Below are 230,046 nucleotides of genomic sequence, written 5' to 3' on the forward strand. Positions count from 1 at the left end.
GTTGCCACCGGCACCGACACGTCGGCGCCGGTTACCGGCAACCTTGGCGGGGCTGGCATCGCGGGCACCTACGGCACGCTGATCCTGGGCGCCGACGGCAGCTATACCTACAACAGCACGGCCAATGCGATCGCCGGCGGCGCAACCGACAGCTTCGTCTACACCATCACCGATGGCGACGGCGATACCTCGACCACGACGCTGACGATCAGCCTCACCGATGTTTCGCTGGTCGGTGATGACGAGAGCGTGACGGTTTACGAAAAGGCCCTCGATACGGCCCAGACTGGCGCGGATGTTGCGGCCGGTTCGATTACCGGTTCGATGCCTTCCGATACGGGCGAAACCGCGAGTGGCGCCATCTCCGTGACGGGGGCGAGCGGCTATTCTATCGCCGGAGGATCCGTCAGTGGGAACGAGACGACGGTTGTCGGGACTTACGGCACGCTCGTGCTCAACAACAGCACCGGCGCCTTTACCTACACACTGACCTCTCCCGTCACGACGACGCCGTCGGCTAATGACGGCGTGTCGACGGCGCTCGGCGCGGAGAGCTTCACGTACACCGCGAGCGACGCCAACGGGAACACGACGACAGGCACTATCTCGATCGATGTTGTCGACGACACGCCCTATGCCGTCGTGCCCGAGGCGATCCAGGTGACCAATGGCGCGGCGCCGGTCTCAGCCCCTGCGGACCTTGATGCCGACATGTCGGTGATCGACAACTACGGGGCCGACGGGGCGGGCACTGTGCGCTTCGCACCGTCACTGGACGGGGCGGACAGCGGCCTGACGCACAACTTCGTATCGATCACCTACACGCTGGTTAGCGATACGGTGCTGGAAGCCTATGCCGGCGCGGACAAGATCTTCACCGTCACGCTGGACCCTACGACGGCCACCTACACGGTCGACATGGACGGGACCATCGACTCGATCCAGACCATCGACTTCAATGACGGCGGCTACAATTTCGTGGGCGGCAACAACAGCTGGTCGGGCTTCATTCCGGTGGGCGAGACGGTGGGATCGCCGATCGACAACAACAGCCAGGATCTGCTGCTGACACCGTCGATCAACAACGCCGACGACGGCACGATCAACTCCACCGCCAATACCGGCGGTATCGGCGGGGGCGCTTCGGTCGGTTCGAACGAGACCTTCCGGGTCGACTTCGTCACCGATCTGCGCGGCAATCCGGCAGACGGTCAGGGTGACTACGATACGGCGGCCAACCGGGACCATGTCTTCGATGGTCACTATACCGTCAACGGTGCGGTTGCCCTGTTCAAGTCGAGCGGTGGATCGACCGTCAACATCGCAGCCTTTGATGACCCCGACGGCAACACCGTTGTCGGCGACGGGGTGAAGGACACGATAACGGGTGTCTCGATTGCCTATCAGGGTGTCCCTTACGAGGATGCGAGCGGCAATCCGATCATTATCCCGACCACGACGGCGACAGACTACATCGTCAATGGCCATACTTTCACGGTTACGCTTCTCGGGGATGGTTCCGTCGACGTTGCCGGTGTCGCAGGTGCATCGGGCGCCAGCCTCTCCGGCACGCAGATCGCGGTCTTCACGGGCGACGGCTTCAACAGCGTCGAGTACACCTGGGCTGGCGGCGACACCTTCCAGATCGGCGACTTTGGCGCGAGCACGCTGACCAATGACCCGGTCAACTTCACCATTCCGGTCGAAGTGGTGGACGGCGACGGCGACGTTTCGGCTCAGTCCAATCTCTCGATCACGGCAGTTACGACGACGCCTCCGGTGGCGCTAGATCTCGATGGCGACGGCGTCGAATTCGTCGGGCTCGATGCCGGAGTCACGCACGACTATGGCAGCGGACTTGTGCAGACCGCTTGGGTCAGCGCCGATGACGGCCTGCTGGCCCACGATACCGGGCACGGCCTCGATATCGTCTTCACCGACGATGCCGCGGGAGCGGAAACCGACCTCGAGGGCCTGCGCCTGGCTTACGACAGTAATGGCGACGGCAAGCTGACGGCAGCCGATGAGAGCTACAGCGAGTTCGGCGTCTGGCAGGATGCGAACAGCAACGGCGTTGTCGATGCGGGCGAGTTCAAGACGCTGGCGCAGATGGGGATCACTTCGATCGAGCTGACTGCGGAAGGCCCGGGGTCGTCGCAAGCCGATGGCGATGCAATCGTCCATGCGACCGGCGAGTACACCATGAAGGGTGCCACTTACGCACTGGCCGACGTCTCGTTCGCAACGGCGAGCGTCGAGAGCCAGACTGCGGCACGCACCGCCGAAATGGCGACGATCACTGCGGCTGCGGCAGGCTTCATGATGTCGGGTGCGGCCCATGCGATGCCGCTCTCGCCAATCGCGATAGAGGCGATTGCCGCGGCGATGCAGACTTTCGAGACGCATCTGCCCGAAGTGACGGTTGCAGTGCCGGAACATGCTCCGGCGACGCCGCCGGTGACATTCCTGCAGGATGGCCAGCAGGCTCACCAGGACAGCGAGCCCGAAAGCCACCCGTCGCAGCACGCAGCGGAGCAGGGCGCCGGGCATGGCCTGGGTGACGTGGTGCAGCATCAGGACGTCTCCGTGCAGCCGATTGGCGGCGGCGAGGAAGGCCACGTCCAGGCGAGTGCGGCTCCGGCTCTGTTCGGCGGCGCTGACTCGGGGCTGATGCAGGCATTGCTGCTCGCCGCACAGGGCGAGCAGGCCGGTGGTTCGAATGACCAGGGCAATGGCACCGGAGCCGGGCAGGGGAGCGGGCACGGGGGCGAACATGGCTCCGGGAATCTACCTGCCGTGCAGGAAGCGATTGCCGAAAGCGCCGGGCACCATGCTGTGGACTCGCTGATCGACCACTTCGCCGGGCATCAAGGCGCGCACGGCGCTCCCGCGATTGCCGAGACGATGGGGGCGGACGGCCTGGATCACGTGCTTGGCGCCATGCTCGCCGGCGGCGGCCTCGACGGCCTGCACGCGGCGGGTCTGGCCGGTGGATTTGAGATGGCTGCAATGGCTGCAGCCATGGAAGCACATTCGACGACGGTCGCCTGACGCGACCCGGGATATCGAGGGGATGAAAATGACGGGCAATTGGAAGGGGCCTCTGGCGGCATTCGCGCTGGCTGGATGTCTGGTCCCGGTGGCGGCTTCGGCACAGGACCAGCAATCGGACCTGATGTCGCTGGGCAAGGGGGAGCTCAAGAGCGAGATCCGCACGCGATACGACGCGGCTCTGGCGCAGACCGGGGATGCGAGCGTCGTTTCGGCCGATACGCCGGCCTACATGTGGGCTTCGCAGGCCAAGGCGCAATGCGGCATTGCCATGGGTTTCCTGAAAAGCGGGACCAAGGACCCCGTCAGCATCGGCAAGTGCGACGAGGCCTATCGCCGCATGACCCAGCCGCAGATGGTGTCGCAGGAAGCCGCTGCCCCGCAGCCGCCGGTCGCCGAGGCACCGTGCCTGCCCGGGCCCTACATCGTGTTCTTCGACTGGGACAGCAGCATGATTTCGCCCGACGCGGCGACGATCCTCGATTCGACCGTGTCTTCGACCGCAGGCTGCGGCGGGGCTGCGATCCGGATAGACGGATATACGGATCGTTCGGGAAGCGACCGCTATAACATGGGGCTTTCGACGCGCCGGGCCGATGCCGTGCGCGACTACCTCGTGTCGCATGGCACGACGGCCAATTTGTCCACGCAGGCGTTCGGTGAAAGCAACCCGCGTGTGCCGACGGCGGATGGGGTTCGCGAACTCCAGAACCGCCGCGTTGAGATTACGGTCGAGTGACCGGGAGAGGTGTGAAGATGTTGTACGGTAGAACCATCGCGGCGGGGATTGCGGTCCTTTTGTCCGGAACGGCTTCGGTGGCGCTGGCGCAGTCGGCCGGCCCGGTGAGCCTGCGCGATGCCATAGTCGTGGCGGTCAATTCGAACCCCGAAGTGGCGCAGGCCCAGTATAATACCGAGGCCATCCAGTTCGAGCGCAAGCAGGCGCAGGGCCTTTATGCCCCGCGCGTCGATGTCGAGGCATCGGCAGGCTGGCGCCACCTTGAGAACAGGACCCGCCGTTCGCTCGGCATTGCCGGGCAGGAACTCTACCCGCTGAGCGCTGAAGTGCGTGCGGAATGGGTTGCCCTCGACTTCGGTCGCCGTCGCGGAGAACTGCTGCGCCAGGCAGCGCGCGTCGACGGTGCCTCGCTTCGGGTGGTCGAACGTTCTGAATACATCGCCCTTCAGGTCGCGCGTCAGTACCTCGATATCCTCCTCCAGCAGCGCATCGTTGCCGCGAGCGAGGATAACGTGGCGTTTCACCGTTCGCTGGTGAACGATCTGACAACTGGAGTGGAACAGGGATCGATCTCGATCGCCGACCAGCAGCAATCGGAAGAACGACTGCAGGCCGCGCTCGTCCGCCAGTCGGAAGCCGAGCAGGACCTGACGGAAGCGAAGATCAAGCTGCGTCGGCTGACCGGTCTCGACATCGACAATGTCACGATGCCGCCCGAACTGGCGGAAGGCTTGCCGGCCACCCTCAGCGAGGCGGTCGGGATGGCCCGCACTGAAAATCCGCTGGTCAAGGAAGCGGCGGCGGACGTCGATGCTGCAGGGGCACTGGCCGACAGCGTGCGCGGCGACGGTTTCCCCAAGATCGGCGTGGACCTGAACGGCCGCGCCGGTGAGGACATCGACGGTTTCCGCGGTTCCACCAAGGATGTGCAGGCCCGCGTTTTCCTGCGCTGGAACGTGTTCGACGGCGGCATCAACCGCGCCAACTACCAGGAGATGGTGCGCCGCGCGAGCGAAGCGCGCTATCGGCTCTACCAGGTGACCCGCGAAGCCGAAGAGGACGTCCAGACCGCCTGGACCACCCTGCAGACGCAAGGGCGCATCGGTGAACAGCTGGGCAACCAGAGCCGCGTGTCGGATGACCTGCTGCTCTCCTACCGCAGCCAGTTCAACGTCGGGCGTCGTTCGCTGCTCGACGTGCTCGATGCGCAGAACACGCGCTACAACGTGCAGGTCCGGCTCGAAACCGCGCGCTTCTCGGAAATGTTCGCCCGTTATCAGGTGCTGGCCGCGACCAATCGCTTCCTCACCACGATCAACGTGCCGGCAGGTGCCGGGGCCGGTATGAACGAGCGGGACCGCTTCCACTACGGGCCGCCCAATCCGGCCGAGACACAGTACCGCACCTATCCCTGACCCTGCGCATGGCGGCGCGGCGATTGACGGCAGTGGCTAACGGGGGCGGTTCTCGCCCCCCTGGATGAGCGTAATGTTCGAAGCAACGGAAGTGAAGCGCGGCGAGGAAGACTTTCTCGTCGCGTGCATTGCCCGCATGGCGGAAAAGGCCGGCGTCTCCTGCGCGCCGGTCATGTTCTCCTCGCTGGCGCGCAATGCGCAAGGCTACCTGCCGCGTCACCAGGCCGAAGCGGCGTTGGAGCTGCTGGGCCTCAACTGCGACGCCTCGCGTCGCACCAGGTTGCCGACCAAGCCGGAGTTCTACCCGGCCATCGTCTCCTTCGAAGAGGGCCAGGTCGCCGTCATTCACGAGGTGAAGGACGCGGATGCTCGGGTCTGGCGTCCGGAAACCCGCAGTGAAAGCTGGGAGCCGGTAGCGGCACTTGCCGAACGCTACGATGGCTGGATGGCCACCGTCTTCGGAGATTCCTCGAGCGCGCGGGAAGCTGGGGCGCCTTGGCAGGAGCGGGCCAAGAGCCACTGGTTCTGGAGCGAGCTGTACAAGCTGCGCGGCCAGTTCTGGCCGGTGATGGTGGCCTCCGTCATCGTCAACGTGCTGGCGTTGTCCTACCCGCTGTTCTCGATGAACGTGTACGACCGTGTCATCCCTAACCGCGCGCAGGCCACCTTGTGGGTGCTGGCGGCAGGCGTACTGATCGCCTTTGCCATGGATTTCATGATCCGGCGTGCGCGGACCCGCGTGCTGGACCAGATCGGGCGCGATCTCGACCTGAAGCTGTCGCAGAAGATCTATTCCAAGGTGCTGTCCTCCCCGCTCGCCGGGCGCAAGGGCCACACCGGCAACCTCGTGGCGCGCGTCTCCGAATTCTCGCTGGTGCGCGATTTCTACGCCTCGACGACGATTGTCCTTGTCGCAGACATGGCCTTCCTCGTCCTGTTCCTGGCGGTGATCGCCTATATCGCGGGCTGGCTGGCGATGGTGCCGCTGATCGGGGCGGCGTGCATGGCGATCTTCGGCCTGCGCCTGCAGCGCAAGGTCAGCAGCGCCGCGCTCGATGCGCAAGTCGACAACGGGCTACAGCAGACGCTCCTGGTGGAATCGATCTCGGGCATCGAAACGCTCAAGAGCCTGTCGGGCGAAGGCGTGATGCTCGGCCGCTGGCGTCAGCTTGCCGAAGCCGGTGCCCATTCGCAGCGCCGTCTGCGCGACGTCAGTTCCGCGGCGATCTCGCTGGCTTCCACCTTCCAGCAAGTTACCAGCATCAGCCTTGTCATCGGCGGATACTACCTGTTCGACGCGGGCAAGATCACGATGGGCTCGATCATCGCCATCGTCATGCTTTCGACCCGTTCGCTTTCTCCCGCCGCGCAGTTGGCCTTTCTGCTCACCCGCAGCCAGCAGGCGCGCAAGGTGCTGGATTCGCTGCAGCAGGTCTGGCTCGAAGAGGATGAGCGCACGATGGGCAGCACTTCGCTGACCCCCGAAGTGCGCAGTGCCAATGTCCGCACCGAGGATCTCGAATTCACATATCCGCAGGCCTCGATCCCCTCGCTCGCCGGGATCAACCTGACGATCAAAGAGGGCGACCGCATCGCCATCATCGGCAAGGTCGCCTCGGGCAAGTCGACGCTGGGCCGGGTGATCTGCGGTCTCTACCAGCCCACCGCCGGCTCCATGCTGATCGACGGGATCGACAGCCGCCAATACCGGCCGCAGGACCTGCGCAACGCCTATCGCTTCGTGGGGCAGGATGCCGTGCTGTTCAGCGGCTCGATCAAGGACAACCTCGCGATCGGGGCCGGTATCGTGCATGACGAGGACCTTCTTCGCGCCTTGCGGCAGGTGGGGGCGGACGAGTTTCTCTCGCGAGATGCCAGCGGTTTCGATCGTCCGGTCGGCGAATCCGGCGTCCAGCTTTCCGGCGGGCAACGGGCGTTCCTGTCGCTTGCCCGGGCCATGGTGAAGCCCTCGCGACTGCTGTTCCTCGATGAGCCGACCGGCGCCATGGATAGCCAGACCGAGCAACTTTTCGTCGAGCGCCTGTCCCAATCCCTGTCACCTTCGCAGACACTTGTTGTCGCGACCCACAGACCGGCACTTTTCTCGATCTGCAACCGCCTGATCGTGCTGGACAGGGGGCGGATCGTCGCTGACGGTCCGCGCGACGAGATCATTGCGTCGGCAGGCATGGGAGCCAGATCGTGAACGCCGCAGCTGCCTCTATCGTAGGGCATGGAATGCAGCGCACACGTGCGCACGCTGCCCCGGTGCGCGCCAGGCGCGCGATGATGGCGGCGCTCGGCGGCGTCGTCCTCCTTGGCCTCGTCGCCTGCACGCAGGTTCCCGGGCTGCGCAGTATCTTCGGCCTTGGCGCGAACGAACCGGCGCCAGTCATCGTACCTGCCGAACAACTGCGCGAAGTCGAAGCCATGACGGTGGACGACAAGTCGCAGATCCTCGTCGAAGGCAGCGAGGCCGAACAGCGCAATGCCGCGATCGCCGTCTCGGGCCTCCCGGTGGAAAGCGCGGCCAGCTTCGTCCTGCACGACACTTCCGGTGCTGCCTATCGCACGGCGCTGAAATGCATGACCCAGGCGGTTTATTACGAGGCCGCCCGCGAACCGCTGGAGGGCAGGCGGGCCGTGGCACAGGTCGTGCTCAACCGGGTGCGCCATCCCGCCTATCCGAACAGCGTCTGCGGCGTCGTCTATGAGGGCTCGCAGCGCACGACCGGGTGCCAGTTCAGCTTCACCTGCGACGGTGCGCTGCTTCGCGCGCCCATGGCATCGCTTTGGGCCGAGGCTCAGGAAGTCGCGCGCGAGGCCCTTGCCGGGCGCGTCGAGGCCAGCGTCGGCACCGCTACCAACTACCACGCCGATTACGTCCTGCCCAAGTGGGCCTTCACCCTCGCCAAGATCGACAAGATCGGCCGCCACATCTTCTATCGCCTCCACGGCAAGTGGGGCCAGCGTGCGCTGTTCACCAGCGCCTACAGCGGGGTCGAGCGCATTCCGGCGCTCGATTACGAAGGTTTGCGCGCGCGCCTGATTGCCGCATCGCAGCCGCTGGTCGAGCCCGCACCGGCGCCGGGCCTGACCGTCCCGCCGGCCGTCACCGACCGCCATGCCGCCAACGACGTCGGCGGGCGCATCGATACGACCAAGCAATGGCGCCTCTCGATCCCCGATCCGGTTTCGGCCAGCTCGAAGTACCAGTCCGCCATCGCGGCCAGCACGTTGGCCCATTCGCAGGCTGTCGAACCGGGGATGGAAACGGCATCCGCACCGCCAAGGATAGTGCTCGCACGATGAACGCCATGATTTCGTCTTTCAGGCAGCGGATCGGTTACGACGACTGGGATGCCAGCCGCAGGCTGATTGTCCTGTGCGGCGTTGCCCTGCTGGTGCTGTTCGTCTGGGCCGGGCTTGCCCGCGTCGACGAAGTGACCCGCGGCATGGGCAAGGTCGTGCCGTCCAGCAAGGCCCAGCTCGTCCAGGCGGCCAGCCCGGCCACGGTGCTGTCGATCCTCGTGCGGCCCGGCCAGATGGTGAAGAAGGGCCAGTTGCTCGTCCGTCTCGACGATTCCCAGTCGTCTTCCGCGCTGGGTCAGTTGCAGGCAGAAAACGAGCGCCTTGCCGCGCGGGCCGATCGTCTGGAAGGGGAGGGCACCGGCACGGAAAGCTCCTGCGGCGAAGGCACGATCTGCGCCGAGGAAGCACGCCTTGCCGACGTGCGCCGCGCCGCCGCGCAGAGCCGCCAGAACGCCCTTGTTGCGCAAGTCGATCAGCGTCGCCGCGATCTGCAGGAGGGCCAGGCAACGGTCGCCTCGCTCCAGAACAGCGCGAAGCTGGCGCAGGACCAGGTCAACATGCTCACCCCGCTTGCGCAGAAGGGCATCGTCCCCAAGACCGAACTGCTGACTGCCCAGCGCGATCTTGTCGACACGCAGGGGCGGCTCTCCGCGGCGCGGCAGGGCGTCGGCCGGGCGCAGGCGGCGATCCGCGAAGCCGAGGCGCAGTTGCGGCAGGCCCGCCTCGATTTCCAGCAGGAGGCGCTCAACGAGCGCAGCGAGATCACCACCAAGATCGCGGTCAACGAAGAGACGATCAAGGGCGCCGAGGCCCGCCTAGAGCGCAACGAATTGCGCGCGCCCGCGACCGGCTACATCAACGATGTGCAGGTCACCACGGTCGGCGGCTTTGTGAATGCGGGCGAAAAGCTCATGCAGATCGTGCCGGTGGGCGAAAAGCTGCTGGTGGAAGCGCGCGTCGATCCCAAGGACATCGCCTTCATCAAGGTGGGCGATCCTGCCAACGTCAAGGTCACCGCCTACGACTTCTCCATCTATGGCGGGCTTACGGGCCGCGTGCGCAACATCAGCGCGGACAGCATCTACGACGACGTCGAGCGCAAGGCCTACTACAGTGTGATGGTGGAAACCGACAAGGCGTTCATCGTCAAGAACGGGACGCGGCTGCCGATCATGCCGGGCATGATCTGCGACGTGGAAATCGTGACGGGGCGCAAGAGCATCCTGACCTACCTGTTCAAGCCGGTCCTGCGCGCCTTCGACGAGGCTCTCACCGAGCGCTGATTTTCACGCTGGGCGGCAGCGTTCAGCGTGCGGCAATAAGCGTCGGGGCCTGTTCCGGTTGGCGGGTATAGCCGTGCAGCCACTTGCCGCTGGTGCTGAACGACATGATCGGCCGGTAGTCGTAGCTCATTACGCCGTCGAGCAGCTTGTCGGTCGCATTGTCGAGCACCCAGTAACGGCCCTCCAGCTTCACGACGAGCAGGGCATGATCGGCGTTGCGCACGGTATCGCGCGCGATCGTCAGGTACATGTCGGAACGCGGCACGCCCAGTGCGGCAAGCGCCTGCATCTTGAAGATCGCGATGTCCTCGCAGTCCCCGGCGCCGCGCTTGAGGGTCGCGCCGGCGGTCGCCCAGTAGTCGGACTTGCCGTAGATCTCGCTGTCCTCGCGGTAGCGGATATGCCGGTTGGCCCAGGCATTGACCGCCGCCAACGTCATTTCGCTCGCCCCGGCGCCGGAGCGCGCGGCCATGGCGGCGACGGCACGGCCAGGCAATCCGGCGCGGCGCACCCGGTCCCACTGCGCATCGAAAGTGGTATGGCGCAGCGGCAGGCGGGCGCTGCCGAGAAAATTCTCCGGATCGGCCGAGGCGCGGCTCGTCGCTGAGTAGATCGCCGGCAATGTGCGCGACTGGGTAAGGGCTGCGCAGCGCAGTCCCCCGGCAGCCGGTGCGATCGGCGCCGTCACCAGCGCCTGCGACGATTGCCCGGTGCGAGACGACTGCTGCATAGAGATCAGTTCAAGCCTGCTCGGTGCGCCGCCCAGCAACGCTGCCGCCTTGCTGGTCACAGGTTCCGCCGCCCGCGCCATGAGCCCTGCAGAAGCAGCTCCCTCGCAAACGCTGGCGAAGGAGTCCGGTTGCGATGAGGGAAGGCCGGAAAGGCCCGACACCCCCGCCACGGCAACCAGCGGCAGCCCCAGCACAACGGAGGCCGAAGCCTGCGCCGGCGCAGCAATCGCGAGCTGAAGGCCGAGGACCGGCACACCCGCAGCAACGAGATGGGACCACTTCATACGGCAAATTCTTGCCGCAGCGGCATCAATATGCCGTTTATCCCCGTGGTTAGCGGATATTAAGGATGTTGGGGGTCAGGCTGCGTTACCGGCAATGTCGTTTCGAAGGAAATGCATCGCCAGATCAGTCCAATGAGCAGCAGGCAATAGACGAACGTCAGGTTGACCCCGAGGGGAAATGTAAGCGCACGGCAAGCCAGTGGCGCAAGATAGAGGAGAGCCAGAAGCGTACGCTTCCATGCTCCGAAGAGGCGTGTCCTCGGTTGCCTCGCCAACCATAGCCAAGGCAGAATGAGAAACGCGAGATCGTAGTTGAAAAGGTACGGCGTCACCAAGGCGCTGGCGGCGAAAAGGAAGGCGAGTTTTGCGTCAACGGAGACCTTCGAGGACCAAACTTTCCAGGTCAGGCATATGAGGATGACGCTCGTCACGCCTTGTGCCCAGACCGCGAGTATTTCGCTACCGGCAGCACGAAAGGCAGCATAGACTGTGGTCTGACGCAGGAAGAACTCTGGTCCGGAACTGGTCATCAACACGCGGCTTACTTGCCAGCTTTCGGGATATGCCAGCATCGTCCCGGTGCCGAAGATCATCCATGCCAGCAATAATAGGGCTGTGCTCGAGCACGCAGCACCGGCGAAAGCGCGCCAGTTGCGCGAAGCCACGAAGGCAACAGGCATAAGCAGCGCCAGGTGCGGTTTGATGATGAGCGTGCCGGTCCAAAGCCCCGCCACGAAGGGCCTGCGCTCCAGACTGGTGGCGATGGCTGCTTGCAGGCCGCCTGTCAGCAGACCGGTCTGCGCGTGCCATGCCGAAACCAGGGCCCCGGGGAAAGCTGCGATTGGCCAGCTCAACGCCGGTTCGGCGTTGCGCGTCTTGTAAAGCCAGAACCCGTATGTGGCGCAAATCCAGGCAATCCACGCATGATTGTAGGCGAGGAGGCCAAGGGGAGCGACAATGAACAGGAAGGGTGGAGGATTGACGAAAGCGAAGACGTCGTGCCAGCCGACGGTGGCCTGTACGGCGAAAGTCGACGCGATATCGTAAGCGGTATCGGCTGCCCCGGCCAGGACCAGTTTGCCGGCCGACCAAAAGGCCAGAAAGTCGCTTCCGCCATCTCCCGTGGCTTGGCCGTAGAAGTGCAGGAAGCTCGGTAGAGAGGCTATCAGCAGAATCGCGGAATAGCCGACGAGCCTCTGGCGATCGATCCAGCGCAGTTGCAGGAAAGCGAGTTTACCGTCAGCCGGATGAGGGCTTTTCACAGGTTCATGCGCCGCGTGTAGAGAGGCGGGCTGCTAACCTGCAAGTGCTGCGTGCTTTGTGCGGGTACGATGGCGAAATGTCACGTTAACCCGCTCCGACAGGATCAGGTATGGCAGCCAGATCACTGCGCTGATCAGGACCTTTTCGATGTTGCCTGAAAGCAACGAATGCAACGCCGTCGCAACGGATGCGGGCAGGTTGCCGGTTTGCGTGACCTTTTCTGCAATCTGCAACTGCATGATCACGTCAAGAAGCCAGGTGAAAACGAGCATTCGCGGGAACAAAGGTGCAGTGCGAAGTGCCATGACGAAGCATATGGTGTAGAAGAAGTTCAGGGTGACGACATCCAATGTCATCATTCCTACCATCGTGGTGGCCCATGTTGGCGCGCTTGCCGGCATCGCCGGCATCGCCAGCATGAATTCGGTCGTCCGGAACGGCACGTTGAGCAACATTCCGGCGATCAGGGACGCCATGAATCCCGTCGGACCGAAGGCCGGTATCCGGCGCGCTTCCAGACAATCCAGTTGCCGCCATTGACCATAGCGACAAAATCGTACCGATGGCTGGCATGCAAGGTCGCGCAGCGGAAAACACGTTGCGGCGATACGATACGCAAGAACCGGTGCCATGGTTACGGCAAGAAACGGGAAAATCATGGAGGCAAGATTTGCGATCTGCGTTTCCCCACTCGATGCAATGGCAACCTTCGCCAGGGCAAAGAGCAACATCGTGCCAAGCCAATAGGTAATGATCCGTTCCATGCGCGAATGGAAAAAGTTCACGGCAGCCACGCTCCTGGTGTTCAACCAGGAGAACAGCACTCCTTTGAAATATTCGACCTTGCGACTGTCCGATGTTTGCGGTTGCCACATGTTCGATTTTTCCCTTTCCGTTCCTCCTTTAACATGGTCCGGTTTGGTTAAGCAGGCGTAAAATTCCGATGGACCAATGGACGGTGAGTCGTTTTCGAATCGCGCCGGGTTGATGCCGAATCCCCACAAGTGCTTGGAAATTAACCAATTATTTCAACAATTAACTTTCGTAAGCTACTGATTTACGGAGATAAAAAATACACTTAGCTTTTTAATTGACCAACTTGACCTTCCTGATCAATTCTAAGCGTGCCCTGTGAGGGAACCTACGCATAGGAACCGATGCAAGTCACGGTTCTATAAGAACAATAGGTCGCGTTGGTTCCAGTGTACTCTCTCACGGACGGTGGGTTAGCCGGAAATAGATGCCGGAGCCCTGGAAACATTAGTCAGGCGGGCAGCCATGGGGCTGGGGGACCGCAAAATGTTGACTAGGAGTGCGCTATGATCAAGTTTTTCCGTAATTTCGTTAATGATGAAGCTGGCGCTTCGGCTGCCGAATACGCTCTCATTCTTGCTCTTGTCGGCACCGGCATTGCGCTGGCTGCCTATAACCTCGGCACTGCCGTGTCGGGCGCGATGAATGATGCAACGACTTGCATCAAGAGCACCACTGGCACCTGCTAATATGTTAAGGCCTCGTCCCGATAAGGGGCGAGGCCGCTCATTCATTTCCTGAGGGCAAAAAGGGGGGGCGCTCAAATGCAGGGGCGCAATATCATTCTCATAGGAATAGCAGTAGTATTAGGCTTGATTGCCGTATTATTGGCTAATTCCTATTTTTCGGGTGTCGAACAACGACAGGCCAAGATCGCGCGAGAGCAGAATCTGAGCCAGATTGTCGTGGCAACGAAAGAATTGCCCTTCGGTACTGTTCTGAACGATCAGAACGTCCGGCTTGCAAATTGGCCTTCAAACTCGATCCCTGAAGGGGCCTTCACTTCGATTGCCGACGCAGCGGGTAAAGGCAACGCGACCTTGCGCAGCATCGTCGCTGGCGAACCCGTTCTGGCATCGAAGCTGTCTTCCCGCCCAACCCTGTCGGCCAACCTGCCCGCTGGACAATATGCCGTCGCTGTTCCGATCAGCGCTGTTGCCGCCGCTGGCGGCTTTATTCGTCCCGGTGACACGGTTGACGTCCTGCTGACGCGCAAGATCCCTGGCGATGGTGCTGCGGCCGATGACAAGATGACGGACGTCGTTCTCTCGACCGTTCCTGTTCTCGCCATAGATGTCGACGCAAGCGAAAAGAGCACCGAACCAAAGGCCGAAAGCAAGACCGCCACTCTGCAGGTCGATACGCTCGGCGCGCAGAAGCTGGCCTTGGCCCAGCAGCTTGGTGTTCTCAGCCTTGCTCTACGTAATGCTACGGATCAAACCGTTACCGCGGCATCAACCGTCCTTCCGAACCAGTTGACAGCCCGCAAGCTCTATATTGCCTCGCGGGAGAGCCGCGCGCCGTCAGCTCCGGCTGCACCGATCTCACGGTCGGTCATGTCGCCTGCGACGAGCGCGCCGCGCAGGAGCGGACCGATGATGACGATTTTCCGTGGCAGCGAACCCAGCCAGTATGAGGTGCAACGTGGCTACTAATCGCACGACGCGTACGGCGCTTGCCCTTGCCCTGGTGGCGATGTCGGGAGCCGGCCTTGCCGGATCGGCCGACACCGCGCGGGCCCAGGCTCTCACTGCCGGGGGACTTCATGCGGGCACGCTGGAAGTGCCCTTCAACAAGAGCCAGGTCGTCTCGGCCGACCGACCGATCGCGAAAGCGATGGTCGGCAGCTCTGACATTGCCGACATCCTGCCGGTCACGGATCGTTCGATCTACGTGCTGGGCAAGAAGATGGGCACGACCAGCCTGACGCTTTACGACAGTGCAGGCCGGGTAATCTCGATCATCGACATTGCCGTCGGTCCCGACGTCGAGGCGCTCAGCGACCAGATCAACGAACTGATCCCCGGCAGCAAGATCGATGCCCGGATCTCCAACGACTCCGTTGTTCTGACCGGCATGGTCAACAGCGCGGGCGCTGCCGACCGCGCAGCCCAGCTCGCCAAGGCCTTTGCCGGTGACAAGGTGATCAACCTTGTCACGATGGGTTCCAGCCAGCAGGTCATGCTGGAAGTGCGCTTTGCCGAGGTTAACCGGACCGCAGGCAAGGATATTGGCGTAAGCGCCTTTGCGAACTCGGATAACGGCAAGTTTCGGTCGGTGACCGGCTTGGGCTCACAACTGGTTCCCGACCCGGATACCGGCGAGGGAATCCTGCAACTTTCTGCGATTACAGATGCCTTCGGGATATTCCGGCAGAGATTCTCCATCGGCAAGCTCAACATCGATGCCACGCTCAATGCGCTGGAATCGCGCGGACTGGCGAAGACCCTGGCCCAGCCGACGCTGGTCGCCCTTTCAGGCGAAAAGGCATCGTTTCTGGCCGGCGGTGAATTCCCGGTTCCGGTTGCGCAGCAGAGCAGTGCAGGTGGCGGTAACGGCAACCAGGCGATCACTGTCGAATTCAAGCCCTTCGGTGTAAGCCTGGGCTTCACGCCGACGGTCCTTGGCGACAAGACAATCAGCATGATCGTCGAGCCGGAAGTCAGCGCGCTCGATCCAACGGCATCGATCACGGTGGGCAATATCGTGATCCCGGGCCTGCGTACACGCCGGGCCAGCACCACGCTGGAACTGCGCGACGGTGAAAGCTTTGCCATCGCCGGTCTGCTCCAGAAGGACTTCGAGACGACGATCAAGCAGGTGCCGATCCTCGGATCGCTGCCGATCATCGGTTCGCTGTTCCGTTCCAGCGGCTTCAAGAAGGGCGAAACCGAGCTTCTGATCGTGGTGACGCCAAGGCTCGTTGCGCCGATCAAGCCCAGCCAGGTCCGCCTGCCCACCGATCGCGTTGCCGATCCGGGTGAACTGAACACGTTCCTGCTGGGACAGCCCTATAGCCCGCAGCCCGTCGCTCCGGCGGTACCGGCGGGTGACCAGGCCGACACGCAGGACAAGGGGGACGGCTATGAATATTGAGAAGTCCATGCTGCCCGGGCTCACCGCGGCGCTGTTTCTCGTCGCCGGACTTTCGGCCTGCGCGACAACCGATACTCCGCCTTACATGGGCGGGCCGGACAACTTCGGTGAAGCCAATCGTCAGACGATGATGGCGCAGGTCATCGATCCCGATCCGCATTACGACACGGCCATCCCTGAAACCTCGGGCGATCACGCCGCAGATGCGGTGGAGCGCTATCGCGAAGGCAAGGTCAAGCAGCCTGAACGCATGACGACAACCTCGAGTATGTCGTCAGGCGGCGGATCGAACTGACGGGGGGCAGGGGACGCAGCCATGAAGCGCGATGTTTTCCGAACTCTGAAAGAGGATGAAAACGGCGCGGTTGCGGCGACATATGCCCTTGCCCTCATGGGATTGATTGCGGTCGCGGGGGTCGGGTTCGACTACGCCCGCTTGTCGACGATGGACAGCGAGTTGCAGAACGGTGCCGACCAGGCGGCCCTTGCAGGGGCATCGCAACTGGACGGCAAGACCGGTGCCTGTTCGCGCGCTGCAACTGCGGCCATCTCGCTCGTCACCAACACGACCCTGCTGGCCAGCACCGATCATTCGATTTCCATTCCGTCGGAAACGGCCTGCGATGCGACCGGAAGCGTCCGGTTCTGGCAGAACAAGGACGCCACGACTGCTGCGACCAGCGACGCGAATGCACATTTCATCGAAGTCGATGTCGCTGTCCGCACCGTCGACTATGCCCTGACACCGGTGACGGGGCTGCTGAGCGGCTCTTTGAACGCCAGCGCCATGGCCGGGCTGGGATCTTCGATCTGTAAGGTTCCACCCGTCTTCATGTGCAATCCGGCGGAAACGACCGATCCGACCTTCACCGTGTCTAATTATGTCGGCAAGGGAATGCGCCTGATCGCCAACGACGGCGGCGGCAATTACGGGCCGGGCAATTTCGGTTATCTTCAGACAAACGCCGGTAACGGCGCGCAGGCAACGGCACAGACCCTCGGACGCGTCGATATTCCCGGAGATTGCGTGGGAGTCGATAGTGTCACCACCAAGCCCGGCGAACAGGTCAGCGTGCTCGACGCCCTGAACACGCGTTTCGACATCTACGACAATGGCCTCAATCAGGCTTGCGGTAACGGAAATGGCCTGTGCCCACCATCGGCTAACAGCCGCAAGGACCTGATGCACAAGGGCGGGGCCGGCAATTGCGGGATCGCCAATGGCGGCGGCAATGGCTGGGTGGAAGCGCCGCATCCTTACCGGCCAACCTCTGCCACGACGCCTTTGAGCGATACTGAGATCGCGAACACATCGCCGATGGGCTATCCGCGCGACATGTGTCACGCGGTCAGCCTCACCGGTTCGTGCAGCGGCGGTACGATCGGCGACGGGAATTGGGACCGCAACGCCTATTTCAAGACCAATTCGCAGAATTACGCATCAACATTCAGCATTTCGGGAGCTTTCGGCACCTCAACGCCGACGCGCTATCAGGTCTATAAGTACGAAGCCGACAACGCGGCAAGCCGGTTGCAGAACCAGAGCGATGGTTCCATCGTTTCGCGGCCGCAGCCTTATTGCCAGCCGCCCGGAGTGCCGGTGAATGGGGCCGCGCCAGATCGCCGCGTCATTTCGGTGGCCGTGATCAATTGTCAGGCGGAAGGGGTGACAGGTTCTACTTCGGGCGTCCATGTCCAGTCCTGGGTCGATGTGTTTCTCGTCGAACCCTCGGCTGCGCGCGGAACGGGTGCATCGAAGTATACCGAGAAGAGCGACGTCTACGTTGAAATCGTGCGGGCGACGCAGCTCGGCGGGGGAGGGAGCACGGCGGCGCAGCAGATCCGCCGCGACGTTCCCTATCTGGTGAAGTGACGATGCCCGGTTTTCATGCCATCATGCGGAACCAATCCGGTGCGGCAGCAGCCGAGATGGCTTTGATCCTGCCCTTGGTCCTGCTCCTGATCTTCGGAACATTCGAGGGCGCATACTACATCATGTGCGAACATCGCGTGGTGAAGGGTGTGCGTGACGCCGCCCGTTACGCCGGGCGCCTGCCATTCAGCGAGTACGATTGTTCGACTGGCTTTACTGGTAATGCGACTGCGGTAAAGAACCTAGCGCGCACCGGTCAGATTTCTGGGGGCACGGCAAGCGTTTATGGCTGGGTCGATTCAGATGTGACCATTTCTGCCGATTGTCAGCCGGGCAACAAAGGTATTTACGCTCCAATCGGAGAAAACGCGCCCAGAGTGAAGGTCAGCGCCGATGTCGCCTATCCTTCCCTGTTCGGGACGCTTGGACTGGTGACTACGGATTGGAGGCTCAAGGCTTCCGCCCAAAGTCCGGTGATGGGCCTATGATGCGTCTTTTCGATCTTATCCGGAACGAAGACGGTGCCAGCGCAGCGGAGTTCGCGCTCGTCCTTCCCATCCTGTTGATTGCCCTGATCGGCACAATCGATGTCGGGCTCTATGCCTGGAACATCAATCAGGCGGAAAAGGCGACACAGACCGGCGCCCGCTGGGCCGTGGCAACGGACATGGTTGCAAGTGGCCTCAAGACCTACAGCTTCGCTGTCTCAGGCGGTGTGCCCCAGGGGACCGTCGTCGATCAGACGGCTTTCCCTGGCGTGACCTGCCAGAGCAACGGCACGACGGCTTCGTGCACTTGCGCCAGCGGCGGCACCTGCAGCTTTCCGCTTACAGCCGACAATGCGGCTTTCACGCGGCTCGTCACGCGCATGGCGCAGATCGACGGCGACATCACGGCGAGCAACGTCGTGGTCACTTACGCTTGGTCCGGTCTGGGCTTCTCGGGCGATCCCAACGGCCCCGACGTTGCACCGCTGACAACCGTCAGCCTGCGCAACATGACGTACACGCCGCTGACCACGCTGCTGTTCCAGGTTTCCGTTCCTCTGCCATCATTCGCGTATGCGCTGACCATGGAAGATGGCAGCGGAACTGTGTCCAATTAGGTGACTTCAATGGGAATTCATGAACAACTCGCCCAATCGATAAGGGAAGGCACATTGAAGAGCGACACCGACATCCTCGTCATTGCCAGCGGACCGTACATCTCCGCTTTCAATGCCGCGGTCGGGGGCAGGTTTCCGGCAGGAGTGCGGGCGCACGAGCTCGATCCGGCCGAGCAGGTGCCCGACGCGGTGATTGGTGAAGCCACCCAGATCGTTTTGGAAGTCGATCCGCGCGATGCAGGCTCGATGCGGCGACTGTCGTCGCTTCGTGAGCACTATGTCCACGTTCCGCTTATCGCGGCGATCGGCGATGCCAGCGTCTCGCTCGTACGGACGCTGGTGCGACAGGGGGTAAGCGATGTCGTCTCGCTGCCGCTCGAACCCGAAGAACTCATGCAGGTGGTGCTCGAAGCTTCGGTGCGGCGCGATACGCGGCCCCGCTCGACGCAGAAGCTGGCACCGCTGGTGGCGGTCGCGCGTTCCATCGGCGGCTGCGGTGCGACTTCGATCGCGACGCACCTCGCTTCGGATCTTGCCGAGCATGCAGGCGCCGCCGGTGCTGTCATCGTCGACCTCGACCTGCAGTTCGGCAACGTCGGGATTTATCTTGGAGTCAACGCCCGAGGCAGTCTCAACGACCTTCTGGAAGCGGGCGACCGCCTTGACGACGATCTACTGACTTCAATCATCGGCGAGGCGGGCGAAGGGCTTTCCGTCATTACCGCGCCCGAGGCGATCCTGCCGCTTGAATCGGTTGATATCGACCAGTTGCTGCGGGTCATCCATCTGCTGCGTCAGCGCTTCGGTTATGTCGTTCTCGACCTTCCTGCCAACTGGACGAACTGGACATTGTCTGCGGCCCTGGCTGCAAATTCGATCATCCTGGTATGCGAGCTTTCGATTGCAAGCCTGCGCCAGGCGCGTCGCCGGCTGGAACTGTTCGCGTCGGTCGGGATCGAGAGTTCCGCCGTGGAAATCGTCGTCAACCGGGTCGAGAACCGCTTGTTCAAGACCATCGATCTCGATGATGTTTCCCGCACGCTCAACCACCGGGTTCTGGGCAAGGTTGCGCTGGAATCGCCTCTTGTCAGCACGTCGCAGGACCAGGGAATGCTGGCGAGTGCTGTCCACCGCAAGAGCAAGTTCATGGCAGACGTCCGCAGACTCGGTCAGCTGCTGAGAGACAGCAGTCTCAAGAGGGAGGACTGATCATGTGGCAGCTTCGCAGAACGCCGGAAGTCCAGGATCCGCCAAGCGCGGCATCCAGGATGTCGCTCGACAAGCTGACGCCTGCGCCGCTCTTCGAACCGGAGCGTCGCGAAGCCTCGCGCCAGCTCGACCTGAAGATAGAGATCCACCGGCAGTTGCTCGACCAGATCAACCTCGCCGCGCTCGACAAGATGTCGCGAGAGACGATTGCCAACGAGATTTCGGTCATCGTAGCCGAGATCCTCGAGCAGCGGAGCGAAATGCTGAACCGCGCCGAGCGCCTGACCCTGTGTGAAGAGGTTCTCGACGAGCTCCTCGGCCTCGGGCCGCTTGAGCCGCTCCTCAAGGACGAGACGGTCAACGATATTCTCGTGAACGGTCCGGATTCGGTATTCGTCGAACGCTTCGGCGTCCTTGAGAAAGTGACCACGCGCTTTCAGGACGGTCGCCATCTGCTCAGGATCATCCAGAAAATCGTGAGCGCGGTCGGCCGTCGCATCGACGAGTCCTCGCCCTTCGTCGACGCCCGACTGCAGGATGGCTCGCGCGTCAATGCGATCGTCCCGCCGCTGGCCATCGATGGCGCGCTGCTTTCGATCCGCAAGTTTTCCAAGAAGCCGATCAGCATGGAGCGCATGGTCGAGATCGGCAGTATCGTCCCGCAGGTCGCTGAAGTGATGCGCGGGATCGTGCTCGGACGGCGCAACATCATCATTTCCGGCGGCACCGGCTCGGGCAAGACGACGATGCTCAATGCGTTGTCCTCCTTCATCGACGAGCGTGAACGCATCGTTACCATCGAAGACTCGGCGGAACTTCAACTCCAGCAGGAGCACGTTGCCCGCCTCGAAACGCGGCCGGCCAACATCGAAGGGAAGGGCGAGGTCACGCAGCGCGAGCTCGTCAAGAACGCCCTGCGCATGCGTCCCGACCGCATCATCCTTGGCGAATGCCGTGCCGGTGAAGCCTTCGACATGCTGCAGGCGATGAACACTGGCCACGACGGATCGATGACGACGATCCACGCCAATACACCGCGCGATGCACTCTCTCGTATCGAGCAGATGGTCGGCATGAGCGGCATCGATATTTCCGCCCGTTCGATCCGCGGACAGATCGCGGCGGCCATCAACGTCGTGATCCAGATCGGACGCCTTTCGGACGGCAAGCGCAAGCTGCTCTCACTCAGCGAGATCACCGGCATGGAAGGCGACACGATCACCATGCAGGAGATCTTCCGCTTCAAGATGACCGGGCGCGACGACGCCGGAAACGTTCTGGGCCATTTCGAGGCTACCGGCATTCGTCCGAAGTTCGCGGGCCAATTGGCCGAGCAGGGCATCCACCTCGATCCCGATCTGTTCCGCCACTCTGCTGCGTTCGACGCGTCATGACTGCACTTTTCATCAGACTCTTCGTCCTGATCGCGGCATTCATAACGGTTTTCCTGATCTCGCAGATCTTCCTGCGATTTGCCTGGGACCGGCGATCGGAGCGGTCCGGAATTAACGAACGTCTGCGAATGCTGCGGGCGGGGCTATCGCGCGAGGCGGTGGCTTATAACCTGCTGAAGAATGCCCCCCCGCACCTTTCTCCGGATGCCGGTTGGTTCGAGCGCAAGTATGTCAATTTCATTCGCATGGTCATGATGGCGGCGATGCGGACTGAGGCGAAGCAAATCCTGCTGCGCATGGTCATTGCCTTTATCGCCTCGCTGTGTCTGCTGCTGCTTGTTCTCTTCGTCCTTCGCATCACGATCACCCTGGGCGTTGTCCAGCTTGCCCTGGTTCTTTGCCTCGGTGCGACGATTGCGCTCCCGATCATGTTGATCAGCCGCAAGGCGGAAAAGCGCCGCAAGAGAATGGAAGAGCAGTTCCCGGTGGCTCTCGACATCTTCTCACGCTCGCTCCGCTCTGGACATCCGATTGCCTCGGCCGTCGGCATCATCACTGAAGAAATGTCCGATCCTGTGGGCACCGAGTTCGGCCTTGTGTCCGACGAAGTGGCCTATGGCGCCGAGCTCAACGATGCTTTCGCGGCCATGGCCGAGCGCTGGGACCTTGAGGACATCCGCATGTTCGTGGTGTGCGTTTCGGTGCAGAGCGAGACGGGCGGCAATCTGGCTGAAATTCTCGACAATCTCTCGAAGGTCATCCGTGAGCGTGCAGCGCTTTACCTCAAGGTACGTGCGCTGAGTTCGGAAGGGCGCATGACAGGCTGGATGCTCACCGTCCTGCCCGTCTTCACCTTGCTTGGCATGTTCCTGGTCAACCCGATATTCTACCTCGACGTTGCTCAGGATCCCATCTTTGTCATCGGTTTTCCCGCGCTCTTCCTGCTTTACTGCGTAGGGGTCTATTCTATTCGACGCCTGACGGACCTGAAGGTGTAAATATGGTCGAGTTTGTCGCCAACAACGCTCTGATCCGCAACTTCCTGTTGCTCCTGATCTTCGCCCTGGTGGTCGGTGTGGCGCTCGCCGTCATGCTCGCCACCTCGAAGCGGGCCCGGGTTCGCACGAAGCTGGAAGTGATCGGTCGGGAAAGCATAAGTTCGCACTCGGCATCCAGTTTGCGCCGATCCAGCGAAGATGCCTGGTCGCGGCTGGTGGCGCGAATCGAGAGGGCGGGGCTCAATCTCAGCGATACCAAGTCCGATGCGCTGACCGAGCAGATGCAGGCGGCCGGCTTTGAATCTCCCGCTGCGGCTCGCATCTATACGCTAGTGCGCCTGATACTTGTGATCGCCCTGCCGACTGCGCTGATCGGGGCACTGCTGCTTGCGGGCAGTGATGTGAGCTATATGAAGCTCTATATTATCGGAACTTTCAGCGCCGTAATGGGCCTCTACGTTCCCAACATCTATGTCCGAGCACGAGCCGCTTCACGGCGCCAGGAAGTGCTAAATGGCTTTCCCGATGCGCTTGATTTGATGCTCGTTTGCGTTGAGGCGGGGTTGGGCCTTGAGGCAGCGTTCGATCGTGTCGGGCGTGAAATGGTGACTTCGCACCCGTTGGTTTCGCGTTTGCTGGTGACCACGACGCTGCAACTGCGTGCCGGTGCCACGCGCGAGTCCGCGCTGCGCAACATGGCTGCCATGGCGCGGATCGACGAAATCGGATCATTCGCAACGCTGCTGATCCAGTCCGACAAGCTGGGTACAAGCATAGCGACGACGCTTCGCGTCTACGCGTCGGAAATGCGAGAGAAGCGCCGGATGCGTGCCGAAGAAAAAGCGCACCGCATTCCGGTTCTCATATCCATTCCTCTCGTGGCCTGCATGCTGCCGTCGATGATCGGCACGCTAATGCTTCCGGCGGCCATCCGGGTCGTGCGAATTATTCTTCCAGTGATGAGTGGGGGCTGACATGTTGAGCAAGACAGGAACACGCATCGCTTGCGTCGTACTGATGGCGATGTCGTTGAGCGGGTGCGGGCGGGCGCTCGAGTTCTTCGGACTTCGCCACGAAGCCAAGCCGGAAGTTCAGGTGCGCACCGCAGATGCCGACAGTGCTGCCGCGGCAGTGGCCGAAGGACGCGCGCATCTGGCTGCAGGCCGGACGGGCCAGGCTATCGAGCAATTCCAGAAGGCGCTTGCAGCTGGCGACCAGATCGGTCCCGCAGCCAACGGGATGGGCGTCGCCTATGTGCGGCTAGGCCAGTTCGAGCAGGCGCACCGCTTCTTTTCCGAAGCGCTTGCCGTCGAGCCGAAGAATGCGATGTACCAGGCCAACATGGCTCGCCTGATGCGCTCGACCCTGCTGGCCGAAAGGCACGAAGCAGACTTTGCCGCGCAAGTCGCTGCTCGCACGTTGACGGGGGCGCACGACATCCAGTTGCAGGAAGCGAGGCCTGAGGTCGCCGCAGCCGAAGAGCCTGCACGGCAGACGGCACCCTCGACAAGCGGGGCTACGCTCCAGCGCATTTCGCGCGGCGAAGTTATGATCCGCTCGGTCCAGGCCGAGAGCCAGGCGGGACGCGGTTCCTTGCCGGTCGTGGGCGTGCGCGGGGGCAAGCTCGACACGTTCAGGCCGGCGGTGCGCATCGAGTTCTCCGATGATGGCCGCAAGCAGGATAACGCTAAGGACAAGGCCGAGGGGGGCAAGGCGGACGCTTCTGGCGGGGCAACCGACGCAGATACGCCGAAGACCGCCAGGGCCGATAGGGCCGGATTCAAGCCGCTCGTGCGGATCGATTTTCCGACTTCGCGCTGACGCTCGCAGGGTAACCGATTAGATGAATGTCATTTTCTGGGCGGAACTGGTGGTGCTGGTTCCCGCCTGTTTCTATGCGAGCTGGTCCGACACAGTACAGCGGCGCATCCCGAACTGGCTTTGCCTGTTGACGGCTGCCACTGGCCTTGCCCTTGCCGCTTATGAAGCCGGATTGGGCGGCGTGGGTAGCCACGGCCTGCATCTGGCGGTTGCGCTGGTGGTAGGCATGGTCCTGTTCCGCTTCGGCATGATCGGTGGCGGGGATGCCAAGTTCTATGCCGGTTGCGCCGGCTGGTTCGCGTGGTCGCAGGCATCGCGCCTGCTTCTCTCGGTTTCGATCGCAGGGCTTGTCCTCTTCCTCGTCTGGTTCACCGTGCGCCGGATCATGCGCAAGCCGATCGGCGGGCGCGGCTCGGACGACAATTTCGACAAGCTGCCATATGGCATCGCCATAGCTGCAGGCGCGCTCATCACCGCAGCTTCCGCATTCTGAGGCGGAGACGGGGTTACTTGTGCAAGCTGGAAGAAGGATCGATCGGACGCCCGTCCTTGCGCACTTCGTAGTGCAGGTGGGGTCCGGTAGACCGGCCGGTCGAGCCGACGAAACCGATGACGTCGCCCGGTTTGATCGTTTGGCCCGGGCTGACGTTCAGGCGGGAGAGGTGGCCATAGAGCGTCTCCACCCCTTTGCCGTGGTTGATGCGAACCGCTAGACCGTAGCCGCCCTGCCATCCTGCCGACATGATGACACCCGCCGAAGTGGCATGGACCGGTTCACCCATGGCCGCAGCAAGGTCGACGCCGGTATGCATGCGCACCTGGTTGAGCAGGGGATGCATGCGCAGGCCGAAGCCGCTCGACAGCCTGCTTGAGCGCAGGGGCATTCCTTCGGGCGCACCGCCCGATCCAGTGCCCGGTGGCGGCGTCAGCAGGCGTACCGTGTCCCGGAATCGTCCGCTGGAGGACATGATGACCGATCGGCTCTGATCGAGCGAAGCGGAAGACGAAAGATAGCGGACCGGTTCCTGCCCGCTGAGATCGACGGCGCGGCCGACGGTGATGCGTGCAGGCGGAGCTTGCGCAGCGGCGAACGGGGCAGGGTGGGGCGACGTGACGCAGGCGGCGCGGTCGCTGACGATGGCTCCGGCGGTCAGGCAACTTCCCGCGGTCCCGGTGTCGACCACGGCCATGCGATTGACGCCGTCCTCACCGGCCATTGCCGGTGCGGCTTGGGCCATGACCAGAGCGACCGCGCCGAGCATCGCTGGGCGGATCGTCTTCTTGCTCTGGCATTCAAGGATCATGGCACTTCCCCCGTAGCCGTAAACTAAAGGAAAAGCGCCGGTCTGTTAACTCAAATTGACGCTGCGTCTCGAACTGGAACGCGGGGATTTGGAGGTATGAATACCTGCCTCAAAAGCCCCGCGCCATGCCCTCGCGCCTTGGATCGGCTCCGCCTTCATAGCCGCCGTTCTGGACCACGATCGCCTGAATTCCCGACTCCTCGCTGCGAGAGGTCGAGAGCGGCATGCCGCGTGCAGCAAGGCCGGTCATGATCGGTTCGGGGAACGGATCGGCGCGGAAGGTATCGCCCTTGGCGACAAGGTTGGGCAGCGCCACTGCGTCCTGCGGAGACATGTGCCAGTCCAGCATCGCTACCAGCGCCTTGAGATTATAGGCCTGGATCGAAGTCCCGCCGGGCGATCCGGCAGCGGCATGAAAGCGGCCGTCCTTCGTCAGGACGATGGCCGGTGCCATGCTCGAGCGCGGTCGCTTGCCGGGGGCGGGGGCATTCGCTGCTGGCGCTCCGTCTTTATCGGTGGGCGAGAACGAGAAATCGGTAAGCTGGTTGTTGAGGAAGAACCCATCGACCATTCGTCCGGAACCGAAGATGCTCTCCACCGTGGTCGTCATCGAGACGACATTGCCCTCGCCATCGACGACGATGAAGTGGCTTGTCCCGCCGGGCTCGACCGTAGCGTCGGGGCCGACAGCAGGTGCGCCCTTCGGATGGCCGAAGCTGACCGGGCCTGCGCGTTCCCCGATCAGTTCGGCGCGCGCTGCCAGGTAGTCCGGATCGAGCAGGCCCTTGATCGGTACTTCGACGAAGGCCGGATCGCCGACGTAGCGATCGCGGTCGGCATAGGCCAGCCGGCTTGCCTGCGCGAACTCGAACCAGGCCTTTTCATCTTTGGCATTGCGCTTGCCGATATCGGTATGGTCGAGAATGCCCAGCGCCATGAGCAGTCCCGGGCCGCCGGACGGTGCCTGCGGCGTGCAGACCATGTAAACGCGGTAGGGTTCGCAAAGCGCCGGGCCGGAGCGCGGGCGATAGGCGGCGAGGTCGGCCAACGTCATCGTGCTTGGGCGCGGTCCCTCGCTCACGCGCCTGACGATGTCAGCGGCAACAGGGCCGGTCAGCAGGCCGGAGGCTCCGAACCTGGCGATCCGCTCCAAGGTGCGGGCGTAGGCCGGATTGCGCAGGCGGTCCCCCGCGGCATAGCGGGTGCCGTCCGGCTTGGAGAAATACGCGACGGCATCGGGCGCGGAGGATTGCGGTGCGCGCTCCATCCGGATCATGCCCGCAAGGCGGGGGCTGACGATGAAGCCGTCCTCGGCAAGATTGCGGGCCGGCTTCAGCAGGTCCGCCCAGGCGAGCTTGCCGTGATCGTGATGGGCCATGTCTAGCATGGCCACGGCCCCGGGCACGCCGGTTGAAATGCCGCCAAGAACCGCATCGAAGAAAGGCAGTCGGTTGCCGTCATCGTCGAGGAAGAGGCGGTCGGTCGCGCCGGCAGGCGCGGTTTCGCGCCCGTCGTAGTATGTCGCCTTGCGGCTCTTCGCGTCGTAGTAGACCATGAAGGCGCCGCCGCCGATCCCCGAACTCTGCGGTTCGACAAGGCCGAGGACCGCCTGGATCGCCACTGCGGCGTCGACCGCCGAGCCGCCCTTGCGCAGCACGTCCACCCCTGCCTTCACCGCCAGGGGATTGGCCGCCGCGACCATTGCATGCTTTGCAAACCCGGCCTGTTCGCGCTCCGGTACTTCGGACCGTGCGGTCTGCTCGACGGTTGCTGCAGGGGGCGGACTGGCCTGGGAAACGCTGGCCTGGGAAACGGTCGTCAGTGTCAGTGCGGCAAGGCCGACGGACAGGAAAAGGCGGCGCAATAGGGTTCTCCGCGGGGTAGCTTCAATCGATCTTGTCGCGGCGATGGCCCCTTCAGTCAGGGACTCGCGCGATCGCCGGGACGGAACCTAACAGTTCCGTCCGGCAGGTATAGGGGCTTGCGGCGAGGACATTTCTGCTTGCAGTGCGCTGCCGTTGGCTAGAGGTCGATCCCCGGCTGCGCCTTGATGCCATTGCGGAAAGCGTGCTTCTCGTCACCGATCCTGCTTACCGTGTCGGCCAGTTCGATGAATTCGGCATGGGCCGCGCGCCCGGTGATTACCACGTGCTGCATCTCCGGCCGGTTCCTGATCGCAGGAAGGACTTCTTCCAGCGTGAGGTAGCCGTAATTGATGAGGTACGTCAGTTCATCGAGCACGACGAGCGAGATCTCAGGATCGGCCAGCGCGGCCTTTGCCTTGGTCCACCCGGCCTGCGCAGCGGCAATGTCGCGCTGGCGGTTCTGGGTTTCCCAGGTGAAGCCCTCGCCGCAGTTCTCCCAGGTGACGCCCGGCTGCACGGAAAGGAAAGCGCGTTCGCCTACGTCGACCTTGCTCTTGATGAACTGGAATACCGCCGCCGTGCGCCCGTAGCCCAGCGTGCGAACCACCATGCCGAAGGCGCTGGAGGACTTGCCCTTGCCGTTTCCTGTAAGAACGAGCACCAGCCCCTTGTCGATCCTGGCTGCAGCAATGCGCGCATCGACTACGGACTTGAGCTTGCGGGTCCGTTCCTTGTGGCGGCGGTCTTCTTCGGCGAGATTTTCGGTATCGGTCATAGCGGTTTGGCCTCTCTCGGGGGTGGCATGCGGCGGGGCGAAGGAGAGTCCGGCAAGTTTGGCATTCACTCGGGTTTCCTCTTCGACGCACGCACGATTGTCGTTTGCCAAGGGATTGCCCGCAGGATGCGAGGCCCTCGTCCGCCCGGTTCATCCCGCCCGCGCGAAGGAACGACGGTAGCGGGCCGGTTTCCTGACTTTCCGGATCGCCGCGCCTTTCGCCGCCTTCTCGAACAGGGTGTGCCCGTTCAATGGCATAGTGGCGATGCGCTCACCGGTCACAGTTGCGGGAGCAGTGCCGCAGATGCAGCGAAGACTTCGCTGCCCGGACTTCCCGATTAAGCCCTTGCGGGCACCCGTTACGGCCCCGCGGATAGGCCAGGGCAAGTCTGCCTGCAAGCATATTGCGCTTGCGAAGGGCATGACTGCGCGATACTTGCCGGGCTGCGACAGGTTCCCCGCAAGGGGATCAAAAGGGAATTCGGGTGCAAGTCCCGGGCTGCCCCTGCAACTGTAAGCGGCGAGCCATCCGGCCATTTCGCCATTGGGACCCCAAGCCGGTCCTGAGAAGGCGGCCGGAGCGGCGCTGACCCGTGAGCCAGGAGACCTGCCTGCCGCAGTCGTTCTTCATCCGGGCAGGGCGCACCGGGTGTTCGAGGGCCCCGTTATGGCGGGGTCACCCCTCGCGCAACGACAGTCATCGTCTCGCCGGTTGGGATTCCGGTGGGGCTGGAGCCGTTTGCAAGGAGGGAGCGCCGCCATGCTCTTGATGTCATTTTGTCGTCCGCGCTCGGGAGCGTTACGCTGATGCTGCGTGCAGTCGACGCAAACGCCTCGGTTGTGGTCTGCTCGACCTGTCGCCATGCCGAAACCGAACGTGAGGACGAACACGGCGAGCGCGGCGGTGCGCGGTTGGCCTCCGTGATGCGCGAGGTGCAGGCAGGCGATCCAGCGCTGGCCGCCGTTAGCGTTCAGGAAATGCCGTGCCTGTTCGCCTGCAAGCGTTTCTGCACCGTGCATATCCGGGCGCCCGGCAAGATGGGATATGTCTTGGGAGACTTCGCCCCTGACCGTGAGGCCGCGCACGCGATTCTCAGCTATGCTGCGCAACATGCCGAAAGCGAAGAAGGCGTCGTCCCCTATCGCAGCTGGCCGCAGGGCGTGAAGGGGCACTTCATCACCCGCACCCCGCCAGAAGGCTTCTTGTGCACATGATCCGGTTCGAAAGCCGCGAAGCCTTTGCCGCAGCGCTCCTGGATCTGCCCGAGGCCAACAAGGTCGCGCAGGCCGCCGCACAGTTGCGCCAGGACGCCTTGACCAAGCCGCTGGGCTCGCTCGGTCGACTGGAAGACATCGCTATTTTCATGGCCTCGTGGCAGGGGAGGGAACGACCGGTGCTGGAGGGCATCCGTGCGGCGATCTTCGCCGGCAACCACGGTGTCGCCGCAAAGGCGGTCAGTGCCTATCCGCCCGAAGTGACCGCGCAGATGGTCGCCAACTTCGCGGCGGGCGGGGCGGCTATCAACGCCCTGGCCGGCGCTTGCGGTGCAGAACTGGTCATCGTGCCGATCGAGCTGGACCGTCCGACGGCGGACTTCGTCGAGCAGCCTGCCATGAGCGAGGAAGATTGCCTGGCCGCGCTCAATACGGGGGCTGCGGTCGTCGAAGAGGGGTTGGACCTGCTTTTCGTGGGCGAAATGGGGATAGGAAACACCACGCCCGCAGCCGCTCTGTGCGCGCAGGCCTGCAATGGCAAAGCTGCCGAGTGGGTCGGTGCCGGAACGGGTCTCGACAGGGACGGTATCGCCTACAAACAGTCCGTCGTTGCACAGGCCCTGTCCTTTCACGGTGCCCGCTGCACCGATGCTTTCGAAACCTTGCGCCGATTGGGAGGGCGCGAGATTGCTGCAATAGCCGGGGCCATTCTCGCTGCCCGGATCAAGCGCATTCCGGTGCTGCTCGACGGGTTCATCGTCTGCGCCTCCATAGCGCCGCTGGTGGTCGATCAGCCGCGTTTCGCAGCGCACTGCCTTGCCGCTCACTGCTCCATGGAAGCAGCCCATGCCAGGTTGCTGGACTGGCTTGGCCTTGCCCCCCTGCTGCAACTGGGGATGCGGCTGGGCGAGGGCACCGGTGCAGCGGTGGCGGCGCAGCTTGTGCGCTCGGCAATTGCTGCGCACAACGGCATGGCGACATTTGCCGAAGCCAGGGTCGCAGGCGTTGTATGACGAGCTTCATGCTGCACCTCATGCGGCACGGAGCTCCGCAGCGACCCGGCCTGATGCTCGGCCACCTCGACGAGCCGCCGTTGGCTTGCGGCATCACAGCCTGCCTTGAACGTGCTCGCGCTGTTGCCTGCAAGCAGGTTCGGTGTTCGGACCTTGCCCGCTCATGGCTTCCGGCTCGGGAGATATCGGCGCAGCGCGGCCTCGCAGCGCAAATCGACCCGCGCTGGCGTGAACTCGATTTCGGTGCGTGGGACGGCCAGCCTCCGCAGCAAGTGCACAGTGACGCGCTTGCCCGGTTCTGGGACGATCCGGATGCCTATCCTCCGCCGCAAGGCGAAACATGGTCGGCTCTCGTCTCTCGCGTGGGAGAAGCACTGGCGGATATCCGCGATAATTGCCTCGTGGTGGCCCATGGCGGCTCGATCCGTGCTGCGGTCTCCTGCCTCACCGGGCTCGATCATCGCGGCGTCTGGGCATTCGACCTGCCATACGGCGCGTTGCTCAGCCTGCGGGTATGGCCGGGAAGCAAGAGTGCTGGGCAGGTCATAGCGCTTGAGACGACCGCGCCATGATCCGCCGCTTCGTTCTCGCCATGCAGTTCACCACGCGCGTGCCCCTGCCGAACGTGAAGGCCGACGAGGCGGACTTCGCCGCGCTGCTGCGCTATTTCCCGCTCGTGGGGCTGGTTGTCGGCGCGGTCGTGGCAGGCGCCTGGTGGCTGGGATCGCTGCAAGGCGCCTGGCTGGCGGCACTGCTTGCACTGGTGGCCTGGGTGGCGGTGACGGGCGCATTGCATCTCGACGGACTGGCCGACGTGGCCGATGCGGCCGGTGCCGCGCATGGCAATCCAGCGCGGCTTTCCGAAGTGCTGGCCGATCCGCGTGTCGGCAGCTTCGGCGTCGTCGTCGTCGTGCTGCAATTGCTCGCCAAGTTCGCATTGCTGCAACATATTAGCCTCGCTGAATTACCGCTGCTCTGCATCCTGCCGGGACTTGCGCGCATCGCCCCCCTGTTCTGGGCAAGGATGCTTCCGCCCCTGCACGAAGGACTGGGCAGCCGTCTCGGCGCCGGGGTGCGGGTTTCGGATCTTGCGCTCTGGACCATTCCCGCACTGTCTGTCGTTTTGTGGGAGCCTGCCTTCGCGGTGATGGTCCTGGCGATACCGATATGGTCCATCTGGCTCCGCCGCAGGCTCGGCGGAATATCGGGCGACGGTCATGGCGCAGGGATAGAACTGTGCGAAGCAATCCTTCTAGCAGCGCTGGTCCTGACGTGAGCGCCGTGCAGGCCGTGCGGCATGGCGGGCGGCTTAACGAGGCCTGCCGTCGCTACGGCGGACGTCCGAAGGACTGGCTGGATCTTTCCACGGGCATCAATCCTGAGGCATGGCCCGCAGCATCCGTCCCGGCGACCGACTGGACCAGATTGCCCGAACCCGACGCGCTCAATGAACTCGAGGCGCGGGCCGCGGCGCACTTCAGGGTCGATTCCGGTCATTGCTGCGCGATCGGCGGAAGCGAGCTGGCGATCCGCCTGGTCGCCCGCCTGCTCGGTCTACAGGGGCGTGCGCTGCAACCGGCGTACGCAAGCCATGAAGAGGCCTTCTACGGTCCAGCCGCCGACTTTGGGAAAGTCCCGGTTGAACCGGTCGCCCTGATCTTCGCCAACCCGAACAATCCCGATGGTCGCCTGCGGCAGGGTCACGACATACTCGGGTGGTCCGATCGGCTGACCGCTGAAGGGAGCTGGCTCGTGGTTGACGAGGCCTATGCCGACTGCGAACCGAGCGAGAGCGTCGCGCCGCACGTGCACGATGGCCGGCAGCTGATCGTCCTGCGCTCCTTCGGCAAATTCTTCGGTCTTGCCGGACTGCGGCTTGGTTTCGTGCTCGGACCGAGTGACCTGATAGCCGCCATGCGCGAAGCTATCGGGGACTGGCCGGTCCATGCTGCCGCGCTCGCCATAGGTACGGCAGCTTACGAGGATGCAGCGTGGATCGCGCGTACGCGCCTTGCCCTTTTCGAAAGGGCGCGAGCGCTCGATGCGGTCCTGACAGGACATGGCCTGAAGCCAAAGGGAGCCTGTCCGCTGTTCCGGCTCGTCGAGACGCGCAGCGCGGAACTCCTCTTCCGGCACCTGGCGCAGAACCGTATCCTCGTGCGGCCTTTCGAGCGTTTTCCCGACTGGCTGCGGATCGGCATCCCGGCTTCCTCGCGGGATTTGCGGCGCCTTGACCGGGCCCTTCCGCATGGCTGAGCCCATCGCATTCTGCGCCATGGCCATCGAAAGCATGCTGGGATGGCCTGCTCGCCTGCATCGCCGCTTCGGCCACCCTGTTGGCATGTTCGCCTGGCTCATCGGGGCGTGCGAAGGGCGGTTCAATCGTACGCTTGTCCGCAACGGCCATCGGCGGATCGGCGGAATCGTCACCGTTTGTGCCTTGCTCGCTTTCGCAGGAGGCGGCGCGTGGCTGATCGAACAGACCTTGCGGCAGCTGGCGGGAGCCTGGGCTTGGCCGATCCTGTGCCTGCTCGCCTGGCCTGCCATGGCCGCGCGCAACCTGGACGATCACGTTCGCCCGATCCTTAGCGCCCTTCAGCGCGGAGACCTCGCGCGTGCGCGTGAGGCCGTCGGCTGGATAGTCGGCCGCGACACTGCCGCGCTCGATGAGGCCGGCGTCGCGCGTGCGGCCATCGAAAGCCTTTCGGAAAGTTTCTGCGACGGCGTCGTTGCGCCGCTGTTCTGGCTGCTCGTCCTCGGACTGCCGGGAGCCTGGGCCTACAAGGCAATCAACACGGCAGACAGCATGATCGGCCACCGCGAGACGCCCTATACGCACTTCGGCTGGGCCGCCGCGCGGAGCGACGATCTGGCCAACCTCGTGCCGGCGCGCATTGCCGGGGTTCTGCTTTGCTCGGTCGCCATGCGGGGATGGGCCACGCTCTGGCGCGATCATGCCCGCCATGCCTCTCCCAATGCCGGTTGGCCCGAAGCGGCCATGGCCGGCGCCCTGTCGGTACGACTTGCCGGGCCGATCGCCTACGATGGGGTGCTGGCGGACAAGCTCTGGATCGGGCAGGGGGGCGAAGCCGATGCGGGGGCGCTTGCCCGCGCCTTGGCGATTTACCGGCGCGCATGCGCCTTGTTGGGAATTATCGCCTTGGGGGCTGCATGGCTGGCTTGATGCTGCAGGGAACCGGGTCCGACGTGGGCAAGTCGGTTCTCGTGGCGGGACTGTGCCGGGCACTGGCGAACCGGGGCTTGCGGGTCCTGCCGTTCAAACCGCAGAACATGTCGAACAACGCCGCCGTCACGCCCGAAGGCGGGGAGATCGGCCGTGCCCAGGCTCTTCAGGCCATCGCAGCGCGTGCGCCTCTGCACGTCGACATGAACCCGGTCCTCCTCAAGCCGCAGGCCGACCGCACGTCCCAGCTGATCGTCCACGGCAAGGTGCGCGGCACGCTTGGATCGGGCAACTTTCGCGAAGGGCGCCGCAATCTTCTGCCCGAAGTGTTGGCAAGCTACCGGCGCCTTGAGGCGCAGTGTGATCTGGTGGTCGTCGAAGGTGCAGGGTCTCCGGCCGAGATCAACCTGCGTTCAGGCGACATCGCCAATATGGGCTTTGCCCGGCCGGCCGGGGTGCCGGTGGTGCTGGTCGGCGACATCGACCGGGGCGGGGTGATCGCGGCGGTCGTGGGCACGCGCAATGTCATCGAACCCAAAGACGCGGCGATGATCCGCGGGTTCCTGATCAACAAGTTCCGCGGCGATCCGGCACTGTTCTCGGATGGCTACGACGCCATTGCCGAGCGCAGCGGGTGGCGTGGCTATGGGCTCGTGCCATGGCTTTCGGCCGCAGCGCGCCTGCCCAGTGAGGATGCCGTCGTGCTCGAGCGCGGGCAGGGAGCAAGGCCCGGACGCAAGCTGGTCGCCTGCCCGATCCTTCCGCGCATCGCGAATTTCGATGACCTCGATCCCTTGCGCGGAGAACCGGATATCGACCTTGCCATGATCCCGCCGGGCACGCCGATCCCGGCGCAGGCATCGCTCGTTGTGCTGCCCGGTTCGAAAGCGACAATCACTGACCTGGCCTTCATGCGGGAGCAGGGCTGGGACATCGACATCCTTTCACATCGACGCCGGGGCGGCATGATCCTGGGCATCTGCGGCGGCTATCAGATGCTGGGGCGCAGTCTTGCCGATCCGATCGGCATCGAGGGCGCCCCTTCGAAAGTCTCCGGGCTTGGGCTTCTCGATGTGGATACGCAGATCGGAACCGTCAAAAGCCTTGAAGCCGTGAGCGGTACGGCTCTCGATGAGCCAATCGGTGGCTATGAAATGCACATGGGCGTGACCGACGGGCCGGGACGCATCCGTCCTTTCGCGCAGTTCGATGACGGACGCAGCGACGGTGCGATCAGCGCTGACGGCCTCGTTCTCGGCACCTATTGCCACGGTTTCCTGGGCACTCCCGGTCTGCGCAAGTCGCTTCTGGGCAGAATCGGGGCGCAGGGCGGTGCATTCGATCAGTCGCATGTGGTGGACATGGCGCTCGACGAAATCGCCGAAGTGCTCGAAGTGCATGTCGATATTCCCGGATTGCTCGAACTTGCAGGGAGTGCGCCGCGATGAAGCGCCTGCTGGTGCTGGGTGGCGCGCGCTCGGGCAAGAGCCGCTATGCCGAGGAGCGACTTGAAGCTTTGCCGGGGCGGCTTGGCTATATCGCCACGGCGCAGGCTCACGATGCGGAAATGACGGCGCGTATCGCCCAGCATCGCGCGCGACGCAGCGAGCGCTGGGAGACGTGGGAGACGCCGTTCGCACTGCCCGAGGCGATTGTCGGGATGGCAGGCCGCTGCGATGCGCTGCTCGTTGATTGCCTCACCTTGTGGCTGACCAACCTGATGTTGTCTGAGTATTCCATTGCCGACGGGCGGGAGCGCCTGATCGATGCGGTCACCACCTGCCCGGTGCCCATCGCCCTGATCGGCAATGAGGTCGGTCTGGGTATCGTTCCGGATAACGCACTGGCCCGACGCTTCCGGGACGAGGCGGGTTTGCTCAATCAGGCCGTCGCAAAAGCTGTCGACGAAGTTGTCATGGTTGCTGCCGGATTGCCGCTGAACTTCAAATCCGTATAAAATATGTTGCGTTTTGTGAAAGCGTGCTTGCGAAATGGACGGCGCAGGGCCGCTTGAGCTTATTCGTTAGCGTGCTAATTATTAGTCATGAACGAACGTGAGCGGCTGCAACGGAACCTGGCGACCCGGATCGGGCCGGTGGCGCGCGCCTGGCAACAACTGGGCGATGCTGCGCTGGCGTCGCTCGACATCTCCAATTCGGCAGGCTGGACGCTTGTCCATCTCCTGCGCCTGGGCGGCGATGTCCGTCAGGGCGACCTTGCACGAAGCATCGGTATCACCGAGCCTTCGCTGGTCCGCACGCTTGACCGCCTGGAAGAAGCCGAACTGCTCGAGCGGCGTGCCGATGAGCAGGATCGCCGCGCAAAGCACGTAAGACTGACCGCAAAGGGCATCGATCTTGGCAAGCGGATCGATGCGCGTCTCGTGGCGGTGCGCGGTGAATTGCTCGCAGAGCTGGGCGACGATGAACTCTCGACAGTCGTCAAGGTGCTCGAACGCCTGTCCGTCCGCATCGCAGAGACTGCGGACCGTCTATGATGAAGCGCTTCGGAATCGACGCCGCGGTATTCTCGCTCAAGGCTTACATCGCGGCGATGATGGCGGTCTATATCTCGATCCAGATCGGGTTGGAACGGCCGTACTGGGCATTCCTCACCTCCTATATCGTCGCACAGCCGCTTGCAGGAGCGGTGCTGTCGAAGGCGCTGTTTCGCGTCATCGGCACTTTCGTGGGCGCAGCGGCCAGCGTGATCATGGTGCCCAGTCTCGTCAATTCGCCGGTGCTCCTGGTTGGCGCAATCGGCTTTTGGCTGGCGCTTTGCGTGTTCGTCTCGCTGCTCGATCGCACGCCGCGCGCCTATGCTTTCGTGCTAGCGGGCTACACCGCGGTTCTGATCGTGCTGCCGAGCGTCGATACGCCCGGCGCCATTTTCGAGACAGCCAGCTTGCGGCTTCAGGAAATCTCCATTGGCATCCTGTGCGGCAGCCTCGTGCATGGCCTTGTCCTGCCGCAGTCGATCTCCGCCTTCCTCTTGCGCAGGGTCTCTACGATCCTGCTCGACGCCGAACGCTGGTCGGCGGATTCGCTGCAGCCGAGCCCAGATCCCTCCGTCGATGCCGAAAGGCGCAGGTTGGCGCAGGACATCACGGAACTTCACCAGCTTTCGATCCACCTGCCGTTCGAGACCGCACGCACGGCGCCGCGTATCCGCACCGTGCGCGCGCTGCAGGACCAGCTCTCGCTGATCATGCCGCTCGGCGCGGCGGTGACGGACCGGATCGAGCAATTGGACGCCGAAGGATCGATTCCGGGCGATGTGCAAGGCCTGCTCGACGATGTGCGCGCGTGGTTGCGGAACCTCGACTGGCTCGCTCAGGCGGATCGCGAGGAACAGGCCCGACAATTGCAGGCGCGCTGCGCCGAGCTTGAGCCCGTCGTCTCAGCGGATTCGAGCTGGCACGGACTCATGCTGCTCAGCCTCGTTTCGCGCCTTTCGACCCTGATCAGGGCGCACCGCGATTGCCGTGACCTGTCCGAGCAGCTTTCTTCCCTGGATCGCAAGCCGGTCTCGGCACGCGCTGCCGAACTCCTCGAAGGGCGGCGCGGCCGAGAGTTGCATTACGATGTCGGCGGCGCGACGAGGGGGGCGATCGGCGCTTTCGTCACGATTGTGGTCGGTTCGGCGCTCTGGATCGGCAGCGGATGGACCGAGGCATATGCCGGCGTCATGCTTGCCGGCGTTTTCTCCGCCCTTTTTTCGGCCGCACCGGATCCGCTGGCTCCCTTGCGTGCCTTCTTCATCGGCACCCTCATCGCCATCGTCATTGGCGCCATCTATGGCTATGCGATCCTGCCTGCCTTGCATGGCTTCCCCGAGTTCGCCGCAGCACTGGCACCGGCATTGCTTCTACTGGGGGCCTTGATGTCATCCCCGCGCTACGGCGGATTCGCCTTGCCGATGTTATTGGGTCTGGGCAGTCCGCTACTGATCGCACCTACATATGTCAGCCGCTTCGGCAGCTACGTGGACGGGGCGCTCGCCCAACTCGTGGGGATCGTCTTTGCCATAACGATGATCCGCCTGTTGCAATCCTCCGGTATCGAAGCGGCAATCCGGCGAACCATCCGGGCTGGTTGGAAGGACATTGCCGAGCGCAGCAATCTCATGGCCCCCGCGGACTATCACGGTTGGATCAACCGCATGCTGGACCGCATTGCGCTACTGGCACCGCGCCTTGCCATGAGCGGCAAGGCGCCCGGCTCACCCCTTTACGATGCCCTGCGCGACTTGCGCACCGGCGTAGCGATCGGCGAGCTGCGCGACCTGCGCCTGGCGATGTCCGCGGAAAAGGCCGCTCCGGTGACCAAGGTCCTGCGCGATGTCGGCGAATATTACCGCAAGCTTGAGCCCGAACGTGACAAGCCCGCCGCGCCAGACCTGCTGGCAGATATCGACCGGGCCCTGAAGGAAGTGCTGGGCGATGATAACCCCCAGTTCGTGCGCTCCGGCGCCCTTGCCCTCATCAGCCTGCGGCGCAATCTTTTCCCTGCAGCAGAGCCCATGAAGGAGTTGCCCGCATGAGAGGAGAGCTTTCCATCTACGGCGTGTTCGTTCCCACGCTGCTCGTCCTCGCGATCGTCGCGGCGATCCTGACGGCGGTGATCGTCCGCTTCGCCAACGATTTCGGTTTCTATCGCTTCGTCGCCTACCGTGCGTTGGTCGACGTCTGTCTGTTCATTCTCGTCCTTGGTCTTCTGGCCGTGACGGCTCCCCTGATCGGTTTCCCCCAATGAAACGTCTCCTCTCGCGCATAGCCCCCAGCCTTGCCACCATCGTCATCGTCGCGATCGCGGCAATCGTCGCGATCTGGTTGTGGCGGCATTACGAAACCAGCCCCTGGACCCGTGACGGCCGCGTGCGCGCCGACGTGGTGCGCGTGACGCCCGACATCAGCGGCCTGGTGACGTCGGTGGCCGTGCAGGACAACCAGAAGGTGCGCAGGGGCGACCTCCTGTTCGTGCTCGACAGGCCGCGCTACTCGCTGGCTGCCGCACAGGCGCAGGCCAACGTTGCAAGTGCGCGGGCAACGCTCGACCAGGCCCGGCGCGTGGCCCGGCGCGATATCGCACTTGGCGATCTTGTGGCGACCGAGACCCACGAGCAGAACCTCGCGGCTGTCGAAACCGCGCAAGCAGCGCTTGCCGAAGCGCAGAGCGCACTCGCAGCCGCAAAGCTCAACCTTGCGCGCACCGAAGTGAAGGCTTCGGTCAACGGAACTGTGACCAATCTCGACCTGCATCCGGGCGATTTCGTGGCGGCGGGCAACCAGGCCATGGCCCTGATCGACAGTGACAGCATCCGCGTCGAAGGCTATTTCGAGGAAACCAAGCTGCCCTACATCCGCGTCGGCGCCCCGGTGACGGTGGTGCTGATGGGCGAAAATCGCAAGATCAAGGGTATCGTCGAGAGCATCGCTGCCGGTATCAGCGACACCGCTCGAAGCAATTCGGGTAATCTGCTGCCCAATGTCGAGGCGACCTTCACCTGGGTAAGGCTGGCGCAGCGCATCCCGGTGCGCGTGCGTCTTACGCAGGTTCCCAAGGACCTGCGACTGATCGTCGGGCGTACCGCCACAGTCACGATCCAGCCGGCAGACAAGGACCTCAAGTGATGCGCAAGTGCCTGCCCATCGCGGCCGCGCTGCTGCTTGGCGGTTGCGCCACTGCCGGTCCTGATTACGCGCCGCCGTCCAATTCGGTCGCGACGAGCGAAAGCGCCAATGGCGCTTTCGTTTCGGCGAGCGACGTCGCCTTTTCCCAGCAGCCGCTGCCCGAGCGCTGGTGGCGCCTCTATGACTCGCCCGTTCTCGATGGTCTGGTCGAGGAAGCCCTGGCCGCGAATGCCGACTTGCGCGCGGCCGATGCCAACCTGAAGCGGGCGGAAGCTGTCATCCGCGGGACGGCGGCCAACCGCACTCTGAGCACCGGGATTTCCGGCGGCGCTAGTCTCGCACGGCCGTCTTCGACCGGCTACTCGCTCCCAGGTGTCGTCGATTACGACGCCGGTATCTCGCTGGCCCTGCCGCTCGACCTGCGTGGCAAGATTGCCCGTGCCATCGAAGCCAGCGAGGCCGACCGAGACGCGGTGGCCGCGGCCCGCGATGCCGTGCGTGTCAGCGTCGCAGCCACTACGGCCAAGGCTTACGCAGACGTGTGCGGCGCGAATTTCCGTCTCGCGGCCACGAAGCGCATCGTCGCCTTGCAGCGACAGACTCTCGATGCCACCCGTCGCCTTGAAAAGGGTGGTCGCGGGACGGCATTCGATGTCAGCCGTGCGCAAGCGCAAGTCGACGCGAGCGAGGCAAAGTTGCCGGGTTTCATCGCGCAGCGCCGCAGCGCGCTTTATCTGCTCGCCACGATGCTGGGACGCCCGCCCGGCGAGTATCCGAGGGAAGTCGAGCTGTGCGACACGCTTCCCAGTCTCACGAAGGCGATGCCGGTGGGAGATGGTGCGTCGCTGATTCGGCGGCGTCCCGATATCCGCCAGGCCGAACGGACCATTGCAGCGGATACCGCGCGCATCGGCGTTGCGACGGCAGACCTCTATCCGCAGGTCAGCCTGGGCGGTTCGCTGGGGGTGTCCGGGCCGCTCAAGAATATCGGCGGCCCAACTTCGTTCGGCTTCAGCCTCGGGCCGTTGATCAGCTGGTCGTTCCCCAATCGACCGGCAGTGCGCGCTGCGATCGATCAGGCCAATGCGCAAGTGGAAGCCGATATCGCGGGCTTCGATTCGACCGTACTGTCCGCCTTGCGTGAGACCGAGACTGCGCTCGAGGCCTACGCGCGCGATCGCGACACGACAGCTGCACTGGGACGAGCGCGCAAAAGCGCTGCGCTTTCCGCGCAGCAGGCTGGCAAGCTGTTCCGCTTCGGACGCAGCGATTTCCTGACCTTGCTCGATTCGCAACGCTCCCTGGCCGAGGCCGAGGCAAACTACGCCAGTGCGCAGGCGGGACTGGTCGACGACCAGATCGCCATCTTTCTCGCTTTGGGGGGCGGCTGGGAGTAGCGCGCGGGCGGTTTGGGCCGGAATTTATCGCCTTCTCCAAAAACTAATTGCACCTTGCCTAAAATGAATCGCGCATATTTTGCCGAATGCCTCTATGGGGAGGCAAATTCCGGCCGTAGAGCCGCGCATCCCGTCATCCCTTCTCAGCCAGGCCGCCTTTGCGGCAGGATATTGTATTTCTATGACATTTACCCGGGTTCCCCAGCCACTGGCAGAGGCGCTTGAAGCGCATGGCTACGAGTCGCTGACTGCCGTTCAGGCGGCTGTCGTCGAAGCCGAAGCGCAAGGCCGCGACCTCGTCGTCTCGGCGCAGACCGGCTCCGGCAAGACCGTCGCTTTCGGCCTGGCCATGGCGGATGAGCTCCTGGCAGGAGAGGGAATCACGAGGCCCGGCGCACCGTTGGCGCTTGCCATTGCCCCGACCCGCGAACTAGCCCTGCAGGTCAGCCGGGAACTGACCTGGCTCTACGCCCGCACCGGTGCCCGCATTGTGACCTGCGTTGGCGGCATGGACCCGGTTCGCGAACGCAAGCAGCTGGAGCAGGGCGCGACGATCGTCGTGGGCACCCCCGGGCGCCTGCGCGACCACCTCGAGCGCGGAAAGCTCGACCTCGAGCAATTGCGCGTCGCAATCCTCGACGAGGCCGACGAGATGCTCGACATGGGCTTTCGCGAGGACCTCGAGGAGATCCTCGATGCCACGGCGAAGGATCGGCGCACGCTGCTGTTCTCGGCGACGATGCCCAAGCCGATCGAGGCGCTGGCCCGCCGCTACCAGAAGAACTCGCTGCGCATCTCGACGATGAGCGAGTCGCGCGGCCACGGCGATATCTCCTACCAGGCTGTGACTGTCGCGCCGGCCGACATCGAGCGCGTGGTCGTCAACCTGCTGCGCCTGCACGAGGCAGAGACCGCCATCCTGTTCTGCGCCACGCGCGACAATGTGCGCCACCTTCACGCGACGCTGACCGAGCGCGGTTTTTCGGCCGTTGCCCTGTCCGGCGAGCATTCGCAGAACGAGCGCAACAATGCGCTGCAGGCCCTGCGCGATCGCCGGGCCCGTGTCTGCGTCGCCACCGACGTTGCCGCGCGCGGCATCGATCTTCCTTCGCTAAGCCTTGTCATTCACGTGGAAATTCCGCGCGATGCCGAGACGCTTCAGCACCGCTCGGGCCGCACCGGTCGCGCCGGGAAGAAGGGTACGGCGGTCATCGCCGTGCCGTTCCCGCGCCGTCGACGTGTCGAATCCATGCTGCGCGGTGCGCGCGTCCAGGCCGAATGGATCGAAGCGCCCACGCCCGAGCAGATCCGCCGCAACGACCGCGAGCGCCTGATCGAGCAGATCATGCAGCCGGTGGAGTTCGACGAGGAAGATCGCGAGATCGCCAAGGAACTGCTGGGCAAGACCAGCGCCGAAGACCTTGCGGCAGCCCTGGTTCGCAGTTTCCGCGAGCGGATGCCGCAGCCTGAGGAACTTATCGGTTCTTCGATGGACGGGCAGCAGAAGCGCCAGCGTCCCGGTTTCGATGACGTCGTCTGGTTCCGCATGGATATCGGCAAACGCCAGAACGCCGATCCACGGTGGATCCTGCCGCTGCTGTGCCGCCGCGGTCACGTGACCCGCAACGCCGTTGGCGCAATCCGCATTTCCGCCAACGAGACTTATTTCCAGATACCCAGCGAGCAGTCCGACCAGTTCGCCAAGTCCGTGGCGCGCACTGCGCGCGAAGGCGCGGACGACGAAGCCGGTGTGCTGATCGAACTGGCGCCCGATACCCCGCGCGATGTCGCCAAGGGGCGCCGCCGCGAAGAAGGCGGTCCGCGCCGCCATCCGCGAGGCGAGGGCGGTCCGCCCCGCGGCGAGGGCAAACGGCACCAGCCGCGTCCGACCGGACACAAAGGCGGCGCTGCAGGCCAGTTCGGCAAGAAGCAGCGCAAGGATCGCCGGGGAGACTGAAGTCTCCCCAAGGCGTTATCCTGCGGCGAGGGGCGCTATCGAGACGATCTCGATAGCCTCTTCCTTCCCGTTGAAATCGACGAATTCGCCAGCTTGCGCGTCCATCATCGCGCGGGCAAGCGGCGCGGTGAAAGCCAGACGGTTCTGCGCTGGCTCGGCTTCGTCATGTCCGACGATGTCGATCGTGCGCTGCTTGCCGGCCAGGACAAAGGTTACCCGGCAACCGAAAGCGACCGTTTCGCCGGAAGGGACGGGCTGAACCTGCGCGGTCGACAGTCTGGCACGCCAGTAGCGCAAGTCCCGCTTGGCCGCTTTCTGCTCGGTTTCCTCGGTCATTGCGGGAACCTGGCTTTCCAGCTCGGCAATGCGTGAGCGAATGCGCTCCAGGCCATGGGCGGTGACCAGGTTCGGCCCGGGCGGGATCGGTACTTCGAACTTGGGCTCGAGATGTTCCTCGTCGCTTTCGCGGCGAAAGGCGACGCTCATGCTGCGCCCCCCATCACCGATTCAAGCGCTTCGCTGGCCTCCAGCCACGCCATCTCCGCTTCCTCAAGCTGCTCTGCCGCCGCCGTACGCCGCTTGCCGATTTCGCCGATGCCCAGGCGCGCAAGTTCTCCCTTGGCCTTGGTAGGCTCGACGAGAGCATTGTCGAGTTCGTCGAGCTGCTTTTGCAGGCGCGACAAGCGCGTCTCGGCTTCCGACACCTTGCGGCGCGCGGCCTTGAGTTCTTCGCGGGCGATGGCTCCCGCCTTGCGCTGCGGCTTGGCGTCGGAAGCGCCGGGCCTGTCTTCGGTCTTGGGTTGGTTACGCCCGAGGACGAAGTCGATGTAGTCCTCCATCGATCCGTCGTAGGGCCTGGCCGTGCCCCCATCGACCAGCACCAGCCGGTCGGCCGCCAATTCGACCATGTGGCGATCGTGGCTGACGAGGATGACCGCGCCTTCGAAGGCATTGAGCGCCTGAACGAGTGCCTCGCGTGCATCGACGTCGAGGTGGTTGGTTGGCTCGTCGAGGATCAGCAGGTGCGGTGCATCGCGGGTGACGAGGGCAAGGGCCAGGCGCGCGCGCTCGCCGCCGGACAGGGTATGCGTTTCCGCCGTCGCCCGCTCCCCGGAAAAGCCGAAACGGCCCAGTTGGTTGCGCACGGCCAGCGGCGGCTTGTCGGCCATCGCGCGGGTCATCAGCTCGAGCGGAGTGGATCCGCTCGGCAGTTCCTCGACCTGGTACTGGGTGAAGTAGCCGATCCGGATCTTGCCGGAGAAGGTAATTGCGCCTTCCATCGGTTCCAACTGCTGCGCGAGCAGGCGCGCAAGCGTGGTCTTGCCGTTGCCGTTGCGGCCGAGCAGGGCAATGCGGTCCTCCGGATCGATCCGCAGGTTCAGCCGCTTGAGGACCGGTTCGCCCGGCGTGTAGCCGACGGCGGCAAGATCGAGCGTGACCAGCGGCGGGCGCAGTTCGTCCGGGCTCGGGAAGTCGAAGCTGAGCGAGGGATCCTCGCTCATCGCCGCGATCGGCTGCATCTTGGCCAGCATCTTGGCGCGCGACTGCGCCTGCTTGGCGGTGGAAGCACGAGCGCTGTTGCGCGCGACATAGTCGGCCAGCTTCTTGCGCTGTGCTTCCTGGTTGGCACGCGCCGCTTCGGCCTGCGCCACGCGCTCGGCGCGGATGCGCTCGAAGCTGTCGTAAGTGCCCGGATAGAGCGTGAGCTTGCCCTGCTGCAGGTGCAGGATGTGATCGACCACGGTGTTGAGCAGGTCTCGCTCGTGGCTGATGACGATGAGCGTGCCGGGATAGCTTTGCAGGAAGCTTTCCAGCCAGAGCGTTGCCTCAAGGTCGAGGTGGTTCGACGGTTCGTCGAGCAGCAGCACGTCAGGGGCCGAGAACAGCAGCGCGGCAAGGGCCACGCGCATCTTCCAGCCGCCCGAGAAGCTGTCGAGCGGTCGCGACTGCATTTCCTCATCGAAGCCGAGGCCGACCAGAATGCGCGCGGCGCGGGCAGGCGCACTGTAGGCGTCGATGGCGATCAGGCGCTCGTGTACGTCGCCAAGGCGATGGGGATCGGTGCAGGTTTCGGATTCGGCCAGCAGCGCAGTGCGCTCGGCGTCCGCTTCCAGCACGGCTTCAAATGGCGTGCGGGTGCCGCTCGGGGCTTCCTGGGCGATATAGCCCAGACGCGCGCGGCGCGGCATTTCGGCGCCGCCGCCGTCAGGCTCGATCTCGCCGATGATCGCCTTGACCAGCGTCGACTTGCCGGCGCCGTTGCGGCCGATCAGCCCCACCTTCCCGCCATGGGGAATGGTTGCAGTGGCCTGGTCAAGGATAGTGCGCCCACCAAGGCGCACGGACAGTTCGCGGATCGTCAACATGGCCGCGCGCCTAGCAGGAGGTGCGGAGAATCCCAAGCGGACTTGCTCGGCTTGGCATCAGTCCGATCGCGAGACCGGCTTGTCGTGGTCGCGGCCGATCGCCTGAAGTCCGCCAAGGGCAAAGCTCAGGAGGTGATCGACGAGCTCGTCCTTGCCCATGGCGTCGATCTGGCGGGACAGGGGATTTTCGTTGCGGCGGGCGACGAAGATCATGGCGCAAGGAGCGCCGACGCTGATGGCACAGCGCACGAGGGCCGGGTCGCCTGCGGAAATTCCGCTTATTTCGCTCAGGACCGAAGACAGTACTCGAAACTTTGGTCCGATTTCCTGCTCGAACAGAACCTCGATGTGCGAACCGGGCGAGAGCAGTTCCCGGGCAAGGACATTGCCGTTCCAGTCCTTGGGGGCGAGGGCGCGTGTGACAAGCCTGTCGAGGAAGCGACGCAGCTTGTCTTGCGGCGGACCTTCATCACCGGCGATGGCCTGCAGTTCGTCGAGCGTGATGAAGCGCCGGTGCGCTTCGACCAGCACGGCCTTGTAGAGCCCATCGCGGCTGCCGAAGTGGTAGTTGATCGATGCCAGGTCGACCCCCGCCGCGGTGGCAATCGCCTTGCTGGTGGTTTCGGCAAATCCGTTGGCGCCGATCAGCCGTCCGGCGCTCTCGATGATCCTCGCGCGCGTTCTCGCCCCGTCGACGCGCGTGTTACGTTTCGGCGCTTTTTCGTCTTGCGGATCGCTCTGTTTCATTCGGCTCATCGCGACTGGACAATAGCGAACATACAATTTAAATTCAATTTAAGTTAAGGCACTGCCATCGCGAAGCCTTGCATCAGATGATAGGTCTGCGATGCCAGACAACCCGAACCGCAATCGGATGACCGCATGAAAAAGATCGCTGCCGCAATCGTCGGGCTCATCGTGGTCATGGCCTTCGGGTACTGGCTCTCGCAGGGACACCATGGTGCCGATGGCGACGAACTGGTCCTCCATGGCAATGTCGATATTCGCCAGGTCTCACTCGCGTTCGAAGGGAATGGCCGGGTCGAGCAGCTCAACGTCGACGAGGGCGATGCGGTCGAGGCCGGCACCGTGCTGGCCCGCCTCGATACGACGACGCTGTCGCTGCAGGCCGAACAGGCCCGGGCGCAAGTGTCGGCAAGCCAGCAGAACCTGCTGCGCATGCGCAACGGATCGCGGCCTGAAGAGATCCGTCAGGCTGGCGAACGCCTTGCTGCAGCGATGTCCGATGCGAAGCGCGCGGCCGACGATCTGGCGCGGATGGAAGCCATTTCCGACAGGACGGACGGTCGCGGCGTCAGTCGGCAGGAAATCGACAGCGCCCGCAATGCCGCGAAAGTCACCGCGGCTCGCGCGAGGGAGCAGAAGGAAGCACTGCGTCTGGCCGAGCAAGGCCCGCGAGCCGAAGACGTTGCCGCCGCGCAGGCACAGTTGAAGGGCACGCAGGCCCAGTTGGCCTTGCTCGAACATCAGATCTCGCAAGGCGAATTGCGCGCGCCGGAAAACGCAGTCGTGCGCACGCGACTGCTCGAAGTGGGCGACATGGCATCGCCGCAAAGGCCGATTTACGAGCTGGCGCTGACCAGTCCGAAATGGATCCGGGTCTATGTCGATGAGACAGACCTGGGCCGCATCAAGCCGGGGCAGGCAGCTCGGGTGACCAGCGACAGTTTCCCCGACCAGCCGGTCTCCGGCAAGGTCGGGTATATTTCGTCGGTCGCCGAATTCACGCCAAAGTCGGTCGAATCCGAGGAACTGCGTACGAGCCTCGTCTATGAAGTGCGGGTGCGGGTGGAAGATGCGCAGAACCGCCTGCGACTGGGCCAGCCGGTGACAGTGCGGATCGCGGCAGGTCCGGCGCGGTGAGCGAGACCGTCGCAACCGTCGTCAGCGAAGGTTTGCGCAAGACTTTCGCGGCGCCAGACGGAACTCCGTTCAATGCCATCGACGACGTTTCCCTCAAGGTTCGGCCCGGAACCCTGAGTGCCTTGGTCGGTCCGGACGGTGCCGGCAAGACGACGATGATGCGCATGATGGCCGGCTTGATCGCGCCGGACGCCGGAGGCCTTTCGGTTCTGGGCATCGATGTGCGGCGTGGCCCTCAGGAGGTGCAGAGCCGCATCAGCTACATGCCGCAGCGCTTCGGCCTTTATGAAGATCTGTCGGTTCAGGAGAACCTCGATCTCTACGCGGACCTTCACGGCGTTCCGCTGGACGAGCGCAAGGAGCGCTTCGCCAGGATGCTGGAAATGACCGACATGGCGCGTTTCACTGAGCGGCCGGCGGGCAATCTGTCGGGTGGGATGAAGCAGAAGCTGGGGCTCGCCTGCACGCTTGTGCGCGTGCCGGAATTGCTGCTGCTCGATGAGCCCAGCGTCGGCGTCGACCCGCTCTCGCGGCGCGACTTGTGGCAAATTCTCGAGCAATTGATCGGGGATGAGGGACTCAGTGTGATCGTCAGCACTGCCTACATGGATGAAGCCGAGCGGTGCGACGAGATCTTCGTCCTCAACAAGGGACGCCTGCTTGCGCAAGGAACTGCGGAGCACTTGCGTCGCAAGGCCGAGGGTCTGACCTATATCGCCACCCCGGCCGCGGGCATGCTAGCCCGCAACCTCCAGGCCCGCCTCATCGATGCCAGGGACCGGATCGTGGATGCTGTGCCGCGCGGCGGCGCCGTGCGCCTGATCCGCGACTCCGGTCATGAGCTTTCAACGATCTCGGAACTTCTCGAAGGCGCCCATGTCGAGCCGCGCCCCGCTGAACTGGAAGATGCCTTCATGTTCCTGCTGCGCCAGCACGAGACGCCCGGCGAAGCCCACAAGCCGCCACCGCTTACTGAAGCGACCTCGGATGCTGCGCAGGTTCCGCTTGGCCAGGACAAGGGTACCGAACGCGAAGTCATGATCCGCGTGCGCGATCTGGTGCGCAGGTTCGGCGACTTTACCGCTGTTGCCAATACCTCCTTCGATGTCGGCAAGGGGGAGATCTTCGGGCTCTTGGGCCCCAATGGTGCGGGCAAGACGACCACGTTCAGGATGCTGTGCGGATTGTTGCCGGCGACCAGCGGTCAACTCGATGTGGCAGGCGTGAACCTGCGAACCGCCCGCGCCGCTGCGCGGGTGCGCATCGGCTATGTTGCGCAAAAATTCTCGCTCTATTCGAACCTCAGCGTGCGCGAGAACCTGGAATTCTTCGGCGGGGCCTATGGTCTGCGCGGCAAGATGCTGCGCCGGCGGGTGCGTGAAACGCTCGAGCGTTTCAATCTCGATGCGTCTGCAACCTGCGGTCTTCTGCCGCTCGGTTACAAGCAGCGTCTGGCGATGGCCACCGGCCTGATTCATGACCCGGACATCCTCTTCCTGGACGAACCGACCAGCGGCATCGATCCGCTGGCCAGGCGCGCGTTCTGGCGCACGATCACGGCGCTTGCCGATGAAGGCGTAACGATCATCGTCACTACCCATTTCATGGAAGAGGCCGAATATTGCGACCGCATCGCGATCCAGGATGCCGGGCACCTGCTGGCTCTTGGTACGCCGCGCGAAGTTCGTGAGCAGGCCGGTAACGGCGAAGCCGACGACATGGACCGGGCCTTCATCGCGATTGTCGAGCAGGCGCGCGCACGCGCGTCGAGCGAACAGGCGGCGGCGTGATGCGTTCCGAGTTTTCCGTCCGCCTGACCGCATTGACCCGCAAGGAAATCCGCCAAATGCTGCGCGATCGCAGCAACCTGATGGTTGGACTTCTTCTGCCGGTCGCCCTTATCCTGCTGTTCGGATACGGGCTGTCGTTCGATGTGCGCGATGCGCCGGTCGCGCTCGTCCTCGATGACAACTCTGCCGCGGCGCGCGAAGCCGTGTCCGGAATCGAGGGCTCGCACTATCTCTCGCCGGTCTACGTCGACACGATGGCTCGGGCCGAAACCATGCTGCAGTCGGGTAAAGTCGACGCGATCGTGCGGGTCCCGATCGATTTCTCGAGGCGTCGGGCTGCGGGGGGCGCCAGCATTCAGCTTGTCCTGAATGGTATCGATTCAACGACGGCAACCTCGCTTGATGCCTACGTTTCGGCTTCCGTGTCGAACGCCATGCTGCGCCGCGTGGATCGCGAAGGGGCGGCCGGCCGGGGCGGATCGATCACCCTGATGCAGCGAACCTGGTTCAACGAAGCGGGGATCAGCACCTGGTATCTCGTTCCGGGGCTGATCGTGCTCGTGATGACGCTCGTCGGGGCGTTCCTGACGTCGCTGCTGATCGCCCGCGAATGGGAGCGCGGCACGCTGGAAGCGCTTTTCGTGACACCGGTCAGGCCGCTGGAGATCGTGCTGTCCAAGCTGCTGCCCTACATGGCCGTGGGGCTGATCGACCTGGCAACCTGCCTGCTGGCGGCCCGGTTCCTGTTTCAGGTGCCCATTCGCGGATCGCTGTTTGCGATCGTGCTGGCCTCGGCGCTCTATCTGGCCGTCTCGTTGCTGCTCGGCCTGTTTATCTCGGGCCGCACGCGCAACCAGTTTGCAGCGAGTCAGGTTGCCTTGCTGACCAGCTTCCTGCCCGCGCTCATGCTATCGGGCTTCATCTTCGACCTTCGCAACGTGCCTGTCGCGGTGCAGGTCATCGCCCAGCTGCTGCCAGCCACGCATTTCATGGGCATGGTCAAGTCGCTGTTCCTCGCCGGGACGGACTGGATGATGGTTGCGCGCAATTGCACGATCCTGGCTGCATACGCCCTCGTTCTTATTTTCGCGACGCGCAGGACCCTGCGCAAGACGCTGGACTGAGGCCATGCAATCCGTGATCGCCTATATCGCCCAGATCGCCTTTCTTTGCCGCAAGGAAGTGTTGGCGATCCTCAAGGACCCGGCCAACCGGATCATCCTGCTGGCCCCGGCGTTCTTCCAGACGATGCTCTTCGGATATGGGGCGACCTTCGACCTGACGAATGTATCCTATGCCTTGCTGGACCAGAGCAGGGGCGCGGCCGCCCGAGAGTTCGTGACCCGGCTTGACGGAACCGGCGTGTTCGAACGCGAAGCGACGCTTGCTTCGGCCGACCAGATCGCCTCGGTCATCGATCCGGGCAAGGTGCTACTGGCTATCACCATCCCGGCGGATTTCGACCAGAGACTGGCACGGGGCGAGGCGGCGACGATCCAGGTGATCCTCGATGGCCGCAATTCCTCAACAGCGGCGACGGCGGCGGGCTACCTCAATGCCATTGCGCAGCGTTTCAATGCAGCGCACGGGGCGGCTCCTGCGATCACGATTGAGCGGCGGGCGTGGTTCAATCCCAACCTCAATTCGCGGTGGCAGATCATGCCGGCAATGATCGCGACGCTCAGTATGCTGCAGACACTGCTGCTCGCGGCCCTGTCGGTTGCGCGCGAACGCGAGCAGGGGACGTTCGATCAATTGCTGGTCACGCCGCTTTCGCCGCTGCAGATTCTGGTCGGCAAGGCCCTGCCTTCGATCCTTGTCGGGATCGCGCAGTCGACGATCGTGCTGATGATCGTCCTGTTCTGGTTTCGGATACCGATGAGCGGTTCGCCCTGGCTTCTCTATCTCGGCCTGCTCAGCTTCACCGGTGCCGCGGTGGGCATCGGCATGTCGCTCTCGGCCTTGGCCCTGAACATGCAGCAGGCCATGCTCTACTCGTTCCTCGTCATCATGCCGCTGACCATGCTTTCCGGTCTGCTGACCCCGATCCGCAACATGCCGGAGGGCCTGCAGCTGGCCACATACGTCAATCCGCTGCGTTTCGGCGTGGATCTGGTTCGGCGCGTCTATCTCGAAGGCGCAGGGCTGGCCGATGTCGCTATGGATTTCATTCCCCTCGTGCTGGTGGCAAGCGTGACGCTGCCGCTGGCTGCCTGGCTGTTTCGCCACCGCCTCGCCTGATCTTCGGATGCCTGCCATGTCCCGAAAACCGAGTTTCCCCCGCCCGAGCCGGACAGTCGGCATCGCCATAGCGGTCGCAGCAGTGGGCGGCTGCACGGTCGGCCCGGATTATGTGAGCTCTGCCCCCGATGCACCGCAGGACTGGACGAGCTGGCGCAGCGCGGACCCGTCATTGGTCGCAGCGCCAGGCACCGATGCTGCAATGCCCGCGGATTGGTGGACCTCGTTCCATGATCCGGTGCTCGACGACCTGGTCACTCAGGCCCTTGCGGCCAGTCCCGATCTGGAGACCGCAGCCCTGCATTTTGCACAGGCGCGCATCCAGCGTTCGGTCACCTCTTCGGCCGGAATCCCGCAAGTCGGCGCAGGTGCGGACGTCAGCCGCCAGCGACAGAGCGAATATGGCGCGGGAACCCGACTGTTCGATGCCATCGGTTCCGACCGCGATGCCCTGGCCAAACTGCTCTCCCAGCCTTTCACGCTTTATCGCGGCGAGTTCGATGCCTCGTGGGAGATCGACCTGTGGGGCAAGGTGCGGCGGTCGATCGAAGCGGCGGATGCTACGATCGCACAGCAAGGCGCCTTGCTGGATCAGGCGCGCCTCAGCGTGGCGAGCGAAGTGGCCTCGACGTATTTCGAATTGCGCACCAGCCAGCGTGACATCGCCTTGCTGCGGGAGGACATTGCCTTGCTGCGCGATCGGATTTCGCTGGTAAAGGCCCGCGTCGATGGCGGTCTCGACAGCCACGGCGTTCTCGACCTCGAGGATGTGACGCTGCACGGCATGGAGGCGCGTCTCCCTGCAATGCTGGCGCAGGAGGCAGCGCACGCCAACGCAATCGCGCTGCTGCTCGGAAAGACGCCGGGTAGCCTCAACGACACGCTGGTTCCGCGCGGAGGCGAAACAGTCCAGCTACCGCCCGATCTTTCGCTTGGCCTGCCGTCGGAAATCGCCCTGCGGCGCCCCGATGTCCGGGCCGCCGAGGCCGGCATGCATGCGGCAACCGCACGCATCGGCGTGGCCGTGGCGGACCTTTATCCCAGCATCCGGCTTGGCGGTGGCTTCGGCCTTGAATCCTACCGCAGCCAGAACCTCTTCGATTGGGCCAGCCGCAACTGGTCCATCGGTCCCAGCCTGGATCTCCCTCTTTTCGATGGTGGACGGCGGCGCAGCGTCGTCAAGCTGCGCAAGCTGGAGCAGCGCGAGGCCGCCGTCGCGTTCCAGACTACCGTGCTCAAGTCCTGGCAGGAAATCGACAACGCCCTCAACCGCTCCATGGCGGCGCGCCAAGAGCATGAAAGCCTGGCGAAAAAGCTCGGGGCTACGCGGTCGTCCCTAGGCATCGCACAAGCGCGTTATGACAGCGGGGCGATCAACTACCTCGACCTGATCGACGCGAAACGGGCGCTGATCCAGGCCCGCCGGGAGCTGTCCGACAACGAGGGGCAACTGGCCGTCAGCTATGTCACCGTCAACAAGGCGATCGGCAATACTCCGGAGATTTCCCCAGGTGGGGATGTCGCCCATCGCTGATCGGGGCTTCGCAGCAGGACTTATCAACATCATTCCTTGCATCGCGATGCAGGAACGGGAAGGCGAGCGCTGTGCGCGCTATGCGTTAAGGCGTATTGAATAGTGCTTGCAACGCTGAATCACTTGTGATTCTATCGATTCCCATGAGGACCATGCGCCCGGAACCCAACATTGCGAAAGAGCGACTCGTGCAGGGCCTGTCCCTTGCGGTTCTTCTGCTCATGGGCGCATTCGTTATCGCCGGTCCGAGCGGGCTTATCGCCTGGGGCGAAAACCAGCGCTTGCTCGAACAGCGCCATGCCGATCTTGCCGCACTCAAGCTCGAGCGCGCGCGAATCCAGAATCGCGTCGAGCTGCTCGATCCCAAGCACGTGGATCCGGACCTTGCCGGCGAATTGCTGCGCGGCAACCTCAACGTCGCACGTTCCGACGAAATGGTGATGCTCATCCCCTGAGCGGCCATTGCCAGCTCACCGGCAGGCAATAATTTTTGTTCCGGAATTCGTATTTTCCCTTTCGGGCGCTTTCGCTTTGCCCGCCTCTTTCCTATACCGCCCGCAACTGATCACATCGACGATGGGGAGCCTCATTGCCCAAAGCCAAGACTGACGCCCAGCCCGGCGCAAATTCGAACGGGTCGCCGGCAGAGGACCAGGACTTTGTCCTGCGCAGCCTCCAGGAAGCCCATGCGGCCGATCGCCGCTACAAGGCGAGCAAGGAAGAACTTCTCAAGCTCTATGAGCAGATGTTGCTCATCCGCCGTTTCGAGGAGAAGGCCGGCCAGCTTTACGGCCTCGGCCTGATCGGCGGTTTCTGCCACCTCTACATCGGCCAGGAAGCTGTCGCTGTCGGCCTGCAGTCCGCGCTCGACGGCAACAAGGACTCGGTGATCACCGGCTATCGCGACCATGGCCACATGCTGGCCTACGGCATCGATCCGAAGGTCATCATGGCCGAACTGACCGGACGCCATTCGGGTATCTCGAAGGGCAAGGGCGGCTCGATGCACATGTTCAGTGTCGAGCATCGCTTCTACGGCGGCCACGGCATTGTCGGCGCACAGGTCTCGCTCGGTACCGGTCTCGCTTTCGCGCACAAGTACCGTGAAGACGGCGGCGTCGCGATGGCCTACTTCGGTGACGGCGCGGCGAACCAGGGCCAGGTCTACGAGAGCTTCAACATGGCGGCCCTGTGGAACCTCCCGATCATCTTCGTGATCGAGAACAACCAGTACGCGATGGGCACGGCCGTCGCCCGTTCGTCGGCAGAGACGCACTTCTACCGTCGCGGCACTGCATTCCGCATCCCCGGCATGCAGGTCGACGGCATGGACGTGCTCGAGGTCCGCAAGGCCGCCGAAGTCGCGCTCGAGCATGTGCGCGGCGGCAACGGCCCCGTGCTGATGGAACTCAACACCTACCGCTATCGCGGCCACTCGATGTCCGACCCGGCCAAGTATCGCAGCCGCGAGGAAGTCCAGGGCGTGCGCGACAAGCGTGACCCGATCGAGCATGCCAAGGCCGAGCTCATGGAAATGGGCCTGGACGAGGCCGAACTGAAGGCGATCGACAAGCGCGTTCGCGCCCAGGTCGCCGAATCCGCCGACTTTGCAGAGAATTCACCCGAGCCCGATATGTCCGAACTCTATACCGACGTCCTGGTGGAGCGTTACTGATGGCGATCGAACTGAAGATGCCCGCGCTCTCGCCGACGATGGAAGAGGGCAAGCTTGCCAAGTGGCTGGTCAAGGAGGGCGACGAAGTCTCCTCCGGCGATATCCTTGCCGAGATCGAAACCGACAAGGCGACGATGGAATTCGAAGCCGTCGATGAAGGCACGATCGGCAAGATCGTCGTTGCCGAAGGTACCGAGAACGTGAAGGTCGGCACCGTGATCGCCGTCCTAGCCGGTGAAGGCGAGGATGCCTCGGCCGTGGCCGAAAGCGTTTCGCAAGCTCCGGCTCCGGCGCCCGCTTCCTCCGAGCCTGCCAAGGCAGAAGAAGCCCCGGCCCCTGCGCGCAAGGATCCGGAAGTGCCGCATGGCACCAACATGAAGACCTCGACCGTTCGCGAGGCCCTGCGCGACGCGATGGCCGAGGAAATGCGCCGCGACGAACGCGTCTTCGTGATGGGCGAGGAAGTCGCCGAGTACCAGGGCGCCTACAAGGTGACCCAGGGCCTGCTCGAGGAATTCGGCCCCAAGCGCGTCATCGACACCCCGATCACCGAATACGGCTTTGCCGGTATCGGCACCGGTGCGGCGATGGGCGGCCTGCGTCCGATCGTCGAGTTCATGACCTTCAACTTCGCCATGCAGGCGATTGACCACATCATCAACTCGGCGGCCAAGACGAACTACATGTCCGGCGGCCAGATGCGCTGCCCGGTCGTGTTCCGCGGCCCGAACGGTGCTGCTTCGCGCGTGGGCGCACAGCACTCGCAGAACTACGGCCCGTGGTATGCCAACGTTCCGGGTCTGGTGGTCATCGCGCCTTATGACGCGTCGGACGCAAAGGGCCTGCTCAAGGCGGCGATCCGCAGCGAAGACCCGGTGGTCTTCCTTGAAAACGAACTGATCTACGGGCGTTCCTTCGAGCTGCCGGAACTCGACGACCATGTCCTGCCGATCGGCAAGGCGCGCATCATGCGCGAGGGCAAGGATGTCACCATCGTTTCGTACTCGATCGGCGTCGGCCTGGCGCTGGAAGCCGCCGAACAGCTGGCTGGCGAAGGCATCGATGCCGAAGTCATCGACCTGCGCACCCTGCGTCCGCTCGACAAGCAGACGATCCTGGAAAGCCTCGCAAAGACGAACCGTCTCGTCGTTGCCGAGGAAGGCTTCCCGGTCTGCTCGATCGCTTCGGAAGTCATTGCGATCTGCATGGAAGAAGGCTTCGACGATCTCGACGCGCCCGTCCTGCGCGTGTGCAACGAGGACGTGCCGCTGCCTTATGCGGCCAACCTTGAAAAGGCCGCACTGATCGACACGCCCCGCATCGTCGAGGCAGTCAAGAAGGTCTGCTACCAGGGCTGAGCCCGCAGGCTTTCAGGCCAGGAATGACAAGGGCCGCCGGTATCATCCCGGCGGCCCTTTTTCATGGCGTGGACGCTGCATCGATGCAGCCCGCTGTCAGAAGGGAAGGGTGGTCAGCTGTCCTTGAGCAGGAAAACCGGCCGTTTGTACGTGATCTGCAGCAGGTTGCCCGGGACGAAGGCCAGGTAATCCGGCGCATCGTAAGTGACACTGATCTGCATTTCGAGGGCATCGGCGATCCGGCTCGTCTGCGACGTTACGGTAATGCCCAGTCGGTCGGTATTGAGATTGTACCGCGAACCGACCCCGCGTGAGCGCATCCACGTTGAAATCAGGTCGGCCTGGCTGGCATGGCCTCGCTGATACTCGACCACAGCAAATCGCGCGCCATCCGAGGCGAGGTTGCGGATTGCGTTCCAGTTCTGGATCTGCATCCCGATCTGGAGGACGCCGATCAGCAGCGTGAAGAAGAGCGGCGCGAGCAGGGCGAACTCGACGAGAACACCGCCGCGTTCGTCCCGGTGGAAGCGCGCAAGGCGCCGCTGCGAGAAGAAGCCTCCCATCACTGCACCTGGATCGTGCGCTCGACACGATAGTTCAGGGCCTTGCCCACGCCGAAGCGGGTCCAGATCGGCGTGTAGGTATCGGTCACGTCGAGCAGGACATATTGATAGATCGGCTGATCGGTGTCGCAGGTGGATGCATCCGCAGTCAACTGGCTGGAGAGGTTGCAGCGAAACCGCTGCTGCAGGGTCACCTCGTTGTCGGCGAGACCGAGCGAGTCCTTGATGACGCTCTTCATTGTGTCCGAGGATGTGCCAGAACCGGCTGCGGCGGCCAGCACGATGCCTTCGGCCTCGCTCGCTGCGCTCTGCAATTCCTGCTGGCGCGAGACGATCCGGCCGACCTCGAAGGTACCGAGTGCCATCAGCACGATAACCGGTGCGACGATGGCGGTTTCAACCGCCATCACGCCTTTCAGGTCGCGGACCATGCGGCGCAGGCCATGACCGATCATGCCACGAGCCTCACAATGGGAGTGGAAGTGCCGAGCAGCGAGCTGTCGTCGTAGTCGCACAAGGTGCGCAGGTAGGCGCTGCCGCGAATGTCGAGCGTATAGGCCGAGATCTGGAAGCACAGCTTGCTGGTGGTGCCGGAGTCGCCGTTGATCTGGACGTCACCGTTGGGAAGGTAGAGCACGCCCTCGATGTTCAGATTGGTGTTGCCGTTGATCTGGTGCGAGGCAGGCTCGGTCTCATCGGTCTTGTCCTCCATGAACAGCATCTGCGAAAGGCGATCCGCATCGGCCGCATAAGGCGTGCTCTGGAAGTCGGCAGCTTGCATCGGCGTCAGCGTGATCGAGCCCGTCGCCCCTTCGCCGCCCAGCTTGATCTGCGCGCCTTTGCGCAGCACGAACAGAACATTCTTTCCCACGACCGTTGCGTTGGTGGACAGGTCCAGGGTGCCGCCATCGATGAAATAGATGCCCGAGTTGAAAGTCGTGGCGCACTTGGCGGTATAGCCGCCGACATATTTGCCGGGAAAAAGATTGGCGATCGCCTTGTTGCCATTGCCATCGCAGTACTTGGCCTTTGTCTGGTCCGCAGTGCTGGAATCCGGCTCCGGGATGGGAATGTCGGAATAGACGTCGGTGAGGCCAGAGGCATTTTCTGTGACCGTTCCTTGGAGGCTCTCGGGGACGTCCACTGTACCGCATGCTGCAATCGAGGTGGTCTCGACCGTCGCACTGCCGTCGATAGTGATGGCATCGTCGCTGCATGAAAGGGCGCCCAAGCCGCAATTGGCGATGACGTGTGCGTTACCGCCGATCTGGAATGTGGTGCCGTCCTGCTTGAGGGTGATCAGGCAGGCATGGAACTTGTTACCTTCCTTGAAGCGGGCCTGCGCGCGCGCCATCACGGTGGCCGACTGGTTGAGCAGCAAGCCGGTGAAAGGCAGCTTCTTCGTCGCCGTGGCCGTTACCAGAACGCTGTTCGCCGTGCCGCCATCGAAGTTCGCCAGGCTGATCGTCGGAGCGCTCGCGAAGGAGGCGGTGATCTTCTGATTGGCGTTGAATTCCTGCTTGGCGCGCGTTTCGTAATCGGCATCGTCGCTGTAGGCCAGCGCCCATGCGCCGCCGATTGCGGCCTGGTCGACCGAGTGTTGCAACTCGCGCTGCCACATGTACCATTGGGCTGTGTCGACGCCATAGCCCATGGCTCCGATGAGGGCGGGCATGCCGAGCGCCACCATCATCATGGCGTTGCCGCTCCTTGCGGAGAGCAGGCTTTTCATCAGGCAGCGGATCCGTCGGAACATCGGAAATATCCTCAAGGCGCCTCAATCGAATATTCACTATCTCGGGCAACGAGATTTGCATTGAATGAAACATTTTAGTTAACCCTTGTTAAATGGCGTTGCATTTGGGCGCACTTGCACAACCGGCCTCGCAGGTTAGAGAGGCGCTGTGTCACAAGATTCCCCCCCGCGACCGATGTCCGCAAACGCCATCGAAGAGAGCTTGCTTGCCAGTTTGCCGCTGAGCCAGAGACTGGCGCTGGCCTATGCCCCAGGCTCGGCGCGCCTGCCCACGCTGGCCCTGTTCGCGCTAGATACGCGTCTGGCCGGGCTGCTGCGCCATTCCAAGGAGCCGATGCTGGCGCAGCTGCGCCTTGCCTGGTGGCGCGAGAGCCTCGATCGCGATGCATCCGAATGGCCTGCGGGCGAACCCTTGCTGGCCGCGCTGCGCAGTTGGGACGGCCAGCACAAGGCGCTCTCGGCGCTCGTCGATGGCTGGGAAGCCTTGACCGGGCATGCGCCCTTGCCGCCCGAAGCCTTGGGTCAGATGGTAGAGGGGCGCGGGGCCGCATTCGCCGCGTTGGCCTCCGCGCTCGGCAGGCCGGGCGAGGCGCAGGCTTGCGCCACGATCGGCCGAAAATGGGCGATGGCCGACCTCGCCACGCGCCTGCGCGACAAGAGCGAGACTGAGGCCATGCGTGCCATGATCGCAGAGGACGCGACGCGCAGCCCGCGCGTTTCAAGACCCCTGCGGCCGCTACTCGTGCTGCACGGTCTTGCGCAAACTCGGCAGGCCAGGGGCGATGAGAAAGCCGCGCAGTCCCCCACGGCGCTGCTCAAGGCCATGCGGCTCGGTATTCTGGGCTTTTGACCTGCTGACCAGATTGTAATTTCAAAGGCGGAGACCATCGCACTAGGCATCGCGGGGTGATGCAGAGGCGTTCGTGAACAGACTGGTCCTGGGCGCGCTGGCTGCGCTACTGCTTGTCTCGCTCGGCCTGTTCTGGATGCAGGGCCGCGCCGAAGTGGAGGAGGGCGCCCCGCCGCCTGAGGAAGCTACGGCGCAGCCCGACGAATTTCCAAGCGCGGCGATAGAGGATCTGGTCGGCCCGGAACCGCCCGAAGCGACCGAACTCAGCCGCGAGCAACGGCGCTTTGCCCGTTATGACCATGACAGCGACGGACGCATCACCCGCAACGAAATGCTGTCGACCAGGACCGCGGGATTCCGCAGGCTCGACAAGGACGGCAACAATCTGCTCACGTTTGAGGAATGGGCCGTCACGACCGTCGACAAGTTCGACCATGCCGACGTCAACGGCAACGACTGGCTGACGCCGGAGGAGTTCCGCCGCACGGCGCCGCCGCGCCGGTCCGGTCCCAAACCGCGTTGTTCGTGCTGAAGCGCTTCAGGCCGCCGGGGCCAGCGTTTGCAACCAGGCGCCGATGTCTTCCTTGGCCCGCTCGGTATAGGCTTCCTTGCGCTGCTTCTTCTTGACCTCGTGAAGCGGCGGAAACAGGCCGAAGTTCACATTCATCGGCTGATAGCTTTCCGCCTCGGCGTCGCCGGTAATGTGCGAGAGCAGGGCGCCCATCGCCGTCGTCGGCGGCGGTCCCTGCCACTCGAGCCCACCCAGTTCGGCAGCGGTCATCAGGCCGGCCATCAGACCGACCGCGGCGCTTTCGACATAGCCCTCGCATCCGGTGATCTGCCCGGCAAAGCGAACGTGCGGCGCGCTCTTGAGCCGCAGCTGCCGGTCGAGCAGGACCGGCGAGTTGAGGAAGGTGTTGCGGTGCAGGCCGCCCAGGCGAGCGAATTCGGCCTTTTCGAGCCCGGGAATGGTGCGGAACAGGCGGACCTGCTCGGCATGCTTGAGCTTGGTCTGGAAGCCCACCATGTTCCACAGCGTACCCAGCTTGTTGTCCTGGCGGAGTTGGACGACGGCATAGGCCCAGCGCCCGTTGGGATGTTCCTCGGTCGCCCAGTGCGGGTTGTCGAGCCCCACCGGCTTCATCGGCCCGAAGCGCAGGGTGTCGACACCGCGTTCGGCCATGACCTCGATCGGCATGCAACCGTCGAAGTAGGGGGTGTTGGCTTCCCACTCCTTGAACGCGGTCTTTTCGCCGTCGAGCAGGGCCTGGTGGAAGGCCAGATACTGGTCCTTGTCCATTGGACAGTTGATGTAGTCCTTGGCTTCCCCGCCGAACTTGGAGGGTTTGTCCCAGCGCGAGGCCTTCCAGCAGATGTCCATGTCGATGGTGTCGTGGTAGACGATCGGAGCGATGGCATCGAAGAAGGCGAGGCTATCCGAGCCGGTCGCCTTGCCGATGCTGCCGGCCAGCGCTTCGGCCGTAAGCGGCCCGGTGGCAACGATGGTCAGGCCGCTATCGGGCAGGGTGTCGATGCGCTCGCGCACGATGTCGAGCGTCGGCAGCGACTGGAGGCGGGCTTCGACTTCGGCGGAGAATACCTCGCGGTCGACTGCCAGCGCCGAACCTGCGGGCACTTGCGCCTTGGCAGCCGCGGCCATGATCACCGAATCGCAGCGGCGCATCTCGTGATGGAGCAGGCCAACCGCGTTCTTCTCGTCGTCGTCCGAACGGAAGGAATTGGAGCAGACCATCTCGGCCAGGCCGTCGGTCTGGTGCGCCGGGCTGCGCTCTCCCGTGCCGCGCATTTCTGACAGGCGCACGCGAAGGCCGCGCCGCGCGAGTTGCCAGGCCGCCTCGCTGCCTGCGAGGCCGCCGCCGATAATGTGAACGTCGTATTCGGGTTGTGCTGTCATGGGCCAAGGCCCCTAGCCGCTCTTTGCGCGCAGCGAAAGGGAATGCAAGTTGGGCGTGCCGGGACGAGGGGGATTGCATGGCAGGCCAAAACCGTGACAAGCGCAGTCGACGAATTCGGCCCCGGACAGGAAGACCCAGCGAATGCCAAGGCGCGCACTCATCGAAAGAAGGCCCTGGCTGCTGGGCAGCGTGCTTGCCGCGCTGGCTTTCATCTGGCTGGAAAACAGCCGGCTTCCGGGCCTTTACCTGCTTGGCCTGAAAGCCGCGCCTCTGCTATTTCTCGCGGTCTACGCCGTCCTGCGCCATCGCGGCAACGACACCCGAATGCTGGCGGGAATGCTGGTATGCGAAGGGGTCGGAACGGCCCTTTACGACTATCTCCCTTACGCCTCGATCGTCCTGATCATCATCGGCTTCGGCCTGGGGATCGGGCTTTTTACCTCGCATCGCCGTGCGCAGTTGACCGGGTCGCAGAAAGCCGCCGTCACCGCGATCCTGCTGATCACGCCGGTGATCGGTTTTCTCCTGGCATCGCCCGAAATGCGCATTACCGCGCTCGTCTTCATGGTTGCCGTTGGCGGCATGGCCGCAAGCGCCTGGGCGAGCACCTTTCCGCGCTACCGGGTGGGGGCAGGGGCTGTGGTCATCATGGCCGCGAACCTGCTTGCCATCGCAGCGGAGGGCCTCATGCAGCGTGAGCTGTGGATGGCGCATTTCGCCTGGCCGCTGTTCTACTTCGGCAACCTGATGCTTTCCACCGGCGTGACCGTGGAACTGCGCTCACGCCGATAAAGGTCAGTCGAGCCCCGGCAGGATGACGCATCCCGAAGTATCGCGCCGGACCGGGCCGTGCGCGGTAACGGCGCTGAGCGGCAATGGTGCGTAAAGGTGCGGGAACAGCGCGCCTCCGCGCGAGACTTCCCACTTGAGCGCGTTGGCGACCGCCGCAAGGTCGACGCAGGCGATATGCAGGTCCTCTTGTCCGGCGAAGTGTTTGTCCAGCGTTCCCTGGACTTGTCCCGCGGCGGACAAATGCACGAAGCCATCGGCAAGATCGACCGGCGCCCCTGCAAAACTGCCGTTTTCGAGCAGCTGTGCCATCTCGGCCCCGGTCAGGATCTTGTAGGCCAATGTCTCGGTGGACATCGGCCTTTCGTCCGTCATTCTCCGGCTTCCGGAGCCTCGGGGGCTTCCGGTGCCTCCGGCGCCGCGCCGTCTGCCACGTCAACTGCCTCGCCGAGGACTTCGTCTTCTTCGCTGGCCTCGTCGAGGCGCACGGCACTGACGACGTGCTCGTTGGCCGAGACATTGAACAACCTGACACCGGCGGAATTGCGGCCGATGACACGCATGGTTTCCAGCGGCAGGCGGATCAGCTTGGCCTGATCGGTCACCAGCATGAGCTGCTCGGCCTGGCTGGCCGGGAAGCTCGCCACGACCGGCCCGTTGCGGGCGATATTGTCGATATTGGTGATGCCCTGGCCGCCGCGTCCCGTGCGGCGATATTCGTAGGCCGAGGACATCTTGCCGTAGCCGTTGGCGCAGACAGTCAGGATGAACTGCTCGCGTTCCTGCAATTCGGCGAAGCGCTCTGCCGAGAGATCCGGTTCGCCTTCCTTCTCGCCCTTCCACGGAGCGTACCTGAGGTATTCCTCGCGCTCTTCGGATTCGGTGCCGACGCGGTGGAGGATCGACAGCGAAATGACGCGGTCGTCTCCCTTGAGCGTCATGCCGCGCACGCCGGTGGATGTGCGGCTCGTGAATTCGCGGACCTGGTCGCCGGCGAAGCGGATCGCCTTGCCCTGGCGAGTGGCGAGCAGGACATCGTCGGTCGCCTCGAGGAGGGCCACGCCGATCAGGTGATCGTCGGCATCCTCGTCGAACTTCATCGCGAACTTGCCGTTGGTCGGAATATTCGAGAAGGAGTCCATCGAATTGCGGCGGACATTGCCCTTCGAGGTGGCGAAGACGACGGAGAGCTTGCCCCAATCGGCCTCGTCCTCGGGCAGGGCAAGGACGGTCTGGATCGTCTCGTCCTTGTCGAGTGCCGGAAGCAGGTTGACGATCGGACGACCGCGCGTGGTCGGACCACCCTCCGGAAGTTTCCAGACCTTCAGGCGGTAGACCTTGCCCGCGGTCGAGAAGAACAGGACCGGGTTGTGGGTCGAGGTGACGAACATGGTCGTCACCGCGTCCTCGTCCTTGGTCGCCATGCCGGCGCGGCCCTTGCCGCCACGGTTCTGGGCGCGGAACGTTGAGAGCGGCGTGCGCTTGATGTACCCGTCCATGGTGACAGTCACCACCATGTCCTCGCGCTCGATCAGATCTTCGTCCTCGATCCCGTCGAAGGCAGCGGTGATCTCGGAGACGCGCGGGGTCGCATAGGCATCGCGTACTGCCTGAAGTTCCTCTCGCATCACGTTGTAAAGTTTGACTCTATCGGCGAGGATCGAGAGATATTCCTCGATCGCAATGGCAAGCTCCTTGAGTTCGTCGCCGATTTCGTCGCGGCCCAGCGCAGTCAGGCGGTGCAGGCGAAGTTCAAGTATCGCCTTAACTTGCGTCTCGGACAGGCGATAGGACCCGCCATCCTCTTCAGCGCTCGGTTCGATCGCCTCGACGAGCCGAATGTAAGGCGCGATATCGCCGATCGGCCATTCCTTGGCCAGCAGCTTCGCGCGGGCATCGGCCGGGTTCGACGAACCGCGGATCATTGCGACGACTTCGTCGAGGTTCGAAACCGCGACGACGAGGCCGAGCAAGATGTGCGCGCGGTCGCGGGCCTTGTTCAGTTCGTACTTGGTGCGGCGGGTGATGACCTGCTCGCGGAACTGGATGAAGGCCTGCAGAATATCTCGCAGCGAGAGGATTTCCGGGCGTCCGCCACGGATCGCCAGCATGTTGGCGGCAAAGTTCGACTGGGCAGGAGTGTTGCGCCAGATCTGGTTGAGCACGACTTCGGGCGAGGCGTCGCGCTTGAGATCGACGACGACGCGCATGCCTTCGCGGCTCGATTCGTCGCGAATGTCGGAAACGCCCTCGATCCGCTTGTCCTTGGCGGCCTCGGCGATTTTCTCGACGAGGTTGGACTTGCCGACCTGGTAGGGAATCGAGGTCAGCACGATCGAGCGACGGTCGCCGCGGGCTTCCTCGATCTGGTGGCGGCAGCGCATCATGATCGAGCCGCGACCGGTCATCGCGGCGTTGCGCGCGCCGCCTTGGCCGAGGATCAGCGGAGCGGTCGGGAAATCCGGCCCCGGAATGATCTGGAACAGTTCTTCCGAGGTGATGCCCGGATTGTCCATCATCGCGAAGCAGCCGTCGATCACTTCGCCCAGATTGTGCGGAGGGATATTCGTGGCCATGCCGACCGCGATGCCGCCGGCGCCGTTGACCAGCAGGTTCGGATAGCGTGCGGGCAGGACCTGAGGCTCGTTCTCCGCCCCGTCGTAGTTGGGCTGGAAGTCGACCGTATCCTTGTCGATGTCCGCCAGCAGCGCGTCGGCCACCTTGGCAAGGCGCGCCTCGGTATAACGCATCGATGCCGGCGGATCGGGGTCCATCGAGCCGAAGTTGCCCTGGCCGTCGATCAACGGCAGGCGCATCGACCAGTCCTGCGTCATGCGCGCCAGCGCGTCGTAGATCGCGGCGTCGCCATGGGGGTGATACTTACCCATGGTGTCACCGACGATACGCGCCGACTTGCGGTAGGCCTTGCCGGAAACGAACCCGTTTTCGTGGCTGGTCCACAGGATGCGACGATGCACCGGCTTGAGGCCGTCCCGCACGTCGGGAAGCGCGCGGCTCACGATCACGCTCATCGCGTAATCGAGGTAGCTCGTCTTCATCTCATCGACGATGTCGATGCGGGTGTACTCGCCCTCGGGGCCGGTATGTTCTAGAGTGTCGATGTCGTCGCTCACGCGCTGTGTCGTTCGTTGCTTCGATGAGAAAGGTGATGTTCGGCACTAGGACATGCGCCAGGCGAATGCCACTGAATCAGCCCATGCGAAGGCGCTGAGTGCATCTTTTTCCACACTTATGGGTTGAAACACCGAAAGGACGCGTCGGGCGAATGACGGGGCCTGTCTGAACGCTTGCGGTGAGTCGCATTCAAACAGCGTTAAGCGGCGGGCCTCTAGTTCGAGAGCGAGGTTGCCAAAGGCGCATTTCCCCGTCAGTACCTGCGCCGTGCATTTTCGAGACCCCGCTTGAGGGTGAGGGTCACTGTGTCTGATGACTTGAGAGGAGTTGGCCTTTATGGCTCGCAAGTTCCTGATTTCCCGAGTTGCCCTTGCCATGGCGCTCGCCGGTGGCATGGCTGTCGCCGCTGCCCCGACCACGGTTGCCGCAAAAGAAAAGAAGGCAGCCAAGGCTTCGTTCTCGAAGGAATATGCAGCCGTTGCGGCCGAAATCGACAAGACCGTCACCGAAGCCCAGAACGATCCGGCGGTGAAGGCCGCTGCGGACAAGGCGCGTGCCGCCAAGACCGACGCCGAAATGGCCGCCGCCCGTGCCGAGGTGGACGCCGCGATGGGTGGCATCCTGGCCAAGCTCAAGACCGCCGATGCAGCCGCGACCGAGCCGCTCGACAAGCTCAAGCAGGGTGAACTCACCCGCAACGTCGGCATCCTCATGAACGATGTCGCCATGCAGCACCGCGGCCTCGTAATGATGGCCGAAAGCGGCGGAATGAGCCCGGAAACCGCCGGTCAGGTGCAGTATCTTGCAGGTGTCACTGCCTACCAGGACAAGCAGTACACCGAAGCGGCGCGCTGGCTTCAGGCAGCTTACGATGGCGGTTACCGCGATCCGCAGGGCATGCTCCAGGCCGTTCTCGCCGATTCGTACAAGCGTTCCAACAATCCGCAGGCGGCCCTGGCCATCGTGCACAAGGAACTGGAAGCTTCCAAGGCGAGCGGCGCCAAGCCGAACGAGACTTCGATCCGCACCGCACTGCAGGCCGCATACGACGCCAAGCAGCTCGCGGCTTCGGCTGACTACGCCGCGATGCTGGGCCAGTACTACCCGAATCCGGAAAGCTGGAATGCAGCAATTTCGGTGGTTCGCCAGCTCGCTTCACTGCCGAGCAAGGAAAACCTCGACCTCATGCGCCTTATGTACGTAACCGGCGCCATGAAGGACAAGCGCGACTACCTCGAGTATATCGAGAACGTCGATCCGCGCGCCTATCCGGGTGAAGCGCTCAAGATCATGAATGACGGCATTTCGAAGGGCAAGATCAGCAATGCCGATCTCGCGGGCGAAAAGGCCAATACCGAAACGCGCGTTTCGGCAGACAAGGCCTCGCTGGCCGCGCAGGAGCGTGACGCGATGAAGCCGGGCGCAACCGGTGCGACAGTGGCCGGCACCGGCGACGTGTTTCTCAGTTATGACCAGCCGGCCAAGGCCGAAACCTTCTACACGATGGCGATGGGCAAGCCGGGCGTGGATGCCAATGCCGTTGCGATGCATCTCGGCATGGCGCAGGCGATGCAGGGCAAATACGCCGAGGCGCAGGCCAACTTCGCCAAGGTGAGCGGTTCGCGTGCGCCCGTCGCCAAGCTGTGGTCGGCCTATGCCGCGAGCAAGTCGACGCCGGCAGCCGCTCCTGCTGCCGCGGCCGCACCGCAGTCCTGATCTGGTCCGGGCTGCTTCAGGGCGGGTCCGCGATCCAGAAGAAAAGGGCGCCGGATCGGATCGATCCGGCGCCCTTTTTCTTTTGTCCTGTCCGCCTCCTGTCCCCGAGTGGACAACGAATGTCCACCCGGGACAATGGCGCAATTCTCAGGAAACCGCTTCGAACTTGCCGGTTTCGCCGTCCATCAAGTGCAGGATACCGTCGGAGATCGCGAAGTAGGCCCCGCGCAGGGTCAGCTCGCCGTTCTTGACCTTGCGGCGCACGCAGGGGAAGGTCATCAGATTGTCCAGGCTGACCTTGACGGCAGCTTGTTCCATCTGGCGCTCGGCAGGTCGCCCTTCGGTGCCGAACTCGTCGGCGACCGGACCGCGTGCTTCGTCGAGCAGCGAGATCCAGTTGGCGACGAAACCGCCTTCACCCGGCTCGTTGCCGTGCAGTTCCTGGGTCAATGCAGCCTTGCAGCCGCCGCACATGCCATGGCCCATGACCACGACTTCCTTGACCTTGAGTACCTGCACCGCGAATTCGAGTGCTGCCGAGACGCCGTGGTGGCCGGGCGTGGTCTCGAACGGCGGCACAAGCGCGGCGACGTTGCGCACAACGAAGATCTCGCCGGGGTCGACATCGAAGATCTGCGAGGGATCGACGCGGCTGTCCGAGCAGGCGATGATCATGACTTCCGGCTGCTGGCCTTCGCGCAGGCGTTCCCAGCGTTCGCGATTGGGGGTCCAGCCGGTCTGGCGAAAGCGGCGATAGCCGTCGAGAAGGTGGTCGAGGACATGATCACTGGTCTCGGTCATGGGGAGCTCCTTGTTTGCGCCCGCATCCCATAAACCGGATATTCGGGCTGGCAAGGGCGCAAACTTGAGACTATCTGGGCCCCATGAACGATCTCTCCTCTGTTCCGCAGCCCGAACCGAAACCCGAGCGGCAGCGCAAGCCGGACTGGATCCGGGTCAAGGCGCCGACCAGCAAGGGCTATGGCGAAACCCGCCAGCTCATGCGGGATCTCAAGCTCAACACCGTGTGCGAAGAGGCCGCTTGCCCGAACATCGGCGAGTGCTGGACCAAGAAGCATGCGACGGTCATGATCCTGGGCGATACCTGCACGCGGGCCTGCGCCTTCTGCAACGTCAAGACCGGGATGCCCGGCCGTGTGGATTTGGATGAGCCGGCGCACGTCGCCGAGGCGGCTGCCAAGCTGGGGCTGGAACACATCGTCATCACTTCGGTGGACCGCGACGACCTGCCCGACGGCGGTGCCAGCCAGTTCGTCAAGGTGATCGAGGAACTGCGCAAGAACACGCCTTCGACCACCATCGAGATCCTGACCCCGGATTTCCGCGGCAAGATGCGTCCGGCGGTTGAAGCGATCGTGACTGCGCGTCCCGACGTCTACAACCACAACCTCGAAACGGTGCCGAGGCTCTACCCGACGATCCGTCCGGGAGCGCGCTACTACGCCTCGCTGCGCCTGCTGGAGGAAGTGAAGAACCACGACCCCTCGATCTTCACCAAGTCGGGCGTGATGCTCGGCCTGGGTGAGGAGCGCCTCGAAGTGCACCAGGTCATGGACGACATGCGCAGCGCCGACATCGACTTCCTCACCATGGGGCAGTACCTGCGGCCGACGCCCAAGCATGCCGAGGTGAAGGAATTCGTCACGCCGCAGGCCTTCAACGCCTATGGCGCCATCGCGCGGGCAAAGGGCTTCCTGCAGGTGGCCGCGTCGCCGCTGACCCGGTCCAGCTACCACGCCGGTGAGGACTTCGCCGAAATGCGGGCGGCACGCGAAGCAAGGCTGGCCAAGGGCCGCAAGTAATGTCCCGCGCAGACAATGCCATGATGGGCGAGGCCTGAACGTGCCCGGAATCCACGAAGTCTACCGGTTACCCTACAGTGCCGAGCAGATGTTCGATCTGGTCGCCGATGTCGGGCGATACCAGGAATTCCTGCCCTGGGTGGTCGCCACCCGGGTCAAGTCGGACAACGGCAGCGAAATGGTCGCCGACATGCTGGTCGGCTTCAAGGCCCTGCGCGAGAAGTTCACGTCGCGGGTCGAAAAGCGGCGGGCGGAGGAGATCAAGGTCCACTACGTCGATGGCCCGATGCGCGATCTCGACAATGTCTGGCGTTTCCATCCAGTCGATGCGAACAGTTGCGATATCGAGTTCGACGTGCGCTTCTCGTTCCGCAATGCGCTGTTCGAGAAGCTCGCCGGACAGTACTTCGACAAGGCTTTTCGCAAGATGGTCGCGGCTTTCGAGACCCGGGCCCACGAGCTTTACGGCGAGCCCCAGGCCTCCTGAAGTTGCGAAAAGTAACTTGAGTTACGAAAGGTAACCAATCTGCCTTACCTAAAGTGACTCACTGGCCCCACTGAATAACTTTAGGTAACCGAAATGTCCGCAGGCCGCAGGCATCCGCGGATTCAGTCGACCTTCGGGAGCAAGAGTTCGAGAGCGACGATGGCCGCCTGATGCCGGATCTCGGCGCGGGTCTTGCCCTCGATGAGCTTCTGTTCGGCGTTGACTTCCTCCTCGCCGCGAATGGCGCAGGCGAAGACGACGGTTCCGACCGGCTTCATGTCAGAGCCACCTTCCGGACCCGCAACGCCGCTGATGGCGACAGCTATATCGGCCCGGCTCTCGCGGATCGCACCTTGCGCCATGGCCCAAGCGGTTGCGGGCGAAACGGCGCCGAAAGTTTCGAGAATGTCGTCCTGAACGCCGAGCAGCTCCTGCTTGGATTCGTTCGAATAGGTCACAAACCCGCGATCGAGAACGGCAGACGAACCGGGAACTTCGGTCAATGCCGCGCAGACAAGTCCGCCCGTGCAGCTCTCGGCAAGGGCGACCATACGCCCGATCGCCTTGTTCTCGGTTATGACGCGCTCTGCGAGATCGTAGAGGTCTTGCGGAAAAAGTACGTTCTTGCCCATGTCAGCTCTCACAGATGGCAAAGCCGCCGAGGCTTGCCGGCTTGTCGGCGGCCTGCGCGGCACTTCGGCCCGCTTGCGCGCCGATTTCGACGAACAGTGCGATCAGGCCAGCGGTATTCTCGGGCGGAAGCGGGGACAGCAGATCCAGCGCAAGATCGATCTTGTCGCATGATTTGAGCTTGATGTTCTGCTCAACCATCCCTTCGACGGCGATATCGACCATCGGCCGCAGCGACTCATCGGGAAGCTTGCGGGTGAGTTCACCGAACTGCGCGTCTTTTGCACTGCTGAGTTTCAGGAAGGCAGCACGCGCATCGGGCCAGTAACGGCTCTTCTGCGCGGCGTACCGCGCCTGCAGTTCCGCGCCGTGGGTCCGCAGATAGGAACTGGCGGGCAACTGCGATTGACACCGCTTACCTGTCCCGCTGATGACCTGCGGCAGGGCGTAAGTCAGCAGCGAGCGGGCTTCGGTCTTGCTCAGGCAGACGGGCTGCGCGGCTGCGGCCATGCCCGGAGCAAGGGCCAGCATCGTTGCCATCGCGCTCACCGCAGCTTTCGTACCTTTTCTCATGATCGTCCCTTCACATGCGGCACAGGCAGACGGCGGCCTGCGCGGCAATGCCCTCGGAGCGCCCGGTGAACCCGAGCTTCTCCGTCGTAGTGGCCTTGACGGCGATCACGGCGGGATCGACGTTCAGTATGTCGGCGAGGCGGGAGCGCATGGCATCGCGGTGCGGTCCGAGCCTCGGTGATTCACATATGATGGTGATGTCAGCATTTCCAAGGCAATAGCCCGCATTGGCTACGAGTTTGCCCGCATGGGTGAGAAATCTGTCCGACGACACCCCGCGCCACTGCGGATCGCTGGGCGGGAAGTGCTGGCCGATGTCGCCCGCGCCGATCGCGCCGAGCAGGGCGTCGACGAGGGCGTGGATCGCCACGTCGGCGTCGCTATGACCGGACAGGCCGTGGCTGTGCTCGATCCGGATGCCGCAGAGCCAGAGTTCCTCGCCTTCGACGAGGCGGTGGACATCATAGCCCGTCCCGACCCGGACTGGAGGCGCCGAAGGCTGGAAATCGGAGGCGAATGTCAGTTTGTGCAAGGCTTCGTCTCCTTCGACGAGCGCGATCTCGAGGCCGTGGGCCTGCGCGACCTGGGCGTCGTCACCGGCATCGGTGGCGGCTGTCCAGTTGCGATGAGCTTCCAGGATCTCGGGAAAGTGGAAAGCCTGCGGCGTCTGGACCCGGCGCAGCGCTTCGCGGCGGGCAGGGGCGCCCATCACCGGTCCGGAGGCCCCGTCCTCGCAATGGGCGATGCTGTCCACCACGGACAGCACCGGAATAACGGCCTTCGAAACGTCGAGAGCCTCAAGGATTCTGCCAATGACACCAGGGGACAGTGCGGGGCGCGCTGCATCGTGGATGAGGACCCGCTCCGGCTTGTCGGCAGCCAGGACTTCGAGACCGAGCCGAACCGATTCCTGCCGTGTTTTGCCGCCGACGGCGAGTTGCACGCCTGCGATGCCGGACAGTGCCTGCCGCGCCAGTTCCTCGCCACCGTGCGGAACCATGACCAGGATCGGGGCAAGGCCGGCTTGCGCCAGGGCTTCGACGGAATGGCGCACGACTGGCTTGCCGCGCCAGTTCGCAAACTGCTTGGGAAGGGACTGGCCAGCCCTGATTCCCTGGCCGGCAGCAACGACAATGGCCGCGACGCGAGGGCCTTGCCCGATATTCGCGGGAGTGGATGAAGTGTCCTGTGACATCGCGATTGCCGGTAATCGCTTGCCGTGATGAGGGCAATCCACTATGCGCTGCCTGTTTTTTAGGCAGTAGTGCACGTTTTATGACCCAATTGCCCCAGCCCCCGGCGCTCAAGCCCATCAAGGTCGGTCCCGTCACGATCGACTGCCCGGTCGTGCTCGCTCCGATGACGGGCGTTTCCGACCTGCCTTTCAGAAGGATGGTGCGCGGGTTCGGTTCGGGACTCAACGTCACCGAGATGATCGCCAGCCCGGCAGCGATCCGCGAAACGCGGGTCTCGATCCAGAAGGCGATGTGGGACAAGATCGAGGATCCGGTCTCGATGCAGCTCGTCGGCTGCGAACCTGAACAGATGGCCGAAGCGGCGAAGCTGGTCGAAGACCGGGGCGCTGCGATCATCGACATCAACATGGGCTGCCCGGTGCGCAAGGTTGTGAACGGCGATGCCGGCTCGGCGCTGATGCGCGACGTCCCGCTGGCAACCCGGTTGATCGAGGCGACGGTGAAGGCGGTGAGAGTGCCGGTCACCGTCAAGATGCGCATGGGCTGGTGCCACGACAGCCTGAACGCGCCGGAACTGGCCCGGATCGCCGAGGATCTCGGCGCGCAGATGATCACGGTCCACGGCCGCACCCGCAACCAGATGTACAAGGGCGAGGCCGACTGGGCCTTTGTCCGCAGCGTCAAGGACGCGGTTTCGATCCCGGTGATCGTCAACGGCGATATCTGCACCATCGACGATGCCGCGGCGGCCCTTGAGCAGTCCGGCGCCGACGGCCTGATGATCGGGCGCGGATCCTACGGTCGGCCATGGTTTCTCGGACAGGTCATGCAGTGGTGGCGCGGACAGCCCGTCTCGGCCGATCCCAATGTCGCCGGACAATACGAGATCATCCGCAGCCACTACGAGCAGATGCTCGAGCATTACGGCGCTGATACCGGTGTCAAGATGGCCCGCAAGCATCTGGGCTGGTACATCAAGGGCGTGCGCGGATCGGCGGAATTCCGCAACAAGGTGAACTTCATCGCCGATCCGGACGAAGTTCTGCGCGAACTGGCCGAATTCTACGCCCCTTACCGGGAGCGGCAGGCCGCATGAGCCTGCTTTCCCGGACGGTCCTGCCTGAGGCCAACCGGCTGCTGGCTAGCCTTCCTCATGCCGTGATCCTGCTGGAGCCGGGTTTGCGGATCGCCTCGGTCAACCCGGCGGCGGAACAGTTCTTCGGCCAGTCGCTGCGCCGCCTGGTCGGCAGTACTCTTGCTCAAGTCATGTCGTTTTCCGACCCGCGGCTGCTCGAACGGCTCAACGATTTCGAGACGCCGGTTTCCGCGCGCGAAGTCGTTGTGGCGCTGAAAGGGCGCGGCGCCCGCCGGATTGACATCAATGTCGCGCCCGTGGCCGATACGCTCGGGTGGCAGGTGCTGACGATCCACGACAACAGCGCCACCGATGCGCTTGGGGACGATTCCGGCGGGATCGACAATGCCGTCCTGCGCGGTCCGGAAATCATGGCCCACGAAATCAAGAACCCGCTTGCCGGGATTCGCGGCGCCGCGCAGCTGCTTGCCCGCAAGGTCGATGAACGCGACCGGGCCCTGACCGACCTGATCACCTCGGAAGTCGACCGCATCGCCAATCTCATCGACCAGATGCAGAAACTCAGCCGCCGCACGACATCGCCGGTCGAACCCTGCAACCTGCACGAGGCCGCGCGCCGCGCCATCGACGTGATCGATGCAGCCTCTGCAACCCAGCCAAGCCCGGTCCGGCTCATCGAGGAATTCGACCCGTCGCTCCCGGCGGTACTCGGCAGTCCGGACGGGCTTGTCCAGGTCATCATCAATCTCGTTTCCAATGCCATGGAGGCGTGCCGGGAGGTCGATGACCCAAGGGTCACGATCCGAACGCGCTTCGCAAGCGGCCTGCAGTTGCATACGACGGATTCCGGCAAGCCGGTGCGTCTGCCGGTAGAACTGCGCATTTCGGACAATGGCCCGGGCATCGACCCTTCAATGCGCGACCACATCTTCGAACCGTTCGTGACGACCAAGAAGTCGGGGCAGGGGCTCGGTCTGCCACTGGTTCGCAAGCTGGTGCGAGACATGAATGGGCGCATCACCCATGAGCGCGACGAAGAGGCGGGGCTGACGCACTTCAGGCTTCACTTGCCGCTCGCCCGCGAGACCCGCAAGAAACTGATGAAGTGGAGAACCGGCGCATGAGCGTGTTGCTTGTCGAAGATGACATGTCGATCGCCATCGTCATCACCGCGGCGCTCGAGGCCGAGGGCTTCGACGTGAAGCACTGCCAGACCATCGAGGAACGCGATCGCCTGCTCTCGCAGCACACGTTTTCCGCCATGGTAACCGATGTCATGCTGCCCGATGGCGATGGCATCGAGACGATCGGCCGGGTGCGTTCGCTGCGGCCCGACATGCCGGTGCTCATTCTCTCCGCGCAAAACACGCTCGATACCGCCGTGCGCGCAACCGATACCGGCGCCTTCGAGTATTTCCCCAAGCCTTTCGACATCGATGAACTCGCCCGCACTGTCAGGCAGGCGGCAGGCAACGGGCAGGGCAATGTCCACGATGGGGACGAACCGCTGGGCGACGGCCTCCCCCTGGTGGGGCGCAGCCCGGCCATGCAGTCGGTGTTCCGGATGATCACGCGCGTCCTGCGCAACGATCTTACCGTGCTGATCCTCGGCGAGTCCGGCACCGGCAAGGAGCTTGTCGCAGAGGCGATCCATCAGCTGGGTAACCGGCGGACAGGGCCGTTTATCGCGGTCAATACTGCGGCCATTCCTGCGGAGCTGATCGAAAGCGAACTGTTCGGCCACGAAAAGGGAGCCTTCACCGGCGCCGTCGCCCGGCATGAAGGCAAGTTCGAGCAGGCCGCCGGCGGCACCCTGTTCCTCGACGAGATCGGCGACATGCCGATGCAGGCGCAGACCCGTCTGCTGCGCGCGCTGCAATCCGGCACCGTGCGCCGGGTCGGCGGCCGCGAGGAGATCAAGCTCGATGCGCGGATCATAGCCGCGACGAACAAGGACCTGGAGCCGGAAATCGCCGCCGGCCGCTTCCGCGAAGACCTGTACTACCGTCTCAATGTCGTGCCCATCAGCATGCCGCCGCTGCGCGACAGACCCGAGGACATCGAGGTTCTCGCCCGCCACTTCCTCCAGCATGCCGCGAATGAGGGGCTTCCCAAGCGCCAGCTGACGCAGGAGGCGGCAGAACTGCTGCGCAAGCAGTCCTGGCGCGGCAATGTCCGCGAACTCAAGAACTTCATCTATCGACTCGCCCTGTTGGCGCGCGAAGATGCGATCGACGTCGAAAGCATCGTTCCGCTGCTCGCCGCCGATAGCCAGGGGGCCCAGACAGGCGCGACGGCAGGGGGCGGAGGCGAAATCGATATCGACACTGCCGTTTCGCAGTGGCTTGCCGCCGAACGGCCTGCCGACGGCTCGATCTATGCATCCGCCATGGCCGCATTCGAGCGTCCGCTCTTCGCGGAAATCCTGAAGGAAACCGGTGGCAATCAATTGCGCGCTGCTCATGCCCTGGGGATCAACCGCAACACCTTGCGCAAACGCCTGAGTGAACTGGATATCGATCCGGAGGCGTTTACCCGTCGGCTATAAGTCGAAATCGGTGGAAAGCCTCTTGCGACGCCGCAACAGTAGTGTTGTAACGGCGCAACGATGATCGAGGAATCCGCAAAGAAGCGCGCATGGCCTCGCTGGTGGCGTCGGATGCAGGTCGGGGCGCGCCGGGCGAACTTCTTCGCGATGATGGAGGTGCTCTCCGTCGTTGCGTTCCTGATCATGACCGCCACCACGTGGTTTGCGCTGAACAACGGGGCGGACAAGGGACAGCTCCTTCCGTCCAACCTCACGGCCTCGTTGCTGATCGGCACGCTGGTACCGGCCATGGCTATCCTGGTCCTGCTCGGTCGTCGCATGGCCTTGCGCAGGGCTGCAGAGCACATCGGCGGCACCGGGCGCATGCACGTGCGCCTCGTGTTCATTTTCTCGCTGATTTCAGCCGTTCCGACGCTTCTCGTCGTGGTCTTTGCCTCCTGGCTTTTCCAGTCGGGCGTCGAATTCTGGTTTTCTGACAGTTCTCGCGGGTTGCTGGAGAACGCCAACAAGCTCGCCCGGGGCTATTACGAACAGACCCAGCGCGACGTCGGCTACGAATCCGTTGCGATGGCCGAAGACGCCCGCACGATGCTCAGCGAGTACCCTATCGCGAGCCCGGCATTCCAGGCTTTCTATGCCGATCAGGTCTATCGCCGGAACCTGAGCCTTTCGGCGATCATCCAGGTCGGCCCCGACGGCAACCAGCGCACGCCGATCATCGTCGATCCTGAAGGCAATTCCGAGGACAAGCGCATTGGCGAGGACGTCCTGCAACGGCTCGAAAAGGGCGAGCCGATGGTGGTCACGTCCAATGCAAACAAGATCGTGGCCGTCGTGCCCATCGAGCGCGATTCCGGCGTCTACCTCTATGCAGCGCGAAGCAATGACCTTGTTTCGCTCAGTCAGGGGCAGCACGCCGAGAACATCGTGCAGGCCTACGAGGTCCTCTCCAATCGTGCCCGCGTCCTGCAACTGCGCTTCAACGTGGCGCTGTTCGTTGCCTCGCTTGCGCTTGTCGGACTGGCCGTGTGGTTTGCGCTCAGGTTCGCGGACCGGCAGGTCAAACCGCTCTACGAGTTGGTCGATGCCGCGCGAAGCGTCGGCAGCGGCAATTTCTCGCTGCGGATTGAAGGACGAACGGGCGCTGACGAGATCGGGCTCTTGAACCGCGCGTTCAATCGCATGACCGCCCAGATCGAGAAGCAGACCCAAGCGCTGCTGGGCGTCAATCGACAGCTTCACGAACGACGCGTCTTTATCGAGGCGGTTCTCGAATCCGTCACTTCGGGCATCATATCGCTCGATGAGCAGGATCGGATCCTGCTGATGAACAGCATGGCCCTCAAGCTGCTCACTGATCGCGACAAGGAAGTGCCGGAAGGCATGGCACTGGCGGAACTGGCGCCAAGCCTTGCCGATCTGGTGGAGAAGGGCGGGGCAGCCGGCATCGTGCAATACAATCGCAATGGCGAACTGCTTACCCTTGCCGTGAAGACAAGCCGCGATGCCACCGGCCATGTCATCACTTTCGAAGACATCACGCGACAGTTGCTCGACCAGCGAACTGCAGCCTGGTCCGATGTCGCGCGCCGGATTGCGCATGAAATCAAGAATCCGCTAACCCCTATACAGTTGGCTACTGAAAGGCTTAGCCGCAGATATCGCAAGCAGATCGTTGATAATCCTGAACTTTTTGAAGACCTGACGCGCACCATAATCCGCCAGGTGGGCGATCTGCGCAAGATGGTGGACGAGTTCTCTTCCTTCGCGCGCCTGCCCAAGCCCGTCTTCCGCGTCGAGGATCCTGTCGCCCTTACGCGCCAGGCGCTCTTCCTGCAGGAAGTCGCGCGTCCCGACATCAGGTTCTCGTTCTCTAGCGATCCAGGGATCGGAACCATCGATTGCGATCGCCACCAGTTCGGCCAGGCGATGACCAACGTCTTGAAAAATGCGATCGAGGCCATTGAATCAAAAGCGAAAGATGCGCCCGAAGATTGGTTGGGCAAGGTCGCCGTCGCGGTAACCGCGGATGAGGACCATATCGTTGTGCGCATCGCCGACAACGGTATCGGCCTGTCGCAGGACCGCGAACGGATCATCGAGCCCTATGTAACGACCCGCGAGAAGGGCACCGGCCTCGGCCTGGCCATCGTCAACAAGATCATCGAGGAGCATGGCGGCGAAATGCAGTTCACACCGACCGAAGGTGGCGGAACCACAGTGACGATGCGTTTCGCCACCGATCCTCTCGCGCAGAGCCGCAAGTCGGAGGCAGCTGAGTGACACTGCCAATTTATCCATTCAAGTTCCTGCAAAAAAAGAAGAAGAGTTCATGGCTCTAGAAATCCTGATCGTCGACGACGAACGCGACATCCGCGAACTGGTCGCAGGCGTGCTCAGCGACGAAGGGTATGAATGCCGCACGGCGGGCGACAGCGAGTCGGCATTGGCCGCTATCGACGATCGCCGGCCTTCGCTGGTGCTCCTCGATGTCTGGTTGCATGGCAGCCCGATGGACGGGCTGGAAGTGCTCGATGCGATCAAGGTCCGCGAACCGGAACTGCCCGTCATCATCTTCTCCGGTCACGGCAATATCGATACGGCCGTGGCGGCAATCAGCCGCGGCGCCGTCGACTTCATCGAGAAGCCCTTCGAAGCTGAAAAGCTGCTCCACCTCGTCGGGCGCGCGACCGAGACAGAGCGGCTGCGCCGTGAAAATGCCCAGCTCAAGCAGGACTTCCCGACGGGTGAGGAGTTCACCGGATCGAGCAGCGCCATCAATCAGGTGAGGGCGACGCTCAAGCGTGTCGCCAACACTGGCAGCCGCCTACTGATTACGGGGCCGGCCGGGTCCGGCAAGGAAGTGGCCGCGCGGCTGCTTCATGCCTGGAGCCCGCGCGCCAGCAACGCCTTCGTCAGCGTCAACTCCGCACGCATCACCCCTGAACGTTTCGAACAGGAGCTGTTCGGTGAGGAAGCGGAAGGGGCCCTTGTAAGACCTGGCCTTCTTGAAACTGCCGATGGCGGCACGCTTTACCTCGACGAAGTTTCCGACATGCCGCTGTCGACCCAGGCGCGGATCCTGCGCGTGCTGACAGACCAGGCCTTCGTGCGCGTCGGCGGTTCCCGGCAGATCCGGGTCGATGTGCGCGTGGTTTCCTCGACCTCGCGCGATCTGGAGAAGGAAATCGCCGAGCGCCGTTTCCGCGAAGACCTGTTCTACCGCCTCAACGTCGTGCCGGTTACGATTCCGGCGCTGCGCGAGCGGCGCGATGACATTCCCGCGCTGGTCGACCACTTTTTCGCCCGCTACGCCAATGAACAGGGAGTCTCCCCGCCGAAGGTTACAGGCGAGGCCATGACTGCGCTACAGGCCTACGAATGGCCCGGCAACGTGCGGCAATTGCGTAATGTAGTCGAGCGGACCGTCATCATGGCCCCGCGCGAGAAGCTCGAGACGATCGAGGTGGACATGCTGCCGCCCGAAATCTTCAACAACCGCGCGCAAGGCGATGCCGGCGTTTCGGTCATGATGAGCGCGCCCTTGCGCGAAGCCCGCGAGAGCTTCGAACGGGAGTACCTCAAAGTCCAGATCCGGCGTTTTTCGGGGAACATCTCGAAGACGGCTTCATTCATCGGAATGGAACGTTCGGCATTGCACCGCAAGCTCAAGCTTCTCGGCATGTCCGAGCGACGCGAGGGCGATACTGAGGACGAAATGTAATAGCCCTGACACATATTTTCGCATTTACTGCACTGCAGCAACTGGGTAGGTTTTGATTCGGTAACGGTCGTGGGGATCCCACGGCCAGATCGCGGACCGCATTAGCGGCCGCCAAAAAGATGGAGCAAATACATGGCTGGACGTACGCTTACTGCGCGACCCAAACCTGCAACAGCAGCAGCTTCCGAACCGGAGAAGCCCCCGGTGAGTGCGGGAACTTCAGCAGGAAAGGGGCAGAATCTTCAGGATCAGTTCCTCAATCTTCTGCGTAAGAACAAGACTCCGGTCACCATGTTCCTGGTCAAGGGCGTGAAGCTTCAGGGCATCGTCACCTGGTTCGATAACTTCTCGATCCTGCTGCGCCGCGATGGTCAGTCGCAGCTCGTCTACAAGCATGCGATCTCGACGATCATGCCGTCGACCCCGGTCGATGCCGGTCAATTCGCCAGTGGCGGCGATGCTTCCAAGAAGACACGCGTCCTGCAGGATGTGTTCCTTTCCAGCATTCGCAGCGCCGGCGTTCAGGTCACCATGTTCCTGATCAACGGGGTCATGCTGCAAGGGCGCGTTGCCGCTTATGACTTGTTCTGCATGCTGCTCGAACGCGAGGGCTATGTGCAGTTGGCCTACAAGCACGCCGTTTCGACGATTCAACCCGTGACTCCGGTCGATCTTCAGGCGCATGAAGAAGAATCCGAAGATTGAGCGTGAAGCTGAACTGATTTGAACGACGAACTCAAGGGCGAGGTCACGCGCGGGGCGCGTGCCCTCGTCGTCTATCCGCAGATGCGAGGGAAGGGCGATCTCGACCCCGAAGCGCGTCTTGAAGAAGCCAAGGGCCTCGCACTGGCGATCGGGCTTGTCATTGCCGATGCCGTGGCAATTCCGATCCGCGAGCCGCGCGCCGGCACGTTATTCGGTGAAGGCCAGATTCAGAACATTGGCACGGCCTGTGAACTGAACGAGGCCGAACTGATCATCGTCGACGGCTCCTTGTCGGCGATCCAGCAACGCAATCTCGAAGAAAAGCTCAAGCGCAAGGTCATCGACCGGACGGGCTTGATCCTGGAAATCTTCGGCGAGCGTGCTGCAACGGCAGAAGGACGTCTGCAGGTCGAACTCGCGCACCTCGATTACCAGGCCGGCCGCCTCGTGCGCAGCTGGACTCACCTCGAGCGCCAGCGCGGCGGCTTCGGCTTCCTTGGCGGCCCCGGCGAAACACAGATTGAGGCCGACCGCCGCATGATCCGCGACCGGATGGCGAAAATCCGGCGCGAACTCGAGCAGGTGCGACGCACCCGAGGCCTTCATCGCGACCGTCGTGAGAAAGCGCCTTGGCCGATCGTTGCCCTGGTCGGCTACACCAATGCCGGCAAGTCGACGCTGTTCAATCGCCTGACCGGCGCCGGAGTCATGGCGCAGGATCTGCTTTTCGCAACGCTCGACCCCACGATGCGCGCCATTCGCCTGCCGGGCGTTGAAAAGGCGATCCTGTCTGACACAGTGGGCTTCATCTCCGACTTGCCGACCCAGCTTGTCGCGGCGTTTCGCGCCACGTTGGAGGAAGTCACGGCGGCCGATCTGATCCTCCATGTCCGCGACATCGCCAATCCGGATACGGACGCCCAGAAGCGGCAGGTCCTCGATGTCCTGGGCGATCTCGGAGTGCTCGGCAGCGTGGTGGACGACGACGTGGAGGAGGGCGCCGAGCCCGGAATTCCGATCATCGAGCTTTGGAACAAGTGGGACCTCCTGGGCCCGGAACATGCCGAAAAGCTGCATGAAGCCATCGCTCACCGCAAAGACGAGACGATTGTCCCAATTTCGGCAGTCACCGGCGAAGGTTGCGAAAATCTGCTGGAAGTCGTCAGCCATGCGCTGACCGCAGATTCCAAGGTCTATTCCTTCCTGATTCCTGCAGCAGATGGACAAAGGCTTGCCTTCCTGCACGCGAGAGGTGAAGTCATTTCGGAAGATGATGCAGGCGAGGGCAGCGAGGGGCCGCTATTGCGGTTGCAGGTTCGTCTTGCAGAGCGCGAACTAGGCCGATTTCAGGCGCTCTGAAGCCTTGACCTTCTGCCAATATGATTCCTGAGCATCGAGGTCCAAATCCCTGAAATTCCGGCCTTCCGATGCCGAAAGATGCTCCATTGCGCGAAACCGGCGTTCGAACTTCGCATTGGCTGCGCGCAAGGCATCCTCGGCGGAAATGCCGTTTAGCCGCACCAGATTGACTGCGGCAAAAAGGAGGTCTCCAGCTTCCTCCAACATGTGATCGTCTGAAGCCTCGGCTAACTCAGCCATCTCTTCACGGACCTTTTCGGCCGCACCGCTCGGATCAGGCCAGTCGAACCCGACGCGAGCCGCCCGTTTTTGCAGTTTCTCCGCGCGCATGAGCGCCGGGAGTGACATGGCAACGCCATCGATTGCGCTGTCCGCACCTTTGGCGGCCCGTTCCTGCGCCTTCAGCTTCTCCCAGCGGTCTGTCTGGCTTTCATCGGAAGTATCGTCTCCGAAGATATGCGGATGGCGTGCTTCGAGCTTATCCGCAATCGAGGCGGCAACATCGGGGAAAGCGAAGTGTCCTTCTTCCTCGGCCATGCGCGAATGGAACACGACCTGGAGCAGAAGATCGCCGAGTTCGTCACGCAAGGCATTGAGATCCTCACGCTCGATGGCATCGGCAACTTCGTACGCTTCCTCGATCGTGTAAGGTGCAATCGTCGCAAAGTTCTGTGCACGATCCCATTCACAGCCGGTCAGGGGATCGCGCAGCCTGCTCATGATCGAAAGCAAGCGATCGAGGTGAGCGTGGCGGGTTTCGGTCATCGTTTGCGCATCCGGCTTTGATCGACATTAGAGATGATAATATATATTATGTAAAATTAGGATCGGTTTAGCGGCAGCATTGTGCGTGATTGCCGTCACTCCATCACGGCGAGTCACTCACTGCTCTACTCGCAGCCCAGTGACCTGAATGAACAGCACAAGGCCGATGATGATGGCGACCCAGATCAATCCGAGCCGGATCTTGCGACGCGTGCCAAGTTCGCGAAAACGTGCATTACTTGTCACGAGGATCAATGCACCGAGCACGGAAATGATCGAGACGACCATTTCCGTGCTCATGCCGTTATCACCATGCCATCGTATGCCACCTGGACACCTTCCGGAACTTCCCCAGAAAGTGTCGCATAATCCATGCTCTTATCGAGATGAGTGAGAACCGTCGAGCCAACCCGGCAGGCTTCAGCAAGTTCAAGTGACATCGCAAGATGCGCATGCGTGGGATGCGGCTCACGGCGCAGACAATCGACGATCAGGACGTCCGACTTGTAGAAAAGGTCGATCATTCCCCTGGTGATCTCACTCAAATCCGTCGCATAACTTATTGTTTTTCCGTCACAATCAAATCGAAATCCTGTCGATTGCGCCGGTCCGTGCGGCATCTGGACATGGTCTACGCGAAAGCCTTCGCAAAGCCGGATGTTATCGAGATTATCAAGGCTCACAAGTGTCGGATACCCGTGCTGCCCAGCAAAGACATACCCGAAGCGCTGACGCATGCGGCGGACGGTCTCCGAGGCGGCGAAACCCGGGATCGGTCCGGCACGACCATAACGAAGCGGCCTGAGATCATCGATGCCGTGGCAATGGTCGGCATGATCGTGGGTCCAGAATACCGCATCGATACGATGGATGTCGTTGGCGAGGAGCTGGGCGCGCAAGTCGGTCGGCGTATCGATAAGAATGCGTCCACCGGCATCGCTTTCCAGAAGAACCGACACCCGTGTGCGGCGGTTCTTCGGCTCATCTGGATCGCAAAGGCCCCAGTCCGCACCGTGTTCGCCCCCAAGCCGGGGAACACCGGTCGACGTTCCGCTGCCGAGAATAATGGCCCTCACGCGGAGGCTTTCTTGAACAATGCGAAGAAGTTACAGGTAGTTGCTTCAGCAAATTCTTCGAGCGGAATTTCTCGCAACTGAGCCACGAAGCGCGCCGTATCGGCAGTGTAGGCAGGTTCGCATTTCCTGCCGCGGTGTGGCACTGGGGCAAGGAAAGGCGAATCCGTTTCAACCAGCAATCGGTCTTGCGGAATGACCTTTGCAAACTCCTGCAAGTCCTTGGCATTCTTGAAAGTTACGATTCCCGAAAGCGAGATCGTCAGGCCCAGGTCGAGAACCTTGCGTCCGAAATCGGCCGAGGCAGTGAAACAGTGGATGAGAGCGGGAAAGCCCCCCTTCCCCATTTCCTCGTCGAGGATGCGCACGGTGTCTTCTTCCGCATCTCGCGTATGGATGATGAGCGGCAGGCCGGTCTGCCGCGAAACGGCGATATGGGTGCGAAACAGGGCCTGCTGCACATCGCGGTCGGACTTGTCGTAGTAGTAGTCCAAACCGGTCTCACCGATGGCGACGACCTTGGGATGCGCAGTCGCCTCCAGCAGAGCTCCCTCGCCCAAGTCCGCATGCTGATCGGCTTCATGCGGATGAATGCCGACCGACGCCCAGACGTCATCCTCGCGTGCGGCCGTGGCGACCACCCGATCCCATTCGCACTGACGCGTCGAGATATTCAGAAAGCCACGAATGCCCGCCTGCCTGGCACGGTCGAGAACGGCTTGCTGATCTTCGACCAGACCTTCGTATTCCAGGTGACAGTGGGAATCGATCAGCATCAGGCGGCGGCTTCCTCAGGCAGTTCGAGCCGCGGGAATACGCCCTGCGGCTTGTCCACCTTGTAACCCGAAGCAGCCAGTGCGGTGAACCAGTCGGCTGCCTCCAACGCGGCATAGTCGCGCGCATCTGCACCCTGCCCCATCTGGTCGAGCAACTTGTCGATCGCTGTCGGCACCACAGGACGTACGGCGATGGCGAGATCGCGCACGACCTGGAACAGAACCATGAGAACCGCTTCCATCCGTTCGGGATCGGTCTTGCGCAGCGCCCATGGGGCCTGTTCGTCAACGTACTGGTTGCAGGCGAAGACGGCGCGCATCCAGCTTTCGAGACCGTCACTGAAGGCGAGGTCGGTGAAGCTCTTGCGCAGTCCCGCGATGCCTTCCCGGACCGATGCAAAGAGCGCCGCATCGGCTTCGGTTTGCGGTAATCCGGCCTTAACTATGCCATCCATGTTCTTGAAAATCATGGATAGACTGCGTTGGGCAAGGTTGCCGAAGCTGTTCGCGAGCTCAGCATTGCAGCGCGTGACGATAGCCTCGGGCGAGTAGGAACCGTCCTGTCCGAATGCCACCTCACGCATGAGGAAATAGCGCAGGGCATCGACACCGAAGGTTTCGGCAAGTCCGATCGGATCGGTCACATTGCCGAGCGACTTCGATTCCTTCTGTCCGCGGTTTAGCAGGAAGCCGTGCCCGAAGACCTGGCGCGGCAGCGGCACGCCAGCGCTCATCAGGAAGGCGGGCCAGTAAATCGCATGGAAACGAACGATGTCCTTCCCGATCACATGCAGGTTTGCCGGCCAATACTTTGAATAGTCGCCGTTTTCATCGGGAAATCCGAGGCCGGTCAGGTAGTTGGTCAGAGCATCGACCCAGACGTACATGACGTGGTTCTCGCTACCCGGAACCTTGATGCCCCAGTCGAAGCTCGTCCGCGAAACCGAAAGGTCACGCAGGCCACCTTCGACGAAGCGCGTCACTTCGTTGCGGCGGCTTTCCGGCTTGATGAAATCACCGGAGCTGTAGAGTTCGAGCAACTTGTCCTGGTACTTCGACAGGCGGAAGAACCACGATTCCTCGACAGTCCATTCAACCGGCGTGCCTTGCGGGGATAGCTTTTCGCCGCCCTCGCCTGCGACGAGTTCGCTCTCGTCGTAATAGGCTTCGTCGCGGATCGAGTACCAGCCTTCATAGCGGTCTAGGTAAAGGTCGCCGTTGGCTTCCATGCGGCGCCACAATTCCTGTGTCGCCTCGTGGTGACGCGGCTCGGTAGTGCGGATGAAGACATCGTATCCGATGTTCAATGCATCGCACATATCCCTGAAGTACCGAGACATTTCGTCGCAGAGCGCAGCCGGCGTCACGCCGAGGTCGCGCGCCTTCTGCATCATCTTCAGGCCATGTTCGTCCGTTCCGGTCTGGAATCGGACGTCGAAGCCTTCAGCCTTGCGGTTGCGGGCTATGACATCGGTAGCGATCGCCTCGTAGGCATGGCCGATATGCGGCTTGCCGTTGGGATAGCTGATGGCGGTGGTGACGTAATAGGGCTCGCCCATGCGGCGTCGCACTTTCTCTTCAGGTGTTGCTAGCGAGCCGCTTCTCTAGGCATCGCAGCGGAAGCCAGCAACCCGCCAATTTCCATAATCAAGAGGCCGGCGTCGAAATTGTAGGTGGGAGCCTGCGTCGAGAGCCTGGTCAGCGTCCCGTGTGCGTCGATAATCCGCAATTGGCGATCACGGGGACCGGTGGACAATTCGTTGGCCAGAACGGCGCGGGCCAGCTCGAGGGCGGCCAGTTGTCGTTCGCGCAAGGGGCGTGCGCCCATTTCTTCGGCAAGCGCGCCGCGCAAGTGAAAGTCGGCATCGCCTTCGCGCAGGATGCGCATCATGAGCTGGTGGATGTTGCCAAGGTCCTGCTCGACGAAGTTCAGCGCGACGCCGGGCGATCCGTGCGATGCAAGGATCGCGGCCTGACGCTCCTCGGCATTGGCCTGCGGGACGTCGCGGCGAATGACCGCATCGAGTTCCTCCGGTGTCAATGGCGCAAATCTGAGGATCCTGCAGCGCGAGCGGACCGTCGGCAGGAGACGCCCGGGCTGGTGCGCGACCAGCAGGAAATAGGTACCGACGGGCGGCTCCTCCAGGCTCTTGAGCAAGGCGTTGACCGCGCTCTTTTCCAGATCGTCCGCCGGATTGATGATGATCGCCCGGCGTTCACCCAAGGTCGGGCGCGTGGTCAGGCGCTGCTGCATCTGCCGGATCTGGTCGATCGTGATGTTGCGCTTGGTCTGGTAAGGCTTGCCCTCGGCCTTCTTCTTGGCCTCGTCGTCGTTCGAGGGCAGGTGCTCGAGAATATGGATGTCCGGATGGGCATCGGCATCGGGCAGCTTCCCGCCCGGTTCACGGACGAGTTCCCCGGCGGCGGCACGTGCAAAGGCACGTTTGCCCAGACCCTTCGCGCCAGTCAGCAGCCAGGCGTGGTGCATGCGCTCGGACGAAATTGCCGCGAGCCATTCCTCCCAGGCGGAGTCCTGACCGATAAAGGGCTTGCCCGCCTTCATGTGCGCATGTCCAGCAGCGGGACAATGGCATTCAGGACCATCTGATGCGTATCCTGCGGGCTACTGTCGCCATCGATGCGGGCGAAGCGGGCGGTTTCAGCCTCGGCAAAGGCTGCGAAAGCGGCGGCGACCCGCGCATGGTAAGCGGTGTCACGGCTGCCGATCCGGTCGGTTCCCTCGGTGTCACGCAAGGAAAGCCGGGCACTCGCCACACTGGGCGACACTTCGATGAGCACGGTAAGATCGGGAAGGAGGCCGCCACTGCCGATGCGATGCAATTCGCGAATGTCCGCATCGGACAATCCGCCGCCGCCGCCCTGGTACGCCCTGCTGGAGTCCAGAAACCGGTCGCATACGACCCAGGCGCCGCGCTCCACGGCAGGTCGGATCAGCTTCTCTACGTGATCGGAGCGCGCGGCCGCAAAGAGCAGTGCTTCGGCGCGCGGGTTCCACCCGTCGCCGTCACCGTGGAGGAGCAGTTCGCGGATCGCCTCTGCACCGGGCGTCCCACCCGGCTCACGCGTGGTGACGACTTCCAGCCCGCGTTCGCGCAAGGCCTCAGCCAGCAGGCGGGCCTGCGTGGACTTGCCGGCCCCTTCTCCGCCCTCGAGTGCAATGAAACGTCCAGCTGTCATGAGAAGATGTTGATAATCCCGTTCACCAGCCTGTCCAGCGCCCCGGCCTTTCCGACGTCGCGTCCTGCATAGAGCGGGATCCTGCCGGGAGCGAGATCGCCCACTTTGATTTCCAGTTCGCCGACCTGCTCTCCCTTGCGCAAGGGCGCCTGCAACGGCCCGCGATAGTGGACTGACAGCGATATCGGCTGGTTGCCCTCGCCATTGGGCAGCGTTGCATGGACTTCGCGGTTGGCGACGAGAGGCACCTCGCGGGCATCGCCGTCCTGAACCTTGGCCTCGATGACCGTCTGGCCCTGTTCGAACAGATGCCGCGCATGCCATTGGGAAAAGCCCCATTCGAGCAGGTCTCGCGCGGCCTTGTCCCTGACCGTGTGAGTTGGCGAACCGGCCAGTACCATGACAAGGCGGCGTCCGTCGCGCTGGGCGGTCCCGAGGAAATTGTAGCCGGCCTCGCGGGTATAGCCGGTCTTGATGCCGTCCGCGCCGGGCACGACGCCAACCGTCGGATCGTGGCTGCGCATCGAGACATCGCGCCAGAAGTAGTGCTTGCGCCCAGAGAACTCCCGATAGAGCTGCGGGTGGCGCGTGATCATCGCATCGGCCAGCTTCACCAGGTCGCTGGCAGTGACGTAAGTGTGGCCTTCGTCCATCCAGCCGTTGGGCGTATTGTAGTGGCTGCGGCTCATGCCCAGGCTCTTCGCCGCAGCGTTCATCCGGGCGGTCCACTTGGCAACACTACCTGCATAGCCCTGTGCAAGTACGATCGAGGCATCATTGGCCGAAGCGGTCATGATCCCGTGGAGGAGATCCTTGGTTGTCGGATGATCGTTTGGCGTCAGGTACATGGTCGTACCTTTTGCGAACCATTCCCGGCTCGTTTCGGGCTGGACCTGGAACTTTCGGTTCAGGGCAAGACGCCCGGCATCGATCTCTTCGAAAGCCACGAAAGCGGTCATGACCTTGGTTACGGAAGCCGGAAGGAACGGGACATCGGGCCGGCGCTGGACGAGCACCTGGCCCGAACCGATGTCGACCAGCAGGCTAACGGGGATCGAGTTCAGCTCGGCAGGCGGAGCGGGCGCGCGGGCCGCCGCCGGGGCGGTAAGAAGAGATGCGCCGACAAGAGATGAGACGGCAAACTTCAGAAACGACTTCAAGACCAGTATTCTCCCGCGCGGCCATCGGGGCACTCGGCGCGCGAAGCTGGTTCATTCGGTCAGTCCGCGCGCTGGATTCGTGCGTCGCTATAGCCTGCCGTCCGGGCCTTCTCCAGCGCTGCGGCAGCTTGTGCACGGTTTGCGAAAGGGCCCATGCGCACGCAGGAAAACTTGCCGCAGGTGGCCACGTGGCCGTTGAGCTTGCTGGCAACCGCCCTCGCACTTGCCGCCACGGAGAACGCGGCAACCTGCACGACATGATCTCCCTTTGCGACTTGGCCTGACTTGAGTTCTGCCTTCGGTTCGGGAACGGGCTGGGTCTGCGCAATCGGCTCGGACGGTGGAACCGAAACCGCCATGACGGAGGGGACCTGGCTTCCCGACTTCGCAGTGTCCGGTGCGGCACCGGGAGGCATCGGCGGCGGCGTAAGCAGCGGCGATTGATCCGCAAGCTTGCGGCGAAGTACCTTGAGCAGCGCTTCGGGCGTTGCCATCCGCTCCGATGCCTGCTCGCCCTGACGCAGCAGAGCCCGGTCGGATTCCGGCGGATTTGTCCGGCGCAAGCGCACGGCAACGCGTTGCCCCGCCGTGATGCCCAGTTCGGAGGCTGCATCGCGGGACAGTTCGACGAGGGTATCGTTCACCATAGGGCCGCGGCGTTCGACCCGCACGAGGATTGTCTTGCCGGTTTCGAGCGAGGTGACTTCCGCATAGCTGGGAAGCGGCAATGTCTTGTGGGCGGCGGTGACACCGACGACGCCTTCGCCCGCAACGCCGGCATAGCCCACCGCGTCGTAATTCATCTGGTCCGTCGGGGGCCAGGTGGTATCGCCTATGGTGAACGGCTCCCCGACGACGACCGGATAGTCGGCGGCGGGGCCATTCGCGGGTGTCGCGGAAACCGGTATCGGCCTGTCGCCGCCAGCGGTCATGCAACCGCCAAGCAAGATCAGCGCCGCAAGCGGCAGGGCATGGTTAACGGGCAATCTCATCTGCAAGCAACCCCACGGACAATGCGTAGTAGTTCGAGCAGTTGTACTGGAGGATGACCCGATAATTCCCGGTTAACAGATAGGCAGGAGTTCCGGGACCATCGGGCTGGAACAGCGATGCCAGGACGTCGCTGCCGATCGGCGATAGCGGGGCGACGCCTAGCGCACGCCACTCCGACACTGTCTTCCACTGAGAGTGGCGCTCATGCACGCGCTCGCATGTCGGGGCGGCAAGCTTGCTGGCGGAGGCGCCGACATTGAAGCCGCTGGGTACCGAAGCGCGCACGCCCCAGGGCTGCCCTTTCCGCCAGCCGGCATCGCGGAAATAATTGGCGATCGAGGCAATGGTGTCGGCCGGGCTGGAGAAAATGTCGCGGTCGCCATCGCCATCGCCATCGACGGCGAGTCGCAGGTACACGCTCGGCAGGAACTGCGGATAGCCGAAGGCGCCGGCCCAACTGCCCTTCAGTTTGTAGGAGGGCACGCCCTGGTCGATCATCTTGAGCAATGCGATCAGTTCGCCCTCGAACAGGTCGCGCCTGCGGCCTTCCCAGGCGAGCGTTGCCAGCGAGCGCGCAAGGTCGAAATCCCCGACGTAGCTGCCATAGTTGGTCTCGTGCCCCCAAATGGCGAACAGTACCGGAGCAGGAACGCCGTAACGCGCCTCGATCGCGGGGAGGATGCCGGAGAGCTGCGCATAGCGAGAGCGCCCGCGCGAAACGATGCTCGAGCCCACGTGCCGCGCGATATAGGGGGCCATGGGCGGCGGGCTCGACTGACGGCCGGGCTGCGCGGTATCCAGCTCGATGACCCGCTGGTTGGGCGTAAGCCCACTCAGCGTTCGCGTGATCGTCGCCTCGCTTACCCCCTGCTGCCGGGCGTGGGTGGCAACCGTCTGAAGGTATGCCGAAAAACTCTCGCCCTGCACCTGTGCGTGCAGCGGCGCCGGTGCCATGACAGGCAGCGCGGCGATTGCGCCAGCAAGGCATTTGGACAGGAACGATTTTGTAAGCGATGGGCGTTTCATCTTCTTGAAACTCGCACAAACATGGCCGGTTGCAAATGGCGTCCGTCACGATCCGGTGGACAGTAACCGCAAGCCAAATTCCATTTGGCACCATGCAAGGTCTTGCAAGCCCCGGACATTGCTCTATGCGCGTTTGCCGACGGACAGGTGGCCGAGTGGTTTAAGGCAGCGGTCTTGAAAACCGCCGTGGGTGCAAGCTCACCGTGGGTTCGAATCCCACCCTGTCCGCCACTTTCTCCCAGCTGACGGCGTGCATGGCGCAAGTTGCACCTGACAAGGGTGGATCGACCGGCTAGGACTTCTGCAGGGAGTTGGGTCCGGAGGTCCGGTTGGGTCGCGTGGCAATTGCTGAAGCTGCACTCGCTGAAGCCTCAGGGGCGCAGGGCCTGCGCGCATGAGCCTGGCTTCATCGGCCTTTGCCGCCCTTGCTCTCATCCTCGTCCTGTTTGCAGTGGCCGCCCTGGTCGAGGCGCGCGGCGCCCTGTTCTCACGCCGTCCCGCCTTGCGCCACCACGCCTATACGCTGGCACTGGGCGTCTATTGTTCGAGCTGGACTTTCTATGGCGCGGTCGGCAGCGCGGTTCGCAGCGGGTGGGCCTATGTGCCGATCTACCTCGGCCCTGCGCTCCTGCTGCTGCTTGCCCCCGGCTTCCTCTCGCGCCTTTCGGCGGCGGTCAGGGAGGAGCGCGCTGCGACGGTATCGGACTTCATCGCCGCCCGCTTCGGTCACGATACCGGTGTGGCGCGGATGGTCACGCTCATCGCCTTGCTGGGAAGTATTCCCTACCTGGCGTTGCAATTGCGATCGATCGGCAATGCCCTGACCATCGTTTCCGGACGCGATATCATGGTGCCATCGATGATCGTGGCCTCGTGTCTGCTCACCTTGTTCGCGCTGCTCTTCGGCACCCGCCGGTTCGAGCTGGCAGGCCGCAGCGAAGGCCTGCTCTACGCGATCGGACTGGATTCGATCATCAAGATCGTTGCCCTGTTCGCCGTGGCCGCGCTTGCACTGGTGCTCCTCTCCGGCGCCGAGGCTGCATCGTTCACCCGAGCTGTAGAAACGCTGGGAGAGCGCTTTTCTCCCACCCACCTCACCTTCGAGATCGCTCTGATCGCGCTGGTTTCCACGTTCGCGATCATCGCCCTGCCACGCCAGTTCTACATGGGGCTGGTGGAGGCGCGCGATGAGCGCGATCTCGTGCGGGCACGCTTCGGTCTCGCGGCATACCTATTGGGCATGGCCGTCCTGATCGTGCCGATTGCGCTGGCGGGGATTGCACTGCTCCCGCAGGATATCGACGCCGACCTCTACGTCCTGCAATTGCCCGCTTCGGCGGGATCGGAACTGATTCTCGCCGCGGCGCTGCTGGGCGGGATCGGCGCTGCCAGTTCGATGGCGATCGTCGATACGACTGCGCTGGCAACGATGATCTCGAACGACCTGTTCGCGGGCGCCGTGATCGGTTCGGGCAAGGACCGTCCGGCCGGGGCCATCGGCGCGCGAATGCTGGGGATGCGCCGCATCTCCGTTGCAGGGGTAATGCTCCTCGCACTGGCATTCGCGCTGCTGATTTCGCGCAGCCAGTCGCTGGCGTCGATGGGCCTGACGGCCTTTGCCGCCATGGCGCTGTTCTCGCCGCATCTGATCCTCGGTACGCTGGGCAAGGGGCGCGATCCTGTCGCCGCGCGGGCAAGCCTCGGGATCGGACTGGTGCTGTGGGCCTACACTCTGGCCCTGCCTCCGATCATGCCGCAGCCCTGGCTCGACGCCCTTTCCGGGACCGTCATCGACCCGCACCGGCTTTTCGGAATTGGCCGGGCGAGTGCTTTCGTCCACGGGGTAGTCTGGAGCCTTGGCGTCGACGTCGCCGTCTATGCCCTGGTCGCCGCGCGCAAGATCCCGGCGCCAGGTCTGCCCCGCATTTTCGCCACGCCGGGCCGTGTCTCCAACGTTGGCGAACTGGCCCGGTTCGTGGCCAGTTTCGTGGGCGAAGAGCGGGCGGAGCGGGAGTTCTCCGGCTCCGATCCGCAAGATCAGGTGACGCCAAGGAATGCCCGCAAGGCCCAGGACCTGATTGCCCGCGTGGTCGGCGCGTCTTCGGCGCGGGCACTGGTTGCATCGGCGCTGGCCAGCGGACGCATGGATCTGTCCGACGTCACCCGCCTGCTCGATGAAGGCGGACAATCCTTGCGTTTCTCGCGCCAATTGCTGGCTGCCACTTTCGAGAACGTCGACGCCGGTATCAGCGTGGTCGACGGCGAACTCAACCTGATTGCGTGGAATTCAGGTTACGAGGAGATCTTCGACTATCCTGCGGGCATGGTCCGCGTCGGCGCACCTATCGAGGAGCTGATCCGGCACAATGCCATGCGCGGCCATTTCGGCGAGGGCGATATCGACACCTTGGTCGAACGCCGGCTAGAGCCGCTTCGACAAGGGCGGGCGCACAGCTTCGAGCGGCGGGGCAGCGATGGCAGGGTCATCAAGACGGTGGGCGGCCCGATGCCGGGCGGGGGATACGTCATGTCCTTCACCGACGTCACCGAGGAAGCTCGCATCCGCGACGAACTGGAGCAGACCCTCGAACAGCTCGAAGAGCGGGTCGAAGCGCGCACGCGCGAATTGAGCGAGGCGAATCGCCTGCTTGCCCGGGCCACCCGAGACAAGACACGGTTTCTCGCCGCCGCCAGTCACGACCTGCTGCAACCGCTCCATGCTGCCCGCCTGTTTACAGCCGCGCTTGGCAGGTCGGTGCCCGACAAGGAAAAGCCGCTCGTCGGTCGTGTCGATGGCGCGATCGTCGCTGCCGAAGAGCTGCTGCGCGCGCTGCTCGACATCTCCCGCCTCGATGCCGGTGGGGTCACGCCCGAGACCGAGCCGGTCGCCCTTGGCCCGTTCCTCGATGATCTGGTTGCGAGTTTTCAGCCTTCGGCCGAAGCCAAGGGCCTCACGCTCAGAACGGGGCCGCTATTCGGGCATGTCGAGACCGATCCGGGCCTGCTGCGCTCGGTGATGCAGAACTTCCTGTCCAACGCCCTGCGCTACACCCAGCGCGGCGGCGTGCTCGTCGGGGTGCGCAGGCGGGGAGACATGCTGCGCATCGATGTGATTGACAGCGGCGTGGGCTTCGAGCCGGAGCAGTCGGACGTGATCTTCCGTGAGTTCACCCGCCTGGGCACGACGGATGTCGAAGGGTTGGGATTGGGGCTCGCGCTCGTCGAACGCATCGTCAGGGTCCTGGGGGGGAGCATCGAAGTGGATGCCCGGCCCGGGCATGGCAGCCGCTTCAGCCTTCTGCTGACAGCACGCGAGGCTGGCGATCCCCCGCTCCAGGAACCGAAGGATACCGCCCCTGCAACCGCGCCCGGTCATGGACTGACGGTTCTTGTCGTCGACAACGACAGCCGCATTGTCGAGGCATCCGTGGAACTGGTCGAGAGCCTTGGGCACCGCGCAATCGGAGTGCGGGACATCGCCGGGGCATTGGCCCATGTCGACGAGGTCGACGCGGTTCTGGCCGACTATCGGCTGGACAACGGCGAGGACGGCCTGAGCCTGATCATGCAACTGCGCACCTTGCGCAAGGGCTTGCCTGCCGCGATCTTCACGGCCGAAGCGGGCAGTTCGATCCGGGCCATGGCAGAAGCCTCCGGCGTGCCGGTCCATGCAAAGCCCGTCGCGCCCGAAGTGATCGAGGCCTTCCTCGCCCGTGCGGCGATCATGTCGGTGGGATCAGTGTTGCAGATGCAATCCGAGCGAGCGCGCCACTAAGGCGGCCTGCGTGCGATTGCGAACGTCGAGCTTCTTCATGATCGCGGTCATGTGCGCCTTTACGGTCGCTTCGGTGATGCCGAGGCCGTAGGCGATCTGCTTGTTGAGCTGCCCATCGAGAACCGCCAGCAGCACCTTGAGCTGCATGGGGGTGAGGCCCGCCACTTCATTGCGGATAGGTTCGAGTTCGGCGTCGCCCCGCGGCGTGCTGCTGCCTGCGGGCGCATGACCTCCCAGCGCCTTGGCAACGGCCTCTTCGATTTTCACGAGATCGCTGTCCTTGCGCAGGAAGCCGATGGCCCCGAAGGCGCGGGCTTCCTCGGCCGCGGATTCCCCTTCGGCGCTCGACACGACGAGGATCGGGACCTCGGGCTTTTCGGCGTGGATCAGGGCAATGCCCGAGAAGCCAACCGCTCCGGGCATCTTGAGATCGAGGAGTACCAGCGCAAGGTCATCGAGTTCGCAGGCCAGGCGCGATGCTGCCGGCAGCGTTCCTGCCTCGACGATCCGGGCATCGGGAGCCACCTGCCCCACCGCCAGGGTCAACGCCTGGCGGAAGAGCGGGTGGTCGTCGGCGATGAGAACGCTGCGGCCCACCCCTCGATGCTTCCGGATGCGTCAGGCCGTTGCCGGTTGCGGCCGGTTGGCGATCAGATTGTCGACTACCGATGGATCGGCCAGCGTCGAAGTATCGCCGAGGTTGGAGAAATCGTTCTCGCCGATCTTGCGCAGGATCCGGCGCATGATCTTGCCCGAGCGGGTCTTGGGCAGGCCCGGCGCGAACTGGATCACGTCCGGCGTGGCGATCGGTCCGATTTCCTGACGTACCCACTGCACGAGTTCCTTGCGCAGTGCCTCGTCCGGCTCGACTTCGGAGTTGCAGGTGACGAAGGCGTAGATGCCCTGCCCCTTGATCTCGTGCGGCATGCCGACAACCGCCGCTTCGGCGACCTTGGCGTGAGCGACGAGCGCGGACTCGATCTCGGCGGTGCCCATGCGATGGCCCGAGACGTTGATGACGTCATCGATGCGGCCGGTGATCCAGTAATACCCGTCCTCGTCACGGCGGCAGCCGTCGCCGGTGAAGTAGTAACCCTTGAAGGTCGAGAAATAGGTCTGGAAGAAACGCTCGTGATCGCCCCAGACGGTGCGCATCTGTCCGGGCCAGGAATCGGTGACGACGAGGCAGCCGTCGCCTGCGCCAGTGATCTCGTTTCCTTCGTTATCGACCAGCATCGGCTTCACGCCGAACATCGGACGCGTGGCCGAGCCGGGCTTGAGCGCGGTGGCGCCGGGCAGCGGACTGATCATGACGCCGCCGGTCTCGGTCTGCCACCAGGTATCGACGATAGGGCAACGGTCTTCGCCGACGACGCGGTGATACCATTCCCAGGCTTCGGGATTGATCGGCTCACCGACCGACCCCAGCAGGCGCAGCGACTTGCGGCTGGTCTTCTTCACCCACTCGTCGCCTTCACGCATCAACGCACGCAGGGCCGTTGGGGCACCATAGAAGATCTCGACATCGAACTTGTCGACCACCTGCCAGAAGCGCGAGGCGTCGGGATAGTTCGGTACGCCTTCGAACATGACCGTGGTCGCGCCGTTCATCAGCGGTCCGTAAACGACATAGGAGTGGCCGGTGACCCAGCCGATGTCCGCTGCGCACCAGTAGATCTGGCCGGGGCGGTAGTCGAAGACGTACTCATGCGTCATCGAAGCCCAGACGGAGTATCCGCCGGTGGTGTGCAGCACGCCTTTCGGCTTGCCCGTCGATCCGGAGGTGTAGAGGATGAAGAGCGGATCCTCCGCGTTCATTTCCTCGGGCGGGCAATCGCCCGACTGAGCTGAGACGCCGGTGGCCCAGTCGATGTCCCGGCCTTCGGTCACCGGCACGTCCGCGCCGGTATGCCTGAGGACGATCACGGTGTCGACGCTGGTGCAATGGGCCAACGCGGCATCGACATTAGCCTTGAGCGGGACCTTCTTGCCCCCGCGCAGGCCCTCGTCCGAGGTCAGGACGATGCGGCTGTCGCAGTCGGTTATGCGGCCTGCCAGTGCGTCGGGAGAGAAGCCGGCGAAGACAATCGAGTGGATCGCGCCGATGCGCGCGCAGGCGAGCATGGCGACTGCCGCTTCGGGAACCATCGGCAGGTAGATGGTGACGCGCTCGCCGCGCTTGACCCCGCGCGACTTCAGCAGGTTGGCGAACCGGCAGACCTGTTCATGCAATTCGCGATAAGTGATGCGGCGTTCCGGCTTGTTCGGATCGTCCGGCTCCCACAGGATCGCGATGGCATCGCCGCGATCGGCAAGGTGACGGTCGAGGCAGTTTGCCGAGAGGTTGAGAGTGCCGTCGGTGAACCACGAAATACCGAAGTCGGACTCGTGGAAGCTGGTCTGCTTGACCACGTTGAACGGCTTGATCCAGTCGATCCGCTGCGCTTCCTGGCGCCAGAAACCTTCCGGGTCCTCAACCGAGCGACGGTACATTTCCTGATAGCGGGAGTCGTCGATCAGGGCATTTCCAGCCCATTCGGTGGGGACGGGATAGACGGTCTCTGCCATGTCTTTCATTCTCCTCTCCGTGGAGTTTGTCCGGCAAACCCGGCTTTCCACGAACCTGTAGCACATAGACCCCTGCGCGGGGACATTAGACCTTGGTCGTAACCGTTAGACCATGGTCAGGATGGTTCAAGCACCCTCCCTGCCCGATCCTGTGAAGGTTCCGGAACATCTCCTGAAAAGCGGAGAGGTCGGGCTCGGGAAGGAGAGGATCATGAACCACGCCAAAAGTGGGACTTTCAAATCGCGATTGCTAGTTAGCATATTGCTTGCAGGCAGCTTTCTGGTGGCGCCTGGCGCTGCCCATGCGGCAGCCCATGCCGCATCGACTGCCGCAATACCTGCCGCAACCGACCGCGAGGCGTTGCTCGAAGACCGGCTTGAACGGCTGGAGGCGGAAATGGCGCAATTGCGCGCCGACCTCGCGCAGGCCCATCAGCAGCAGGCCGAGAGCGAGGCGACAGCGCAGCAGGCGATTGCCGCAGCCATTGCCAGAAGCGAGGAAGCCGCCGCCAAGGTTGCAGCCCTTGAGAGCAAGCCACAGGCCGATGGCTTCAAGTCGGGCGACACGACGATCAAGCTCGGCGGCTACATCAAGATGATCGCCTCCACGAGCCGCTTCAGCGAAGGCGAAGTGGCCACGAATTCGCTGGGCCGCGACTTCTACCTGCCCCAGGCGATTCCCACCGGAAGCGGGCCCTCGCAGAGGGTCGAGGACTTCACTGCCAAGCAGTCGCGCTTCTGGCTGAACCTTGCAACCGACGTGGGCGGTCACAGCGTGAAGGGCCTTGTCGAGGTCGATTTCCAGACCGCGCCGGGTACCCAAGGGTCGCAGCGCACAACCAATGGCTACAACCTCGCCCTGCGCCGGGCCTGGATGCAGGTCGGCAGGATCACCATCGGTCAGGACTGGTCGACGTTCCAGTACACGGGCGCCTTGCCCGAAAGCACCGACTTCGTCGGCACGACCGAAGGTACGGTCTTCGTGCGCCAGCCGCTCGTGCGCTACAGTGCACCGGTCGGCAAGGGGCTGACCCTGCATGCCTCCATCGAGGAGCCGGAATCGGGCACGGCCACGCTGGGCTCGCCTGCCCTTACGGAGAACGGCGACGACAGGATCCCCGATTTCGCCGCCCGTCTCGCATGGACCGGCAAGCGCGGGGAAGTCTCGATTGCAGGCCTCGTACGGCAGGTCCGCGTCGCCAGCGCGGGGACTGCGGCAGATGCGATGGGTTGGGGCATCAGCGCCGGCGGAAAGCTCTGGCTCGGTCAGAGCAAGTCTAGCGACCTGCGCGCGCTGGTTACCTATGGGCACAACGCCAGCCGCTACATCGGCCTGAATTTCGCTCCCGACGCCGTTTACGATCCGGCGACGAACGACCTTGCGAACGTCAACGTCCTGGCCGCCATGGTTGCCGCGCGCATCGCGATTGCCCCCAAGGTCCGCATCAACCTGATGGGCAGCTATCAGGACGTCGATTATGCAGGCAGCCTCCCGCTCGCCAGCATCGCCAGCTTCAACAAGCGGGCGTGGAGCGGCGCAGCCAACCTCTTCTATTCGCCGGTCAAGAACATCGACCTTGGCCTCGAGTACCGCCACGGCGAGCGCAAGCTGGTCAACGGCAATGACGGCGCCCTCGACCGCGTCGAATTCGCAGCAAAGTACAGCTTCTGAGGATATACCTTGCCCGCCGGACAAAAACGGTTGGGCCCATTTGGGAGAGTGAGCAATGGCTACGACTTATGACGCCTTGCCGAAGCATCACAAGGCGACGGGCCGCGAAAAGCTCGTCATCACGGCATCGTCGCTCGGCACCGTGTTCGAGTGGTATGACTTCTATCTATATGGACTGCTTGCCAGCTTCATTTCCAAGGTCTTTTTTTCAGGCGTCAACGAGACGACCGGGTTCATCCTGGCACTGGGCGCCTTTGCCGCCGGTTTTGCAGTCCGCCCCTTCGGTGCGCTCGTGTTCGGTCGGGTCGGCGACCTTGTCGGCCGCAAGTACACGTTCCTCGTGACGATGGGCCTGATGGGCCTATCCACTTTCGCGGTCGGCCTGCTGCCGGGTTACGATACCATCGGCATCGCCTCGCCTATCATCCTCGTCACCTTGCGCATCATCCAGGGCCTGGCGCTGGGCGGTGAGTACGGCGGCGCGGCGACTTACGTGGCCGAGCACGCACCCGACAACAAGCGCGGCCTCTACACCAGCTTCATCCAGATCACCGCGACCTTCGGCCTTTTCGCGGCCCTGCTCGTCGTGCTGGGCGTGCGCACCGGCATGGGCGAGGATACTTTCGCGGGCTGGGGCTGGCGCGTGCCGTTCCTGCTTTCGGCGATCCTGCTGGTCGTCTCGATGTACATTCGACTGCAGCTCAGCGAGAGCCCCGTCTACCAGAAGATGAAGGATGAAGGCACCACATCCAAGGCCCCGATCACGGAAGCCTTCGGCCAGTGGGGCAATCTCAAGTTCGTGCTCATCGCCCTGTTCGGCGCCGTCGCCGGCCAGGCAGTCGTCTGGTACACCGGGCAATTCTACGCGATGTTCTACCTTGAAAAGATCCTCAAGGTGGACGGCGCCACAACCAACTACCTGATCGCCATCGCCCTTGCGCTGGGTACGCCGTTCTTCGTGTTCTTCGGCTGGCTCTCCGACCGGATCGGCCGCAAGTACATCATCCTGGGCGGCTGTGCGCTGGCTGCGGTGACCTACTTCCCGGCCTTTCACGCGCTTTCGGATGCCGCCAACCCTGCCCTTGCCGCTGCAAGCCGCAATGCTCCGGTGGTCGTCACCGCCCACGACGCGGAATGTTCTTTCCAGTTCGACCCGGTCGGCAAGAACAAGTTCGACTCCTCGAGCTGCGACATCGCCAAGGCCTTCCTTGCCAAGAGCGGTATCAACTACACCAACAAGGCCGCCCCTGCGGGCACCCTGGCTTCGGTCGCGATCGGCGATACCGTCATGGTCGCGCCCAACCCGGCCGATATGCAGGGTGAAGACCGCGCCGCCGCGATCGCCGCATATCAGGACCAGCTCAAGGCCGGTCTTGCCGGCGCGGGCTACCCTGCGGCAGCGGATCCGGAGCAGATGGACAAGGTCACGGTCGTCGCGATCCTGTTCTACCTCGTCCTGCTGGTGACCATGGTCTATGGCCCGATCGCCGCCATGCTGGTGGAACTGTTCCCGAGCCGAATCCGATACACCTCGATGTCGCTGCCCTATCACCTGGGCAACGGCTGGTTCGGCGGCTTCCTGCCGACCACGGCCTTCGCGATGGTCGCCGCGACCGGCGATATCTACTACGGCTTGTGGTATCCTGTGGTGGTCGCCGTTGCGACTCTGCTGATCGGACTGTTCTTCCTGCCGGAGACGTTCCGCCGGAATATCGACTGATCCGATGAAAGTAGCGCCCGCGCCTTGCCGAGATTGCTCTCGATCAAGGTGCGGGCGTCGACGACGACATATGAGATTGCCGCCCCCCACCTCCAGACGGAGTCTGTCTCAATGTCTCTCCACGATTGCGTAAAGCTTGAAACCCGTTCCGGTATCGAACTGGAAGTGCGCCCCGTAACCGAAGCCGATGAAGCCGATCTTGAAGCCTTCTTCGAACGCGTCACCGACGAGGACCGCCGTTTCCGCTTCATGTCGGGTGCCCGCCAGATCGGCCGCGGACAGCTTGAACCGCTGGTGCACCCGGATCACTTCCGGACCGAATCCTGGATCGCCTGCAATCTGGCGAGCGGACAGATCGTCGCCTCGGGCCTCATGGCCTGTGACGGGCCCCTCGATACGGCAGAAATCGCTATTTCGGTCTGCGCCAGCCATCGCGGAAAGGGTATCGGCTGGGCCATGCTCGATTTCCTTGCCGATCAGGCCGCAGCAAGGGGCTGCCGCCGTGCCATTTCCATCGAGGACAGGGCCAATCATGCCGCCATCGAACTCGAACGCGAAAAGGGCTTTGATCCCGAACCGTTCGAAGGCGATCCAAACCTGATAATCCTGTCCAAGACTTTCAGATAACTTATGGAAAAACAAGTGAGAGGCCAATGAGCGAAGCCTACCGGCAAACCTGGCAAGCCAGCATCGACGATCCCGAGACCTTCTGGTCAAAGGCAGCCGAAAAGATCGACTGGGACAGGCAGCCGGCACGCGCGTACGATCCCGAACAGGGCTGGTTTCCCGGGGGCTCGCTCAATACCTGTTACAATGCCGTCGATCGCCACGTGGCGGCAGGCCGCGGCGATGCCACGGCCCTGATCTACGACAGCCCGGTCACCGGCGCGGTCCGCAGTTGGACGTACGGCGAGCTTCTTCAAGAAGTCGGACGCGTCGCTGCCATGCTTGCAAGCCGCGGCGTCACCAAGGGTGATCGCGTCGTCATCTATATGCCGATGGTGCCCGAAACGGCCTTCGCAATGCTCGCCTGTGCTCGCCTCGGGGCGATCCATTCGGTCGTGTTCGGCGGCTTTGCGGCGCACGAACTGACCAAGCGCATCGACGATGCCACGCCCAAAGTCGTGTTGACCGCCTCGTGCGGGATCGAGGGCAAGCGGATCATCGCCTACAAACCCCTGGTCGACGAGGCGCTCGCCAGCGCCGCCCACCAGGTCGAGTGCGTGATCGTCCTGCAGCGCGATCTTCTGACTACCGAGCTGCGCCGCAACCGGGACTTCGACTGGGCGGAGCTGCGCGCCGCGACGGCAGACGCAGCGATCCCCGATTGCGTTCCGGTGGCATCGGACGATCCGCTCTACATCCTCTATACCTCCGGCACGACCGGCACCCCCAAGGGCGTCGTGCGCGAGAATGGCGGTCATGCTGTCAATCTCGTCTGGACGATGGAGGCGATCTACGCGATCGGGCCGGGAGACGTCTTCTGGGCCGCGTCCGATGTGGGCTGGGTCGTTGGCCACAGCTACATCGTCTATGGTCCGCTGCTTGTAGGCGCGACCACCGTTCTGTTCGAGGGCAAGCCGGTCGGCACTCCCGATCCGGGCTCGTTCTGGCGCACGATCGTGCGTCATGACGTCAAGACGTTCTTCACTGCACCCACCGCCATCCGGGCGATCCGCAAGGAAGATCCAGCTGCGGCATTCCTCAAGGACATCGGCACCGGCGCGCTTGAAGCCATCTTCCTCGCCGGTGAACGCGCCGATCCCGAGACCATCGGCTGGGCCGAAACGCATACCCGACTGCCCGTCATCGACCACTGGTGGCAGACCGAGCTGGGCGCGCCCGCCATCGCCAGTTGCTTCGGCCTCGGCGATACGCGGCGCAAACGCGGCAGCGCCGGCTTTCCGGTGCCCGGCTACGCCTTCGCCATTCTCGACGAAGAGGGGAGCCCGGTTCCGGACGGCCAGAGCGGCGCCGTTGCCATGCGCGAGCCGCTCGCCCCTTGCGCGTTCCGGACGCTTTGGAACAACAGGCCAGGCTACGAGAAGAACTTCGCCACGTTCCCCGGCTTTTACGAAACCGGCGATACAGGGCACTTCGATGATGAAGGGTTCCTCCATATCATGGGCCGCACGGACGACATCATCAACGTGGCCGGACACCGGCTCTCCACCGGTCAGATGGAGCAGATCGTTGCGACAGTCGAAGGGGTTGCCGAATGCGCGGTGATCGGTGCGGACGATGCGCTCAAGGGGATGATCCCGATCGCTTTCGTCGTGGCCCGAGCGGGCGCCGAGAACGACGAAACCATCCCTGCGCGAGTCATCGCCACGGTGCGATCCGAACTGGGCGCGGTGGCTGCACTCAAGACCGCATATCTGGTGCCGCAATTGCCCAAGACCCGGTCCGGCAAGATCCTTCGCAATGTCCTGCGCAAGATCGTAAACGGGGAGAGCTTCGAAACCCCGGCGACGATCGAGGATGCAGGCGTGCCGGATGCGATCCGCGAAGCGGTCAAGGCCAAGGTGCTCACCTGATTTCGAATACTTGTGGCGGAGTGCTCAGGTCGAACCGCAAGTCGCGAGCTGATTGCCTTACAGCATTTTAAGCACGATCCCGGCGCTGCCCGGTAACCATGCTAACCTGATAGTAACCTCCTGAGACGCAATGGTTTCCGCCAGGACAGGAGGCCAGATTGCACCACGAAAGGATCACCGGCTCGAAACGGCCGCACGCTCAGCGTTCCGAGCGGGTGGGCGTCACGATCCTGTGCGAGGTGCGGCAAGGCACGCGGCCCTGGAAAATGGCCCGGCTCGAAGACCTTTCTCCGGGCGGCTTTCGCATTGCATGGTTTCCCGAGGCCCGGCCGGAGCTGCCCTTGCGCATCCGCATTCCCGGAATGCAGCTACTGACCGCGCGCATCTGCTGGGAACGCGATGCGGCCATCGGTTGCGAGTTCGAAGCACCGCTCCACATCGCGGTCTTCGAACACATCGTCCAGTCCACCCAGACGGCCTGAGGCCCAAAAGAAAAGGGGCGCGTCCCGCAGGACCGCCCCTTCCCTGTCATCCTGTTCTTTCGCGCAAACGCGATCAGATGTGGAGCGCGCGCCCGTAAGCGGCCAGTGTTGCCTCGTGCATCATTTCCGACAGCGTCGGGTGCGGGAACACGGTGTTCATCAGCTCGGCCTCGGTGGTCTCGAGGGTCTTGCCGACAACATAGCCCTGGATCAACTCGGTCACTTCCGCACCGATCATGTGTGCGCCGAGCAGTTCACCGGTCTTGGCATCGAATACGGTCTTGATGAAGCCTTCCGGCTCACCCAGCGCAATCGCCTTGCCGTTGCCGATGAAGGGGAAGTTGCCGACCTTCACCTCGTAGCCCGCTTCCTTGGCCTTGGCCTCGGTCATGCCGACGGACGCGATCTGCGGGTGGCAGTAAGTGCAGCCCGGGATGTTGTTGCGGTCGAGCGGATGGGGATGGACGTCCTTGTTGCCCAGTTCCTTGGCAATCGCCTCGGCAGCAGTAACGCCTTCATGGCTCGCCTTGTGGGCCAGCCACGGTCCGGGCGTGCAGTCACCGATGGCCCAGATGCCGGCCACGCCGGTGCGGCCGTAATCGTCGATCTGGATGAAACCGCGATCGAGCTTCACGCCCACGCCTTCAAGGCCGATCTCTTCGGTGTTCGGCACGATGCCGACGGCCGAGATGACATGGCTGAATTCGTGCTCGGTGACCTTGCCGTCCTTACCCTTGATCTTGGCCTTCACGCCCTTGTCGCTGGCGGTGATCGCCTCGACGCCGGCGCCGGTCATGATCGTCATGCCCTGCTTGGTCAGCGCCTTTTCGAGGAAGGTGGAAACGTCAGCGTCTTCGACCGGCACGATCCTGTCGAGCATTTCGACTACGGTCACGTCGGCGCCCATATCATTGAAGAAGCTGGCGAACTCGATACCGATCGCGCCAGAGCCCATGACCAGCAGCTTGGTCGGCATTTCCGAAGGCGTCATCGCATGGCGGTAGGTCCAGATGCGCTTGCCGTCGGCCTTGGCGAAAGGCAGCTCGCGTGCCCGCGCGCCGGTGGCAACGATGATGTGCCTTGCCTGCAGCTCGGTCGTCTTGCCGTCAGCATCGGTCACCGCCAGCTTGCCCTTGGCAACGACCTTGCCGGTGCCGGTGTGGACGGCGATCTTGTTCTTCTTCATCAGGTGCGTCACGCCCTTGTTGAGCTGCGAGGCAACTCCGCGCGAACGCTTCACCACCGCATCGAGATCGGCGGTGATGTTTTCTGCCGCCAGGCCATAGGCCTTGGCGTGCTTCATCTGGTGGAACACTTCGGCCGAGCGCAGCAGTGCCTTGGTCGGAATGCAGCCCCAGTTAAGGCAGATGCCGCCCAGCAGCTCGCGCTCGACGATGGCCGTCTTCAGACCCAGCTGCGCGCAGCGGATCGCCGAGACGTAGCCACCGGGGCCGGAACCGAGAACGATGACGTCGTAAGAATCTGCCACTGCTTCAAATCTCCTGCTCATTGCGGCCCGGCTCGATCGTCCTGGGCTTGCCGCTGTTGTCCACCGCAACGAAGGTGAACACGGCTTGCGTAACCTTTACTTCTTCTTCCTCGTGGCGATGGCGCCGCCAGGCTTCGACCCCGATAGTCATCGAGGATCGGCCCACGCGGCACAATTCGCCATAGACGGAGATTTCGTCACCCACCTTGACCGGCAGGTGAAACTGCATCCCGTCCATCGCCACCGTCACGGCCCTGCCATGGGAATGCCGAGCGGCGATCAGGCCCGCACCCATGTCCATCAGGCTCATCAGCCAACCGCCGAAGATATCGCCATAGGCATTGGCGTCGGCCGGCATGGCCGTAACTCGGATGACCGGATCGCGCCGGGGTTCCATGCGATCAGGCGACCATGCTCAGCGGGTTTTCGACATAGGCCTTGAACGCCGCCATCAGACGCGCGCCATCGGCTCCGTCGACGGCCCTGTGATCAAAACTTCCGGTGGCATTCATGACGGTCGCAACTCCCAAGGAGCCGTCTGCCATGACCCAGGGGCGCTTTTCACCTGCCCCAATGGCGAGGATCGTCGATTGCGGAGGATTGATAACGGCCGAGAACTGGGTGATTCCCATCATGCCCATGTTGGAGATCGACGCCGTACCGCCCGTGAACTCTTCAGGCTTGAGCTTTCCTTCCTTGGCGCGGGCACCAAGGTCCTTGGTCGCCTGCGCGATCTGCGAGAAGGTCTTGCCATTGGCGTCGGGCACGATCGGGGTGATGAGGCCACCGGGGATCGAGACCGCGACCGAAATGTCGGCGCGCTCGTACTTGATCAGTTCGTTCCCGGCGAAGGTCACGTTGCACTCGGGCACTTCGACCAGGGCCATGGCCAGCGCCTTGACCAGCATGTCGTTGACCGAGACCTTGATGCCGCGCTTGCCGAGCATCTCGTTGATCTCGCCGCGAAGGGCGATCAGCTTGTCGAGCACGATCTCGACCGAGAGGTAGATGTGCGGCGCTTCCTGCTTCGACTGGGTCAGGCGGCGCGCGATCGTCTTGCGCATGCTCGAGAGCTTCTCGACGCTGTGCGGCACGCGCGCGTCGAGAAGAGCGCGGGTTTCGTCGGCCATCTCGACCGTGGGAGCAGCTGCAGCTTCACCGACGGGCGCTGCGGCAACGGCGGCCTTCGGCTTGGAGGCTCCCGCCTGCGCGGCCTCGACATCGGCCTTGACGATGCGGCCCCTGGGTCCCGATCCGCTTACGGCTTCAATGTCGATGCCCTTGGCATCGGCCAAGCGGCGGGCAAGCGGCGAAGCAAGAACGCGGCCTTCCTTCGATGCGGCAGGCGCAGCGCTGGCCTTGGCGGCAGCAGGAGCCGGGGCCGCGGTCTTGGCTTCTTCCGCAGCCTTGGGCGCTCCCTGCTTGGGCGCGGACGGTGCCGGAGCGGATTCAACGGACGAGATGTCCTCGTCTTCACCCGCAAGCATGGCGATCACGGTCCCGACCTTCACGCCCTCGCTGCCTTCGGGCACGAGGATCTTGCCGACAGTCCCTTCGTCGACGGCTTCGAATTCCATCGTCGCCTTGTCCGTCTCGATCTCGGCCATGATGTCGCCCGAGCTTACGGTGTCACCTTCCTTCACCAACCATTTGGCGAGTTTCCCCTCTTCCATGGTGGGGGATAGAGCGGGCATCTTGATCTCGATGGGCATGGAGGCGTTTGAGTCCCTTGTTTATCCTGGGGAGGTCATTTTCTGGATCGATCTTTCCTTGGACAAGTTGCCGCGTCCATACAAGCGCCTTCACATTGCTAATTCGAATTCCTGATGGCTTGCACCTACAATCGAATGGCCCGATAAGCTCGGGAAAGAGGGGACTAAGATGCGGGTCTATCTGGTAATCGTCGATGAAACCGATGAGGCGCTTGTCGCCCTGCAGTTCGCGGCCCGGCGCGCAGCCAAGACCGACGGCGCGCTCCATCTTCTCGCCCTCGTCCCCCCGCAGCCCTTCAATGCCTTCGGCGGCGTCCAGGCCACCATTGAGGAAGAAGCGCGTGCACGTGCCGAAACGCTGGTGACCGCCGCAGCGGGCAACCTGCTTTCGCAAGGTGCGAAGATGCCGGTGATCGCCGTGCGTATGGGCGAGGACATCAAGGTCGTGCGCGAATACCTGAAGGAACATCCCGAGGTATCCGCGCTGGTTCTCGGTGCCGCGAAGGAAGGCGGCCCGGGCCCGCTCGTGGCGCACTTCACCGGTGCCGGCATCGGGCAGATGACCTGCCCGGTCTTCGTGGTTCCCGGTACGCTGGACGAGGCCGAAATCGAGCGCCTCAGCTAGGGGTTGCGGCGTCCGCTCGTCCTAGCGCTTCTTGCGTCCCTGATGCCGGATATTGTTCGGGCGGCCGCGTTTTCCCGCAAAATGTTTTCCCCGCTTTTTCAGCGGCATCGGCCTTCCGCGCTGCTCGATCTGACCTGATCCACCCTCTTCCAGCTCGAACTTGAGAGCACCGGTCAGCGGGTTCGCCTCGGCCAGGCGCAAGCGCAGGATCTGGCCCATCGCATAGCTCGTTCCGGTCTGCTCGCCTTCCAGCACCTGCGATTTCTCGTCGTAGGCGAAACGCTCGTCGCCCAGCGTCGATACGGGCACCAGTCCGTCGCCGCCCAAACCGATGATCGTCGCGAAGAAGCCGAACTTCTGGACGCCGGTAATGCGCGTGTCGAAAACGTCCCCGACGCGCGAGGACAGCCAAGCCGCGACATACCGGTCTATCGTGTCGCGCTCGGCCTCCATCGCGCGCCGTTCGGCCGCGGAAATGACCTCGGTGATCCGGCCCAGGTCCTCCCGGTCGCGCTCGGACAGGCCCGAAGTTGCCGGGATATCGCCCTGGGGCTTGGGCTGCTCAAGGCCGTAGGCATCGACCAGCGCGCGATGGACAAGCAGGTCCGCATAGCGCCGGATCGGGGAAGTGAAGTGCGCATAGGAACCGAGCGCCAGACCGAAGTGGCCTTCGTTGCGCGGCCCGTAATAGGCCTGGGTCTGGCTGCGCAGCACAGCTTCCATGATCAGCGCCTTTTCGGCCTCGTCGGAAATGTCCTTCAGCATGCGGTTGAACAGGCCCGGGGTAATGACCTGCCCCAGCGCCAGCTTCTTGCCGAAAGTCGCAAGGTAGTCCTTGAGCGCGACGAGCTTTTCTCGGCTCGGGATTTCGTGAACGCGATAGACCACCGGGGCGACCTTGGCTTCCAGTGCCTTGGCCGCGGCCACGTTGGCCGCAATCATGAAGTCCTCGACGACGCGGTGCGCATCCAGCCTTTCGCGCACGGCGATCTCGGTGATCCGGCCCTGCTCGTCGAGCTTGACCCGGCGTTCGGGCAGTTCGAGTTCGAGTGGATCGCGCTTGTGGCGCGCTTCGGCGAGGGCCTTCCAGCATTCCCACAAGTGCTTGAGGTTGTCGGCAGCGCTGCCCTCGTCGATCCGCGCCTGCGCATCTTCGTAAGCGATGACTTCGTCGATCCGCACGATAGCGCGGGTGAAGCGCCATTCGACGACCCGGCCTGCCCCGTCGATGTGCATGTGGCAGGCCATCGCGGCCCGGTCCTCGCCAGAACGCAGGGAGCAGACGTCGGCCGAGAGGATCTCCGGCAGCATCGGCACGACGCGGTCGGGGAAATAGACCGAGTTGCCGCGGCGACGCGCCTCGCGGTCTATTTCACCGCCGGGACGCACATAGAACGAGACGTCGGCGATCGCGACGAGGGCACGGAAGCCCCCTTCCCCGTCCGGCTCGGCCCAGATCGCATCGTCATGGTCGCGTGCATCGGACGGGTCGATGGCGACGATCGGCAGGTGACGCAGGTCCTCGCGCTTGTCCGGGCTGAGCGGAATCTTCGCGACGCGCTCCGCCTCGTCCAGCGTTTCCTGCGTGAAATGGTTGGGAATGCCGTGCTTGTGAATCGCGATGAGGCTGAAGGCCTTGGGCGCAAGCGGCTCGCCCAGCACCTGCGTGACCTTTACCGATGCGCGGGCCGATCTTCCCACTGGCTCGGCAAGCACGAGTTCGCCCTTCTCCGCCCCGCCCAGGTCCGAGATCGGGGAGGAATGACGGATGCGCTTGTCGACCGGGGCCAGCCAGGGCTTGCCGCCGCCATCGATCTCGACCACGCCAAGCATCTGCTCCGAACGCAGCGCCAGCTTCTTCATCGGCCACGCCCGCCAGCCCGTGTTGGTCTCCTCGGTGCGCGACAGCACTCGGTCGCCCATCTTGAGCGCGCTTCGGCCCTTTTCGACCAGGCGAATGCGCGGCGGCGGAGTTGCATCCTCAGGCTGCCACGTATCCGGCACGGCAATCGCCTCGCCCTCGTCGATATCGACGATGCGCAGGACAGTGACCTTGGGCAACCCGCCCATCTTGTGGAAGGCCGTGCGCTTGCCGTCGATCAGGCCCTCTTCGGCCATGTCCTTGAGCAGCGCCTTGAGCTGGATCTTCTCCTGCCCCTTCAGCCCGAATTCGCGCGCGATCTCACGCTTGCCCGCGGGGACGGGCGAATTGGCGATGAAGTCGAGGATCTGCTTGCGCGTCGGCAGGCCCGGCGCGGACCGTGTCTTGGGAGCCATTTCCTTGCCATGGCCCCGATGCCTCCGGATTACAATGGCGCCGGCCTCACTCTTGGCTTCCAAGCGGTTCATAACCGCCGCCCGGAACCGCGCTTGCGACCGGGCTCTCGCTGCCATCGGCGGCAATCGCGCTGACGCCCAGCAGCCAGTCGTCGCCGCGCAGGCCTTCCAGCTTGACAGCGGTCTGCGTGGTCCGGGAGACGGCTGGCTGTGCCTCCCATTCCGGAGCATCGGTGCGCCGGCGCCAGACGTTGTAGGCGACGGCGCCTGCCACCGGTTTCCAACGGACGTCGGTCCATGTCTTCACCGCGGCATCGGCAACGGGCTCGGGCGGCATCGGCGCACTTGCCAGTGCCGCGAGCGTCGCTACGTTGAGGCGGGTGACCTTGGCGAGATAAGGAAAGTCCATCTCGTCGATCGTATCGCCGTACTTCACTCCGTCCTCGGTCCGCAGATCCTGATGCTGGTGCTCGTAGTCCTCGATAGCGACCGAGAAGCGCACGGCAGGGTTGCCCTGCTCCAGGAACGGCAGTTGATCGCCGCCACGCCCCATGCGGTCGGCACGCCAGACCTGACGCACGGCAAGATCGTCCTGCACGCCTCCGGCAAGCCCGGCGATATAGCGGGAGATATTGCGGCTCGGGCTGTCGTTCTCCCCGCCGAAGCGCCGCGCGGCCGCGCGTGTCTCGTCGGTCGCATCGGCCCGCGGTCCCTCCGAGAACACGCGGACATGGGTATCGTCGACAAGCCCGTCCGAACCGTGCGTGCCACCGACGATGTCGTTGTTCAGCACCGCCTTGACCGTCCAGCCCTGCTTCTTCGCAAAGTCCGCCAGCAACCTGCCGCCGTAAAGCCCCTGCTCCTCACCGGAGAGCGCAGCATAGACGATCGTCGAGGGAAATCTGCGTTGCGAAAGCACGCGGGCGGCTTCCAGCACGAGAGCGGTACCCGACGCATCGTCGTTGGCGCCGGGCGCGTCGCTCACGGCATCCATGACGTCCGAGGCCCGGCTGTCGATGTGCCCCTGCACGATAACGACTTCATCGGGGCGCTCTGTCCCGCGCTGGATCGCGACAACGTCGACCAGCCTTACCGGAGCCGGGATGCGCGCACCGCTGACCGTGCTTTCGGGCAAAACCACCTCAAGGCAGTTGCCACAGGCTTTCGACGTCCGGCGGAATTCATCGGCCGCCCAGCGCCGGGCCGCGCCTATGCCCCGCTTGGGATCGGAGTCGGAAGACAGGGTGTGCCGGGTACCGAAGGAGACAAGCTGCGCAACATCGGCGCGCAGCCGATCCGGCGAGACCTGCGGCTGCTCCGCCAGGGCAGGAACGGGATAGCCGAGCACGGCAATGTGAACGAGCGGGAATACGATCTTGCGCATGCGCGCAATCTTTCACCATCTCGCCCGCTTCGCAAGTGTCAGTCGGAAACCGGTTCCTCGCCATAGCGGTTGGACCCATCGGTCGATGGCCAGACGCCGAAACCGATGACAATCAACATGCCGACCCAGGACAGCATAGTGGCATAGATCAGGGGCCCCTGCGCGGCGAGGATCGCCTCGGGACTGCCCGGAGCAGAAGTCGAAATAGCATCGACCATCCTGTCCATGTTCGCCATCGATGCCGCCTGTGCGCCCAGCACGCAGAGGAAGGCGATGGCGGCAATCCAGCCTGGCCTGCCGGAATCGTGCAGGCGGCGGACGAAGGATGCAACCAGCAGCGCCGAAGATACGAGATAGAGTCCCATGGAGGCGATCATGGCCGAGCGCATAGGGCCACTCATCCTGGCCAGCATCCGTGCCTGCAGCTCGGCTTCGGACATGCCTTCCTTCACGCCTTCCACGACGCCCTGCATCATGCCGCCCATCAGCGGCAAGGAGATCAGCAGGCCCAGCGCGTACTGCGCAATGACCAGGAAGAGGACGTAGTACCAGAACGTGGGCCGCGCATCGCGGCCCGAGAAGTTCGTCAGGTTGGCGAGGTTGTACTTGATTGCCGCGAACACGTCCCCTCCTGCTTTCGATCAGTAAGCCCTTGCGACGTATATCCTTTCGACGGCCGGACGTCCCGTGAAAATGCAGTTACCCGTCACCGGCTCGGCATTGAGCGGGGTGTTGCGCATCGTCAGCTTGAGCTCCTTGAGGCGCTTGATCACATCCTCCAGTTCCTCGCCGGTCGGGCGTGCCCATTCAACCTCGACCCATCCCGGGTAGCGCTTTTCCTCGGAGAAGAAGGCAGCGACTTCATCGAAGCTGGAAACACGCGTGATGTTGGCATCGCGCTTCGCGCGCGCCTCTGCATAAAGCGACAACTGGATGTCCTCGATTTCCGAGGCGGCACGCGCGACGAAATCATCCTTTGCCAGACCGATGAAGTTGGCCTTGGCCTTGTCGTTCCACAAACGGTCGCGGCGCAGCATGGAGACCTGCCCGCCCGCGGCATCGCGTCCACCGATCTCGAGGATCAGGGGAGCGCCCTTTTTGACCCACGCCCAGCGCTTCTGGGTGGCCTTGCCCGGACGCTTGTCGAGCAGGACGCGCACAGGTTCGCCGAGTACCGACTGCGAGGCAAGTGCGCAGCGCAGTTCCTCGCAATAGGCGAGAAGCGCTTCATCCTCGTCGTTTTCGCGCAGCATAGGCAGAATGACGATCTGGTGCGGTGCAACCATCGGCGGAACGCGCAGGCCGTCATCGTCGCCGTGCGTCATGATCAGGCCGCCGATCATACGGGTCGAGGTACCCCAGCTCGTCGTATGGGCGTACTGCTGGGTTCCTTCCCTGTCCTGGTACTGGATACCCGCAGCCTTGGCGAAACCGGTGCCAAGGTAGTGCGAGGTACCCGCCTGGAGCGCCTTGCCGTCCTGCATCATCGCCTCGATTGAGTAAGTCGCGACTGCGCCGGGGAAGCGTTCGTTCTCGGGCTTTTCGCCGGCAATCACCGGCATGGCGAGCGGCCCTTCGGCGAAGGCACGGTACATCTCGAGTGCGCGCAACGTCTCGACCATCGCATCGTCACGATCGGCGTGGGCGGTGTGGCCTTCCTGCCAGAGGAATTCGCTGGTGCGCAGGAACATGCGCGTGCGCATTTCCCAGCGCACGACGTTGGCCCACTGGTTGGTCAGCAGCGGCAGGTCGCGCCACGACTGGACCCAGCGCGCCATCGCCGCGCCGATCACGGTTTCCGAAGTCGGACGCACGATGAGCGGCTCTTCAAGCTTCGCTTCCGGGTCCGGCACGAGGCCGCCCTTGCCGTCCGCGACAAGACGGTGATGCGTGACCACCGCCATTTCCTTCGCGAAGCCTTCGACGTGCTCGGCTTCCTTGGCGAAATAGGACAGCGGAATGAACAGCGGGAAGTAGCAGTTCTGGACGCCGGCAGCCTTGATCATGTCGTCCATGAGGCGCTGGATACGCTCCCATATGCCGTAGCCCCAGGGCTTGATGACCATACAGCCGCGGACGCCGGACTCCTCGGCCATTTCAGCCTCGGAAATGACTTCCTGGTACCACTGGGCGAAATCGTCCTCGCGCTTGGTCGAGAGGGCGTGGCGAATGGCGGACACGGGTGCGTTCTTCCTGACTTGCTGCAATGCGACAGACCATCCGTCGCATGAATCGGGGCCGGCCGCGGGATACCCCGTGGCCGGAACGCACCCCGCTGGCCTTTATTTGCCCAGCGCGTCAAGCCTCTTCTGAATTTCCGCCATCTGATCGCGCAGCGCGGAAAGGTCGTCCCCCTCTGCCGGAGCGGCGGGCTTGCTCTCGTTCTTCTCGCCGCCGGGCATGAATGCCGCCGCTGCCGCCTTGAACATCGCCATGTTCTGCTCGGCCAGCTTGGCGAGCGGATTGTTGCCAAGACTATCCTCGAAAGCCTTGTGCAGCTTCGTCTGGTTGGCGCGGAAATTTTCCATCGATGCTTCAAGATAGTGCGGAATCAGCGACTGCATCGAGTTGCCGTACATGCTGATCAGTTCACGCAGGAAGTTCACCGGGAGCATCTGCTCACCGTTGGATTCTTCCTCCATGATGATCTGCGTAAGGATCGTGTGCGTAATGTCGGTGCCGCTCTTCGCGTCGAGCACTTTGTAGTCCACGCCTTCGCGCGTCATCTTCGCAAGATGCTCAAGCGTGATGTAGCTCGACGATTGCGTGTTATAGAGCCGCCGGTTTGCGTATTTTTTGATTATAACAGTGTTGTCGTCGCGCGACGCCGCTTCAGCCATGACCAATCCCCGTCCAGACAGTAGCTTATGGTATCATCCCGCATTGTCGCGATGCAACACAAATTGCTGCGCAGCAAAAGGCTTGGCAATTGCGGTCAGCGACGGAAACGACGGCCCAGCAGGGTCAGCAATTCGTACTGCGTGAGCCCCGTCTCTACAGATGCACTTGGCAGATCGTAGGCGGCGCCGACCCAGTCGCCCTCGCCGATATCGTTTGCATGGGTCAGGTCGATCACCGTCATGTCCATGCTGACGAGGCCAAGGACCGGCAGTTTTGCGCCATTTGCCTCAAAGTGACCCTTGTTGGACCAGCAGCGCAGGTAACCGTCGGCATAACCCGTAGAGACGGTGCCGACCCGCATCGCCGCCTTTGCCGTGAAGGTGGCATTGTAGCCCACCGTCTCCCCCGCCGCGACATGGCGCACCTGCATGATCATCGCTTCAGGGCGGACCACCTGCCGGATCAGCCGTCCCATATCGGTACGCGGGATTCCGCCGTAAAGCGAAACACCCGGCCGAGTGAGATCTCCATGAAATTCAGCGCCAAGCGCGATGCCTGCCGAGTTCGCAAGGCTGGCACGTCGATGGCCAATCGACTCTCGTGCCTCAAGCCATCTGCTGCACTGCAAGGCGTTGAGGGAAGATTCCTCCTCGGCCGAAACGAGGTGCGAAAGCAAGACATCGACATCGAGACGGGCGAGGAGTTCGCTGCCGATCTCGCTCATGGGCACCCCGAGGCGGTTCATGCCGGTATCGATCATGAGATCGCAAAGACCTCCGCCGGCATCGAGCCAGCGCTGCGCCTGCGAGAGCGAATTGATGACAGGCCTAGCCCCGATCGCCTGACCATAGGCGCAATCCTCGGCCGATTGCGGGCCGTGCAGGACCGAAATCGAGCCGGGATCGACGATATCGAGCAGGTCGGCGGCTTCTGCCCAGTGCGCGACGAAGAAATCGCGGCACCCCGCTTCGAGCAGCATTGCCGTGGCCTTGCGAGCGCCGAGGCCGTAGCCGTCGGCCTTGACCGCAGCGCCGGCCCGGGCCTTGCCCGAGAGGCGGTCAAGGGCCTGCCAATTGGCTTTAAGGGCATTCCAGTCGAGATTCAGCCGCAGCGGCGGCTCGGGCAGTTCAGGCAGCATCATCACCGTAATCGCGCGGGGGACCGCCCCGCAAACCCCAGATTGCGACCACCAGGGCAATCGCGACGATGCCCCAGGTGTACCACAGACCCTGGTATGGATTCCCGCTGGTCGCGACCATGTAGCTCGAAATCAGCGGCAGGAAGCCGCCGAAGTAGCCGGTTCCGATGTGATAGGGAATGGACATCGAGCTGTAACGGATACGCGGCGGGAACATTTCCGACAGAAGTGCCGCGACCGGCCCGTATGTTGCGCCTGACAGAGCCATGAAGACCAGCAGCATGACGCCGATGACAAGGGCATCCTTGACGGTCGGCCTGACGACTCCGAGGTCGTAGCCCGCGTCGGTCAGCCAGCCTTGCAACTCGGCGTTGCGCGCCTCCTTGTCATCCCAGGGATAGGCTGCGACCGGCAACGCCTCACCGCCGATGTGAAGTTCAAGATCGGTGCCATTGGCCAGTTCGTAGGTTATTCCCGCCGCCGTCAGATCTTCGAGCAACTTGCCGCAATCGCTCTCCTGGACAGACGCGAAGGGATTGTAGCTGCAGTCGGGCCCCGAAACCGCGACCGGCGAGTTCGCATTGGCCTGCACAAGGGCAGGATTGGCGTGAGCGCCGATCGTCCAGAACAGGGGGAACATCAGCACCAGCGCAGCAAGGTAACCCCACACGATCGGCTTCTTGCGCCCGACCCTGTCCGAAAGCGAACCGAACAATACGAAGAAAACCATGCCCAGGCCTGCGGAAATGCCGATGATGATTTCCGCCGTCGTTGCTTCCATGCGCATCGCCCCTTTGAGGAAGCTGAGCGCGGAGAACATGGCCGTGTACCAGATCACCGTCAGACCTGCCGCAATCCCGAATAGCGCGATGAAGATGCGCTTCTTGTTACCAGGATAAGTGAAGCTCTCGACAAAGGGGTTGCCCGCGATCTCGCCCTCTTCGCGCATCGCCTTGAAGACCGGGCTTTCCGAGAGCTTCAGGCGCATCCACAGCGACACTGCGAGCAGGATCATGCTGAGCAGGAAGGGAACCCGCCAACCCCAGGCGTTCCACAATTCCTCGCTCATCAGTCCCTTGCAGGTCAGGACCACGATCAGGCTGAGCACGAAGCCGCCGACGACGCTTGCCTGAATGAAGCCGGTGAAGAAGCCGCGGCGATTGGGCGGAGAATGCTCTGCGACATAGATCGCCGCTCCGCCATATTCGCCGCCTAGCGCAAGACCCTGCATGATACGCAGCAGGAGAATGATCGCCGGAGCGGCGAGCCCGATGGTCTCGGCCGAAGGGATAAAACCGACGCCGGCTGTCGCAATGCCCATCAACGTGACGGTGACAAGGAACGTGTACTTGCGTCCAAGCTTGTCCCCGAGAAAACCGAAAAGCACTGCGCCAAGCGGACGGAAGCCGAAGCCTACCGCGAAGCCGGCCCAGACCAGCAGCGTCTCGAGCGTCGCGTTGCCCGAAGGGAAGAAGGTCTTGCCGATGATGCCGGCCAGCGTTCCGTAGATGAAGAAGTCGTACCACTCGAACACGGTACCCATCGAGGAAGCCGCAATGACGAGTTTGATGTCCGATGCACTCGGCTCGGGTGCATGTGGATGCTGCTGTACGTCAGCCATTTTTCTGAAACTTCCCCCTCGTCCGCGTTATCGGGCCCCGACAGGCGTTTAAACCGCCGATCAGGCGGAGGGAAGCACCTGCATCGCTGCATTCCACGGCAACATTACCGCGCCGTGTCGCCCCGGATAGTCCCGGGCAGCGGCAATGCGTTCGAGTCCCGGCCAGTCCGGCAGGTCGACCTTTCCGGCCAACCAGTCTTCCAAGGCCCTTCCCGCCTCGTGCACCTTGCGCCCGGTCATGCCGACGACGGCCTCTGCGAAGATCGCCGCCGCAGCCTGTCCAATGGCGCAGGCCTGGCTGCGCACGCCGACCTCGGTGACTGTACCGCGCTCATCGACCGCGAGGCCCAGCGCAATCGTGCTGCCGCACGAACGTGAGCGGGCCTCTCCCTGCAGCGGAAAATCCTCGCGCCACGGAAAGCGCGCAAGCGCGACCGCCAGCGAAAGGACCTCGGGGGTGTAAAGGACAGTGGTCGACACAGGGGTGGCTCTTGCTTCGATTGGGGCTACTCGACCGCGACCGCAGCATCCTCCTCGTTGAGCTGCTGGCGCCGCTCGTTGATCATCTTCACCATGGCTTCGCTGCTGGCATTGACGAAGGGATAGGATCGCGCGGTCACGATCCAATCGGGCCGGCCGGCAACGCCCCATACGGTATCATATCCAAGAACCAGCACCGAGAAGGCCAGCACGACGATGATGACGCCCTTCACCGCGCCGAACCCGAAACCCAGGACCCGGTCGATCGGCCCCAGCAGCGAACCGCGGCTCTTGCTGCCGGCCCAGCGGGCGACAAGCCTCACGGCCACGTAAGGCCCCAGCAACAGCAGCGCAAAGGCAAGGATCGCCGATCCCGAACCCTCTCCGATGTAGGGGACGAGCACTTCGGTGACGGGTGTATGGAACATGCGAATTGCGAAAATTGCGAATATCCACGCCGCCAGCGTGAGAATTTCCTGCACGAAGCCGCGGAAGAAGCCGGTCAGGGCCCCGATCCCCACGAACAGCAGGACAACGATATCGAAGCCACTCATAGTAAACTGCAATTAAGCATCCGAAAGAATGCGGTCAACGAGGTTGGGAAGCATTGTCAGACCGGAAAACCGGATGCCCTTGTCGGGCGGTGGTCCACCGGCAGGTCCAATAGCCTTGCCAAAGCCAAGTTTCGCCGATTCGCGCTGTCGGATCGATGAATGGGCCACGGGCCGAATCTCACCGGCGAGCGAAACTTCGCCGAACCAGACAGCGTCCGTCGGCAGAGGCTTGTCACCGAGGGCCGAGACGAGCGCAGCGGCCACGGCAAGGTCGGCCGCCGGATCGGCAAGGCGATAACCGCCAGCGACGTTGAGATAGACTTCCGCACTGGAGAAATTGAGGCCGCAGCGTGCCTCGAGCACGGCGAGCAGCATGGCCATGCGGCCATTGTCCCACCCGACGACGGCACGGCGCGGCGTCGCCCCGCTCTGTAGGCGCACGATAAGCGCCTGTATTTCCACGAGGACTGGCCGGGTCCCTTCCATCGCCGGGAAGACCGCGCTGCCCGCCATCGGTTCCTCGCGGCCAGAAAGGAACAGCATCGAGGGATTGCCGACTTCGGCAAGTCCGTCGCCCTCCATGGCGAAGACGCCGATCTCGTCGACCGGACCGAAACGGTTCTTGAGCGAGCGCAGGATGCGGTACTGGTGACTGCGTTCCCCCTCGAAGCTCATCACCACGTCGACCATGTGCTCCAGCACGCGCGGACCGGCGATATTGCCGTCCTTGGTGACGTGACCGACGAGGATGAGGGTGACGCTGTTTTCCTTGGCGTAGCGGATCAGTTCGAAGGCGCACCCGCGCACCTGGCTGACCGACCCGGGCGCCCCCTCGATCTGGTCCGAGTGCATCGTCTGGATCGAATCGATGACCAGGAGCGACGGCGGCTCATCCATCCCCAGCGTCGTGAGGATGTCCCGCACCGATGTTGCGGAGGCCAGGCGAATCGGACACTTCGACAGGCCAAGGCGTTCAGCCCGCAGCCGAACCTGACCGGACGCTTCCTCGCCGCTGACATAGACGACGTCACGCCCGGCCCTGGCGATGTGCGCCGAGGCCTGCAGCAGCAGCGTCGACTTGCCGATACCCGGATCCCCGCCCATGAGGATCGCCGATCCGGGGACCAGGCCGCCACCCAGGGCGCGATCGAACTCGGCAAGGCCGCTGGCCTGTCGCTGGGGAATTTCGCCGGGCTGGTCGAGCGGGGTGAACTGGATCGGGCGACCGCCGGAGGAGAGATCGTGCTTGGAAGAAAAGACCGTCTGCGGTGCTTCCTCGACAAGCGAGTTCCACTCACCGCAGTCGGCGCACTGCCCCTGCCACCGGGTCGCGACGCTTCCGCAATTCTGACATACGTAACGACGTTTGGGCTTTGCCATAGGCTGCGCCTATCCGGAACGGAATGAGAACGCAATTGCCTTTCTCCTTGATCCGGGCCAAGTATGTGGAATGCGGCAGAAAGAACTGCGGATCACGCTCGTCTGCTATGGGGGCATCTCTCTTGCCGTCTACATGCATGGCGTGACCAAGGAGCTGTGGAAGGTCCTTCGGGCAAGCCGGGCGTTCTGGGCCGACGAGGGCATCCTTGAGAGCAGCGAGGCCGTTTATGCACGGCTGCTGCGCAGGCTGGAACAGGGCAGCAACCTGAAACTGCGGGTTCTTTCCGACATCGTCGCCGGGGCGAGCGCGGGCGGGATCAACAGCATCTTCCTCGCCCAGGCGATCCACACCGGCCAGTCGCTCGAACCCTTGACCGAACTGTGGCTCGAATGCGCTGACGTCGACGTCCTGCTCGATCCCGACGCCAAGCCCTGGTCGCGTGCCGCCAAGTTCTGGGCAAGTCCGATCGTCTATTACCTCCTCCACCGCCCCGGCAATGCGGTGAGCGCTTCGGTCGCCCCTGAGACCCGCACCGAAGTGCGCGACAAGCTCTCGCGCCTGATCCGCTCGCGCTGGTTCGAGCCGCCCTTCAGCGGCATCGGCTTCTCGCGCCTCATCAACCGGGCGATGATGGCGATGGCAGAAGCGCCCGAGGGCAAGCCCCTGCTTCCGGCGCGGCACCCGCTCGACCTGTTCGTGACGGCGACCGACTTCAAGGGACACCTTGAAACCCTGCGGCTCCACTCGCCCGAACTGGTGCTGGAAAGCGAGCATCGCCTGACCATCGATTTTCACGTCAAGTCGCGGGGCAAGGGCGAGGATCTCGCATCGATCCCGGCGCTGGTCCTCGCTGCGCGTTCGACAGCGAGCTTCCCCGGGGCCTTTCCGCCGCTGCAGATTGCGGAAATCGACAAGCTCGTGGCCGAAACCGCCAGCAAGTGGCCCGACCGCGATGCCTTCCTGCGCCGCGTCATGCCGGAACATTTCAGCCGCAAGGACATAGACAGTGTCTCGCTCATCGACGGCTCCGTCCTCGTCAATGCGCCGTTTGCCGATGCTATGACCGTACTGCGCGACCGCCCTGCCGCGCGGGAAGTCGACCGGCGCTTCGTCTATATCGATCCGACCCCCGATCACATTGGCCCCAGAATGCGGCGCGATACCCGGATACCCGGCTTCTTCCCGGTGATCTTCGGTTCGCTGTCATCGATCCCGCGCGAGCAGCCGATCCGCGACAACCTCGAGGCACTCGATCGCGATTCGCGCGAGATGCGCACGATGCGCGACATCGTGCTGGCCCTGCGCCCCGAGATCGAAGAGACCGTCGACAAACTGTTCGGGCGCACCCTGTTCCTCGACCGCCCCACTCCCAAGCGGCTTGCGGCATGGCGTAACAAGGCGCAGGAGGCCGCATTCCAGCAGGCCGGCTTTGCCTATCACGGGTACGCCCAGGTCAAGTTCAGCGGCATTCTGGCGATGCTCGGCCGCATGGTCGATGAAGGCGTTCCGGAACAGGAGCTGTCCTCGACCGAGCCGATAGTGCAACGGTTCATCGGCTATCTTGCCGATAACGGCCTCGACCGCATGCAGGCCCTGCGCGAAGGCACGTCTGCACCGATGATCGACTTCTTCCGCGCCCACGACCTGGCTTTCCGGATCCGGCGGCTGCGCTTCCTGGCGCGGCGCGTGACGCAGGACTGGGAGGGCGATCCCAGCGTGACAGAACAGGACCGCGACGATGCCCGGGCGGCGATCTACGAGGCCCTTGCGCTCTACATCGAGCGGGAGCCGCTGCACTATCTGGGAGAGGACTTCCCGCCCGCAGCCCGCAATTTCTTCAACGATCCCGGGGCCGTACTCGATCATATTGCCGCAAGGCGCTCATTGCCCGAGGTCGATGCGCAGGTCGATGAGATGCTCGCCGAAGTACTCGCAGCGATGCCTCCGACCCTGCGGCGCAGGGTCCTGCTCGCCTACCTGGGCTTCCCGTTCTACGACACGGTCACCCTGCCGCTGCTGCGCGGCGAAGGCCTGACCGAATTCGATCCGATCCTGGTCGACAGGATTTCGCCCGAGGATTGCCATGCCATCCGCAAGGGCGGCATGGCCGATACCCTGCGCGGGACAGAGTTCTACAACTTCGGCGCCTTTTTCAGCCGTGCCTATCGCGAGAACGACTACCTGTGGGGTCGCCTGCACGGCGCCGAGCGCATGATCGACCTGATTGCCTCCACGCTGGAGAAGGGACAGGCGATCCCTCAGGGCGAACTGGCTGCCTTCAAGAAGGACGCATTTCTGGCAATCCTCAACGAAGAGCAGGACCGGCTGCTGGCCGATCCTGCTCTGATCAGGACGATCAGGAAGGAAGTCGAGGCGCTTTGATCGAGCGCCTGCGGACCTCCGCTTCGTCTATTCGGTCAGGTCGCTCCACACGTCCTTGATCCGGTCGAAGAAGCCTTTCGACTGTGGGCATTCGTCACCGGTCTCGGTTGCCTGCAACTCGCGCAGCAGTTCCTTCTGGCGCGCAGAGAGCTTGGTCGGCGTTTCGACCGTGATCTCAATCACCAGATCCCCGCGCCCGCGGCCCTGCAGAACAGGCATGCCCGCGCCGCGCTTGCGGAGCTGCTTGCCGGACTGGATACCTGCCGGAATATCGAGCGCGATCTTCGCCCCATCGATTCCCGGGATTTCGATCGATCCGCCCAGCGCAGCTGTGGTGAAGGTGATCGGCACCTGCGTGAGAAGAGTCGTCCCCTCGCGTTCGAAGACGCGGTGGCGCTTCACATGCAGGAAGATGTAGAGATCGCCCGGAGGCGCTCCGTAAGGCCCGGCCTCGCCCTTGCCCGATAGTCGGATCCTCGTGCCGGAATCGACGCCGGCGGGAATTTCCACTTCCAGCGTCTGCGGCATGTCGACGCGCCCCTCGCCGCGGCAGGCACGGCAGGGAGACTCGATCACCTCGCCGCGACCGTGACAGGTCGGACAGGTGCGTTCGACGACGAAGAAGCCCTGCTGCGCGCGCACCTTGCCGTGACCGGCGCACATGTTGCAGGTGCGCTTGCCGGTGCCCGGTTCGGCGCCCGAGCCACTGCAAGGCTCGCACGATTGCGAGACTTCGATGGTGATTTCGCTCTGCTTGCCGTGGAACGCCTCTTCAAGGCTCACTTCCATGTCATAACGCAAATCGGCGCCGCGACGGGCCTGCTGACGGGCACCGCCACCGAAGGCGCTGCCAAAAATCGATTCGAAGATATCGCCGATATCGCCGAACTCGGCGCCCATTCCGCCGCCGCCGCCACCGCCCATGCCCTGCTGGAACGCGGCGTGACCATAGCGGTCGTAAGCGGCGCGCTTCTGCGGGTCCTTGAGACAGTCGTAAGCCTGACTGATGGCCTTGAAGCGGGATTCGGCTTCGGCATCCCCCGGGTTCTTGTCCGGGTGATATCGCATGGCGAGGCGACGGTAGGCCGACTTGATGGTCTTGTCGTCGGCAGTCCGCTCGACCTCGAGCAGTTCGTAGTAATCTATTTCGGTAGCTGACACGTATCTAACCCCCGTAGATAACCCGGGCGCCACCGGCGCGCATTGCACCGGTGACGCCCACGGTTTTCATCAGGACGCTCAGCCCTTGTTTTCGTCGACTTCCGAGAACTCGGCGTCGACCACGTCCTCGTCACCCGAAGGCGCGGCCTCCGGCGAGGCAGCAGCGGACTGCTCCTTCTCGTAGATCGCCTGACCCATCTTCATGGCGACTTCGGTCAGCGCCTGGGCCTTGGCCGTGATCTCGGCGGTGTCGCCGCTTTCGAGAGCCGTCTTGGCTTCGGCGATGGCGGTCTCGACTTCCGACTTCAGGCCAGCGTCGATCTTGTCACCGTTTTCGGCAAGCTGCTGCTCGGTCGCGTGGACGAGGCTGTCCGCGTTGTTCTTGGCTTCCGCCGATTCACGACGCTTCTTGTCCTCTTCGGCGAACTTCTCGGCATCCTTGACCATCTGGTCGATGTCGGCGTCGGACAGACCACCCGAAGCCTGGATGCGGATCTGCTGTTCCTTGCCGGTGCCCTTGTCCTTGGCGGACACGTTGACGATGCCGTTAGCGTCGATGTCGAAGGTGACTTCGATCTGCGGCACGCCCCGGCGAGCCGGCGGGATTCCGACGAGGTCGAACTGGCCGAGGAGCTTGTTGTCCTGCGCCATTTCGCGTTCGCCCTGGAACACGCGGATCGTGACCGCCTGCTGGTTGTCCTCGGCAGTCGAGTAGACCTGGCTCTTCTTGGTCGGGATCGTCGTGTTGCGGTCGATCATCTTGGTCATGATGCCGCCCAGCGTCTCGATGCCCAGCGAAAGCGGGGTCACGTCGAGCAGCAGCACGTCCTTGACGTCGCCCTGGAGGACGCCGGCCTGGATCGCCGCGCCCATGGCGACGACTTCGTCCGGGTTCACGCCGGTGTGCGGTTCCTTGCCGAAGAATTCCTTCACGACTTCGCGTACCTTGGGCATGCGGGTCATGCCGCCCACGAGCACAACGTCATCGACTTCCGCAGCCGAGATGCCGGCATCGGCCAGCGCCTTGCGGCACGGCTCGATGGTGCGCTTGATGAGGTCGGCGACCATCTTCTCGAGGTCGGCGCGGGTCACCGTCTCGACCAGGTGAAGCGGGGTCGTCGCGCCGCCTTCCATGCGCGCGGTGATGAAGGGCAGGTTGATCTCGGTCGTCGCAGCCGACGACAGCTCGATCTTCGCCTTTTCGGCCGCTTCCTTCAGGCGCTGCAGAGCGAGCTTGTCGGTCCGCAGGTCCATGTTTTCCTTGGCCTTGAACTTGTCGGCCAGCCATTCGACGAGCTTGGTGTCGAAATCTTCACCGCCCAGGAACGTGTCGCCGTTGGTCGACTTCACCTCGAACACGCCGTCGCCGATCTCGAGGATCGAGACGTCGAAGGTGCCGCCGCCAAGGTCGTAGACCGCGATGGTCTTGCCGTCCTGCTTGTCGAGGCCATAGGCGAGCGCGGCCGCGGTCGGCTCGTTGATGATGCGCAGCACTTCGAGACCCGCAATCTGGCCGGCATCCTTGGTCGCCTGGCGCTGCGCGTCGTTGAAGTATGCGGGCACGGTGATGACGGCCTGCGTGACGGTCTCGCCCAGATAGCTCTCGGCGGTTTCCTTCATCTTCTGCAGGGTGAAGGCCGAGATCTGCGACGGGCTGTAGTCCTCGCCGCCAGCCTGGACCCACGCGTCACCGTTCTTGCCCTTGACGATGTGGTACGGAACCAGCTCGGTGTCCTTCTTGGTCACCGGATCGTCGAAGCGGCGGCCGATGAGGCGCTTCACTGCGAAAATCGTGTTGTCACCGTTCGTGACAGCCTGGCGCTTGGCCGGCTGACCGATCAGGCGTTCGCCGTCCTTGGTGAAGGCGACGATCGAAGGCGTCGTGCGCGCACCTTCGGAGTTTTCAATGACCTTGGGCTTGCCACCGTCCATGACGGCGACACAGCTGTTGGTGGTGCCAAGGTCGATACCAATTACTTTTCCCATTATCCCCATTCCTCACGTCAGTGGATGACACCGCACGGATCGCCTCCCTGACTAGAGGCAAGGCGGCTTGCGCGGCTCGATGACGTTCAATGTCGTCGGGGGGCGATATAGGAGCGGTTTTTCTTGGAACAAGACCGCCACAATGGCATTACCCCCGCTAATTTTTCGAGGGTTTCCAGGAAGGATGTGTCTCAGGTGAAAATCTTTCGTTCCGTGGCAGTTGCTTCGGCGCTGGCCGTGGCCGCATCGCTGGCGGGATGCCAGCAGTCCGAAGCCCCTGCCAGCAATGCGACCGAAACTGCCGATTCAGGCAATCCGGACGCGAAGCCGGGCATTTCCGGCAGCGACGGCCGCATGATCCTGCCGGTCGTCGCAGGCCGCCCGGGCGCAGTCTACTTCAGTATCCGCAACGAAGGACCGCAGCCGGCCACCCTGGTCGGCGTCCATGTTTCGGGCGCGGGAAAAGTGCAGATGCACAAGACCGAAGGCGGCAAGATGTCTTCGGTGGACTCGCTCGAGATCGCGCCCGGCGGCGTGCTGGATTTCGCTCCCGGCGGGTATCACGTCATGGCCTTCGACATCGACGATACGCTCAAGACCGGTGAGAGCACCGAGCTGACGCTGACTTTCGCCGACGGGGACAAGCTGTCGATGCCGCTGCAAATCGAGACTATGGGCGGCGGCATGCAAAGCGGCATGACCGGCAGCATGGACCATTCCGGAATGGAGGGCGGCTCCATGCAGGACGGCGACATGGCGGGAATGCACCACTGATCGACCTTGCCGAAGCCGGTCCTTGCGCGCCGGGCGGCGAACGCTGCCTGACGCCGGGCGAGGTTGCCCTCGCAGGATCGGTTTTCGGCGACGCCATCGACCTTGCGACGGTGAAGATCCGGCGCCGACGCTGGTTCCCCCTTCAGCCGGTCGACACGGTGATGGCCCCTTGCGGACACATCCATTTCCACCCGCGCTCGACGCTCTACCTCGAAGATTTCTCCTGCGCATCGACGAGGCTGCAGGGCCTCTTCATTCACGAGATGACGCATGTGTGGCAGGCGCAGCGTCAAGGACGCTGGTACCTGCCGCTCATGCGCCATCCGCTATGCCGCTATGACTATGCGCTGAGACCGGGCTGGAGGCTCGATCGTTACGGCATCGAACAGCAGGCCGAAATCGTCCGGCATGTCTTCCTGCTGCGCCGGGGACACGCCGTTCCGGGAGCGCCCCCACTGGAGTCCTACACTGGCATTTTGCCGTTCGACGGCACACCGGCATAGAAACCGGCAAGAAAAAAGGGCGCAAGATCGGCTCTTGCACCCTTGTTTCCGGTAATCCTATGCCGTGGGATCAGCAGTCGCGGTCCCAGTAGCGACGGCCATCGCGGTCATAGCGATAGCAACCCTTGTCCTTGTCGACCTGCGAGCCGACCGCCGCGCCCGCGGCCGCGCCGATCGCAGCGCCGGTCCCGACGTCACCCCCAGTCACGGCGCCGACACCGGCCCCGAGAGCTGCACCGCCGAGCGCGCCTTCGCCGGCATAGTTGCTGGCACAGCCACCAAGGCCGAGAGCCCCGGCAGCAATAACGGGGAGGATGAACTTGCGCATGGAACGTCTCCGAAAATCAGCGTGGGTCTATCTGATCAACGGAGGGGAAGCCCCTTGGTTCCTGATTTGTGCCACGGACTGTCGCCGCCCTGCCCCCGGTTATCCCCATGGCAGGGCGGCGAAACGCGTATCAGTCGGGCTTCTTGGCCACTGCGACCATGGCCGGACGCAGCAGGCGGTCCTTGATCATGTAACCGGCCTGCAGTTCCTGCACGACCGTTCCCGGCTCCGCATCGGCGGACGGCACTTCGATCATGGCCTGGTGCTGGTTGGGATCGAGCGGCATGCCCATGGCAGCAATGCGGGTGATGCCATGGGTACCGAAGACCTTCTCGATCTCGCGGCTGGTGGCCTCGATACCGGCGATGAAGGTCTTTACCTTCTCGTCCTCGCGCAGATCGGCGGGAATCGCCGACAGCGCACGGGAAAGGTTGTCGGCTACCGAGAGAATGTCGCGAGCGAAACCGGTCGCAGCATAATTGCGGGTATCGGCAATGTCCTTTTCAAGCCGGCGGCGCACGTTCTGCGTCTCGGCGCGGGCGTAAAGCACGTCCTGCTTGGCGACTTCGAGTTCTTCGCGAAGATTCGCGAGCTCGTCTTCGGCGACGTCGTTGTCTGCGCCCTTGTCTACCATATGTTCCGGCACACCCTTCAGTTCTTCGGCCACCGCGGGATCTACAGCCTGATCCTGTGACGGCTGAGTCTTGTCTTCAGTCATTATTCTAAGGTTCCAGCTATCCGATGAGCTTGCCCAGGCTCTGGGCGGTGAAGTCCACCATGGGGACGACTCGTGCATAATTCAACCGCGTCGGGCCGATAACCCCCACAACTCCGACAACGCGGCCATCCCGGTCGCGATAGGGCGATGCGATCACCGAAGACCCGGAAAGCGCGAAAAGCCGGTTTTCCGAGCCGATGAAAATGCGCGTCGATTCAGCCTCTCGCGCCATTTCGAGAAGATCGGCAACCGACTGCTTGTTTTCAAGGTCATCGAGCAGCGAACGCACCCGTTCGAGATCCGATAAGGCGCCCTCATCGAGCAGGTTCGCCTGGCCTCGCACGATCAGCACCGGCCGCTGCATCACGTCTTCGCTCCACACGGCAAGGCCGCGTTCGACCAGATCGCGGCTTGCCGCATCGAGAGCCGACTGGCCCGAGGCGATCTCGGAGCGCATGACCCGGACCGCCTCGCCCAGCGTCCGGCCTGTCAGCCGGGCCGAGATATAGTTCGACGCTTCTTCCAGCGCGCCCATGGGCAGTGATGCCGGCAGATCGACGATGCGATTCTCGACCGCGCCGTCATCGCCGACCAGAACGGCGAGCGCCCTTCCCGGCGCGAGCGGGACGAGTTGCAGGTGCTGGAGGCGCGGCTCGCGCTTGGGCACCATAACCACCCCGGCGCTCGACGTCAGGCTGGACAGCATCGTGCTGGCCGCCTCGAGCGCGGCTTCGATGGGCCCCGGCTGCGAGATCCGCCGTTCGATGACCGCGCGTTCCTCTGCCGTGGGTTCGGCCACCTGCATGATCCCGTCGACGAAGAGGCGCAGGCCCGCCTCGGTCGGCAACCGCCCCGCGCTCGTATGCGGCGCGGCCAGCAGGCCCAGCGATTCGAGATCGGCCAGAACCGAGCGAATCGAGGCCGATGACAGGTTCACGCCCGTATTGCCGGACAGGGCCTTGGACCCCACCGGAGTACCGGTCGCGATGTAACCTTCGACGACAAGGCGGAAGATCTCGCGCGCCCTCGTGGTCAATTCGGTGATGGGTGGTGTCGTCATGCGCTGCAATTTAGGCATTGGGCTTGCAGCCTCAAGCTTAATACGCCTAGGGCCGCTGCAATCTTAGCTACGAGGACAGTACATGCGACCTTCCGGCCGTGCGCCCGACGAAATGCGCGCTATCGACATCCAGACCGGTTTCACCAAGCATGCCGAAGGCTCGGTGCTGATCTCCTTCGGCGATACCCGCGTGCTCGTCACCGCCTCGGTCGAGGAAAGGGTTCCCCCGTTCCTGCGCGGCAAGGGCGAAGGCTGGGTCACGGCAGAGTACTCGATGCTCCCGCGCGCCACGCACACGCGCGGCTCTCGCGAAGCGGCCAAGGGCAAGCAGTCGGGCCGCACTCAGGAAATCCAGCGCCTGATCGGCCGCAGCCTGCGCTCGGTCGTCGACATGAAGAAGCTGGGCGAACGCCAGATCGTCCTCGACTGCGACGTCCTGCAGGCCGATGGCGGCACCCGCACGGCTTCGATCTCGGGCGCCTGGGTCGCCCTGCGCCTGGCCGTCGACAAGCTGATGGCCGAGGGCAAGATCCTCCAGGACCCGATCGAAGCGCGCGTTGCCGCGATTTCCTGCGGCATCTGCGAGGGCACCCCGGTTCTCGACCTCGACTACATCGAAGACAGCTCGGCCGGTGCCGATGCCAATTTCGTGCTGATCGAGGGTGGCAAGATCGCCGAGGCCCAGGCCACCGCGGAAGGCGATACCTATGACGAGGAAGGCCTGCTGCGCCTCCTGCGCCTTGCCCGCATTGGCTGCGAACGCATCTTCGCCGCTCAGGCCAAGGCGGTAGGGCGCTAAAGCTTCGTCTGGAGTGGCCGTCGCCTCCGCGCAGTCGGGCCCCGCTTTCCTTCAGGCCAGACCGAAGGGAGCGGGAACCCGTCATGGGCCGGAGGTGACGGGAAACATGGTGCCGACAGGATAGTGACATGACCCGAAAGCTCGACAGCAAACGCCTCGTCATTGCCACGCACAATGCGGGCAAGTTGAAGGAAATCGGCGCGCTGCTGGCGCCTTACGGCATGGAATGCCTCTCGGCAGGACAACTGGGCCTGCCCGAACCGGCCGAAACCGGAAAGACCTTCATCGAGAATGCGCTGATCAAGGCACGGGCAGCGGCGCAGGCCTCGCAGCTTCCTGCGCTTGCCGATGACAGCGGGCTTTCGGTGGCGGCATTGGGCGGACGCCCCGGGGTCTACACCGCCGACTGGGCCGAGCGTCAGTGGTTCGAAGGAGAACCCGGCCGCGACTGGTACATGGCAATGGGCAAGGTCGAGGGCCTGCTGTGCGAGCAGGGTCCCGAAGTCGATCGCTCCTGCTGGTTCAGCTGCGTGCTCGCCATCGCCTGGCCCGACGGTGACAGCGTGGTCTACGAGGGCCGGGTTAACGGCACTTTTTCGTGGCCGCCGCGCGGAACGATGGGCTTCGGCTACGACCCGGTCTTCGTGCCGAACGGCCGCGACACGACCTTCGCGCAGCTCGACCCCGAGGAAAAGCACAAGATCAGCCACCGCGCCGATGCTTTCGCCAAGCTGGTCGCGGAGCAGTTCGGCGGCTAACATCGGCTGATGGCCCGCGCGCTCTACATCCACTGGCCGTTCTGCCTCGCAAAATGCCCTTATTGCGACTTCAACAGCCATGTCCGCGAACGCGTCGACCACCAGCACTGGCAGGACGCGCTGCTTGCCGACATGCGCCACGAGCATGCGCTGGCGGGCGGAGAAAGACTCGAATCGATCTTTTTCGGCGGCGGCACGCCCTCGCTCATGCCGCCGGCGCTGGTCGCAAGGCTGCTTGAGGAAGCCGAGCGGCTCTGGGGCTTTGCACCGGGCATCGAGATCACGCTGGAGGGCAATCCGTCCTCGGTGGAAGCGGCCAACTACGCGGCACTGGCCTCGGCCGGGGTAAACCGGGTGTCGCTCGGGCTGCAGGCGCTCGACGATGAGACACTGCGCTTCCTCGGCCGACTCCACGATGCCCGCGAAGGGCTCGATGCCCTCGACGTTGCGCAACGACAATTCGAAAGGGTGTCGTTCGACCTCATCTATGCCCGGCCGGGCCAGAGTGTCGAGCAATGGCAGGCCGAACTGGCGCGCGCCCTGTCCTTCGGCACCGGCCACCTCTCGCTCTACCAGCTCACCATCGAGCCCGGCACGCGTTTTGCCACGATGGTGCGCCAGCACACGTTCGAACCGCTCGACGAGGATGCCTGCGCCGACATGTTCGCGCTGACCCGCGAGTTGACCGCTGGCGCCGGACTTCCCGCCTACGAGATCAGCAACCACGCCCGCCTCGGCGAAGAGAGCCGTCACAACCTCACCTACTGGCGCTACGGCGACTATTGCGGGATCGGTCCCGGCGCCCACGGGCGGCGCGGCGGCATGGCAACGGTGCGGCATCGCAAGCCGGAGAACTGGCTCGCAGCGATCGCCCAACAGGGCCACGGCACCAGCGAAGGACGTCCGCTCGGGCAAAGGGAACAGGCTTCCGAAGCCATGCTGATGGGCCTGCGCCTGCGCGAAGGTGTGGATCTTGACGTCATGGCGTCACGCTTTGCCCTGCCCCAGGAAGCGCTTTGCAATGCAGACAAGGCTGCCTTCTACGAAGGTCAGGGCCTCGTCTGGCGGCAGGACTCGCGGCTTGGTGTCGCCGAAAACGGTATGCCATTGCTCGATGCCTTGCTCGGCGAACTGGTGCCCGAAGAACTCGTCGAACCGTGACGGCCAAGGCGGACCTTCTCGAAGCCTGGGGCACCCATCTTGCACAGGGACGCAGGCGCAGTCCGCACACCGTCCGCGCCTATGTCGCCACGGCTTCGCGCCTGCTCGACACGCTTGGCGAAACCGACTGGCCGCAACTGGCCAGCCTCGATGCCGCGGCCTTGCGCCGCCAACTTGCAGCCCGGCGACAGCAGGGGATCGGCAATGTTTCAGCCGCGCGCGAGCTTTCGGCGCTCAAGGCCTTCCTGATCTTTGCCCGCGAAAAAGCCGGCATGACCGACGCGATGCCGCCGCGCCTGCGCGGACCACGCATCAAGAAGGGCATTCCGCGTCCGGTAACGCCGGACGAAGCGGTCAATCTCGCCGTGGCCGTCGATGAAGACGCGCGGGAGGAATGGATCGGCGCGCGCGACCGGGCGGTCCTGCTCCTGCTCTACGGAGCCGGGATGCGCATTGCCGAGGCCCTGTCCCTGACGGCTTCGGTCCTACCGCTAAGGGATACGCTGGTCGTCACCGGCAAGGGTGCAAAGCAGCGGGTCGTGCCCCTGCTCCCGATCATTCGAGATGCGGTGGACGACTATGTCGCCAAGTGCCCGTGGCCCGTCACGCACGAGAACCACCGGAAGGATCCCCTGTTCAGGGGGGCGAAGGGAGGTCCCCTGTCGCAAGGCATGGTGCAGAAGGCCGTCGCCCGCGCCCGCGTCAGCCTGGGATTGCCGCCGAGCGCGACGCCGCACGCCTTGCGCCACAGCTTCGCGACGCACCTGCTCGGGGCCGGGGCGGACCTGCGTTCGCTGCAGGAACTCCTGGGTCACGCCAGCCTCGGCTCGACGCAGATCTACACCCGGGTCGATGCAGCGACCCTGCTAGACGTCTATCGCAACGCCCATCCGCGCGAACGGGAGTAGTCCGGGCGGGCTTCCCGCATGAGCTTACATCGCCGCGTGACGGCGCTCGATCGCCTCCCAGATCAACGCCGAGGTGTCGGTACCGTTAAATCGGTCGATTGCGACGATCCCGGTCGGCGAGGTCACGTTGATCTCGGTCAGCCACTTGCCGCCGATGACATCGATGCCGACGAAAACGAGGCCGCGCGCCTTGAGTTCCGGTGCAAGCGCCGCGCAGATTTCCTCTTCGGTCGGGCTCAGGGTGGTCGCTTCGGCCGAGCCGCCCACCGCGAGGTTCGAGCGGAACTCCCCTTCGCCGGGCTTGCGGTTGATCGCGCCGGCAAACTCGCCGTCGACAAGGACGATGCGCTTGTCGCCTTCGGAAACATCGGGAAGGAACGGCTGCACCATGAACGGCTCGACCCAGGCATTCTGGAACATCTCGACAAGGGCGCCCAGGTTGCTCCCGTCGGCCGGGACGCGGAACACCGCCTTGCCGCCATTGCCGTGCAGCGGCTTGACCACGAGGTCGCCGCCAAGACCGGCGGCGACCTGCCGCTGCTGGAACAGGCGTACGTCCTCGATGCGGCGGGCAATGAAAGTCGGCGGCATGAAGCGCGCGTAGTCCAGAACGAAGACCTTCTCCGGTGCATTGCGGACCGAAGCGGGATCGTTGACGACGAGCGTTCGGCCTTCAAGCCGCTCTAGCAAGTGCGTCGCCGTGATATAGCCGAGGTCGAACGGGGGATCCTGCCGCATCAGCACGACATCGATGTCCGCGACGAGATCGATCAGGCGGTATTCACCGAGCGTATAATGCGCACCTTCGACGCGCTGTACCGTCACTGGCGCGCCCCAACAGGTCAACCTTCCGGCGGCACCTTCGGATGCGTCGTAAGCCAGGGTGCGCACATCGTAATGATAGAGCGTGTGGCCGCGGTCCTGCGCAGAGAGCATCAGGGCGAAGGAAGAGTCTCCTGCAATGTTGATGCTTTCGATCGGGTCCATCTGAACGGCGATGCGTAACGTCATGGAAAATCGGGTCCTTGGGTTGCTGCCGTGGTCCGCTTAATCCCAAATTCGCCCGCGTGCGACCTGTTTCCGGTTCCACGCCGCAAATCAGAACTACCGCCCGGGTTGCCAGGCATTGACGATCCGGCGAGGCCATGTGCGCGGTGCCATGAGCAGAACGTCGATGCGGATATCGTCGCCGTCTCTGGCAAAGCGCGGGGCCAATGCTTGCGCGCTTGCGGCCACGCGGCGCAGGCGGTGCGCGTCGATGGCGCTGTCCAGATCCTGCGCCCGGGCGCGCCACTTTACCTCGACGAAGCACAGGACCCTTCCCCGACGCGCCACCAGATCGACTTCACCGCGCGGCGTGCGCGCGCGGCTCGCGAGCACCCGCCAGCCCGATAGCCGCAGGTACCAGGCAGCCAGTGTCTCGCCGCGCCGACCGCGCCGTTCGGCCCGGGCCCTGCGGTTCATCGCGGAACCGTCACTTGAGTTCGAGCGCCCGCGCATAGAGCTCCTTGCGATCCATGCCGGTCGCCTTGGCAACCTTGGCCGCGGCCTGCGATGCCTTGGAATCGGCAAGCTCCGCCAGCAGCATAGCATCGACATCGACTTCGCCGACGGGATCGTCCGATGGCGGCGCGATCATGAGGACGATCTCTCCCTTGGGCGGATGCGCGGCGTAATGGGCAATGATGTCCTCGGGCGTGCCGGTCCTGCATTCCTCGAACTTCTTGGTCAGCTCGCGCGCCACGGCGACTTCGCGGCCCGGCAGGGTGGCGGCGATGGCCTGGAGAGAGGCTTCGAGCCGCGGCGCGGTCTCGTAGAAGATCAGGGTGGCGGGAACGCCCGACAGTTCCTGCAGCACGCTTTCGCGCGCCCTGGCCTTGTTCGGCAGGAACCCGGCGAAAAGGAAGCGATCGTTGGCGAGGCCCGACAGGGTCATGCCGACAATCGCCGCATTGGGCCCGGGCAGGCTGGTAACGGCAATCCCCCGCTCACGGGCCGTGCGCACGAGACGATAGCCCGGGTCGGATATCAGCGGCGTTCCGGCATCGCTGACAAGCGCGACCGGCTCTGCCTCCATCAGGGCCAGGAGCCGCTCCCGATCCCCCTCCCCGGCGTGGTCGTCATAGCGGATCATCCGCTTCTTTATTCCAAGGTGATGCAGCAATTTACCCGTTACCCGGGTATCCTCGCAGGCGACGGCACCGACTCCCCGCAATACCTCGATTGCACGGAGCGTTATGTCGCTCAGGTTGCCAATGGGGGTTGCCACTATATAGAGGCCCGGCGAAAGACTGTGTTCCATCGCGAGACTCATGGCCCAAGGACTACGGGAGCGGCAAGCAATGTTCGACAAACGCCTGAACAGGCGCAATCTTCTCGCCGCGGTAGCGATGGCGGGACTGAGCGCCTGCAGCATCGTTCCCAAGACGACAGCGCCCACGCCCACGCCCACCGCATCGCCCAGCGAAAGCGTGATCCAGGAGGACAACGACCGTCATCGGATCGCCCTGCTTGTCCCGATTTCAGGCCCCAACGGCGCTGTCGGCCAGTCGATCGCGAATGCGGCCAACATGGCGCTGCTCGACACCAATGCCGGAAACCTGCGCGTGACGACTTACGACACGGCCAGCAATCCGGGCGAAGCCGCCAAGCGCGCCGTCGCCGATGGCAACCGGCTGATTCTCGGGCCGCTGCTGTCTGACAACATCCCGGCCGTCGCCAACTTCGCGCGGCCGGCCAAGGTGCCGCTGATCTCGTTCTCCAATGACGAGGAAGCCGCATCCAAGGATGTTTTCATCATGGGCAACCTGCCGGGCCAGTCGGTCGCGCGCACGGTGCGCTATGCCAATTCGCGCGGCATCACCAGCTTTGCCGCCCTGATCCCGCGGGGCGAATATGGCGACCGCGCCAGCACCGCCCTCCTTGCCGCCGTGCGCGATACAGGCGGCGCAGTGATCGCCATGGAGCCCTATGACCGGACCGCTGCGTCGATCTCCTCCGCCGCCCAGCGCATCCATGCCAAGGACGGCTATGGCGCGCTTTTGATCGCCGATGGCGGCAACATGTCGGCCCGCGCGGCGACGCAGTTCCGGACCGGAGGAACCAAACCCCAGGTCCGGATCCTCGGCACGGAACTGTGGAGCGGCGAACGCGCCGTCTCGACCACGCCCGCCCTTGCCGGCGCGTGGTTCGCCACCGTGTCCGACCAGCGCTTCGGCCAGTTCTCCAAGAGCTACCGCACCCGCTTCGGCAGCCAGCCCGCGCGCATCGCCACCCTTGGTTACGACGCGGTCCTGCTTACCCTTCGCGTCGCGCGCGACTGGAAGGTGGGCAAGCCGTTCCCGACTTCGCAGATGCTGGAGAGCGGCGGCTTCCTCGGTCTCGACGGTCCATTCCGCTTCACTCGCGGCGGCACCATCGAACGCGCGCTCGAAGTGCGCGAGATCGAAAAGGCCGGCGTCAAGGTCGTCAGCCCCGCGCCCACGCATTTCGGCGACTGAGGATAAGAACACGGCCATGCTTGATCGGGGATTTCACTGTCCCGTATAGGATCACGCATGGCCGATGACCTCTTCGACAAGCTGCCGTCTGCGGGCGGAGAATCCTACGACGGTTCCGCGATCGAAGTTCTGGAGGGTCTCGAACCCGTCCGGCGACGCCCCGGCATGTACATCGGCGGCACCGATGAACGCGCGCTTCATCACCTCGCGGCCGAAGTCCTCGACAACGCGATGGACGAGGCCGTCGCCGGCCACGCCAACCGCATCGAAGTCCTGCTGGAGGAAGAACCGGGAACGGCCGGTCGCCTGACGATCACCGACAACGGACGCGGCATCCCGGTCGACGAACACCCCAAGTATCCGGGCAAGTCGGCGCTCGAGGTCATTCTTTCGACCCTGCACTCGGGCGGCAAGTTCTCCGGCAAGGCCTATGCCACTTCCGGAGGCCTCCACGGTGTCGGCATCTCGGTGGTCAATGCCCTATCGGTGAAGACACGCGTCGAAGTGGCCCGCAACAAGGAACTCTTCGCGCAGGAGTTCTCGCGAGGTGCAACGCTCGGCCCGCTGCAAAAGGTCGGCGCCGCGCCCAACCGCCGCGGTACGTCCGTCACCTTCACCCCCGATACCGAGATCTTCGGCGACCAGAAGTTCAAGCCGAACCGCCTGTTCAAGCTGGTTCGTTCCAAGGCCTACCTCTTCGCCGGAGTCGAGATCCGCTGGAAGTGCTCGCCCTCGCTCGCCAGCGACGACGTTCCGGCCGAAGCGACGTTCCAGTTTCCCGGCGGCCTTGCCGACCACCTTGCCGAGCAGATCGGCAGCCGCGAATGCGTGACTGCGCAGTTCTTCTCCGGTTCGCAGGAATTCCCGGAAAACGATCAGGGCCTCGAACTGGGCCGCGTCGAATGGGCAATCGCCTGGCCGCTCTACTCGGACGGCGCCTATTCCTGGTACTGCAATACCATCCCGACGCCCGATGGCGGCACGCACGAGCAGGGCCTGCGCGCTGCGCTGACCAAGGGCATCCGCGCCTTCGGCGATCTCGTCGGGCAGAAGAAGGCCAAGGACATCACCCCTGACGACATCGTCGTCGGTTCGGAAACGATGCTCTCGGTCTTCATCCGCGATCCCCAGTTCCAGAGCCAGACGAAGGACCGGCTCACCAGTCCGGAAGCCGCCCGCCTCGTCGAGAACGCGATCCGCGACCATTTCGACCACTTTCTTTCGGACAACCTCGATCGCGGCAAGGCCCTGCTCGGTGCGGTCATGGAGCGCATGGACGATCGCCTGCGCCGCAAGGCCGAACGCGACGTCAAGCGCAAGACGGCAACCAATGCCAAGAAGCTGCGCCTGCCCGGCAAGCTCACCGACTGTTCGGGCGAAGGCAACGGCGAGACCGAGCTGTTCATCGTCGAGGGCGATTCGGCAGGCGGTTCGGCCAAGCAGGCACGTGACCGCAAGACGCAGGCGATCCTGCCGATCCGCGGCAAGATCCTCAACGTCGCCAGCGCCACCTCGGACAAGATCCGCGGCAACCAGGAAATCGCCGACCTCAACCTTGCGCTCGGCTGCGGGTCGCGCAAGGACTGCAATGCGGACAACCTGCGTTACGACCGCATCATCATCATGACCGACGCCGACGTCGACGGCGCGCATATCGCGACGCTGCTGATGACGTTCTTCTTCCAGGAAATGCCGGACATCGTGAAGCGCGGCCACCTCTACCTTGCCCAACCGCCGCTCTATCGCCTGACCGCGGGCTCGACCTCGGCCTATGCCCGTGACGATGCCCACCGCGCCGAACTCGAAGCGACGAAGTTCAAGGGCAAGAAAGTGGAAGTCGGCCGCTTCAAGGGTCTCGGTGAAATGAACCCGCAGCAGCTGCGCGAGACGACGATGAGCCCTGATTCCCGCTCGCTCATCCGCATCACCTTGCCGCCCGAGTATGAAGACCGGGCCGCGGTAAAGGATCTCGTCGATCGCCTGATGGGCCGCAACCCCGAGCACCGTTTCCAGTTCATCCAGAACCGCGCCGGCGAAATCGACCGCGACCTGATCGACGCCTGATCGTCAGGCTGGCGCGGCTTTACCGCACGCGTTTGACGAACAGCCCGCTATCGCGCTTTTCGGTCGCGAAATTGGGCAGGGATTGCACCAGTTCGGAGAGGCGGGAAAAGCCGTAGCTGCGGGCATCGAAGGATGACCGGTTGGCGACGCGCTGACCGACTTCGGAGAGGCTGGCAAATCCGTCGTCGTCGCGCTTGCTGGCTTTCCAGGCATCGCCCAGAAGCTTGACCAGTTCCTTGTCGACTTCGGGCTTTGCCGGCTCTTCGCCCTGCTCTGCGCGTTCGTCGTCCTTGACCATGGCGTCCAGGTCGATGAAGCGGGTGCAGGCCTCGCGGAAAGCCTCGGGCGTGCGAGTGGAACCGAAGCCGTAAACAGGGGTACCGTTCTGCCGGATCCGGATGGCGAGCGGCATGAAGTCGCTGTCGCTCGACATGATGCCGAATCCATCGACATGACCGCCGTACAGCAGGTCCATCGCATCGATGGTCATCTTCATGTCGGTGGCGTTCTTGCCCTTGGTCAGGTCGAACTGCTGCTGCGGTTCAAGTGCATGGCGATGCACCAACTGCGACCAGCCCTTGAGCGCTGTCTTGCTCCAGTTCCCATAGACCCGACGGACGTTGACGGTCCCGAGATCGCCGAGGATCGTCAGCGCGGCATCGAGTGTTGCCGGCGATGCATTGTCGGCATCGATGAGCAAGGCGATGTTGCGGTTCTGACGTTGCTTGCGGTCGGCCAATTGCGGCTCCTCTCGGTTCATTTCACAGGTTCCTGCATAGCCCAAAACACCGGGCGGGCTAGGGTTGCACGGCAATCGGCGCGCGGGGGCGTTCTTCGGCGGAATAGCGGCGAAGCAGAACCCAGAGCAGGAACCCCAGGATCGGCGGCATGATCGGTATGCCGAGATGAAGGCCAATGGGCCGCGCGAAGACCGGCGCAATGAAGGCAAGTGCGAGGGCGAGTTTCTCCCAATCGCGGAAGCCATCTGCGATCCCGCGGCTGGTCAGCCAGAGCAGCGGAAAGGCGAGCAGCACCATGTCGTAATCGAGGACGAAAGGCGTCACCAGCGGCGCAGCTGCGAGCATGAGCGCGCCCAGTGCCGGCGAATAAGGTCTTGCCCGGAAGGCCTGGATCAGAAGGATGATCGTCGCAAGGCCCACCGCCGCCTGCGCTCCATAAGCCAGGCCGGGCGTGAGCCCGATCAGTCGCGCCCCTGCAAACACGCTCATCATCTTGCCGAAGCCTACCGCGCCATCGACCATGGCTACCTGCGCCCGCCCGCTTGCCGCATGCCAGCCCTCGAAGGTGTCAGCCCCGAAGGCCAGCGCGGATAGCAGGGCCAAAGCGATAGCGGTGACGGCGGCCGAAGCGATCACCTTCCACTCGCGGGTCAGCAGCAGGACCAGCGGGACGAGGATGCCGAACTGCGGCTTGATCGTAGCCAGCCCGAAAAGAATTCCGGCAAGCACGGGCCTGCCGGGCACCAGCAGCGCCCCCAGTCCCAAAAGCGACGCAACCATGAAGGAAGTCTGCGCGTGGGTGATGACGATGGGCACGGCCGGGAAGGCAAGGACCAGCAGCCAAAGCGGAAAGTCGAACCGCAACGCGGTCTGCCAGCGACGCACTGCGATGACGTAAAGCGTTCCCGTGGCCAGCAGCCAGCTGACCAGGGCCGGAAAGTAGGAAAGAAATCCGAGGGGCCAGCAGAACGGCAGAAATGTGGGTGGATAGAAAAAGGCCGTGTAGCCTCCGGACGAGGCAAAGAACTTTCGCTGAGCGGCGATATGCGCTGCACCGTCATACACGTTGCCATGGTCCTGCAGCATGTGGCCGACGGTCCAGAAACTGACGAAGTCGCTGCCCAGCAGGAAGCCGTTGGCATCCACGCCGTCCTGCGATGTGGCGACGAGAAGCACCAGCGATGCAACATTCAGAAATGCGATGATCCGCAAGTAGGCCACTGCCCTGTCACGGCCCAACCAGTCCATCTTGCGCAGAAAATCGGCCCCCATGGGCAAACTTGTGCAATGGGCAGAAGGCGATGTCCATGCCCCGCGCGCGGTTTGCCTACCTGCAATGAGACTTGCCATGCTGCGACGCACCAAATAGGATTTAATCGGACATTTAAAATTTTGGGAAGTTTCGATGCAGCGTTTTGAAGGTACCAGCAGCTATGTCGCCACCGATGACCTGAAAGTCGCGGTGAACGCAGCTGTGCTCTTGCGTCGCCCGCTCCTCGTGAAAGGCGAGCCCGGCACCGGCAAGACCGTTCTGGCCGAGCAGATCGCAGCAGCGCTCGGCGCACCGCTCATCACCTGGAACGTCAAGTCGACGACCAAGGCGCATCAAGGCCTTTACGAGTACGATGCAGTCGCCCGCCTGCGCGATGGCCAGCTGGGCGACGAACGCGTCCACGACATCCGCAACTACATCCGCAAGGGCAAGCTGTGGGAAGCCTTCACCTCGGAGAAACTGCCCGTCCTGTTGATCGACGAGATCGACAAGGCCGATATCGAGTTCCCGAACGACCTTCTCGCCGAACTCGATCGCATGGCCTTCGACGTCTATGAGACCGGGGAGCACATCGCGGCGCAGGATCGCCCGATCGTCGTGATCACCTCGAACAACGAGAAGGACCTGCCCGACGCCTTCCTGCGCCGCTGCTTCTTCCATTACATCAAGTTCCCGGACCGCGAGACAATGCAGGCGATCGTCGACGTCCACTTCCCCGGCATCCAGAAGTCCCTCGTCACCAAGGCGATGGAGATCTTCTACGAACTGCGCGACGTGCCCGGCCTCAAGAAGAAGCCGTCCACCAGCGAACTGCTGGATTGGCTCAAGCTCCTGCTCAGCGAGGACATGCCGCTCGACGTCCTGCAGAACCAGGACCCGAGCAAGGCAATCCCGCCGCTCCATGGCGCGCTATTGAAGAACGAGCAGGACGTGATGCTGTTCGAACGCCTTGCGTTCATGTCGCGCCGGGGCGCCTGAAATGAGCGCACCCCATACCGGACGCTGCAACTGCGGCGCCGTTACCGCGACGGTCAGCGGCGAACCGCTCTGGGTGCGCCAGTGCTGGTGCCGCCAATGCCAGAAATCGGCCGCAGGCAGCGCAACCACCAATGCCCTGTTCATGACCGATGCCATCGCGATGGACGGTGAACTCTCCTGGTTCAGCTATACGGCGGCCAGCGGCAACACCATCGAGCAGGGCTTTTGCGGCAAGTGCGGAACGGCGATCATGGGCCGCAACTCCTCGCGGCCGAAAGCCTGCGTGCTTCGCGTCGGCTTCCTCGAGGAAAGCGACCGGCTCGCTCCCACTTCCGCAATCTGGATCGAGGATGCGCCTGAATGGGCCGTGATCGATCCCCGGCTCGAACAGTTCCCGCGCCAGCCCCCGGTTCCGCCGAAGAGCTGATCGCCATGCTGCTGAACTTCATCGACGAGCTGCGGGCGGCCGGCATCCCGGCATCGCTCAAGGAGCATCTCGTTCTGCTCGAGGCGCTGGACCGCGATGTCATCGAGCAGACGCCCGAAGCGTTCTACTACCTCAGCCGCACGACTTTCGTGAAGGACGAAGGCCTGCTCGACCGCTTCGACCAGGTGTTCCAGAAAGTCTTCAAGGGCGTGTTCACGGACTACGGCCAGCAGCCGGTCGATATCCCTGAAGAATGGCTCAAGCGCATCGCCGAACGGTACTTCTCCGAGGAGGAAATGGAGAAGATCAAGGCGCTAGGCTCCTGGGACGAGATCATGGACACGCTCAAGAAGCGGCTCGAGGAGCAGCAGGGGCGTCACCAGGGCGGCAACAAATGGATCGGCACAGGCGGAACCTCGCCCTTCGGCAATTCCGGATACAACCCCGAAGGCATCCGCATCGGCGGGGAAAGCCGCAACAAGCGCGCGATCAAGGTCTGGGAAAAGCGCGAATTCGCCAATCTCGACAACACCAGGGAACTTGGCACGCGCAACATCAAGGTGGCACTGCGCCGCCTGCGCCGCTTTGCCCGCGAAGGCGCGGCCGAGGAGCTCGATCTCGAGGAAACGATCCGCGGCACGGCCAAGCAGGGCTGGCTCGACCTGCACATGCGCCCCGAGCGGCACAATGCGGTCAAGGTCCTGCTGTTCCTGGACGTCGGCGGTTCGATGGACCCGTTCATCAAGCTGATGGAAGAGCTGTTCAGCGCTGCAACCAGCGAATTCAAGAACATGGAGTTCTTCTACTTCCACAATTGCCTTTACGAAGGCGTGTGGAAGGACAATCGCCGCCGCTGGTCTCAGCGCACTCCGACCTGGGACATCCTCCACAAGTACGGACACGACTACAAGGTCATCTTCGTCGGCGACGCGGCGATGAGTCCCTACGAGATCAGCCACCCCGGCGGATCGGTCGAGCACATGAACGAGGAGCCGGGCGGAGTCTGGCTGCAGCGTATCGTACAGACCTATCCCGCGACGGTCTGGCTCAATCCTTCGCCCGAGCGGCAGTGGGGCTATTCGGGCAGCACCCGCATGATCCGCGAGATCCTCGGAGACGCCATGTTCCCGATGACGCTCGAAGGACTGGATGCTGCCATGCGCGAACTGTCCCGCAAGAAGAGTTGATCCTGACGGCCTCCCCCTCGGCATCGCCGAGGGAGAGGAACGCCCAGCTATGCCAGCAGCAGGAATCAGGTCTTCGGCGGGTAGTCCAGATGCTCGTGGATCGACTGCCAGTTCCCGTCGGGCTGCTTCTGGAAGACCTCGGTGTAGCGCACGTCGCCTTCCTTCGTCTTGCCCTCAGTACCGGTGAAGTGCGCGGTGCCCGAAGCGATGAACAAGTCCGGGCCAAGAATCTGGAACTTGGGTTCGGGCATCTCGACATGGTTGAACTTCATGTCGACATACTGCGCATTCATGACGTGGAGCGCTACTTTACCGCCGATGCGCTCAGGCTTGCCCGGATCGAACGCAACGACGTCGGCGGCGTACATATCGTCGACCTTCTGCAGGTCCATCGACGACAGTGCCTTGGCGAAATTGTCGAGTACGGCCTGTGCATCGGCTTGCGTCAAGGGCTGAGCCGCTTGCGCTGTGGGTTGCTGGCTGCAGCCGGGCAGTGAAAGCGCGGCCAGAACCAGGGCGAATGAAACAACTCGCATATTGTCCCCTCCGTTCATCGCGGCAGCTTTGCGCTGCTCGCGAGACCCAAGGTACGCACCTGAGGGGTCAAGGCAACCCGGTTATCCCCCGTAAAGCAGCAGGTCCCTCGTGGTTTCCAGCCATGCCGCCTCATCTTGCCCTGCCAAGGCGTCGAGGTCGCCAGGTTGCGAACCTGCATCATCCACCCATTCGCGCAGCGCCGGGCCGCCGTTGATCACGTCGATGGCAAGCCGGTCGAATTCGTATTCGTACGGGAAGTCGCGCCAGAGCGGATAGTCTGGGTAGAGGTTGCGGATCGCCTTGAACGCCAGCGCCTGCAGGCGCCAGGGGCGGAACGCGTGGTGATCGTAGAATCCGCCCTCGGCATGGATCATAAGCGCGCTGCACAGCTTGCCCTGATGCTTGTGGAAGGTCGGTTCGAACCAGCACTCACGAAGGGCGCAGCCGCCGAGCCAGTGGGGCGCCACCCGTTCCATTTCGGCAAGAACCGCCCTGGCATCCACGTCAGGCGCGCCGAACAGGACTTCGAGCGGGCGGGTCGTGCCGCGGCCTTCCGAAAGCGTCGTACCTTCGAGCATGACCGTGCCGGCATAGGCCCGGGCCATGTTGAGGTTGGCCGCGTTGGGACTGGGATTGATCCAGATCCGACTGTCCGGCCACCCGAACCCTGAAGCCTGCGACGGCGCCCAGCCTTCCATCGCGATGACCCGGTAATCGACGTCCGGCCCGAACTGGCGAACGAACCAGTGCCCCATTTCGCCCAGGGTCAGGCCGTGGCGCATCGGCATGGGCCCGGCGCCGACGAAACTTTCCTGACCTGCCAGCAACGTGGTCCCCTCAACCGGACGGCCAGCGGGATTGGGACGGTCCAGAACCCACACGCTCTTGCCCTGTGCCGCCGCGGCCTCAAGCATGTAGAGCAGCGTCGTCACGAAGGTGTAGATGCGGCAGCCCAGGTCCTGCAGGTCGAACAGGAAGACATCGGCCGTGTCCATCATTGCCGCGCTGGGGCGGCGCACTTCGCCGTAGAGGCTGAACACCGGTATATCGTAAAGCGGATCGCGCTCATCCGCGGTCTCGACCATGTTGTCCTGCTTGTCGCCCTTGAGGCCGTGCTGCGGGCCGAAGGCGGCCGTCAGGGCGATGTCGGGACAGGCCGCCAGCGCGTCCAGCGAATGCACGAGACGATCAGTGACCGAGGCCGGGTGAGCGATGAGCGCGACGCGGCGGCCGGCCAGCGGCTTGCGCAGTTCTGGGTCCGCCAGCAGGCGGTCAATACCGAATTTCATGCCACGCTCGGTGCCGCAACCTCGAACGTGAAGCAAGCCGGATCGTGGAAGTCCGGCGCATCCGGGTTGGCATGGGACAGGGCCCAGAATGATTTCACGCCGCCCTCCTCCTCGAGCACCGCAGTCAGCCCGCAATGCCAGGGCCGCGCAGGAAGCCCCGCGGCCGGAATTGCCGCATCGAAGATGGCCATGTCCGTGCCCTTGCGCATTGTACATTCAGGCTCGCGCGGCATAGGCCGCTCCGCCATGCCTTCGCGGCGGCCTTCGAAATCGTAGGCGTTCCAGCGTTCCGACGGCGAAAGGTTCAGTTCGACATAGGCCTTGTCGCCGGGCGTCTGCAGGAACAGCTCGAAACATGTCGTGTTCCACAGCCCATCGTCCCTCCCCCTGCCCGCGAAAGGCGGAACGACAAGCCTTGCCGCGCCGAGGATTTTCCAGCGAACCCGGACCCATTCGTGATCAAAGCCGATGAAGCGCGTCTCCACGCTTCGGATATGGGCGGGCGGATGAGCGGGATGATATGTAAGGTCTGTCATGGTCGCTTTGACTAGGGCCGAACTGCCGGCAAATTGCAATCGGCTTCGCCACCGATCCCGAGTTTCCGGCGATCATGCGCCTTGGCGGTGCGACATGTGCGCCTGTGTGCTTTGTTTCACGCCCGCCGCGTGCTAGGCGCCCCGCTCCAAACAAGAGACATCCATCCAGACAGCAAGGCCATGACCTACAACTCTTCCCTGCTCCGCCTGCTCGACGAGCGCGGCTACATCCACCAGATGACCGACGCCGAGGGCCTCGATGCCCTTGCCTCCAAGCAGGTCGTGCCGGGCTATGTAGGCTTCGACGCGACGGCATCCTCGCTCCATGTCGGCAACCTTGTCTCGATCATGCTGCTGCGCCGCCTGCAGCAGGCCGGCCACAAGCCGGTGGTCCTCATGGGCGGCGGCACCACGCGCATCGGCGATCCGACCGGCAAGGACGAAGTGCGCAAGATGCTCTCGGATGAAGCCATCGAAGCGAACATCGCCTCGATCCGTACGGCCTTCGAACGCTTCCTTACTTTCGGCGACGGCCCGACCGACGCGGTCATGGTCAACAATCACGACTGGCTGGGCCAGATCGGCTACATCGAGATGCTGCAGAAGGTCGGCACGCACTTCACCGTCAACCGCATGCTCAGCTTCGATTCGGTCAAGCTTCGCCTCGAGCGCGAGCAGCCGATGACGTTCCTCGAATTCAACTACATGATCCTGCAGGGCTATGACTTCCGGCACCTGAGCGACACGATGGGCGTGCGCCTGCAGATGGGCGGATCGGACCAGTGGGGCAACATCGTCAATGGCGTGGAACTGGCACGGCGCATGGACGGCAAGGAGGTCTTTGGATTGACGACCCCGCTCATCACCAAGGCCGATGGCTCGAAGATGGGCAAGTCGGTCTCGGGCGCGGTCTGGCTCAACGAGGACGCCCTCTCCTCTTACGATTACTGGCAGTTCTGGCGCAATTGCGACGACCGCGACGTCGGCAAGTTCCTGCGCCTGTTCACCGACCTGCCGCTTGACGAGATCGCCCGGCTGGAAGCGCTCGAAGGCGGCGCGATCAACGATGCCAAGGTGATCCTCGCAAACGAGGCAACCAGGCTCTGCCGCGGTGAAGAGGCCGCCAAGGCCGCCGAAGCGACCGCCGCGCAGACTTTCGCAGGCGGCGGCCTGGGTGAAGACCTTCCAACGGTAGAAGTGAGCGCTGAAGGAATTCGGCTCGGCGTGGCCTGCACGGCGCTGGGTTTCACCGCCTCCAATGGCGAAGCCAAGCGCAAGATCGGCGAAGGAGCAGTCAAGCTGGACGATGCCGCGATGGACGATCCGGGCCTGCTGATCACGGTGCCTGCCGGAGAAACCCGCAAGCTCAGCCTCGGCAAGAAGAAGCACGGCATCCTTAAAGGCGTATAAATCTTGGCATCTCGCCGTAAACCCGGCAAAATCTTGCCGGGTTTACGGATTGTTTGCCAATTGCATGCATCATGTCTGCCTTGACAACTACATTGAGGCAAAACGACGATGAGTGCCGGAGCACAGCTCAGCGTAACCGACAAGCGCCGCGCGGCACGGCATCCGGTGGATCACTCGGTCATCGGCGAACATCGCCAACTGGGCGACGTTCGCCTGCACATCGTCAACGTTTCCGCTCAAGGCTTCATGGCCAATGGCGAACTGAACCTCGACCGAGGCGAGCGCGTGGTACTGCGTTTGCCCGTAATCGGCCGGATCGAGGCCCATCTCATCTGGTCGCACGAAGGCCGCGCAGGCTTTCAGTTCGAACGAATCATACGCGTGGATGACTTCCTCAAGCTGGTCGATGCAATCCAGCCCAATCCGCGCCTGCGTCCCCGCCGTTGATTTCGCGCCGCAACGCGGCACACCTCTAGAAGCACTATCGGGCTACCCGGAGCCGCCGCGCATCCCGCGTTTCGGATGAGCGGTGTCCAGTCCGGCTATGCAGTGCGCCTGCCGGCGGCAGGTCCTTGCCGCAGCGTGTCATTATATCTTCACCGACTGCTATCGCATGTTGATATAATATAACATTACAATTAAGCAACAAACATGAGCAACCACTCCTCCCCCCGAATCGCCAGGCTGCTTCACGCCAGCTTCCTTGCCACCGCGGCCCTTCCCTTCATCGCCGCTCCCACCTTTGCCGAAACCGCAGCTCCCCAGTCGGTCAGTCCCGCAGGCGACAGCACCCACGCCAGCGAAAGCGGCCCGGATATCATCGTCACCGGCCGTGTTATATCCGGGAACACCGACCCCATTTCCGCCCCCGTCGTACTTCAGGGCGAGACGCTCACCCGCAATCTTGCGCCGCAGATCGGGCAGATGCTGGCCAGCCTTCCCGGCGTATCGAGCAGCGGCTTCGCGCCCGGCGTATCGCGCCCGATCCTGCGCGGCTTCGACGGTCCGCGCGTGCAGGTACTGCTCGACGGCCTCGGTTCGCTCGACGCATCCTCCGTTTCGGCGGACCATGCCGTCTCGCTCGACACTCTCAACGTCGACAGGGTCGAAGTCCTGCACGGCCCGCGCGTCCTGCTTTATGCCAGCGATCCGGCTGGCGGTGCGGTCAACGCCACCGACAAGCGCATTCCCCGCCGGGTCCCGGACAAGCTCATCGCCCTCGATGCACTGGGCTCCTACGGCACGGCAGCCGATGGTGTGAACGGAGGTGTTGCCGCCGACGTCCGGCTCGATTCGCGAGTCGTCACCCACTTCGACGCCTCGTACAACCACGCCAACGACCTTCGCGTCGGCGGCTACATCCTGTCGCCGGAGCTGCGTGCGCAGACGTTGACGCAGGCAGACGACCTTGCGGCAGACGGCGATGCCGAAGGCGCGGCTCGCCTGACGGCGCAGGCCAACCGCAAGGGGCGTATCCCCAACAGCTGGGCCAAGGGCTGGACCCTGGGGGCGGGCATCGCCTTCATCGACGAAGGCGGCGACATCGGCGTCTCGGTCGAACGACTGGCCACCGACTACGGCATCCCGCCGCGCCCTTCGACCGATCCGGGAGAGACCTCCATCTCCCTGCGGCAGACCCGTGTCGACCTTCGCGCCGGGCTGAACCTTGAAGGCTTCTTCAAGCGTCTGGAACTGCGCGGGGCCTATGGTGACTATGAGCACGCCGAAGTCGAGGACGGCAATATCGGCACCCAGTTCCACAGCAAGGGGCTGGAAGTACGCGCGCAGGCCGACCAGGCGCGGCGCGGCATCTGGAGCGGCAGCAGCGGCGTACAATACTCGTCCAAACGGCTCGACATCAGCGGCGACGAACTGCTTCTGCCGGACAACCAGACCGATCGCTTCGCCGTCTTCACCCTGCAGCACATCGAACTGGGTGCTTTCGACCTGGAAGGCGCACTGCGCTACGAGAACACCCGCATCCGCACCATTCCGACGAACGAGAAGCGCAACTTTTCACAATACTCGGGTGTTGCGGGCATCGCCTGGCACCCGATCGAGAACATGACCGTCTCGGTCAATTACGCGCACGGCGAACGCGCTCCGTCTGCCGAGGAGCTTTTCGTCGACGGCATGCACGATGCCACCCAGTCCTATGAACGGGGCAATCCCGGCTTCACCGTCGAGCGCAGCGACGGCATCGAGGCGGGGGTTCGCTACAGCGGCGGCGATTTCAACGCTTCGGTCACGGCCTTCGGCACGAACTTCGCCAACTTCATCACTGCCGCCCCGACAGGCGAGATCATCGAGGATTTCCCCGTCTATCAATACCTCCAGGCCCCTGCCCGCTTCCGCGGCGTCGAGGCCGAAGGCGAAGTGACTTTCCTGCGCTGGGGTATGAACAATTCCCTGAAGCTGGATACCGGGGTGGATTACACCCACGCGCGCCTCGTCGACATCGGGCCGGTACCTCGCATCCCGCCGCTGCGCGTGCGCGGTGGTCTTGAATTCGGTTCCTCCGTGCTCTCCCTTCGCTCAGAGGTCGAGTGGAACGCCAGGCAGGACCGTGTCGCTGACAACGAGAACCCCACCAGTGCCTTCACTCTCGTCAATGCCAGCGCCACCTGGCGTCCGATGGGCGAGGATGGCCCGGTTTCGCTGATCCTCTCGGCGGACAACCTGTTCGGCGTCACCGGACGCCTCGCGGCATCGGAGACGCGCGACTTCGTGCCGATCGCCGGCCGGGACATCCGCCTGACGGCAAAATTCTCGCTGTAAGAGACATTTAAAGGAGCGACTTGGCAAGGGGCGGCGGCAGTGCCACAGGTGCCCGCGTGAGCACACCGTCGTCCCCCCTTCGCATCGCTGACTTCCGCAAGTTCTGGTTCGCCCGGTTCATGGCGGTTGTCGCCACGACCGGCATGGTCGTCATCATCGGCTACCAACTCTACGATGTTGCGCGCGCCGAATACGGCATGTCGATTCCGCAGGCATCGCTGCAGCTCGGCATCCTCGGCCTGGTGCAGTTCGTGCCGCTGTTCCTGCTGACGCCAGTTGCGGGCGTGGTTGCCGACATGTTCGACAGGCGAAAGGTCGCCGCTGCCGCAATGTGCGTCGACATGATCATCGCCGGTGGCCTTGCCGTGACAACCATGTTCGAGATTCACAGCCTGCCGCTGCTGTTCTTCTTCGCGGCACTGCACGGGAGCGCCCGCGTCTTCGTAAGCCCTGCGCTGAGCGCCATTGCGCCCAACATCGTGCCTTCAGAACTGATCCCGAAGGCCATCGCGCTCAATTCCATCGCCTGGCAGGCCGGCACCGTCGTCGGCCCGGCATCCTACGGGTTTCTCTTCGCGCATGAGCGCGATCTGCCCTACTGGATCTCGCTGGTGCTGATGGTCATGGCCAGCGCCAGCATCATGCTCATCCGCACGCTGCCGCCGCCCTCGGCCCACGCCCGCAAGACCCATCCCGTGCGCCAGATCCTGCATGGCTTCCACTTCGTGTGGCACGAACGTTTCCTGCTCGGCTGCATTACGCTGGATCTCTTTGCCGTCCTCCTCGGCGGGGCTACCGCGCTGTTGCCGGTCTTTGCCCGCGACATCCTGCAGGTTGGTCCCGAAGGACTTGGTCCCATGCGGGCCGCGCCCGCCTTCGGAGCAGCCATCGTCGCGCTGCTTTTGTCATTCCGGCCCTTCAACACCAATGTCGGTGTGAAGATGCTGCTTGCGGTAGGCGCCTACGGCGCGGCTACCGTGGCGTTCGGTCTCTCGTGGAACTACTGGCTGTCGCTGGGCTTTCTGGCCGTGCTGGGTGCGGCGGACATGATCTCGGTCTTCATTCGCAATTCGCTGATCCAGCTAAACACGCCCGACGAGATGCGGGGCCGCGTCTCGGCCATTTCCGGCGTCGCCGTTTCCGCTTCCAATGAGCTGGGGGAAATGCAGTCCGGGGTGGCTGCCGCACTGCTCGGTGCCAGTGGGGCTGTTGTTTTCGGCGGCGGCGCTGCCATAGTCATTACCGCAATCTGGGCATGGATCTTTCCCGAGATCCGCAACGCCCGCACATTCGAGCCACATTATCGCCAGAGGGAGCATGAGCATGAAGGCTGACAGCATTCTCGCCACTATCGGCAATACGCCGCATATCCGGCTCTCGCGCCTGTTCCCGGACCATGAAGTCTGGGTGAAGGCGGAGCGCGCGAATCCCGGAGGATCGATCAAGGACCGCATCGGCCTTGCAATGATCGAGGCTGCAGAGGCCGACGGCAGTCTCAAGCCGGGCGGAACCATCATCGAGCCGACTTCGGGCAACACCGGCATTGGCCTGGCCATGGTTGCCGCGGTCAAGGGCTACAAGCTGGTCCTCGTCATGCCCGAATCGATGTCGATCGAACGCCGCCGGCTGATGCTGGCCTATGGCGCCACGTTCGACCTCACGCCCAAGGAAAAGGGCATGAAGGGCGCGATCGAACGTGCAAAGGAACTGGTCGATAGCACGCCGGGCGCGTGGATGCCCCAGCAGTTCGACAACCCGGCCAACGTCGACGTCCATGTCCGCACGACGGCCCAGGAAATCCTGGCCGACTTCGCCGAAACCCCCGTCGACGTGCTCATCACCGGCGTAGGCACCGGCGGCCACCTCACCGGCTGCGCCGAAACGCTCAAGGCCAAGTGGCCCGACATGAAGGCCTATGCGGTCGAGCCGACCCTTTCGCCGGTCATTTCCGGTGGACAGCCCGGCCCGCACCCGATCCAGGGCATCGGCGCGGGCTTCATCCCGTCGAACCTTCACACCCAGTCGATCGATGGCGCGATCCAGGTCGATCCTGCCGACGCCAAGGACATGGCGCGCCGCTGCGCCACGACCGAGGGTATGCTGGTGGGCATCAGTTCGGGGGCGACGCTGGCCGCGATCGCCCAGAAGCTGAAGGACCTTCCTGCCGGCAGCCGTGTGCTCGGCTTCAATTACGACACAGGCGAGCGCTACCTGTCTGTTCCGGAGTTTCTCCCCGAATGAGTGACTTGCAGCCCATCTCCTACTCGCACGCCGACGTCGACCTGACCGGGTGGCTTGCCCGCCCTAAGGGCACGCCGCGCGCTGCGGTGCTCGTCTTCCCGACGATCGCCAACCACAATGAAGGTACGGCCCATCGCGCGCAGATGCTCGCCGATCTGGGGTATCTGGCCATGGTTGCCGACTTTTACGGCGAACCGGTCGCGAGCTTCGAGGCCTCCTTTCCGCTCGCCAAGGCGCTGCGCGAGGACAATGCCTATTACCGCGCGCGCTGCGCCGCCGCGATCTCTGCGCTGCGCGGTCTTACCGAAGCCCAGGGCCTGACCATGTTCGCCATCGGTTATTGCATGGGGGGCCAGGCTGCGCTTGAAACCGCCCGTGACGGACAGGACCTCGCGGCCGTCGTCAGCTTTCACGGCACACTGGGAACGAGCGTCCCCACCGTGCCGGGCGCGATCAAGGCACGTATTCTGGTGTGCCACGGCGATGCCGACCCGATGGTTCCGCGCGATCAGGTCATGGGCTTCTGGGAAGAAATGGATGCGGCCGGCGCCAACTGGCACTTCCATGCCTACAGCGGCGTCAAGCACGGCTTTACCGAGCCGGCGAGCGATTCACGGGGCATGGACGCGCTGGGTTACGATGCCAGCGCCGATCGCCAGAGCTGGGCCGCGATGGTCAACCTCTTCGACGAGATCCTTGGCTGACGAGATCTTCCGGGAAGGGCCGTAACAGGATCGGCCCTTCCCGGAAAACCGGTATCATTCGGCAATGCGGCGAAGTTCGTCGCCTTCCAGTTGGCGGTAGAAGCAGCTGCGCGCGCCCGTATGGCAAGCCGGGCCCTCCGGCTTGACCACCAGCATGAGCGCATCCTGATCGCAATCGACCCGCATTTCCTGCACCCGCAGGAAGTGTCCGGAAGTCTCTCCCTTGAGCCAGAGCTTGCCGCGTGAGCGCGAATGAAAGTGCGCAAGGCCCGTTTCGCGGGTCTTGGCCAGCGCTTCCTCGTCCATGTACGCAACCATGAGTATCTCGCGGCTGACCGAGTCGACGGCAATGGCAATCAGCAGTCCATGCGCATCGAACTTCGGCAGGAAAGCGGTTCCCAGTTCGCGTTCGGCGCTTGAGACGTCTGACATGCGGTAGATTTCCTTTTCGACCTGTTCAACGCAGTGAATGTTGCACGATAACCACAGATGATGGTCAAAATCCACGTATTGCCGGAAATGCACTTTCCAAGATCGGCGTTTCGTAGGATTTTGAGCTCCGCAGCTGGGGGGCTGCTTCTGACCCAAAGGTCGCTGACAGACAAGCGCCACGGTTCAGGGAACCAAGTTGAGGGATCGGACCAAGCGGCGTGCAGGGGCGCCGCTGAACCGGATAACGGGGTCCACGAGTTTCGTCACGAGGGCGCCCGGAGCTGACCGCTCCGGGCGTTTTCGTATGGTCCCGCTGCTGGTCAGGTCAAGTCGAGCGCTTCATCCAGCACCCGCGCGAAGCAGGCGATCACCACTTTTCCGGCTCCGGCGCGCTTGAGCGTGGAGACGCAGGCATCACTTGTCGCCCCGCTGGTCCTGACGTCGTCTACCAGAACGATCTTCGCCCCCTTCACCACAGTTTTGCGGCGCGGGTTCAAGCCAATCGCACCTGTCAGCACACGGTTGCGGGCGCTGCGGCCCAGGCCGCCAAGCGAAGGCGTCGCCTTTCTGCGCTCCAGCAGATCCACGCAATGGCTTGCCTTCGTCGCTTTGCCTATCTCGCGCGCCAGCTCTGCCGACTGATTGTAACCGCGCTTCCACAATCGCGAGCGATGCAGCGGCACGGGCGCGATCAGCCAGCTATCGTCCATGAACGGCAGTTTCGGCAGCATCAATCCGGCCATCATCGGCGCAAGCGATATGCGATTGCCATGCTTGAGCGACAGCACCAGCTTGCGCGAGACATCGTTGTAGAGCGTGGCCGCAGCGATCCCGTCATGGCGCGGGGGCTCGGCAAGGCATGGCGCGCAGACAGAGCCCTCACCCACGCCATCGGCGAACGGTCGCGAACAGGTGGCGCAGGAGGGTTCGCCGGGAATCGCAAGCTCGGACCAGCACCGTGAACACAGGCCCGTCTGCGCAGCAATGCCCTCGCCGCAGAGCGGGCAGCGTGGTGGAAAGACCAAATCGACCAGCGGCGCGAGAGCTTGGGAAAGCGGCATCGGCTCATGCTAACCGATCGGTCCGGCGCGACAACCGGTTGCGTGCAGGCCGAACACGCGGCAGGGGGCGCAGATGGCTAGCAAAGGTCCCCCCCGCATTTTCTCCCCGGCCCGGCGCCGCATGGCCCGCCGCCGCATGCTCGCTCTGCAGAACCGGCCCGATGCACCGCGTTACCTGCTCGAGGACATGGTCGAAGACGTCATCGAGCGGCTCGACTTCCTGCGCTTCAAACCGGCGAGCGCCCTTGTCGTCGGGGACTGGACGGGCGAGCTTGCCCGAAACCTTGCAGCACGCGGGGTCAAGGTCACCGCGGTTGAGCCGGCCGAGGGCTTCGAAGAGGAACAGCCATTCCCCTTCGACGGCTTCGACCTGATCGCGAGCCTCGGTACGCTCGACACCCTAAACGACCTGCCCGGCGCCCTCATCCACATCCGCAAGGCGCTGGCGCCCGGCGGCATGATGATTGCGAGTTTCCTTTCGGCGGGCTGCCTGCCGACCTTGCGGGACGTAATGCTTTCGGCAGACGGCGATCAGCCGGCGGCGCGCATGCACCCCGCCGTCGATGTGCGGTCGGGGGGACAACTGCTGCAACGCACGCTTTTCGCCGATCCGGTCATCGACCAGCGCCCGCTCCGGGTATCGTTCCGCAGCCTTGACAGGCTCGTAGGCGATCTGCGCGCGCAAGGCTGCGGCAATGTCCTGGCCGATCACGCTCCGGCGCTCGGCAAGCAGGCACTGGAAAGGGCGCGTGAGGCTTTCGCCGCCGCCGGCGAGGACGGGCGCACGGTCGAAAAGTTCGAAATCCTGACGTTATCGGGCTGGAAGCGCTGACTTCCAGCCCGATAACGTGACAGATCAGGCCAGCGCTGCCTGCGCTGCGGCCAGTCGCGCGATCGGCACGCGATAGGGTGAGGCGCTGACGTAATCGAGGCCGGTCTTCTCGCAGAACGCGATCGAGGCCGGGTCACCGCCGTGTTCGCCGCAGATGCCGAGCTTGAGATCGGCGCGCGTGGCACGTCCGCGCTCGGCGCCCATGGTCACGAGCTGGCCGACGCCCTCGATGTCGAGGCTGACGAACGGATCGCGCGGATAGATGCCCTTTTCAACGTAGGGGCTGAGGAAGCGCGCGGCATCGTCGCGGCTGACGCCCAGCGTCGTCTGCGTGAGGTCGTTGGTGCCGAACGAGAAGAACTTGGCCTCCTCGGCGATCTCGGCGGCCATCAGCGCCGCGCGCGGCAGTTCGATCATGGTGCCGACCATGTACTCGAGCGTGCGCCCCTTCTCGGCGAAGACCTTTACGGCTGTATCGTCGACGACCTTCTTGAGGATCTGCAGCTCGCGCCTGGTCGCGACGAGCGGGATCATCACTTCGGGCACGGGCGCATCGCCCGAGGCATCGGCGACGTCGCAGGCAGCCTCGAAGATGGCGCGGGCCTGCATTTCGTAGATCTCGGGGAAGGTGATGCCGAGACGGCAACCGCGGTGGCCGAGCATCGGGTTGAACTCGTGCAGTTCATCGGCCCGGCGCTTGAGCGTCGCCACGCCGATGCCGATGGCTTCGGACAACTCGGCGAATTCCTCGTCGCCGTGCGGCAGGAACTCGTGGAGCGGCGGGTCGAGCAGGCGGATGGTGACCGGAAGACCGGCCATCACATCGAAGATCGCGTGGAAGTCGGCGCGCTGTTCGGGCAGCAGCTTTTCCAGCGCGGCGCGGCGACCGGCTTCGTCTTCGGCCAGGATCATCTGGCGCACGGACGAAATGCGTTCGGCATCGAAGAACATGTGCTCGGTGCGGCACAGGCCGATGCCTTCGGCGCCGAACTGGCGGGCCATCTTGCAGTCGGCCGGGGTCTCGGCATTGGTGCGCACCTTCATGCGGCGGTGCTTGTCGGCCCACTCCATCAGGGTAGCGAAGTCGCCCGCAAGTTCGGGTTCGATAGTCGGCACTTCGCCGGCCATGATGTCGCCGCTGGCGCCGTCGAGCGTCAGGATGTCGCCTTCCTTCAGCTCACGGTTGCCCATGCGCAGGGTGCGGGTCTTCATGTCGATCGACAGGCCCGAAGCGCCAGAGACGCAGGGACGGCCCATGCCGCGGGCGACGACCGCCGCGTGGCTGGTCATGCCGCCGCGTGCGGTGAGGATGCCCTTGGCCGCGTGCATGCCGTGAATGTCCTCAGGCGAGGTCTCGACACGCACGAGGATGACCGCCTCGCCCATTTCCGCGCGCTTCTCGGCCGTATCGGCATCGAGGACGATCGAACCCGAAGCCGCGCCCGGCGAGGCGGGGAGGCCCCTGCCCAGCAGGTCGCGCGGAGCCTTGGGATCGAGCGTGGGGTGCAGCAGCTGGTCGAGCGCCATCGGATCGACGCGCCTGATCGCGGTCGGCTCGTCGATCAGGCCCTCGCCGACCATGTCGACCGCCATCTTCAGCGCAGCCTTGGCAGTGCGCTTGCCCGAACGGGTCTGGAGCATCCACAGCTTGCCGCGCTCGACGGTGAACTCGATGTCCTGCATGTCGCGATAGTGCTTTTCGAGCAGCTCGAAGACCGCGGCGAGTTCGCCGTAGGCTGCGGGCATCGCTTCTTCCATCGACAGCGGCTTGGCCCCGGCGCGCTCCCGGGCGGCCTTGGTCAGGTACTGCGGTGTGCGGATGCCGGCGACGACGTCCTCACCCTGCGCATTGACCAGCCATTCGCCGTAGTAGGCCTTCTCGCCGGTCGCCGGGTCGCGGGTGAAGGCAACGCCGGTGGCCGACGTTTCGCCCATGTTGCCGAAGACCATGGCCTGGACGTTGACCGCCGTGCCCCAGTCGCCGGGAATGTCGTTCAGGCGGCGATAGACCTTGGCGCGGTCCGAGTCCCAGGAATCGAACACGGCGCGGATGGCGCCCCAGAGCTGCTCGTTGACGTCCTGCGGGAAGGCGTGGCCAAGCTCGCTCTCGACGATGCCCTTGTACTGCCTGACGATGGCGCGCCAGTTGTCGGCGGTCATCTCGACGTCGTTGAGATAGCCGTTGTCTTCCTTGGCGATCTCGAGCGCTTCCTCGAAGAGGTGGTGCTCGACGCCCAGGACGACGTCGGAATACATCTGGATGAAGCGGCGGTAGCTGTCCCAGGCGAAGCGTTCGTCGCCCGAAGTGGCGGACAGGCCCTCCACCGTGTCATCGTTGAGGCCGAGGTTGAGGACCGTGTCCATCATGCCCGGCATCGACACGCGGGCGCCGGAACGGACCGAAACGAGCAGCGGATCGGCAGCCGAGCCGAAGTCCTTGCCCACCGTCTTCTCGATATGGGTCAGGGCCTCGGCAACGTCGGCGCGCAGGGCGTCGGAGAAATCGCCGCCTTCGGCCAGATACTTGACGCATTCCTCAGTGGTGATCGTGAAACCGGGAGGCACCGGCAGGCCGATGCCGGCCATTTCCGCAAGGTTCGCACCCTTGCCGCCGGTGATGACCTTGTCGCGCGAACGCGGGTCATCGTGCTTCACGCCACCACCGAAGGTATAGACCTGCCTGCTCATCTGTCCCCTGACTTTCCTGTTCTGGTTTACACAGTTTACACGGTCAAAACGGGTTGAAATGCCTACCCTTCGACCTTCGAGAAATCCGCCACATTGTGCACTGCAGCACGGAAACGATCAAGCAGCGCGAGACGTGCCGTTCTCTTGCTGGGATCGGGATCGTTCACAGTCACCTCATCGAAGAATGCATCGATCGGTTGGCGCAAGGAGGCCAGCGCCGCCATGGCGCTTGCGAAGTCCTCTGCGGCAACCGCAGCCGCCGCTTTCGGCTCGGCGCTGTCGAGCGCGTCGATCAGCGCTTTTTCTGCCTTTTCAGGCGTGTAGGAAAGCCCCTTGTGCGCCGCCTGCTCGGCAAGTTCGGCCGCATAGACAGCCTGCATGTCGGGATCGTCGACATTTTCAAGCGGGTCTTCGTCGCCGGTATGCTCGATCCCGTCGTCCTGTCCGCTCCAATCCTCCTTCTTGAGGATGTTGGCCGCACGCTTGTACCCGGCGAGCAGGTTGGTGCCGTCCTCGGTCTCGACGAATGCCTGCAGGGCGTGCACGCGGGCGAGCAGGCGGACGAGATCGTCCTCGCCGCCCAGCGCAAAGACCGCGTCGATCAGGTCGTGGCGGACGCCCGCTTCCTTCTGCTGGACCTTGAGACGGTCGGCGAAGAAGTCGAGAAGATCGCCCTCGGCGACGCCAAAGCGCAGATCGTTGTCAGTGATAAGGCGGATGATGCCCAGTGCCGCACGGCGCAGGGCGAAGGGATCTTTCGAACCCGTCGGCTTCTCGTCGATCTCGAAGAAGCTGCGCAGCGTATCGAGCTTGTCGGCCAGCGCCAGCGCCACGGTCACCGGGGCAGTCGGCACGTCGTCACCGGCACCCACGGGCTTGTAGTGATCGCGGATGGCATCGGCCACGGCGTCGGGCAGCCCCTCGGCGCGGGCATAGTATCCGCCCATGAGGCCCTGAAGCTCAGGGAATTCACCGACCATTTCGGTGACGAGGTCGGCCTTGCACAGTTCGGCCGCCTGACGCGCCTGTGCAGGATCGCACCCGGGAACGATACCTTCGCTCGCCAACCATTGCGCCAGCTTGGCGACGCGCTCGACCTTGTCGGCGACAGTGCCCAGCTTCTCATGGAAGGTGATGCGTTCCAGCTTCTTCGCGTGCTGCGACAACGGCGTCTTGCGGTCCTGCTCCCAGAAGAAGCGGGCGTCGGACAGGCGCGCGGCAAGGACCTTGCGGTTGCCCGCAACGATGCCCTCACCGCCGTCGCTGGCGACGATGTTGGCCGTGCAGACGAAGGCATCGGCAAGCTGGCCGTCCTTCTCGCACACGAAGTACTTCTGGTTGACGCGCGCGGTGAGCTGGATGGTCTCGGGCGGAACCTCGAGGAAATCCTCGTCGAAACGGCCGAGCAGCGGCACCGGCCATTCGGTGAGCCCGGCATTCTCGATCACCAGGCCTTCGTCCTCGACCAGCGTCAGACCGGCAGCTTCGGCCGCTTCGCGCGCCTTGGTGCGGACGAGGTCCTGGCGTTCCTCATGGTCGACGATGACGTGGCAGGCGCGCAGCTTGTCGGCGTAGTCGTTGGCGCCGCCGATGGTGATCTCGTCAGGGTGGTGGAACCGGTGGCCCTTGGTCGTATAGGCCGAGCGGATACCGCCCACCTCGCATTCGACAAGGTCCTCTCCCAGGATCGCCACGATGCCCGAGAGCGGACGCACCCAGCGCAGGGATTCGGTCGAGATCGAGGCCGCGCCCCAGCGCTGCGACTTGGGCCAGGGGAATGCACGCACGATGGCCGGAATGGCCTCGGCCAGAACCACGCTGACCGCGCGGCCCGGCTTTTCGACGACCGCGAAGTACGTGTCCTTGCCCTTGACGTCGCGGACTTCGAGCTGGTCCCTGGTCAGCCCGGTCTTGCGCAGGAAGCCTTCCAGCGCCTGCTCGGGCGCAGTGGCGGCCGGACCCTTGGTCTCTTCACGCACCGCTTCGGTAGCAAGCGGCAGGTCGCGCGCGATCAGCGCGAGGCGGCGGGGCGTCGACCAGACGGTAACTGCGCCCACGGCAACACCGGCAGCCTGCATTTCCTTGCGGAAGAGCTTTTCGAGATCGGCCCGCGCACCTGCCTGCATGCGGGCAGGAATTTCCTCGGAGCGCAGTTCGAGAAGAAAGTCGGTCATACGGTCCACCCGGGGAACTTGGCTTCCCACTCGTCCTTGTTCTTTTCGATCCAGGCCTGGCACGAGCCCTTGGCGAGATCGCGCACGCGGCCGATATAGCTGGCGCGTTCCTGCACCGAGATGACGCCGCGCGCCTGCAACAGGTTGAACAGGTGCGAAGCCTCGATCGCCTGGTCGTAGGCCGCGAGCGGGATCTGCGCGTCGATGCAGCGCATGCATTCCGCCTCGGCCGCCTTGAAACCTGCGAACAGCGCATCGGTATCGGCGATCTCGAAGTTGTACTTCGACAGCTGCTGCTCATTGGCAAGGAAGACGTCGCCGTAGCTTACGCCCTCGTTGTTGAAGCGCAGGTCATAGACGCGGTCGACGCCCTGGATGTACATCGCAAGGCGCTCGAGGCCATAAGTCAGCTCACCGGCGACCGGCTTGCAGTCGAACCCGCCGACCTGCTGGAAATACGTGAACTGCGTCACTTCCATGCCGTCGCACCAGACTTCCCAGCCCAGGCCCCAGGCGCCCAGCGTCGGGCTTTCCCAGTCGTCCTCGACGAAACGGATGTCGTGCGCGAGCGGATCGACGCCGATTGCCGCGAGGCTGGCAAGATAGAGTTCCTGCAGGTTCTCGGGGTTCGGCTTCAGGATGACCTGATACTGATAGTAGTGCTGCAGCCGGTTCGGGTTCTCGCCATAGCGACCGTCGGTCGGGCGGCGCGAGGGCTGCACGTAGGCGGCCTTCCACGGCTCCGGCCCGAGTGCGCGCAGCGTCGTGGCAGGGTGAAAGGTGCCCGCGCCCATGCGCATGTCGTAGGGCTGGAGGATCAGGCAGCCCTGCGCGCTCCAGAAATTATGAAGCGTCAGGATCATGTCCTGGAAGCTGAGCGGCTGTTCGGCGGCGGTTGGCATGCAGATTCCGTCAATTTCTTGGCTGCGCGGCCTTTGGCGGATCGGGGATGCCAAATCAACAGGCCATGACATGCGAAATGCCGACCATGTGCATTGAAACACTGTTGAAGGAACTGGCAAGGCGGCTTGCGTTAATCGCACGTTTGTCCATTGTCGGCCACTGTCATGCCCATGATCATCAGCAGAACCAAAGCCCGGCTGGGCATTTCCGCCTGCATTCTCACACTGTTCGGCGCGACTTCGCTACTCGCGCGCGAAGCGCCGGCAACGCCTGGCGAAGGTTCTGCGAATGCCCCGGTCGCCGCCGCTGCGACGAGCCCGCAGGCCCCGGTCGCGGTGAAGCCGGTACCCGCGACGCCGGGCCTGTGGAAGATCGCGGACGATGACACGACGATCTACCTCTTCGGGACGATCCACATTCTGCCCGAGGCAACCGACTGGTACAGCGGCCCGGTCGCCAAGGCGTTCAATTCGTCCAAGCTGCTGGTGACCGAGGCGATCATCGATTCGCCCGCCGACCTGCAGAAGGAATTTCTCACCAAGGCCGTGCGCACCGACGGCAAGACGCTGCGCGAAGCCCTGCCGGAGAAAGAGCGCAGCGCCTATGAAAAGGCGATGACCGATCTTGGCGTACCGGTGAATGCCTTCGACCGCTTCGAACCCTGGTACGCCGCCCTGCTGCTCTCGTCGCTGCCGATGCAGAAGGCGGGATACAAGTCCGAAAACGGCGTCGAATCCCAGATCGAGGCGCTGGCGAAAGAGCACGGCCTTGCCCGCGAGGCGCTCGAGACGGCCGCGTATCAGATCGACCTGTTCGACAGCCTGCCTGCCGACGCGCAGGAGAACTATCTCGGCGAAGTGCTCGACCAGTTGCCGACCATGCGCGACGATTTGGCCAAGCTGATCGCGGCATGGAAGGCGGGCCGCGCCGAGGAACTGGCCGAAATCCTCAATGCGGGCGAGACCGACAGGCGCGTGCGGCAGGTCCTGCTGACCAACCGCAATGCCGCCTGGGCCAAGTGGCTCAAGGCCCGCCTCGATGAGCCGGGCACCGTCTTCGTGGCGGTCGGCGCGGGTCACCTTGCCGGAGAGGACAGCGTACAGGAACAGCTCGCCGCCCAGGGCGTCCCTTCGACCCGGCTGCAGTAAACCGCCTTGCGCCCGCTGCTTGCCCTGCTTGCGACGCTGGCGCTGCTGGCCTGTTCGCCCCAGCCACAGAAGGCCGATCCTGCCCTGTGGAAGGTCGAAGGCTCCTCGGGCGAGACGGCGTGGCTCTTCGGGACGATCCATAGCGCCGAGAGGCCGCTGGCGTGGCGCACGCCTGCGGTCGGCCGCGCGCTCGATACCGCCGACACGGTCATGGTCGAAGTCGCCAACCTTGCCGACGAAGCCGACGTTGCCGCCACTTTCGCCCGCCTTGCCAGAAGCGAAGGTCAGCCTCCGCTCTCCAGCAGGATTGCGCCCCCCCAGCGCCCTGCCCTTGCCGCCCTGCTCAAGTCCTCCGGCTACGGCGACGGCGATTTCGCGGCGATGGACACCTGGGCGGCTGCCCTTACCCTGGCGCGCAGCGGCGCGGACGACGATGCGGCGCGCAACGGGGTGGATCGCGCGGTGATCGCCGCGGCTGGGGAACGACCGGTGGTGGAGCTGGAAGGCGCGAAAGAACAGCTCGGCCTTTTCGACACCTTGCCGGAGAGCGAACAGCGCGACCTGCTCGCCGCCGTGATCAAGGAAGCCGCAAGTTCGGACACCGATCTTGCCGATAGCTGGCGTAAGGGCGACATGGCCGCAATCGAGAAGGAAACGCGAAAGGGCCTTCTTGCGGACCCGGAGCTGCGCGAAGTGCTGTTCACCGGACGCAACCGGCGCTGGACCGACCGGATCGTCGAGGCCATGAAGGCCGGGAACATGCCTTTCGTAGCGGTAGGCGCGGCCCATATGGCCGGACCGCAGGGACTGCCCGCGATGCTGGCCGCGCGCGGCTATACCGTAACCCGGGTCGAATAGCCGCCGCAAACCGCGATACGGCTTGCAAATGCGCTCCTTTACGGATAAGGGGGCCGCCCTCCTGTCATGGTCATCCCTGGAGGCGTGACGGGACGGCGCGGGTCGATGGTCGATCCGCTTGCCGCGATCTATCCAGTTTTCGAAAGGCAAGTCCTCATGAGCGATACGCTTAACCTGCCGGCCGAGACGCGTGAACGGGCTGGCAAGGGAGCCTCCCGTGCCCTGCGTCGCGATGGCCGTGTCCCTGCCGTTGTCTATGGTGGCAATGAAGAACCTCTGGCCATCCACGTCGAGGCTAAGGAGCTGGTTCGTCAGCTCGGCACAGGTCACTTCTTCAACTCGATCGTCGAAGTTGAAGTCGGCGGCAAGAAGCTGCGCACCCTGCCCAAGGACGTTGCCTTCCACCCGGTCTCCGACCGTCCGCTTCACGTTGACTTCCTGCGCCTTGCCAAGGGAGCGAGCGTCCACGTCAACGTGCCGGTTTCGTTCGTCAACGAAGAAAAGGCCCCGGGCCTCAAGCGCGGCGGCGTTCTCAATGTCGTTCGTCACGAGCTCGAGCTGGTCTGCGCCGCCGACAAGATCCCGGAAGAGATCGCGATCGACGTCACCGGCTTCGACGTAGGCGAATCGATCCACATCAGCCACGTGAAGCTCCCGGCCGGTTCGGAAAGCGCGATCACCGACCGCGACTTCACCATCGCGACGATCGTTGCGCCCTCGGCTCTGAAGAGCGAAGAAGGCGACACGACCAAGACCGAAGGCGAGGCGGAAGCCGAAGCCGAGTAATCCACGGATTACCGGGCCTCTCCCGCGCCGCGAATTCGCGATGCGCGGGAGAGGCCTTTTTCGTATCCGCCGTGCGCATTTCCGCTGTCGGGAGTTAGACGATGCAGCTTTGGGTCGGCCTCGGGAACCCCGGACCGCAATATGCCATGCAGCGGCACAACGTCGGCTTTATGGCCGTCGACACGATCGCCGACGTCCACGGCTTCGGCCCGGTCCAGAAGAAGTTCCAGGGCTGGCTGCAGGAAGGCCGCATCGGCAGCGAAAAGATCCTCCTGCTCAAGCCCGCCACCTTCATGAACGAAAGCGGCCGCTCCGTCGGCGAGGCGATGCGCTTCTACAAGCTCGACCTGTCCGACCTGACCGTCTTTCACGATGAGCTCGACATCGCACCCTTCAAGGTCAAGGTGAAGCAAGGCGGCGGCCATGCCGGGCACAACGGCCTGCGCTCCATCGCCCAGCACCTCGGCCCCGATTTTCGCCGCGTGCGCCTTGGCATCGGCCACCCCGGCCACAAGGACCGCGTCACCGGTTATGTCCTGGGCAACTACGCCAAGGCCGAGATCGACCCGCTTTCCGACATGCTGGGCGCCGTTGCCGCAGAAGCCGACCGGCTTGCCGCGGGCGACGACACGCGCTTCATGAACGATGTCGCGCTGCGCCTGCAGGACTGACCGAGCCCCCGTTAGCTTACAGAGGCATGCCCGGCGCGGACGACCTGCCCGGCCGCCTGCCCGAACAGCCACCTGCCCGAACAGCCACCTGCCCGAACAGCCACCTGCCCGAACAGCCGCGTCCCTCGCGCGGCGAACTAAACACCTGAAATCGATTGATAGTGTCGAGTTAGCTTACAGGCACGACTGCCCCTTGCGGCCATTAACTATCGAAAATCCCTGTTTTCCGTATTTGGCACGGCCATTGCTTAGTTAGGCAACAAGTCAAACTGCAATACGGGAAATCCTGACATGATCCGCAAGACCCTGCTCGCCGCAACCATCGCAGCCGGCGCCCTGCTGACCATCAGCACCCCGGCAATGGCCGGCGGTTGGAGGCACAGTCACTACTGCGGCTGCGGCCACTCCACCTGCGAATCCAGCTCTGGCGGTTCGACTTCGACCTCGGGTGGTTCCACCTCGTCGGGCGGTTCGGAAGTGCCGGAACCCGGCATGGTCGGCATCCTTGGCCTCGGCCTCATTGGCATGGCCTATGCGCGCCGCCGCCGCGTCTATCGCTAAGTCCATCCTGTCGGCGGGGAATATTCGATGCCCACAATGAAGCAGACGCTTACCGGCCTGGCAGCATTGGCCAGCCTGACACTTGCCGCACCGGCCTGGGCCGACGCGATCACACTCGATTCGAACAGCATCGGAGATTCCTTCACGGTCAACTTCGACGGCTTTTCCGGCGGCACGACAATCAACGGGCTGACATCCTCGGCGACCTTCACGCTGACCGGCATCACCTCGACCGGCTACGTCTTCGACTACAGCGTCAGCAACACGACGAGCGGAGGCCTCGATTCGCGCGTTTCGAGCTTCGCTTTCGACGTCGATCCCGGCATTGTCGATGCCAGCAGCACCGGCGCCTTCTCCTACTCGGTGCTCAGCAGCAATTACCCGAACGGGATCGGCACCGTCGACGTCTGCTTCAAGGGCAGTGACAGCAATTCTTGCGCCGGCAACTCGGGCGGCGTCCTCACCGGCGACACCGGCACCGGTTCGCTGACCCTCGGCTTCGATGCAGCCCCGGAATCGATCACGCTCTCGGACTTCTTCGCGCGCTATCAGTCGATCTCTGGCGCAGGCAACATCACGTCGGCCAGCGGTTCGGGCACCATCAGCAGCAGCTCGAGCTCCTCGGGCGGTACGCCGGTCCCCGAACCCGGCACAATCGGAATTCTCGGTCTTGGACTCGCCGGTCTTGCGTTCGCACGCAGGCGCCCGCGCCGTGGCAAAGCCCATCTCGCCACGGCCTGACAGGCAGGTCCAGCCAACCTCGGTCTAGCTCCCCGAGGTGTTCCGACAAGGCTCCTTCCGCAACCCGCGGGAGGGGCCTTGTCTGCTTTCAGCTCTTGCGAACCTGCGCCAGATGACCGGCAATGGTGGCGTTGTCCGGCGCCTTGCGGGCAGCCTGCTCGATAAGGGCCAGTCCGCGCTTGCGGTCCTTGCCCGTGCTGTGCAGCAACCATCCCGCCGTATCCATGACCGAGGCATTATCCGGTGCCAGCTTGAGCGCCCTTTCCGCGAAGGTCAGGGCTTTGGCCTCAGCGCCGACTTGGCTGTAGGCGAAGGCGAGGTTGTTGAGCACGAGAACGTTTTTACCGTCGGTCTGGCGCAGGATCGTCTCGTAATCGCCAATGGCAGTCTGCCAATCCTTGTTGCGCATTGCCCTGTCCGCCGAGGCCAGCCGCGACACAATCCGGGCCCCGGCCGCTTCGCGCGCCTTTTGCACCATGGCTGCCGCATCGGACCGACCGGCCGCCTTGTAGGCCTTGGCAAGCGATGAGAGTTCCTCGTTCGTCGCATCCGTCAGGCCGGCGAAAGGCTCGAGCGTCTCCACCGCATCGGATGCATCGCCCAGCGCAAGCTCCGCCTGGCCTAGCAGCAGGCGGACCTGCCGGTTGTCCGGCTCGCGCAGCAACTGCGACGTCAGCCGCGCCCTCGCCTGCTCGCCCTGTCCCAGTTCGAGCAGCGCCTTGGCGTAGAGCGCATTGGCCTGCGGTTGCTGCTCAAGCACGCTCTCGCGCGGCTGCAGCTTGTCCCGAACCGAACGCCACTTGCCGGCGAGCGCATCGAGCCGGGCATCGAAGTAGGCAAGGTCGAGATCGCCAGGGTTGTCGGCCAGCGCCTTGGCGACAAGCGGCCTAACCGCCTCGTTCTTGCCCAGCGCATCGAGCACCCTGATCTTGCCGAGCAGGGCCGCGCGGCTTTCGGGATAGGCCTTGAGCCCGGCTTCGAAGACGGTGAGTGCCTTGTCGAGGTTGTTGTCGGTCGCCAGCAGGTCGGCGCTGGTGAGGTAGGAATTGAGCGGGCGCGGCTTCTCCAGCGCAGCAAGAGCGGCAAGCCGCCGCGCCTCCGCCTCGTTGCCGCTGTCGAGCTGGAAGCTGGCGTAGTCGGCCAGCAGGCGCCCCTTGCTTCCCGGTGCCTTCTCTCCGGCCGCGAAAGCCTGGGCAGCCTTGGCGGTATCGCCGGCCCCGATATGCGCAAGCGCCCTCACCCTGTAGGCCTGCGCCGAACCGTCGCCGTCGACTGCGGCAAGTGCCTTGTCGTAATGGCCCAGCATCAGGTCGACATTGCCCTGCAGTACCGCTGCATCGGCGGGCAGCTTGCCCAGCCTGCCGAGACGTTCGAGCATGCTGCCGGCGGACACCGGGTCCGCCAGGTCAATGTAGGTACGTGCCAGCAATTCCAGCGCCCTGGCGTTTTCCGGCGCTTCCTGGATAACACTGGCGAGATCGACGCGCGCAGCCGAATAGTTGTGTGCGGCATAAGCCTGCTCGGCCCGGGTCAGGCGCTCTTCCGGGCTTGCACCGCAACCGGCGAGGAGGAGGGCGGCGGCCAGCGGCAGGGTCAGACGGATCGCATGTTTCATGCCCGGCAGCGATAGTCGCGGGGGGTGAAGATTAGGTGAAACTGGTCAAGACCGATCCTGACCGCTATGGGCGGCGAAATTTTCATTCGGAGTAACACATGGGTTTCCGTTGCGGGATCGTGGGCCTGCCCAATGTCGGCAAGTCGACCTTGTTCAATGCGCTCACAGAGACGCAGGCCGCTCAGGCAGCCAATTATCCCTTCTGCACCATCGAGCCCAATGTCGGCCAGGTCGGCGTGCCCGACCCGCGCCTCGACAAGCTGGCCGCGATTGCCGGTTCGGCCAAGATCATCCCGACCCAGCTTTCCTTCGTCGACATTGCCGGGCTCGTGCGCGGCGCATCCAAGGGTGAAGGCCTGGGCAACCAGTTCCTCGGCAACATCCGCGAAGTCGACGCGATCATCCATGTCCTGCGCTGCTTCGAGAACGACGACATCCAGCACGTCGACAACAAGGTCGATCCGCTGGCCGATGCCGAAACTGTCGAAACCGAACTCCTGCTTTCCGATCTCGAAAGCCTCGAGAAGCGCGTTCCTGCCGCACAAAAGCGCGCCACCGGCGGCGACAAGGAATCGAAGATTGCCGCTTCGGTTCTCGGCCAGGCGCTCGAACTGCTGCGCGAAGGCAAGCCTGCGCGCCTCACCCAGCCCAAGGACGACGAGGAAGCCCGCGTCTTCCGGCAGGCCCAGTTGCTGACCGCAAAGCCCGTCCTCTACGTCTGCAACGTCGAAGAAGAATCGGCAGCCGAAGGCAACGCGTTCTCGCAGCGCGTCTTCGAGAAAGCCGCCGCCGAGAATGCCACCGCGGTCATCGTCTCTGCCGCCATCGAGGCCGAACTCGTGGGCATGGAAGTGGACGAGCGCATGGTCTTCCTCGAGGAAATGGGCCTGCACGAAACCGGCCTCGCGCGCATCATCCGCGCCGGCTACGAACTGCTCGACCTGCTCACCTTCTTCACCGTCGGCCCCAAGGAAGCACGCGCATGGACCGTGCACAAGGGCGCCAAGGCTCCTGAGGCCGCGGGCGAGATCCACTCCGACATGCAGCGCGGCTTCATCCGCGCCGAAACCATCGCCTATGACGACTACGTCGCATGCAATGGTGAAAGCGGCGCCAAGGAATCCGGCAAACTGCGCCAGGAAGGCAAGGAATACGTCGTGCATGACGGCGACGTAATGCACTTCAAGTTCAACGTCTGAGCACGGTTCGCCCCGCAAAGGGGCACCATTGTCCATCCGGTGCGTTGCTGTTGCGAGGGCGACAGGAGCGCACCGGGAATGGTCGACAAATCTGAAAAACTCGTCTGGCTGGCAAGGCTGGGCTACTTCGCGCGGGGGCTGGTCTATGCCCTGCTCGGCTATCTCGCCATATCCTCGGCGGGCTCTTCGGCCGTGAAGCAGGGCCAGGCCGGGGCGATGGAATATATCCACGAGATCCCCGGCGGCACTGCCGTCCTGTTCATCTCCGCCCTCGGCCTTATCGGCTATGCCCTTTTCCGGCTTTCGACCGCGGTGCTCGACACCGAACGCCACGGTAGCGATGCAAAGGGCATTGCCGTGCGCGTCGGCCACATGTGCAGCTTTGCGATCTACCTCGGCTTGTCGTGGACCGCGCTCCGCTTCGCGATGGGAAGCAAGGCCCACGCGGACAGCCGCACGCAGGACATGGCCGCGACCGCCCTCACATACGACCTTGGCGGCGTGGCCCTTGGCGTGGTCGGCGTCGGCCTGGTCGCGGCGGCACTGTTCCAGGTCAAGGAAGCTATTACCCTCGGCTTCATGAAACGGGTATCGGCCCGCGCGCCGGGCTACACCTGCTGGCTGGGCCGTGCCGGCTATTTCACCCGAGGTCTCGTCTTCCTTGTCATGGGCTGGTCGCTGATCCGCTCGGGCTGGCTGGAAAGCAGCCGCGAGGCGCTATCGCTCGGCGATGCCATTACCGACCTGCGCGACATTGCGCCGCTTTACCTTGCGGTAGCCGCCGGCCTGATCCTTTTCGGCGTCTTCAGCATGATCGTCGCGCGGTACCGCATCATCCCCGACCCGGGACGCCGTTTCGAGGCAGCAAAAGCCAAGTTCACCTGAAATTCCAGACGAAACTGCACAGCCATGATCGATCCCAACAAGTCCGCCGTTCTCTATCGCATGGTGATGGAGAAGCACATCTGCCCCTTCGGGCTGAAGTCCAAGCATCTGCTCGAAAAACATGGCTATCGGATCGACGACCGATGGCTCGAGACGCGCGAGCAAACCGATGCGTTCAAGGCCCGGCATGAGGTCGAGACGACGCCGCAGACTTTTATCGCCGGGCAACGCATCGGCGGCTACCAGGAGCTGCGCAAGTTCTTCGGGGAAAAGGTCCGCGATCCCGGCGAGAAGAGCTACAAGCCGGTCATCGCGATCTTTGCCACGGCCGCCGTGCTGGCACTTGCTGCGAGCTGGGCCTCGCTCGGAACGGTCCTGGCACTCCTGCCGATGGAATGGTTCGTTTCGATCTCGATGATGCTGCTGGCCATGCTCAAGCTGCAGGATGTCGAGCAATTCTCGACGATGTTCCTGGGCTATGACCTGCTGGCGCGGCGCTGGGTACCCTATGCCTATGCCTACCCCGTGCTCGAATGGGTGGCAGGCGCACTGATGACGGCGCAGGTGCTGCCGTGGATTTCCATTCCCATCGCCCTGTTCATCGGCTCGGTTGGCGCAGCCTCGGTCTATTACGCGGTCTATGTCCAGAAGCGCGAACTCAAGTGCGCGTGCGTCGGCGGTTCGGGCAATGTCCCGCTCGGCTTCGTTTCGCTCACGGAGAACCTGTTCATGATCGGGATGGGCCTCTGGATGTTCGCAAAAGCCGTGTCTTCGGGGATCTGATCCCCGCCGCGGCGCCGGGAAAACCGCGCGGTCAGGCGCTGCAGTCGACCGTGCCGTCTGCCATGAAGGCCACCCGTTCCTGCGAATCGTGCAGGATCAGGCGGGCCGGCCAGACATTCCCGTCCGCTCCGGTTCCCGCGTCGGGCAGCCGGACGATGTCCAGCCAGCTCGACAACCCGATGTACGTCGCGCGCGCACCGCCGGGCAGTTCCGCACTCTGCGTCTTGGCCGCAAAGCGCTTGAGATCGCCCTTGATGCGCAGGAAACCGTCGACGCTGTCACCGAAGAAGATCGGATCCGGCTTGTCGTCCGCGTTGCCTGCGCTCCCGACTTTCTCAGTCTTGCGGAAGAAACAGCCCGGTCGATCGAGGCCATAGCGATCGATATCGACCGAGGTAATCGCATCGGGAACGATGGGCTTGAACGGCTCGCGGCTCATGCGCTCGACCATGGCGATGTCCTTGGCGTCCTGCGCGGCTTCCTCTTGCGGATCCTTCTCCTCGCAACCGGCGAGGAGCGAGAGGAAAACCAGAACAGCCAATGTCTTGCGCATCATTTTCGTCCGAACAGCTTCTCGATATCCTGATGAGCAAGCTTAACCCACGTAGGGCGTCCATGGTTGCATTGGCCCGAGCGCGGCGTGCGTTCCATTTCGCGCAGCAGGGCGTTCATTTCCGCGACCGTCAGCGAACGGCCCGCGCGGACCGAACCGTGGCAGGCCATCGTCGCCAGCACGAGATCGAGCTTTTCCCCCAGCAGCAGCGCATCGCCGTTCTTTGCAAGGTCGTCGGCCAGATCGCGCAGCAGGCCCTGGACGTCGGTCTTGCCAAGCACCGAGGGGACTGCGCGCACCAGCATGGCCGCAGGGCCGAATCGCTCCAGCACAAGGCCGAAGCGGGCCATGTCGTCGATCTTGTCCTCCAGCGCATCGCAGGCGACTTCTTCCAGTTCGACGACTTCGGGAAGCAACAGCGCCTGGCTGCGCACCATGGCATCCTCCGCCCCTGCCGCCTTGAGCCGCTCCAGCACCAGTCGTTCATGCGCGGCGTGCTGGTCGACGATGACCAGCCCGTCTTGCGCCTCGGCCACGATGTAGGTCCCGGCGACCTGTCCGCGTGCCACGCCGAGTGGATAGTGCAGCGCCTCGTCGGGCTCATCGCCGACCTGCTCGGCGCGGGCGGCAGGCGGTGCCATGACCTCGGCCTCGTAGGATTTCCAGGCCGTGCCCGCCTCGGACAGGCGCGATCCGGAAAAGCCGGTGCGCGGCGCGGAATATTGCCGGGCAAAGAGCGAGCCGAGAGCGGGAGCCGGCTCCGGAACTGCGGGTGCGGTCGGCTCGACCTGCCAATTGCCCATTGCCGATGCCGATGGCGGCTGCGCGCTCTTTTGTCCCGCCCCCTCAAGCGCATGGCGCAGGGCCCCGACGAGGAAACCGCGCACGAAGGCGGGATCGCGAAAGCGCACTTCGGTCTTGGCGGGATGGACGTTGACGTCGACCTCCTCGGGCGGAATCTCGAGGAACAGGGCGAGCACCGCGTGACGGTCGCGCGCCAGCATGTCCGAATAGGCGCCGCGTACCGCGCCGACCAGCAGGCGGTCCTTCACCGGCCTGCCATTGACGAAAAGGTACTGGTGATCGGCAACGCCGCGATTAAAGGTGGGCAGCCCGGCGACCCCGGTAAGCCTGGCGGTTCCGCGCTCGGCCTCGATCACCACGCCGTCATCGGCCAGTTCACGGGCGACCAGGCGGGCGACGCGCGAAGCCAGTTCCTCGCGAGGCTGCCCCGCGACCACGCGCCTGCCGTCATGCTCCATCACGAAGCCGACATCTGGCCGGGCCATCGCCAGGCGGCGCACGACGTCCTGGCAGGCGGCATATTCCGAACGCGGAGTGCGCAGGAACTTGCGGCGCGCGGGAACCTTGCCGAAGAGGTTTTCCACCCTGATCCGGGTTCCGGGCGGCAGCGCGGCCGGACCGTCGGCGGCGACTTCGCCGTGATCGACGATTCGCTTCCAGCCCTCGGCGGCGTCGCGCGGGCGACTCTCTATCGTCAATCGGGCCACCGACCCGATCGAGGGAAGCGCCTCGCCGCGAAATCCCAGAGTCGAAACCTGCTCGATATGCTCGTCCGGCAATTTCGAGGTCGCGTGGCGTTCGAGCGCCAGGGCGATTTCGTCGGGCCGCATCCCGCACCCGTCATCGGTGACTTCGATCATGTCGAGCCCGCCCGACGCGATCCGCACGGTCACCTGGCTGGAGCCGGCATCTATAGCGTTTTCAACGAGTTCCTTGAGCGCAGAGGCCGGTCGTTCGACAACTTCACCCGCCGCAATCCGGTTGACGAGATGTTCGGGCAGGCGGCGAATTGTGGGCATGGGCCATTTCTAGCGGTGAAACGCTGTCAATTCGAGACGGACGCCCAAAGAATCCCACTACAATTCGACACAAAATTTTGGCGTTTCCCGAATCGATGGGTTAAGGGACCACCTTCCATGCCAACAAGCCTGTCATCCGATCCCAGCAGTGATCGACAAATGACTGGAAAAACGACGGATAACTGATGGCCTCGCCCTTCTCGCGATTCTTCAAACTCGGCTCCCAGAATATGGCGATCGACCTCGGGACCGCCAATACGCTCGTCTACGTACAGGACCGTGGAATCGTGCTGAACGAACCGTCGGTCGTGGCCATCGAGACGCTCAACGGCGTCAAGAAGGTCAAGGCCGTGGGCGATGACGCCAAGATGATGATGGGCAAGACTCCCGACAACATCGAGGCCATCCGTCCCTTGCGCGACGGCGTCATCGCCGACATCGAAATCGCGGAAGAGATGATCAAGCACTTCATCCGCAAGGTGCATGGCAAGAAGAACCTGTTCCGCTATCCGGAAATCGTGATCTGCGTTCCCTCGGGCTCGACCTCGGTCGAACGCCGCGCGATTCGCGACGCGGCCTCGAATGCCGGCGCCAGCCAGGTCTACCTGATTCTCGAGCCGATGGCCGCAGCCATCGGCGCCGACATGCCGGTGACCGAGCCGGTCGGCTCGATGGTCGTCGACATTGGCGGCGGCACCACCGAAGTCGCCGTCCTTTCGCTGCGCGGCCTCGCCTACACCACTTCGGTGCGCGTCGGCGGCGACAAGATGGACGAATCGATCGTCTCCTATGTGCGTCGTCACCATAACCTGCTGATCGGCGACGCCACGGCAGAGCGCATCAAGAAGGATTACGGCATCGCCATCACGCCCGAAGACGGCATCGGCGAAACCATCCACATCAAGGGCCGCGACCTCGTCAACGGCGTGCCCAAGGAAATCACGATCAGCCAGGCCAACGTGGCCGAAGCGCTGGCCGAACCGATCGGTGCAATCATCGAGGGCGTGCGCATCGCGCTTGAGAATACCGCCCCCGAACTGGCAGCCGACATCGTCGACCAGGGCATCGTCCTGACCGGCGGCGGCGCGCTGATCCAGGGACTCGACGACTACCTTCGCGAGGAAACCGGCCTGCCTGTCAGCGTCGCCGAGGATCCGCTGTCCTGCGTCGCACTCGGCACCGGCCGCGCGATGGAAGACCCGATCTACCGCGGCGTACTGATGTCCGCCTGATCTGTCGCAAGCGGGCGGCCCCGGCGCACGATGCGGGGCCGTTCGATGAAGGAGTGCAAGGCGCATGGCGCCGCCAGCAAACCGGCGCTCCGGCTTTTCCCGCAGAGCGCAATACTCGACGTTCCTCAGCTACATCGCAGGTGCGATCGGCGCCGTGGTGGGATTGGGACTCGTCGTCATCTCCATCGCCAATCCCGGCGCTTTCTCGGGCCTGCGCGGCGCGGCTGCAGACGTCACCGAACCGGCGGCGAAGGCAACGGCTGCGGGACGCACGGTATCGAAGACCGTCTTCAGCGATATTGCCGGCTTCTTCAAGTTCGGCAGTGAGCACGCTCGTCTCGAACGCGAGCTGGCCGAGGCCAAGGTGCGCCTTGTCGAGGCCGATGCCATCCGCGCCGAGAACAGGCGCCTCAAGCAGCTGCTGGACCTGACGCGATCGGACGAAGGCGCGGTCGCCACCGCGCGCCTGACCAGTTCGACCAGCGGCAGCACGCGGCGCTATGCCACGCTCGATGCCGGACGCGACAAGGGCCTGACCAAGGGCATGCCGATCCGCTCGAAGCTGGGCCTCGTCGGGCGCATCCTCGAAGTCGGCGCTTCGACCTCGCGGGTCCTGCTCATCACCGATACCGAGAGCCTCGTGCCGGTCCGCCGCTCTACCGACGGCGTTCCCGCCTTTGCGCAGGGCAACGGCGACGGCACCTTGCGCATCCGCCTGATCAACCTTGGCATCAACCCGCTCAAGAAGGGCGATGTCATGGTAACCTCGGGCTCGGGAGGCCTCTATCGTCCCGGAACGCCGATGGCGATCCTGACAGAGATCGTGCGCGACGGTGCGGTCGCGCGCGTACTCAGCAATCCGTCGGACACGGACTACGTCATGGTCGAGAAGGTCTGGACGCCCAAGCCTCCGCCCCCGGCCCGGGAAAACAGCGAGACGTTCGCCGAATGATGGGACCGCGACGCAGCGCTGCGACCGGTCCGCGTATCAATCGCGCTCCTTCGCCCCTGGTGGCGCTGACCCTGCCCTGGATCTCGATCATGCTGGCATCGCTGGTGCCGGGCTGGGCGATGATCGCCTCGGCGCCGGTACTGCCACCGCTCGGCTTCCTGTTCTTCATTTCCTGGCAGCAGCTGCGACCCGGCCTGCTCCCGATCTGGGCCGGCCTGCCGCTCGGCCTGTTCGACGACCTGTTCTCGGGCCAGCCCTTCGGCTCGGCCGTACTGCTCTGGTCGCTTTCGGCCATCGTCCTCGAAGTGATCGAAACCCGGTTGCCCTGGCGCAATTTTGTGACCGAGTGGCTGGTAGCGATCGGGCTGATCGTCGCCTATATCGTACTCAGCCTCGCCCTCGTGAACATCGCCGGCGCCGCTGCCCCGATTCATGTTATTGTGCCGCAGATCGTGATTTCAGTGCTCTCATACCCGCTCGTCGGACTTATCGTTGCGAAGATCGACCGGATCCGGCTTACGCCGTTGATGGTCCTCAAATGAAGTTCAAATTCAAGTTCAACTTCAAGCGCCATGTCAGCATGGCCACCTTGCGCAACAGCTTCGACCGCCGCACCGTGGTTCTCGGCACTGTGCAGGGCGGCATCGGCGTGTTGCTGGCCGCGCGCATGAGCTATCTCGCGGTAGCGCAGAACGAGAAGTACAAGCTCGAAGCTGAGAGCAATCGCGTAAACCTGTCGCTGATCCCGCCGCGGCGCGGCTGGATCCTCGATCGCCGTGGCACCCCGCTTGCCTCGAACCGCGCTGACTTTCGCGTCGACGTCATTCCCGAGCGCATGCAGGACAGCGCACGCACCATCGCACAGCTGGGCAAGTTGCTAGAACTGTCGCCCGTCGACATGCAGGATCTCGAGGACAAGCTCGACAAGGCGCGCGGCTTCGCGCCGGTCGAAGTCGCCTCGAACCTCGACTGGGAGCGCTTCGCCGCGGTCAGCGTCAGGCTGCCCGACCTGCCCGGCGTCGTCACCCAGCGCGGCTACTCGCGCGACTATCCCACCGGGCCTTCGGTGGGCCACCTGATCGGCTACGTCGGCGCGGCCTCGGCCGAGGAGTACGAGAAGGACCACGATCCCATCCTGATCACGCCAGGCTACAAGGTGGGCAAGGACGGGCTGGAAAAGATCTTCGAGCACGAACTGCGCGGCAAGCCCGGGGCTCGCCGAGTTGAAGTGACGGCCTCGGGGCGCATCGTGCGCGATCTCGACACGCGCGAGGACGTGCCCGGCAAGACCATCAAGCTGACCATAGACAGCGGCTTGCAGGACTACGCGGCGCGGCGCATCGGCGTGGAATCGGGCGCCGTCGTGGTGATGGACTGCCATTCGGGCGACATCCTGGCGATGGCATCGATGCCCAGCTTCGACCCGAACAGCTTCTCGGACGGCATCGGCCGCCTCGAATGGAAAATGCTGGCGGACGACGACCATGTGCCGCTGCGCAACAAGGTCCTGCGCGGGCTTTACCCACCGGGATCGACGGTCAAGCCGATGGTGGCGCTCTCCTTCATGGAAGCCGGGCTCGACCCCGACGAGAGCGTCTTCTGCGGCGGCGGCCTCAGGGTGGGCAATCGCGTGTTCCACTGCTGGAACCGGCGCGGCCACGGCCAGGTCAACATGGCCAAGGGCATCTACCAGAGCTGCGACGTCTATTTCTATCACTTCGCCCAGCGCATCGGCATGGATCCAATCGCTGCGATGGCCCGCAGGCTGGGCCTGGGCCAGGAATTCGACCTTCCGGTGGTGGGCCAGTCCTACGGCACCGTCCCGGATCCGGCCTGGAAGCTGAAGAAGTACGGGAAGGAATGGCAGACCTTCGACACGGTCAATGCCACGATCGGTCAGGGCTACTTCCTCGTAAACCCTTTGCAGCAGGCGGTCATGGCCTCGCGCATCGCCAGCGGCAAGGTTCTCATGCCGCGGCTGTTATACGGCCATGAAACGGATCGCATTCCATCGCTGGGCATTTCGCAGGAGCATCTCGACTACGTGCACCAGGCCATGTCGGACGTCGTCAATGGCCCGGGCACCGCGCACCGTGCCGCCCTGCCCTTCGATGACATCAAGATTGCCGGCAAGACGGGCACTGCACAAGTCGTCGGCCTCAACATCAGCAGCGGCAAGAGCGGCCCGTGGAAGTATCGCGACCATGGCCATTTCATCTGCTTCGCACCCTTCGACAATCCGCGCTACGCCTGCGCGGTCGTCATCGAACACGGCGGCGGTTCGAGCGCGGCCTATCCCGTCGCGCGTGACGTCATGACCTACTTGTGGGATCCAGAGCTCGCGCTCGAGAAGCTGCACGCATTCGAGAAGGAATGGGGCGGGACCGCCAAGGAGCGGCTCGATGCGCGCTACCAGTCCTACGTCTCCCAGTACGGCGTGACGGCACCGAAGGTGTCGACCGAAGAAGAGAGCCGCAGGGTGCGCGAATCGGAAGAAGACCAGAGCGAAAGCCAGCCCATCGTTCGCGAGGCGCAGTCGCCGCGTCCTGAACCGATAGCAACCGGCAGCGCCGAGGCCGGTGCAGCCGAGAATCCGAACCCGCGCACGAATTCCAGTAACCGCACGAATTCCAGCGACCGCACGAATACGAACGGGGGGACGCAATGAACCGTTCCGTCGTTCCCGACGCGGTTGCGCGCCAGCCCTGGCAGATGCTCATCCCGCTCTTCGGCCTGGTATGCCTGGGCGGCGCCGTACTCTATTCCGCGGCCGGCGGGCACCTTCAGCCCTATGCGCTGAGCCACGTGATCCGGTTCCTCGTGTTCCTGGTCATGGCGATCGTGATTTCGCGCTTCAGCCGAAACCTGTTCCGACAGGCGGCCTATCCGATCTACGGCGGCATCATCGTGCTGCTGGTGCTGGTCGAGACGATCGGGGCCATGGGCGGCGGCAGCCAGCGTTGGCTGAACCTCGGCTTCATGACGCTGCAACCATCCGAGCTGATGAAGCCCGCGATCGTGCTTGTCCTCGCCAAGTTCTACGAAGCGCTTCCTGCCTCGATGATAGGAAGCTGGCGCGGCCTCGTGCCTGCGGGGGTGTTGATCGGCATTCCTGCCTTTCTGGTGATCCTGCAGCCCGACCTGGGCACCGCACTGGCAATCTGCTTTGGCGGAGCGATCATCATGTTCCTGGCCGGCCTGCCCCTCTGGTGGTTCATCAGTGCGGGCGTGGGCGTCCTGATCACGATCCCGATCGCCTTCTTCACGCTGCTCCATGATTATCAGCGCAACCGCGTCCTCACCTTCCTCAATCCCGAGGAAGATCCGCTGGGGACGGGCTATCACATCACCCAGTCCAAGATCGCCATCGGATCGGGCGGCATCTTCGGCAAGGGCTTCGGCAACGGTTCGCAAAGCCACCTGCAGTACCTGCCCGAGCCCCATACCGACTTCGTCTTCGCCACCATGGCCGAGGAATGGGGCATGATCGGCGGCTTCTTCGTGATCGCCGTCTTCGGCATCGTGCTGTTCTGGAGCCTGTCGGTCGCGCGCAGGTCGCCCGACCGCTTCGCCAGCCTGCTGGCCGCAGGCATGACGGCCACCGTGTTCTTCTACGTTGCGATCAACCTGATGATGGTGATGGGGCTCGCCCCGGTCGTTGGCATTCCGCTGCCCTTCATGAGCCATGGCGGCACGTCGATGCTGACGAACATGATCTGCATCGGCTCGATAATGGCGGTAAACCGCTGGAATCAGAAGCCGGGATCTTTCTCCTGAAATTGTTGAAAGTTTCCTCTTCTAATCCGCGAAACAGACGTTATACGGACCGCTCCGCCGCCGAATCGGCGGGGCCGCAAGGCCCTCAAGGCAGGTAGCGTGGACGCATAGCTCAGTTGGTAGAGCAGCTGACTCTTAATCAGCGGGTCCTAGGTTCGAGCCCTAGTGCGTCCACCAAGCCTTCCTTGCCGCGACGGGTCTTCGGGCCCATCCGTGTGGACGCATAGCTCAGTTGGTAGAGCAGCTGACTCTTAATCAGCGGGTCCTAGGTTCGAGCCCTAGTGCGTCCACCACCCCTCTTCTTCGAAATCACGCGCAGCCATCCCGCCAGAAGACTTCGCCAGCCTATCGCTTGCTGACGGTCAGAGTGCTGCCAAGCACCGATTCCACCTGGGCATTGCCGGCAAGCGCCGAGCGCGTTTCAGGCAGGCCGAAGCTCGCCGCCAATTCCTCGATCACGCGGGCCTTGATCGGCTTGCGGAACTCCACGCCGATCCGGTCTTCGCGCAGCCAGCGCACGGAACCTTCGACATTGCGCAAATTCGCGAAGCGCAAGGAAACATGCTGGCCCTGGGCGAAGCGATCCGCATTGCCGATCACGCAGCAGCCGCCTTCCGAAATGTCGCCCAACTCGACATCGAAGACCTGCCAGCTGGACTGGCGGCAACGGCCATGCAGCAGAACGGTCAACCGCCGGTTGAGGCGATCGCAGTCAGCAATCTCTTTCATCAAAGCCCCTATTTGCGCCCGGAACAGGCGCTGAGGCTTAACCGCCAGAAGTAAAACTTCGGTTGCGCTGCAGGTTCGGATCAGGTCTTTCCGTCGTCAACCAATGCGGCCTCGGACTCAGGGGATCCCGTGCCAGCAATGCGCGCGTCGATGTCCGCCGCCTTTTCCCGGATCTTCTTGCTTGCCGCATCGTAGCGCTCATCGAAGTCCGGCTCGCTGTGGCAGGCGGCTAGCGTGAGGACGGCAAACGCCAGGAAGGCGAGCCTGCGCATCAATAGTTCTTCTTGATGCGCAGGTTCACGCTGTTGACGCCCGAACCGCCAGCCTGACTCAGCACCGACAGCCACTTTGTCACGCTGACCTCGAGCTGCGTCGCGGTAAAGCCGCGCGCATCGGTGATCAGTTCGACATAGACGTCGTCGGTCAGATACTGACCTGCCGCCAGAGCCGTGCCCCGGCCCGATGCCTCGTCCGCACCCAGGATGCGCAGGCGGTCGATCCCCGTGGCCGAGCGCAGTTGCCCAAGCGGATTGAGCCCGCCCCCGGTTGAGTTGAGAGAGTTGAGCGAGGATGCCAGCTGTACCGCCTGGATCGCCGAAAGGTTGGCGATGGAGCTGCCGAACAGAATGCGCGAGAGCACCTCGTCCTGCGGCAGGCTGGGCGTCGAGCTGAAAGTGATTTGCGGGCTGTAGGCCCTGCCGCCCACTTCCACGGTCACGTCGACATCGTCGATCGATTCCTGCGCGGTGATCGCCACCGCGGGATCGATGGTCCTTCCGCCGTTGAACGAAATCACGCCTTGGGTCAGTTCGAACGAGCGTCCAGCGAACCCGAGCGTACCGCGGATCAATTCGACGTCGCCGGCCATCGTCGGCGCCGCACTGGTACCGCCGATGGTGAATTTCGCCTTCCACTCGGACTCAAGCCCCATGCCCGAGACGTAGAGTTTCTCCGGCGCACGCATGCGCAAGTCGAGGCGTAGCCTGGAGAACATCGACGAGATCGGTTCAGCGGGCTCGTCACCGGTAATGCGTTCCGGGCCGCGCCTCGGCTTGAAGCGCACTCCGGTCAGCCGCGGCACTTCGGCCGAGCCTTCTCGCACGATCTGGTAGCGCGTTTCGGGAAGTCGCAGGTCGCCGGAAAGAAGCGCATCCTCTCCGGCCTGCTTGCTCAGGCGCAGGTTGCCGGTCGCGCTGGCGGAAATGGAACTGCTGCGCGCTAGCCGCGCCTTGTCCAGCTCGACCGAGATGTCCATCGGATAGCCCTGATCGGCGGCCAGGCTGACAAAGCCGTTTGCGCTCAACGTGCCATCGCCTGCCTTGGCGCTCAGCGATTCCAGTTCCATCCGGTTGCCGTCGAACTTGCCCGCAAAACTGAGCTTGGACAGCCGCGTGCCGTAAGTCTGGTTTTCGTAAACCAGGTCCTTGCCGCGCACGATGCCGTTCAGGCAGGGATCGGAAAGCTTGCAGGAGAAGTCGGCCGCCAGCCCCATCGGGCCGCTGAGGGTCTGCCCCGACATTCCCGCGAACGAGAACAGGGTATCGGCCGGGCCGTTGTATCGGATACCGCCGCCCAGCGGGGCATCGAACAAGCGCTCGGTCCACGGGCCGCTGCCGGGCGGCAAGGGCCGCAGGCTTGCGACCATGCGCCCGATCACGGAACCGCTGCGCCGGAACACCGCTCTCGCCTCGCCGCCGTCAGCCAGGAGCTTGCCGACGAAATTGATGTCGACAGGCTGGCTGACGATGTCCGAACTGGTGCGGGTGAATTTGTTGAGCGTCAGGCGCGCATCGGCGCGAGGAAATGCGGCGGGATCGGCCTGCTCAAAGTCGAGACTGCCGCTCGCCGAACCGCCGAAGCCATACCCGGGCAGGAAAGCATTGAGCATGGTCATGTCGATGTTCTCAAGACGGCTCTGCAGCTTCATGCCGGCGCCATAGGTGCCCGCGATCTTGGCCGAGCCACCGCCGAAGGCCAGCTTGGTCGGCAAGAGTTCGTATCCGTCTTCCTTCGGCAGGATCCGGGCAGGCGACGTGGTCTTGACACTCTGACCGCGAACCTTGCCGTCAAGCGCGATGCGCCAGACATCGGGCTGCAGGTCACCGTTCAGCGCCAGCTTGAAGGGTACGCCGCTATAGCCTTCGAGCATCGCTTTCGCCTTGCCCCGGCCATTGCGGTAATCGATCAGCGCGCGCGCCACGGCGATGCGAAGCGCCCCCATACGGGTTCCGGAAATCTGGGCGTCGGCCACCAGACTGGGCTGATCGTAAAGGACCGCGCGCCCGTCGATGATGGCAGAACGGATCGTCAGGTTCGCAGGGCCGGCGAAAGTCGAATCCTGCGCGCGCAGGTTGAAGTCGATGGCCTGGTATTTCCGCTCGGCCGAGAGGGTCAGAACCCCGTTCACACCGTTGCCTGTGGCAGTCAGCTCACCGGCAAAGGGGCCGCTGCGGGTCTGGCCGAGCTTGCCTGCGAAGGCGACGCCGGAAAGATTGGCCTCGTTGATCTGCAGGGACATCGCCTGCCCCATGCCCAGCGTGACATCGGCCTTGAGCGGGCCGTAGTCGGTATCGCCGGTCAGGGCGAGGTTGTAGCCGCCCCGCGCGCCGGTCACCCGCGCATCGAGGTTGGCGAGGCCGATGCCGAGGTTGGGCTTGTCCGCCGTGATATGGGCGTCAGGATCGCCAATCGTCCCGGCCACGCGAACGCCGATAGCGCCGTAGCGATCCGACGTTCCATCGGCGACGAGGGAAATGCGCCCGTCAGGCGACCAGAAGCCGCGGCCGCCGCGCACCTTGAGGTCCGGCGCGGTCATCTGCAGGTTGGAGAAGCGCACGAGGCCATCGGTGCCGTAATTCACGTGCGAGGCCGCTGCAAAATTGCCGCCGAGATAGCCCTTGAGGCTGTCGTTCAGCAGGCGCGTCGATTGTGCCCGCACCGTGCCGTCCAGAGCAAAGCCGTTCCCCTTGCTTTCGAGGTCCATGTCGGTGCGGATGTTGAAGATGCCCACGCTGGCAAGGCGATAATTGTCGATCTTGCCGTCGATGGCGCCGGTGTAGAGCCCCTTGCCGACATCGGCGACAAGGATCAGCCCGGCATCGATACGATCGGAGCGCAGCCGCATGTTGTCGGACAGGATGCGCGCCCCGTCTATCGCCAGATCGCCGTTGAGGCGGACATTGGGCAATGTCCCGCCGGCCACCGTATCGAGGCCGGTGATCCGCTCGACCCGCGCCGAGACCGGGATCATGATCTTGCCCGCGTCAACCCGCGCGGCGCCTTCTGCGAGGAAGCCCTGCAGGCCCATGTCGTTCATTACCAGCCGGCTCGCGCTGATGCGATAGCCGACCCTGGGCGCGGTGAAGGCACCGTCCAGCGTCAGGATAGCGCGAGTGCCCGCTCCGCTCAGGTTCTTCGCCAAGGCAGAAGGCTTGAGCAGCACGAAAGCCAGTTTGAAGTCCTCGAAGCTGTTGTCCGAAAGGTCAACGAGGCCATTGGGGGTGAGGTTGAACGCGTCGCTGGAAATCATGCCCGACACGTTCGCGCGCCGGTCCGCCAGCGCTGCCTTTACGTCGACATTGGTGCCTGGACCGAGCAGGTTCGCGGTCGGCCCGCTGAACATCCGTGCAAAGCGGGTCGGTCCCTTGATTGCGAAAGTTCCGTCGCGCGCAGTGAGATCCAGCCGCGCGAGATCCCCGGTTCCATAGTTCGCGGCGAGCTTGCCGTTCCAGGCGGCCCATGTGCCCTTGCCGTCGACTTCGAGCGTCAGCGGCTGCGTCAGCCCAGCCAGTGAGGCGATCACGCCTCCCGTCGGCGCGTCGAGATCCAGGCCGATGCCCAGACGGTTCTGCTTCGGCACGGCATCCAGCGAGAGATCGAAGCGATCTCCCCCCTCCTTGCCGGCAATCGCGATCGTCGCGCCCTTGGCGTCCACTTGTGCCCTGCCGTCGGCGAGGTGCACCATACCGGCGAACGACATGATCCGCCGCTCGCGCGATACCGCCGGCTCGAAGACGAAATTGTCGACGCGCATCGCGCCCACGTCGATATCGAGATCCGGCAGCAAGGGCGCATCACTGGGCGGCGTCTCGCGAAACTGCGGCGCCCGGCGCAGGATCATGCGCTGTGCCGTGGCGCTGCGCACGTTCACGTGATTGCTGAAATAGTCGAAGGGATTCCAGTCGACGTGGATCTCGGGCGAGAACAGGAACTCGCCCTTGGGATCGCGCACCGACAGATCGTGCAGGGTCATCTTGCCATAGAGCGAGCCCTCGATCCGCCCGACCGAGATCTTCATGCCGTTCTCGAATTCGAGAGCGGCTATCTGGTCGGCGACGAAACGCCGCCCCGGTCCGGTATCGATGCCGAAGATCACCAGGACCGCAAGCGCCACGATGCCGATGCCGATCAGCGCAACGGTCTTGAGCGCGCGCACCTTGGCGCGCTGCAACAGCGAGGGCCGTTCGATCACGACCGCTTCTTCCATGGCCGGAGGGGGCGTTTCGGCGGGAATGTCGTCGTTTTCCGCCATCAGAACGCCTGCCCGATCGAAACGTAGATATTGATCCGCGATTCCCCGGGACGGCGCGCCAGCGGCGTTGCAACGTCCAGCCGGATCGGACCGAAGTTCGTATAGAAGCGGCCGCCGATGCCGACGCCGTACCGCAAGTCGGAGAACTGGGGCATGGTCTCGCGATAAGCCTGCCCGGCATCGACGAAGCCGACAATACCGTAATTGCCGAAGCGATAGCGCAGCTCGGCAGATGCCTCGTTGAGGCTGCGCCCGCCGACCGGATCGCCGTCGGGAGCCTGCTCGCCCAGCTTCTGGTAAGCGAAGCCGCGAACCGAACCGCCGCCGCCGGCATAGAGACGCCGGGACGGCGCAATGTCAAAAAGCCCTACGCCCTGGATCGTGCCCAGTCGCATCCGCCCTGCAACCACCAGCTGATCGGAGATCGGGTAATAGGCCGAGGCATCCAGTCGCGCACGCACGTAAGGGTTGAATCCCTTGTTCACGGTCGTCTCAGGCTGGACCAGCGCAGTCAGGCGATATCCCTTTGTCGGGTCGAGGAGGCTGTCGGTCCGGTCGAAGCCGACCTGTCCGTTCACGCCGGCAATGTAGAACGTGCGGCGCGACCGGTCTCCGGTAGCCGCGTCGAAATCGGTCTCGGAAGTGGCAAGCAGTTCCACGCCGAAGGCATAAGTGTATTTCTTCTGCCAGATCGGCGTGGAATCGCGCCCGATCTTGGCCGCGAGGCGTCCGGTATAGGCGCTGTACGCATCATAATCGTTGTGGAAGGCCTCGGCGACCACTTCCAGCGTGCGATCGCGCTTGCCTGCATTGGAGCGGCGGAACGTGACGCCCACACCCTGCTGGCGCGTACCGGCTACGGCATTGGCAATCAGCGCGCCTTCGGGCGGGAAGAAATTGCGGTGGGTCCAGCTCGCCTTGGCCGTGATGCCCTCGCCAGCGGCAAAACCCAGCGATCCGGCAATGGTGCGCGGCGGGCCTGCATCCTGCTTCACATGGAGATCGACGTATTCGGTGCCCTCCCCGGCTGCTTCACCGGTCTTCTTCGGTTCGACCGAGACCGTGGAGAACAGGCTCGTCGCGATCAGCGCCTTGCGCAGGTCGTCGACCTTGCGGCTGTCGAACAGATCCCCGCGCTTGAACCGGCTGAGGACCTCGATGTGGTGGGCATCGAAGGCGAGATCGCCGTCAGTGGTGATCCCGCCGAAGCGGCCGCGCGGACCGATGTCGACCGGCAGTGTGTAAACCCCTTCGCCGGTCTGCCGATCGAGCAGGATGTCGCGATCGCCCACAGCCGCGAAGGGATAGCCGTTTTCAGGCAAGGCCACGGCGATCTGCGCCTCCGTACCCTGCACGCGCTCTGCAACGATCGGCTCGCCCGGTTTCAGCGCGACGTTGTCCTCGATCAGGTGGGGCGGCAAGGTGGGTTCGGCCTTGATGACGATGTCGGAGAAGACATAACGCTTGCCGGGGCGGACCGTCAGCACGGCCTGTAGCGGCTGGCCGTCACCCTGGGCGCCGCGATCGATGCGGGTGCGCACGCGCGCCGAATACCAGCCCTCGGCCGCAAGAATGTTCTGCAGCAACTCGCTGTCCTCGGTCAGGCGCGCCGAGATCATCGCGATATTGGCGGCCTTGCCATCGCCCTTCCTGAGCGCGGAAAGACCGTTGAACTGGCTCTTGAGATTGACGCCCGTCTCGTCGTCAGCGGCCTCCAGTCCCTCGATGCTGACCTTGTAGGCGACCTGGACATCCTGCTTGTCTTCGTCGGCATTCTGATCGAACTCGACCGGCGTCACCTCGAACCGTTCGAGCGGCGGCAGGGGCGCAGCCAGTTCGGCATCGCGCACCGGTGCATCGCCGATTTCCTCGGTCTGGTCCTGGTCTGCAAGCGCCGGGTTGCCCAGCGGGGCCTCCTGCCCTTCGCCGGGCTTCGCATCGGCCTGGTCCGCCGCCAGACGACGTTCGAAAGCCTCGATCGATTCCAGTGGCTTGTCCAGTTCGGGATCGTCGGCCTCATCGAGCTTGGGAACCGTGGAATTGAACTCGTCGTCGCCGATGACCGGATCGAGTTCCGGCAAGGTCACGTCAGGCGGAGGCGCGGGAACGGGAACCTTTCCGGCTTCCAGATCGATATCGCCATTGGAAACGGCTGCATCGCCAGCTTGCGCGGTTGGCTGCGCAGCGGACTGACCGGCCACGCCCTGCGCATGCGCGACGCCCGCCGTCATCACAAGCGCCACCGAGAGAGTTGCAAGGCTCGGCGCGGAAAGGAAACGTCGGTCGCGCACCCGCCGGGAACAAGGTGAATTGCGATCCATTAGCCAAGGCATGAACTGTACGACGAATCTTCCCCTTTTGAAGCCGGACCGGACGGCTTTTCCTGAAATTCCCTATCGCATTGCAACAGGGAAAGTTCCCCGTAAGATTCGACAGGATCATGAAAACTAGCACGACGCCTCCATCGACGCAGCCAGGCGCTGACTCAAATTCACCCTGGTCCATGCCGCTTTCGGCCTGGGGCGGCGTGTTGAAACGCGTCTGGATCATGAGCGGCTTTCACGAACTCGGTTTGCTTTCCGCCGGGCTGGCCTTCTATTCCTTCCTTGCCCTCACCCCCCTGATCGCCGCGACGGTGATGATCTACGGCCTGATCGGCGATGTCGATACCGTCAGAAGCCAGATGGAACGGATCGCCAAGGTCGTGCCGCCTGAAGCGGCGCATATTTTGGAACAGCAGCTCATGCAGATCGTCTCGACCAACTCCGGCGTGACCGGGCTGGCGCTTTTCATAGCACTGTTCTTCGCGATCTTTGGCGGCATGCGCGCGGCCAACGGAATGATCAGCGCGCTCAACATCATCAATGAAGAACATGAAACACGCGGCATCTTCTCGACGATGATGCGCGCGGCCGGGCTGACGCTCGCCGGCGTGATGATCGCGCTGACCGGCGTGCTGGCTGGAGGCGTCTTCGCCTGGCTGCAGACGCAGACGAAAGTCTATCTCGGCGACTCGACGCAGATGCTCTTCAAGACACTGACCTGGGCAGCGGCCATTGCGCTTGGCAGTGCCGGATTTGCACTGATCATGCGATATGGGCCTGACCGCCGTCCCGCCAAATGGCGCTGGCTGACGCCGGGTGCGCTGCTTGCCACGCTGCTGTGGATCGCAGTGTCCTTCGGCTTCTCCCTCTACGTCGCCTACATCAGCGACTACAATGCGACGTATGGCTCGCTCTCGGCCATCGTGGTCTTCCTGATGTGGCTGTTCCTCTCCGCTTACGGCGCGCTGCTCGGCGCGCTTCTCAACGCCGAGATCGAACGGCAGACCTTCCGCGACACGACGATCGGACCGGAACGTCCCCCGGGCGAACGCGGGGCAATCCTCGCCGATGTGATCGACAGTACCATTCCTTCGGTGAGCGAACTGGAAGGGCGCAAGCGTCGACGCGGTGACATTGCCCGCCATCAGGCGGACTGACCGCTTTCGATGGAAAGCGGACGGCGCTGCTCGTCCAGGTGAATGACCAGATCCGCGCGTGCGGGCATTTCCTGGAGGATATGCCGGGTCAAGCGCTCGTAATGGCTAATGAAGCGGGCAATGCCTGCCTCGTCCATGATAGCCCCTCCCGAAGGGGCGGACCAAGCCAGATCCCGCTCCTGCTCCAGTCGCCAGCCATGTACGACTGCGAAGTCCGGCGCCGCGATCAGGACGAGGCGGTCGAGCCTTGCGAACAAGGAGGCATACCTTCCTGCCAGTGCGGCATTGACGTAGCGCCGCCAGCGTCCGTCTGCATCCTCGCATTCTTCGAGGCCGTTCACTGGTGCCGCGAGGTCCTCTTCGCTCTGGGGAGCGGCACCGACACACCAGCCTTCGAAGATCAGGACCTCGCAAGCCTCGGGTGCACTCGGCCATTCGGACATTGCCGCGCGATCGTCCCGGGCCTTCTCGAAGCGGGGCAGGCGTGTCGCCTCGCCCCTTGCCAGCGCATCCATGACCCGCAGGCCCAGGCCCACGTCATGGGTCCCGGGAACGCCTCGCGTGGCCAGGAGCGGATGCACCGAACGCGCAAGTTCCCCTCGCTCCGCCCGGGTGAGGTAGATGTCGTCGATGGAAAGCACGGCGGCGCGAACCCCCTTGCCCGTGCAGGATGCGAGGACAGCCTGGGCCAGAGTCGTCTTGCCGCTCCCCTGCGCGCCGCACAGCCCAATCACCACCGGCCGACGAGCGGATTCGCCAAGAGCCGCATCGATCTGGCTCATCACGGCCGCCACGACGCGCGGATCGGCCTTGCTCATGGAACGAATGTCGCTGCCTGCCCCTGAACGCGCCCTTCCTCGTCGATCAGGTTCCACACGACCGCGGGCCCGATCCGAAACCGACGCCCCTTTGCCGTGATGCGCACCCCGGCATAGTCATCGATGAAGCCTTGCGCCGTGACCCGGTCGAGCAGCGCCTGTCGCTCCTCGCGCAAGGGAGCCTCGGCGGAAAGGCGCGAGGGCATCGCCGTAAAGCTCGAAACATCGCTTTCGAATGCCGCCAGGGCGCAGGCATTGCCGAAGAAAAAGACCGGATCGGGCTCGATGCCATGGGCAAGCAGCGCGACCGGCGCATGCCAAAGACCGGCCACCACATCGTCGCACGCTGCGATCAGGTCCCGGCCGAGCAGGCGGCGATAGCTAGACGCGATCAGCGCAATCCGTTCGGCACGGCCGGCCGCGCGATAGATCGCCGGGACCGCGTCCGTTTCCGTTATCGACACCACACTCACGCCCAATTTTTCTCTTTCACGCCATTTCTGACAGGTGCGCATAACGCCTGCAATGGGCCGGCGCCTCATTATTGGCGTCGCAATGCGACGAGGAAACCCTTCACATCCAGAATACCACTTGAAGTTTGATGTGAGAGGTTCATATCGCGATCACATCAAAATGTGAAACGGTGATTCCCATGTCTGGAAATATAATCGAACAAGTCCGCAAGCTCGTGACCGAGGGCGGCATGAGCAAGGCCGGGCTCGCCCGCGCTGCCGGGCTGCACGCCAACACCCTGCGCGATTGCACCGAGCCGGACTGGAATCCAACGGCCGACACGCTGGGCAAGCTCGAGCGCGCCCTTTTTTCGAACGACGACCGTCAGGTCCTCGTGCCGATCGAGGAAATCATCGAGGAGGCGCGCAACGGCCGCATGTTCGTCCTCGTCGACGACGAAGACCGTGAGAATGAAGGCGATCTCGTCATTCCCGCGCAGATGGCAACTCCGTCCGCGATCAACTTCATGGCCACCCATGGCCGCGGCCTGATCTGCCTCTCGCTCACCAGCGAGCGCGTCAGCCAGCTCGGCCTCGACCTGATGAGCCAGAACAACGGCACCCGTCACGAAACCGCATTCACCACCTCGATCGAGGCGCGCGAGGGCGTCACTACCGGAATTTCCGCCGGCGACCGCGCCCGCACCGTCAGCGTCGCCATCGACGGCACCAAGACCAAGGATGATATCGTCACTCCAGGCCACGTCTTCCCGCTGCGCGCCCGCGACGGCGGCGTACTCGTGCGCGCCGGACACACCGAGGCCGCCGTCGACATCTCCCGCCTTGCCGGTCTCAATCCCTCGGGCGTGATCTGCGAGATCATGCGCGACGACGGCACGATGGCACGCATGGACGACCTGATAACCTTCGCGAGGATGCACGATCTCAAGATCGGCACGATCCGCGACCTCATCGCCTATCGCCGCAAGCACGACCGCCTTGTCGAAACCAAGAACGAAGTGACCTTCGAAAGCCGCTACGGCGGACACTGGATCGCCCGCAGCTACAACAACAAGGCGACCGGCGACGAGACCATCGCCCTTATCAAGGGCCGCATCGACCCCGCCAAGCCAACGCTCGTGCGCATGCACACGCTTTCGGTCTTCTCCGACGTCCTCGGAGAAACCTCCGAGGAACGCGGTGAGCTGCTGCACCGTTCGATGGAAATGATCGCCGAGGAAGGCTCCGGCGTCATCGTCATCATCAACCGCCCGATGAACCGCCTGATGTCGCGCATCATGGAGATCAAGAACCAGGCGCGGGCCGGTCAGGCGCCGGACCTCGAGGAACTGCGCGACTATGGCGTAGGCGCACAGATCCTTGCCGAGCTGGGCATTCACGACATGATCCTGCTCACCAACACCCACCATTCGCTTGTCGCACTGGAAGGCTATGGCCTCAACATCGTGAGCGAACGCGCCATTCCCGCGCATGCAACCGAAGGAGCGAAGTGAAATGGCCCGATTTCTGATCGTCGAAGCGCGTTTCTACGACCATCTGAATGACATGCTCGTCGCCGGCGCCAGCGAGGCACTCAAGACAGCCGGACACAAGGTCGACGTCATCACTGTCCCCGGCGCGCTGGAAATTCCCGGTGCGATCTCGCTGGCCGATGCAGCGGGCGACTATGACGGCTACGTCGCAATCGGCGTCGTCATCCGCGGCGAAACCTATCACTTCGAAATCGTCGCCGGCGAAAGCGCGCGTGGTATCATGGCGCTGACGATGGACGGCATTGCCATCGGCAATGGCATCCTGACCGTCGAGAACGAAGAGCAGGCCCTAGTTCGTGCCGACCCGGCACAGAAGGACAAGGGCGGAGAAGCAGCCAAGGCCGCGCTTGCCCTGCTCGAACTGCGCGAGCGCTTCGGCGGTTGATCCTTCAGGCGACGTTCCGGCGCCGCCCATCGGCGTCGGATCTTAGCCGAAGCACCGCCTTGCACAATCGCGGGCCGCTTCCAATGAAGCGGCGATGCTCTGGTATTTTTACTTATTTCTTCGAACTCATGCGAAGACGATAATCAAATTATCGCTAAAAATGGCGGTCAATACGCATATAAACCTACCCCTTACAATCCGTTCACTTATGAAACACTGTCCTATACACTGTTTCAACTTGGACGGTTTTCTGTATTCGACGCGAAAATCGGAATGAATTAAGATCCTGATTGGAGCCATCTGGCAACAGAGCCGAACGGCGCGGAAGTGCGCCACGACGGCTCGCGTTGCGGCGTCTCTCAGGTCAGCGAGGCACGAGCCTCGTTTCACGGAGGTCGCTTGGATGAACAGGAAAAATCGCGCTGTCGGGCTCATTCCCGCCCTGGAACACATGCTTGTCGAGCTGGACAGGCTCGACGCCCCAGTCGCTGCGGCCCACATCGATGCTGCCATCGCGTTGCTCGTTGAATCCTTCAATATCGAAAGAAGTCCGTCCACTTCGGACGAACCTGCGCAAGACGATCTCGCCACGGCGTGACATTGATCACCCCGGGTTGCGGCACCACGAAAGAAAACCGAGCCGGAACGTTTCTTTGGCACGGATGACTTTGCGGTCCGCAAACATGGGTTCAATCGCTGCGGATCTAGGTGTCGCAGGGAGCATTGGCTCCTTGCGCGATCCCGGCACGCAATGGGTGATCGCTGTCGATGGACATGTCAGACCAGCTAATGCGCAATCGCGCCAAGGCCATTCGACTGATCGGCATAGCGAACGAACTTCTGGCCATGGCGCGCGAACTCGAAATCGGGCAGCCGCTTGCGGGCGATCCCTTCGTGGCGGATGGAATGGAAGAAGCGCCGGGGCGCTTCAGAGAAGTCGCCAGCAAGGACCATCCCATCTGGGTGGAGCTGGCCAGACAGGCCTATGACGACAGGCGGCGCAGATCTAAGATCTTCCAGGCGGACGCTCTCTTCGGAGAACCGGCCTGGGATATCCTGCTCGACCTGTTCATTGCAGCGAAGGAACGCCGCCGCGTCTCGGTGACAAGCGCCTGCATCGGCTCGGCCGTTCCCTCGACCACCGCTCTGCGCTGGATCAGCATTCTTGAAAAGCACCAGCTCCTGCAACGCGAAGCCGATCCCGGCGATGCCCGCAGGGTTTATGTCCGGCTCAGTGCCCGCGGCTATGCGGCCATGCTGGAATATTTCGCAGCTTCATCACGTTCGGTCGTGCTGCTGGACGATCCGAGTCCCCACTTCGCTGCCGCGCGATAAAATCAGGCGCCCCCGCCCTTTCCGCCCCCCTTGGAAGGGAGAACCTGTACGCATCCGGCAGCGCCGGGCGACTGCTCCAGCCCATGTGGAGCAGTCGCCCGGACCCAATTCAACGGCCGATCAAACGCTCAGGCGACCGAATGCGGCGGCACCGGCATAACGGGCCGCGTTGCCGAGCTCTTCCTCAATGCGGATGAGCTGATTGTACTTGGCAAGCCGGTCCGACCGGGCCAGCGAACCGGTCTTGATCTGGCCGCAGTTGGTCGCAACCGCGAGGTCGGCAATGGTCGAATCCTCGGTCTCGCCCGAGCGGTGCGACATGACCGCGGTGTAGCCCGCGCGGTTCGCAATGGAGACGGCCTCGAGCGTCTCGGTCAGCGAGCCGATCTGGTTCACCTTGACCAGCAGAGAGTTGGCAAGACCCTGCTCGATCCCCATGGTCAGGCGCTTGGGATTGGTCACGAAAAGGTCATCACCGACGAGCTGAACCTTGTGCCCGACCTTGTCGGTCAGCGCCTTCCAGCCTTCGAAATCATCCTCGCTCATGCCGTCCTCGACCGAAATGATCGGGTAGGCGTCGCACAGATCGGCCAGATAATCGGCAAAGGCGACCGGGTCGAGCGAGAGCCCCTCGCCGCTGATCTCGTACTTGCCGTTCTTGAAGAATTCGGTCGAGGCGCAGTCCAGCGCGAGCTGGATGTCGGTGCCGGGCTTGAAGCCGGCTTTCTCGATCGAGGCCATCACGAAGTCGAGCGCGTCGCGGGTGCTGGCAAGGTTGGGCGCAAAACCGCCTTCATCGCCGACCGCCGTGGCGAGACCCTTTTCAGAGAGCCCCTTCTTGAGCGTGTGGAAGATTTCGGCGCCCCAGCGCACGGCCTCGGCGATCGAGTCCGCACCGACCGGCATGATCATGAATTCCTGAAAGTCGATCGGGTTGTCGGCATGTTCACCGCCGTTGATGATGTTCATCATCGGCACCGGCAGGACATGGGCCGAAACGCCGCCGACGTAGGAATAGAGCGGCAGACCGCGGGCATTGGCGGCGGCCTTGGCTGCTGCCAGGCTGGTGCCGAGTATTGCGTTGGCGCCAAGGCGCGCCTTGTTCTCGGTGCCGTCGAGAGCGATCATCGTCAGGTCGAGATCGCGCTGGTCTTCCGCATCAAGACCGACGAGCGCTTCGGCGATCTCCCCGTTCACCGCGTCTACGGCCTTGAGCACGCCCTTGCCGAGATAGCGGCCCTTGTCGCCATCGCGCAATTCGACGGCTTCATGGGCGCCGGTCGAAGCGCCCGAGGGCACTGCAGCGCGGCCGAAGCTGCCGTCTTCGAGCAGGACGTCGACTTCCACGGTGGGATTGCCGCGGCTGTCCAGAATTTCACGGCCATGAATGTCGATGATCGCGGTCATTTGAGCTGAACTCCTCCTTGCGGCGCCACACTGCGCCTTTGGCCGGCGTCTTAGCAGGGGAACTCCGCCTGACAAGTTGCGTTGGGGATCTATAGGCAAGATGTGTTACTCTGTACGCGCACCGCCTATATGGGGATAGTCCCGGCGAACGGGAAACGAAGGAAGGATAGACGTATGGCCGAACCTACCGCTACCACCGGAAACGAAGCCGAATCCGCCAAGAACCACTTTGCCAAGGCGATGGAAGAAGCCAAGGCCGGCGCACAGGCTCTCGGCAAGGAAGCCCAGGCGCGTGCCGAAGAATATCGCGGAAAACTGACCCAGGCGACCAATGAATGGTCAAGCGAGGCCAAGACGCGGTCAGACGATGCGCGGACCAAGGCCAACGACTACGCGGCCGAAGCCCGCGAGAAGGCCAGTGCCTATGCTGCCGACGCGAAGGTCAAGGCCACCGATCTCGCCAACGAAGGCAAGGCGCGCACCAGCCAGGCCATGGTTGGCCTTTCGAAGATCATGGACGAGAATGTCCACCTGATCGATGAGAAGGTCGGGCCGAAGTACGGCGATTATGTGCGCACCGCTTCCAAGTCGGTCCAGGACGCCGCCACGAGGCTCGATGAAAAGTCGCTCGACGATCTGGGCGAAGATGCCAAGGAATTCGTGCGCACCAGCCCGGGGCTTGCCGTTGGGATGGCCGTCGCGGCCGGTTTCCTGTTCGGACGCATGTTCAAGAAGAGCAAGTGATGGCTCCGGGCAAGACCGATTGACAAGCATGGCCGAAGCCCAATCCAACCTCGTTCCTCCGCCCGACGAAGCGGAGACGGTGACCCTTTCCGAAGATCTGCGCCAATTGGCGCAGGACGCCCGCGTGCTGGCCGAGGCGGAATTCGCCTTCCAGAAGACGCGCGCAGCCTATGCCAGTGCAGAGGCCAAGGGCATCGCGCTGCTCGGCGTGGTCGCCCTCGTCCTGCTGTTCTTCGCAGTCATGGCACTGGTCGTCGGCGCCGTCATCGCGCTCGGCCCGGTGCTTGGACCTTGGGGTGCCATGCTCGCAGTTACCGGGACGCTGGTCCTCGTATCCGCTCTCTGCGCGCTTTCTGCCAGGACACGGCTCAGGAACATGCTGACTGCCATTTCCGACAACAGGGGATAGTCCGATGGGCAACCTAGCCCGCAAGCTCGAAGCGGATAGGGCCGCGCGCGATGCCGCGCGCGCCACATTCGATACGCGTTACGGCGCAATCAAGGCCGACATGGAAGAGCGCGGCATCGCCGGTCGGATGATCGATGAGTCGCTGGAACAGGCCAAGGACATGTTCGACGAGGCCGTCGACGTTGCCGAGAGCAATCCCGGCGTGGTCGGGGGAACCTTGGCCGCTCTCATGCTTTGGTTTTTGAGGAACCCGATCAAGGCCTGGTTCGACACCCTGCTCGGCCCGGAAGCGAAATGGAAGAAGGAAGCGGACAATGACTGACAGCGATCCCAACGCCCCGGAGATCCCGACCAGTGCAACTGGTGCGAATAACGTCGTGCCGCTTACTCCGGCCAAGACCGAACTTACGCCGCGTGAGAAGGTCGTCGGCTTCGTCAAGAAGCATCCGGTGATCACTGTAGCAGGCGGGCTCGCCTTGGGAGTTGCCGCCAGCGCTTTGCTGCCGCGCAAGACCGGTCGCAAGCTCATCGGCCGCGCCACGAAGCTTGCCGAGGCAGCCGGTGCCGCAACGGTCATGTTCGGCCGGGAAACGTCCGAAAAGGCGCAGGAATTGGGCGTGGAAGCTCGGGAATCCGCCGGAAAGCTGGCGAGCACCGCTGAAAGGGCCAGCAGCGCCACGGCCGCCAGCATCGAGAAACTCGCTCTCGCAGCGGTCGCAGCTGCGGGCGCTTTCGGTCGGACCACCGCCAGGAAGGCCGGTAAAGTGAGTGAAGCCGCCGCCGAAAAGGGGCACGAGATCGCGGACATGGCCAGTGAACTGAAGAAGCGGGCAAAGCGCTGACACTGACACGGCCTGCGCGGCTTACTGCTAACGATTTGCAGCAGCGAAGATAGGCCCGTCGCGCATGCGATGAAGCCTTGCCCTTGCCCCTGTCAAAAATTATAGGGATCGCTCCTCCCAACAGGAAAGCGGTCCTCCCTCATGCAGAAGCTTCATCTTGTCATGGGCGGCCGGGTCACGGACCCGCGCAGCCTCGAATTTTCAGACCTCAAGAACGTCGATCTCGTCGGCATCTTCCCTGACTACGCCTCGGCCGAAGAAGCCTGGCGCTCCAGCGCACAGCGCACCGTGGACGATGCCGAAATGAAGTACGTCATCGTGCATCTCCACCGCTTGCTCGAGCCTGAGTTGCCCGAAGGCTGATCGGTTCTTTGAGAAAAGCCCAAACGAACAAAGGCCGGCGATTTCGCCGGCCTTTTTCATGTCCGTAACTGGCAGGGGCGTTATCGCCCTACGGCTCAGATGAATTCGATCTTCTGCACGAGGTAGAACTTGTCGCCCGCAGGGACGGTCACTTCCACTTCGTCCTCGACCTGGCGACCGATCAGCGCCTTGCCCAGCGGCGAGTTATAGCTGATGCGTCCGATCTTCGCGTCCGCTTCGTAGGGACCGACGATCTGGTACTTCACCGGCTTGTCGTCATCGTCGAGCAGGGTCACCGTCGCGCCGAAGATCACCTTCGAGCCCGAGAGGGTCTTGGGATCGACGATCTGCGCGCGGCTGACCTTGTCCTCCAGGTCGGCAATGGTCGCCTCGACCTGGCCCTGGCGTTCCTTGGCCGCATGATATTCTGCATTTTCGGAAAGATCGCCATGCGCGCGCGCTTCTTCGATGGCATCGACGATCCGCGGACGCTCCTCGCGCAGGGCCTTCAGCTCTGCGGTCAGCCTCTCATACCCTTCGGCGAGCATGGGCAGCTTTTCTATACTGGCCATCAATAATTCCTCCTGTTGCCTCCCTTGCTGCAGACTACTCGTCCGTCCCGTCCCTTGAGGCACGGGGGCCGACCTGCAGCGATGTGGGGAGGCAAGATCGATTTCAGTTATAATAATCCTGCAACGAGCGCACTTCAAGCTGGCTCCCGCGAATCGTCGCAATTGCCTCGCTTGCAGCCACGCTCGCAGCGGCTGTGGTGAAGATCGAGACCTTGGCCGTCAGCGCCGAAGCGCGGATCGACTGCGAGTCCTTCAGGCTCTGCCAGCCCTCGGTGGTGTTGAAGATCAAAGAAATCTCACCGTCGATGATCTTGTCGACGATGTGCGGACGCCCTTCGGCCACCTTGTTCACCATTTCGACCGGAATACCCGCATCGGCGAGGTACTTCTGCGTGCCCGAAGTGGCGATGATGCGGAAACCCTCGTCCACCAGCTTGCGCACGGCAGGCAGGATGTACGGCTTGTCGCTGTTTTTCACCGAAACGAACGCGGTACCCTCGGTCGGCAGGCGCATGCCCGCGCCGAGCTGTGCCTTGGCGAAGGCGGTGGGATAGTCCGTGTCGATACCCATGACTTCGCCGGTCGACTTCATTTCCGGGCTGAGCACGGGATCGACGCCGGGGAAACGCGCGAAGGGGAACACCGCTTCCTTGACCGCGAAGTAGTCCAGCTTGCGCCTGAACGGCGGGAAGTCGGCCAGCTTTTCGCCCGCCATGACGCGCGCGGCGATCTTGGCGACCGGCTGGCCGATGGCCTTGGCGACGAAAGGCACGGTACGCGAGGCACGCGGGTTCACCTCGATGAGGTAGACCTCACCGTCCTTGACCGCGAACTGGACGTTCATCAGTCCGCGCACGCCAAGCCCCCTGGCGAGGGCTTCTGCCTGACGTTCCATCTCTTCGATAATCTCGTCGGGCAGGCTGTAGGGCGGGATCGTGCAGGCGCTGTCGCCCGAGTGGATGCCCGCTTCCTCGATGTGCTGCATGACGCCTGCGACAACGACCTGATCGCCATCGCACAGCGCATCGACGTCGCACTCGATGGCATCGCGCAAGTACTGGTCGATCAGCACCGGGCTATCGCCCGAGACCTGCACGGCGGTGGCAATGTAGTCGTCGAGCTGCTGTTCGCTGTCGACGATCTCCATCGCGCGGCCGCCCAGCACGTAGCTGGGACGGGTCAGGACCGGATAGCCGATGCGGTTTGCGACCGCGACGGCCTCGTCGCGGCTGCGGGCAATGCCGTTGAGCGGCTGCTTGAGGCCGAGCTTCTCGACCAGCGCGGCGAAGCGCTCACGGTCTTCGGCAAGGTCGATAGCGTCGGGCGACGTGCCCAGGATCGGAATGCCCGCCTTCTCGAGCGCATCGGCGAGCTTGAGCGGAGTCTGCCCGCCGAACTGCACGATGACGCCGACGAGTTCGCCCTTCTGCTGCTCGACGCGCAGGATTTCCAGCACGTCCTCAGCCGTGAGCGGCTCGAAGTAGAGACGGTCCGAGGTGTCGTAGTCGGTCGAAACGGTCTCGGGATTGCAGTTGATCATGATCGTCTCATAGCCGGCATCGTCGAGCGCGAAGCAGGCATGGACGCAGCAGTAGTCGAACTCGATGCCCTGGCCGATGCGGTTGGGACCGCCGCCGAGGATGACGATCTTCCTGCGGTCCGACGGCATCGCCTCGTCCTCGGGCTCACCGAAGAACGGCGCCTCGTAGGTCGAGTACATGTAGGGCGTGATCGCCTCGAACTCGGCCGCGCAGGAGTCGATCCGCTTGAACACCGGGTGGACGCCGAGCTTGGTACGCAGCTGGCGCACTTCGTCCTCGCTGGTTGCGCCTGCCATGGCGCGCAGGGCGTCATGGAGAAGGCCCGAGCGCTTCGCCTGGGTCTCGCCGAGACCGCCCGCGACATGGACCGAGCGCACCGCCAGCGTGGCAAGGCGCTTGTCAGAGAAGCCCATGGACTTGAGACGGCGCATGCCGGCCGCATCGATCGGCAGGCCGTCCTTCATGACCTTCGCCTCTTCGGCGATGATTTCCTCGATGTGGCGCAGGAACCACTTGTCGTAGAAAGTGATCGCGTGGATCTCATCCACGCTGAAGCCTTCGCGCATCGCCTGGGCGACGTTGAGCAGACGATCGGGCGTCGCCTTGGAAAGCGCCGCAGTGATCGTGTCGCGCCCTGCCCCTTCGAGTTCCGGCACGCGGTTGAAGCCGTCGAGGCCGGTTTCGAGGCCGCGCAGGGCCTTCTGCATCGATTCCTTGATGTTGCGGCCGATCGCCATGACTTCGCCGACCGACTTCATCGCCGTAGTCAGTTCGGGCTTGGAGCCCTTGAACTTCTCGAAGGCGAACCGCGGGATCTTGGTCACGACGTAGTCGATGGTCGGCTCGAACGAGGCCGGCGTGGCCCCGGTGATCTCGTTCATGATCTCGTCGAGCGTGTAGCCCACTGCCAGCTTTGCAGCGACGCGCGCGATCGGGAAGCCGGTGGCCTTCGACGCCAGCGCCGAGGAGCGCGAGACGCGCGGGTTCATCTCGATGACGATGAGGCGGCCGTCCTTCGGGTTCACCGCGAACTGCACGTTCGAACCGCCGGTCTCGACGCCGATCTCGCGCAGCACCTCGATCGAGGCGGTACGCATGATCTGGTATTCCTTGTCGGTCAGCGTCAGCGCCGGGGCGACGGTGATCGAGTCGCCGGTATGGACGCCCATCGGATCGACGTTCTCGATGGAGCAGATGATGATGCAGTTGTCGTGCCTGTCGCGCACGACCTCCATCTCGTACTCCTTCCAGCCCAGCAGGCTTTCCTCGATGAGCACTTCGGTGGTCGGCGAGGCATCGAGGCCCGAGCGGACGATCGCTTCGAACTCTGCCTTGTTGTAGGCAACGCCGCCGCCGGTACCGCCAAGCGTGAAGCTGGGGCGGATGATCGAGGGAAGCCCGGTGCGCTCAAGCACTGCGTAGGCCTCTTCGAGCGTATGGGCGACGCCCGAGCGTGCGGATTCGAGCCCGATCTTGTCCATCGCCTCGCGGAAGCGCTGGCGATCCTCGGCCTTGTCGATGGCATCGGCATCGGCGCCGATCATCTTGACGCCGTACTTCTCGAGCGTGCCGTCGTTAAACAGGGCCAACGCGCAGTTGAGCGCGGTCTGCCCGCCCATCGTCGGCAGCACCGCATCGGGGCGTTCCTTCTCGATGATCTTGGCGACGATCTCGGGCGTGATCGGCTCGACATAGGTCGCATCGGCCATGTCCGGGTCGGTCATGATCGTGGCCGGGTTCGAGTTCACGAGGATGACTCGGTAGCCCTCTTCCTTGAGCGCCTTGATCGCCTGCGTGCCCGAGTAGTCGAACTCGCACGCCTGGCCGATGATGATGGGACCGGCACCAATGACGAGGATCGAGGAGATATCTGTGCGCTTGGGCATGGGTTTCCTGCCTTGGAAGTGTGCTTACAGTTAAAGCCGCCCTGAGGCGACCGGGTTGCCGGATGCCGGGACCTGTCAGGGCAGGTCTTCGGCTCCGACCTTGGTTCTTGTCCCTGCGACTGCCGGACCATGTGCCTGTCCGTAATCGCAGGAAACGATTGGTTGCGAAACGCCGGTAATCATGAGGTCACTCCGTTCGAAGTGTCCTGCGATTTCCCATCGGCCGCATCCTGAATGCCGATCCGCGCCGCCGGGAAGCGTTCGCGGATCGCCTTGAACACGCAGGCAGCCCGGCTTCGGTCCGCCTGGCTGCGCGGCTCGAACGAGACTTCATCGCCCTTCAGGCTGATCGACGCTGCGGTTACACCGCACTTGTCGGAAACAACCTTGAAATCGGCATCGCTCAATGCCGGCTTGACGGGAGGCGCTTCGCATCCCGCAAGCAGGCCGGCGGCGCCGACCAGAAGGGCGAGGCCAGCCTTCAAGCCAGCGAGCCCACGAACTTCTCGAAGAGGTAGAAGCTGTCCTGCGGCCCCGGGCTTGCCTCGGGGTGATACTGGACGCCGAACGCCTTCTTGCCCTTGATCGCGATGCCGCAGTTCGAACCGTCGAACAGCGAGACGTGAGTCTCTTCGATGGTATCGGGCAGCGTTGCATTGTCGACCGCGAAGCCGTGGTTCATCGAGGTGATCTCGACGACGTCGTCGGCAAGGCGCTTGACCGGGTGGTTGGCGCCGCGGTGGCCCTGGTGCATCTTCGATGTGCTGGCACCGGCGGCGAGCGCCAGCATCTGGTGACCCAGGCAGATGCCGAAGATCGGCACGTCGCGCTCAAGCAGGCCCTGGATGACGGGAACGGCATACTTGCCGGTCGCAGCCGGGTCGCCCGGGCCATTGGAAAGGAACACGCCTTCGGGCTTCAGCTCGAGCACCTGCTCCAGCGTCGCCTCGGCAGGAACCACCGTCACGCGCGCGCCGGCCTTCACCAGGTTGCGGAAGATGTTGTCCTTGGCGCCGAAATCCATCGCGACGACATGCGGCCGTTCGTCGCGCGGCGAGCGGCCGTAACCCTGGCCGAGCGTCCAGGTAGAGCCTTCCCAGCCCTCCTGGTGTTCGCGGCTGACGATCTTGGCAAGGTCCATGCCTTCGAGGCCCGGCCACTCCTGCGCCTTCTTGATCAGCGCCGGAATATCGAACTCGCCCTTGGGATCGTGCGCGATCACTGCATTGGGCGCGCCCGACAAGCGGATGCGGCGGGTCAGGGCGCGGGTATCGACACCGGCAAGACCGATCTTGCCCTTGGCTGCGAGCCAATCGCCGAACTCGCCTTCCGCGCGGAAGTTAGACGAAGGCGTGACGTCCTCGCGGACGACGCAACCGACAGCGCTGTCGACCCTGGATTCAAGATCCTCGTCGTTGACGCCGACGTTGCCGATGTGGGGAAAAGTGAAGGTGACGATCTGTCCGGCATAGGAAGGATCGGTCATCACTTCCTGGTAACCGGTCATCGAGGTGTTAAAGCAGACTTCGCCGACGGCATTGCCGACAGCGCCGAAGCCACGACCCCAGATGACGTGCCCGTCACTCAAGACAAGCACGCCTGTTGCCCCTTCCGGTTTGGGCGCAAGCGAAAATGCGGCGTCGGCCATGGTGGGTCGCTCCGTTTACGGCGTTTCTAACGTTTAGTGCTAAGGCCCACGCGCTAGAGACGCTTGTGCAGCGCGTCAAGGCAGCGGGTGCAAATTGGCGCGCGTCTTGCTAGTTTTATACGCTAATCTAATCGCCAACCTCAGGACAAAAGAAAAACAATGCTTCGTGATTCGATCAAGGCCGCGCAGATTTCCGCGATGAAAGCCGGCGACAAGCCGCGCCTTGCCGCCGTGCGACTCATCCTTGCCAAGCTCAAGGACCGCGACATCGAGCTTCGCACCGTCGACAAGAAACCGGAAGACGACGACCTCGTCATCGAGGTGCTGCAAAAGATGGTGAAGCAGCGCCGCGAATCGATTCAACTCTTCGAGGACGGCGGACGTCCCGAACGTGCCGCCGACGAACGCGCCGAACTGGTGGTGATCGAGGAGTTCCTGCCCGCGCAGATGTCCGAAGACGAAACGAAGGCCGCGATCGAATCGATCAAGGCCGAAACCGGCGCGGCAGGCATGAAGGACATGGGCAAGGTCATGGCCGAACTGAAGGCGCGCCACGGCAACCAGCTCGACATGGGCAAGGCCAGCGGCTGGGTTAAGGCGGCGCTGAGCTGACGGGCTTCACAGGAAACGGCGGCACGCTCCGTGCTCACACCGCAATGGCTAGACCAGCTCAGGTCCCGAACGACGCTCTCGGCGTTGATCGGCCGCTCCGTGCGCCTGCTGAAGGCAGGTCGCGAGCACAAGGCGTGCTGCCCCTTCCATAACGAGAAGTCGCCCAGCTTCACCGTCAACGACGAAAAGGGCTTCTATCACTGCTTCGGTTGCGGGGCCCATGGCGACGCGATTCGCTGGATGACCGACCACCAGGGCCTCGACTTCATGGATGCCGTGAAGGAACTCGCGGCCGAAGCCGGCATGGACGTGCCAGCCCCCGACCCGCGCGCCGCCAAGGCCGCGGAAAAGCGCGACACACTGCACGACGTGATGCATGCGGCCCAGGACTGGTTCGTGCAGAACCTGTCCTCGCCCCAGGGCGAGGAAGCCCGCGCCTACCTCGCCACACGCGGGTTCGATGCCCATACCGTCGCCCGTTTCGGCTTCGGCTATGCCCCGGAAGGGCGGCAGGCGATGAAGGAAGCGCTCGGCAAGTTCCCCGAACCGATGCTGATCGAGGCGGGCCTGCGCATCGCGGTGGAGAACCGCGATCCCTACGATCGCTTCCGCGGGCGCCTGATGCTTCCGATCGAGGACGCGCGCGGCCGCGTCATCGCTTTCGGCGGCCGTATTCTCACCAAGGAGAAGACGGACGCCCCCAAGTACCTGAATTCACCCGATACCCCGCTCTTCGACAAGGGCCGCACGCTCTACAACCTGCACCGCGCCGCGCCTGCGGCACGCCAGAGCGGCAGGATGATCGTCGTCGAAGGCTACATGGACGTCATCGCGCTGGCTGCGGCAGGCATCGGCGAATGCGTCGCCCCGCTCGGCACGGCGCTGACCGAACACCAGATCGAAATGCTCTGGCGCCAGGTCGAAACGCCGATCCTGTGCTTCGACGGCGACACCGCGGGCCAGCGCGCTGCAATGCGGGCGATCTCGCGCGCCCTGCCCCTGCTCCGCCCCGCCCATTCGCTGCGCATCGTGCGCCTGCCCGAGGGCCTCGACCCGGACGACCTGATCAAGGCGCGCGGGGTAAGGGCCCTGGAAGAGATCCTCGAGGGCGCGCGCAGCCTCGTCGAAGTACTCTGGGAATTCGAACGCGATTCGCACCCCCTTGTCACCCCCGAGGACAAGGCCGGCCTGAAGGCTCGCCTGATCGAGCATGTCGAGGCGATCCAGCACCCCGACATCGCCAGCCTCTATCGCCGCGAATTGCTCGACCGCTATTCCGAGTTCGCATTCCCGCGCCGCGAGAATCGCTGGCAGGGCGGCGGACAGAAGGGCGGCGGGTTCACCCGCTCCGGACCGCGCGGCAAGTGGAACGGGCGCCCTGCCCCGGTCCCCTCCAGCCCCGAATCGATTGACCGGCTCAAGCGCCGTTTCGACGCAGGCTCAGGCGGCGGGGCACGCGATGCACTTTCGGCTGCAGTACTTGCCGGCCTGATCCGCTGGCCTTCGCAACTGGCCCGCCATGCCGAAGCCCTGGCCCGCACGCCCGGCCTCGATCCGCGCTTCGAGGCCCTGCTCGATTGCTGCGATGCCGAAGACGCGCTTGAAAGCGGCGCGCTGGGCACCATATTGACGGAAAATGGTTTGCAGCCGCCCGGAACCGCGGAATATTCAGGCCTTCGTTTCAGCTTTCTCCATCCGGAAGCAAACGAGCAACAGGCGGTATCCGATCTGGCGCAGGCCATTGATCTCTTGGTTGAGCGTCCGGTTCTGGAGGCGGCTCTGGCCCAAGCGACTACGCGGTTTGAAAGCGAGTTGTCCGACGAGGCCTTTGCCGAGCAGCAGCGCCTGCTCAAGAGAAAGCTGGAATTTGACAGTCGCCTCAGGCAAATGGCGACAAGACAGGCGGGCTCCTGATTGTATAATCGAGGTGTTCGGCACGAATAAACGGCGGTGGAATGAGCAGAAACGACGACAGCAGCGGCGACAAGAACGACGGCACCGACGCGCCGCTGATCGATCTCAACGAAGCTTCGATCAAGAAGCTGATCGCGCGTGCGAAGCGCCGCGGTGTGATCACCTACGACGAATTGAACGAGGCCCTGCCGCAGGACCAGATGTCGTCCGAGCAGATCGAGGACATCATGGCGGCCATCTCCGAGATGGGCGTCAACATCGTCGAGAGCGACGAGGACGGCCAGAGCGACGACGATAACGATAACGATAACGACGTCGAAGAAGTCGATTCGGACGAATCGGCGCCCAAGATGGTCGCCGAGACGAAGAAAAAGGAAACGGTCGAGCGTACCGACGATCCGGTGCGCATGTACCTGCGCGAGATGGGCGCGGTCGAACTGCTCAGCCGTGAGGGCGAAATCGCCATCGCCAAGCGCATCGAAGCCGGCCGCGACATGATGATCCTGGGCCTGTGCGAAAGCCCGATCACCTTCCACGCCATCATCCAGTGGTCCGAAGCGCTCAACAACGGTGAAATGCAACTGCGCGAGATCCTCGATCTCGACGCCATGCTCTCGAAGGAGCCTGCGCCCGAAAGCCTCAACGAGGACGGCGAGAGCGACGACGACGGCGAGATCAGCGAAGCCACCGCGGGGCCCTCGTACAAGGAAGACGACGACGAGGAAGAAGAAGAGTCGGCTGACGGTGAGGAAGGCGAAGACGGCGAAGGCCGCAGCGAACGCCAGCGCGACGAGGACGAGGAAGACAACACCCTCAGCCTCGCGCAGATGGAAGCTGCCCTCAAGCCCGAAGCGCTCGAGAAGTTCGCGCGAATCACCGAGCTGTTCCAGGCTTTCGAAAAGCTGCAGTCGGAGCGTCTGGACGCTCTCGCGCTCGGCATCGACTTCCCGACCGCCAAGGAAGATCACTACCAGCAGCTGCGCGAGGAACTGACCGCGCAGGTGGAATCGGTGCAGTTTCACGCGACCAAGATCGAGTATCTGGTCGACAACCTTTACGCCTTCAACCGCCGCCTGACGACGCTGGGCGGGCAGATGCTGCGCCTTGCAGAGCGGCACAAGGTCAAGCGTGCAGACTTCCTGAACACTTACGTCGGCCGTGAACTCGACGACAGCTGGCTCCCGGAAATGTCCAGGAAGGACAAGAAGTGGGCCGCTTTCGCTGAAAACGAGGCCGATTCGGTCGAGCGCATCCGTTCGGAAATCTCGGACATCGCCGCTGCCACCGGCATGGCGCTCCCCGAGTTTCGCCGCATCGTCAACATGGTCCAGAAGGGTGAGCGCGAGGCGCGCATCGCCAAGAAGGAAATGGTCGAAGCGAACCTGCGCCTGGTGATCTCGATCGCCAAGAAGTACACCAACCGCGGCCTGCAGTTCCTGGACCTGATTCAGGAAGGCAACATCGGCCTGATGAAGGCGGTCGACAAGTTCGAGTACCGCCGCGGCTACAAGTTCTCGACTTACGCGACCTGGTGGATCAGGCAGGCCATCACCCGCTCGATCGCGGACCAGGCCCGCACCATCCGTATCCCGGTCCACATGATCGAGACGATCAACAAGCTGGTTCGCACAAGCCGCCAGTTCCTGCACGAGCAGGGCCGCGAACCGACGCCGGAAGAAATGGCCGAGCGTCTCTCGATGCCGCTCGAGAAGGTCCGCAAGGTGATGAAGATCGCCAAGGAACCGATCAGCCTCGAAACGCCGATCGGCGATGAGGAAGATTCGCACCTGGGCGATTTCATCGAGGACAAGAACGCGATCATCCCGGTGGACGCGGCGATTCAGGCGAACCTCAAGGAAACGGTCACCCGCGTGCTTGCCAGCCTCACACCGCGTGAGGAACGCGTGCTGCGCATGCGCTTCGGCATCGGCATGAACACCGATCACACGCTGGAAGAAGTCGGCCAGCAATTCTCGGTGACCCGCGAACGTATCCGCCAGATCGAGGCCAAGGCGCTGAGGAAGCTCAAGCACCCGAGCCGCAGCCGCAAGATGCGCTCGTTCCTGGACCAGTAATGACGGAAAAGCCCCGCTTCGGCGGGGTTTTTCTTGTCCGGTGTCCGGAGCCGGAGGGCAGCAACGGTACTCTCCGATATGGCCGAAGCGCCCGCCTGCCGCTAACCCTGTGTCATGACCGACACCGCCAGCCCATCCGGCCTGACCCTGCGTCTGACAAAGGCGCAGGTGGCCGAGTTCCTCGATGAGACGTTTCCCGAGAGCACTCGCCCGTTGCTGGGCGAGGTCGAAAGTCTCGCGCTCAACCACTTGCGCATGCGGCTCGATCCGGACCCGTCGATGCGGCGCCCGGGGAACATCGTCTCCGGACCTTCGCTGATGGCGCTGGTTGACGTGGCCGCCTATGCAGTGATCGCCGCGCACAACGGGCCAGAGGCGATGGCGGTCACCAACGCCCTCTCGATCTCGTTCCTGCGCGCCTGCCGCTTCGAGCCGATCCACGCCGACGCGCGCATCCTCAAGCTTGGCAGACGGCTTGCGAGCATCGATGTGCGTATCTGGCAGCGCAGCGAGGATCGTCTGATCGCCCAGTCTACCGTGGGATATGCACTCCCCTGAAAGAAAAAGCCCCGCCGAAGCGGGGCTTTTCTTCTTCATGCGGGAAAGGCCGATTATTCGGCGAGCTCTTGCTCCGCGATCGCTTCGGCCGAGGCCATTCCGGGTGCCTCGGATTTGCCGCCCAGTTTCTCGCGCACGCCCTTTTCGACTTTCTCACCGGTCTCCGCGTCGATGGCCTTCCAGTAATCGAACGCGCGCGTGAGAACTTTCTCCGACACCCCGTCGCACAGGTGGCCGACGATATTCATCACGAGCCTTGCGCGCGCGGCATCGTCCATCACGTCGCGGATGAGCGCCCGCGGCTGGCTGACATCGTCGTCATCCTTGCGCGGCGTATAGGCCGAGCGCACCATTTCCCCGTCCGCGTACCACAGGCCCGCTTCGCCGGAGAGGTCGGGCTGCGCGGCCGGACCGCCGTAGCTGTTGGGCGCATAGACCGGATCGGACACGTTCTCGGTACGTCCTGTCCCATCCTTCGAATAACTGAAGACCGGGCACTGCGGCTTGTTCACCGGAATCTGCTTGTAGTTCACGCCCAGTCGCGCGCGATGGGCATCGGAGTAGGCAAACCCGCGTGCCAGCAGCATCTTGTCGGGAGACAGGCCGATGCCAGGCACCATGTTGTTGGGCTCGAACGCGGCCTGCTCGATCTCGGTATGGAAATCGGTTGGATTGCGGTCAAGCGTGAGCTTGCCGACCTCGATGAGGGGATAGTCCGAATGCGGCCAGACCTTGGTGAGGTCGAAGGGATTGATGCGATAGGTCTTCGCGTCCTCGAACGACATGACCTGCCAGTAGAGCGTCCAGCTCGGATGGTCGCCGCGCGCAATGGCATCGAACAGGTCGCGCCGATGGAAGTCGCCGTCCTTTCCCGCCATCTCGTCGGCCTCATCCTGGGAAAGGTAGGCATTCCCGTCGCCGAGATCGGTCTTGAAGTGGAACTTCACCCAGAACTTCTCACCCGAGGCATTGACCAGCGAGTAGGTGTGGCTGGAATAGCCGTTCATCTCTCGCCAGGTTTTCGGTACGCCGCGGTCGCCCATGAGATAGGTAACCTGATGCGCACTTTCCGGTGAAAGCGTCCAGAAGTCCCACTGCATGTCGTGATCGCGAAGGCCGTTGTCGGCGCGGCGCTTCTGGCTGCGGATGAAGTGCTGGAACTTCATCGGATCGCGTATGAAGAAAATCGGCGTGTTGTTGCCGACCATGTCGAAATTGCCGTCCTCGGTGTAGAACTTCACGGCAAAGCCGCGCGGATCGCGCCAGGTGTCCGGACTGCCGCGCTCACCTGCAACGGTAGAGAAGCGGGCCAAGGTCTGGACCCTGGCGCCGGGCTGGAAGACTTTCGCCTTGGTATAGCGCGAGACGTCATTGGTCACCTCGAAATGACCGAAGGCCCCGCTGCCCTTGGCATGGGGCTGGCGCTCGGGAATGCGCTCCCGGTTGAAATTCGCCATCTGCTCAAGCAGATAATGGTCGTTAAGCACGATCGGCCCGTCGCGACCCACAGTCAGGGAATGCTCGTCGCTCTGGACGCGAATGCCGGCATCGGTGGTCGTGGGGGGAATGGTTTCGTCGGCCAAGGTCGTGTCCTCCGGACTGGGTTTGCGATACCCCTATCCAACACGCCGAACTCGCCGGTAGTTCCGAGGCCGATCCGGAGAAGTCCTCATCCCGGCCCGTTCTTGCCAAATCCCGCCGGACACTCCATGTCACCGCCGAGGTCTTATTGCGGTGGCCTTCCGGGGCGTATCGCACTAAGGCGCGTCGCGAACCCGATTCCCGGAACTGCCACGGAACGAACATGCGCATCGCCATCGCATCCGACCACGCCGCCGTCGACCTCAAGGCGACGCTGCGCGAATACCTCATCGATCTCGGCCACGAAGTCGCAGACCTCGGCCCTGAAACCGCAGACCGCGTCGACTATCCCGACTATGGCTACAAGCTCGCCTCGGTCGTTGCCGACGGCACCGCCGAATTTGGCGTGGCGCTGTGCGGTTCGGGCATCGGCATCTCGATCGCCGTCAACCGCGATCCCAAGTGCCGCTGCGCGCTCGTCTCGGAGCCGCTGTCGGCCGCCCTCGCGCGGGAGCACAACGATGCCAACGTCATCGCCATGGGCGCACGCCTGACCGGCGAGGACATGGCCAAGGCCTGCCTGGACGCATTCCTCTCGACCGAATTCGGCGGTGGTCGCCACGCCGGGCGCGTCGAGAAACTCTCCAACCCCAAAAGCTGATCCGAAGAGGTCCAACGAACATGACCGTCGAAACTGCCATCCGTTCCCCCGGCTTCTTCACCGACACGATCGCGGACAGCGATCCTGCCGTCGCCAAGGCCATCGGCAAGGAACTCAAGCGCGAGCGCAAGCAGATCGAGCTGATCGCCTCGGAGAACATCGTCTCCAAGGCCGTGCTTGAAGCGCAGGGCTCGGTCCTCACCAACAAGTACGCCGAAGGCTACCCGGGCAAGCGCTACTACCAGGGCTGCGAGCCTTCCGACGAAGTCGAGACGCTGGCCATCGAACGCGCCAAGCAGCTTTTCGACTGCGGCTTCGCGAACGTCCAGCCCCACTCGGGCGCACAGGCCAACGGTGCGGTCCTGCTCGCGACGGTCAAGCCCGGCGATACGGTCATGGGCATGAGCCTCGATGCCGGCGGCCACCTCACCCACGGCGCGCGCGCCGCGCTTTCGGGCAAGTGGTTCAACGCGGTGCAGTACGGCGTGACCAAGGACACCCACCTGATCGACTACGACCAGGTCGAGGCTCTCGCCAAGGAACACCAGCCCAAGCTGATCATCGCCGGCGGCTCGGCCTATCCGCGCGTGATCGATTTCAAGCGCATGCGCGAGATCGCCGACAGCGTGGGCGCGCTGTTCCAGGTCGACATGGCGCACTTCGCGGGCCTCGTGGCCGCGGGCGTGCACCCCTCGCCGTTCCCGCACGCGCACATCGCCACCACCACCACGCACAAGACCCTGCGCGGTCCGCGCGGCGGCATGATCCTCACCAATGACGAGGCGCTGGCCAAGAAGATCAACTCAGCCGTGTTCCCCGGCCTGCAGGGCGGTCCGCTGATGCATGTCATCGCCGCCAAGGCCGTGGCTTTCGGTGAAGCGCTGCGTCCCGATTTCAAGGACTACAGCAAGAAGGTCGTCGAGAACGCCAAGGCCCTTGCCGAAACGCTCAAGGCACGCGGCGCCGAGATCGTCTCGGGTGGCACCGACACGCACCTTGCGCTGATCGACCTCTCGCCGCTCGGCGTGACCGGCAAGGACGCCGACGAAGCGCTCGAGCGTGCCGGCATCACCTGCAACAAGAACGGCATTCCGTTCGACCCGCTGCCGCCGATGAAGACCAGCGGCATCCGCGTCGGTTCGCCTGCGGGCACCACCCGCGGCTTCGGGGTCGAGGAATTCCGCGAGATCGGCAATATGGTCGCCGACGTGCTCGACGGTCTGGCCAAGTGCGGCGAAGAAGGTGATGCGCAAGTGGAACAGAACGTGCGCGCACGCGTAGAAGCCTTGTGTGACCGCTTCCCGATCTACGAGGACTGATACGATGACCGACCCCCGTCGCCCCCAGGACAATGGCAGCTTCGTCAGCGATGCGCGCCATGAGCTTGCCGGAATGCTCCAGGATGGTCTCGACCATCCTTCGACCAGGCCGGTGCTCGTCTGGGGGGCGATGGGTGCGGTTGCAGGCGCGATGCTGCCCTTCGTATCGATCGGCCTCGGCCTTGCCGCAGGTGCCGGATACAAGTTCTACAAGCGCGTCCGGCCCGACTGACCGCGCCCTCTTTTCAAGGAAGTTCCCTCGTAAATGCGCTGTCCGTTCTGCGCCCACGACGATTCCCAGGTCAAGGACAGCCGCCCGACCGAGGACAACACCGCGATCCGCCGTCGCCGCCAGTGCTCCAGCTGCGGCGCGCGCTTCACGACTTTCGAACGCGTCCAGCTTCGTGAGATCACCGTGGTCAAGACCGGCGGCGAGAACGAGGAGCCGCGGCGCGAGCCTTTCGACCGCTCCAAGATCGAGCAATCGGTCACGCTGGCTTGCCGCAAGCGCGGTATCGACCGCGAAAAGATCGACCAGCTCGTTTCCGGCGTGCAGCGCCAGATCGAAACCTCGGGCGAAGCCGAAGTGGCCTCCCGCGAAATCGGCGAAATGGTGATGGACGGGCTGCGCCAGCTCGATTCGGTCGCCTACATCCGGTTTGCCTCGGTCTACCGTGCTTTCAACGAGGCCAGGGACTTCGAGGAATTCGCCGGAACCGTGCGCGATGTTGCCGATGATGAAGGAACTTCCACCAATGGCTGACAACCAGCCCGTCATCGTCCTCGTACGGCCGCAGCTGGGTGAGAACATCGGCAAGGCCGCGCGGGCCATGCTGAACTTCGGGCTTACCGAAATGCGGCTCGTCTCGCCGCGTGACGGCTGGCCGAACCCCTCCGCCGGACCCGCGGCCGCCAGCGCCGACCAGGTGCTCGATGGAGCGCAGGTTTACGAAACGCTCGCCGATGCCGTTGCCGACTGCGCCAATGTCTATGCGACGACCGTTCGCAAGCGCGGCGTCACCAAGCCGGTGGTCACGCCCGAGCAGGCTGCGCGCGAAATCCATACCGCGCCGGGCCGATCCGCCTATGTCTTCGGACCGGAACGCTCGGGCCTGGAAACCGAGGACGTGGCGCTGGCCCGCGCAATTCTGACCGTTCCGATCAATCCGGAATTCGCTTCGCTCAACCTGGCGCAGGCGGTGATCCTGTGCGCCTACGAATGGTCGAAGGGCGCCGATCTGGCACAGCCGACGGCAGAAGAGCTGCTCCCCCCTGCCCCGCAGGACGAACTGGAAGGCCTGATCGGCCATTTCGAGCGATTCCTGGAGACCAAGAACTACTTCTGGCCCGAAACGCGCGCGGCGGCCAATCGCCTGACCTTGCGCAACCTGCTGACCAAGCCGGGCTGGAATCACCTGGAAGTACGCACCTTGCGCGGCATTCTCAGCACGCTGGAGGACGCCCGGCGCAAGCGCGATTGAGCCGGTTTCGCGCGCGAATGCCTCGGCGCGCTTGACATTCCCTGACAACCCCGTAAGGGCCACGCCTTCACATGGCGCCTGCCTGTTTCGGCAGATCCGTCCATTCGGCCCCGCACCCCGGTGAAGCGGCGGCCGCAACCAGCGAAGTACGGCTGGTTGGTGCGCCCCGGGACAACACGGATCGCTGGCCAAGGTGGCCTGGCGACAAGCAGAACGGAGACGACACATGTCGAAGCGCAAGAGCGCCAAGTACAAACTCGACCGCCGCATGGGCGAGAACATCTGGGGTCGCCCCAAGAGCTCGGTCAACCGCCGCAGCTACGGCCCGGGCCAGCACGGCCAGCGCCGCAAGGGCAAGCTCTCGGACTACGGCATCCAGCTGCGCGCCAAGCAGAAGCTCAAGGGCTACTACGGCGACGTGACCGAGAAGCAGTTCAAGCGCACCTACCAGGAAGCGTCGAAGATGAAGGGCGACACCGGTCAGAACCTGATCGGCCTGCTCGAGCAGCGCCTCGACATGATCGTGTACCGCGCCAAGTTCGCGCCGACGATCTTCGCGGCTCGCCAGATCGTTTCGCACGGCCACATCCGCGTCAACGGCGTGAAGTGCAACATCGCTTCGCGTCGCGTGAAGGTCGGTGACGTCGTCAGCCTCGGCAACAAGGCCAAGGAAATGGCGCTGATCATCGAAGCGCAGAGCCTGCCCGAGCGTGAAGTTCCCGACTATGTCGCGCCCGACGGCAACGACAAGGTCACCTTCGTTCGCGTGCCCTCGCTCGACGAAGTGCCCTATCCGGTGAAGATGGAACCGAACCTGGTCGTCGAGTTCTACTCGCGCTAAGTCACGGTTTTCCGGAGACGGAATTCAGCAAGAGGGCGGTCCTTCCGGGGCCGCCCTTTTCGCATGGGCAGACACCCTCAAAAAATACACGATTCGAAGCCCTTGTCAGGAAACTGAAGCAGACTTCGCGCATTTGACCATCGTCATGCAGCGATACCGTTTCATCACTCCCCACCGCACCGGCAAATGGTACCCCGATCTCGATACCGCAAAGCGCTTCGCCTGCGAGATCGGGGCAGGCTTTCTCGATTCCAGAACCGGCCGATTCGTGGCCTACGTCGGCACCCGGCTTGAGGTCATGAAGGCGCGCGGCGCCAGACAGGGCAACGCCGCCGAACTGCACAAGGCTCCGGCCTGAAAACGGGCCTTATGCTCCCTGGCCGGGAAGTGGCTTCAACGTGATGTGGCCCGATGCCCATTTCCACAGGGCGTCGACTTCGCCCGCGGCCTTGCCGTCCGGCTCGATCTCTGCGGCAACCTCTCCCGTGCCTGAGGAGCGGTGAAAGGCAGCCCTTTCACCGAACTGGATCGGACAGACCTGCAGGCCCATTGCCTCGGCCGCCTTCGTCGCTTCCTCGATCATGCGGGTGGCCCGCGCTGGAACCGCGTTGAAGACGACGAAGGCCGGCTTGCGCGCATAGGACATCAGCCCGGCTGTCGCCTCGAGGGCATGAAGGTCGAAGGCGCGGGCACGGGTCGGGATCAGGACGAGATCGGCCACGCGCACCGCCTCACGCGATGCCGTGTCCCCGTGCGGCGGGGTATCGATGACGATCAGTTCGGCGCCGCCGCGCCGCGCCTTCTCTATCGTGCTGAACAGGCGTACCGGCGGGCAGGTCATGACTTCCGGCTTGAAATCGCCCCGCCAGTCCCCCCAGGTCGCGGAGGTGGCTTGAGGATCGGTGTCGATGACGCAGGTTTCCCGGCCGGCATAGACGGCGCTGGTGGCCAGATGGAGCGCCATGGTCGTCTTGCCCGAGCCGCCCTTCTGGCTGACGATCGCGATAGTCGGCATGAACAACGCCCCCTGTCCTGCTGCTCCGGCACCGGAAAATCCGATTCGAGTGGGAAATGCCGGTCAGGGGAGTGTCCGGGTGATGCCGGCCCTTGTCCATAGCCGCGCGACATTGTCCCGCGAAACCTGCACGGGAACGGTCGAAAGACTTGCCGCAGGGTCCGCGTGGGCCTGCCCCGGGCGCGATTACTTTCTCAGGTAATCCCGGCGGAAATCGGCAGCGAAGGCGGCAAAACGGCTCTCGGCGATTGCATCGCGCATGGTCTGCATGAGCTGCTGGTAGAACGAGACGTTGTGCTCGGTCAGCAGCATTGCGCCCAGGATCTCGCCGGAGCGGATCAGGTGATGCAGATAGGCTCGGCTGTAAGTGCCGCAGGTCGGGCACTTGCAGCGCTCGTCGATGGGGCCGTTATCTTCGGCATGACGCGCGTTGCGCATGTTGAGCGGACCATTCCAGGTGAAGGCCTGGCCATTGCGCCCTGAGCGCGTGGGCAACACGCAGTCGAACATGTCGACCCCGCGCTCGACCGCACCGACGAGATCGTCAGGCTTGCCCACGCCCATAAGATAGCGTGGCCGATCGACAGGCAACTGCCCGGGGGCAAACTCGAGCGTGGCGAACATCGCTTCCTGCCCCTCGCCCACGGCGAGGCCGCCGATCGCGTAGCCATCGAAGCCGATATCGACGAGGGCATCGGCACTGACCTGGCGCAAGCCTTCGTCGAGGGCGCCCTGCTGGATTCCGAAAAGCGCGGAATTGGCGGCATGTTCGCCGCCACTGTCAAAACCGTCGCGGCTGCGCCTCGCCCAGCGCATCGACATTTCCATCGAGCGGGCAATCACGTCGCGCGGCTGGTCGATCTTCGGACATTCATCGAAGCACATGACGATGTCAGAGCCGAGCAGGCGCTGGATCTCCATCGAGCGTTCGGGGCTGAGCATGTGCCGCGAACCGTCGAGGTGGCTGGCAAACGTCACCCCCTCCTCGGTGATCTTGCGAAGGTCGGACAGGCTCATGACCTGATAGCCGCCGCTGTCGGTAAGGATAGGCCGGTCCCAGTTCATGAACTTGTGCAGGCCGCCAAGACGCGCGACGCGCTCGGCGCCCGGGCGCAGCATCAGGTGATAGGTATTGCCCAGAATGATGTCGGCGCCGGTCGCGCGCACGCTCTCGGGCTTCATCGCCTTGACCGTGGCGGCAGTTCCCACCGGCATGAAGGCGGGCGTGCGGATCTCGCCGCGGCGCATCTTGATGACGCCGGTGCGCGCCTTGCCGTCGGTGGCGTGGATGGAGAATTCGAAACGCGGGTTCATGGCCGCGTCCGTTAGACCGGTCAGAAGCCGTAGACCAGTGAGAACCGCGAAATCGTATCGGTCTTGAGCGAGCCGGCCGGCGGCGCGGTTTCATGCTCTATGGAATAGGACAGCTTGGCCTTGAGGCCCTTCGCCATCCCCGCCTCGATCCCGGTGAGCGAAGTGAAGGTGCTGTTGTCGGATCCGACATAGCTCGAAGCATCCTGGCTCAGCGCCAGTGTCCCGTTGAGCTTCCAGTCGAAATCGAGCGAAGTCAGCGCCGACCAGGTGGTCTCCGAGGGATCGTCGATGTAGTTCGTTCGGCGCACCGCAGGACCTGCCTCGACCGACAGCGTCATGTTGCGGCGTTTGATGAGGCGGTAACCCAAACCTCCCGAGAACGAGAAGCGGTCTCGATAGCCCTGGATCTCGTCCTTCTCGTACTGCAGGCGGCCGTAGGTAAAGACACCGTCATTGATGGTATAGCGTGGCTGGTAGCTGGCCCCGTACTTCTCCCGCGTGACGGTGCCCGAATCCTTCTGGTAGTCCGCTGTCGCAAGGATCAGGTGCTCCCAGTCGATCCCCTTGCGATCGAGCTTGAGCGCGCCGGTGAAACCGAAGTTCGTGGTGTTGCCGGTGCTGTGGAAGGCGCCGAGTTCGATCTGTCCCTTCCACAGTTCCAGCACGCCCGATTCGCGAATGCGGCGCGTTTCGGCCTCGGTCTTGGCTGCGAGGCGGGCGGCCTTGTCGTCGAGATAGGCGCGGTGCATCGCCTTGATCTCGGCCTTGTCGTAAGGCTGCGTCTCGATCGCCATCTTCACGACGGCGGCCACCGTTGCGGAATCGTCCGTATCGATTGCCGCCTCGATCATCGCCTTGACGTTCTTGGGCAGGCTGGGCGGCGGGACTTCGATGAACGGCGTCGGCCAGGGATAGTCCGGCAGGTCCAGGCGCAGCGGTTCGGGCGCGAAATCCACCAGCCCTTCGTCGACCGAAAGCCTCGGCTCTTCGAGAGGCTGGGCCTGAACGGGGACGGCAAGCAGCAGGGACGGGAGGGCGACCGGGAGGAACGTCTTCAAGGGCATGACCGAATCGAATCTATGAAATCAGGAACGCAGGCGCCAGCCCGTCTTGAAGATCCATGCGATGAAGGCCACGCAAATCGCGAGGAACGCCAGAGTCATCCCCAGCGAAGTGGCAATCGAGAAGTCCGAGCTGCCATAGAAGCACCAGCGCAGACCGTTGACGAGATAGACGACCGGGTTAGCCATGGCCACCGAGCGCCAGGGTTCGGGCAGGACGTCGATCGAATAGAACGTACCGCCGAGGAAGGTCAGCGGAACGATGAACAGGACCGGCACGATGCCCAGCTTCTCGAAACTGTCAGCCCAGATCCCGAGAATGAAGCCGAATAGCGAGAAACTTGCCGATACCAGCAGGATGAAGCCCAGTGTGTAGAGCGGGTGCAGGATCGTGTAGTCGACGAAGAAGGTCGCCGTCCCCAGGATGATCGCGGCGAGGATCAGCGACTTGGTCGCTGCCGCCCCGACGAAGCCCACCAGCGTCTCGGCCGTGCCGACCGGTGCGGAGAGCAACTCGTAGATCGCTCCGGTGAAACGCGGCATGTAGATGCCGAAGCTGCCGTTGGACGTACTTTCGCTGAGCAGCGTGAGCAAAAGCAGGCCGGGCACGATGAAGGCCCCGTAATTGACCCCGTCCATCGTCTGCATACGGCCACCGATGGCCGCGCCGAAGACGACGAAATAAAGCACGGTAGTCAGCACCGGACCAAGGATGGACTGCATGGCGGTGCGCAGCGCGCGCGAGACTTCGCGCTTGTAGATGGTCCAGGCGCTGCGGGCGTTGAATGCGATCACTTCGCCTCTCCTTCAAGCAGATTGACGAAGATCTCTTCGAGGCTCGATTCGCGAATATCGATGGAAGTATAGTCGATGCCGGCTGCGACCAGCGTCTTGGTCAGTTCGGCCACTTCGGCCTTGCCGCCCCCCGCGCCGTCGCCTCCGCGATAACACAGTTCAGTGCCGCCATCGCCAAGAGTGACCGCGAAGCGCTCCAGCGACGCAGGAATGTCCGAAAGCGGCTGGGCCAGCGCGATGTGCGCTTCTGTCCTGCCAAGCTGCTTCATCATGACCGACGTCCGCTCGACCATGCGGATCCGTCCGGCCTGGATGATGCCGACCCGGTCGGCCATTTCCTCGGCCTCTTCGATGTAGTGCGTCGTCAGGATGATCGTGGTGCCCAGGTCGCGCAGCTTGGCGATCTGCTGCCACATGTCGCGGCGCAGTTCGACGTCGACGCCCGCGGTCGGCTCGTCAAGAAACAGAAGCTGCGGTTCGTGTGCCAGCGCCTTGGCGATCAGCACGCGGCGCTTCATGCCACCTGACAGGGCGCGGATCTGCTCATTGCGCTTGTCCCACAGGCTGAGCGCCTTGAGGATCTCCTCGATCTTGTCCGCGTCCGGCGGGAGTCCGAACAGCCCGCGCGAATAATTGACCGTGTGCATGACCGTTTCGAACATGTCGGTCGCCAGTTCCTGCGGCACCAGTCCGATCCGGGCGCGCAAGCTGCGCCAGTGCGAGCGCAGATCTTCGCCGAAAACGCGGATCGTGCCCGCACTGGGCCGCACCAGTCCGCACACCGCTCCGATCAAGGTCGTCTTGCCTGCCCCGTTCGGGCCCAGCAGGGCAAAGATCTCGCCCTTGCGGATTTCGAGGTCGACGCCGTGAAGCGCGGTAAAGCCGCCCGCGTAAGTCTTGGTGAGACCGCGAATTTCAAGAATGGATTCCATCATGCCTTGATGGGGCATGACGATGGCAGTTCCAAGACCTGGACCGTGAGATTGCGACGCAATTCCCACAAGTTGGACCGCCTGTATCCAGTCAGGGGAGCAACAGGCTGGAATCGCCGTAGGAATAGAAGCGGTATTGCGCGCCGATGGCGTGGGCATAGACCGCCTGCATCTTGTCCAGACCCATCAGTGCGCTGACCAGCATGAACAGGGTCGACTTGGGCAGGTGGAAGTTCGTCATCAATCCGTCGATCGCCTTGAAGCGATAGCCCGGGGTGATGAAGATCGAGGTGTCGCCTTCGAAGGGCCGGATCACGTCATCCTCGCCTGCGGCACTTTCCAGCAGGCGCAGGCTTGTCGTGCCTACGGCAATCAGGCGACCGCCAGCGGCGCGCGCGGCATTGAGACGGTTCGCCGTGGCCTGGTCGATCCGCCCCCATTCCGCATGCATCTTGTGATCGCTGGTATCGTCGGCCTTCACCGGCAGGAAGGTACCCGCCCCGACATGGAGCGTAAGCGTCTCGCGGGCGATGCCGGCTTCATCGAGCCGCTCGACGAGTTCAGGGGTGAAGTGCAGCGCCGCAGTCGGGGCGGCAACCGCGCCCTTCTCGCGCGCGAACATCGTCTGGTAGTCCGAGCGGTCGGCCTCATCGGTATCGCGCTTGCCGGCGATGTAGGGCGGCAGCGGCATGCGCCCTGCCCGCTCGAGCAGCACTTCGACCGGTTCGTCGCCCTCGAAGGCGAGCGTCCAGCTGCCGTCTTCGTGCCGCGCTTCCGCAATCGCGGTAACTTCGGCCGGAAACTCGACCCGGTCGCCGGGCCTGAGGCGCTTGGCGTTGCGCACGAAGGCCTGCCAGCGGCGCAGGTCGATGCGCTTGTGCAGGGTCGCGCCGATCCGCGCTTCGCCCCGGCGGCCTTCGAGCTGGGCGGGAATGACGCGGGTGTCGTTGAAGACCAGCACGTCCCCCTTGCGCAGCATCTGTGGCAGGTCGCGGACATGGCGGTCCGAGAACGGCGCATCGCCATCGACCACCAGCATCCGCGCGGCATCGCGCGGCCTCGCCGGACGAAGGGCTATGCGTTCGGTGGGAAGGTCGAAATCGAAGAGGTCAACGCGCATGGCCGCGCGCTAGAGCAGCGCGCGGATTTCGACAAGATCGTGCGTTGCGATTGCGCGCGACTGAGCGCCGCCTTGCGCCGCGCTCAGTCGGAACTGGAATTGCTGAGCTGGTCCGCGGTGATCGGGGCCGCCGTCGCCGAAGCCGCGACAGTGCCCGGTGCAGGCGGTGCCTTGTGGTCCGAGGCGAGCGAGGCCTGGACGATGCGCGTCGGGTTCTGCGGCGGCTCGCCGCGATGAATCGCATCGACGTACTGCATGCCCGAGATCACGCGGCCGAACACCGTGTACTTGTGATCGAGCGAGAAGCGCGGATAGAAAACGATGAAGAACTGGCTGTTCGCGCTGTTCGGATCGTTCGTGCGCGCCATCGATACGGTGCCGCGCAGGTGCGGCAGCGAATTGAATTCGGCCTCGAGGTCGGGGAGCTGCGAACCGCCCTGGCCGGTGCCCGTCGGGTCGCCGGTCTGCGCCATGAAGCCGTCGATCACGCGGTGGAAGATCACCCCGTTGTAGAAGCCCTGCTCGGCCAGCGTCTTGATCCGCTCGACATGGTGGGGCGCCCATTCCGGCATCAGGCGGATCGCCACGCGGCCGCCGTCCGAAAGATCCAGCACCAGGATGTTCTGCGGATCGTGCGACATGTCGGTATCGACTACCGGGGAGAGCGCCGGTGCGACCGGTGCGGGTACTTCCTTTTTCTTCGCCAGGGCCGGTGCAGCCACCAGCGCAAGCCCGATCATCGTCGCGGTGAGAGGAAGGCGAAATTTCATCGATTACTCACAAGCTGGAGCCAGTCATCGTGGGGGGCGATAGAGCGCCGGCGATGACGTGACAATGAACGAAACGGACTGATCTGTTCAGTAGTCGCCCTTGAGGCCGGTCGCGGCGATGCGTTCGACCACGTCGTCGCGAACCGCAGGGCTGACGAACTTGGAGATATCGCCGCCGAACATGGCGATCTCCTTCACCAGCTTGGATGCGATCGGCTGGAGACTGACATCGGCCATGAGGAAGACGGTCTCGATGTTCGCGTTGAGCTGCTGGTTCATGCCGGCCATCTGGTACTCGTACTCGAAGTCGGCAACGGCCCGCAGGCCGCGCACGATCACCGTTGCTCCCTGCTTTTCGGCAAACTTCATCAGCAGTGCGTTGAAGCCCACCACCGAGACGTTGTCGATGCCCAGATTCTCCACTTCTCGCTCCACCATCGCGATGCGCTCGTCGGGGGTGAACAGCGGGTTCTTCGACATGTTGGTTGTGACGCCGATGATCAGCCGATCGACCAGCTTGGCACCGCGCCGGATGATGTCGGCATGACCGCGCGTGATCGGATCGAAAGTGCCGGGATAAACGCCGACGCGTTCGCCAGCGGTCTTCAAGGCCGTCATCAATGATCCCTCTCGATGATGTAGCGCGCCACGGCGCGCAGCAGGTCTGCTTCCTTGCCGTAGTGCGCAAGGTACGCGATCGCCTGATCAACCAGCAGCCGCGCCTGTTCACGCGCGCGTTCGGGGCCGAGCAGCGACACGAAGGTTTCCTTCCCGGCGCTGGCGTCCTTGCCCACCGCCTTGCCGGCGGTGGCGGCATCGCCTTCATAATCGATCAGGTCGTCGGCGATCTGGAAGGCAAGCCCGATGTCGCGCGCATAGCCGCGAAGGTGCGTGCGCCCTTCCGGCGAGACCCGGCCCAGGATCGCGCCCATCTCGACCGCTGCTCCCAGCAGGGCCCCTGTCTTGAGCTGTTGCAGGCGGGTGACGGTCTGCAGGTCGAACTCGCTCGTCTCGGCGACGAGGTCCATCATCTGGCCGCCCGCCATGCCGTGCGCGCCGCTGGCATGGCCAAGCGCCTGGACCAGTTCGATGCGGGTGAAGGGATCGGCGCAAGTCGCCGGATCGGCCAGCACCTCGAATGCGAAGACGTGCAGCGAATCCCCGGCCAGAACCGCCGTCGCCTCGTCGAAAGCGATGTGGACGGTCGGCTTGCCATGGCGCAGCGCATCATCGTCCATGCACGGCAGGTCATCGTGGATCAGCGAATAGACGTGGATCGCCTCGATCGCGACGGCCGCCCGCACCGCAGCCCCGCGGTCGACGCCGTACATTTCGGCCACCGAGGTCAGCAGGAGCGGACGCAGCCGCTTGCCGCCGCCGATCGCGGCATAGCGCATGGCTTCGATCAGGCGCGCGCGCGCATCTTCCGGAACCGGCAACAGTGCATCGAAAGCGCCGTCGATCTCGGAAGCGATGCGCGCAAGACCCTCTGCGAGCAGCGAGTCGGTTACGCCCTGGGCCACGACTCAGCGATCCGCGGCATCGAAAGGCTGGGTGCCGGACGGCATCCCGTCGGGGCCGGCGACGATCTTCTCGATCCGTGCCTGGGCCGCATCGAGGCGCTTCTGGCAATGCTTGCGCAGCTCTTCACCACGTTCGTAGAGCGTGATCGAATCTTCCAGCGGCACGTCACCGCTTTCGAGCTTGCGCACCACGTCTTCCAGCGCGCGCAGCGCATCCTCAAAGCTCAAGGCGTCGATGTTCGGGGTCTCTCCGTTCATGCCGCAGCAATGGCCGTCTCGTGTCACACGGTCAAGGTGGGAACCGGAGAATCGCGTTTTGCCATGCCCTTGGCGTCAGGAACCCTGAATCAGGGCGTGAAAGCGGACTAGCGCGCGCGCGATGACATGGCTAAGGCGCGTCGCATGAGCGGAATCACCCCTGAAGTCGTCGAGGCCCACGGCCTCAGCCCCGAGGAATACGAGCGCGTCCTTCATGCGCTCGGCCGAGAACCGAACCTTGTGGAACTCGGCATCTTTTCGGTCATGTGGTCGGAGCATTGCTCGTACAAGTCGAGTCGCTTCCACCTCAAGAAGTTGCCGACCGAGGCACCCTGGGTCATCCAGGGCCCCGGCGAGAACGCCGGCGTCATCGACATCGGCGACGGCCAGGCGGCCATCTTCAAGATGGAGAGCCACAACCACCCCAGCTACATCGAGCCCTACCAGGGCGCGGCGACGGGCGTCGGCGGCATCCTGCGCGACGTCTTCACGATGGGCGCGCGCCCGGTCGCGAACATGAACGCGCTGCGCTTCGGTAGCCCGGAGCACCCGAAGATGAAGCACCTCGTGCAGGGCGTGGTCGCGGGAATCGGCGGCTACGGCAACTGCGTGGGCGTGCCCACCGTCGGCGGTGAGACGAATTTCCACAAGGCCTACGACGGCAACATCCTCGTCAACGCGATGACCGTGGGCGTGGCCGAAACCGACAAGATCTTCTACTGCGCCGCCACCGGCCTGGGTAACCCCATCGTCTACGTCGGCTCGAAGACCGGCCGCGACGGCATTCACGGCGCCACCATGGCCTCTGCCGACTTCGACGAGAACTCGGACGAGAAGCGCCCGACCGTGCAGGTCGGCGATCCCTTCACCGAGAAGCTGCTGATCGAGGCCTGCCTCGAGCTGATGGCGACCGATGCTATCGTCGCGATCCAGGACATGGGCGCGGCGGGCCTCACCTCTTCCTCGGTCGAAATGGCCAGCAAGGGCGGCGCGGGCATCCGGCTCAACATGAACAAGGTGCCCTGCCGTGAAGAGGCGATGACGCCTTACGAGATGATGCTTTCGGAGAGCCAGGAGCGCATGCTCATGGTCCTCAAGCCGGGCAAGGAAGCCATGGCCGAAGCGATCTTCAGGAAGTGGGAACTCGACTTCGCGGTGATCGGTGAAGTCACCGATACCGGCCACATGGTCCTCGAGTTCGACGGCGAAGTGGTCTGCGACATTCCGCTCGGCCCGCTCGCCGACGATGCGCCGGAATACGAGCGCCCCTACGTCAGCCCCGAAGAGTACAAGGCATGGGCCAAGGTGCCCGCGCTGGGCGACGTGCCCGAAAGCACAGACCTGGGCGCGGATCTGCTCAAGCTGATGGGCGGGGCGGACCTCGCTTCGCGCAAGTGGATCTGGGAACAATACGACAGCCAGGTCGGCGCGGATACCATGCAAAAGTCAGGCGGCGATGCCGCGGTCGTGCGTGTCCACGGTACGCAGAAGGCGCTGGCGATCAGCACCGACTGCAGCCCGCGCTACTGCTATGCCGACCCTTACGAGGGCGGCAAGCAGGCGGTCGCAGAGACCTACCGCAACATCTGCGCGGTCGGCGGCCTGCCGCTGGCAATCACCAATTGCCTCAACTTCGCGAACCCGCAGCGCCCGCAGATCATGGCGCAGATCGTCGGCTGCCTCAACGGCATGGGCGATGCCTGCCGCGCGCTCGACTATCCGATCGTGTCCGGCAACGTCTCGCTCTACAACGAATCGAAGGCCACCGGCGGCGGCTCGGCGATCCTGCCGACACCGGCAATCGGCGGCGTCGGCCTGCTCGTCGACCACGACAAGATGGCTACCATCGCCTTCAAGAACGAAGGCGACGACATCTTCGTGCTGGGCGGTTCGGGCACGCACCTCGGCCAGTCGCTGTGGCTGCGCGAGATTGCCGGCCAGGAAGCGGGCGAAGCGCCGAAGGTCGATCTCGATGCCGAACGTGCCAACGGCGCAACCGTGCGTGAATGGATCGGCCAGGACAAGGTCACCGCCGTCCATGACATCAGCGACGGCGGCCTGCTGGTCGCGCTTGCCGAAATGGCCCTCGCCAGCGGCAAGGGTTGCATCCTCGACAACGCGCTTTCCACTGCCGAAGCTTTCGGTGAAGATCAGGGCCGCTACGTCGTGACGGCCCCGGCCGGAACCGAACTGCCCGGTGCGGTCAGAATCGGCAGCGTGGGCGGAATCAAGGTCGCCGGCGTCGAAATCGCGGATCTTCGCGAGGCCAACGAGGCGTTCTTCCGGGACTGGATGGAGGCGTAACACCCTTCCGCCAGTCCGGCGGCTGATCTCCCTCCCCATTGCTTCGCAACGGGGAGGAACTCAGCGAAGGTACAACCCCGCCATCAATCGCGGACCCAGTCCTTCTCGGGAACGCCCAGCAGGCGCAGGACCGAGGTGAGGTCTCCGCGGTTGATCCAGCCATTTGCGGCAGCGCGCGCCTTGGGCTTGGCGTGGTAGGCAATGCCGTAAGTGGCCGCTTCAAGCATCGGGATGTCATTGGCGCCATCGCCTGTGGCAAGGCTCGTCGCACCTTCGGCCAGCTCGGCCATGATCGAAAGCAGCGTGCCCTTCTTCACCGAACTGTCGACGATGCCGCCGACAAGGCCGCCGGTCAGCTTGCGATCCGCAACTTCAAGGCGATTGCCGACGACCTCTTCGAAGCCCAGCCATTCGGCGACCGGATCGGCGAAGTGGTGGAAGCCGCCCGTTACCAGCACGGTACGGCAACCCAGCTTCTTGAGCGTCTGCACCAGAACCTTCGATCCGGGCATGGGCTGGATACGACCGGCAAGGCACTGGTCGATCGCTTCGACCGACAGGCCCTCAAGCAATCCGACGCGTTCGCGAAGGGCCTGCTCGAAGTCCAGCTCACCCTGCATGGCTCGTTCGGTAATGTCGGCGATGCGATCCTTCAGGCCAGCGAAGTCCGCCAGCTCATCGATGCATTCCTGCCCGATCATGGTCGAATCCATGTCGGAAATGAACAGCGCGGGCACTTGCGGCTCGCTTTCGCAGACGAGGCCGTCGGTCACCTCGAAATGCGCATCGAGCGATGCGCGCATGGCCAGCGCATCGCTGTCGGGCGACTCGATCTGCATCGTCTGTCCGCAGAAATCGAGCATCGATGCCTCGGCCAGGCGCACGCCCCGTTGCTCCATGTCGGCACGGGCCGCGTCGATTCTTGCGGAGAGATGATCCGGTTCTGCTATCAGCCGGGCAATGAGCACTGCAAATATCCTTGATGCATCGTTGAATATCGCGGCCGCAGACCGGCCACCGCTGGCGCTCATCGCAGGGCCGACCGCCAGCGGCAAGAGCGATTGTGCGGTCATGCTGGCACGGGAACTCGAAAGACTCGGCCGCCGCTGCGTCGTCGTCAATGCCGACAGCTCGCAGGTCTATGCCGACCTGCAGGTCCTGAGCGCGCGGCCGACGTTCGAGGAAATGGGCGGGATCGAGCACCGCCTGTTCGGAGACTGGGACGGGTCGCGAAGCTGCTCCGCCGCCGACTGGGCGCAAGCTGCACGGCAGACGATCTCGGCGATCCACGCTGAAGGCGCCCTGCCCATCCTCGTCGGCGGTACCGGCCTTTATATAAAGACCCTGCTGGAAGGCATCGCTCCGATCCCGGCGATAGATCCTGCCATCCGCGATTCCGTTCGCGCGCTGCCCGTCGATGAGGCCTTTGCCGCGCTCCGGCAGGAAGACCCGGAGCGTGCCAGTCGCCTCGCCCCAGCGGACACCGCCCGCATCGCTCGCGCACTGGAAGTCGTCCGGTCGAGCGGGAAGACGCTGGCGCAATGGCACGCCGAGACTTCAGGCGGCATCGCCAATGCCGTCACCGTTTTTCCCGCGATCCTCCTGCCCGAACGGCAGGCGCTCTACCGCCGCTGCGACCTGCGCTTCGAGCGGATGATCGAGCGCGGCGCGCTTGCCGAAGTCGAGACGCTCCTTACCCGCGATCTCGACCCCGCCCTGCCGGTGATGCGTGCAATCGGCGTACCAGAGCTTGCCGGAGTCGTGCGCGGAGACTGGCCCCTCGTGGACGCCATCGCGCGCGGCAGTCAGGCAACCCGCAACTACGCCAAGCGACAATTCACCTGGCTGCGGCACCAGCCCCCGGAAGATTGGCCAAGGCTGTCGTTTGAAAATTTTGATTCTAATGCAATACACGAAATTTTATTTCGAATTTTTCATTTGACGTAACATTTACGGTCCCGTACAGGCCACCAACACCTGCTGATGGAAGTTATGCAGGGAGGAGAGGATGACCCGGCGCGACGATTGTCGTGTCGGGTCGGTTTCATTAGAGAGCGCGTAGCCTGTGGAAATGCTTGTTTCCGGGGCTGATCCCCTTATGGAGGCGAGCTTTCTGAAGCGGTCTCTTGCGGGTCGCACACCAGAATACGAAGAGGAATGTGTTGTGAGTGAAGAGCGCAGCGGCGCGAACATCTTGGTCGAAAGCCTGGTCCGCCAGGGTGTCGAATTCGTATTCGGCTATCCCGGTGGCGCCGTGCTTCCGATCTACGATGCTCTCTTCGGTGACGAACGGCTTCGGCACATCCTCGTGCGTCACGAAGCAGGCGCGGCCCATGCCGCCGAAGGCTATGCCCGTTCGACCGGCAAGCCCGGCGTCGTGCTGGTCACCTCCGGCCCGGGCGCGACCAATGCCGTCACCGGCATTGCCGATGCCTTCCTCGATTCGATTCCGCTCGTCGTCATCACCGGCCAGGTTCCGACCGCGCTGATCGGCTCGGATGCATTCCAGGAAGCCGATACCGTCGGAATCTCGCGGCACTGCACCAAGCACAACTACCTGGTGAAGGATCCGGCCGATCTGGCCGCGACCATCGACGAGGCATTTCAGATCGCTACGACCGGCCGTCCCGGCCCCGTCCTGATCGACATTCCCAAGGACGTCCAGATCGCCACCGCGCCCTGGACCGACGCCCCCGCGCAGCGCCGCAACCGCTACTCGCCCCCGACGCAGGGCGGCGCTGACGAGATCGCGCAGGCCGTCGACATGATTGCCGCGGCCAAGGCTCCTGTCCTCTACACCGGCGGCGGCATCATCAACTCGGGGCCGCGCGCGACGCAGCTCCTTCGCGAACTGCAGGCGAAGACCGGCGCTCCCGTCACCTCGACGCTGATGGGCCTGGGCGCCTTCCCGGCCGACCACGCGGACTGGCTGGGCATGCTGGGCATGCACGGCACCTACGAAGCCAACATGGCGATGAACCAGTCGGACCTGATCGTCTGCCTCGGCGCCCGCTTCGACGACCGTGTGACCGGCCGCCTCGACGCCTTTGCGCCGAACTCGAAGAAGATCCACGTCGACATTGACCGTTCGTCGATCAACAAGACGGTCCATGTGGACCTGCCCATCGTCGGCGACTGCGCTTCGGTGATCGAGCAGATCCTCGATGGCTGGGGCAGCCGCAAGCCGCAGGACCTGACCGCGTGGAAGGTCCGCATCGAAGGCTGGCGCGAAAGGAAGAGCCTGTCGTTCCCGCACAGCAAGGAGGCAATCATGCCCCAGCTGGCGATCCAGCGGCTGTTCGAGCTGACCAAGGACAAGGACCCGGTGATTTCCACCGAAGTCGGCCAGCACCAGATGTGGGCGGCGCAGCACTTCCACTTCTTCGGTCCGAACAAGTGGCTGACCTCGGGTGGCCTCGGCACCATGGGCTACGGTCTGCCCGCCGCGATCGGCGCCCAGTGCGGAAATCCGGACAGCCTCGTCATCGACATCGCTGGCGACGCCTCGATCCAGATGAACATCCAGGAGATGGGCACCGCCACGCAGTATCGCCTGCCGGTCAAGGTCTTCATCCTCAACAACGAGTGGATGGGCATGGTCCGCCAGTGGCAGGAGCTCACGTATGAGAGCCGCTATTCGAACTCCTATTCGGACAGCCTGCCAGACTTCGTGAAGCTGGCAGAGGCCTATGGCTGGAAGGGCATTCGCATCGAGAACGAAAGCCAGCTCGACGCGGGCATCAAGGCCATGATCGAGCATGATGGCCCGGTCATCGTCGATTGCCTGGTCGCCAAGGAATCGAACTGCTTCCCGATGATCCCCTCGGGCGCCTCGCACACCGAGATGATCCTCTACGGAGACACCGTGGCCGGCACCATGGACGACGAAGCCAAGGCGCTCGTCTGAGCCGGCCCCGAAGGAAAACATGATGATGCATATCAAGCACGAGGCCGAAGAACGGCACGTCCTGACCGTCACGGTCGACAACGAGGCCGGTATCCTCGCCAAGATCGCCGGTCTGTTCACCGCGCGCGGCTACAACATCGACAGCCTGACCGTGGCCGACATCACCGAGAACCACTCGGTAAGCCGGATCACGATCGTTACCCACGGCCCGCCGAGCCAGATCGACCAGATCCACGCTCAGCTGGAGCGCCTCGTACCGGTCCACAAGGTCGTCGACCTGACCGAAGTCGGCCCTTACGTGCAGCGCGAACTGGCGCTGGTGAAGGTGGCCGGCGTCGGCGAGAAGCGCGTCGAGGCGCTGCGCATCGCGGATGTGTTCCGGGCCAAGCCGGTCGACACGACCACCGGCAGCTTCATCTTCGAACTGACCGGTGCGCCGGACAAGATCGACACTTTCGTCACCTTGATGCGCGAACTCGGCCTCGTCGAGGTCGGACGCACCGGCATCGTGGCGATGATCCGAGGGGCGGAAGAAGCCTGATTTTTTGAGTTTGCGTCGTCCCGGACCGAATTTCGGGACCTTCGGCCCCTGCGGCGGCGCATGATCGACAGCGATCCCGGCACATGCCGGGATGACGGAAGGAAAGACCAATGAAAGTCTATTACGACGCCGATTGCGACATCAACCTGATCACCGGCAAGAAGATCGCCATTCTCGGCTACGGCAGCCAGGGCCATGCCCACGCGCAGAACCTGCGCGACAGCGGCGTGAAGGAAGTGGCCATCGCGCTGCGCGAAGGTTCGGCAACTGCCAAGAAGGCCGAAGCTGCCGGCTTCAAGGTCCTGACGAACAAGGAAGCAGCCGCATGGGCCGACGTGCTCATGATCCTGGCGCCCGACGAGCACCAGGCCGCAATCTACGCCGCCGACATTCATGAGAACCTGAAGCCGGGCGCGGCGCTCGCCTTCGCCCACGGCCTCAACGTCCACTTCGGCCTGATCGAACCCCGCGCCGACATCGATGTCTTCCTGATCGCGCCGAAGGGCCCGGGCCACACCGTGCGTTCGGAATACCAGCGCGGCGGCGGCGTGCCCTGCCTCATCGCGATCCATCAGGACGTGACCGGCAATGCGCAGGATATCGCCCTCGCCTATGCTTCGGGCGTCGGTGGCGGCCGCTCGGGCATCATCGAGACCAACTTCCGCGAAGAGTGCGAAACCGACCTGTTCGGTGAGCAGGCCGTTCTGTGCGGCGGCGCGACCGCCCTTGTCCAGGCTGGTTTCGAAACCCTCGTCGAAGCCGGTTATGCGCCCGAGATGGCCTACTTCGAGTGCCTTCACGAGCTGAAGCTGATCGTCGACCTGATGTATGAAGGCGGCATCGCCAACATGCGCTACTCGATCTCGAACACCGCCGAATACGGCGACATCAAGACCGGTCCGCGCATCATCACCGATGAGACCAAGAAGGAAATGAAGCGCGTACTGGAAGACATCCAGTCGGGCCGTTTCGTCAAGGACTTCGTGATGGACAACCGCGCCGGCCAGCCCGAGCTGAAGGCTTCGCGCAAGGCTGCCCTGCGTCACCCGATCGAGGAAACCGGCGCCAAGCTGCGCGCGATGATGCCCTGGATCGGTGCCAACGCACTGGTCGACAAGACCAAGAACTAATTCAAAACAGACGGAAAAGACGAACGGCTTGCGTCGTTCGTCTTTTCGGAACAAACTCCCGGCCGGGCCGTTCGCAACAGAACGTAACGACCGGGAGGACTTCCTGATGAACCGACTGCTCGGCGCTGCCTGCGCCCTGCCGCCCGCAATTGCCTTTGCAGCTGCTTTCGCGCTTTCCACGCCGCTTCCTGCGCAGGAAGCGGAAGCCGACCCCGCACCTGCTGCACCACCCTCTGCTTTCGGCAAACCCGATCCATCATTGGTCAGCGGTGGGCATTACGTGGCCGATCCGCACCACACGCTCGTCGAATGGAGCGTCGATCACCTCGGCTTCACGCCCTATTTCGGGATTTTCGGCGACGCCACCGGAACGCTGGACATCGATCCCAAACGCCCCGAACAGGCGCGCGTTGCCATGAGCATTCCCGTGGCAAGCGTCACCGTCGCCAGCGCCGGATTGAAGAGCCACCTGCTCAAGGCCCCCGCCAGCGAAGGCGGGAAGCCCGACTTCTTCGGCCCCAATCCGGAAGACGCGCGTTTCGTCTCCACCTTGGTCAGGATCACCGGGGACCAGCAGGCGGAGATGACCGGCAATCTCACGCTCAACGGCATCACCAAGCCGGTCACCCTGCAGGTTCTCTTCCACGGCGCCGGGACGGTGCCGCCGCAGATGGGCGGCGGCGAAGGACTTGGATTCGATGCGACGGGTACGCTCAAGCGCAGCGACTTCGGGCTCGATTTCGGAATTCCGATGGTATCCGATCAGGTCGAACTCAAGATCGCTGCCGCTTTCATGAAGGACGCAGCCAAGGCCGCGCCCTGAACATGACCTGATTCGCCGGGTCACCGGCGGTACATGTGCCTTGCTGCAGCGCCCCAAGTCATTAAGGGTAACTTCCTGAAATGGAGTACGAAAAGATGACTGCACACCGCCCGATGATGCTCGCCGCCGCCCTGGGCGGCAGCCTCCTCGCATTGAGCGCATGCACCGCCGATCAGGCCGCGCCGGAGACCGCGCCGCCCGCGCCTGTCGCCCAGAGCTGCGGAGCCGAGCAGCTCGGTTCCTATGTCGGCCAGCCTGCGAGCGACGAAGTGCTCGGCCTCATCCAGCAATGGCGCGGCGACAATCCAATCCGCGTGCTCAAGCCCGGTTCGGCCATGACGATGGATTATCGTCCGAACCGACTCAACGTGTTCCTCGACGCCAAAGGCGTGATCGAGAAATTCGAGTGCAATTGACGCGCTGACAACAGGCCCTCACCGCCGCGGCCATCCCGCTGCGCAGCGATCGGCAGCGCACGGGATCGGCCGCGTTTACCCCCTTTACATCTCCTCCGGCTGTCCCCATAGGCACAGTCATGACTCTCCGGCTTGGCCTTCTTCTGCGACTTACCCGCCCTTGGGCGTGAGGTGACGCGTCGTCCGGTCGGCGCGCTCGGCGCTCAAGGGACCTGATAAGACGACACGCAAAGCGCAGACTTTCCCGAGCGAGACATTACCCATGACTATGTTGAAAGACCCTTCGGTCAAATATCGCCCTTTCCCGCAGATCCAGCTGCAGGAGCGCCGGTGGCCCTCGCAGGTCATCACGAAGGCGCCGCGCTGGCTCTCCACCGACCTGCGTGACGGCAACCAGGCGCTGATCGATCCGATGAGCTCGGAAAAGAAGACCCGCTTCTTCGACCTGCTCATCAAGGTTGGCCTGAAAGAGATCGAAGTCGGCTTCCCCAGCTCGGGCGCGACCGACTATGACTTCATCCGTGGTCTGGTCGACACCGGACGTATCCCCGAGGACGTACTGGTGCAGGTGCTGACCCAATCGCGGCAGGACCTGATCGAAAAGTCGTTCGAAAGCCTGGCCGGCGTTCATGCCGCCATCGTCCACCTCTACAACGCCGTCTCGCCGCTGTGGCGTCAGGTCGTTTTCGGCATGGACCAGTCCGAAGTGCGCCAGATCGCGGTCAACGGCGCGAAGGTCATGCGTGACCAGGCGGCGAAGTACCCGCAGACCAAGTGGCACTTCGAGTACTCGCCCGAGACCTTCTCAACCGCCGAGCTCGATTTCTCGATCGAGTGCTGCGAAGCGGTGATGGAAGTGCTCCAGCCCACGCCGGAACATCCGATCATCCTCAACCTGCCGGCGACGGTCGAGGCAGCGACGCCGAACATCTACGCCGACCAGATCGAGTACTTCTGCCGCAACCTGCCCAACCGCGAAAGCGCGGTGATCAGCCTGCATACCCACAACGACCGGGGCACAGGCGTGGCTGCAGCGGAGCTGGGACTGATGGCCGGCGCCGACCGTGTAGAGGGTTGCCTGTTCGGCAACGGTGAGCGCACCGGCAACTGCTGCCTGGTGACAGTCGCTCTCAACATGTACACGCAAGGCGTTGATCCCGGGCTGGATTTCTCGGACATCGACGAAGTCATCCAGACCGTCGAGTACTGCAACCAGCTCAAGGTGCCCGAACGCCACCCCTATGGCGGGGAATTGGTCTTCACCGCTTTCTCCGGCTCGCACCAGGACGCGATCAAGAAAGGCTTCGCCGCGCGCGAGAAGCGCAATGACGAGACCTGGGCGGTGCCCTACCTGCCGATCGACCCGGCGGACCTGGGGCGCAACTACGAGGCGGTCATCCGCGTCAACTCGCAGTCGGGCAAGGGCGGCTTTGCCTGGGTGATCGAGCAGGACCAGGGCCTCAAGCTGCCCAAGCGCATGCAGGCGCATTTCTCCGGCCATGTGCAGGACCTGGCCGACGAGCTGGGCCGCGAACTGCAGGCCGGCGATATCTGGGAAGTCTTCCGCAAGGTCTATCGCATCGATGAGCCGCAGCACTTCCAGTTGATCGACTGGGACGAAAAGCGCGCCTCGGACGGCACCCGCGTCTTCGCCGGCAAGATCGGTGTCGACGGCAAGGAACAGACCGTTTCGGGCCGCGGCAATGGCCTGATCTCCTCGGTCACGGCGACTCTGGCCGAGAGCTTTGGCGTAACCCTCGAAGTGCGCGACTACGCCGAGCATTCGATGGGCTCAAGCTCGGATGCCCGCGCCGCCGCCTACGTCGAGTGCGTGACGAGCGACGGCCGCACCATCTGGGGCGTCGGCATCGACGAGGACGTCGCAACCGCCAGCGTGCGGGCCATGCTCAGCGCGGCGAACGCGGCCAGCAACGGCGCCTGATCAGGCGACAACAGAGTGGGGGCTTGCCGGATGGCAGGCCCCTTTCGCTTTTACGCCTTGTTTCGGAGCATCCCCAGAACGGATTTACGCAGCCTCTCGACAGCGCTGCCCGAGGGCATTAGTGCTGCCGTTTAATCGATTGATTAAACGGAACTGAAATTGGCCCTTCCCGCGCTCTTCGAGAATCTGCGCCTCCCGGTCATCGGCTCGCCGATGTTCATCGTCTCCAATCCGGACCTCGTCATCGCGCAAGTGCGCTCGGGCATTGTCGGCAGCTTTCCGGCCCTCAACGCGCGTCCCGCCAGCCAGCTCGACGAATGGCTGCACCGGATCAGCGAGGAAACCGCCGATTGCGGCGTCCCCTTCGCCGTCAACCTCATCGTCCACCGTTCCAACAACCGGTTGGATGAGGACCTCGCGATGTGCGCGAAATGGAAGGTCCCGCTTGTCATCACCTCGCTGGGCGCACGCGAAGACGTCAACGCCGCGGTTCACGACTGGGGTGGCCTCGTCTTTCATGACATCATAGACAACCGCTTCGCGCGCAAGGCAGTCGAGAAGGGGGCCGACGGCCTGATCGCGGTCGCAGCCGGAGCCGGCGGTCATGCCGGGGCGCAATCGCCTTTCGCGCTGATGCAGGAAATCCGTGAGTGGTTCGAAGGTCCGCTCGCGCTCTCGGGTGCCATCGCATGCGGTCGCTCGATCCTCGCCGCGCAAGCTCTGGGGGCCGACTTCGCCTATATCGGCAGCCCCTGGATCGCGACGCCGGAAGCCAACGCGGTCGCAGGCTACAAACAGTCGATCGTCGACAGTCACGCCGCCGACATCGTCAATTCCAGCCTCTTCACCGGTGTTCACGGCAATTACCTGCGCCCTTCGATCGAAGCGGCC

General features: G+C 63.7%; 212 protein-coding genes, 3 tRNA genes and 2 riboswitches (1 of these 217 only partly in view). Of the genes, 127 read left to right on the forward strand and 88 right to left on the reverse strand.

All coding sequences use genetic code 11. From position 1 onward, the window contains the following. From J3474_RS11415 to J3474_RS11440, 6 genes are all read left to right on the forward strand, one after another. On the forward strand, positions 1-3,051 hold a 3,051-nt coding region (locus J3474_RS11415), incomplete at its 5' end, for an Ig-like domain-containing protein (RefSeq protein ID WP_207094303.1). Between the two features lie 28 nt (positions 3,052-3,079). Further along, positions 3,080-3,790, forward strand: a complete 711-nt coding sequence (locus tag J3474_RS11420) for an OmpA family protein (protein ID WP_052117823.1) — start codon at positions 3,080-3,082, stop codon at positions 3,788-3,790. 17 nt (positions 3,791-3,807) lie between these two features. Further along, complete coding sequence (locus tag J3474_RS11425) at positions 3,808-5,205, forward strand: TolC family protein (RefSeq protein ID WP_207094304.1); 1,398 nt, start codon at positions 3,808-3,810, stop codon at positions 5,203-5,205. Between the two features lie 73 nt (positions 5,206-5,278). Continuing rightward, a complete protein-coding gene (locus tag J3474_RS11430; protein WP_207094305.1) occupies positions 5,279-7,411 on the forward strand; it encodes a type I secretion system permease/ATPase in 2,133 nt (710 codons plus the stop codon). Positions 7,412-7,443: 32 nt separating this feature from the next. Beyond that, the gene (locus J3474_RS11435; protein ID WP_242528371.1) at positions 7,444-8,517 is read left to right on the forward strand and encodes a cell wall hydrolase; all 1,074 of its coding nucleotides are present in this window, start codon (positions 7,444-7,446) and stop codon (positions 8,515-8,517) included. Beyond that, on the forward strand, positions 8,514-9,800 hold the full coding sequence (locus J3474_RS11440; protein WP_007015161.1) for an HlyD family type I secretion periplasmic adaptor subunit: 1,287 nt from the start codon (positions 8,514-8,516) through the stop codon (positions 9,798-9,800). The genes J3474_RS11435 and J3474_RS11440 overlap by 4 nt, the downstream gene beginning before the upstream one ends. Before the next feature lie 22 nt (positions 9,801-9,822). Here J3474_RS11440 and J3474_RS11445 read toward each other — a convergent pair whose 3' ends face one another. Genes J3474_RS11445 through J3474_RS11455 form a run of 3 tightly spaced genes read right to left on the reverse strand, consistent with a single transcriptional unit; the run spans position 9,823 to position 12,953 of the window. Continuing rightward, complete coding sequence (locus J3474_RS11445; RefSeq protein WP_242528372.1) at positions 9,823-10,815, reverse strand: transglutaminase-like cysteine peptidase; 993 nt, start codon at positions 10,813-10,815, stop codon at positions 9,823-9,825. Positions 10,816-10,874: 59 nt separating this feature from the next. Further along, positions 10,875-12,077, reverse strand: a complete 1,203-nt coding sequence (locus J3474_RS11450) for a glycosyltransferase family 87 protein (protein WP_207094306.1) — start codon at positions 12,075-12,077, stop codon at positions 10,875-10,877. Between the two features lie 33 nt (positions 12,078-12,110). Beyond that, positions 12,111-12,953 (reverse strand): DUF2569 family protein, encoded by an 843-nt coding sequence (locus J3474_RS11455; RefSeq protein ID WP_207094307.1) that lies wholly within the window; start codon positions 12,951-12,953, stop codon positions 12,111-12,113. 444 nt (positions 12,954-13,397) lie between these two features. Between J3474_RS11455 and J3474_RS11460 the strand changes: the two genes are divergently transcribed. The 13 genes from J3474_RS11460 to J3474_RS11520 all read left to right on the forward strand — a co-directional run bounded on the left by J3474_RS11460 (position 13,398) and on the right by J3474_RS11520 (position 24,880). Continuing rightward, on the forward strand, positions 13,398-13,580 hold the full coding sequence (locus J3474_RS11460) for a Flp family type IVb pilin (protein ID WP_207094308.1): 183 nt from the start codon (positions 13,398-13,400) through the stop codon (positions 13,578-13,580). Positions 13,581-13,655: 75 nt separating this feature from the next. Then, on the forward strand, positions 13,656-14,546 hold the full coding sequence (gene cpaB / locus J3474_RS11465) for a Flp pilus assembly protein CpaB (RefSeq protein ID WP_207094309.1): 891 nt from the start codon (positions 13,656-13,658) through the stop codon (positions 14,544-14,546). Then, a complete protein-coding gene (locus J3474_RS11470) occupies positions 14,536-15,987 on the forward strand; it encodes a type II and III secretion system protein family protein (protein ID WP_207094310.1) in 1,452 nt (483 codons plus the stop codon). The genes cpaB and J3474_RS11470 overlap by 11 nt, the downstream gene beginning before the upstream one ends. Then, positions 15,977-16,282, forward strand: coding sequence for a hypothetical protein (locus J3474_RS11475; RefSeq protein WP_232512459.1), 306 nt, complete (start codon positions 15,977-15,979; stop codon positions 16,280-16,282). The genes J3474_RS11470 and J3474_RS11475 overlap by 11 nt, the downstream gene beginning before the upstream one ends. A gap of 21 nt (positions 16,283-16,303) precedes the next feature. After that, a complete protein-coding gene (locus J3474_RS11480) occupies positions 16,304-17,860 on the forward strand; it encodes a TadE/TadG family type IV pilus assembly protein (RefSeq protein WP_207094311.1) in 1,557 nt (518 codons plus the stop codon). Between the two features lie 2 nt (positions 17,861-17,862). Beyond that, on the forward strand, positions 17,863-18,348 hold the full coding sequence (locus J3474_RS11485; RefSeq protein ID WP_242528373.1) for a TadE/TadG family type IV pilus assembly protein: 486 nt from the start codon (positions 17,863-17,865) through the stop codon (positions 18,346-18,348). After that, positions 18,345-18,965 carry a TadE/TadG family type IV pilus assembly protein gene (locus tag J3474_RS11490; RefSeq protein WP_207094312.1) on the forward strand — a complete coding sequence of 207 codons (621 nt, stop codon included), beginning with the start codon at positions 18,345-18,347 and terminating at the stop codon, positions 18,963-18,965. Before J3474_RS11485 ends, J3474_RS11490 begins: the two co-directional genes overlap by 4 nt. Positions 18,966-19,019: 54 nt before the next feature. Beyond that, positions 19,020-20,174 (forward strand): pilus assembly protein CpaE, encoded by a 1,155-nt coding sequence (locus J3474_RS11495; protein ID WP_242528374.1) that lies wholly within the window; start codon positions 19,020-19,022, stop codon positions 20,172-20,174. A 2-nt stretch (positions 20,175-20,176) separates the two neighbouring features. Then, positions 20,177-21,568, forward strand: coding sequence for a CpaF family protein (locus J3474_RS11500; RefSeq protein ID WP_207094314.1), 1,392 nt, complete (start codon positions 20,177-20,179; stop codon positions 21,566-21,568). Then, positions 21,565-22,566, forward strand: coding sequence for a type II secretion system F family protein (locus J3474_RS11505; protein ID WP_207094315.1), 1,002 nt, complete (start codon positions 21,565-21,567; stop codon positions 22,564-22,566). Before J3474_RS11500 ends, J3474_RS11505 begins: the two co-directional genes overlap by 4 nt. A gap of 2 nt (positions 22,567-22,568) precedes the next feature. Then, complete coding sequence (locus tag J3474_RS11510) at positions 22,569-23,540, forward strand: type II secretion system F family protein (RefSeq protein ID WP_207094316.1); 972 nt, start codon at positions 22,569-22,571, stop codon at positions 23,538-23,540. A gap of 1 nt (position 23,541) precedes the next feature. After that, positions 23,542-24,387, forward strand: a complete 846-nt coding sequence (locus tag J3474_RS11515) for a tetratricopeptide repeat protein (protein WP_207094317.1) — start codon at positions 23,542-23,544, stop codon at positions 24,385-24,387. A gap of 22 nt (positions 24,388-24,409) precedes the next feature. Continuing rightward, the gene (locus tag J3474_RS11520; RefSeq protein WP_013833705.1) at positions 24,410-24,880 is read left to right on the forward strand and encodes a prepilin peptidase; all 471 of its coding nucleotides are present in this window, start codon (positions 24,410-24,412) and stop codon (positions 24,878-24,880) included. A 13-nt stretch (positions 24,881-24,893) separates the two neighbouring features. Here the strand turns inward: J3474_RS11520 and J3474_RS22725 are convergent, their stop codons facing one another. The 3 genes from J3474_RS22725 to cobO form a co-directional block, all read right to left on the reverse strand. Further along, positions 24,894-25,691 carry a M23 family metallopeptidase gene (locus J3474_RS22725; protein WP_242528375.1) on the reverse strand — a complete coding sequence of 266 codons (798 nt, stop codon included), beginning with the start codon at positions 25,689-25,691 and terminating at the stop codon, positions 24,894-24,896. Positions 25,692-25,800: 109 nt separating this feature from the next. Continuing rightward, the gene (gene ggt, locus J3474_RS11530) at positions 25,801-27,555 is read right to left on the reverse strand and encodes a gamma-glutamyltransferase (RefSeq protein ID WP_207094318.1); all 1,755 of its coding nucleotides are present in this window, start codon (positions 27,553-27,555) and stop codon (positions 25,801-25,803) included. 158 nt (positions 27,556-27,713) lie between these two features. Next, the gene (gene cobO, locus J3474_RS11535) at positions 27,714-28,331 is read right to left on the reverse strand and encodes a cob(I)yrinic acid a,c-diamide adenosyltransferase (protein WP_207094319.1); all 618 of its coding nucleotides are present in this window, start codon (positions 28,329-28,331) and stop codon (positions 27,714-27,716) included. 165 nt (positions 28,332-28,496) lie between these two features. Beyond that, positions 28,497-28,706: riboswitch (cobalamin riboswitch) on the reverse strand. A gap of 59 nt (positions 28,707-28,765) precedes the next feature. After that, positions 28,766-28,961: riboswitch (cobalamin riboswitch) on the forward strand. Between the two features lie 177 nt (positions 28,962-29,138). On the opposite strand from cobO, the gene J3474_RS11540 reads away from it, so the two are divergent. The 14 genes from J3474_RS11540 (at position 29,139) to J3474_RS11605 (ending at position 42,729) form a co-directional block, all read left to right on the forward strand. Continuing rightward, positions 29,139-29,546 (forward strand): DUF1636 domain-containing protein, encoded by a 408-nt coding sequence (locus J3474_RS11540; RefSeq protein WP_207094320.1) that lies wholly within the window; start codon positions 29,139-29,141, stop codon positions 29,544-29,546. Beyond that, complete coding sequence (cobT, locus tag J3474_RS11545; protein WP_207094321.1) at positions 29,543-30,559, forward strand: nicotinate-nucleotide--dimethylbenzimidazole phosphoribosyltransferase; 1,017 nt, start codon at positions 29,543-29,545, stop codon at positions 30,557-30,559. The genes J3474_RS11540 and cobT overlap by 4 nt, the downstream gene beginning before the upstream one ends. Beyond that, on the forward strand, positions 30,556-31,131 hold the full coding sequence (locus tag J3474_RS11550) for a histidine phosphatase family protein (protein ID WP_207094322.1): 576 nt from the start codon (positions 30,556-30,558) through the stop codon (positions 31,129-31,131). Before cobT ends, J3474_RS11550 begins: the two co-directional genes overlap by 4 nt. Further along, positions 31,131-31,835, forward strand: coding sequence for an adenosylcobinamide-GDP ribazoletransferase (gene cobS / locus J3474_RS11555; RefSeq protein WP_207094769.1), 705 nt, complete (start codon positions 31,131-31,133; stop codon positions 31,833-31,835). The genes J3474_RS11550 and cobS overlap by 1 nt, the downstream gene beginning before the upstream one ends. Then, entirely contained in the window at positions 31,727-32,815 is a 1,089-nt protein-coding gene (gene cobD / locus J3474_RS11560; protein WP_376706529.1) for a threonine-phosphate decarboxylase CobD, read from the forward strand. The genes cobS and cobD overlap by 109 nt, the downstream gene beginning before the upstream one ends. Next, entirely contained in the window at positions 32,808-33,743 is a 936-nt protein-coding gene (cbiB, locus tag J3474_RS11565; RefSeq protein WP_207094324.1) for an adenosylcobinamide-phosphate synthase CbiB, read from the forward strand. Before cobD ends, cbiB begins: the two co-directional genes overlap by 8 nt. Next, entirely contained in the window at positions 33,731-35,191 is a 1,461-nt protein-coding gene (locus J3474_RS11570; protein ID WP_207094325.1) for a cobyric acid synthase, read from the forward strand. The genes cbiB and J3474_RS11570 overlap by 13 nt, the downstream gene beginning before the upstream one ends. Then, positions 35,188-35,700, forward strand: a complete 513-nt coding sequence (gene cobU, locus J3474_RS11575) for a bifunctional adenosylcobinamide kinase/adenosylcobinamide-phosphate guanylyltransferase (RefSeq protein WP_207094326.1) — start codon at positions 35,188-35,190, stop codon at positions 35,698-35,700. Before J3474_RS11570 ends, cobU begins: the two co-directional genes overlap by 4 nt. Positions 35,701-35,787: 87 nt before the next feature. Next, on the forward strand, positions 35,788-36,240 hold the full coding sequence (locus tag J3474_RS11580; protein ID WP_207094327.1) for a MarR family winged helix-turn-helix transcriptional regulator: 453 nt from the start codon (positions 35,788-35,790) through the stop codon (positions 36,238-36,240). Continuing rightward, the gene (locus tag J3474_RS11585; RefSeq protein WP_207094328.1) at positions 36,237-38,285 is read left to right on the forward strand and encodes an FUSC family protein; all 2,049 of its coding nucleotides are present in this window, start codon (positions 36,237-36,239) and stop codon (positions 38,283-38,285) included. The genes J3474_RS11580 and J3474_RS11585 overlap by 4 nt, the downstream gene beginning before the upstream one ends. Next, positions 38,282-38,497 carry a DUF1656 domain-containing protein gene (locus J3474_RS11590; protein ID WP_013833692.1) on the forward strand — a complete coding sequence of 72 codons (216 nt, stop codon included), beginning with the start codon at positions 38,282-38,284 and terminating at the stop codon, positions 38,495-38,497. The genes J3474_RS11585 and J3474_RS11590 overlap by 4 nt, the downstream gene beginning before the upstream one ends. Next, positions 38,494-39,375 carry an efflux RND transporter periplasmic adaptor subunit gene (locus tag J3474_RS11595; RefSeq protein WP_207094329.1) on the forward strand — a complete coding sequence of 294 codons (882 nt, stop codon included), beginning with the start codon at positions 38,494-38,496 and terminating at the stop codon, positions 39,373-39,375. The genes J3474_RS11590 and J3474_RS11595 overlap by 4 nt, the downstream gene beginning before the upstream one ends. Next, positions 39,375-40,772, forward strand: coding sequence for an efflux transporter outer membrane subunit (locus tag J3474_RS11600; RefSeq protein ID WP_207094330.1), 1,398 nt, complete (start codon positions 39,375-39,377; stop codon positions 40,770-40,772). The genes J3474_RS11595 and J3474_RS11600 overlap by 1 nt, the downstream gene beginning before the upstream one ends. Before the next feature lie 181 nt (positions 40,773-40,953). Next, on the forward strand, positions 40,954-42,729 hold the full coding sequence (locus J3474_RS11605) for a DEAD/DEAH box helicase (RefSeq protein WP_207094331.1): 1,776 nt from the start codon (positions 40,954-40,956) through the stop codon (positions 42,727-42,729). Between the two features lie 15 nt (positions 42,730-42,744). On the opposite strand, the gene J3474_RS11610 is transcribed toward J3474_RS11605, so the two are convergent. The 3 genes from J3474_RS11610 to J3474_RS11620 are packed head-to-tail and all read right to left on the reverse strand — an operon-like array spanning position 42,745 to position 45,851. Beyond that, positions 42,745-43,215, reverse strand: a complete 471-nt coding sequence (locus J3474_RS11610) for a GreA/GreB family elongation factor (protein WP_207094332.1) — start codon at positions 43,213-43,215, stop codon at positions 42,745-42,747. Continuing rightward, positions 43,212-45,095 carry an ABC-F family ATP-binding cassette domain-containing protein gene (locus J3474_RS11615; protein ID WP_207094333.1) on the reverse strand — a complete coding sequence of 628 codons (1,884 nt, stop codon included), beginning with the start codon at positions 45,093-45,095 and terminating at the stop codon, positions 43,212-43,214. The genes J3474_RS11610 and J3474_RS11615 overlap by 4 nt, the downstream gene beginning before the upstream one ends. A 57-nt stretch (positions 45,096-45,152) precedes the next feature. Next, positions 45,153-45,851, reverse strand: a complete 699-nt coding sequence (locus tag J3474_RS11620) for a TetR/AcrR family transcriptional regulator (RefSeq protein WP_242528376.1) — start codon at positions 45,849-45,851, stop codon at positions 45,153-45,155. A gap of 126 nt (positions 45,852-45,977) precedes the next feature. Between J3474_RS11620 and J3474_RS11625 the strand changes: the two genes are divergently transcribed. From J3474_RS11625 to J3474_RS11660, 8 genes are all read left to right on the forward strand, one after another. Further along, a complete protein-coding gene (locus tag J3474_RS11625; protein ID WP_207094334.1) occupies positions 45,978-46,979 on the forward strand; it encodes an HlyD family efflux transporter periplasmic adaptor subunit in 1,002 nt (333 codons plus the stop codon). Further along, the gene (locus tag J3474_RS11630) at positions 46,976-48,769 is read left to right on the forward strand and encodes an ATP-binding cassette domain-containing protein (protein ID WP_207094335.1); all 1,794 of its coding nucleotides are present in this window, start codon (positions 46,976-46,978) and stop codon (positions 48,767-48,769) included. The genes J3474_RS11625 and J3474_RS11630 overlap by 4 nt, the downstream gene beginning before the upstream one ends. Then, positions 48,769-49,893 (forward strand): ABC transporter permease, encoded by a 1,125-nt coding sequence (locus J3474_RS11635; protein ID WP_013833684.1) that lies wholly within the window; start codon positions 48,769-48,771, stop codon positions 49,891-49,893. Before J3474_RS11630 ends, J3474_RS11635 begins: the two co-directional genes overlap by 1 nt. 4 nt (positions 49,894-49,897) lie before the next feature. Beyond that, positions 49,898-51,010, forward strand: coding sequence for an ABC transporter permease (locus tag J3474_RS11640; protein WP_013833683.1), 1,113 nt, complete (start codon positions 49,898-49,900; stop codon positions 51,008-51,010). A gap of 16 nt (positions 51,011-51,026) precedes the next feature. Further along, positions 51,027-52,544 (forward strand): efflux transporter outer membrane subunit, encoded by a 1,518-nt coding sequence (locus J3474_RS11645; protein ID WP_207094336.1) that lies wholly within the window; start codon positions 51,027-51,029, stop codon positions 52,542-52,544. A 143-nt stretch (positions 52,545-52,687) separates the two neighbouring features. After that, positions 52,688-52,999, forward strand: a complete 312-nt coding sequence (locus J3474_RS11650; RefSeq protein WP_041559009.1) for a septum formation initiator family protein — start codon at positions 52,688-52,690, stop codon at positions 52,997-52,999. 134 nt (positions 53,000-53,133) lie between these two features. Further along, positions 53,134-54,219, forward strand: a complete 1,086-nt coding sequence (gene pdhA, locus J3474_RS11655; RefSeq protein ID WP_013833680.1) for a pyruvate dehydrogenase (acetyl-transferring) E1 component subunit alpha — start codon at positions 53,134-53,136, stop codon at positions 54,217-54,219. After that, positions 54,219-55,577, forward strand: a complete 1,359-nt coding sequence (locus J3474_RS11660) for a pyruvate dehydrogenase complex E1 component subunit beta (RefSeq protein ID WP_013833679.1) — start codon at positions 54,219-54,221, stop codon at positions 55,575-55,577. The genes pdhA and J3474_RS11660 overlap by 1 nt, the downstream gene beginning before the upstream one ends. A gap of 113 nt (positions 55,578-55,690) precedes the next feature. Here the strand turns inward: J3474_RS11660 and J3474_RS11665 are convergent, their stop codons facing one another. From J3474_RS11665 to J3474_RS11675, 3 genes are read right to left on the reverse strand one after another with little or no spacing between them, the layout of a single operon-like run. Beyond that, positions 55,691-56,140, reverse strand: coding sequence for a TadE/TadG family type IV pilus assembly protein (locus tag J3474_RS11665; protein ID WP_207094337.1), 450 nt, complete (start codon positions 56,138-56,140; stop codon positions 55,691-55,693). Next, positions 56,140-56,595, reverse strand: coding sequence for a TadE/TadG family type IV pilus assembly protein (locus tag J3474_RS11670; protein ID WP_207094338.1), 456 nt, complete (start codon positions 56,593-56,595; stop codon positions 56,140-56,142). Before J3474_RS11670 ends, J3474_RS11665 begins: the two co-directional genes overlap by 1 nt. Further along, entirely contained in the window at positions 56,592-57,896 is a 1,305-nt protein-coding gene (locus tag J3474_RS11675) for a TadE/TadG family type IV pilus assembly protein (RefSeq protein WP_007015208.1), read from the reverse strand. Before J3474_RS11675 ends, J3474_RS11670 begins: the two co-directional genes overlap by 4 nt. Before the next feature lie 175 nt (positions 57,897-58,071). Between J3474_RS11675 and J3474_RS11680 the strand changes: the two genes are divergently transcribed. Together J3474_RS11680 and J3474_RS11685 are read left to right on the forward strand one after the other, a co-directional pair. Further along, complete coding sequence (locus J3474_RS11680; RefSeq protein WP_207094339.1) at positions 58,072-58,746, forward strand: hypothetical protein; 675 nt, start codon at positions 58,072-58,074, stop codon at positions 58,744-58,746. 73 nt (positions 58,747-58,819) lie between these two features. Beyond that, entirely contained in the window at positions 58,820-59,278 is a 459-nt protein-coding gene (locus tag J3474_RS11685; RefSeq protein ID WP_007015210.1) for an EF-hand domain-containing protein, read from the forward strand. 6 nt (positions 59,279-59,284) lie between these two features. On the opposite strand, the gene trmFO is transcribed toward J3474_RS11685, so the two are convergent. Continuing rightward, positions 59,285-60,661 (reverse strand): methylenetetrahydrofolate--tRNA-(uracil(54)-C(5))-methyltransferase (FADH(2)-oxidizing) TrmFO, encoded by a 1,377-nt coding sequence (trmFO, locus tag J3474_RS11690; protein WP_207094340.1) that lies wholly within the window; start codon positions 60,659-60,661, stop codon positions 59,285-59,287. A 142-nt stretch (positions 60,662-60,803) separates the two neighbouring features. Here trmFO and J3474_RS11695 point away from each other — a divergent pair, with 142 nt between their 5' ends. Further along, positions 60,804-61,454 (forward strand): lysoplasmalogenase family protein, encoded by a 651-nt coding sequence (locus J3474_RS11695; RefSeq protein WP_207094341.1) that lies wholly within the window; start codon positions 60,804-60,806, stop codon positions 61,452-61,454. Between the two features lie 3 nt (positions 61,455-61,457). On the opposite strand, the gene J3474_RS11700 is transcribed toward J3474_RS11695, so the two are convergent. Next, complete coding sequence (locus J3474_RS11700; protein WP_207094342.1) at positions 61,458-61,826, reverse strand: DUF952 domain-containing protein; 369 nt, start codon at positions 61,824-61,826, stop codon at positions 61,458-61,460. Continuing rightward, positions 61,823-64,585, reverse strand: coding sequence for a DNA gyrase subunit A (gene gyrA, locus J3474_RS11705; protein ID WP_013833671.1), 2,763 nt, complete (start codon positions 64,583-64,585; stop codon positions 61,823-61,825). Before gyrA ends, J3474_RS11700 begins: the two co-directional genes overlap by 4 nt. Positions 64,586-64,922: 337 nt before the next feature. Here gyrA and J3474_RS11710 point away from each other — a divergent pair, with 337 nt between their 5' ends. Then, the gene (locus J3474_RS11710; protein WP_207094343.1) at positions 64,923-66,302 is read left to right on the forward strand and encodes a hypothetical protein; all 1,380 of its coding nucleotides are present in this window, start codon (positions 64,923-64,925) and stop codon (positions 66,300-66,302) included. 147 nt (positions 66,303-66,449) lie between these two features. Here J3474_RS11710 and J3474_RS11715 read toward each other — a convergent pair whose 3' ends face one another. Continuing rightward, positions 66,450-67,103 carry a carbonic anhydrase gene (locus tag J3474_RS11715; protein ID WP_013833669.1) on the reverse strand — a complete coding sequence of 218 codons (654 nt, stop codon included), beginning with the start codon at positions 67,101-67,103 and terminating at the stop codon, positions 66,450-66,452. Between the two features lie 83 nt (positions 67,104-67,186). On the opposite strand from J3474_RS11715, the gene lipA reads away from it, so the two are divergent. Beyond that, complete coding sequence (gene lipA, locus J3474_RS11720) at positions 67,187-68,125, forward strand: lipoyl synthase (protein WP_013833668.1); 939 nt, start codon at positions 67,187-67,189, stop codon at positions 68,123-68,125. Positions 68,126-68,165: 40 nt separating this feature from the next. Then, on the forward strand, positions 68,166-68,612 hold the full coding sequence (locus J3474_RS11725) for a type II toxin-antitoxin system RatA family toxin (RefSeq protein ID WP_013833667.1): 447 nt from the start codon (positions 68,166-68,168) through the stop codon (positions 68,610-68,612). Between the two features lie 122 nt (positions 68,613-68,734). On the opposite strand, the gene J3474_RS11730 is transcribed toward J3474_RS11725, so the two are convergent. Genes J3474_RS11730 through J3474_RS11740 form a run of 3 tightly spaced genes read right to left on the reverse strand, consistent with a single transcriptional unit; the run spans position 68,735 to position 71,010 of the window. After that, entirely contained in the window at positions 68,735-69,244 is a 510-nt protein-coding gene (locus tag J3474_RS11730) for a CinA family protein (protein WP_007015220.1), read from the reverse strand. A gap of 1 nt (position 69,245) precedes the next feature. Continuing rightward, positions 69,246-69,815 (reverse strand): hypothetical protein, encoded by a 570-nt coding sequence (locus tag J3474_RS11735; protein WP_041559005.1) that lies wholly within the window; start codon positions 69,813-69,815, stop codon positions 69,246-69,248. A gap of 10 nt (positions 69,816-69,825) precedes the next feature. After that, a complete protein-coding gene (locus tag J3474_RS11740; protein ID WP_207094344.1) occupies positions 69,826-71,010 on the reverse strand; it encodes a bifunctional 2-C-methyl-D-erythritol 4-phosphate cytidylyltransferase/2-C-methyl-D-erythritol 2,4-cyclodiphosphate synthase in 1,185 nt (394 codons plus the stop codon). A gap of 80 nt (positions 71,011-71,090) precedes the next feature. Here J3474_RS11740 and dusB point away from each other — a divergent pair, with 80 nt between their 5' ends. The 7 genes from dusB to hflX all read left to right on the forward strand — a co-directional run bounded on the left by dusB (position 71,091) and on the right by hflX (position 80,443). After that, positions 71,091-72,107, forward strand: coding sequence for a tRNA dihydrouridine synthase DusB (dusB, locus tag J3474_RS11745; RefSeq protein ID WP_207094345.1), 1,017 nt, complete (start codon positions 71,091-71,093; stop codon positions 72,105-72,107). Continuing rightward, positions 72,104-73,231 (forward strand): nitrogen regulation protein NR(II), encoded by a 1,128-nt coding sequence (locus tag J3474_RS11750; protein WP_207094346.1) that lies wholly within the window; start codon positions 72,104-72,106, stop codon positions 73,229-73,231. The genes dusB and J3474_RS11750 overlap by 4 nt, the downstream gene beginning before the upstream one ends. Continuing rightward, positions 73,228-74,655 (forward strand): sigma-54 dependent transcriptional regulator, encoded by a 1,428-nt coding sequence (locus J3474_RS11755; protein WP_207094347.1) that lies wholly within the window; start codon positions 73,228-73,230, stop codon positions 74,653-74,655. The genes J3474_RS11750 and J3474_RS11755 overlap by 4 nt, the downstream gene beginning before the upstream one ends. A 111-nt stretch (positions 74,656-74,766) precedes the next feature. Continuing rightward, positions 74,767-76,938, forward strand: a complete 2,172-nt coding sequence (locus J3474_RS11760; protein WP_207094771.1) for an ATP-binding protein — start codon at positions 74,767-74,769, stop codon at positions 76,936-76,938. Between the two features lie 49 nt (positions 76,939-76,987). Further along, complete coding sequence (locus J3474_RS11765; protein WP_013833660.1) at positions 76,988-78,379, forward strand: sigma-54 dependent transcriptional regulator; 1,392 nt, start codon at positions 76,988-76,990, stop codon at positions 78,377-78,379. Positions 78,380-78,511: 132 nt separating this feature from the next. Beyond that, positions 78,512-79,084 carry an RNA chaperone Hfq gene (gene hfq / locus J3474_RS11770; RefSeq protein ID WP_207094348.1) on the forward strand — a complete coding sequence of 191 codons (573 nt, stop codon included), beginning with the start codon at positions 78,512-78,514 and terminating at the stop codon, positions 79,082-79,084. Positions 79,085-79,102: 18 nt separating this feature from the next. Continuing rightward, positions 79,103-80,443 carry a GTPase HflX gene (gene hflX / locus J3474_RS11775; RefSeq protein ID WP_207094349.1) on the forward strand — a complete coding sequence of 447 codons (1,341 nt, stop codon included), beginning with the start codon at positions 79,103-79,105 and terminating at the stop codon, positions 80,441-80,443. Here hflX and mazG read toward each other — a convergent pair. From mazG to J3474_RS11825, 10 genes are all read right to left on the reverse strand, one after another. After that, a complete protein-coding gene (gene mazG / locus J3474_RS11780; RefSeq protein ID WP_207094350.1) occupies positions 80,420-81,208 on the reverse strand; it encodes a nucleoside triphosphate pyrophosphohydrolase in 789 nt (262 codons plus the stop codon). The two genes, hflX and mazG, sit on opposite strands and share 24 nt — an antisense overlap. Before the next feature lie 117 nt (positions 81,209-81,325). Continuing rightward, positions 81,326-81,508, reverse strand: a complete 183-nt coding sequence (locus tag J3474_RS11785) for a hypothetical protein (RefSeq protein WP_207094351.1) — start codon at positions 81,506-81,508, stop codon at positions 81,326-81,328. Further along, positions 81,505-82,284: an MBL fold metallo-hydrolase gene (locus tag J3474_RS11790; RefSeq protein ID WP_207094352.1), complete on the reverse strand. Its 780-nt coding sequence runs from the start codon at positions 82,282-82,284 to the stop codon at positions 81,505-81,507. The genes J3474_RS11785 and J3474_RS11790 overlap by 4 nt, the downstream gene beginning before the upstream one ends. Then, on the reverse strand, positions 82,281-83,057 hold the full coding sequence (locus tag J3474_RS11795) for a TatD family hydrolase (protein WP_207094353.1): 777 nt from the start codon (positions 83,055-83,057) through the stop codon (positions 82,281-82,283). The genes J3474_RS11790 and J3474_RS11795 overlap by 4 nt, the downstream gene beginning before the upstream one ends. Beyond that, positions 83,057-84,616 carry a methionine--tRNA ligase gene (gene metG, locus J3474_RS11800; protein WP_007015234.1) on the reverse strand — a complete coding sequence of 520 codons (1,560 nt, stop codon included), beginning with the start codon at positions 84,614-84,616 and terminating at the stop codon, positions 83,057-83,059. The genes J3474_RS11795 and metG overlap by 1 nt, the downstream gene beginning before the upstream one ends. Before the next feature lie 29 nt (positions 84,617-84,645). After that, a complete protein-coding gene (locus J3474_RS11805) occupies positions 84,646-85,620 on the reverse strand; it encodes a DNA polymerase III subunit delta' (RefSeq protein ID WP_007015235.1) in 975 nt (324 codons plus the stop codon). Next, positions 85,617-86,255 carry a dTMP kinase gene (gene tmk / locus J3474_RS11810; protein ID WP_207094354.1) on the reverse strand — a complete coding sequence of 213 codons (639 nt, stop codon included), beginning with the start codon at positions 86,253-86,255 and terminating at the stop codon, positions 85,617-85,619. The genes J3474_RS11805 and tmk overlap by 4 nt, the downstream gene beginning before the upstream one ends. Beyond that, positions 86,252-87,415 (reverse strand): D-alanyl-D-alanine carboxypeptidase family protein, encoded by a 1,164-nt coding sequence (locus tag J3474_RS11815; protein ID WP_041559002.1) that lies wholly within the window; start codon positions 87,413-87,415, stop codon positions 86,252-86,254. Before J3474_RS11815 ends, tmk begins: the two co-directional genes overlap by 4 nt. 59 nt (positions 87,416-87,474) lie before the next feature. Further along, positions 87,475-88,407, reverse strand: a complete 933-nt coding sequence (locus tag J3474_RS11820) for a septal ring lytic transglycosylase RlpA family protein (RefSeq protein WP_242528377.1) — start codon at positions 88,405-88,407, stop codon at positions 87,475-87,477. Continuing rightward, complete coding sequence (locus J3474_RS11825; protein ID WP_207094355.1) at positions 88,391-89,434, reverse strand: lytic transglycosylase domain-containing protein; 1,044 nt, start codon at positions 89,432-89,434, stop codon at positions 88,391-88,393. The genes J3474_RS11820 and J3474_RS11825 overlap by 17 nt, the downstream gene beginning before the upstream one ends. A gap of 141 nt (positions 89,435-89,575) precedes the next feature. On the opposite strand from J3474_RS11825, the gene J3474_RS11830 reads away from it, so the two are divergent. Beyond that, a tRNA-Ser gene (locus J3474_RS11830) sits at positions 89,576-89,665 on the forward strand. Positions 89,666-89,828: 163 nt separating this feature from the next. Then, the gene (locus tag J3474_RS11835; protein ID WP_207094356.1) at positions 89,829-93,209 is read left to right on the forward strand and encodes a PAS domain-containing hybrid sensor histidine kinase/response regulator; all 3,381 of its coding nucleotides are present in this window, start codon (positions 89,829-89,831) and stop codon (positions 93,207-93,209) included. On the opposite strand, the gene J3474_RS11840 is transcribed toward J3474_RS11835, so the two are convergent. Together J3474_RS11840 and acs are read right to left on the reverse strand one after the other, a co-directional pair. Next, positions 93,171-93,806, reverse strand: coding sequence for a LuxR family transcriptional regulator (locus J3474_RS11840; RefSeq protein WP_007015241.1), 636 nt, complete (start codon positions 93,804-93,806; stop codon positions 93,171-93,173). The two genes, J3474_RS11835 and J3474_RS11840, sit on opposite strands and share 39 nt — an antisense overlap. Before the next feature lie 21 nt (positions 93,807-93,827). Beyond that, complete coding sequence (gene acs, locus J3474_RS11845; RefSeq protein ID WP_207094773.1) at positions 93,828-95,777, reverse strand: acetate--CoA ligase; 1,950 nt, start codon at positions 95,775-95,777, stop codon at positions 93,828-93,830. A 283-nt stretch (positions 95,778-96,060) separates the two neighbouring features. On the opposite strand from acs, the gene J3474_RS11850 reads away from it, so the two are divergent. From J3474_RS11850 to J3474_RS11870, 5 genes are all read left to right on the forward strand, one after another. Beyond that, positions 96,061-97,449: a DcaP family trimeric outer membrane transporter gene (locus J3474_RS11850; protein WP_242528378.1), complete on the forward strand. Its 1,389-nt coding sequence runs from the start codon at positions 96,061-96,063 to the stop codon at positions 97,447-97,449. Positions 97,450-97,504: 55 nt separating this feature from the next. Continuing rightward, a complete protein-coding gene (locus J3474_RS11855; protein WP_207094358.1) occupies positions 97,505-99,169 on the forward strand; it encodes an MFS transporter in 1,665 nt (554 codons plus the stop codon). A gap of 111 nt (positions 99,170-99,280) precedes the next feature. After that, positions 99,281-99,796 (forward strand): GNAT family N-acetyltransferase, encoded by a 516-nt coding sequence (locus J3474_RS11860; protein WP_013833639.1) that lies wholly within the window; start codon positions 99,281-99,283, stop codon positions 99,794-99,796. Between the two features lie 26 nt (positions 99,797-99,822). After that, positions 99,823-101,706 (forward strand): AMP-binding protein, encoded by a 1,884-nt coding sequence (locus J3474_RS11865; RefSeq protein WP_207094359.1) that lies wholly within the window; start codon positions 99,823-99,825, stop codon positions 101,704-101,706. A gap of 158 nt (positions 101,707-101,864) precedes the next feature. Continuing rightward, positions 101,865-102,188 (forward strand): PilZ domain-containing protein, encoded by a 324-nt coding sequence (locus tag J3474_RS11870; RefSeq protein ID WP_242528379.1) that lies wholly within the window; start codon positions 101,865-101,867, stop codon positions 102,186-102,188. Positions 102,189-102,261: 73 nt separating this feature from the next. Here the strand turns inward: J3474_RS11870 and lpdA are convergent, their stop codons facing one another. The 3 genes from lpdA to J3474_RS11885 are packed head-to-tail and all read right to left on the reverse strand — an operon-like array spanning position 102,262 to position 105,389. Next, entirely contained in the window at positions 102,262-103,677 is a 1,416-nt protein-coding gene (gene lpdA, locus J3474_RS11875; protein ID WP_041558998.1) for a dihydrolipoyl dehydrogenase, read from the reverse strand. A gap of 4 nt (positions 103,678-103,681) precedes the next feature. Beyond that, the gene (locus J3474_RS11880) at positions 103,682-104,074 is read right to left on the reverse strand and encodes an acyl-CoA thioesterase (protein ID WP_013833636.1); all 393 of its coding nucleotides are present in this window, start codon (positions 104,072-104,074) and stop codon (positions 103,682-103,684) included. A gap of 4 nt (positions 104,075-104,078) precedes the next feature. After that, on the reverse strand, positions 104,079-105,389 hold the full coding sequence (locus tag J3474_RS11885; protein WP_207094360.1) for a pyruvate dehydrogenase complex dihydrolipoamide acetyltransferase: 1,311 nt from the start codon (positions 105,387-105,389) through the stop codon (positions 104,079-104,081). Between the two features lie 169 nt (positions 105,390-105,558). Between J3474_RS11885 and J3474_RS11890 the strand changes: the two genes are divergently transcribed. Next, a complete protein-coding gene (locus J3474_RS11890; RefSeq protein WP_013833634.1) occupies positions 105,559-106,014 on the forward strand; it encodes a universal stress protein in 456 nt (151 codons plus the stop codon). A 21-nt stretch (positions 106,015-106,035) separates the two neighbouring features. Here J3474_RS11890 and rnr read toward each other — a convergent pair whose 3' ends face one another. From rnr to radA, 10 genes are all read right to left on the reverse strand, one after another. Beyond that, positions 106,036-108,291, reverse strand: coding sequence for a ribonuclease R (rnr, locus tag J3474_RS11895; protein WP_207094361.1), 2,256 nt, complete (start codon positions 108,289-108,291; stop codon positions 106,036-106,038). 46 nt (positions 108,292-108,337) lie between these two features. Beyond that, a complete protein-coding gene (locus tag J3474_RS11900; RefSeq protein WP_207094362.1) occupies positions 108,338-109,675 on the reverse strand; it encodes a M20/M25/M40 family metallo-hydrolase in 1,338 nt (445 codons plus the stop codon). A 38-nt stretch (positions 109,676-109,713) separates the two neighbouring features. Then, the gene (locus J3474_RS11905) at positions 109,714-110,298 is read right to left on the reverse strand and encodes a DUF805 domain-containing protein (protein WP_207094363.1); all 585 of its coding nucleotides are present in this window, start codon (positions 110,296-110,298) and stop codon (positions 109,714-109,716) included. Between the two features lie 18 nt (positions 110,299-110,316). Then, a complete protein-coding gene (proS, locus tag J3474_RS11910) occupies positions 110,317-111,855 on the reverse strand; it encodes a proline--tRNA ligase (RefSeq protein WP_207094364.1) in 1,539 nt (512 codons plus the stop codon). A 102-nt stretch (positions 111,856-111,957) separates the two neighbouring features. Next, positions 111,958-112,515 (reverse strand): polyhydroxyalkanoate synthesis repressor PhaR, encoded by a 558-nt coding sequence (gene phaR / locus J3474_RS11915; protein WP_013833629.1) that lies wholly within the window; start codon positions 112,513-112,515, stop codon positions 111,958-111,960. Between the two features lie 95 nt (positions 112,516-112,610). Further along, on the reverse strand, positions 112,611-113,654 hold the full coding sequence (gene alr, locus J3474_RS11920) for an alanine racemase (protein WP_207094775.1): 1,044 nt from the start codon (positions 113,652-113,654) through the stop codon (positions 112,611-112,613). Next, positions 113,644-115,275: an MFS transporter gene (locus J3474_RS11925; RefSeq protein WP_207094365.1), complete on the reverse strand. Its 1,632-nt coding sequence runs from the start codon at positions 115,273-115,275 to the stop codon at positions 113,644-113,646. The genes alr and J3474_RS11925 overlap by 11 nt, the downstream gene beginning before the upstream one ends. A 60-nt stretch (positions 115,276-115,335) precedes the next feature. Then, positions 115,336-115,755, reverse strand: coding sequence for an iron-sulfur cluster assembly scaffold protein (locus tag J3474_RS11930; RefSeq protein ID WP_207094366.1), 420 nt, complete (start codon positions 115,753-115,755; stop codon positions 115,336-115,338). 26 nt (positions 115,756-115,781) lie between these two features. Continuing rightward, positions 115,782-116,309 (reverse strand): CvpA family protein, encoded by a 528-nt coding sequence (locus tag J3474_RS11935; protein WP_207094367.1) that lies wholly within the window; start codon positions 116,307-116,309, stop codon positions 115,782-115,784. A 12-nt stretch (positions 116,310-116,321) separates the two neighbouring features. Further along, positions 116,322-117,689, reverse strand: coding sequence for a DNA repair protein RadA (gene radA, locus J3474_RS11940; RefSeq protein WP_007015260.1), 1,368 nt, complete (start codon positions 117,687-117,689; stop codon positions 116,322-116,324). A gap of 70 nt (positions 117,690-117,759) precedes the next feature. Here radA and J3474_RS11945 point away from each other — a divergent pair, with 70 nt between their 5' ends. After that, on the forward strand, positions 117,760-120,072 hold the full coding sequence (locus J3474_RS11945; RefSeq protein ID WP_013833624.1) for a patatin-like protein: 2,313 nt from the start codon (positions 117,760-117,762) through the stop codon (positions 120,070-120,072). A 27-nt stretch (positions 120,073-120,099) separates the two neighbouring features. Here the strand turns inward: J3474_RS11945 and dnaJ are convergent, their stop codons facing one another. Then, entirely contained in the window at positions 120,100-121,233 is a 1,134-nt protein-coding gene (gene dnaJ / locus J3474_RS11950; protein WP_013833623.1) for a molecular chaperone DnaJ, read from the reverse strand. 78 nt (positions 121,234-121,311) lie between these two features. Next, complete coding sequence (gene dnaK, locus J3474_RS11955; protein WP_007015263.1) at positions 121,312-123,219, reverse strand: molecular chaperone DnaK; 1,908 nt, start codon at positions 123,217-123,219, stop codon at positions 121,312-121,314. 195 nt (positions 123,220-123,414) lie between these two features. Between dnaK and J3474_RS11960 the strand changes: the two genes are divergently transcribed. Further along, positions 123,415-123,993, forward strand: a complete 579-nt coding sequence (locus J3474_RS11960) for a copper chaperone PCu(A)C (RefSeq protein WP_242528380.1) — start codon at positions 123,415-123,417, stop codon at positions 123,991-123,993. A 110-nt stretch (positions 123,994-124,103) separates the two neighbouring features. After that, positions 124,104-124,496, forward strand: coding sequence for a hypothetical protein (locus J3474_RS11965; RefSeq protein ID WP_376706530.1), 393 nt, complete (start codon positions 124,104-124,106; stop codon positions 124,494-124,496). Between the two features lie 70 nt (positions 124,497-124,566). Here the strand turns inward: J3474_RS11965 and J3474_RS11970 are convergent, their stop codons facing one another. The 3 genes from J3474_RS11970 to hrcA all read right to left on the reverse strand — a co-directional run bounded on the left by J3474_RS11970 (position 124,567) and on the right by hrcA (position 126,602). Further along, positions 124,567-124,824, reverse strand: a complete 258-nt coding sequence (locus J3474_RS11970) for a glycine zipper domain-containing protein (protein WP_041558996.1) — start codon at positions 124,822-124,824, stop codon at positions 124,567-124,569. 130 nt (positions 124,825-124,954) lie between these two features. Next, entirely contained in the window at positions 124,955-125,542 is a 588-nt protein-coding gene (grpE, locus tag J3474_RS11975; protein WP_013833620.1) for a nucleotide exchange factor GrpE, read from the reverse strand. A 16-nt stretch (positions 125,543-125,558) separates the two neighbouring features. Next, on the reverse strand, positions 125,559-126,602 hold the full coding sequence (gene hrcA, locus J3474_RS11980; protein WP_013833619.1) for a heat-inducible transcriptional repressor HrcA: 1,044 nt from the start codon (positions 126,600-126,602) through the stop codon (positions 125,559-125,561). Between the two features lie 82 nt (positions 126,603-126,684). Here hrcA and rph point away from each other — a divergent pair, with 82 nt between their 5' ends. The 4 genes from rph to J3474_RS12000 all read left to right on the forward strand — a co-directional run bounded on the left by rph (position 126,685) and on the right by J3474_RS12000 (position 130,228). Then, positions 126,685-127,401, forward strand: coding sequence for a ribonuclease PH (gene rph / locus J3474_RS11985; RefSeq protein ID WP_007015269.1), 717 nt, complete (start codon positions 126,685-126,687; stop codon positions 127,399-127,401). 128 nt (positions 127,402-127,529) lie between these two features. Continuing rightward, on the forward strand, positions 127,530-128,159 hold the full coding sequence (gene rdgB / locus J3474_RS11990; RefSeq protein WP_007015270.1) for an RdgB/HAM1 family non-canonical purine NTP pyrophosphatase: 630 nt from the start codon (positions 127,530-127,532) through the stop codon (positions 128,157-128,159). 9 nt (positions 128,160-128,168) lie between these two features. Then, positions 128,169-129,320: a radical SAM family heme chaperone HemW gene (gene hemW / locus J3474_RS11995; RefSeq protein ID WP_207094368.1), complete on the forward strand. Its 1,152-nt coding sequence runs from the start codon at positions 128,169-128,171 to the stop codon at positions 129,318-129,320. Then, entirely contained in the window at positions 129,317-130,228 is a 912-nt protein-coding gene (locus J3474_RS12000; RefSeq protein ID WP_207094369.1) for a tyrosine recombinase XerC, read from the forward strand. The genes hemW and J3474_RS12000 overlap by 4 nt, the downstream gene beginning before the upstream one ends. 24 nt (positions 130,229-130,252) lie before the next feature. On the opposite strand, the gene gshB is transcribed toward J3474_RS12000, so the two are convergent. The 3 genes from gshB to rsmI form a co-directional block, all read right to left on the reverse strand. Beyond that, on the reverse strand, positions 130,253-131,239 hold the full coding sequence (gshB, locus tag J3474_RS12005; protein WP_207094370.1) for a glutathione synthase: 987 nt from the start codon (positions 131,237-131,239) through the stop codon (positions 130,253-130,255). A gap of 93 nt (positions 131,240-131,332) precedes the next feature. Continuing rightward, a complete protein-coding gene (locus J3474_RS12010; RefSeq protein ID WP_007015274.1) occupies positions 131,333-131,692 on the reverse strand; it encodes a YraN family protein in 360 nt (119 codons plus the stop codon). A gap of 10 nt (positions 131,693-131,702) precedes the next feature. After that, the gene (rsmI, locus tag J3474_RS12015) at positions 131,703-132,530 is read right to left on the reverse strand and encodes a 16S rRNA (cytidine(1402)-2'-O)-methyltransferase (RefSeq protein ID WP_013833615.1); all 828 of its coding nucleotides are present in this window, start codon (positions 132,528-132,530) and stop codon (positions 131,703-131,705) included. A 40-nt stretch (positions 132,531-132,570) separates the two neighbouring features. Here rsmI and J3474_RS12020 point away from each other — a divergent pair, with 40 nt between their 5' ends. Further along, complete coding sequence (locus J3474_RS12020; protein ID WP_207094371.1) at positions 132,571-133,728, forward strand: penicillin-binding protein activator; 1,158 nt, start codon at positions 132,571-132,573, stop codon at positions 133,726-133,728. 57 nt (positions 133,729-133,785) lie between these two features. Beyond that, positions 133,786-135,792: a DNA topoisomerase IV subunit B gene (gene parE / locus J3474_RS12025; RefSeq protein ID WP_007015277.1), complete on the forward strand. Its 2,007-nt coding sequence runs from the start codon at positions 133,786-133,788 to the stop codon at positions 135,790-135,792. Between the two features lie 19 nt (positions 135,793-135,811). Here parE and J3474_RS12030 read toward each other — a convergent pair whose 3' ends face one another. Both J3474_RS12030 and J3474_RS12035 read right to left on the reverse strand, forming a co-directional pair. Continuing rightward, entirely contained in the window at positions 135,812-136,552 is a 741-nt protein-coding gene (locus tag J3474_RS12030) for an NYN domain-containing protein (protein WP_207094372.1), read from the reverse strand. A 37-nt stretch (positions 136,553-136,589) separates the two neighbouring features. Further along, a complete protein-coding gene (locus tag J3474_RS12035; protein ID WP_207094373.1) occupies positions 136,590-137,804 on the reverse strand; it encodes a glycosyltransferase family 87 protein in 1,215 nt (404 codons plus the stop codon). A gap of 133 nt (positions 137,805-137,937) precedes the next feature. Here J3474_RS12035 and J3474_RS12040 point away from each other — a divergent pair, with 133 nt between their 5' ends. Genes J3474_RS12040 through J3474_RS12050 form a run of 3 tightly spaced genes read left to right on the forward strand, consistent with a single transcriptional unit; the run spans position 137,938 to position 140,397 of the window. Next, a complete protein-coding gene (locus tag J3474_RS12040; RefSeq protein WP_207094374.1) occupies positions 137,938-138,783 on the forward strand; it encodes a MoxR family ATPase in 846 nt (281 codons plus the stop codon). 1 nt (position 138,784) lies between these two features. Further along, a complete protein-coding gene (locus J3474_RS12045; protein WP_013833610.1) occupies positions 138,785-139,210 on the forward strand; it encodes a GFA family protein in 426 nt (141 codons plus the stop codon). A gap of 5 nt (positions 139,211-139,215) precedes the next feature. Further along, complete coding sequence (locus tag J3474_RS12050; RefSeq protein WP_041558994.1) at positions 139,216-140,397, forward strand: VWA domain-containing protein; 1,182 nt, start codon at positions 139,216-139,218, stop codon at positions 140,395-140,397. A 65-nt stretch (positions 140,398-140,462) separates the two neighbouring features. Here the strand turns inward: J3474_RS12050 and J3474_RS12055 are convergent, their stop codons facing one another. The 3 genes from J3474_RS12055 to J3474_RS12065 form a co-directional block, all read right to left on the reverse strand. Then, complete coding sequence (locus J3474_RS12055) at positions 140,463-140,933, reverse strand: DUF4440 domain-containing protein (RefSeq protein WP_013833608.1); 471 nt, start codon at positions 140,931-140,933, stop codon at positions 140,463-140,465. 81 nt (positions 140,934-141,014) lie between these two features. After that, positions 141,015-142,223, reverse strand: coding sequence for an exo-beta-N-acetylmuramidase NamZ domain-containing protein (locus tag J3474_RS12060; protein WP_207094375.1), 1,209 nt, complete (start codon positions 142,221-142,223; stop codon positions 141,015-141,017). Next, a complete protein-coding gene (locus tag J3474_RS12065) occupies positions 142,220-142,759 on the reverse strand; it encodes a DOMON-like domain-containing protein (protein ID WP_207094376.1) in 540 nt (179 codons plus the stop codon). Before J3474_RS12065 ends, J3474_RS12060 begins: the two co-directional genes overlap by 4 nt. A gap of 180 nt (positions 142,760-142,939) precedes the next feature. Between J3474_RS12065 and tyrS the strand changes: the two genes are divergently transcribed. From tyrS to J3474_RS12095, 6 genes are all read left to right on the forward strand, one after another. Continuing rightward, positions 142,940-144,169: a tyrosine--tRNA ligase gene (gene tyrS / locus J3474_RS12070; RefSeq protein WP_207094377.1), complete on the forward strand. Its 1,230-nt coding sequence runs from the start codon at positions 142,940-142,942 to the stop codon at positions 144,167-144,169. Positions 144,170-144,277: 108 nt separating this feature from the next. Then, positions 144,278-144,616: a pilus protein PilZ gene (locus J3474_RS12075; protein WP_013833604.1), complete on the forward strand. Its 339-nt coding sequence runs from the start codon at positions 144,278-144,280 to the stop codon at positions 144,614-144,616. Positions 144,617-144,820: 204 nt separating this feature from the next. Beyond that, positions 144,821-146,947, forward strand: a complete 2,127-nt coding sequence (locus tag J3474_RS12080) for a TonB-dependent receptor (protein WP_207094378.1) — start codon at positions 144,821-144,823, stop codon at positions 146,945-146,947. 56 nt (positions 146,948-147,003) lie between these two features. Next, positions 147,004-148,281 (forward strand): MFS transporter, encoded by a 1,278-nt coding sequence (locus J3474_RS12085; protein WP_207094379.1) that lies wholly within the window; start codon positions 147,004-147,006, stop codon positions 148,279-148,281. After that, positions 148,271-149,188, forward strand: a complete 918-nt coding sequence (cysK, locus tag J3474_RS12090) for a cysteine synthase A (RefSeq protein WP_207094380.1) — start codon at positions 148,271-148,273, stop codon at positions 149,186-149,188. Before J3474_RS12085 ends, cysK begins: the two co-directional genes overlap by 11 nt. Beyond that, positions 149,185-149,892, forward strand: coding sequence for a dienelactone hydrolase family protein (locus J3474_RS12095; RefSeq protein WP_207094381.1), 708 nt, complete (start codon positions 149,185-149,187; stop codon positions 149,890-149,892). Before cysK ends, J3474_RS12095 begins: the two co-directional genes overlap by 4 nt. Positions 149,893-149,946: 54 nt before the next feature. Here J3474_RS12095 and hisI read toward each other — a convergent pair whose 3' ends face one another. Then, entirely contained in the window at positions 149,947-150,324 is a 378-nt protein-coding gene (gene hisI / locus J3474_RS12100) for a phosphoribosyl-AMP cyclohydrolase (RefSeq protein WP_013833599.1), read from the reverse strand. A 320-nt stretch (positions 150,325-150,644) separates the two neighbouring features. Further along, entirely contained in the window at positions 150,645-151,385 is a 741-nt protein-coding gene (locus tag J3474_RS12105) for a ComF family protein (protein ID WP_207094382.1), read from the reverse strand. 73 nt (positions 151,386-151,458) lie between these two features. Here J3474_RS12105 and J3474_RS12110 point away from each other — a divergent pair, with 73 nt between their 5' ends. Next, entirely contained in the window at positions 151,459-152,217 is a 759-nt protein-coding gene (locus tag J3474_RS12110; protein ID WP_207094383.1) for a bifunctional 2-polyprenyl-6-hydroxyphenol methylase/3-demethylubiquinol 3-O-methyltransferase UbiG, read from the forward strand. A 24-nt stretch (positions 152,218-152,241) separates the two neighbouring features. Here J3474_RS12110 and ppdK read toward each other — a convergent pair whose 3' ends face one another. The 3 genes from ppdK to J3474_RS12125 all read right to left on the reverse strand — a co-directional run bounded on the left by ppdK (position 152,242) and on the right by J3474_RS12125 (position 157,981). Then, positions 152,242-154,905, reverse strand: a complete 2,664-nt coding sequence (gene ppdK / locus J3474_RS12115) for a pyruvate, phosphate dikinase (RefSeq protein ID WP_207094384.1) — start codon at positions 154,903-154,905, stop codon at positions 152,242-152,244. A gap of 62 nt (positions 154,906-154,967) precedes the next feature. Further along, positions 154,968-157,079 (reverse strand): glycine--tRNA ligase subunit beta, encoded by a 2,112-nt coding sequence (gene glyS, locus J3474_RS12120; protein WP_207094385.1) that lies wholly within the window; start codon positions 157,077-157,079, stop codon positions 154,968-154,970. Next, complete coding sequence (locus J3474_RS12125) at positions 157,076-157,981, reverse strand: glycine--tRNA ligase subunit alpha (protein WP_007015300.1); 906 nt, start codon at positions 157,979-157,981, stop codon at positions 157,076-157,078. Before J3474_RS12125 ends, glyS begins: the two co-directional genes overlap by 4 nt. Before the next feature lie 171 nt (positions 157,982-158,152). Here J3474_RS12125 and J3474_RS12130 point away from each other — a divergent pair, with 171 nt between their 5' ends. The 6 genes from J3474_RS12130 to J3474_RS12155 all read left to right on the forward strand — a co-directional run bounded on the left by J3474_RS12130 (position 158,153) and on the right by J3474_RS12155 (position 162,747). Continuing rightward, positions 158,153-159,130, forward strand: a complete 978-nt coding sequence (locus J3474_RS12130; RefSeq protein WP_207094386.1) for a TraB/GumN family protein — start codon at positions 158,153-158,155, stop codon at positions 159,128-159,130. A gap of 6 nt (positions 159,131-159,136) precedes the next feature. Then, the gene (locus J3474_RS12135) at positions 159,137-159,988 is read left to right on the forward strand and encodes a TraB/GumN family protein (protein WP_013833592.1); all 852 of its coding nucleotides are present in this window, start codon (positions 159,137-159,139) and stop codon (positions 159,986-159,988) included. Positions 159,989-160,144: 156 nt separating this feature from the next. Further along, positions 160,145-160,774: a 50S ribosomal protein L25/general stress protein Ctc gene (locus J3474_RS12140; protein WP_038576904.1), complete on the forward strand. Its 630-nt coding sequence runs from the start codon at positions 160,145-160,147 to the stop codon at positions 160,772-160,774. 101 nt (positions 160,775-160,875) lie between these two features. Further along, positions 160,876-161,445, forward strand: a complete 570-nt coding sequence (gene pth / locus J3474_RS12145) for an aminoacyl-tRNA hydrolase (RefSeq protein WP_013833591.1) — start codon at positions 160,876-160,878, stop codon at positions 161,443-161,445. 291 nt (positions 161,446-161,736) lie between these two features. Then, positions 161,737-162,006 (forward strand): PEP-CTERM sorting domain-containing protein, encoded by a 270-nt coding sequence (locus J3474_RS12150; protein WP_007015303.1) that lies wholly within the window; start codon positions 161,737-161,739, stop codon positions 162,004-162,006. 27 nt (positions 162,007-162,033) lie between these two features. Continuing rightward, positions 162,034-162,747 (forward strand): cistern family PEP-CTERM protein, encoded by a 714-nt coding sequence (locus J3474_RS12155; protein WP_242528381.1) that lies wholly within the window; start codon positions 162,034-162,036, stop codon positions 162,745-162,747. A gap of 88 nt (positions 162,748-162,835) precedes the next feature. Here the strand turns inward: J3474_RS12155 and J3474_RS12160 are convergent, their stop codons facing one another. Continuing rightward, complete coding sequence (locus J3474_RS12160; RefSeq protein WP_207094387.1) at positions 162,836-164,362, reverse strand: tetratricopeptide repeat protein; 1,527 nt, start codon at positions 164,360-164,362, stop codon at positions 162,836-162,838. Positions 164,363-164,460: 98 nt separating this feature from the next. Here J3474_RS12160 and ychF point away from each other — a divergent pair, with 98 nt between their 5' ends. The 3 genes from ychF (at position 164,461) to J3474_RS12175 (ending at position 167,229) form a co-directional block, all read left to right on the forward strand. Next, on the forward strand, positions 164,461-165,561 hold the full coding sequence (gene ychF, locus J3474_RS12165) for a redox-regulated ATPase YchF (RefSeq protein WP_007015306.1): 1,101 nt from the start codon (positions 164,461-164,463) through the stop codon (positions 165,559-165,561). A gap of 78 nt (positions 165,562-165,639) precedes the next feature. After that, on the forward strand, positions 165,640-166,446 hold the full coding sequence (locus J3474_RS12170; RefSeq protein ID WP_207094388.1) for a DUF1206 domain-containing protein: 807 nt from the start codon (positions 165,640-165,642) through the stop codon (positions 166,444-166,446). A 24-nt stretch (positions 166,447-166,470) separates the two neighbouring features. Further along, on the forward strand, positions 166,471-167,229 hold the full coding sequence (locus tag J3474_RS12175) for a MauE/DoxX family redox-associated membrane protein (RefSeq protein ID WP_207094389.1): 759 nt from the start codon (positions 166,471-166,473) through the stop codon (positions 167,227-167,229). Positions 167,230-167,260: 31 nt separating this feature from the next. On the opposite strand, the gene J3474_RS12180 is transcribed toward J3474_RS12175, so the two are convergent. Together J3474_RS12180 and mutL are read right to left on the reverse strand one after the other, a co-directional pair. Further along, positions 167,261-167,785 (reverse strand): hypothetical protein, encoded by a 525-nt coding sequence (locus J3474_RS12180; protein WP_207094390.1) that lies wholly within the window; start codon positions 167,783-167,785, stop codon positions 167,261-167,263. Continuing rightward, positions 167,782-169,605 (reverse strand): DNA mismatch repair endonuclease MutL, encoded by a 1,824-nt coding sequence (gene mutL, locus J3474_RS12185; RefSeq protein WP_207094391.1) that lies wholly within the window; start codon positions 169,603-169,605, stop codon positions 167,782-167,784. Before mutL ends, J3474_RS12180 begins: the two co-directional genes overlap by 4 nt. 185 nt (positions 169,606-169,790) lie before the next feature. Here mutL and J3474_RS12190 point away from each other — a divergent pair, with 185 nt between their 5' ends. The 7 genes from J3474_RS12190 to J3474_RS12220 all read left to right on the forward strand — a co-directional run bounded on the left by J3474_RS12190 (position 169,791) and on the right by J3474_RS12220 (position 175,859). Beyond that, positions 169,791-170,837, forward strand: coding sequence for a rod shape-determining protein (locus J3474_RS12190; RefSeq protein WP_007015312.1), 1,047 nt, complete (start codon positions 169,791-169,793; stop codon positions 170,835-170,837). A gap of 64 nt (positions 170,838-170,901) precedes the next feature. Further along, positions 170,902-171,789, forward strand: a complete 888-nt coding sequence (gene mreC, locus J3474_RS12195; RefSeq protein ID WP_007015313.1) for a rod shape-determining protein MreC — start codon at positions 170,902-170,904, stop codon at positions 171,787-171,789. Then, complete coding sequence (locus tag J3474_RS12200) at positions 171,789-172,331, forward strand: hypothetical protein (protein ID WP_013833585.1); 543 nt, start codon at positions 171,789-171,791, stop codon at positions 172,329-172,331. The genes mreC and J3474_RS12200 overlap by 1 nt, the downstream gene beginning before the upstream one ends. Next, positions 172,328-174,457: a penicillin-binding protein 2 gene (gene mrdA, locus J3474_RS12205; RefSeq protein ID WP_207094392.1), complete on the forward strand. Its 2,130-nt coding sequence runs from the start codon at positions 172,328-172,330 to the stop codon at positions 174,455-174,457. Before J3474_RS12200 ends, mrdA begins: the two co-directional genes overlap by 4 nt. Next, on the forward strand, positions 174,454-175,566 hold the full coding sequence (rodA, locus tag J3474_RS12210) for a rod shape-determining protein RodA (RefSeq protein ID WP_013833583.1): 1,113 nt from the start codon (positions 174,454-174,456) through the stop codon (positions 175,564-175,566). Before mrdA ends, rodA begins: the two co-directional genes overlap by 4 nt. 101 nt (positions 175,567-175,667) lie before the next feature. Then, positions 175,668-175,743 (forward strand) — tRNA-Lys (locus J3474_RS12215). 40 nt (positions 175,744-175,783) lie between these two features. Next, a tRNA-Lys gene (locus tag J3474_RS12220) sits at positions 175,784-175,859 on the forward strand. 52 nt (positions 175,860-175,911) lie between these two features. On the opposite strand, the gene J3474_RS12225 is transcribed toward J3474_RS12220, so the two are convergent. From J3474_RS12225 to J3474_RS12240, 4 genes are all read right to left on the reverse strand, one after another. Further along, positions 175,912-176,295 (reverse strand): PilZ domain-containing protein, encoded by a 384-nt coding sequence (locus tag J3474_RS12225; RefSeq protein ID WP_207094393.1) that lies wholly within the window; start codon positions 176,293-176,295, stop codon positions 175,912-175,914. Between the two features lie 80 nt (positions 176,296-176,375). Beyond that, positions 176,376-176,567 (reverse strand): hypothetical protein, encoded by a 192-nt coding sequence (locus J3474_RS12230; RefSeq protein WP_007010931.1) that lies wholly within the window; start codon positions 176,565-176,567, stop codon positions 176,376-176,378. Next, complete coding sequence (locus tag J3474_RS12235; protein ID WP_207094394.1) at positions 176,567-180,826, reverse strand: translocation/assembly module TamB domain-containing protein; 4,260 nt, start codon at positions 180,824-180,826, stop codon at positions 176,567-176,569. The genes J3474_RS12230 and J3474_RS12235 overlap by 1 nt, the downstream gene beginning before the upstream one ends. Then, positions 180,826-183,147, reverse strand: a complete 2,322-nt coding sequence (locus J3474_RS12240) for an autotransporter assembly complex family protein (protein WP_207094395.1) — start codon at positions 183,145-183,147, stop codon at positions 180,826-180,828. Before J3474_RS12240 ends, J3474_RS12235 begins: the two co-directional genes overlap by 1 nt. 227 nt (positions 183,148-183,374) lie before the next feature. Here J3474_RS12240 and J3474_RS12245 point away from each other — a divergent pair, with 227 nt between their 5' ends. Further along, complete coding sequence (locus J3474_RS12245) at positions 183,375-184,307, forward strand: YihY/virulence factor BrkB family protein (protein ID WP_242528382.1); 933 nt, start codon at positions 183,375-183,377, stop codon at positions 184,305-184,307. Here the strand turns inward: J3474_RS12245 and J3474_RS12250 are convergent. Both J3474_RS12250 and J3474_RS12255 read right to left on the reverse strand, forming a co-directional pair. Next, positions 184,295-185,125, reverse strand: coding sequence for a kinase (locus J3474_RS12250; RefSeq protein WP_207094397.1), 831 nt, complete (start codon positions 185,123-185,125; stop codon positions 184,295-184,297). The genes J3474_RS12245 and J3474_RS12250 overlap by 13 nt on opposite strands. Next, entirely contained in the window at positions 185,122-185,589 is a 468-nt protein-coding gene (locus J3474_RS12255) for an MEKHLA domain-containing protein (RefSeq protein ID WP_242528383.1), read from the reverse strand. The genes J3474_RS12250 and J3474_RS12255 overlap by 4 nt, the downstream gene beginning before the upstream one ends. 188 nt (positions 185,590-185,777) lie before the next feature. Between J3474_RS12255 and ribB the strand changes: the two genes are divergently transcribed. The 4 genes from ribB to J3474_RS12275 all read left to right on the forward strand — a co-directional run bounded on the left by ribB (position 185,778) and on the right by J3474_RS12275 (position 188,850). Then, positions 185,778-187,091: a 3,4-dihydroxy-2-butanone-4-phosphate synthase gene (gene ribB / locus J3474_RS12260; RefSeq protein ID WP_013833576.1), complete on the forward strand. Its 1,314-nt coding sequence runs from the start codon at positions 185,778-185,780 to the stop codon at positions 187,089-187,091. 1 nt (position 187,092) lies between these two features. Further along, complete coding sequence (ribH, locus tag J3474_RS12265) at positions 187,093-187,515, forward strand: 6,7-dimethyl-8-ribityllumazine synthase (RefSeq protein WP_207094398.1); 423 nt, start codon at positions 187,093-187,095, stop codon at positions 187,513-187,515. Between the two features lie 403 nt (positions 187,516-187,918). Then, positions 187,919-188,113 carry a hypothetical protein gene (locus J3474_RS12270; RefSeq protein ID WP_207094399.1) on the forward strand — a complete coding sequence of 65 codons (195 nt, stop codon included), beginning with the start codon at positions 187,919-187,921 and terminating at the stop codon, positions 188,111-188,113. Between the two features lie 170 nt (positions 188,114-188,283). Beyond that, positions 188,284-188,850 carry a MarR family transcriptional regulator gene (locus tag J3474_RS12275; RefSeq protein WP_207094400.1) on the forward strand — a complete coding sequence of 189 codons (567 nt, stop codon included), beginning with the start codon at positions 188,284-188,286 and terminating at the stop codon, positions 188,848-188,850. Positions 188,851-188,970: 120 nt separating this feature from the next. Here J3474_RS12275 and eno read toward each other — a convergent pair whose 3' ends face one another. Continuing rightward, positions 188,971-190,257, reverse strand: coding sequence for a phosphopyruvate hydratase (eno, locus tag J3474_RS12280; protein ID WP_013833573.1), 1,287 nt, complete (start codon positions 190,255-190,257; stop codon positions 188,971-188,973). A gap of 174 nt (positions 190,258-190,431) precedes the next feature. Here eno and J3474_RS12285 point away from each other — a divergent pair, with 174 nt between their 5' ends. From J3474_RS12285 to J3474_RS12305, 5 genes are all read left to right on the forward strand, one after another. Further along, complete coding sequence (locus J3474_RS12285) at positions 190,432-191,001, forward strand: hypothetical protein (RefSeq protein ID WP_207094401.1); 570 nt, start codon at positions 190,432-190,434, stop codon at positions 190,999-191,001. Between the two features lie 28 nt (positions 191,002-191,029). Further along, entirely contained in the window at positions 191,030-191,410 is a 381-nt protein-coding gene (locus J3474_RS12290) for a phage holin family protein (RefSeq protein WP_013833571.1), read from the forward strand. Between the two features lie 4 nt (positions 191,411-191,414). Further along, a complete protein-coding gene (locus J3474_RS12295; RefSeq protein WP_207094402.1) occupies positions 191,415-191,732 on the forward strand; it encodes a hypothetical protein in 318 nt (105 codons plus the stop codon). Then, the gene (locus tag J3474_RS12300; RefSeq protein ID WP_207094403.1) at positions 191,725-192,252 is read left to right on the forward strand and encodes a hypothetical protein; all 528 of its coding nucleotides are present in this window, start codon (positions 191,725-191,727) and stop codon (positions 192,250-192,252) included. The genes J3474_RS12295 and J3474_RS12300 overlap by 8 nt, the downstream gene beginning before the upstream one ends. 141 nt (positions 192,253-192,393) lie before the next feature. Further along, a complete protein-coding gene (locus J3474_RS12305) occupies positions 192,394-192,615 on the forward strand; it encodes a DUF4170 domain-containing protein (RefSeq protein WP_013833568.1) in 222 nt (73 codons plus the stop codon). Positions 192,616-192,710: 95 nt separating this feature from the next. Here the strand turns inward: J3474_RS12305 and greA are convergent, their stop codons facing one another. The 4 genes from greA to carA form a co-directional block, all read right to left on the reverse strand. Beyond that, complete coding sequence (gene greA / locus J3474_RS12310) at positions 192,711-193,187, reverse strand: transcription elongation factor GreA (RefSeq protein ID WP_007010949.1); 477 nt, start codon at positions 193,185-193,187, stop codon at positions 192,711-192,713. A gap of 103 nt (positions 193,188-193,290) precedes the next feature. Further along, positions 193,291-196,614, reverse strand: a complete 3,324-nt coding sequence (carB, locus tag J3474_RS12315; RefSeq protein WP_207094404.1) for a carbamoyl-phosphate synthase large subunit — start codon at positions 196,612-196,614, stop codon at positions 193,291-193,293. 179 nt (positions 196,615-196,793) lie between these two features. Further along, positions 196,794-197,099 carry a hypothetical protein gene (locus J3474_RS12320; protein WP_207094405.1) on the reverse strand — a complete coding sequence of 102 codons (306 nt, stop codon included), beginning with the start codon at positions 197,097-197,099 and terminating at the stop codon, positions 196,794-196,796. Continuing rightward, positions 197,096-198,262: a glutamine-hydrolyzing carbamoyl-phosphate synthase small subunit gene (gene carA, locus J3474_RS12325; protein WP_013833565.1), complete on the reverse strand. Its 1,167-nt coding sequence runs from the start codon at positions 198,260-198,262 to the stop codon at positions 197,096-197,098. Before carA ends, J3474_RS12320 begins: the two co-directional genes overlap by 4 nt. Positions 198,263-198,421: 159 nt before the next feature. Between carA and J3474_RS12330 the strand changes: the two genes are divergently transcribed. The 4 genes from J3474_RS12330 (at position 198,422) to J3474_RS12345 (ending at position 203,421) form a co-directional block, all read left to right on the forward strand. Continuing rightward, positions 198,422-198,874, forward strand: coding sequence for a GatB/YqeY domain-containing protein (locus J3474_RS12330; RefSeq protein WP_007010953.1), 453 nt, complete (start codon positions 198,422-198,424; stop codon positions 198,872-198,874). A 30-nt stretch (positions 198,875-198,904) separates the two neighbouring features. Further along, the gene (gene dnaG / locus J3474_RS12335; RefSeq protein WP_207094406.1) at positions 198,905-200,788 is read left to right on the forward strand and encodes a DNA primase; all 1,884 of its coding nucleotides are present in this window, start codon (positions 198,905-198,907) and stop codon (positions 200,786-200,788) included. Positions 200,789-200,829: 41 nt separating this feature from the next. After that, positions 200,830-202,863 (forward strand): RNA polymerase sigma factor RpoD, encoded by a 2,034-nt coding sequence (gene rpoD, locus J3474_RS12340; protein WP_013833563.1) that lies wholly within the window; start codon positions 200,830-200,832, stop codon positions 202,861-202,863. Between the two features lie 114 nt (positions 202,864-202,977). Then, the gene (locus tag J3474_RS12345; RefSeq protein ID WP_207094407.1) at positions 202,978-203,421 is read left to right on the forward strand and encodes a PaaI family thioesterase; all 444 of its coding nucleotides are present in this window, start codon (positions 202,978-202,980) and stop codon (positions 203,419-203,421) included. A 53-nt stretch (positions 203,422-203,474) separates the two neighbouring features. Here the strand turns inward: J3474_RS12345 and J3474_RS12350 are convergent, their stop codons facing one another. Next, positions 203,475-205,004: a catalase gene (locus J3474_RS12350; RefSeq protein ID WP_207094408.1), complete on the reverse strand. Its 1,530-nt coding sequence runs from the start codon at positions 205,002-205,004 to the stop codon at positions 203,475-203,477. A gap of 221 nt (positions 205,005-205,225) precedes the next feature. Here J3474_RS12350 and rpiB point away from each other — a divergent pair, with 221 nt between their 5' ends. From rpiB to J3474_RS12385, 7 genes are all read left to right on the forward strand, one after another. After that, positions 205,226-205,663 carry a ribose 5-phosphate isomerase B gene (rpiB, locus tag J3474_RS12355; protein ID WP_013833561.1) on the forward strand — a complete coding sequence of 146 codons (438 nt, stop codon included), beginning with the start codon at positions 205,226-205,228 and terminating at the stop codon, positions 205,661-205,663. A gap of 20 nt (positions 205,664-205,683) precedes the next feature. Continuing rightward, positions 205,684-206,982: a serine hydroxymethyltransferase gene (gene glyA / locus J3474_RS12360; RefSeq protein ID WP_207094409.1), complete on the forward strand. Its 1,299-nt coding sequence runs from the start codon at positions 205,684-205,686 to the stop codon at positions 206,980-206,982. Between the two features lie 4 nt (positions 206,983-206,986). Next, the gene (locus J3474_RS12365) at positions 206,987-207,214 is read left to right on the forward strand and encodes a hypothetical protein (RefSeq protein WP_041558988.1); all 228 of its coding nucleotides are present in this window, start codon (positions 206,987-206,989) and stop codon (positions 207,212-207,214) included. A gap of 33 nt (positions 207,215-207,247) precedes the next feature. Then, the gene (gene nrdR, locus J3474_RS12370; protein WP_013833559.1) at positions 207,248-207,745 is read left to right on the forward strand and encodes a transcriptional regulator NrdR; all 498 of its coding nucleotides are present in this window, start codon (positions 207,248-207,250) and stop codon (positions 207,743-207,745) included. Beyond that, positions 207,738-208,463 (forward strand): RNA methyltransferase, encoded by a 726-nt coding sequence (locus J3474_RS12375; protein ID WP_207094410.1) that lies wholly within the window; start codon positions 207,738-207,740, stop codon positions 208,461-208,463. The genes nrdR and J3474_RS12375 overlap by 8 nt, the downstream gene beginning before the upstream one ends. Positions 208,464-208,689: 226 nt before the next feature. Beyond that, a complete protein-coding gene (rpsD, locus tag J3474_RS12380) occupies positions 208,690-209,304 on the forward strand; it encodes a 30S ribosomal protein S4 (RefSeq protein WP_007010962.1) in 615 nt (204 codons plus the stop codon). Positions 209,305-209,449: 145 nt separating this feature from the next. Further along, entirely contained in the window at positions 209,450-209,662 is a 213-nt protein-coding gene (locus J3474_RS12385) for a hypothetical protein (protein WP_207094411.1), read from the forward strand. Between the two features lie 9 nt (positions 209,663-209,671). On the opposite strand, the gene J3474_RS12390 is transcribed toward J3474_RS12385, so the two are convergent. The 10 genes from J3474_RS12390 to J3474_RS12435 all read right to left on the reverse strand — a co-directional run bounded on the left by J3474_RS12390 (position 209,672) and on the right by J3474_RS12435 (position 218,092). Continuing rightward, positions 209,672-210,319 carry a ParA family protein gene (locus tag J3474_RS12390; protein ID WP_207094412.1) on the reverse strand — a complete coding sequence of 216 codons (648 nt, stop codon included), beginning with the start codon at positions 210,317-210,319 and terminating at the stop codon, positions 209,672-209,674. Between the two features lie 186 nt (positions 210,320-210,505). Next, the gene (gene tgt, locus J3474_RS12395) at positions 210,506-211,633 is read right to left on the reverse strand and encodes a tRNA guanosine(34) transglycosylase Tgt (protein WP_207094413.1); all 1,128 of its coding nucleotides are present in this window, start codon (positions 211,631-211,633) and stop codon (positions 210,506-210,508) included. Between the two features lie 20 nt (positions 211,634-211,653). Next, positions 211,654-212,697 (reverse strand): YdiY family protein, encoded by a 1,044-nt coding sequence (locus J3474_RS12400; RefSeq protein WP_207094414.1) that lies wholly within the window; start codon positions 212,695-212,697, stop codon positions 211,654-211,656. A 21-nt stretch (positions 212,698-212,718) separates the two neighbouring features. Continuing rightward, positions 212,719-213,489: an ABC transporter permease gene (locus J3474_RS12405; RefSeq protein WP_007010967.1), complete on the reverse strand. Its 771-nt coding sequence runs from the start codon at positions 213,487-213,489 to the stop codon at positions 212,719-212,721. Beyond that, positions 213,486-214,424: an ABC transporter ATP-binding protein gene (locus J3474_RS12410; RefSeq protein WP_207094415.1), complete on the reverse strand. Its 939-nt coding sequence runs from the start codon at positions 214,422-214,424 to the stop codon at positions 213,486-213,488. The genes J3474_RS12405 and J3474_RS12410 overlap by 4 nt, the downstream gene beginning before the upstream one ends. 88 nt (positions 214,425-214,512) lie before the next feature. Then, entirely contained in the window at positions 214,513-215,541 is a 1,029-nt protein-coding gene (gene queA / locus J3474_RS12415; protein WP_207094416.1) for a tRNA preQ1(34) S-adenosylmethionine ribosyltransferase-isomerase QueA, read from the reverse strand. 83 nt (positions 215,542-215,624) lie between these two features. Then, complete coding sequence (locus J3474_RS12420) at positions 215,625-216,311, reverse strand: peptidylprolyl isomerase (RefSeq protein WP_007010970.1); 687 nt, start codon at positions 216,309-216,311, stop codon at positions 215,625-215,627. 87 nt (positions 216,312-216,398) lie between these two features. After that, positions 216,399-216,929 carry a pantetheine-phosphate adenylyltransferase gene (gene coaD, locus J3474_RS12425; protein WP_013833551.1) on the reverse strand — a complete coding sequence of 177 codons (531 nt, stop codon included), beginning with the start codon at positions 216,927-216,929 and terminating at the stop codon, positions 216,399-216,401. After that, a complete protein-coding gene (locus tag J3474_RS12430; RefSeq protein ID WP_207094417.1) occupies positions 216,929-217,834 on the reverse strand; it encodes a polyprenyl synthetase family protein in 906 nt (301 codons plus the stop codon). Before J3474_RS12430 ends, coaD begins: the two co-directional genes overlap by 1 nt. A gap of 3 nt (positions 217,835-217,837) precedes the next feature. Next, positions 217,838-218,092, reverse strand: coding sequence for an exodeoxyribonuclease VII small subunit (locus J3474_RS12435; RefSeq protein WP_013833549.1), 255 nt, complete (start codon positions 218,090-218,092; stop codon positions 217,838-217,840). Positions 218,093-218,236: 144 nt separating this feature from the next. Between J3474_RS12435 and purL the strand changes: the two genes are divergently transcribed. Beyond that, the gene (purL, locus tag J3474_RS12440) at positions 218,237-220,396 is read left to right on the forward strand and encodes a phosphoribosylformylglycinamidine synthase subunit PurL (protein ID WP_207094418.1); all 2,160 of its coding nucleotides are present in this window, start codon (positions 218,237-218,239) and stop codon (positions 220,394-220,396) included. A gap of 83 nt (positions 220,397-220,479) precedes the next feature. Here purL and serB read toward each other — a convergent pair whose 3' ends face one another. Further along, complete coding sequence (gene serB, locus J3474_RS12445) at positions 220,480-221,295, reverse strand: phosphoserine phosphatase SerB (protein ID WP_242528384.1); 816 nt, start codon at positions 221,293-221,295, stop codon at positions 220,480-220,482. A gap of 61 nt (positions 221,296-221,356) precedes the next feature. On the opposite strand from serB, the gene miaA reads away from it, so the two are divergent. The 8 genes from miaA to J3474_RS12485 all read left to right on the forward strand — a co-directional run. Beyond that, positions 221,357-222,343, forward strand: a complete 987-nt coding sequence (gene miaA / locus J3474_RS12450; RefSeq protein WP_207094420.1) for a tRNA (adenosine(37)-N6)-dimethylallyltransferase MiaA — start codon at positions 221,357-221,359, stop codon at positions 222,341-222,343. Between the two features lie 217 nt (positions 222,344-222,560). Continuing rightward, positions 222,561-224,303, forward strand: a complete 1,743-nt coding sequence (gene ilvB / locus J3474_RS12455) for a biosynthetic-type acetolactate synthase large subunit (RefSeq protein WP_207094421.1) — start codon at positions 222,561-222,563, stop codon at positions 224,301-224,303. Between the two features lie 22 nt (positions 224,304-224,325). Then, positions 224,326-224,844, forward strand: a complete 519-nt coding sequence (ilvN, locus tag J3474_RS12460; protein ID WP_038576682.1) for an acetolactate synthase small subunit — start codon at positions 224,326-224,328, stop codon at positions 224,842-224,844. Between the two features lie 110 nt (positions 224,845-224,954). Next, the gene (gene ilvC / locus J3474_RS12465) at positions 224,955-225,974 is read left to right on the forward strand and encodes a ketol-acid reductoisomerase (RefSeq protein ID WP_013833543.1); all 1,020 of its coding nucleotides are present in this window, start codon (positions 224,955-224,957) and stop codon (positions 225,972-225,974) included. Between the two features lie 106 nt (positions 225,975-226,080). Beyond that, positions 226,081-226,797, forward strand: a complete 717-nt coding sequence (locus tag J3474_RS12470) for a YceI family protein (RefSeq protein WP_207094422.1) — start codon at positions 226,081-226,083, stop codon at positions 226,795-226,797. Between the two features lie 95 nt (positions 226,798-226,892). Beyond that, positions 226,893-227,213, forward strand: a complete 321-nt coding sequence (locus tag J3474_RS12475; RefSeq protein WP_242528385.1) for an I78 family peptidase inhibitor — start codon at positions 226,893-226,895, stop codon at positions 227,211-227,213. Positions 227,214-227,475: 262 nt separating this feature from the next. Then, on the forward strand, positions 227,476-229,155 hold the full coding sequence (gene leuA / locus J3474_RS12480) for a 2-isopropylmalate synthase (RefSeq protein WP_207094423.1): 1,680 nt from the start codon (positions 227,476-227,478) through the stop codon (positions 229,153-229,155). A 159-nt stretch (positions 229,156-229,314) separates the two neighbouring features. Then, positions 229,315-230,046 carry the 5' portion of a nitronate monooxygenase family protein gene (locus J3474_RS12485; protein WP_207094424.1) on the forward strand. The gene runs 219 nt beyond the window's last position, so only the first 732 of its 951 coding nucleotides appear in the window; it begins with the start codon at positions 229,315-229,317; its stop codon lies beyond the right edge, outside the window.

Origin of the sequence: Novosphingobium sp. PY1, assembly GCF_017312445.1 — a bacterium.
Lineage (GTDB): Bacteria > Pseudomonadota > Alphaproteobacteria > Sphingomonadales > Sphingomonadaceae > Novosphingobium.

Coding starts and splice junctions, on each gene's coding strand:
- J3474_RS11420 (WP_052117823.1), top strand. CDS start 3,080: ATGACGGGCAATTGGAAGGGGCCTCTGGCGGCATTCGCGCTGGCTGGA.
- J3474_RS11425 (WP_207094304.1), top strand. CDS start 3,808: ATGTTGTACGGTAGAACCATCGCGGCGGGGATTGCGGTCCTTTTGTCC.
- J3474_RS11430 (WP_207094305.1), top strand. CDS start 5,279: ATGTTCGAAGCAACGGAAGTGAAGCGCGGCGAGGAAGACTTTCTCGTC.
- J3474_RS11435 (WP_242528371.1), top strand. CDS start 7,444: ATGCAGCGCACACGTGCGCACGCTGCCCCGGTGCGCGCCAGGCGCGCG.
- J3474_RS11440 (WP_007015161.1), top strand. CDS start 8,514: ATGAACGCCATGATTTCGTCTTTCAGGCAGCGGATCGGTTACGACGAC.
- J3474_RS11445 (WP_242528372.1), bottom strand. CDS start 10,815: ATGAAGTGGTCCCATCTCGTTGCTGCGGGTGTGCCGGTCCTCGGCCTT.
- J3474_RS11455 (WP_207094307.1), bottom strand. CDS start 12,953: ATGTGGCAACCGCAAACATCGGACAGTCGCAAGGTCGAATATTTCAAA.
- J3474_RS11460 (WP_207094308.1), top strand. CDS start 13,398: ATGATCAAGTTTTTCCGTAATTTCGTTAATGATGAAGCTGGCGCTTCG.
- cpaB (WP_207094309.1), top strand. CDS start 13,656: ATGCAGGGGCGCAATATCATTCTCATAGGAATAGCAGTAGTATTAGGC.
- J3474_RS11475 (WP_232512459.1), top strand. CDS start 15,977: ATGAATATTGAGAAGTCCATGCTGCCCGGGCTCACCGCGGCGCTGTTT.
- J3474_RS11480 (WP_207094311.1), top strand. CDS start 16,304: ATGAAGCGCGATGTTTTCCGAACTCTGAAAGAGGATGAAAACGGCGCG.
- J3474_RS11485 (WP_242528373.1), top strand. CDS start 17,863: ATGCCCGGTTTTCATGCCATCATGCGGAACCAATCCGGTGCGGCAGCA.
- J3474_RS11490 (WP_207094312.1), top strand. CDS start 18,345: ATGATGCGTCTTTTCGATCTTATCCGGAACGAAGACGGTGCCAGCGCA.
- J3474_RS11500 (WP_207094314.1), top strand. CDS start 20,177: ATGTGGCAGCTTCGCAGAACGCCGGAAGTCCAGGATCCGCCAAGCGCG.
- J3474_RS11505 (WP_207094315.1), top strand. CDS start 21,565: ATGACTGCACTTTTCATCAGACTCTTCGTCCTGATCGCGGCATTCATA.
- J3474_RS11510 (WP_207094316.1), top strand. CDS start 22,569: ATGGTCGAGTTTGTCGCCAACAACGCTCTGATCCGCAACTTCCTGTTG.
- J3474_RS11515 (WP_207094317.1), top strand. CDS start 23,542: ATGTTGAGCAAGACAGGAACACGCATCGCTTGCGTCGTACTGATGGCG.
- J3474_RS11520 (WP_013833705.1), top strand. CDS start 24,410: ATGAATGTCATTTTCTGGGCGGAACTGGTGGTGCTGGTTCCCGCCTGT.
- J3474_RS22725 (WP_242528375.1), bottom strand. CDS start 25,691: ATGATCCTTGAATGCCAGAGCAAGAAGACGATCCGCCCAGCGATGCTC.
- cobO (WP_207094319.1), bottom strand. CDS start 28,331: ATGACCGATACCGAAAATCTCGCCGAAGAAGACCGCCGCCACAAGGAA.
- J3474_RS11540 (WP_207094320.1), top strand. CDS start 29,139: ATGCTGCGTGCAGTCGACGCAAACGCCTCGGTTGTGGTCTGCTCGACC.
- cobT (WP_207094321.1), top strand. CDS start 29,543: ATGATCCGGTTCGAAAGCCGCGAAGCCTTTGCCGCAGCGCTCCTGGAT.
- J3474_RS11550 (WP_207094322.1), top strand. CDS start 30,556: ATGACGAGCTTCATGCTGCACCTCATGCGGCACGGAGCTCCGCAGCGA.
- cobD (WP_376706529.1), top strand. CDS start 31,727: ATGGTCCATCTGGCTCCGCCGCAGGCTCGGCGGAATATCGGGCGACGG.
- cbiB (WP_207094324.1), top strand. CDS start 32,808: ATGGCTGAGCCCATCGCATTCTGCGCCATGGCCATCGAAAGCATGCTG.
- J3474_RS11570 (WP_207094325.1), top strand. CDS start 33,731: ATGGCTGGCTTGATGCTGCAGGGAACCGGGTCCGACGTGGGCAAGTCG.
- cobU (WP_207094326.1), top strand. CDS start 35,188: ATGAAGCGCCTGCTGGTGCTGGGTGGCGCGCGCTCGGGCAAGAGCCGC.
- J3474_RS11580 (WP_207094327.1), top strand. CDS start 35,788: ATGAACGAACGTGAGCGGCTGCAACGGAACCTGGCGACCCGGATCGGG.
- J3474_RS11585 (WP_207094328.1), top strand. CDS start 36,237: ATGATGAAGCGCTTCGGAATCGACGCCGCGGTATTCTCGCTCAAGGCT.
- J3474_RS11590 (WP_013833692.1), top strand. CDS start 38,282: ATGAGAGGAGAGCTTTCCATCTACGGCGTGTTCGTTCCCACGCTGCTC.
- J3474_RS11595 (WP_207094329.1), top strand. CDS start 38,494: ATGAAACGTCTCCTCTCGCGCATAGCCCCCAGCCTTGCCACCATCGTC.
- J3474_RS11600 (WP_207094330.1), top strand. CDS start 39,375: ATGCGCAAGTGCCTGCCCATCGCGGCCGCGCTGCTGCTTGGCGGTTGC.
- J3474_RS11605 (WP_207094331.1), top strand. CDS start 40,954: ATGACATTTACCCGGGTTCCCCAGCCACTGGCAGAGGCGCTTGAAGCG.
- J3474_RS11610 (WP_207094332.1), bottom strand. CDS start 43,215: ATGAGCGTCGCCTTTCGCCGCGAAAGCGACGAGGAACATCTCGAGCCC.
- J3474_RS11615 (WP_207094333.1), bottom strand. CDS start 45,095: ATGTTGACGATCCGCGAACTGTCCGTGCGCCTTGGTGGGCGCACTATC.
- J3474_RS11620 (WP_242528376.1), bottom strand. CDS start 45,851: ATGAGCCGAATGAAACAGAGCGATCCGCAAGACGAAAAAGCGCCGAAA.
- J3474_RS11625 (WP_207094334.1), top strand. CDS start 45,978: ATGAAAAAGATCGCTGCCGCAATCGTCGGGCTCATCGTGGTCATGGCC.
- J3474_RS11635 (WP_013833684.1), top strand. CDS start 48,769: ATGCGTTCCGAGTTTTCCGTCCGCCTGACCGCATTGACCCGCAAGGAA.
- J3474_RS11640 (WP_013833683.1), top strand. CDS start 49,898: ATGCAATCCGTGATCGCCTATATCGCCCAGATCGCCTTTCTTTGCCGC.
- J3474_RS11645 (WP_207094336.1), top strand. CDS start 51,027: ATGTCCCGAAAACCGAGTTTCCCCCGCCCGAGCCGGACAGTCGGCATC.
- J3474_RS11650 (WP_041559009.1), top strand. CDS start 52,688: ATGAGGACCATGCGCCCGGAACCCAACATTGCGAAAGAGCGACTCGTG.
- J3474_RS11660 (WP_013833679.1), top strand. CDS start 54,219: ATGGCGATCGAACTGAAGATGCCCGCGCTCTCGCCGACGATGGAAGAG.
- J3474_RS11665 (WP_207094337.1), bottom strand. CDS start 56,140: ATGGGAGGCTTCTTCTCGCAGCGGCGCCTTGCGCGCTTCCACCGGGAC.
- J3474_RS11670 (WP_207094338.1), bottom strand. CDS start 56,595: ATGATCGGTCATGGCCTGCGCCGCATGGTCCGCGACCTGAAAGGCGTG.
- J3474_RS11675 (WP_007015208.1), bottom strand. CDS start 57,896: ATGTTCCGACGGATCCGCTGCCTGATGAAAAGCCTGCTCTCCGCAAGG.
- J3474_RS11680 (WP_207094339.1), top strand. CDS start 58,072: ATGTCCGCAAACGCCATCGAAGAGAGCTTGCTTGCCAGTTTGCCGCTG.
- trmFO (WP_207094340.1), bottom strand. CDS start 60,661: ATGACAGCACAACCCGAATACGACGTTCACATTATCGGCGGCGGCCTC.
- J3474_RS11695 (WP_207094341.1), top strand. CDS start 60,804: ATGCCAAGGCGCGCACTCATCGAAAGAAGGCCCTGGCTGCTGGGCAGC.
- J3474_RS11700 (WP_207094342.1), bottom strand. CDS start 61,826: ATGACGGACGAAAGGCCGATGTCCACCGAGACATTGGCCTACAAGATC.
- J3474_RS11710 (WP_207094343.1), top strand. CDS start 64,923: ATGGCTCGCAAGTTCCTGATTTCCCGAGTTGCCCTTGCCATGGCGCTC.
- J3474_RS11715 (WP_013833669.1), bottom strand. CDS start 67,103: ATGACCGAGACCAGTGATCATGTCCTCGACCACCTTCTCGACGGCTAT.
- lipA (WP_013833668.1), top strand. CDS start 67,187: ATGAACGATCTCTCCTCTGTTCCGCAGCCCGAACCGAAACCCGAGCGG.
- J3474_RS11730 (WP_007015220.1), bottom strand. CDS start 69,244: ATGGGCAAGAACGTACTTTTTCCGCAAGACCTCTACGATCTCGCAGAG.
- J3474_RS11735 (WP_041559005.1), bottom strand. CDS start 69,815: ATGAGAAAAGGTACGAAAGCTGCGGTGAGCGCGATGGCAACGATGCTG.
- J3474_RS11740 (WP_207094344.1), bottom strand. CDS start 71,010: ATGTCACAGGACACTTCATCCACTCCCGCGAATATCGGGCAAGGCCCT.
- dusB (WP_207094345.1), top strand. CDS start 71,091: ATGACCCAATTGCCCCAGCCCCCGGCGCTCAAGCCCATCAAGGTCGGT.
- J3474_RS11750 (WP_207094346.1), top strand. CDS start 72,104: ATGAGCCTGCTTTCCCGGACGGTCCTGCCTGAGGCCAACCGGCTGCTG.
- J3474_RS11755 (WP_207094347.1), top strand. CDS start 73,228: ATGAGCGTGTTGCTTGTCGAAGATGACATGTCGATCGCCATCGTCATC.
- J3474_RS11760 (WP_207094771.1), top strand. CDS start 74,767: ATGCAGGTCGGGGCGCGCCGGGCGAACTTCTTCGCGATGATGGAGGTG.
- J3474_RS11765 (WP_013833660.1), top strand. CDS start 76,988: ATGGCTCTAGAAATCCTGATCGTCGACGACGAACGCGACATCCGCGAA.
- hfq (WP_207094348.1), top strand. CDS start 78,512: ATGGCTGGACGTACGCTTACTGCGCGACCCAAACCTGCAACAGCAGCA.
- mazG (WP_207094350.1), bottom strand. CDS start 81,208: ATGACCGAAACCCGCCACGCTCACCTCGATCGCTTGCTTTCGATCATG.
- J3474_RS11785 (WP_207094351.1), bottom strand. CDS start 81,508: ATGAGCACGGAAATGGTCGTCTCGATCATTTCCGTGCTCGGTGCATTG.
- J3474_RS11795 (WP_207094353.1), bottom strand. CDS start 83,057: ATGCTGATCGATTCCCACTGTCACCTGGAATACGAAGGTCTGGTCGAA.
- metG (WP_007015234.1), bottom strand. CDS start 84,616: ATGGGCGAGCCCTATTACGTCACCACCGCCATCAGCTATCCCAACGGC.
- J3474_RS11805 (WP_007015235.1), bottom strand. CDS start 85,620: ATGAAGGCGGGCAAGCCCTTTATCGGTCAGGACTCCGCCTGGGAGGAA.
- tmk (WP_207094354.1), bottom strand. CDS start 86,255: ATGACAGCTGGACGTTTCATTGCACTCGAGGGCGGAGAAGGGGCCGGC.
- J3474_RS11820 (WP_242528377.1), bottom strand. CDS start 88,407: ATGAGATTGCCCGTTAACCATGCCCTGCCGCTTGCGGCGCTGATCTTG.
- J3474_RS11825 (WP_207094355.1), bottom strand. CDS start 89,434: ATGAAACGCCCATCGCTTACAAAATCGTTCCTGTCCAAATGCCTTGCT.
- J3474_RS11835 (WP_207094356.1), top strand. CDS start 89,829: ATGAGCCTGGCTTCATCGGCCTTTGCCGCCCTTGCTCTCATCCTCGTC.
- acs (WP_207094773.1), bottom strand. CDS start 95,777: ATGGCAGAGACCGTCTATCCCGTCCCCACCGAATGGGCTGGAAATGCC.
- J3474_RS11855 (WP_207094358.1), top strand. CDS start 97,505: ATGGCTACGACTTATGACGCCTTGCCGAAGCATCACAAGGCGACGGGC.
- J3474_RS11860 (WP_013833639.1), top strand. CDS start 99,281: ATGTCTCTCCACGATTGCGTAAAGCTTGAAACCCGTTCCGGTATCGAA.
- J3474_RS11865 (WP_207094359.1), top strand. CDS start 99,823: ATGAGCGAAGCCTACCGGCAAACCTGGCAAGCCAGCATCGACGATCCC.
- J3474_RS11880 (WP_013833636.1), bottom strand. CDS start 104,074: ATGGAACCCCGGCGCGATCCGGTCATCCGAGTTACGGCCATGCCGGCC.
- J3474_RS11885 (WP_207094360.1), bottom strand. CDS start 105,389: ATGCCCATCGAGATCAAGATGCCCGCTCTATCCCCCACCATGGAAGAG.
- J3474_RS11890 (WP_013833634.1), top strand. CDS start 105,559: ATGCGGGTCTATCTGGTAATCGTCGATGAAACCGATGAGGCGCTTGTC.
- rnr (WP_207094361.1), bottom strand. CDS start 108,291: ATGGCTCCCAAGACACGGTCCGCGCCGGGCCTGCCGACGCGCAAGCAG.
- J3474_RS11900 (WP_207094362.1), bottom strand. CDS start 109,675: ATGCGCAAGATCGTATTCCCGCTCGTTCACATTGCCGTGCTCGGCTAT.
- phaR (WP_013833629.1), bottom strand. CDS start 112,515: ATGGCTGAAGCGGCGTCGCGCGACGACAACACTGTTATAATCAAAAAA.
- alr (WP_207094775.1), bottom strand. CDS start 113,654: ATGCTGCCTGAACTGCCCGAGCCGCCGCTGCGGCTGAATCTCGACTGG.
- J3474_RS11925 (WP_207094365.1), bottom strand. CDS start 115,275: ATGGCTGACGTACAGCAGCATCCACATGCACCCGAGCCGAGTGCATCG.
- J3474_RS11935 (WP_207094367.1), bottom strand. CDS start 116,309: ATGAGTGGCTTCGATATCGTTGTCCTGCTGTTCGTGGGGATCGGGGCC.
- radA (WP_007015260.1), bottom strand. CDS start 117,689: ATGGCAAAGCCCAAACGTCGTTACGTATGTCAGAATTGCGGAAGCGTC.
- J3474_RS11945 (WP_013833624.1), top strand. CDS start 117,760: ATGCGGCAGAAAGAACTGCGGATCACGCTCGTCTGCTATGGGGGCATC.
- dnaK (WP_007015263.1), bottom strand. CDS start 123,219: ATGGGAAAAGTAATTGGTATCGACCTTGGCACCACCAACAGCTGTGTC.
- J3474_RS11970 (WP_041558996.1), bottom strand. CDS start 124,824: ATGCGCAAGTTCATCCTCCCCGTTATTGCTGCCGGGGCTCTCGGCCTT.
- grpE (WP_013833620.1), bottom strand. CDS start 125,542: ATGACTGAAGACAAGACTCAGCCGTCACAGGATCAGGCTGTAGATCCC.
- hrcA (WP_013833619.1), bottom strand. CDS start 126,602: ATGACGACACCACCCATCACCGAATTGACCACGAGGGCGCGCGAGATC.
- rph (WP_007015269.1), top strand. CDS start 126,685: ATGCGACCTTCCGGCCGTGCGCCCGACGAAATGCGCGCTATCGACATC.
- rdgB (WP_007015270.1), top strand. CDS start 127,530: ATGACCCGAAAGCTCGACAGCAAACGCCTCGTCATTGCCACGCACAAT.
- hemW (WP_207094368.1), top strand. CDS start 128,169: ATGGCCCGCGCGCTCTACATCCACTGGCCGTTCTGCCTCGCAAAATGC.
- gshB (WP_207094370.1), bottom strand. CDS start 131,239: ATGACGTTACGCATCGCCGTTCAGATGGACCCGATCGAAAGCATCAAC.
- J3474_RS12010 (WP_007015274.1), bottom strand. CDS start 131,692: ATGAACCGCAGGGCCCGGGCCGAACGGCGCGGTCGGCGCGGCGAGACA.
- rsmI (WP_013833615.1), bottom strand. CDS start 132,530: ATGGAACACAGTCTTTCGCCGGGCCTCTATATAGTGGCAACCCCCATT.
- J3474_RS12020 (WP_207094371.1), top strand. CDS start 132,571: ATGTTCGACAAACGCCTGAACAGGCGCAATCTTCTCGCCGCGGTAGCG.
- parE (WP_007015277.1), top strand. CDS start 133,786: ATGGCCGATGACCTCTTCGACAAGCTGCCGTCTGCGGGCGGAGAATCC.
- J3474_RS12030 (WP_207094372.1), bottom strand. CDS start 136,552: ATGAACCGAGAGGAGCCGCAATTGGCCGACCGCAAGCAACGTCAGAAC.
- J3474_RS12035 (WP_207094373.1), bottom strand. CDS start 137,804: ATGGGGGCCGATTTTCTGCGCAAGATGGACTGGTTGGGCCGTGACAGG.
- J3474_RS12040 (WP_207094374.1), top strand. CDS start 137,938: ATGCAGCGTTTTGAAGGTACCAGCAGCTATGTCGCCACCGATGACCTG.
- J3474_RS12045 (WP_013833610.1), top strand. CDS start 138,785: ATGAGCGCACCCCATACCGGACGCTGCAACTGCGGCGCCGTTACCGCG.
- J3474_RS12050 (WP_041558994.1), top strand. CDS start 139,216: ATGCTGCTGAACTTCATCGACGAGCTGCGGGCGGCCGGCATCCCGGCA.
- J3474_RS12055 (WP_013833608.1), bottom strand. CDS start 140,933: ATGCGAGTTGTTTCATTCGCCCTGGTTCTGGCCGCGCTTTCACTGCCC.
- J3474_RS12060 (WP_207094375.1), bottom strand. CDS start 142,223: ATGAAATTCGGTATTGACCGCCTGCTGGCGGACCCAGAACTGCGCAAG.
- J3474_RS12065 (WP_207094376.1), bottom strand. CDS start 142,759: ATGACAGACCTTACATATCATCCCGCTCATCCGCCCGCCCATATCCGA.
- tyrS (WP_207094377.1), top strand. CDS start 142,940: ATGACCTACAACTCTTCCCTGCTCCGCCTGCTCGACGAGCGCGGCTAC.
- J3474_RS12075 (WP_013833604.1), top strand. CDS start 144,278: ATGAGTGCCGGAGCACAGCTCAGCGTAACCGACAAGCGCCGCGCGGCA.
- J3474_RS12080 (WP_207094378.1), top strand. CDS start 144,821: ATGAGCAACCACTCCTCCCCCCGAATCGCCAGGCTGCTTCACGCCAGC.
- cysK (WP_207094380.1), top strand. CDS start 148,271: ATGAAGGCTGACAGCATTCTCGCCACTATCGGCAATACGCCGCATATC.
- J3474_RS12095 (WP_207094381.1), top strand. CDS start 149,185: ATGAGTGACTTGCAGCCCATCTCCTACTCGCACGCCGACGTCGACCTG.
- hisI (WP_013833599.1), bottom strand. CDS start 150,324: ATGTCAGACGTCTCAAGCGCCGAACGCGAACTGGGAACCGCTTTCCTG.
- J3474_RS12105 (WP_207094382.1), bottom strand. CDS start 151,385: ATGCCGCTTTCCCAAGCTCTCGCGCCGCTGGTCGATTTGGTCTTTCCA.
- J3474_RS12110 (WP_207094383.1), top strand. CDS start 151,459: ATGGCTAGCAAAGGTCCCCCCCGCATTTTCTCCCCGGCCCGGCGCCGC.
- ppdK (WP_207094384.1), bottom strand. CDS start 154,905: ATGAGCAGGCAGGTCTATACCTTCGGTGGTGGCGTGAAGCACGATGAC.
- glyS (WP_207094385.1), bottom strand. CDS start 157,079: ATGACCGACTTTCTTCTCGAACTGCGCTCCGAGGAAATTCCTGCCCGC.
- J3474_RS12125 (WP_007015300.1), bottom strand. CDS start 157,981: ATGCCAACCGCCGCCGAACAGCCGCTCAGCTTCCAGGACATGATCCTG.
- J3474_RS12130 (WP_207094386.1), top strand. CDS start 158,153: ATGATCATCAGCAGAACCAAAGCCCGGCTGGGCATTTCCGCCTGCATT.
- J3474_RS12140 (WP_038576904.1), top strand. CDS start 160,145: ATGAGCGATACGCTTAACCTGCCGGCCGAGACGCGTGAACGGGCTGGC.
- pth (WP_013833591.1), top strand. CDS start 160,876: ATGCAGCTTTGGGTCGGCCTCGGGAACCCCGGACCGCAATATGCCATG.
- J3474_RS12150 (WP_007015303.1), top strand. CDS start 161,737: ATGATCCGCAAGACCCTGCTCGCCGCAACCATCGCAGCCGGCGCCCTG.
- J3474_RS12155 (WP_242528381.1), top strand. CDS start 162,034: ATGCCCACAATGAAGCAGACGCTTACCGGCCTGGCAGCATTGGCCAGC.
- J3474_RS12160 (WP_207094387.1), bottom strand. CDS start 164,362: ATGAAACATGCGATCCGTCTGACCCTGCCGCTGGCCGCCGCCCTCCTC.
- ychF (WP_007015306.1), top strand. CDS start 164,461: ATGGGTTTCCGTTGCGGGATCGTGGGCCTGCCCAATGTCGGCAAGTCG.
- J3474_RS12170 (WP_207094388.1), top strand. CDS start 165,640: ATGGTCGACAAATCTGAAAAACTCGTCTGGCTGGCAAGGCTGGGCTAC.
- J3474_RS12175 (WP_207094389.1), top strand. CDS start 166,471: ATGATCGATCCCAACAAGTCCGCCGTTCTCTATCGCATGGTGATGGAG.
- J3474_RS12180 (WP_207094390.1), bottom strand. CDS start 167,785: ATGATGCGCAAGACATTGGCTGTTCTGGTTTTCCTCTCGCTCCTCGCC.
- mutL (WP_207094391.1), bottom strand. CDS start 169,605: ATGCCCACAATTCGCCGCCTGCCCGAACATCTCGTCAACCGGATTGCG.
- J3474_RS12190 (WP_007015312.1), top strand. CDS start 169,791: ATGGCCTCGCCCTTCTCGCGATTCTTCAAACTCGGCTCCCAGAATATG.
- mreC (WP_007015313.1), top strand. CDS start 170,902: ATGGCGCCGCCAGCAAACCGGCGCTCCGGCTTTTCCCGCAGAGCGCAA.
- J3474_RS12200 (WP_013833585.1), top strand. CDS start 171,789: ATGGGACCGCGACGCAGCGCTGCGACCGGTCCGCGTATCAATCGCGCT.
- mrdA (WP_207094392.1), top strand. CDS start 172,328: ATGAAGTTCAAATTCAAGTTCAACTTCAAGCGCCATGTCAGCATGGCC.
- rodA (WP_013833583.1), top strand. CDS start 174,454: ATGAACCGTTCCGTCGTTCCCGACGCGGTTGCGCGCCAGCCCTGGCAG.
- J3474_RS12225 (WP_207094393.1), bottom strand. CDS start 176,295: ATGAAAGAGATTGCTGACTGCGATCGCCTCAACCGGCGGTTGACCGTT.
- J3474_RS12230 (WP_007010931.1), bottom strand. CDS start 176,567: ATGCGCAGGCTCGCCTTCCTGGCGTTTGCCGTCCTCACGCTAGCCGCC.
- J3474_RS12235 (WP_207094394.1), bottom strand. CDS start 180,826: ATGGCGGAAAACGACGACATTCCCGCCGAAACGCCCCCTCCGGCCATG.
- J3474_RS12240 (WP_207094395.1), bottom strand. CDS start 183,147: ATGGATCGCAATTCACCTTGTTCCCGGCGGGTGCGCGACCGACGTTTC.
- J3474_RS12245 (WP_242528382.1), top strand. CDS start 183,375: ATGAGCGGCTTTCACGAACTCGGTTTGCTTTCCGCCGGGCTGGCCTTC.
- J3474_RS12250 (WP_207094397.1), bottom strand. CDS start 185,125: ATGAGCAAGGCCGATCCGCGCGTCGTGGCGGCCGTGATGAGCCAGATC.
- ribB (WP_013833576.1), top strand. CDS start 185,778: ATGTCTGGAAATATAATCGAACAAGTCCGCAAGCTCGTGACCGAGGGC.
- ribH (WP_207094398.1), top strand. CDS start 187,093: ATGGCCCGATTTCTGATCGTCGAAGCGCGTTTCTACGACCATCTGAAT.
- J3474_RS12270 (WP_207094399.1), top strand. CDS start 187,919: ATGAACAGGAAAAATCGCGCTGTCGGGCTCATTCCCGCCCTGGAACAC.
- J3474_RS12275 (WP_207094400.1), top strand. CDS start 188,284: ATGGACATGTCAGACCAGCTAATGCGCAATCGCGCCAAGGCCATTCGA.
- eno (WP_013833573.1), bottom strand. CDS start 190,257: ATGACCGCGATCATCGACATTCATGGCCGTGAAATTCTGGACAGCCGC.
- J3474_RS12285 (WP_207094401.1), top strand. CDS start 190,432: ATGGCCGAACCTACCGCTACCACCGGAAACGAAGCCGAATCCGCCAAG.
- J3474_RS12290 (WP_013833571.1), top strand. CDS start 191,030: ATGGCCGAAGCCCAATCCAACCTCGTTCCTCCGCCCGACGAAGCGGAG.
- J3474_RS12295 (WP_207094402.1), top strand. CDS start 191,415: ATGGGCAACCTAGCCCGCAAGCTCGAAGCGGATAGGGCCGCGCGCGAT.
- J3474_RS12300 (WP_207094403.1), top strand. CDS start 191,725: ATGACTGACAGCGATCCCAACGCCCCGGAGATCCCGACCAGTGCAACT.
- J3474_RS12305 (WP_013833568.1), top strand. CDS start 192,394: ATGCAGAAGCTTCATCTTGTCATGGGCGGCCGGGTCACGGACCCGCGC.
- greA (WP_007010949.1), bottom strand. CDS start 193,187: ATGGCCAGTATAGAAAAGCTGCCCATGCTCGCCGAAGGGTATGAGAGG.
- carB (WP_207094404.1), bottom strand. CDS start 196,614: ATGCCCAAGCGCACAGATATCTCCTCGATCCTCGTCATTGGTGCCGGT.
- carA (WP_013833565.1), bottom strand. CDS start 198,262: ATGGCCGACGCCGCATTTTCGCTTGCGCCCAAACCGGAAGGGGCAACA.
- J3474_RS12330 (WP_007010953.1), top strand. CDS start 198,422: ATGCTTCGTGATTCGATCAAGGCCGCGCAGATTTCCGCGATGAAAGCC.
- rpoD (WP_013833563.1), top strand. CDS start 200,830: ATGAGCAGAAACGACGACAGCAGCGGCGACAAGAACGACGGCACCGAC.
- J3474_RS12345 (WP_207094407.1), top strand. CDS start 202,978: ATGACCGACACCGCCAGCCCATCCGGCCTGACCCTGCGTCTGACAAAG.
- rpiB (WP_013833561.1), top strand. CDS start 205,226: ATGCGCATCGCCATCGCATCCGACCACGCCGCCGTCGACCTCAAGGCG.
- glyA (WP_207094409.1), top strand. CDS start 205,684: ATGACCGTCGAAACTGCCATCCGTTCCCCCGGCTTCTTCACCGACACG.
- J3474_RS12365 (WP_041558988.1), top strand. CDS start 206,987: ATGACCGACCCCCGTCGCCCCCAGGACAATGGCAGCTTCGTCAGCGAT.
- nrdR (WP_013833559.1), top strand. CDS start 207,248: ATGCGCTGTCCGTTCTGCGCCCACGACGATTCCCAGGTCAAGGACAGC.
- J3474_RS12375 (WP_207094410.1), top strand. CDS start 207,738: ATGGCTGACAACCAGCCCGTCATCGTCCTCGTACGGCCGCAGCTGGGT.
- rpsD (WP_007010962.1), top strand. CDS start 208,690: ATGTCGAAGCGCAAGAGCGCCAAGTACAAACTCGACCGCCGCATGGGC.
- J3474_RS12385 (WP_207094411.1), top strand. CDS start 209,450: ATGCAGCGATACCGTTTCATCACTCCCCACCGCACCGGCAAATGGTAC.
- J3474_RS12390 (WP_207094412.1), bottom strand. CDS start 210,319: ATGCCGACTATCGCGATCGTCAGCCAGAAGGGCGGCTCGGGCAAGACG.
- tgt (WP_207094413.1), bottom strand. CDS start 211,633: ATGAACCCGCGTTTCGAATTCTCCATCCACGCCACCGACGGCAAGGCG.
- J3474_RS12400 (WP_207094414.1), bottom strand. CDS start 212,697: ATGCCCTTGAAGACGTTCCTCCCGGTCGCCCTCCCGTCCCTGCTGCTT.
- J3474_RS12410 (WP_207094415.1), bottom strand. CDS start 214,424: ATGATGGAATCCATTCTTGAAATTCGCGGTCTCACCAAGACTTACGCG.
- queA (WP_207094416.1), bottom strand. CDS start 215,541: ATGCGCGTTGACCTCTTCGATTTCGACCTTCCCACCGAACGCATAGCC.
- J3474_RS12420 (WP_007010970.1), bottom strand. CDS start 216,311: ATGAAATTTCGCCTTCCTCTCACCGCGACGATGATCGGGCTTGCGCTG.
- coaD (WP_013833551.1), bottom strand. CDS start 216,929: ATGACGGCCTTGAAGACCGCTGGCGAACGCGTCGGCGTTTATCCCGGC.
- J3474_RS12435 (WP_013833549.1), bottom strand. CDS start 218,092: ATGAACGGAGAGACCCCGAACATCGACGCCTTGAGCTTTGAGGATGCG.
- purL (WP_207094418.1), top strand. CDS start 218,237: ATGAGCGGAATCACCCCTGAAGTCGTCGAGGCCCACGGCCTCAGCCCC.
- serB (WP_242528384.1), bottom strand. CDS start 221,295: ATGGAGCAACGGGGCGTGCGCCTGGCCGAGGCATCGATGCTCGATTTC.
- miaA (WP_207094420.1), top strand. CDS start 221,357: ATGAGCACTGCAAATATCCTTGATGCATCGTTGAATATCGCGGCCGCA.
- ilvN (WP_038576682.1), top strand. CDS start 224,326: ATGATGCATATCAAGCACGAGGCCGAAGAACGGCACGTCCTGACCGTC.
- ilvC (WP_013833543.1), top strand. CDS start 224,955: ATGAAAGTCTATTACGACGCCGATTGCGACATCAACCTGATCACCGGC.
- J3474_RS12470 (WP_207094422.1), top strand. CDS start 226,081: ATGAACCGACTGCTCGGCGCTGCCTGCGCCCTGCCGCCCGCAATTGCC.
- J3474_RS12475 (WP_242528385.1), top strand. CDS start 226,893: ATGACTGCACACCGCCCGATGATGCTCGCCGCCGCCCTGGGCGGCAGC.
- leuA (WP_207094423.1), top strand. CDS start 227,476: ATGACTATGTTGAAAGACCCTTCGGTCAAATATCGCCCTTTCCCGCAG.